Source organism: Streptomyces sp. NPDC055243, from assembly GCF_044544025.1.
Taxonomy (GTDB): Bacteria; Actinomycetota; Actinomycetes; order Streptomycetales; family Streptomycetaceae; genus Streptomyces.
On the sequence record NZ_JBITWR010000003.1, the window covers coordinates 164,270 to 390,244 of the forward strand.

The 225,975-nt window shown below is 71.0% G+C and carries 198 protein-coding genes, 2 pseudogenes and 2 riboswitches (2 of these 202 only partly in view); of the genes and pseudogenes, 101 read left to right on the plus strand and 99 right to left on the minus strand.

All coding sequences use genetic code 11. From position 1 onward, the window contains the following. From ACIGXX_RS10585 to ACIGXX_RS10595, 3 genes are all read right to left on the minus strand, one after another. Positions 1-78, minus strand: the 5' end (the start) of a protein-coding gene (locus ACIGXX_RS10585) for a Cmx/CmrA family chloramphenicol efflux MFS transporter (protein WP_399974609.1). The gene continues 1,170 nt to the left of window position 1, outside the view; 78 of the gene's 1,248 nt are visible here — the first part of the coding sequence; the start codon lies at positions 76-78; its stop codon lies off the left edge, out of view. A gap of 496 nt (positions 79-574) precedes the next feature. Next, complete coding sequence (locus tag ACIGXX_RS10590; protein WP_399974612.1) at positions 575-1,654, minus strand: GNAT family N-acetyltransferase; 1,080 nt, start codon at positions 1,652-1,654, stop codon at positions 575-577. Between the two features lie 20 nt (positions 1,655-1,674). Beyond that, positions 1,675-2,328, minus strand: coding sequence for a hypothetical protein (locus tag ACIGXX_RS10595; RefSeq protein ID WP_383819084.1), 654 nt, complete (start codon positions 2,326-2,328; stop codon positions 1,675-1,677). Between the two features lie 64 nt (positions 2,329-2,392). Between ACIGXX_RS10595 and ACIGXX_RS10600 the strand changes: the two genes are divergently transcribed. Beyond that, a complete protein-coding gene (locus ACIGXX_RS10600) occupies positions 2,393-3,070 on the plus strand; it encodes a maleylpyruvate isomerase family mycothiol-dependent enzyme (RefSeq protein WP_366462498.1) in 678 nt (225 codons plus the stop codon). A 156-nt stretch (positions 3,071-3,226) separates the two neighbouring features. Here ACIGXX_RS10600 and ACIGXX_RS10605 read toward each other — a convergent pair whose 3' ends face one another. Beyond that, a complete protein-coding gene (locus ACIGXX_RS10605; protein ID WP_399974616.1) occupies positions 3,227-4,210 on the minus strand; it encodes a hypothetical protein in 984 nt (327 codons plus the stop codon). Positions 4,211-4,423: 213 nt separating this feature from the next. Between ACIGXX_RS10605 and ACIGXX_RS10610 the strand changes: the two genes are divergently transcribed. Then, the gene (locus ACIGXX_RS10610; RefSeq protein WP_383819090.1) at positions 4,424-6,733 is read left to right on the plus strand and encodes a heavy metal translocating P-type ATPase; all 2,310 of its coding nucleotides are present in this window, start codon (positions 4,424-4,426) and stop codon (positions 6,731-6,733) included. Between the two features lie 208 nt (positions 6,734-6,941). Then, positions 6,942-7,631, plus strand: a complete 690-nt coding sequence (locus tag ACIGXX_RS10615) for a copper homeostasis protein CutC (RefSeq protein ID WP_351168608.1) — start codon at positions 6,942-6,944, stop codon at positions 7,629-7,631. Between the two features lie 3 nt (positions 7,632-7,634). On the opposite strand, the gene ACIGXX_RS10620 is transcribed toward ACIGXX_RS10615, so the two are convergent. Further along, a complete protein-coding gene (locus ACIGXX_RS10620; protein WP_383819094.1) occupies positions 7,635-9,677 on the minus strand; it encodes a HelD family protein in 2,043 nt (680 codons plus the stop codon). A 701-nt stretch (positions 9,678-10,378) separates the two neighbouring features. Here ACIGXX_RS10620 and ACIGXX_RS10625 point away from each other — a divergent pair. Further along, positions 10,379-11,524: pseudogene (locus tag ACIGXX_RS10625) on the plus strand (glycosyltransferase 87 family protein); the annotation flags it as partial. Here the strand turns inward: ACIGXX_RS10625 and ACIGXX_RS10630 are convergent. After that, a complete protein-coding gene (locus ACIGXX_RS10630) occupies positions 11,493-13,136 on the minus strand; it encodes a DNA repair helicase XPB (RefSeq protein WP_351162549.1) in 1,644 nt (547 codons plus the stop codon). The pseudogene ACIGXX_RS10625 and the gene ACIGXX_RS10630 sit on opposite strands and share 32 nt — an antisense overlap. Before the next feature lie 145 nt (positions 13,137-13,281). Then, a complete protein-coding gene (locus tag ACIGXX_RS10635) occupies positions 13,282-15,876 on the minus strand; it encodes a helicase-associated domain-containing protein (RefSeq protein WP_399974622.1) in 2,595 nt (864 codons plus the stop codon). 601 nt (positions 15,877-16,477) lie between these two features. On the opposite strand from ACIGXX_RS10635, the gene ACIGXX_RS10640 reads away from it, so the two are divergent. Next, on the plus strand, positions 16,478-17,488 hold the full coding sequence (locus tag ACIGXX_RS10640) for a hypothetical protein (protein ID WP_361467095.1): 1,011 nt from the start codon (positions 16,478-16,480) through the stop codon (positions 17,486-17,488). Between the two features lie 18 nt (positions 17,489-17,506). On the opposite strand, the gene ACIGXX_RS10645 is transcribed toward ACIGXX_RS10640, so the two are convergent. Genes ACIGXX_RS10645 through ACIGXX_RS10660 form a run of 4 tightly spaced genes read right to left on the minus strand, consistent with a single transcriptional unit; the run spans position 17,507 to position 21,463 of the window. Continuing rightward, a complete protein-coding gene (locus ACIGXX_RS10645) occupies positions 17,507-18,502 on the minus strand; it encodes an ABC transporter substrate-binding protein (RefSeq protein WP_399974625.1) in 996 nt (331 codons plus the stop codon). Then, positions 18,499-19,356, minus strand: coding sequence for an ABC transporter ATP-binding protein (locus ACIGXX_RS10650; RefSeq protein ID WP_351162557.1), 858 nt, complete (start codon positions 19,354-19,356; stop codon positions 18,499-18,501). Before ACIGXX_RS10650 ends, ACIGXX_RS10645 begins: the two co-directional genes overlap by 4 nt. After that, positions 19,353-20,465: a FecCD family ABC transporter permease gene (locus tag ACIGXX_RS10655; protein WP_399974629.1), complete on the minus strand. Its 1,113-nt coding sequence runs from the start codon at positions 20,463-20,465 to the stop codon at positions 19,353-19,355. The genes ACIGXX_RS10650 and ACIGXX_RS10655 overlap by 4 nt, the downstream gene beginning before the upstream one ends. After that, positions 20,465-21,463, minus strand: coding sequence for an iron ABC transporter permease (locus tag ACIGXX_RS10660; protein ID WP_351162561.1), 999 nt, complete (start codon positions 21,461-21,463; stop codon positions 20,465-20,467). The genes ACIGXX_RS10655 and ACIGXX_RS10660 overlap by 1 nt, the downstream gene beginning before the upstream one ends. Before the next feature lie 132 nt (positions 21,464-21,595). On the opposite strand from ACIGXX_RS10660, the gene ACIGXX_RS10665 reads away from it, so the two are divergent. After that, on the plus strand, positions 21,596-22,225 hold the full coding sequence (locus ACIGXX_RS10665) for an HAD hydrolase-like protein (RefSeq protein ID WP_351162563.1): 630 nt from the start codon (positions 21,596-21,598) through the stop codon (positions 22,223-22,225). Between the two features lie 3 nt (positions 22,226-22,228). Here ACIGXX_RS10665 and ACIGXX_RS10670 read toward each other — a convergent pair whose 3' ends face one another. Beyond that, positions 22,229-22,480, minus strand: coding sequence for a hypothetical protein (locus ACIGXX_RS10670; RefSeq protein ID WP_351162565.1), 252 nt, complete (start codon positions 22,478-22,480; stop codon positions 22,229-22,231). A gap of 171 nt (positions 22,481-22,651) precedes the next feature. Between ACIGXX_RS10670 and ACIGXX_RS10675 the strand changes: the two genes are divergently transcribed. Beyond that, entirely contained in the window at positions 22,652-23,035 is a 384-nt protein-coding gene (locus ACIGXX_RS10675; RefSeq protein ID WP_055701393.1) for a cold-shock protein, read from the plus strand. A gap of 13 nt (positions 23,036-23,048) precedes the next feature. On the opposite strand, the gene ACIGXX_RS10680 is transcribed toward ACIGXX_RS10675, so the two are convergent. The 4 genes from ACIGXX_RS10680 to ACIGXX_RS10695 form a co-directional block, all read right to left on the minus strand. Continuing rightward, positions 23,049-23,915, minus strand: coding sequence for a 1,4-dihydroxy-6-naphthoate synthase (locus ACIGXX_RS10680; protein WP_399974634.1), 867 nt, complete (start codon positions 23,913-23,915; stop codon positions 23,049-23,051). Beyond that, the gene (locus ACIGXX_RS10685) at positions 23,908-24,555 is read right to left on the minus strand and encodes a futalosine hydrolase (protein ID WP_399974637.1); all 648 of its coding nucleotides are present in this window, start codon (positions 24,553-24,555) and stop codon (positions 23,908-23,910) included. The genes ACIGXX_RS10680 and ACIGXX_RS10685 overlap by 8 nt, the downstream gene beginning before the upstream one ends. 11 nt (positions 24,556-24,566) lie before the next feature. Then, positions 24,567-25,076, minus strand: a complete 510-nt coding sequence (locus tag ACIGXX_RS10690; RefSeq protein ID WP_361467075.1) for a DUF2771 domain-containing protein — start codon at positions 25,074-25,076, stop codon at positions 24,567-24,569. 99 nt (positions 25,077-25,175) lie between these two features. Beyond that, positions 25,176-26,540, minus strand: a complete 1,365-nt coding sequence (locus ACIGXX_RS10695; RefSeq protein ID WP_399975189.1) for an MFS transporter — start codon at positions 26,538-26,540, stop codon at positions 25,176-25,178. A 396-nt stretch (positions 26,541-26,936) separates the two neighbouring features. Here ACIGXX_RS10695 and ACIGXX_RS10700 point away from each other — a divergent pair, with 396 nt between their 5' ends. The 3 genes from ACIGXX_RS10700 to ACIGXX_RS10710 all read left to right on the plus strand — a co-directional run bounded on the left by ACIGXX_RS10700 (position 26,937) and on the right by ACIGXX_RS10710 (position 32,905). Then, entirely contained in the window at positions 26,937-27,884 is a 948-nt protein-coding gene (locus tag ACIGXX_RS10700) for a DUF3027 domain-containing protein (protein WP_351162574.1), read from the plus strand. 822 nt (positions 27,885-28,706) lie between these two features. After that, a complete protein-coding gene (locus ACIGXX_RS10705) occupies positions 28,707-31,844 on the plus strand; it encodes a sacsin N-terminal ATP-binding-like domain-containing protein (RefSeq protein ID WP_399974642.1) in 3,138 nt (1,045 codons plus the stop codon). A 242-nt stretch (positions 31,845-32,086) separates the two neighbouring features. Then, the gene (locus ACIGXX_RS10710; RefSeq protein ID WP_351162578.1) at positions 32,087-32,905 is read left to right on the plus strand and encodes a calcium-binding protein; all 819 of its coding nucleotides are present in this window, start codon (positions 32,087-32,089) and stop codon (positions 32,903-32,905) included. A gap of 6 nt (positions 32,906-32,911) precedes the next feature. Here ACIGXX_RS10710 and ACIGXX_RS10715 read toward each other — a convergent pair whose 3' ends face one another. Continuing rightward, a complete protein-coding gene (locus tag ACIGXX_RS10715; RefSeq protein WP_399974645.1) occupies positions 32,912-35,314 on the minus strand; it encodes an HAD-IC family P-type ATPase in 2,403 nt (800 codons plus the stop codon). Positions 35,315-35,450: 136 nt separating this feature from the next. After that, positions 35,451-35,720 carry a DUF2530 domain-containing protein gene (locus ACIGXX_RS10720; RefSeq protein WP_351162582.1) on the minus strand — a complete coding sequence of 90 codons (270 nt, stop codon included), beginning with the start codon at positions 35,718-35,720 and terminating at the stop codon, positions 35,451-35,453. Positions 35,721-35,944: 224 nt separating this feature from the next. Between ACIGXX_RS10720 and ACIGXX_RS10725 the strand changes: the two genes are divergently transcribed. After that, complete coding sequence (locus ACIGXX_RS10725; RefSeq protein ID WP_361467067.1) at positions 35,945-37,387, plus strand: NCS2 family permease; 1,443 nt, start codon at positions 35,945-35,947, stop codon at positions 37,385-37,387. A gap of 36 nt (positions 37,388-37,423) precedes the next feature. Here ACIGXX_RS10725 and ACIGXX_RS10730 read toward each other — a convergent pair whose 3' ends face one another. Next, positions 37,424-37,606 (minus strand): ribbon-helix-helix protein, CopG family, encoded by a 183-nt coding sequence (locus tag ACIGXX_RS10730; protein WP_351162586.1) that lies wholly within the window; start codon positions 37,604-37,606, stop codon positions 37,424-37,426. A 143-nt stretch (positions 37,607-37,749) separates the two neighbouring features. Between ACIGXX_RS10730 and ACIGXX_RS10735 the strand changes: the two genes are divergently transcribed. Together ACIGXX_RS10735 and ACIGXX_RS10740 are read left to right on the plus strand one after the other, a co-directional pair. Beyond that, entirely contained in the window at positions 37,750-38,187 is a 438-nt protein-coding gene (locus tag ACIGXX_RS10735) for a MarR family winged helix-turn-helix transcriptional regulator (RefSeq protein WP_249589249.1), read from the plus strand. Positions 38,188-38,255: 68 nt separating this feature from the next. Beyond that, a complete protein-coding gene (locus tag ACIGXX_RS10740) occupies positions 38,256-39,596 on the plus strand; it encodes an MFS transporter (protein WP_351162588.1) in 1,341 nt (446 codons plus the stop codon). A gap of 13 nt (positions 39,597-39,609) precedes the next feature. On the opposite strand, the gene ACIGXX_RS10745 is transcribed toward ACIGXX_RS10740, so the two are convergent. Beyond that, complete coding sequence (locus tag ACIGXX_RS10745; protein WP_351162590.1) at positions 39,610-40,116, minus strand: GNAT family N-acetyltransferase; 507 nt, start codon at positions 40,114-40,116, stop codon at positions 39,610-39,612. Positions 40,117-40,313: 197 nt separating this feature from the next. On the opposite strand from ACIGXX_RS10745, the gene thpR reads away from it, so the two are divergent. Next, a complete protein-coding gene (gene thpR / locus ACIGXX_RS10750; RefSeq protein ID WP_399974651.1) occupies positions 40,314-40,883 on the plus strand; it encodes an RNA 2',3'-cyclic phosphodiesterase in 570 nt (189 codons plus the stop codon). Between the two features lie 148 nt (positions 40,884-41,031). Here thpR and ACIGXX_RS10755 read toward each other — a convergent pair whose 3' ends face one another. Further along, positions 41,032-42,024, minus strand: coding sequence for an aldo/keto reductase (locus tag ACIGXX_RS10755; RefSeq protein ID WP_351162594.1), 993 nt, complete (start codon positions 42,022-42,024; stop codon positions 41,032-41,034). 97 nt (positions 42,025-42,121) lie between these two features. Beyond that, complete coding sequence (locus tag ACIGXX_RS10760) at positions 42,122-42,676, minus strand: MarR family winged helix-turn-helix transcriptional regulator (protein ID WP_399974654.1); 555 nt, start codon at positions 42,674-42,676, stop codon at positions 42,122-42,124. Between the two features lie 15 nt (positions 42,677-42,691). Here ACIGXX_RS10760 and ACIGXX_RS10765 point away from each other — a divergent pair, with 15 nt between their 5' ends. The 3 genes from ACIGXX_RS10765 to ACIGXX_RS10775 all read left to right on the plus strand — a co-directional run bounded on the left by ACIGXX_RS10765 (position 42,692) and on the right by ACIGXX_RS10775 (position 44,416). After that, positions 42,692-43,198, plus strand: a complete 507-nt coding sequence (locus ACIGXX_RS10765) for a carboxymuconolactone decarboxylase family protein (protein ID WP_361467062.1) — start codon at positions 42,692-42,694, stop codon at positions 43,196-43,198. An 86-nt stretch (positions 43,199-43,284) separates the two neighbouring features. Further along, on the plus strand, positions 43,285-43,476 hold the full coding sequence (locus tag ACIGXX_RS10770; protein WP_399974658.1) for a hypothetical protein: 192 nt from the start codon (positions 43,285-43,287) through the stop codon (positions 43,474-43,476). 4 nt (positions 43,477-43,480) lie between these two features. Beyond that, on the plus strand, positions 43,481-44,416 hold the full coding sequence (locus ACIGXX_RS10775; protein ID WP_399974661.1) for a triphosphoribosyl-dephospho-CoA synthase: 936 nt from the start codon (positions 43,481-43,483) through the stop codon (positions 44,414-44,416). Here ACIGXX_RS10775 and ACIGXX_RS10780 read toward each other — a convergent pair. Beyond that, entirely contained in the window at positions 44,400-45,674 is a 1,275-nt protein-coding gene (locus tag ACIGXX_RS10780; RefSeq protein ID WP_366462509.1) for a DUF418 domain-containing protein, read from the minus strand. The genes ACIGXX_RS10775 and ACIGXX_RS10780 overlap by 17 nt on opposite strands. A gap of 146 nt (positions 45,675-45,820) precedes the next feature. Further along, entirely contained in the window at positions 45,821-46,540 is a 720-nt protein-coding gene (locus ACIGXX_RS10785) for an SGNH/GDSL hydrolase family protein (protein WP_399974665.1), read from the minus strand. 96 nt (positions 46,541-46,636) lie between these two features. Here ACIGXX_RS10785 and ACIGXX_RS10790 point away from each other — a divergent pair, with 96 nt between their 5' ends. After that, complete coding sequence (locus ACIGXX_RS10790; protein WP_399974668.1) at positions 46,637-47,644, plus strand: WD40 repeat domain-containing protein; 1,008 nt, start codon at positions 46,637-46,639, stop codon at positions 47,642-47,644. Positions 47,645-47,728: 84 nt separating this feature from the next. Here ACIGXX_RS10790 and ACIGXX_RS10795 read toward each other — a convergent pair whose 3' ends face one another. Further along, complete coding sequence (locus ACIGXX_RS10795; RefSeq protein ID WP_399974671.1) at positions 47,729-47,911, minus strand: hypothetical protein; 183 nt, start codon at positions 47,909-47,911, stop codon at positions 47,729-47,731. A gap of 33 nt (positions 47,912-47,944) precedes the next feature. After that, positions 47,945-48,730 (minus strand): TetR/AcrR family transcriptional regulator, encoded by a 786-nt coding sequence (locus ACIGXX_RS10800; protein WP_366462511.1) that lies wholly within the window; start codon positions 48,728-48,730, stop codon positions 47,945-47,947. A gap of 111 nt (positions 48,731-48,841) precedes the next feature. Here ACIGXX_RS10800 and ACIGXX_RS10805 point away from each other — a divergent pair, with 111 nt between their 5' ends. Both ACIGXX_RS10805 and ACIGXX_RS10810 read left to right on the plus strand, forming a co-directional pair. Further along, a complete protein-coding gene (locus ACIGXX_RS10805) occupies positions 48,842-49,858 on the plus strand; it encodes an ATP-binding cassette domain-containing protein (protein WP_351162612.1) in 1,017 nt (338 codons plus the stop codon). Then, entirely contained in the window at positions 49,855-50,793 is a 939-nt protein-coding gene (locus tag ACIGXX_RS10810) for an ABC transporter permease (RefSeq protein ID WP_399974676.1), read from the plus strand. The genes ACIGXX_RS10805 and ACIGXX_RS10810 overlap by 4 nt, the downstream gene beginning before the upstream one ends. A 146-nt stretch (positions 50,794-50,939) precedes the next feature. Here the strand turns inward: ACIGXX_RS10810 and ACIGXX_RS10815 are convergent, their stop codons facing one another. After that, a complete protein-coding gene (locus ACIGXX_RS10815; protein WP_351159423.1) occupies positions 50,940-52,082 on the minus strand; it encodes a glycosyltransferase family 4 protein in 1,143 nt (380 codons plus the stop codon). A gap of 114 nt (positions 52,083-52,196) precedes the next feature. Between ACIGXX_RS10815 and ACIGXX_RS10820 the strand changes: the two genes are divergently transcribed. After that, on the plus strand, positions 52,197-53,465 hold the full coding sequence (locus ACIGXX_RS10820; RefSeq protein WP_399974680.1) for a glycosyltransferase 87 family protein: 1,269 nt from the start codon (positions 52,197-52,199) through the stop codon (positions 53,463-53,465). Here ACIGXX_RS10820 and ACIGXX_RS10825 read toward each other — a convergent pair. The 5 genes from ACIGXX_RS10825 to ACIGXX_RS10845 form a co-directional block, all read right to left on the minus strand. Next, complete coding sequence (locus ACIGXX_RS10825) at positions 53,422-54,618, minus strand: hypothetical protein (RefSeq protein ID WP_399974683.1); 1,197 nt, start codon at positions 54,616-54,618, stop codon at positions 53,422-53,424. The genes ACIGXX_RS10820 and ACIGXX_RS10825 overlap by 44 nt on opposite strands. A 38-nt stretch (positions 54,619-54,656) precedes the next feature. Further along, complete coding sequence (locus tag ACIGXX_RS10830; RefSeq protein WP_351159431.1) at positions 54,657-55,685, minus strand: NlpC/P60 family protein; 1,029 nt, start codon at positions 55,683-55,685, stop codon at positions 54,657-54,659. A 271-nt stretch (positions 55,686-55,956) separates the two neighbouring features. Further along, the gene (locus ACIGXX_RS10835; RefSeq protein ID WP_351159433.1) at positions 55,957-56,988 is read right to left on the minus strand and encodes an NlpC/P60 family protein; all 1,032 of its coding nucleotides are present in this window, start codon (positions 56,986-56,988) and stop codon (positions 55,957-55,959) included. Between the two features lie 316 nt (positions 56,989-57,304). Next, a complete protein-coding gene (locus ACIGXX_RS10840) occupies positions 57,305-58,654 on the minus strand; it encodes an NYN domain-containing protein (RefSeq protein ID WP_351159435.1) in 1,350 nt (449 codons plus the stop codon). Positions 58,655-58,688: 34 nt separating this feature from the next. Then, positions 58,689-58,928, minus strand: a complete 240-nt coding sequence (locus ACIGXX_RS10845; protein WP_351159438.1) for a hypothetical protein — start codon at positions 58,926-58,928, stop codon at positions 58,689-58,691. Positions 58,929-59,067: 139 nt separating this feature from the next. Between ACIGXX_RS10845 and ACIGXX_RS10850 the strand changes: the two genes are divergently transcribed. From ACIGXX_RS10850 to ACIGXX_RS10880, 7 genes are all read left to right on the plus strand, one after another. After that, entirely contained in the window at positions 59,068-59,799 is a 732-nt protein-coding gene (locus ACIGXX_RS10850; RefSeq protein ID WP_351159441.1) for a rhomboid family intramembrane serine protease, read from the plus strand. Then, on the plus strand, positions 59,796-60,077 hold the full coding sequence (locus ACIGXX_RS10855) for an Lrp/AsnC family transcriptional regulator (RefSeq protein ID WP_249590376.1): 282 nt from the start codon (positions 59,796-59,798) through the stop codon (positions 60,075-60,077). The genes ACIGXX_RS10850 and ACIGXX_RS10855 overlap by 4 nt, the downstream gene beginning before the upstream one ends. 112 nt (positions 60,078-60,189) lie before the next feature. Next, the gene (locus ACIGXX_RS10860; protein WP_351159445.1) at positions 60,190-60,504 is read left to right on the plus strand and encodes a small secreted hydrophilic protein; all 315 of its coding nucleotides are present in this window, start codon (positions 60,190-60,192) and stop codon (positions 60,502-60,504) included. After that, a complete protein-coding gene (locus ACIGXX_RS10865) occupies positions 60,491-61,936 on the plus strand; it encodes an ATP-binding protein (RefSeq protein WP_399974690.1) in 1,446 nt (481 codons plus the stop codon). The genes ACIGXX_RS10860 and ACIGXX_RS10865 overlap by 14 nt, the downstream gene beginning before the upstream one ends. After that, positions 61,933-62,595 (plus strand): response regulator transcription factor, encoded by a 663-nt coding sequence (locus tag ACIGXX_RS10870; protein WP_361470511.1) that lies wholly within the window; start codon positions 61,933-61,935, stop codon positions 62,593-62,595. The genes ACIGXX_RS10865 and ACIGXX_RS10870 overlap by 4 nt, the downstream gene beginning before the upstream one ends. Positions 62,596-62,670: 75 nt before the next feature. Next, entirely contained in the window at positions 62,671-64,083 is a 1,413-nt protein-coding gene (locus ACIGXX_RS10875) for an SLC13 family permease (protein ID WP_399974694.1), read from the plus strand. Positions 64,084-64,106: 23 nt separating this feature from the next. Further along, the gene (locus ACIGXX_RS10880; protein ID WP_361470515.1) at positions 64,107-65,312 is read left to right on the plus strand and encodes a glycerate kinase; all 1,206 of its coding nucleotides are present in this window, start codon (positions 64,107-64,109) and stop codon (positions 65,310-65,312) included. Here ACIGXX_RS10880 and ACIGXX_RS10885 read toward each other — a convergent pair. The 6 genes from ACIGXX_RS10885 to ACIGXX_RS10910 form a co-directional block, all read right to left on the minus strand. Continuing rightward, a complete protein-coding gene (locus ACIGXX_RS10885; RefSeq protein ID WP_351159456.1) occupies positions 65,264-66,637 on the minus strand; it encodes an aminotransferase class V-fold PLP-dependent enzyme in 1,374 nt (457 codons plus the stop codon). The genes ACIGXX_RS10880 and ACIGXX_RS10885 overlap by 49 nt on opposite strands. 165 nt (positions 66,638-66,802) lie before the next feature. Then, positions 66,803-66,919, minus strand: a riboswitch (SAM riboswitch). Between the two features lie 74 nt (positions 66,920-66,993). Further along, positions 66,994-68,058 carry an anthranilate phosphoribosyltransferase gene (trpD, locus tag ACIGXX_RS10890; RefSeq protein ID WP_399974698.1) on the minus strand — a complete coding sequence of 355 codons (1,065 nt, stop codon included), beginning with the start codon at positions 68,056-68,058 and terminating at the stop codon, positions 66,994-66,996. A gap of 137 nt (positions 68,059-68,195) precedes the next feature. Further along, positions 68,196-69,827: a cytochrome bc complex cytochrome b subunit gene (locus ACIGXX_RS10895; RefSeq protein WP_351159460.1), complete on the minus strand. Its 1,632-nt coding sequence runs from the start codon at positions 69,825-69,827 to the stop codon at positions 68,196-68,198. Next, positions 69,824-70,879, minus strand: a complete 1,056-nt coding sequence (locus ACIGXX_RS10900) for a Rieske 2Fe-2S domain-containing protein (protein ID WP_351159462.1) — start codon at positions 70,877-70,879, stop codon at positions 69,824-69,826. The genes ACIGXX_RS10895 and ACIGXX_RS10900 overlap by 4 nt, the downstream gene beginning before the upstream one ends. Next, complete coding sequence (locus ACIGXX_RS10905) at positions 70,876-71,685, minus strand: c-type cytochrome (protein ID WP_351159465.1); 810 nt, start codon at positions 71,683-71,685, stop codon at positions 70,876-70,878. Before ACIGXX_RS10905 ends, ACIGXX_RS10900 begins: the two co-directional genes overlap by 4 nt. Before the next feature lie 83 nt (positions 71,686-71,768). Continuing rightward, entirely contained in the window at positions 71,769-72,389 is a 621-nt protein-coding gene (locus ACIGXX_RS10910; RefSeq protein WP_160504601.1) for a heme-copper oxidase subunit III, read from the minus strand. Positions 72,390-72,568: 179 nt separating this feature from the next. Here ACIGXX_RS10910 and ACIGXX_RS10915 point away from each other — a divergent pair, with 179 nt between their 5' ends. Then, positions 72,569-72,970 carry a hypothetical protein gene (locus tag ACIGXX_RS10915; RefSeq protein ID WP_351159469.1) on the plus strand — a complete coding sequence of 134 codons (402 nt, stop codon included), beginning with the start codon at positions 72,569-72,571 and terminating at the stop codon, positions 72,968-72,970. Between the two features lie 79 nt (positions 72,971-73,049). Here ACIGXX_RS10915 and ACIGXX_RS10920 read toward each other — a convergent pair whose 3' ends face one another. From ACIGXX_RS10920 to coxB, 4 genes are all read right to left on the minus strand, one after another. Further along, entirely contained in the window at positions 73,050-74,297 is a 1,248-nt protein-coding gene (locus ACIGXX_RS10920; RefSeq protein WP_383819408.1) for an Ig-like domain-containing protein, read from the minus strand. 134 nt (positions 74,298-74,431) lie between these two features. Continuing rightward, complete coding sequence (locus tag ACIGXX_RS10925) at positions 74,432-74,830, minus strand: cytochrome c oxidase subunit 4 (RefSeq protein ID WP_351159475.1); 399 nt, start codon at positions 74,828-74,830, stop codon at positions 74,432-74,434. After that, positions 74,827-76,563, minus strand: coding sequence for a cytochrome c oxidase subunit I (gene ctaD, locus ACIGXX_RS10930; protein WP_351159477.1), 1,737 nt, complete (start codon positions 76,561-76,563; stop codon positions 74,827-74,829). The genes ACIGXX_RS10925 and ctaD overlap by 4 nt, the downstream gene beginning before the upstream one ends. Further along, a complete protein-coding gene (gene coxB, locus ACIGXX_RS10935) occupies positions 76,560-77,522 on the minus strand; it encodes a cytochrome c oxidase subunit II (protein ID WP_351159480.1) in 963 nt (320 codons plus the stop codon). Before coxB ends, ctaD begins: the two co-directional genes overlap by 4 nt. Positions 77,523-77,854: 332 nt before the next feature. On the opposite strand from coxB, the gene ACIGXX_RS10940 reads away from it, so the two are divergent. Further along, a complete protein-coding gene (locus ACIGXX_RS10940) occupies positions 77,855-79,234 on the plus strand; it encodes a cysteine desulfurase/sulfurtransferase TusA family protein (RefSeq protein WP_399974707.1) in 1,380 nt (459 codons plus the stop codon). A gap of 22 nt (positions 79,235-79,256) precedes the next feature. Here ACIGXX_RS10940 and ACIGXX_RS10945 read toward each other — a convergent pair whose 3' ends face one another. After that, positions 79,257-80,231 carry a carbohydrate kinase family protein gene (locus tag ACIGXX_RS10945; protein WP_351159487.1) on the minus strand — a complete coding sequence of 325 codons (975 nt, stop codon included), beginning with the start codon at positions 80,229-80,231 and terminating at the stop codon, positions 79,257-79,259. Positions 80,232-80,366: 135 nt separating this feature from the next. Between ACIGXX_RS10945 and ACIGXX_RS10950 the strand changes: the two genes are divergently transcribed. Both ACIGXX_RS10950 and ACIGXX_RS10955 read left to right on the plus strand, forming a co-directional pair. Then, a complete protein-coding gene (locus ACIGXX_RS10950) occupies positions 80,367-80,585 on the plus strand; it encodes a hypothetical protein (RefSeq protein WP_361470524.1) in 219 nt (72 codons plus the stop codon). Between the two features lie 145 nt (positions 80,586-80,730). Continuing rightward, entirely contained in the window at positions 80,731-82,245 is a 1,515-nt protein-coding gene (locus tag ACIGXX_RS10955) for a hypothetical protein (RefSeq protein WP_399974712.1), read from the plus strand. 84 nt (positions 82,246-82,329) lie between these two features. Here ACIGXX_RS10955 and ACIGXX_RS10960 read toward each other — a convergent pair whose 3' ends face one another. After that, positions 82,330-82,686 (minus strand): iron-sulfur cluster assembly accessory protein, encoded by a 357-nt coding sequence (locus ACIGXX_RS10960; RefSeq protein WP_030933606.1) that lies wholly within the window; start codon positions 82,684-82,686, stop codon positions 82,330-82,332. A gap of 254 nt (positions 82,687-82,940) precedes the next feature. On the opposite strand from ACIGXX_RS10960, the gene nadA reads away from it, so the two are divergent. Further along, a complete protein-coding gene (gene nadA, locus ACIGXX_RS10965) occupies positions 82,941-84,146 on the plus strand; it encodes a quinolinate synthase NadA (protein WP_399974715.1) in 1,206 nt (401 codons plus the stop codon). Between the two features lie 140 nt (positions 84,147-84,286). Here the strand turns inward: nadA and ACIGXX_RS10970 are convergent, their stop codons facing one another. The 5 genes from ACIGXX_RS10970 to ACIGXX_RS10990 all read right to left on the minus strand — a co-directional run bounded on the left by ACIGXX_RS10970 (position 84,287) and on the right by ACIGXX_RS10990 (position 90,766). Beyond that, positions 84,287-87,433, minus strand: coding sequence for an efflux RND transporter permease subunit (locus tag ACIGXX_RS10970; protein ID WP_399974719.1), 3,147 nt, complete (start codon positions 87,431-87,433; stop codon positions 84,287-84,289). 151 nt (positions 87,434-87,584) lie between these two features. Next, positions 87,585-88,265 carry a response regulator transcription factor gene (locus ACIGXX_RS10975; protein ID WP_361470530.1) on the minus strand — a complete coding sequence of 227 codons (681 nt, stop codon included), beginning with the start codon at positions 88,263-88,265 and terminating at the stop codon, positions 87,585-87,587. Then, complete coding sequence (locus ACIGXX_RS10980; protein ID WP_351159504.1) at positions 88,262-89,500, minus strand: histidine kinase; 1,239 nt, start codon at positions 89,498-89,500, stop codon at positions 88,262-88,264. Before ACIGXX_RS10980 ends, ACIGXX_RS10975 begins: the two co-directional genes overlap by 4 nt. Before the next feature lie 167 nt (positions 89,501-89,667). Further along, positions 89,668-89,946 carry a hypothetical protein gene (locus tag ACIGXX_RS10985; RefSeq protein WP_351159506.1) on the minus strand — a complete coding sequence of 93 codons (279 nt, stop codon included), beginning with the start codon at positions 89,944-89,946 and terminating at the stop codon, positions 89,668-89,670. Between the two features lie 28 nt (positions 89,947-89,974). Next, positions 89,975-90,766 carry a PspA/IM30 family protein gene (locus ACIGXX_RS10990; protein ID WP_351159509.1) on the minus strand — a complete coding sequence of 264 codons (792 nt, stop codon included), beginning with the start codon at positions 90,764-90,766 and terminating at the stop codon, positions 89,975-89,977. A 267-nt stretch (positions 90,767-91,033) separates the two neighbouring features. On the opposite strand from ACIGXX_RS10990, the gene ACIGXX_RS10995 reads away from it, so the two are divergent. From ACIGXX_RS10995 to ACIGXX_RS11005, 3 genes are all read left to right on the plus strand, one after another. Beyond that, the gene (locus ACIGXX_RS10995) at positions 91,034-91,660 is read left to right on the plus strand and encodes a DUF3043 domain-containing protein (RefSeq protein ID WP_351159511.1); all 627 of its coding nucleotides are present in this window, start codon (positions 91,034-91,036) and stop codon (positions 91,658-91,660) included. A gap of 74 nt (positions 91,661-91,734) precedes the next feature. After that, a complete protein-coding gene (locus tag ACIGXX_RS11000) occupies positions 91,735-92,442 on the plus strand; it encodes a methyltransferase domain-containing protein (protein ID WP_361470533.1) in 708 nt (235 codons plus the stop codon). 151 nt (positions 92,443-92,593) lie between these two features. Beyond that, positions 92,594-93,661, plus strand: a complete 1,068-nt coding sequence (locus ACIGXX_RS11005) for a S1C family serine protease (RefSeq protein ID WP_399974725.1) — start codon at positions 92,594-92,596, stop codon at positions 93,659-93,661. A gap of 65 nt (positions 93,662-93,726) precedes the next feature. Here the strand turns inward: ACIGXX_RS11005 and ACIGXX_RS11010 are convergent, their stop codons facing one another. Next, on the minus strand, positions 93,727-93,948 hold the full coding sequence (locus ACIGXX_RS11010) for a hypothetical protein (protein WP_351159517.1): 222 nt from the start codon (positions 93,946-93,948) through the stop codon (positions 93,727-93,729). Positions 93,949-94,038: 90 nt separating this feature from the next. Between ACIGXX_RS11010 and ACIGXX_RS11015 the strand changes: the two genes are divergently transcribed. After that, on the plus strand, positions 94,039-95,238 hold the full coding sequence (locus tag ACIGXX_RS11015; protein ID WP_383819393.1) for a bifunctional adenosylcobinamide kinase/adenosylcobinamide-phosphate guanylyltransferase: 1,200 nt from the start codon (positions 94,039-94,041) through the stop codon (positions 95,236-95,238). A gap of 32 nt (positions 95,239-95,270) precedes the next feature. Here the strand turns inward: ACIGXX_RS11015 and ACIGXX_RS11020 are convergent, their stop codons facing one another. Continuing rightward, entirely contained in the window at positions 95,271-96,008 is a 738-nt protein-coding gene (locus ACIGXX_RS11020; RefSeq protein WP_351159521.1) for a class I SAM-dependent methyltransferase, read from the minus strand. Between the two features lie 205 nt (positions 96,009-96,213). Between ACIGXX_RS11020 and cobT the strand changes: the two genes are divergently transcribed. The 3 genes from cobT to ACIGXX_RS11035 all read left to right on the plus strand — a co-directional run bounded on the left by cobT (position 96,214) and on the right by ACIGXX_RS11035 (position 99,875). Next, entirely contained in the window at positions 96,214-97,353 is a 1,140-nt protein-coding gene (cobT, locus tag ACIGXX_RS11025) for a nicotinate-nucleotide--dimethylbenzimidazole phosphoribosyltransferase (protein ID WP_399974730.1), read from the plus strand. A 66-nt stretch (positions 97,354-97,419) separates the two neighbouring features. After that, positions 97,420-99,168, plus strand: a complete 1,749-nt coding sequence (locus ACIGXX_RS11030; RefSeq protein WP_399974733.1) for a phosphatidylglycerol lysyltransferase domain-containing protein — start codon at positions 97,420-97,422, stop codon at positions 99,166-99,168. Next, entirely contained in the window at positions 99,165-99,875 is a 711-nt protein-coding gene (locus ACIGXX_RS11035; RefSeq protein WP_366462903.1) for a hypothetical protein, read from the plus strand. Before ACIGXX_RS11030 ends, ACIGXX_RS11035 begins: the two co-directional genes overlap by 4 nt. Here ACIGXX_RS11035 and ACIGXX_RS11040 read toward each other — a convergent pair. Further along, positions 99,818-100,579, minus strand: coding sequence for a hypothetical protein (locus ACIGXX_RS11040; RefSeq protein ID WP_351159530.1), 762 nt, complete (start codon positions 100,577-100,579; stop codon positions 99,818-99,820). The two genes, ACIGXX_RS11035 and ACIGXX_RS11040, sit on opposite strands and share 58 nt — an antisense overlap. A gap of 197 nt (positions 100,580-100,776) precedes the next feature. On the opposite strand from ACIGXX_RS11040, the gene ACIGXX_RS11045 reads away from it, so the two are divergent. From ACIGXX_RS11045 to aceE, 6 genes are all read left to right on the plus strand, one after another. Continuing rightward, positions 100,777-101,559, plus strand: coding sequence for an adenosylcobinamide-GDP ribazoletransferase (locus ACIGXX_RS11045; RefSeq protein WP_399974737.1), 783 nt, complete (start codon positions 100,777-100,779; stop codon positions 101,557-101,559). A 192-nt stretch (positions 101,560-101,751) separates the two neighbouring features. Beyond that, on the plus strand, positions 101,752-103,305 hold the full coding sequence (locus ACIGXX_RS11050; RefSeq protein WP_351159534.1) for a leucyl aminopeptidase: 1,554 nt from the start codon (positions 101,752-101,754) through the stop codon (positions 103,303-103,305). A 301-nt stretch (positions 103,306-103,606) separates the two neighbouring features. Further along, positions 103,607-104,995 (plus strand): dihydrolipoyl dehydrogenase, encoded by a 1,389-nt coding sequence (gene lpdA, locus ACIGXX_RS11055; protein ID WP_351159536.1) that lies wholly within the window; start codon positions 103,607-103,609, stop codon positions 104,993-104,995. A 60-nt stretch (positions 104,996-105,055) separates the two neighbouring features. Continuing rightward, positions 105,056-106,867: a 2-oxoglutarate dehydrogenase, E2 component, dihydrolipoamide succinyltransferase gene (gene sucB, locus ACIGXX_RS11060; protein WP_399974742.1), complete on the plus strand. Its 1,812-nt coding sequence runs from the start codon at positions 105,056-105,058 to the stop codon at positions 106,865-106,867. A 136-nt stretch (positions 106,868-107,003) separates the two neighbouring features. Next, positions 107,004-107,627, plus strand: a complete 624-nt coding sequence (locus ACIGXX_RS11065; RefSeq protein WP_351159541.1) for a GntR family transcriptional regulator — start codon at positions 107,004-107,006, stop codon at positions 107,625-107,627. Between the two features lie 290 nt (positions 107,628-107,917). Continuing rightward, positions 107,918-110,614, plus strand: coding sequence for a pyruvate dehydrogenase (acetyl-transferring), homodimeric type (gene aceE / locus ACIGXX_RS11070; protein WP_361470547.1), 2,697 nt, complete (start codon positions 107,918-107,920; stop codon positions 110,612-110,614). 104 nt (positions 110,615-110,718) lie between these two features. Here aceE and ACIGXX_RS11075 read toward each other — a convergent pair whose 3' ends face one another. Then, a complete protein-coding gene (locus tag ACIGXX_RS11075; protein ID WP_361470549.1) occupies positions 110,719-111,690 on the minus strand; it encodes a WYL domain-containing protein in 972 nt (323 codons plus the stop codon). Between the two features lie 49 nt (positions 111,691-111,739). After that, positions 111,740-112,696: an SDR family oxidoreductase gene (locus ACIGXX_RS11080; RefSeq protein WP_351160637.1), complete on the minus strand. Its 957-nt coding sequence runs from the start codon at positions 112,694-112,696 to the stop codon at positions 111,740-111,742. Positions 112,697-112,901: 205 nt separating this feature from the next. Here ACIGXX_RS11080 and ACIGXX_RS11085 point away from each other — a divergent pair, with 205 nt between their 5' ends. Further along, positions 112,902-113,426 carry a DUF4240 domain-containing protein gene (locus ACIGXX_RS11085; protein ID WP_351160639.1) on the plus strand — a complete coding sequence of 175 codons (525 nt, stop codon included), beginning with the start codon at positions 112,902-112,904 and terminating at the stop codon, positions 113,424-113,426. Positions 113,427-113,510: 84 nt separating this feature from the next. On the opposite strand, the gene ACIGXX_RS11090 is transcribed toward ACIGXX_RS11085, so the two are convergent. Beyond that, on the minus strand, positions 113,511-114,299 hold the full coding sequence (locus tag ACIGXX_RS11090; RefSeq protein ID WP_351159547.1) for a peptidoglycan recognition protein: 789 nt from the start codon (positions 114,297-114,299) through the stop codon (positions 113,511-113,513). A gap of 104 nt (positions 114,300-114,403) precedes the next feature. Beyond that, complete coding sequence (locus ACIGXX_RS11095; RefSeq protein ID WP_383827187.1) at positions 114,404-115,189, minus strand: SDR family NAD(P)-dependent oxidoreductase; 786 nt, start codon at positions 115,187-115,189, stop codon at positions 114,404-114,406. Positions 115,190-115,345: 156 nt separating this feature from the next. Here ACIGXX_RS11095 and ACIGXX_RS11100 point away from each other — a divergent pair, with 156 nt between their 5' ends. Further along, positions 115,346-116,026 carry a TetR family transcriptional regulator gene (locus ACIGXX_RS11100; protein WP_361470554.1) on the plus strand — a complete coding sequence of 227 codons (681 nt, stop codon included), beginning with the start codon at positions 115,346-115,348 and terminating at the stop codon, positions 116,024-116,026. Positions 116,027-116,071: 45 nt separating this feature from the next. Here the strand turns inward: ACIGXX_RS11100 and ACIGXX_RS11105 are convergent, their stop codons facing one another. Together ACIGXX_RS11105 and ACIGXX_RS11110 are read right to left on the minus strand one after the other, a co-directional pair. Beyond that, on the minus strand, positions 116,072-117,253 hold the full coding sequence (locus tag ACIGXX_RS11105; RefSeq protein ID WP_399974749.1) for a PP2C family protein-serine/threonine phosphatase: 1,182 nt from the start codon (positions 117,251-117,253) through the stop codon (positions 116,072-116,074). A gap of 118 nt (positions 117,254-117,371) precedes the next feature. Beyond that, entirely contained in the window at positions 117,372-117,860 is a 489-nt protein-coding gene (locus ACIGXX_RS11110; RefSeq protein ID WP_399974752.1) for a GNAT family N-acetyltransferase, read from the minus strand. A 62-nt stretch (positions 117,861-117,922) separates the two neighbouring features. Between ACIGXX_RS11110 and ACIGXX_RS11115 the strand changes: the two genes are divergently transcribed. From ACIGXX_RS11115 to ACIGXX_RS11125, 3 genes are all read left to right on the plus strand, one after another. Continuing rightward, positions 117,923-118,858 (plus strand): TIGR01777 family oxidoreductase, encoded by a 936-nt coding sequence (locus tag ACIGXX_RS11115; protein WP_399974756.1) that lies wholly within the window; start codon positions 117,923-117,925, stop codon positions 118,856-118,858. 168 nt (positions 118,859-119,026) lie between these two features. After that, a complete protein-coding gene (locus tag ACIGXX_RS11120; RefSeq protein WP_351159560.1) occupies positions 119,027-120,367 on the plus strand; it encodes an NAD(P)/FAD-dependent oxidoreductase in 1,341 nt (446 codons plus the stop codon). Positions 120,368-120,619: 252 nt separating this feature from the next. After that, positions 120,620-122,776, plus strand: a complete 2,157-nt coding sequence (locus ACIGXX_RS11125) for a family 20 glycosylhydrolase (protein ID WP_399974760.1) — start codon at positions 120,620-120,622, stop codon at positions 122,774-122,776. A gap of 90 nt (positions 122,777-122,866) precedes the next feature. Here the strand turns inward: ACIGXX_RS11125 and ACIGXX_RS11130 are convergent, their stop codons facing one another. Then, the gene (locus ACIGXX_RS11130; RefSeq protein ID WP_351159564.1) at positions 122,867-124,309 is read right to left on the minus strand and encodes a regulator; all 1,443 of its coding nucleotides are present in this window, start codon (positions 124,307-124,309) and stop codon (positions 122,867-122,869) included. Between the two features lie 220 nt (positions 124,310-124,529). Between ACIGXX_RS11130 and lipB the strand changes: the two genes are divergently transcribed. The 4 genes from lipB to ACIGXX_RS11150 all read left to right on the plus strand — a co-directional run bounded on the left by lipB (position 124,530) and on the right by ACIGXX_RS11150 (position 127,710). Beyond that, positions 124,530-125,396 (plus strand): lipoyl(octanoyl) transferase LipB, encoded by an 867-nt coding sequence (lipB, locus tag ACIGXX_RS11135; protein WP_351159566.1) that lies wholly within the window; start codon positions 124,530-124,532, stop codon positions 125,394-125,396. A 116-nt stretch (positions 125,397-125,512) separates the two neighbouring features. After that, on the plus strand, positions 125,513-126,478 hold the full coding sequence (locus ACIGXX_RS11140; RefSeq protein ID WP_351159568.1) for a lipoyl synthase: 966 nt from the start codon (positions 125,513-125,515) through the stop codon (positions 126,476-126,478). Between the two features lie 296 nt (positions 126,479-126,774). Continuing rightward, entirely contained in the window at positions 126,775-126,978 is a 204-nt protein-coding gene (locus ACIGXX_RS11145) for a hypothetical protein (RefSeq protein ID WP_160504648.1), read from the plus strand. 30 nt (positions 126,979-127,008) lie between these two features. Further along, positions 127,009-127,710 (plus strand): DUF4191 domain-containing protein, encoded by a 702-nt coding sequence (locus ACIGXX_RS11150; RefSeq protein WP_344518372.1) that lies wholly within the window; start codon positions 127,009-127,011, stop codon positions 127,708-127,710. A gap of 150 nt (positions 127,711-127,860) precedes the next feature. Here ACIGXX_RS11150 and ACIGXX_RS11155 read toward each other — a convergent pair whose 3' ends face one another. Continuing rightward, positions 127,861-128,328 carry an RDD family protein gene (locus ACIGXX_RS11155; RefSeq protein ID WP_351159573.1) on the minus strand — a complete coding sequence of 156 codons (468 nt, stop codon included), beginning with the start codon at positions 128,326-128,328 and terminating at the stop codon, positions 127,861-127,863. A gap of 218 nt (positions 128,329-128,546) precedes the next feature. Between ACIGXX_RS11155 and glnA the strand changes: the two genes are divergently transcribed. Beyond that, entirely contained in the window at positions 128,547-129,956 is a 1,410-nt protein-coding gene (glnA, locus tag ACIGXX_RS11160; protein ID WP_351159575.1) for a type I glutamate--ammonia ligase, read from the plus strand. 162 nt (positions 129,957-130,118) lie between these two features. After that, entirely contained in the window at positions 130,119-130,889 is a 771-nt protein-coding gene (locus tag ACIGXX_RS11165) for an alpha/beta fold hydrolase (RefSeq protein WP_351159578.1), read from the plus strand. Between the two features lie 95 nt (positions 130,890-130,984). Here the strand turns inward: ACIGXX_RS11165 and ACIGXX_RS11170 are convergent, their stop codons facing one another. After that, a complete protein-coding gene (locus tag ACIGXX_RS11170; RefSeq protein WP_351159580.1) occupies positions 130,985-131,596 on the minus strand; it encodes an ABATE domain-containing protein in 612 nt (203 codons plus the stop codon). An 82-nt stretch (positions 131,597-131,678) separates the two neighbouring features. Between ACIGXX_RS11170 and ACIGXX_RS11175 the strand changes: the two genes are divergently transcribed. After that, on the plus strand, positions 131,679-132,461 hold the full coding sequence (locus ACIGXX_RS11175; RefSeq protein ID WP_351159583.1) for an MBL fold metallo-hydrolase: 783 nt from the start codon (positions 131,679-131,681) through the stop codon (positions 132,459-132,461). A 3-nt stretch (positions 132,462-132,464) separates the two neighbouring features. On the opposite strand, the gene ACIGXX_RS11180 is transcribed toward ACIGXX_RS11175, so the two are convergent. The 5 genes from ACIGXX_RS11180 to ACIGXX_RS11200 form a co-directional block, all read right to left on the minus strand. Next, a complete protein-coding gene (locus ACIGXX_RS11180; RefSeq protein ID WP_399975193.1) occupies positions 132,465-133,262 on the minus strand; it encodes an ABC transporter ATP-binding protein in 798 nt (265 codons plus the stop codon). Between the two features lie 68 nt (positions 133,263-133,330). Next, positions 133,331-134,362: an iron chelate uptake ABC transporter family permease subunit gene (locus tag ACIGXX_RS11185; RefSeq protein ID WP_361470572.1), complete on the minus strand. Its 1,032-nt coding sequence runs from the start codon at positions 134,360-134,362 to the stop codon at positions 133,331-133,333. Continuing rightward, positions 134,359-135,375: an ABC transporter substrate-binding protein gene (locus tag ACIGXX_RS11190; RefSeq protein ID WP_383827207.1), complete on the minus strand. Its 1,017-nt coding sequence runs from the start codon at positions 135,373-135,375 to the stop codon at positions 134,359-134,361. The genes ACIGXX_RS11185 and ACIGXX_RS11190 overlap by 4 nt, the downstream gene beginning before the upstream one ends. A gap of 92 nt (positions 135,376-135,467) precedes the next feature. Next, positions 135,468-135,654, minus strand: a riboswitch (cobalamin riboswitch). Positions 135,655-135,661: 7 nt separating this feature from the next. Beyond that, positions 135,662-136,111, minus strand: coding sequence for a VOC family protein (locus ACIGXX_RS11195; protein WP_366462937.1), 450 nt, complete (start codon positions 136,109-136,111; stop codon positions 135,662-135,664). A 5-nt stretch (positions 136,112-136,116) separates the two neighbouring features. Next, positions 136,117-136,980 (minus strand): helix-turn-helix domain-containing protein, encoded by an 864-nt coding sequence (locus ACIGXX_RS11200; protein WP_361470575.1) that lies wholly within the window; start codon positions 136,978-136,980, stop codon positions 136,117-136,119. 195 nt (positions 136,981-137,175) lie between these two features. On the opposite strand from ACIGXX_RS11200, the gene ACIGXX_RS11205 reads away from it, so the two are divergent. After that, on the plus strand, positions 137,176-138,306 hold the full coding sequence (locus ACIGXX_RS11205) for a haloacid dehalogenase-like hydrolase (RefSeq protein WP_383827213.1): 1,131 nt from the start codon (positions 137,176-137,178) through the stop codon (positions 138,304-138,306). On the opposite strand, the gene ACIGXX_RS11210 is transcribed toward ACIGXX_RS11205, so the two are convergent. From ACIGXX_RS11210 to ACIGXX_RS11220, 3 genes are all read right to left on the minus strand, one after another. Beyond that, positions 138,303-139,649, minus strand: coding sequence for a DUF2252 domain-containing protein (locus tag ACIGXX_RS11210; protein WP_399974771.1), 1,347 nt, complete (start codon positions 139,647-139,649; stop codon positions 138,303-138,305). The genes ACIGXX_RS11205 and ACIGXX_RS11210 overlap by 4 nt on opposite strands. 128 nt (positions 139,650-139,777) lie before the next feature. Then, positions 139,778-140,698 carry an alpha/beta fold hydrolase gene (locus ACIGXX_RS11215; protein WP_399974774.1) on the minus strand — a complete coding sequence of 307 codons (921 nt, stop codon included), beginning with the start codon at positions 140,696-140,698 and terminating at the stop codon, positions 139,778-139,780. Positions 140,699-140,769: 71 nt separating this feature from the next. Continuing rightward, entirely contained in the window at positions 140,770-141,075 is a 306-nt protein-coding gene (locus ACIGXX_RS11220) for a hypothetical protein (RefSeq protein ID WP_351159603.1), read from the minus strand. 155 nt (positions 141,076-141,230) lie between these two features. Between ACIGXX_RS11220 and ACIGXX_RS11225 the strand changes: the two genes are divergently transcribed. The 5 genes from ACIGXX_RS11225 to ACIGXX_RS11245 all read left to right on the plus strand — a co-directional run bounded on the left by ACIGXX_RS11225 (position 141,231) and on the right by ACIGXX_RS11245 (position 145,454). Next, on the plus strand, positions 141,231-141,599 hold the full coding sequence (locus tag ACIGXX_RS11225) for an arsenate reductase family protein (RefSeq protein ID WP_361470583.1): 369 nt from the start codon (positions 141,231-141,233) through the stop codon (positions 141,597-141,599). A gap of 151 nt (positions 141,600-141,750) precedes the next feature. Then, entirely contained in the window at positions 141,751-142,221 is a 471-nt protein-coding gene (locus ACIGXX_RS11230) for a hypothetical protein (protein WP_366462941.1), read from the plus strand. Between the two features lie 157 nt (positions 142,222-142,378). After that, complete coding sequence (glnII, locus tag ACIGXX_RS11235) at positions 142,379-143,398, plus strand: glutamine synthetase (RefSeq protein WP_351159612.1); 1,020 nt, start codon at positions 142,379-142,381, stop codon at positions 143,396-143,398. Between the two features lie 376 nt (positions 143,399-143,774). Then, positions 143,775-144,374, plus strand: coding sequence for a winged helix-turn-helix domain-containing protein (locus tag ACIGXX_RS11240; protein WP_351159614.1), 600 nt, complete (start codon positions 143,775-143,777; stop codon positions 144,372-144,374). Positions 144,375-144,458: 84 nt separating this feature from the next. Further along, the gene (locus ACIGXX_RS11245) at positions 144,459-145,454 is read left to right on the plus strand and encodes an NAD-dependent epimerase/dehydratase family protein (protein WP_351159616.1); all 996 of its coding nucleotides are present in this window, start codon (positions 144,459-144,461) and stop codon (positions 145,452-145,454) included. Between the two features lie 103 nt (positions 145,455-145,557). Here ACIGXX_RS11245 and ACIGXX_RS11250 read toward each other — a convergent pair whose 3' ends face one another. After that, complete coding sequence (locus ACIGXX_RS11250; RefSeq protein WP_366462674.1) at positions 145,558-147,780, minus strand: MMPL family transporter; 2,223 nt, start codon at positions 147,778-147,780, stop codon at positions 145,558-145,560. Positions 147,781-148,011: 231 nt separating this feature from the next. Between ACIGXX_RS11250 and ACIGXX_RS11255 the strand changes: the two genes are divergently transcribed. The 3 genes from ACIGXX_RS11255 to ACIGXX_RS11265 all read left to right on the plus strand — a co-directional run bounded on the left by ACIGXX_RS11255 (position 148,012) and on the right by ACIGXX_RS11265 (position 151,520). Further along, entirely contained in the window at positions 148,012-149,283 is a 1,272-nt protein-coding gene (locus tag ACIGXX_RS11255) for a sensor domain-containing protein (protein WP_351159620.1), read from the plus strand. Continuing rightward, the gene (locus ACIGXX_RS11260) at positions 149,268-149,918 is read left to right on the plus strand and encodes a response regulator transcription factor (protein WP_351159622.1); all 651 of its coding nucleotides are present in this window, start codon (positions 149,268-149,270) and stop codon (positions 149,916-149,918) included. The genes ACIGXX_RS11255 and ACIGXX_RS11260 overlap by 16 nt, the downstream gene beginning before the upstream one ends. Positions 149,919-150,005: 87 nt before the next feature. Then, positions 150,006-151,520 (plus strand): DUF1996 domain-containing protein, encoded by a 1,515-nt coding sequence (locus ACIGXX_RS11265; protein ID WP_399974783.1) that lies wholly within the window; start codon positions 150,006-150,008, stop codon positions 151,518-151,520. Between the two features lie 78 nt (positions 151,521-151,598). Here the strand turns inward: ACIGXX_RS11265 and ACIGXX_RS11270 are convergent, their stop codons facing one another. Then, positions 151,599-152,051 carry a hypothetical protein gene (locus tag ACIGXX_RS11270; RefSeq protein ID WP_399975196.1) on the minus strand — a complete coding sequence of 151 codons (453 nt, stop codon included), beginning with the start codon at positions 152,049-152,051 and terminating at the stop codon, positions 151,599-151,601. Positions 152,052-152,204: 153 nt separating this feature from the next. On the opposite strand from ACIGXX_RS11270, the gene ACIGXX_RS11275 reads away from it, so the two are divergent. The 3 genes from ACIGXX_RS11275 to ACIGXX_RS11285 all read left to right on the plus strand — a co-directional run bounded on the left by ACIGXX_RS11275 (position 152,205) and on the right by ACIGXX_RS11285 (position 157,828). After that, positions 152,205-155,324, plus strand: a complete 3,120-nt coding sequence (locus ACIGXX_RS11275; RefSeq protein WP_399974786.1) for an alpha-N-acetylglucosaminidase — start codon at positions 152,205-152,207, stop codon at positions 155,322-155,324. A 68-nt stretch (positions 155,325-155,392) separates the two neighbouring features. Next, a complete protein-coding gene (locus ACIGXX_RS11280) occupies positions 155,393-155,887 on the plus strand; it encodes a tetratricopeptide repeat protein (protein ID WP_399974789.1) in 495 nt (164 codons plus the stop codon). A 21-nt stretch (positions 155,888-155,908) separates the two neighbouring features. After that, entirely contained in the window at positions 155,909-157,828 is a 1,920-nt protein-coding gene (locus tag ACIGXX_RS11285) for a hypothetical protein (protein ID WP_399974792.1), read from the plus strand. Between the two features lie 4 nt (positions 157,829-157,832). On the opposite strand, the gene ACIGXX_RS11290 is transcribed toward ACIGXX_RS11285, so the two are convergent. From ACIGXX_RS11290 to ACIGXX_RS11310, 5 genes are all read right to left on the minus strand, one after another. Beyond that, positions 157,833-158,351: a GNAT family N-acetyltransferase gene (locus ACIGXX_RS11290; protein WP_351159635.1), complete on the minus strand. Its 519-nt coding sequence runs from the start codon at positions 158,349-158,351 to the stop codon at positions 157,833-157,835. Next, positions 158,348-159,052, minus strand: coding sequence for a TetR/AcrR family transcriptional regulator (locus ACIGXX_RS11295; RefSeq protein ID WP_351159637.1), 705 nt, complete (start codon positions 159,050-159,052; stop codon positions 158,348-158,350). The genes ACIGXX_RS11290 and ACIGXX_RS11295 overlap by 4 nt, the downstream gene beginning before the upstream one ends. A gap of 89 nt (positions 159,053-159,141) precedes the next feature. Continuing rightward, the gene (locus tag ACIGXX_RS11300; protein WP_399974796.1) at positions 159,142-160,212 is read right to left on the minus strand and encodes a PDR/VanB family oxidoreductase; all 1,071 of its coding nucleotides are present in this window, start codon (positions 160,210-160,212) and stop codon (positions 159,142-159,144) included. Position 160,213: 1 nt separating this feature from the next. Then, a complete protein-coding gene (locus tag ACIGXX_RS11305) occupies positions 160,214-161,140 on the minus strand; it encodes a metal-dependent hydrolase (protein WP_351159643.1) in 927 nt (308 codons plus the stop codon). Positions 161,141-161,196: 56 nt separating this feature from the next. Further along, on the minus strand, positions 161,197-162,843 hold the full coding sequence (locus ACIGXX_RS11310; protein ID WP_361462876.1) for a fused response regulator/phosphatase: 1,647 nt from the start codon (positions 162,841-162,843) through the stop codon (positions 161,197-161,199). 567 nt (positions 162,844-163,410) lie between these two features. Here ACIGXX_RS11310 and ACIGXX_RS11315 point away from each other — a divergent pair. The 3 genes from ACIGXX_RS11315 (at position 163,411) to ACIGXX_RS11325 (ending at position 167,092) form a co-directional block, all read left to right on the plus strand. Continuing rightward, on the plus strand, positions 163,411-165,060 hold the full coding sequence (locus ACIGXX_RS11315) for a glycoside hydrolase family 13 protein (RefSeq protein WP_351160648.1): 1,650 nt from the start codon (positions 163,411-163,413) through the stop codon (positions 165,058-165,060). A gap of 25 nt (positions 165,061-165,085) precedes the next feature. Beyond that, a complete protein-coding gene (locus tag ACIGXX_RS11320; RefSeq protein WP_351159648.1) occupies positions 165,086-166,120 on the plus strand; it encodes a LacI family DNA-binding transcriptional regulator in 1,035 nt (344 codons plus the stop codon). A 75-nt stretch (positions 166,121-166,195) separates the two neighbouring features. Further along, complete coding sequence (locus ACIGXX_RS11325; RefSeq protein ID WP_351159651.1) at positions 166,196-167,092, plus strand: phosphatase PAP2 family protein; 897 nt, start codon at positions 166,196-166,198, stop codon at positions 167,090-167,092. Between the two features lie 22 nt (positions 167,093-167,114). Here ACIGXX_RS11325 and ACIGXX_RS11330 read toward each other — a convergent pair whose 3' ends face one another. Both ACIGXX_RS11330 and ACIGXX_RS11335 read right to left on the minus strand, forming a co-directional pair. Next, the gene (locus tag ACIGXX_RS11330; RefSeq protein WP_399974801.1) at positions 167,115-168,695 is read right to left on the minus strand and encodes an amidohydrolase; all 1,581 of its coding nucleotides are present in this window, start codon (positions 168,693-168,695) and stop codon (positions 167,115-167,117) included. Between the two features lie 313 nt (positions 168,696-169,008). After that, positions 169,009-170,478: an APC family permease gene (locus tag ACIGXX_RS11335; RefSeq protein ID WP_361462863.1), complete on the minus strand. Its 1,470-nt coding sequence runs from the start codon at positions 170,476-170,478 to the stop codon at positions 169,009-169,011. A 227-nt stretch (positions 170,479-170,705) separates the two neighbouring features. Here ACIGXX_RS11335 and ACIGXX_RS11340 point away from each other — a divergent pair, with 227 nt between their 5' ends. Further along, on the plus strand, positions 170,706-171,308 hold the full coding sequence (locus ACIGXX_RS11340; RefSeq protein WP_351159659.1) for a TetR/AcrR family transcriptional regulator C-terminal domain-containing protein: 603 nt from the start codon (positions 170,706-170,708) through the stop codon (positions 171,306-171,308). Between the two features lie 72 nt (positions 171,309-171,380). On the opposite strand, the gene ACIGXX_RS11345 is transcribed toward ACIGXX_RS11340, so the two are convergent. Then, positions 171,381-174,392, minus strand: a complete 3,012-nt coding sequence (locus tag ACIGXX_RS11345) for a bifunctional [glutamine synthetase] adenylyltransferase/[glutamine synthetase]-adenylyl-L-tyrosine phosphorylase (RefSeq protein WP_366462684.1) — start codon at positions 174,390-174,392, stop codon at positions 171,381-171,383. A 118-nt stretch (positions 174,393-174,510) separates the two neighbouring features. Here ACIGXX_RS11345 and ACIGXX_RS11350 point away from each other — a divergent pair, with 118 nt between their 5' ends. The 3 genes from ACIGXX_RS11350 to ACIGXX_RS11360 are packed head-to-tail and all read left to right on the plus strand — an operon-like array spanning position 174,511 to position 176,002. Further along, a complete protein-coding gene (locus ACIGXX_RS11350; RefSeq protein WP_351159664.1) occupies positions 174,511-175,023 on the plus strand; it encodes a pyridoxamine 5'-phosphate oxidase family protein in 513 nt (170 codons plus the stop codon). A gap of 57 nt (positions 175,024-175,080) precedes the next feature. Then, on the plus strand, positions 175,081-175,512 hold the full coding sequence (locus tag ACIGXX_RS11355) for a VOC family protein (RefSeq protein WP_351159667.1): 432 nt from the start codon (positions 175,081-175,083) through the stop codon (positions 175,510-175,512). A gap of 55 nt (positions 175,513-175,567) precedes the next feature. Then, positions 175,568-176,002: a VOC family protein gene (locus tag ACIGXX_RS11360; RefSeq protein WP_351159670.1), complete on the plus strand. Its 435-nt coding sequence runs from the start codon at positions 175,568-175,570 to the stop codon at positions 176,000-176,002. A gap of 149 nt (positions 176,003-176,151) precedes the next feature. Here ACIGXX_RS11360 and ACIGXX_RS11365 read toward each other — a convergent pair. Next, a pseudogene (locus ACIGXX_RS11365) lies at positions 176,152-176,238 on the minus strand (glutamine synthetase); the annotation flags it as partial. Between the two features lie 285 nt (positions 176,239-176,523). On the opposite strand from ACIGXX_RS11365, the gene ACIGXX_RS11370 reads away from it, so the two are divergent. After that, a complete protein-coding gene (locus tag ACIGXX_RS11370; RefSeq protein ID WP_351159676.1) occupies positions 176,524-177,681 on the plus strand; it encodes a hypothetical protein in 1,158 nt (385 codons plus the stop codon). A gap of 1,118 nt (positions 177,682-178,799) precedes the next feature. Next, positions 178,800-180,140, plus strand: coding sequence for a hypothetical protein (locus ACIGXX_RS11375; RefSeq protein ID WP_351159679.1), 1,341 nt, complete (start codon positions 178,800-178,802; stop codon positions 180,138-180,140). Positions 180,141-180,296: 156 nt separating this feature from the next. Here ACIGXX_RS11375 and ACIGXX_RS11380 read toward each other — a convergent pair whose 3' ends face one another. Both ACIGXX_RS11380 and ACIGXX_RS11385 read right to left on the minus strand, forming a co-directional pair. Next, positions 180,297-181,148 (minus strand): hypothetical protein, encoded by an 852-nt coding sequence (locus ACIGXX_RS11380; RefSeq protein WP_351159682.1) that lies wholly within the window; start codon positions 181,146-181,148, stop codon positions 180,297-180,299. Beyond that, the gene (locus ACIGXX_RS11385) at positions 181,120-181,929 is read right to left on the minus strand and encodes a hypothetical protein (protein WP_351159685.1); all 810 of its coding nucleotides are present in this window, start codon (positions 181,927-181,929) and stop codon (positions 181,120-181,122) included. Before ACIGXX_RS11385 ends, ACIGXX_RS11380 begins: the two co-directional genes overlap by 29 nt. 553 nt (positions 181,930-182,482) lie before the next feature. Between ACIGXX_RS11385 and ACIGXX_RS11390 the strand changes: the two genes are divergently transcribed. Beyond that, positions 182,483-183,109, plus strand: coding sequence for a hypothetical protein (locus ACIGXX_RS11390; protein WP_351159687.1), 627 nt, complete (start codon positions 182,483-182,485; stop codon positions 183,107-183,109). Positions 183,110-183,252: 143 nt separating this feature from the next. Here the strand turns inward: ACIGXX_RS11390 and ACIGXX_RS11395 are convergent, their stop codons facing one another. Then, the gene (locus tag ACIGXX_RS11395) at positions 183,253-184,614 is read right to left on the minus strand and encodes a glutamine synthetase family protein (protein ID WP_160504710.1); all 1,362 of its coding nucleotides are present in this window, start codon (positions 184,612-184,614) and stop codon (positions 183,253-183,255) included. A gap of 298 nt (positions 184,615-184,912) precedes the next feature. Here ACIGXX_RS11395 and ACIGXX_RS11400 point away from each other — a divergent pair, with 298 nt between their 5' ends. Together ACIGXX_RS11400 and ACIGXX_RS11405 are read left to right on the plus strand one after the other, a co-directional pair. After that, positions 184,913-185,578 carry a DUF3105 domain-containing protein gene (locus ACIGXX_RS11400; RefSeq protein ID WP_351159689.1) on the plus strand — a complete coding sequence of 222 codons (666 nt, stop codon included), beginning with the start codon at positions 184,913-184,915 and terminating at the stop codon, positions 185,576-185,578. Continuing rightward, entirely contained in the window at positions 185,575-186,192 is a 618-nt protein-coding gene (locus ACIGXX_RS11405; RefSeq protein WP_399974813.1) for a DUF305 domain-containing protein, read from the plus strand. Before ACIGXX_RS11400 ends, ACIGXX_RS11405 begins: the two co-directional genes overlap by 4 nt. A gap of 136 nt (positions 186,193-186,328) precedes the next feature. On the opposite strand, the gene ACIGXX_RS11410 is transcribed toward ACIGXX_RS11405, so the two are convergent. Next, on the minus strand, positions 186,329-187,300 hold the full coding sequence (locus ACIGXX_RS11410) for a hydroxyacid dehydrogenase (RefSeq protein ID WP_351160651.1): 972 nt from the start codon (positions 187,298-187,300) through the stop codon (positions 186,329-186,331). A gap of 347 nt (positions 187,301-187,647) precedes the next feature. Between ACIGXX_RS11410 and ACIGXX_RS11415 the strand changes: the two genes are divergently transcribed. The 4 genes from ACIGXX_RS11415 (at position 187,648) to ACIGXX_RS11430 (ending at position 192,496) form a co-directional block, all read left to right on the plus strand. Further along, the gene (locus tag ACIGXX_RS11415) at positions 187,648-188,502 is read left to right on the plus strand and encodes an ABC transporter permease subunit (RefSeq protein WP_351159693.1); all 855 of its coding nucleotides are present in this window, start codon (positions 187,648-187,650) and stop codon (positions 188,500-188,502) included. A gap of 92 nt (positions 188,503-188,594) precedes the next feature. Then, on the plus strand, positions 188,595-189,458 hold the full coding sequence (locus tag ACIGXX_RS11420) for a carbohydrate ABC transporter permease (RefSeq protein WP_351160653.1): 864 nt from the start codon (positions 188,595-188,597) through the stop codon (positions 189,456-189,458). A 141-nt stretch (positions 189,459-189,599) separates the two neighbouring features. Then, a complete protein-coding gene (locus ACIGXX_RS11425) occupies positions 189,600-191,237 on the plus strand; it encodes an extracellular solute-binding protein (protein ID WP_351159696.1) in 1,638 nt (545 codons plus the stop codon). Positions 191,238-191,431: 194 nt separating this feature from the next. Then, positions 191,432-192,496 (plus strand): LacI family DNA-binding transcriptional regulator, encoded by a 1,065-nt coding sequence (locus tag ACIGXX_RS11430; protein WP_351159699.1) that lies wholly within the window; start codon positions 191,432-191,434, stop codon positions 192,494-192,496. A gap of 685 nt (positions 192,497-193,181) precedes the next feature. Here the strand turns inward: ACIGXX_RS11430 and ACIGXX_RS11435 are convergent. Continuing rightward, complete coding sequence (locus ACIGXX_RS11435) at positions 193,182-194,000, minus strand: alpha/beta fold hydrolase (RefSeq protein ID WP_399974818.1); 819 nt, start codon at positions 193,998-194,000, stop codon at positions 193,182-193,184. Then, positions 193,997-194,647: a DUF998 domain-containing protein gene (locus ACIGXX_RS11440; protein ID WP_361462964.1), complete on the minus strand. Its 651-nt coding sequence runs from the start codon at positions 194,645-194,647 to the stop codon at positions 193,997-193,999. Before ACIGXX_RS11440 ends, ACIGXX_RS11435 begins: the two co-directional genes overlap by 4 nt. 290 nt (positions 194,648-194,937) lie before the next feature. Between ACIGXX_RS11440 and ACIGXX_RS11445 the strand changes: the two genes are divergently transcribed. From ACIGXX_RS11445 to ACIGXX_RS11455, 3 genes are all read left to right on the plus strand, one after another. Beyond that, complete coding sequence (locus tag ACIGXX_RS11445) at positions 194,938-195,423, plus strand: hypothetical protein (protein WP_399974821.1); 486 nt, start codon at positions 194,938-194,940, stop codon at positions 195,421-195,423. A gap of 175 nt (positions 195,424-195,598) precedes the next feature. After that, positions 195,599-197,242 (plus strand): multicopper oxidase family protein, encoded by a 1,644-nt coding sequence (locus ACIGXX_RS11450; RefSeq protein WP_399974824.1) that lies wholly within the window; start codon positions 195,599-195,601, stop codon positions 197,240-197,242. A gap of 86 nt (positions 197,243-197,328) precedes the next feature. After that, positions 197,329-199,083, plus strand: coding sequence for an NAD+ synthase (locus tag ACIGXX_RS11455; protein WP_399974827.1), 1,755 nt, complete (start codon positions 197,329-197,331; stop codon positions 199,081-199,083). A gap of 58 nt (positions 199,084-199,141) precedes the next feature. Here ACIGXX_RS11455 and ACIGXX_RS11460 read toward each other — a convergent pair whose 3' ends face one another. The 4 genes from ACIGXX_RS11460 to ACIGXX_RS11475 form a co-directional block, all read right to left on the minus strand. Continuing rightward, complete coding sequence (locus tag ACIGXX_RS11460; RefSeq protein ID WP_361462962.1) at positions 199,142-200,371, minus strand: MFS transporter; 1,230 nt, start codon at positions 200,369-200,371, stop codon at positions 199,142-199,144. Between the two features lie 205 nt (positions 200,372-200,576). Beyond that, positions 200,577-201,599, minus strand: coding sequence for an endonuclease/exonuclease/phosphatase family protein (locus tag ACIGXX_RS11465; protein ID WP_399974830.1), 1,023 nt, complete (start codon positions 201,597-201,599; stop codon positions 200,577-200,579). Positions 201,600-201,772: 173 nt separating this feature from the next. Further along, positions 201,773-202,372, minus strand: a complete 600-nt coding sequence (locus ACIGXX_RS11470) for a TetR/AcrR family transcriptional regulator (protein ID WP_351159713.1) — start codon at positions 202,370-202,372, stop codon at positions 201,773-201,775. 83 nt (positions 202,373-202,455) lie between these two features. Then, positions 202,456-204,048 carry an MFS transporter gene (locus tag ACIGXX_RS11475; protein WP_351159716.1) on the minus strand — a complete coding sequence of 531 codons (1,593 nt, stop codon included), beginning with the start codon at positions 204,046-204,048 and terminating at the stop codon, positions 202,456-202,458. 156 nt (positions 204,049-204,204) lie between these two features. On the opposite strand from ACIGXX_RS11475, the gene panB reads away from it, so the two are divergent. The 3 genes from panB (at position 204,205) to ACIGXX_RS11490 (ending at position 207,321) form a co-directional block, all read left to right on the plus strand. Beyond that, the gene (panB, locus tag ACIGXX_RS11480) at positions 204,205-205,095 is read left to right on the plus strand and encodes a 3-methyl-2-oxobutanoate hydroxymethyltransferase (RefSeq protein WP_351159718.1); all 891 of its coding nucleotides are present in this window, start codon (positions 204,205-204,207) and stop codon (positions 205,093-205,095) included. Positions 205,096-205,477: 382 nt separating this feature from the next. Further along, the gene (locus ACIGXX_RS11485; protein ID WP_351159721.1) at positions 205,478-206,497 is read left to right on the plus strand and encodes an ATP-binding cassette domain-containing protein; all 1,020 of its coding nucleotides are present in this window, start codon (positions 205,478-205,480) and stop codon (positions 206,495-206,497) included. Further along, positions 206,494-207,321, plus strand: a complete 828-nt coding sequence (locus ACIGXX_RS11490; RefSeq protein WP_351159724.1) for an ABC transporter permease — start codon at positions 206,494-206,496, stop codon at positions 207,319-207,321. The genes ACIGXX_RS11485 and ACIGXX_RS11490 overlap by 4 nt, the downstream gene beginning before the upstream one ends. Positions 207,322-207,332: 11 nt before the next feature. Here ACIGXX_RS11490 and ACIGXX_RS11495 read toward each other — a convergent pair whose 3' ends face one another. Together ACIGXX_RS11495 and ACIGXX_RS11500 are read right to left on the minus strand one after the other, a co-directional pair. After that, positions 207,333-210,686 (minus strand): BTAD domain-containing putative transcriptional regulator, encoded by a 3,354-nt coding sequence (locus ACIGXX_RS11495; protein WP_351159727.1) that lies wholly within the window; start codon positions 210,684-210,686, stop codon positions 207,333-207,335. A 115-nt stretch (positions 210,687-210,801) separates the two neighbouring features. Beyond that, positions 210,802-210,966: a DUF6578 domain-containing protein gene (locus ACIGXX_RS11500; RefSeq protein ID WP_351159729.1), complete on the minus strand. Its 165-nt coding sequence runs from the start codon at positions 210,964-210,966 to the stop codon at positions 210,802-210,804. A 107-nt stretch (positions 210,967-211,073) separates the two neighbouring features. On the opposite strand from ACIGXX_RS11500, the gene ACIGXX_RS11505 reads away from it, so the two are divergent. After that, entirely contained in the window at positions 211,074-211,877 is an 804-nt protein-coding gene (locus tag ACIGXX_RS11505; RefSeq protein WP_366462694.1) for a site-2 protease family protein, read from the plus strand. On the opposite strand, the gene ACIGXX_RS11510 is transcribed toward ACIGXX_RS11505, so the two are convergent. The 3 genes from ACIGXX_RS11510 to ACIGXX_RS11520 form a co-directional block, all read right to left on the minus strand. Beyond that, positions 211,867-212,058, minus strand: coding sequence for a hypothetical protein (locus tag ACIGXX_RS11510; RefSeq protein WP_351159733.1), 192 nt, complete (start codon positions 212,056-212,058; stop codon positions 211,867-211,869). The genes ACIGXX_RS11505 and ACIGXX_RS11510 overlap by 11 nt on opposite strands. Before the next feature lie 95 nt (positions 212,059-212,153). Continuing rightward, positions 212,154-212,858, minus strand: a complete 705-nt coding sequence (gene npdG, locus ACIGXX_RS11515; RefSeq protein WP_366462695.1) for an NADPH-dependent F420 reductase — start codon at positions 212,856-212,858, stop codon at positions 212,154-212,156. A gap of 48 nt (positions 212,859-212,906) precedes the next feature. Further along, the gene (locus tag ACIGXX_RS11520; RefSeq protein ID WP_351159738.1) at positions 212,907-213,983 is read right to left on the minus strand and encodes a sialidase family protein; all 1,077 of its coding nucleotides are present in this window, start codon (positions 213,981-213,983) and stop codon (positions 212,907-212,909) included. 79 nt (positions 213,984-214,062) lie between these two features. Between ACIGXX_RS11520 and ACIGXX_RS11525 the strand changes: the two genes are divergently transcribed. Beyond that, entirely contained in the window at positions 214,063-214,677 is a 615-nt protein-coding gene (locus ACIGXX_RS11525; protein WP_351159740.1) for a hypothetical protein, read from the plus strand. 102 nt (positions 214,678-214,779) lie between these two features. Then, positions 214,780-216,060, plus strand: coding sequence for an MFS transporter (locus ACIGXX_RS11530; protein ID WP_399974841.1), 1,281 nt, complete (start codon positions 214,780-214,782; stop codon positions 216,058-216,060). Positions 216,061-216,114: 54 nt separating this feature from the next. Here ACIGXX_RS11530 and ACIGXX_RS11535 read toward each other — a convergent pair whose 3' ends face one another. After that, positions 216,115-216,354: a hypothetical protein gene (locus ACIGXX_RS11535; protein WP_351159745.1), complete on the minus strand. Its 240-nt coding sequence runs from the start codon at positions 216,352-216,354 to the stop codon at positions 216,115-216,117. Between the two features lie 58 nt (positions 216,355-216,412). Between ACIGXX_RS11535 and map the strand changes: the two genes are divergently transcribed. Then, positions 216,413-217,270: a type I methionyl aminopeptidase gene (map, locus tag ACIGXX_RS11540; protein WP_351159748.1), complete on the plus strand. Its 858-nt coding sequence runs from the start codon at positions 216,413-216,415 to the stop codon at positions 217,268-217,270. 133 nt (positions 217,271-217,403) lie between these two features. Further along, positions 217,404-218,060 carry a biliverdin-producing heme oxygenase gene (locus tag ACIGXX_RS11545; RefSeq protein ID WP_351159750.1) on the plus strand — a complete coding sequence of 219 codons (657 nt, stop codon included), beginning with the start codon at positions 217,404-217,406 and terminating at the stop codon, positions 218,058-218,060. Between the two features lie 84 nt (positions 218,061-218,144). On the opposite strand, the gene ACIGXX_RS11550 is transcribed toward ACIGXX_RS11545, so the two are convergent. The 3 genes from ACIGXX_RS11550 to ACIGXX_RS11560 all read right to left on the minus strand — a co-directional run bounded on the left by ACIGXX_RS11550 (position 218,145) and on the right by ACIGXX_RS11560 (position 221,968). Beyond that, a complete protein-coding gene (locus ACIGXX_RS11550; protein WP_361462816.1) occupies positions 218,145-218,816 on the minus strand; it encodes a PhzF family phenazine biosynthesis protein in 672 nt (223 codons plus the stop codon). A 25-nt stretch (positions 218,817-218,841) separates the two neighbouring features. Beyond that, complete coding sequence (locus ACIGXX_RS11555) at positions 218,842-220,350, minus strand: HtaA domain-containing protein (RefSeq protein WP_399974847.1); 1,509 nt, start codon at positions 220,348-220,350, stop codon at positions 218,842-218,844. A gap of 118 nt (positions 220,351-220,468) precedes the next feature. After that, on the minus strand, positions 220,469-221,968 hold the full coding sequence (locus ACIGXX_RS11560) for an HtaA domain-containing protein (RefSeq protein ID WP_399974850.1): 1,500 nt from the start codon (positions 221,966-221,968) through the stop codon (positions 220,469-220,471). A gap of 177 nt (positions 221,969-222,145) precedes the next feature. Here ACIGXX_RS11560 and ACIGXX_RS11565 point away from each other — a divergent pair, with 177 nt between their 5' ends. The 4 genes from ACIGXX_RS11565 to efeO all read left to right on the plus strand — a co-directional run. After that, positions 222,146-223,162 carry a hemin ABC transporter substrate-binding protein gene (locus ACIGXX_RS11565; RefSeq protein ID WP_399974853.1) on the plus strand — a complete coding sequence of 339 codons (1,017 nt, stop codon included), beginning with the start codon at positions 222,146-222,148 and terminating at the stop codon, positions 223,160-223,162. Positions 223,163-223,167: 5 nt separating this feature from the next. After that, the gene (locus ACIGXX_RS11570; protein WP_399975202.1) at positions 223,168-224,256 is read left to right on the plus strand and encodes a FecCD family ABC transporter permease; all 1,089 of its coding nucleotides are present in this window, start codon (positions 223,168-223,170) and stop codon (positions 224,254-224,256) included. Further along, a complete protein-coding gene (locus ACIGXX_RS11575) occupies positions 224,256-225,098 on the plus strand; it encodes a heme ABC transporter ATP-binding protein (protein WP_383818921.1) in 843 nt (280 codons plus the stop codon). Before ACIGXX_RS11570 ends, ACIGXX_RS11575 begins: the two co-directional genes overlap by 1 nt. Positions 225,099-225,290: 192 nt before the next feature. Next, positions 225,291-225,975, plus strand: partial view of an iron uptake system protein EfeO gene (gene efeO / locus ACIGXX_RS11580; protein WP_351159765.1) — the 5' portion only. 479 nt of this gene lie beyond the right edge of the window; only the first 685 of its 1,164 coding nucleotides appear in the window; its start codon is at positions 225,291-225,293; its stop codon lies beyond the right edge, outside the window.

Consider the following 225,975-nt stretch of genomic DNA (forward strand, 5'->3'; position numbering starts at 1 on the left):
CAGGAGCCCCGAGAGCATGAACTCACTCGTCCCGAGCGCGAAGACGGCCAGGCCGAGAATGTAGACGGCCACGGGCATACGGGTACGGCTGGCGCCTGGCTCGGCGGGCGTCGGGTCAGGTGTCGGCATAACAGTGAAGAACGCTGGGGGTGGGAGCTGGCATTCCTGCGGCGGGGGGCCGCCTGCGGGGCCGGTCCGGCTGGGGTGCGGTGCCGCGCCGGAGCGCCGGGAGCCATGCTCCGGGCGGACATACCGCCACGTCCCCTCGCGTCGCGCTGCCGCGTGCGGGTCGTGGGGCGGGCTGCGGGTCTGGTCCGCTTGTGGGTGCGGTGCCGCGCCGGTATGTCCGTCCTCGCTATCGTCCGGTGGCCGCGGGGCTACTCCGGCCCCGGAGCGCCGCGAACCGTGCTCCGGGCGGACATACCGGCACGTCCCCTCCCGAGCGCTCCCGACTGCAGGCCATCGCTCGTTGCTGCGGGGTAATCGGGTGGGTGGGTGGGAGAGCTTGTTCGTTCAGGGGTGGATGCGGGGGATCGGGCGGGTGGGTGGGAGGGGGGTGTCAGGTGGCTGAGGTTCAGGCGGAGGCGTGGCGGACGTACGCGTGGAGGTTTTCGCGGTTTGTGGTTCGGGTGTAGCCCGCGCGGGCGACCACCGCCTGGGAGGCGGCGTTCTCCGGTTCGATGACGGCCAGCAGGGTCGAGACCTCGGGGCGGGTCAGCGCCCAGGTGGAGAGGGAGGTGAGCGCCTCCGAGGCGTAGCCTCGGCCCCGCGCCCCCGGCACCAGGTCGTAGCCGACCTCGGCGACCCCCTCCTCGTCCGGCGGCCCGTGGAACCCCATGCCGCCGACAGCGACCTCGTCCTCCGCCCGGACCAGGGCGAACATGCCCCACTCGGGCCGGTGCACCCCGGAAGCGTACGCCTTCGTCACCATCTCCGCGGCCCTGCGCGTCCCCTCGAAGGGCCCGCCCTCGATCCACAGCAGACCCCCCGTGCCGCCCGCGGCGAGATCCGCCGCCGCGGCGGGGGACACCTCCCGCAGAACGAGCCGCCCGGCGGGAATCTCCAGGGCGTTGTGCCAGCGCCAGCGCTCCCGCTTCGGCCGCCCCGGCAGGGACCCGCGGCCCGTGGCCCAGAGCAGCGTCGCCCACTGGTCCGCGGGCGCGTCCGCGGGCGGCACGTGCGGGAAGAGCCAGGCGAGCACCGCCTCGCACAGCGCGGCCGGCGGCTCCGCGTCCACGCCGAGCGCCTGCGCGATGTCGTACGTGTGGAGCAGCACCTCCGCGACGCCCATCGCCGCGAAGCCCACCCTGTCGGCGCTGCCGTGCGGGTAGGGGTGGTAGCCCCGGACCCCTCGCGGCGTGGTCCGCACCACCGCGGCGAGCAGGCCGCCGGTCGACTCGATGACGTGGATCGCGTCCTCGGGGCCCGAGCCCTCGTCGAAGGCGATCTCGAAGGGGACCCACGTGTCGGTCGCCCGGCCCGTCAGCTGACCCGCGTACGCGACAAGATCGCCCGCGATGTGCTCGGCCGTCTTCAGGCAGCTCCAGTCGAGACCGCCCGCCTTGACGCTCCAGTCGCGCCCCACCGCCGGACGCAGCACCTTCGCCGCATGCGCCACGGCCTCCTCGACCTGGTCCCCACCCATGAAAAGCATGCGCCGAGAGTACGGGAGCCTCAGGAGCCGAGCAGCTCCATTTCCGTCGCCAGGTTCGCGCGGGCCGGGCCCTCCCACTCGGCCGCTCCGTGCGGGGTGCGGAACAGCCTTGGCAGGGAGAGGAGTTGGCGCAGGACTTCCGCGCGGCCGGCGCGGAAGTCCTCGTCCGGCACGAAGGCGTACTCCTCGCGGACCGCGGCGGCGTACGCCGCGTACGCGTCCGGGGCGGCGGCCAGGATCGCCAGGTCCGCGTCGCACAGCGTCTCGCCGTTGTGGTCGCCGTCGGCGGGATCGTGGGTGATGGTGAGCCGGACCAGGCGCGCCACCTCGGCGGTCTGCTCGTCGGTCAACCCGGCCTCGGGCAGCGCGCGTTCGGCGAGGCGGGCGCTGCGCTCCTCGTTCTCGGAGCGGTCCGGCGCGTACACCGCGTCGTGGAACCAGGCCGCGAGCCGCACGAGATCGGCGTCGTCCGCGTGCTCCTCCAGTACGTCGACGTGGTCGAGGACCGCCTTCAGGTGGGCGGTGGTGTGGTACCGCCGCTGCGGTTCGGCCCACCGCGCGAGCAGGTTGTCGGCGTACTTGTACGGGTCGTAGATGCACTCGTCCGTGTTCCGCGCCCGGAGCAGCGTCCCGAGCCAGCGCTCGCGCAGCTCGTGGTTCTCGTCGTCGGCCATGGAGGCACCCTAAACTCCGGTCCGTCCGTTGCCATGCGCGGGAGCGACACGGTTGGCTTCGTCCATGACGACCACGACGAGTGCCGACGGAACGTACGACCCCGAGCGCCCCGGCCGCCTCCTGCGGACCGAACGTGATGCGCTGATCCCGCTGTTGAGGGCCGCGCCCGACGACGCGTACGCGGTCCGGACCTGTTGTCCGGGCTGGACCGTGCGCCATGTGCTCGCGCACTGCGGCTCGGCGCTGATGCGCGTGGTCGAGAGCCGCTTCGAGGAGGGCGTGTTCTCGCCGGAGAGCAACGACCGCGACATCGCCGAGCGCGCCGACTGGTCCAACTCCCGCGTGGTGGACGAGCTGGAGCGCGGGATGACGGAGGCGGGCCCGCTCATCGCAAAGTCCAACGGGCTCCTGGACGGGATCGCGCTCGGCGAGTGGGTCCACGCGGGCGATGTCCGCGAGGCGTGGGGGAAGCCGGGCGCGTACGGGGGCGAGGGCCTCCCGGACGCCCTGGTCCTCCTCGCGGCGCGCAGCAAGGCGGCGGGCGCGGTGCCGCTGCACGCGGACCTGGACGACCGGGACGAGCCGCTGCTGCTCGGCGCGGCCGACGGCGCCACCCCGCCGGCCCGCTACATCGGCGACGCCCCGACCTTGATCCGCCTCTACATGGACCGCCCCCTGACAGGCACCCGCTACGAACTGGCAGGAGCAAAGGAAACCGACCTGTCGGGACTCCTCACCTGACCCGGTCGGGCCCCGTCAGGGGCGCGGGGAACGGCGCGCCCAGCCATGACGAACCCGCAGACAAGCACGCCGGTCGGGCCCCGTAAGGGGCGCGGGGAACGGCGCGCCCAGCCACAGCGGACCCGCAGAGACACCGCGAACGGCACCCGGCGGAGCCTAGTGCTGGTGCCCGCCCGGCTCCGGGGCACCCTCATCCTCGCCCCCCTGCTGGGAAGCCCCGGCCCACACCGTGAACTCCGCCGTCCGCACCTTCCCCTCATGCTTGAAGTCGAGGAACAGGCGGTACGCCCCCGCACTCGGCGCCGTCGCCGCGAAGGAGACGCCGGGGCCCGGCTTCGTCCTGCCGTCGCCCGGCGAACCGGTCGGGTGCACGTGGAGGTACGCCAGGTCCCCGGACCGCAGGGCGACCAGGTGGCCGTACGAGCCGAGATAGGGCTGCAGGTCGGTGACCGGCCTGCCGTTCTTCTCCACGTCCAGGGTCACGTCACTGGACTTCCCGGGCTTCAACTCGCCCTTGAGGCTGACCTCGTACCCACCGGCCACGGAAGCCTTCGTGTCGGCCTCGGGCAACTTCCTCGGCTCGTACTTCCCTGCCACCGCGAGGTCCGCCCCCAGCGTCAGGCCCTCCTTCGCGCCCTCGGGCTTGAAGTCGGCGAAGACGCGGTAGCCGCCCGCCTCCGGGAGCTCGACCGGCGTCGACCAGGTGCCGTCCGCCGCGCGGGTCGGGTGCAGGTGGCGGTAGGTCCTCAGGTCCTGTGAGGCGACGATGAGGTGCAGCTCCTTGCCGTGCTCCCTCTCGTACGCCGTGACGTTCTTGCCCTTGCCGCCCTTGCCGCCCTTGGTCTGCTCGACCACCGCGAACCGCAGCTCCTCCCGCTTCTCGGCGTCGATGCGCGAGGTCCGCAGGTCGAGCGTGTAGCCGCGCTCGGAGATCTGAAGGCCGCCGGGGACGGTGTCCGCGTGCCCCGCGCCGGCCCCCGTACCGCCTGGCTCCTCCTTCTCGCCCGTGTGCCCGCCGTGCTCGCTCGCGGGCTTCTTCTGCGCGGTCACGGGGTCGACGCCCTGGCCGACCCCGTACGCGGTGCCGAAGGTCGCGGCGACGGCGGCGGCGAAGGCGGTGATCTTCATTCCGGTGTTCATGACGGCTCCCAAGAGATGAATGAAGCGGGCCGAGTGCGCCTTGCGGGCGGCTCCTCATGCATCCGAAGATACCCCCTAGGGGTATGAAGTCAAGTCCGGACTTCTCTTGCGCTCAATACCCCCCAGGGGTATATATGGATCTAGACAGCGGTACCCGCCCCGGGTACCCCGACCCGAAGCCCGCCCACGACACATCACGAGGAGCCCGCAGACATGTCCACCACACCCGGCAGCACCGAGGTGGCAGAAGTAGAGCTCGCCATCGGTGGCATGACCTGCGCCTCGTGCGCCGCCCGCATCGAGAAGAAGCTCAACCGCATGGACGGCGTCGAGGCCACGGTGAACTACGCCACCGAGAAGGCCAAGGTCAGCTACCGCGGCCAGGACGTCGCCGTCCAGGACCTGATCGCCACCGTCGAGGCCACCGGCTACACCGCGCAGGAGCCCGCCCCGGCCCGCGCGGAGCCGGATGCGGCCGACGACGAGCAGCGGGCCGACGACGAACTGCGGCCCCTGCGCGAGCGGTTGATCACCGCCGTGCTGCTCTCCCTGCCCGTCGTCGCGATGGCGATGATCCCGGCCCTGCAGTTCGAGTACTGGCAGTGGCTGTCCCTGACCCTGGCGGCGCCGGTCGTGACGTACGCGGCCTGGCCCTTCCACAAGGCCGCGTTCACGAACGCGCGGCACGGCGCCGCGACGATGGACACGCTGATCTCGGTCGGCACGTCGGCGGCCTTCGTCTGGTCGCTGTGGGCGCTGTTCTTCGGTACGGCCGGCACGCCCGGCATGACGCACCCCTTCGAGCTGACCATCTCCCGCACGGACGGCGCGGGGAACATCTACCTGGAGGCCGCGGCGGGAGTCACCGCCTTCATCCTGGCCGGCCGCTACTTCGAGGCCCGCTCCAAGCGCAAGGCGGGCGCCGCCCTGAAGGCGCTGCTCCAGCTGGGCGCCAAGGACGTCACGGTCCTGCGGGACGGCGGCCGCGAAGAGACCATCCCCGTAAGCGACTTGAAGACCGGCGACCGATTCCTCGTACGCCCCGGCGAGAAGATCGCCACCGACGGCAGGGTCGTCGAGGGCGCCTCCGCCGTCGACGCCTCCATGCTCACCGGCGAGTCCGTGCCGGTCGAGGTCGCCAAGGGCGACGCGGTCACCGGCGCCACGCTGAACGTCGGCGGACGCCTGGTCGTCGAGGCCACCCGCGTCGGCTCCGACACCCAACTGGCCCGCATGGCCAAGCTCGTCGAGGACGCGCAGAACGGCAAGGCGGCGGCCCAGCGCCTCGCCGACCGGATCTCGGCGGTCTTCGTGCCGGTCGTCATCGCGCTGGCCGTCGCCACCCTCGGCTTCTGGCTCGGCAACGGCTCCGGCCTGACGGCGGCCTTCACCGCCGCGGTCGCCGTACTGATCATCGCCTGCCCCTGCGCCCTGGGGCTCGCGACACCGACCGCCCTCATGGTCGGCACCGGTCGCGGCGCCCAGCTCGGCATCCTGATCAAGGGCCCGGAGGTCCTGGAGTCGACCCGCAAGGTCGACACGATCGTCCTGGACAAGACCGGCACCGTCACCACCGGCAAGATGACCCTGCTCGCCACGCACACGGCGGACGGTGTGAGCGAGGAGGAAGTCCTGCGGCTCGCGGGGGCGTTGGAGCACTCCTCGGAGCACCCCATCGCGCAAGCCGTGGCCACCGGAGCGGCTGAGCGGGTCGGCACGCTCCCCACTCCCGAGGACTTCGCGAACGTGGCGGGCCTGGGCGTCCAGGGCGTCGTCGAGGGCCACGCGGTCCTGGTCGGGCGCGAGGCGCTGCTGAAGATTGGGGTCTCCCCTGGTCGAGCGAAGTCGAGAGCTTGGGGAAGGGCGATCGGGCTCCCCGTGGAGCTGGAGCGGGCGAAGGCCGAGGCCGAGGCCGCCGGTCGTACGGCGATCGCGGTCGCGTGGGACGGCGAGGCGCGCGCGGTCCTCGAGGTGGCCGACGCGGTGAAGGAGACGAGCCCGGAGGCGATCCGCCGCCTGCGCGCCCTCGGCCTCACCCCCATCCTCCTGACCGGCGACAACAAGGCGGTCGCGGCATCGGTGGCCGCCGAGGTGGGCATCGCGCCCGACGACGTGATCGCCGAGGTCATGCCGCAGGACAAGGTGGACGTCGTCAAGCGCCTCCAGGCGGAGGGCCGGAGCGTGGCGATGGTCGGCGACGGCGTGAACGACGCGGCGGCGCTGGCCCAGGCCGACCTGGGTCTCGCGATGGGCACGGGCACGGACGCCGCGATCGAGGCGGGCGACCTCACGCTCGTACGAGGAGACCTGCGGGCGGCGGCGGATGCGATCCGCCTCTCCCGCCGCACGCTCGGCACGATCAAGTCGAACCTGTTCTGGGCCTTCGCCTACAACGTGGGCGCGCTGCCGCTGGCCGCGGCCGGCCTCCTGAACCCGATGATCGCGGGCGCCGCGATGGCGTTCTCCTCGGTCTTCGTGGTCGGCAACAGCCTGCGCCTGCGGGGGTTCAAGCCGCTCAGCTGAACGGCTATGGGCCGCGGGCCCTAACCTTCGGCAAGATCGACGTGTACATGTCTTTACGGTCACCCCGGTGCGGTTGGGTCGCGCCGGGGTGATCTGCGCGTAGGCTGGGTAATTGGACTAGACCTATGTGCGGCGGTTTCAAGGACGCGTTCTCGGACGTGTTCCGCGATGCCCGCCCCCGCGGCCCCGGACCCGAAGGAAGACATCCATGAGCAAGCGTGCAGTCCTGGAGGTGATCGCCCTCGACGCCGAGGACGCCGTCGCCGCCCAGGCCGGAGGCGCGGACCGCCTCGAGCTGGTCACCGACATGGCCGCGGACGGCCTGACCCCGTCCCGCGCGACCTTTGCCGAGATCCGCGCCGCCGTGGACATCTCCCTGCGCGTGATGCTGCGCCTCGCGGACGGCTTCGACGCGGGCGACGTGTCCGCTCTCGTACGCCACGCGCGCGAGCTCAGGAGCGCGGGCGCCGACGAGTTCGTCCTGGGCTTCCTCGACGAGACGGGCGGCCCCGACCTGGCGGCGGTGGAAGCGGTGGTGGACGCGCTCGACGGCTGCCGCTGGACGTTCCACCGGGCCATCGACCGGACCCCCGACCGCGACGCCCTGCGCAAGCAGCTCGCGGACCTGCCCGGCCTCGACACCTACCTCACCGCGGGCGCGGCGACGGGCGTGGACGAGGGCCTGCCCACGCTGCTCGCCGAGGCGGCGCGGTCCGGCGAACAGGGCTACGAGCAGCAGATCCTGGTGGGCGGCGGCCTCCGCCTCGACCACCTCCCGCGGCTCAAGGCCGCGGGGGTCGACGCGTTCCACATCGGCGGGGCGTCGCGCCCCGACGGCTGGGACGCCCCGGTGTCGGCGCAGGCGGTAGCGGCCTGGCGCGCGGCCCTGGACGCGTGAGCCTCAGCCGCCGAGCTGCTCCGGCAGCTCGGCGGCATGCACGACGGTGAGCCCCGAGACGGCGCGGGTCAGGGCGACGTACAGCCGCCGCAGTCCGGTCCGCTCGTCGGGCTCGCCGTCGACGACCGCGGCGGGCTCGTCGAGGACGACGTAGTCGTACTCAAGTCCCTTGGCGAGGGAGGCGGGCACGAGCGTGAGCCGGGTGTCGGGGGTGGTCTCCTCACCGGGCGAGAGGTACGTCATCCCGGCGGCGTCGAGTGCTTCGGCCAGCGCGGGGACGCGGGCGTCGGCGGCGATGAGCCCGATGGACCCTTCCTGCCGCAGCGACTCCACGCAGGCGGCGAGGGAAGCGGCGTCGAGGTCCGCCACGCGCCGCACCACGAGCGAACCGGCCGACTCACGCACGGACTTCACCTCGGCGAGTCCGGGCGCGATGGAGGGAAGCAGCCGGGAGGCGTACGCGATGACCTCCCGAGGCACACGGAACCCCGCGGTGAGCTCCTCCACCACGGCGTCGCCCTTCCCCAGATGCTCCAGGGCCTGCTCCCAGCTCCGGGTGGCCCACGGGGTGGTGCCCTGCGCGAGGTCGCCGAGGACGGTGGCGGACCCGGTGGTGCAGCGGCGCCCGACGGCGCGGTACTGCATGGGGGAGAGGTCCTGCGCCTCATCGAGGACGACATGGCCCAAGGAGTGGGTCCGGGCGACCAGATCACTGGCCTCGTCGACCAGCACGGCATCGGCGGCGGACCACTTGACGGCCTTGAGGCTGCGCGGGGCCTTGGCCCACAGGATGAGCTTCTGCTCGTCGGCGTCGAGGATGCCGTCCGCGTGCCGGGCGAGGAACTCGCCGTCGGAGAGCAGCCGGAGCACGAGCTTGGCGGGATCGACGGGCGGCCACACGGCCTTGACGGCGGCCTTCACGGCAGGGTTGCGGGCGACGGCGTCCTGCACGCGGTCGTCAGGAGCCTCGCCGGCCTGCTCCATCCTGACGAGTACGGCGTGGGCGATGCGCTGAGGCAGGGCGTCGCGGGCGGCGCCGTACCGAATATCGCGGTCGAGCAACTCCCTGACGATCTCCTCAAGTTCATAAGCGGCCACACGCCAACGCCGTGACCCCCGCACCACGACAACGGGCTCCTCGGGCATGCTCACGTGGGACCGCAGGGCTCTCCGCAGTACGTCGGCCATGCGGGCATCGCCTTTGACGACGGCAGCGGCGGCGTCATCGACGCCCCGAACGTCGACGTGGGCGACGAGATCGTCGACGGTGGCCTGCTTGACCTCCAACTCGCCCAGAGCGGGAAGTACTTGCTCGATGTAATGCAGGAAGGACTTGTTGGGCCCGATGACGAGGGTGCCGGTGCGGGCGAGCCGGTCCCGGTGGGCGTAGAGCAGATAGGCGACACGGTGCAGCCCGACGGCGGTCTTCCCGGTCCCCGGCCCGCCCTGCACGCAGACGGACCCCCCGAGCCCACTCCTGACGATCTCGTCCTGCTCGGGCTGGATGGTGGCGACGATGTCGCGCATGGGGCCGACGCGGGGCCGCTCGATCTCCTGCTGGAGCAGCCTGCTGGTCTGCTCCTTCTCGTCGGCGTCGCTGAGGTGCTCGTCCTCGTACGCGGTGAGTTCACCGCCGGTGTAGCCGAACCGCCGCCGCAGGCCGATGTCCATCGGGGCCTTCTTGGAGGCGCGGTAGAAGGGCTGCGAGACGGGGGCGCGCCAGTCGATGACCATCGGGTCGCCGTCGGCGTCGTGGACGTGCCGCCGCCCGATGTAGAACTGCTCCCCCTCGGCGCCTTCCGCCTGATCGGCGCCGGGGGCGTGGAGATAGTCGAGCCGCCCGAAGAAGAGGGGCGTGTGGGAGAGATCGGCGAGGGACTTGATCCGGTCGTCGATCTGGCTCTGCAGGACGGCGGCGTTCACCCAGTTCGCGGTGACGTCGCGGATGTCGAGCGCTTCGGCGTCCTCGCGCATGGCTCGGAGGGCCGAGCGGGATGCGGCGAGGTGGGTGCGTTCGCGGGAGAGGGGGTCGGGGTGGGCCTGCACGGGGTGCCTCCGGCGGGGGGTGCGGGGTGTGTGCCGCCGGTTGCCGACCGGTCGGTGGCGCCGCGTTCCACGCGGGCAGACGGAGCAGTTTAGGCCCCGCTGCATGGCGGGACCACCGATTTCCCCCCGGGGGGGGGCGGGGCGGGGGGTGCCCCGCACCTACCCGGGCCGAACGGACCTCTCCCGCCCACCCGCCCGGAACTCCGCATCCGACCCTGGACGAACGAGCCTTTCCCGCCCACCCGCCCGATTGCCCCGCAGCGGCCAGCGACTACCCGCAGTCGGGAGCGCTCGGGAGGGGACGTGGCGGTATGTCCGCCCGGAGCACGGTTCGCGGCGCTCCGGTGCCGAAGCAACCCCACAGCCACCGGACGATAGCGAGGACGGACATACCGGCGCGGCACCGTACCCACCGACGGAGCGGGACCGCAGTTCGCCCCACGGCCTGCAGGCGGCAGTGCCCGTGGCGCAGTAGCCCTGCGGTCACCGGACGACAGCGAGGGCGGACATACCGGCGCGGCACCGTACCCACCGACGGAGCGGGACCGCAGCTTGCCCCACGACGCGAGGGGACGTGGCAGTAGCCCCACGGCCACCGGGCGACAGCGAGGACGGGCATACCGGTGCGGCGCCGTACCCGCCCGCGGAGCGGTCCCGTGGCGCCACCCCCGGGATCTACTAAGGTCACCGCCGTGAAGGAACTGAGCGTGAGGGCGGCGTCACGTCGCGTCAAGGGGCCCGTGCCGACAGCTGCCGTCTTCCTCGTCGTTTCCCTTCTCGTCCTCGCCACCCTCTGCGTGGCCCAACGCATCCCCATGGCCGACACCCTCGTCTACCGAGCCGAAGGCGCCGCCGTCGCCAGCGGCAGCGATCTCTACGGGTTCACCGTCACGGAGTGGGAGCTCCCGGCCACGTACCCGCCCTTCGCCGCCATCCTCTTCGTACCCACCACCTGGCTCCCCCTCCCCGCCCTCAAGCTCGCCTTCCTCGTGGGGAACATCGCCCTCCTGGCGGTCCTCATCCACCTCTCCTGCCGCCTCGCCGGGCTCCCCACCCGCCTCGCCCCCCTTCTCGCGGGCACCGCCCTCGCCCTCTGGCTGGAGCCCGTCTTCCAGACCGTCCTCTTCGGGCAGATCAACCTCGCCCTCGCCTGTCTGATCCTCTGGGACCTCACCCGGCCCCCCGGCGCCGTCGGCAAGGGCTTCGCGATCGGCGTCGCCGCCGGGATCAAGCTCACCCCGGCGGTCTTCATCGCGTACCTCTTCCTCACGAAGCGTGTACGCGAAGGCCTCACCGCCACCGCCGCCCTCACCGGCACCCTCGCGCTCGGCGCCCTCGCACTCCCCGCCGCCAGCCTCGACTTCTGGACCCACCGGATCTTCGAGACGGGCCGCGTCGGCAAGGCGTGGATCGTCGACAACCAGTCGCTCCAGGGGCTCGTCGCCCGCGCGGCCCACGACCCGCACCCGGGGCTCCTGTGGGCCCTGCCCACCGCCCTCGTCGCCGTCACCGGCCTGTGGCTGGCCCGCAGGGCCGGGACGGAACCCCGCGGCGTCCTCCTGACCGCCGCCACCGCGCTCCTGGTCTCGCCCATCAGCTGGTCCCACCACTGGATCTGGTGCGTACCGCTCCTGACCCTGCTCATGGCAGAGGGCCGCCCCCGCCTGACCGCGGCGGTGGCGGCCCTCTTCACGGCCCGCACCCTGTGGCTGGTCCCGCACCAGGGCGACCTGGACCTACGCCTGCCCCACTGGCAACAGCCACTCGCGTCGCCCTATCCCCTGCTGGCCCTGGCGCTGGCCGTCATGGGAGCGCTCAGTTGTCGGCCAGCAACTCGTCCGCGTCCACGATCCGGTACGCGTACCCCTGCTCCGCGAGGAACCGCTGCCGATGCGCCGCGAAGTCCTGGTCGATGGTGTCCCGGGCCACGACGGAGTAGAAGCGGGCCTCATGCCCGTCCGCCTTCGGACGCAGCACGCGGCCCAGCCGCTGTGCCTCCTCCTGCCGGGAGCCGAACGTCCCCGACACCTGGATCGCGACCGTAGCCTCGGGCAGGTCGATCGAGAAGTTTGCGACCTTCGAGACGACGAGGACCGAGATCTCGCCCTCCCGGAAGGCCCCGAACAGCTTCTCGCGCTGCGCGTTCGTCGTCTCGCCCTTGATGACGGGCGCGTCCAGATGCTCGCCCAGCTCGTCGAGCTGGTCGATGTACTGGCCGATGACGAGGGTCTGCTCGCCCGCGTGCTTCTTCACCAGCGCTTCCGTCACCTTCCGCTTCGTCGCCGTCGTGGCGCAGAAGCGGTACTTCTCCTCGGCCTCGGCCGTCGCGTACGCGAGCCGCTCCGAGTCCGTCAGATTGACCCGCACCTCGACACAGTCGGCGGGCGCGATGTACCCCTGCGCCTCGATCTCCTTCCACGGAGCGTCGAACCGCTTGGGGCCGATGAGGGAGAAGACGTCCGACTCGCGGCCGTCCTCCCGGACCAGCGTGGCCGTCAGGCCGAGGCGCCGCCGGGCCTGGAGGTCGGCGGTGAACTTGAAGACGGGGGCGGGCAGCAGGTGCACCTCGTCGTAGACGATGAGCCCCCAGTCCCGGGAGTCGAACAGCTCCAGGTGCGGGTAGACACCCTTCCGCTTCGTCGTCAGGACCTGGTACGTGGCGATCGTGACGGGCCGGATCTCCTTCCGGGTCCCGCTGTACTCACCGATTTCCTCCTCGGTCAGCGAGGTCCGCTTGATCAGCTCGCTCTTCCACTGCCGCGCGGAGACCGTGTTGGTCACCAGGATCAGCGTCGTCGCCTTGGCCTCGGCCATGGCACCGGCCCCGACCAGCGTCTTTCCCGCACCACAGGGCAGCACGACCACACCGCTGCCGCCGTGCCAGAACCCCTCGACCGCCTGCTTCTGATACGGCCGCAGCGCCCAGCCGTCCTCCGCGAGCTCGATCCGGTGCGCCTCGCCGTCGACGTACCCGGCGAGGTCCTCGGCGGGCCAGCCCAGCTTCAGGAGCGTCTGCTTGATCTGCCCGCGCTCGGACGGGTGGACGACGACGGTGTCCGCGTCCACCCGGTCCCCGACGAGCGGCTGCACCTTCTTGGACCGCAGGATCTCCTCCAGGACCGGCCGGTCGGTGGAGGTCAGGACGAGACCGTGCGTGGGGTGCTTCGACAGCGTGAGCCGTCCGTAGCGCGCCATCGTCTCGGCGATGTCCACGAGCAGCGCGTGCGGCACGGGATAGCGGGAGTACTCCACCAGCGCGTCCACGACCTGCTCCGCGTCGTGTCCCGCCGCACGGGCGTTCCACAGGCCGAGCGGCGTCACGCGGTAGGTGTGGATGTGCTCGGGAGCACGCTCCAGCTCCGCGAAGGGCGCGATGACTCGGCGGCAGGCGTCGGCCTGCTCGTGGTCGACCTCGAGCAGGAGAGTCTTGTCCGACTGGACGATCAGGGGACCATTCACGCGCGCACCCTTTCGGTAAGCCAAACGTCCAGTGTGCCGCATGGCGCGTGAATAAGTTCCGGCCTCAGGCGTCGGCCGAAGCCGCAGGCTGTTCCGGATCTGTTCCGGATGAGCCGCCTGCCGGGACTCGCCGAGCCCCGGTGGCCTAGTCGTCCGCCAGTTCCGCGACGCCCGTGACCCGGTGCAAGGGGTACGTCTTGACCTCGTCCGCCGTGTGGTCGTACGCCGTGACGAAGCCGCCCTCCACGCGGATCGGGGCGATCACGCGCTGGCTCGCCGAGCCCTCCGCGTTGACGTAGCCGATCCAGACCGCCTCGCCCGTCAGGACCGCCGCCTGCATGGTGGCGAGGGTCTCCGCCGCCGTGGTGCGGGGCAGGGAGTCGCCTGCCTCCGGGGTCGCCTTGCGGGGGGCCGTCGAAGCCAGGTCGCCGGCGCGGATGGCGCGTACCGCCGCGCCGATCAGCGTGTTGTCGGCCAGCTGGGGGCCGTCGTGGACCGGCTCGGGCGCGGTGCGGGGCGGTGAACGGTGGGCGTGGGCCCGCGTGATCAGTACGTCGCCCTCGGCGCTCTCCGCGGCGGGTGCGAAGCCCATCCCGCGCAGGCCTTCGAGGAGCGCCCCGGGGTCCGCCTGCGCGGCGAGCACGGTCGGGGCGAGGCGGCGCAGGCGCAGGGTCTGGGAGCGCTTGTCGGCCAGGATCTCGTTCAGGAGGGCCTCGTCGTCGCAGCGGACGTACGCGGACGCGGCGCCGATCCGCAGGTGGCCGTGTTTACGGGCCACGTCGTCGATGAGGTACGCCAGTGGCTGCGGCACCGGCGTACGGGAGTGCGCGGCCAGGAAGGCGTGCAGGTCGGACGCGGCCTTGCCCGCGTCGAGCGCGCGCCGCACGGAGCCGGGCGTGAACCGGTACACCGTCGCCCCGCCCTTCGACTCGACGTCGGCGAGCACGGCGAGCGTCTCGGCCAGCGGCCGCTCCAGCGGGCCGGGGGCCACGGCGGTGAGGTCGGCCTGAAGCAGTACGTGGTCGAGCGGTTCGGGGAGCAGCGGTGCGAGGAGTCTGGCGGCTCTCGCGCCGGATACGGCGAGTTCGGCGCGGGAGGGAGGGGAGGGGGGTACGGGGGGTACGGGGGGTGCGCCTGCGCTGCCTGCGCCGGCTCTCCCCCCCTCGCTCTCGGAGCCGAGCAGGGCGCGGCCGTGCGCGGACAGGGCGCCGCGTCCGGTGACGCCCAGCAACTCGGCCTCGTTCAGGGTCCATTGCGCGATGCGGGCCCGCAGCTCCATGGGCGCGTTGCCGGGGGCGGCGCCTCCGCCGGAGGACACGCCGCCGGCGGAGGCGCCGCCCCCGGCCGAGCCGCGTGGCGGTCGCTCCCAGCGCAGGCGCGCCAGCATCGACTCGGGCGTGGGGCTCGCGCCGTCCGGCAGGGTGGTGAGGAGCGTGAGTACGCGGTGCCGGATCTCGGGCGCCGAGGAGCGGTCCAGGTGCGGGCCGAGCGCCGACAGTGTGCGGTCCTTGCCGTCACGGCCGCCGATCAGGCCCGCCGTGCGGGTCGCCGTCAGCCACGCCGTGGCGAGGACCGACCAGCGCTCGGGGGCGGGCAGTTCCTGCCAGTCGTCGTAGGCGGGCGTCGCCGCGTACCGCTCGTCCGCCTCGCCGTCCGCCGCCACGAGGCCCGCCGCGTAGGCCAGTTCGACCCAGAAGGCCGCGACCGGCTCCGGGACGTCCAGGGCCACCGCGGTCCGCTTCAGGTCGCGCACGCTGAGGCCGCCCGCGCGCAGCACGGTGGGGCCGCCCTCGTCCCAGTCCTTCAGGAGCTCCTCGACCGTGTCGAGCGCCATGTACGCCTGGCTCGCCGCCGCGGCGTCCACAGCCTGTGGACGGTGTTCGCGCAGCGGCTCGACGGCGGGCGGTGCCGGTTCGAGGACGCGGTGGGCGCGGCCTGCGCGCAGGTGCAGGGCTGCTTCGCGGGGGAGTACGACCGTGCCGGGGGACGTGGGGAGCAGGAGCCCCCGGTCGAGGAGCCAGCGCAGGTGGCGGGCCGGGTCGGCGGTCACCTGGCCGTAGGGCGGGCCCCAGACGAGCCGCGAGAGCACTTCGACGGACTCGGCGGGGGCTTCGTCGAGCAGGGCGGACATGCGGGTGCGGTCCGTGAAGAGGTCGGTGAGCGAGCGGACGGCGGAGACGGCGTCGTGGGTGGAGGGGAGGCCCGCCGCCGCCACGATGTCCTGCATACGGTTCGGCGACATGCCCGCGGTGGCTTCGGCGACGGTGGGGCCGAGGCCGGTGGGGGAGGGGTACTGGGGGGCGGGGGCGAGGAGTTCGCGTGCGGTGCGGACGAGGCGGAGGCGGTCGTCGGCGCCCCAGATGAGGGCTTGTTCGCGGAGGGTGGCGAGGGCGTGGCGGAGGGCGGTGTCGACGGTGCCTGGGGCGTTGCCTGTGGCGTCGCCTCCCTCGTCTCCGGCGACGAGGGCGTGCAGTTCCTCGTACGTCGCCGGTTCGGGAGCCACGGCGAGTGCCTCGGCGACCTGCTGGGAGAACCGGTCGAGCCGCTCCAGTGCGCGGACCACGGAGGCGCGGGTGGCGGCGCGGGTGGCGAGCTGGGTGAGGTCGTTCGGGACCGGGGTGAGGAGGTCGGGGCGGGCGTGGAGCAGCGCGCCCAGGGACGCGTCGTCACGGGAGCGGAGTGCCTCGGCGAGGGACCGGGGTGTGTCCGCTGGGCGCTGGGGCTGCTCGTCGGTGCTCATCAGGCTCACGGTAGCGGGTTGGGGTGCGGCACCGTGCGTTCCTGGGGGGTGCGGTCCTGTCCCTCACGTCGGGTCGTGCCGCAAGCTGCGGTCCCGGTCCGGGGGTGGGTGCGGGGCCGTGCCGGTATGTCCGTCCTCGCTATCGTCCGGTGGCCGTGGGGTTGCTGCGGCTCCGGAGCGCCGCGAACCGTGCTCCGGGCGGACATACCGGCACGTCCCCTCCCGAGCGCTCCCGACTGCGGGTGCACGAGGGCTGATCTCCGGTGACTGAGCTGGGCCGCCGCCCACAAGACCCACCCGCACCGATACTCCAGCTGTACGCGTCCCCCTCCCACCCCGGCAGAACATCCCACCCGCCCGAGTCGCCCCCCGCTCACCCCGTCCACCCGGATCGCTCACCACCCCGGCTGCACCTCCCATGCCCACCCCACCCACATCCCTGGCACCGCAGGGCAATCGGGCGGGTGGGTGGGAAAGCTTGTTCGTTGGTTGTGGATGCGGGGGGAAATGAGGGGGCGCCCCCGGCCTTGGGGACGCGGTACCGTCGGCGTATCGGGTATAGGAGGGCGGACGTCAACGGGGCCGCCTCGGAGGGGACTTCGTGGGGATCGAGAGCGATCAGCTCGTCTTCGACTATCTGAGCCGCGTCGGCGACCTGGCCCAGCAGCGTCAGCTGCCGTCAGGCACCCGTATGCGCCTGGTCTCAGAACTGCGGAACCAGATCGACCGCAGCCGGGCGAAGACCACGGCCGACAACCCCGCCTCCATACGACGCATCCTCGATCGCCTCGGCACCCCCGAGGAGCTGGTCGAAGCCGCCGGCTCTGGTGATGCGGCGGGGGCCGACGTATCTCGTCCCGCCGTTCCTGCCCAGCGCGCTTCGGAGCCGAAAGAGCGGGCCAAGCGGCTGCGCCGCGTGGTTCCCCGGCCCCGCCCTGCGGCGGAGGAACCGGAGCCCCAGGAAGACCTGAAGCCCTCCCCGCCGCACCTCGCCGGCACGGACGAGCTCGGTCCCAGCGGCTCCGAGCCCGACTGGTGGCGCGTGGACAGCAGCCCCTTCGGCCTCGCCGACAGTGTTCCCGGCTTCACCGGCGGCGTAGAAATCCCCGAAATCCTCAAGCCCCCGCCGAAGAAGCGCCTCGACGAGGAAGAGGAAGACGAGAGGGAAGAGGATGGAGAGGGCGAGGGAGAAGAAGGCGAAGGAGAGGTCCTCGCGCCCGCTCCCGCCCGGCGTCGCCTCCGCCTCCGCCCCACCGCCGCAGCCGCCGCGCCCCGCTTCACCAACCCCCTCCTCCTGCTCGCCGCAGCCCTCCTCACCGTCGGCGCCATCCTCGGCAACTGGCTTGCCCTGGGCGGTGGCTGGCTTCTCGCCTACGCCTCGCGCAGGCTGAGCCGTGCCGAGGCGAAGTGGGCCGTCATCGGGCTGCCCGGGCTTTCCGTGGCGGCCGGGATCACCTGGCTGTGGGGGCGGAACGAAGGCCGCTGGGGCGATCCCGTCGTCGACGGCCACATGAGCGACGCCATGGCCGAGACCTGGCCCTGGGTGGTGCGCGGCGCGGCCATCGCCTCCGCGCTCTACCTCCTGTGGAGGTCTCAGCGGCGGCAGCCGTGAGCCAGCGGGGAACGGTGGTCAGTTGGTCGTCAGGGAACTCTGCATCTCGTGCAGGATCTTGTTCGCCGCCGTGTAGCCGATGCCCTGGATCCACAGCTCGTCGTCGACCGTGTGGACGTTGCCCTTCTTCACCGCGTCCATGTTCTTCCACAGGCTGCTGCCGACGGTCTGCGTCTGCTTGGACTTCTTCGGATCGCCGTACGTGGAACGGAAGATGACGTCCGCGTCGGCGAGGTCGATCTTCTCGGGCGACACGTCGTACGAGAAGCCGTCCTTGGCCTTGGCCGCGACGGCGGGGCGGCCCAGACCCACGTCCTTGAGGAGCGTGGCGATGTACGTCCGCTCGCCGTAGATGCGGATGTCCGCGCCCTCCACGAAGCGGACGACGTTGACCTCCGTCGCCTTGGCCTTCGCCGGGCCGCCGACGGCTGACGTGACCTGCTCGGCGTGTGCGTCGTAGGCGGAGACGATCTTCTTCGCCTCGGGCTTCTTGCCGAGCGCGTCGGCGTGCACCTGGAAGTTCTCCTTCCAGGGGTATCCGGTGTTCTCCGTCATCACGGTCGGCGCGATCTGCTTGAGCTGCTCGTACTTCGCCGCGTGCCGGATCTTGCTGGTGAGGATGACGTCCGGATCGAGGGCCGCGATGGCCTCCATGTTCGGGTTCAGCATCTCGCCCACGTCCTTGATGCCGCTGACCTTCTCCTTGGGCAGGTAGCTGGGGAAGCCCGACGACGCCTCGACGTGCGTGGAACCGACCGGCTTCACGCCCAGCGTGATCGCGGAGTCCAGCTCGGCCGTGTCGAGGACGACGACCCGCTTGGGCGCGACCGGGACCTTCACGTCCCCCATGGCGGTCTTGACGATGTGCGTCTTCCCGGAGCCGGAGCCGGAACCGGAGTCGTCGGAAGAGTCCGATGAGCCGCACGCGGACAGCGCCAGCGCGCCGCTGAGAGCGAGGGCCCCTGCGGTGAGCGCGCGGCGGCGGTTCGTGGAGGAGCTGGGCTTGGTGGTCATGGCTTCTGGGCCACCTTTCGGTCGGACGTGGCGTGCGGGTGCGGCTCTGCGGCCCATGGGGCACCGGGGACCACCAACGGCGACCCCGTCACCGGGTCCGGTACCACCACACACTCCAGACCGAACACCTCGCGCACGAGATCCTCGGTGACGACATCGGCGGGCGCGCCCTCGGCGACGATCCGGCCCGACTTCATGGCGACGAGGTGGTCGGCGTACCGGGCGGCCTGGTTGAGGTCGTGCAGCACGACCACCACCGTCCGGCCGCGCTCTCCATCGGCCGTCCGCGCGGCCAGCTGCCGCACCAGGTCGAGCACTTCCACCTGGTGCGAGATGTCGAGATACGTCGTCGGCTCGTCCAGGAGCAGGATGTCCGTCTCCTGGGCGATGGCCATCGCGATCCACACCCGCTGGCGCTGACCGCCCGACAGCTCGTCCACGGACCGTTCGGCGAGCGCGGCGACGTCGGTACGTTCCATCGCCTCCGTCACGGCCCGCTCGTCCTCGTCGGACCACTGCTGCCACCAGTGCTGATGCGGCTGGCGCCCGCGCGCGACGAGGTCGGCGACGGTGATGGCCTCGGGTGCGACCGGTGTCTGCGGCAGCAGTCCGATCTGCTGGGCGATCTTCTTGGTGGGCAGCTTGGTGAGCGCCTCGCCGTCCAGCAGGACCGCGCCGCTCCTGGGCTTGAGGAGGCGGCCGAGCGCGCGCAGGGTGGTCGACTTCCCGCAGGCGTTGGGGCCGACGATGACCGTGACCTTGCCGTCGGGGACCGTGAGTTCGAGCTCGTGCACGACCTCGCGGTCCTCGTAGGCGAGGGTCAGCTCGCGGGCGCTGAGGCGGGCGGCGGTCACGAGGTGCCTCCATTGCGGACGGAACGGCTTCGGATGATGAGCCAGATCAGGTACGGGGCTCCGACGGCCGCCGTGAGCACGCCCACCGGCAGCTCGGTGGGCGAGAAGAGCCGCCGGGCCAGCAGGTCGGCGAGGACCATGATCAGCGCGCCGAGCAACGCCGAGCAGAGCAGCGGGATCTGCGCGGTGCGGGTCATCCGGCGGGCGATCTGCGGGGCGAGCAGCGCCACGAAGTCGACGGGCCCCGCGGCGCCGGTCGCCACGGAGGCGAGCACGACGCCGAGCAGCACGAGACCGAGGCGTACGTGTCCCAGGCGTACCCCGAGTGCGGTCGCCGTGTCGTCGTCCATGGTCACCGAGCGCTGGGCGCGGGCGGCCCAGAAGACGAAGGGGAGGAGGGCGAGCAGGGTCCAGGCGAGCGGCGTCGCCTCCGCCCAGCCGCGGCCGTTGAGCGAGCCCGTCATCCAGATCTGCGCCTGCTGGGCGACGAGATAGTCGCCCTTGGTCATGAAGAGCGTGGTGATGGAGCGCAGGGCGATCGCGAAGCCGATGCCGATGAGCACGAAGCGGGTGGCGTGCAGGCCGCCGCGCCAGGCGAAGACGTACACGAGCGCGGCGGCCGCGATGCCGCCGAGCACCGAGAGGTAGGGCAGGACGGTGGCGGAGGTGACCCCGAGGGTCATCGCGCCCACCGTCAGGGCGCTCGCGCCCTGGCTGATGCCGATGATGTCGGGGCTGGCCAGGGGGTTGCGGGCGACGGTCTGGATGAGCCCGCCCGCGACGCCGAAGGCGGCGCCGACGAGGAGGCCTACGGCCAGGCGGGGTTCGCGCAGCGTTCCCACGACCAGTTCGTCGGGGGACGGCTGCCCGAGGACGACCTTCAGGGCTTCGGAGGGCTGGACGAAGGACTCGCCTATGCAGAGGTAGGCGAGGCAGCTCGCCGCGAGGAGCAGGGCGAGGGCGACGGCGGCCACGGCTGCACGCCGGTGGAGCAGGAAGGCTGCCTTCCCGAACCGGACCACGGCGTACCCTGCGGGCCGGATGCGGGGATTCGGGTGGGTGGGCGGGAGAGATCCGCCGCGCAGCGGCGGTTCAGAAGCGACGGACATCAGGCAGCAACCGCCTTCCGGCGCACCAGCGTCACAAGGAACGGCACCCCGATGAGCGCGGTCATCACACCCGCAGGCACCTCGCTCGGAGGAAAGATCACGCGGCCCACCGTGTCGGAGACGAGGAGCATCACCGGCCCCAGGACGGCCGCCATCGGCAGCACCCAGCGATGCCCGCTGCCCACGATCGCGCGGGCGATGTGCGGGACCGCGAGCCCGATGAACGCGATCGGCCCGGCCGCGGCGACGCCCGCGCCGGTGAGCACGGTCGCCCCGAGGCCGCCGACGATCCGCACGGTCGCGACCTTCTGCCCGAGTCCCTTCGCCACGTCCTCGCCGAGCGCGAGCGCGTCGAGGCCGCGGGCCACGGACAGCACGAGAACCAGCCCCACCAGCAGGAACGGCCAGATCTGGCCGACGATCTCCGCGTCGCGCCCGGAGAGCGAGCCCACCTGCCAGAAGCGGAACTCGTCCAGGGCCGATGCCCTGGTGGTGAGGACCGCGGTGGTCAGGGAGACCAGGAGCGCGTTGATCGCGGCGCCGCCGAGCGCGAGCTTCACGGGGGTCGCGCCGCCTCTGCCGCTCGCGGCGATCGCGTACACCGCGACGGACGCGATACCGGCGCCGACGAAGGCGTACCAGACGTAGCCGGTGAGGGTGTGCACGCCGGCGAACGCGATCGCCATGACCACGCCCACCGAGGCGCCCTGGCTGACGCCGAGGATGCCGGGGTCGGCGATGGGGTTGCGGGTGATGCCCTGCAGGACCGTGCCGGCCAGGGCGAGCGCGGCGCCGACCATCAGGCCGATGAGCGTGCGCGGCACCCGCATCTCGCGGACGACCTCGGCTGCGTCGCTGTGCCCGCCGTGCAGCAGGGCGTCGATGACGGCGGACGGCGCGATCGCGCGGGCGCCGACGGAGAGGCTGAGCAGGACCGCGAGCAGCAGGGCCAGGACGGCCGCCGTCATCGCGACAGCGCGTCTGGCTGGCACACGCATCGGCTGAGCTCGTTTCGGGGGGTCGATCGGGAGGGCGGGGGTACTTCGGAAGCGTCTGAAGTAAGGCTCGGCTAAGTCTAAGGGGGTGCTCCGGGCTCCGGACCGGGTCGGCAGTCTCGGCACAATGGCCTCATGACCTCACGCGCTCTGACGGTCGGCTTCGACCTCGACATGACCCTGATCGACTCCCGGCCCGGCATCAAGCAGGCCTTCCTGGCCCTGTCCGCCGAGACCGGGACGCACATAGACGCCGACCTCGCGATCTCCCGCCTCGGCCCGCCCCTCGAGCAGGAGCTGCGCCACTGGTTCCCCGAGGAGCGGATCCAGGAGATGGGTGATCGCTACCGTGAGATCTATCCCACATACGCCATCGCCCCCTCGCTCGCGATGACCGGCGCCCCCGAGGCGGTCGCGGCCGTGCGCTCGCACGGCGGCCGGGCGATCGTGGTGACCGCCAAGCACGAGCCGAACGCGAAGCTCCACCTGGCGCATTTGGGCATCGAGGCGGACGCGGTCATCGGCTGGCTGTGGGCCGAGGCGAAGGCGGAGGCACTGCGCGAGCACGACGCGGCGGTGTACGTCGGTGACCACACCGGTGATGTACGCGGCGCGCGTACGGCGGACGCGCTCTCCGTCGCGGTGGCGACCGGGCCGTGCGACGCAGCGGAACTGCGCGCGGCGGGCGCGGACGTCGTGCTCACCGACCTGACCGAGTTCCCCGCCTGGCTCGACGCGTACGTCGCGGGCGGCGGCCCCGAGTAGCGGCTAGGTGGCCGCCGATCTGGCCTGGCGCCGCTGGACGGCGATACCGCGCAGCACTCCCGCCACGGCGATGAGGAATCCGACGCCCATCAGCATGCACACCGCGTAGGCGATGGAAGGGAAGGGGTCGGTCCCGAGGAACAGTGGGGCCACCGTGACCAGAGTGGCCACGGCTCCGACGAAGAAAACGATTGCTCCGGTCCGGACCAGGCCATCGCCCGGTCCGGCGGAATTCGCTTGGGTTTTGTCACGCACCCGACCAGGGTAGTTCCCAGCGCGAAGGAAGAATCCGGGGACGTCTTGTCACCGGCCCACGGACCAATAGTCTTGGTGCTGGCGGGTCGGGCGACCCGCTGTAGTGCTATCCAGAGCCGTTTTCCGCGGCATAGACGCGTACGACGACAAGTACGAGGACGAGGACTTCAGGTGCCTACCGGCAAGGTCAAGTGGTTCAACAGCGAGAAGGGCTTCGGCTTTCTCTCCCGCGATGACGGCGGCGACGTCTTCGTGCACTCCTCCGTACTGCCCGCAGGTGTCGACACACTCAAGCCCGGCCAGCGCGTCGAATTCGGCGTCGTCGCGGGCCAGCGCGGTGACCAGGCCCTTTCGGTGACGATCCTCGACCCGACGCCGTCGGTGGCGGCCGCCCAGCGCCGCAAGCCCGATGAACTGGCGTCCATCGTCCAGGACTTGACGACGCTCCTGGAGAACATCACGCCGATGCTGGAGAAGGGGCGCTACCCCGACAAGGCGTCGGGCGCGAAGATCGCGGGCCTGCTGCGGGCGGTCGCGGACCAGCTGGACGTGTAGGGCCCAGGGGTCGCTAGCCGAAGGTGAGCGCATCCGGCGCGAGGGGCGGAACGAGCCCCTCCGCCGCCGCTCGCGTGAGCAGCCCGCGGATCGCCGCATAGCCGTTCTCGCCCAGATCGGCCGTGAACTCGTTCACGTACAAGCCAATGTGCTGATCGGCGACGGCCGGATCCATCTCCTGCGCGTGCTCCTGCACGTAGGGCCGCGAGGCCTCGGGGTCGTCCCAGGCCATCCGCACCGAGGTGCGGACGCTGTCCGCGAGCCGCCGCAGGCCGTCCGCACCCAGCGACCGCTTGGCGATGATCGCGCCGAGCGGGATGGGCAGGCCCGTCGTCCGCTCCCAGTGCTCGCCCATGTCGGCGAGGCAGTTGAGCCCGTAGTTCTGATAGGTGAAGCGCGCCTCGTGGATCACGAGCCCCGCGTCGACCTTGCCGTCCCGCACCGCGGGCATGATCTGGTCGAAGGGCAGCACCACGATCTCGCCCACGCCACCGGCCAGGGTGTCCGCGGCCCAGAGCCGGAAGAGGAGATACGCCGTCGACCTCTCGCTCGGCACCGCCACCGTCTTGCCGGTGAGGTCGACCCCCGGCTCCCGGGTCAGGACCAGCGGGCCGCAGCCGCGTCCGAGCGCGCCGCCGCAGGGCAGCAGCGCGTACTCGTCGAGGACGTAGGGCAGCACGGCGTACGACACCTTCAGGACGTCGAACTCGCCGCGCTCGGCCATGCCGTTGGTGATGTCGATGTCCGCGAACGTGACGTCGAGCGCGGGCGCGCCGGGCACCCGGCCATGGGCCCAGGCGTCGAAGACGAACGTGTCGTTCGGGCAGGGGGAGTAAGCGATCTGCAGGGGCTTGGCGTCCTGCGCGGGCGATTCAGTCATGCCGTTTCCAACTCTCCAGTGCGGGCGCGAATTTCCCGAACGCCTCTCCCAGCGCGCCGAGCGCCTCGCCGATCCGCCAGGCTCCGCGGTCCCGCGGCCCGACGGCGTTGGAGACCGCGCGGATCTCCAGGACGGGCAGTGCGAACGCGGCGGCGGCCTCGGCGACGCCGAATCCCTCCATCGCCTCGGCGAGCGCGCGCGGATGGCGGCGCCGCAGCTCGGCGGCGCGCTCGGCGGAGCCGGTCACGGTGGAGACGGTCAGGACGGTGCCGGTGCGGGCGCCACAGGCGGCGGCCCATTCCCGTACGAGGGACAGGGGCGGCCGGTGGGTGACGGCGCCGAACCCGAGCTCGGTGACGGGCAGGAAGCCGTCGGGGGTCTCGGCGCCCAGATCGGCCGCGGTGATCTCGTCGGCGAGGACGAGGGAGCCGATGGGCGCGTCGGGCCGGAAGCCGCCGCCGATCCCGGCGGAGATCACCAGGTCGTACGGGGTGCGTGCGAGGGCGGCCGCCGTGTGCGCCGCGGCGGCCGCGGGCCCGACACCGACGGCTACGGCGTCGGTGTGCGGGGGCAGCCGGTCGGCCACCGCGTCCCGTTCGGCGGGGACGGCGGTGGCCACCAGCACGCGGAGAGGGGACATCGAGCCGCGGGTCAGGCGTCCTTCTTGAGCTTGAACGACCACAGGCCGGTCGCCTTGGCCTCCGAGCCCTTGCCGCCCTCGAGCAGGCTGACGGTGGTGGCGTTCGTGCCGCCGCCGTACTGCTGGTTGAAGAAGACGCTGCCGGGGATGACGACGTACGTCTTCTTGCTGGCCTCGGTGAGCGGCTGACCGTTCATCAGGAGCGTCCAGCCCTTCTCGGCGACCTCGGGGTCGACGCCGAAGCGGACCTTCTCGTCGGGGTCGACCTTGATGGACTTGACGTCCGTCTCCTTGAGGCAGCCCTGGAGCTGGGACTGCTTGAGCTCCTTGCCGTCGTTGTAGCAGGAGGCCTCGGAGTTCACCGAGTCGCTGCCGACCGTGACGGTGGCGAGCGGCGTCGGCTTGTCGCAGGCCGACAGGACGAGGAGTCCGGCGGAGACAGCGCCAAGGGCGGCCACGGAACGGCGACGGCGCGCCGAGCTGCGAACGAGTGCGGCTCCGCCGCGGAGCAGGGAGGTCATGGGCGAAGGCTATCGGGCACCCCGTGCCGTCTCGCCACGTGGGGGTCGCGGCGTGCCGCGGCCATTGTCCGGCGCGCCGTACATGTCGGTTTGTCGGGCTCACGCCACCCGGGGGCGGCGCCTCCCGCCGTGCCGGGCCGCCGAGAGCAGGCCCCGCGCGGTCGAAAGCCAGCCGACGGCGACGATCGCGGCGGCCACCGAGAGCCCCAGTGACCCGTTCAGCGGCAGGGCCATGCCGATTCCGCCGCCCACCACCCACGCCATCTGCAGGATGGTCTCCGAGCGGGCGAAGGCGGAGGTCCGCACCTCCTCGGGGACGTCCCGCTGGATCAGCGCGTCCAGGGAGAGCTTCGACATGGCCTGCGCGAAGCCCGCCACCGCGCCGAGGCAGGCGACGCCCACCGCACCGAAGAACACCGCGGCGGTGATCGCCACGCCCAGGACGACGGCGACGACGGTCACGATGATGACCTCCGGCGCCCGCGATCTCAGACCGGCGCCGACGGCCGTGCCCAGCGCGTTGCCGACCCCGGCCGCGACTCCCACTATCCCCAGGGACACCGCGGCGCTCTGGCCGCCGAGCGGTTCCTCGCGCAGCAGGAAGGCGAGGAAGAAGATGAGGAAACCGGAGAGACAGCGCAGCGCGGCGTTGGCGGTGAGGGCGTGCGTGACGGCGGGCCCGACCGTACGCAGCCCCAGGCGCCGCTTCTTGGACGTGTCCGCCGCGGCTTCGACGCGCGCGTGCAGATGCAGATGCTCCTCGTCGGCCGCGAGCAGCGCCTTGTGCTCGCCCTTGGCCGAGTCCACCTTGGGCGGCAGCGAGAGGGAGAGGAACATCCCGACGATGAAGATCACGAAGGCGCCGTAGAGCGGCCAGCGCGGTCCCAGCGCCTGGAGCCCCGCGCCGACGGGAGCGGCGACACCGGTCGCGAGCAGCCCGCCCAGCGTGACTCTGGAGTTGGCCTTGACCAGGGAGAAGCCCTTGGGCAGCAGCCGGGGCACCACGGCGCTCCGTACGACTCCGTACGCCTTGGACGCGACCAGGACGCCGAGCGCCGCCGGATAGAGCTCCAGGCTCCCCGTGATCACCGCCTCGGACAGCAGCAGGGCGAGCAGGGCGCGCGCCAGCATCGCGGCGGACATCGCGTACCGCCGGCCGTGCGGGAGGCGGTCCAGGAGAGGGCCGATGACGGGGGCGAGCAGTGTGAAGGGCGCCATCGTGATGGCGAGATAGAGGGCGACACGGCCGCGCGCCTCGTCCGTCGGTACGGAGAAGAAGACGGTCGAGGCGAGCGCGATGGTGATCATGACGTCGCCAGCGCCGTTCACGGCGTGCAGTTCGATGAGCTTGCCGAGCCCCGACTCGCCCGCGCCGTGCGCGTGCGTGGCCTTGCGGATGCCGCGGGCCGTGCCGGTGAAGGGCAGGTGCAGGGCGCGACCGACCCAGCGGGCGGCCCGGTTCAGCACCGGACCGCGTCCGCCGACTTTCTGGGACGACGACCTTGCGGCAGCCACCTCGTCATAGTGCCCCCTTATCGGGGGCACTAGTGCGCATCTGCTGCGGGGTAATCGGGTGGGCGGGTGGGAAAACTGCCGTGAAGGGACGGCGGACCCGGGTCTCGACGCAGGGGGCGGGCACGCCGGTGTAGGCCCACGGGCCGGGAGAAGGTAGCGTGCGTAGCGCGCCTGCGGCGGTTGTTCTTGGCCGCGCGCCTCTCGGTCATCCCGCAGAATGGATGACGTAGGTGCGCCCGAGGACGTTCGGGCGCGGACGTCGACGCGGCCCTCCGGTCCGCTCCGTCCGCACTCCCGCGTATGGGTGGCGCACTCGTGAGACGGCGTAATGGAGAAGCGATACCTGTGAGCGCAGCGACAACGCGAAGCCGTACCCCGCGTACCCCGCGTACTCCCGACCGCCTGTGCGTCGAGGCGGTGGGACTGGCCCGGGACGCGGCCGAGGAGGCCGCCGCACCCGGTGTGGTCGGTGAGCACGTCGAGGCCGTGGTCGAGGGCGACCGCGTGGTCACGCACCTGTTCGAGTGCAAGGACTTCGGCTACCGGGGCTGGCGCTGGGCCGTGACGGTGGCGCGCGCATCGCGCGCCAAGGTCGTCACGCTCGACGAGACGGTGCTGCTGCCCGGCCCCGACGCCCTGCTGGCCCCCGAGTGGGTGCCGTGGAGCGAGCGGCTGCGCCCCGGTGACATGGGCCCGGGGGACCTGCTCCCCACGGACGCGGAGGATCTGCGCCTGGAGCCCGGTTACTCGGGCGAGGAGGAGCCGCCGCCGAACTCCGTGTTCTCCGAGGAGATGGCGGAGCTGGTCGAGGCGGAGGACGTGGAAGTGACGGCGGGGTCGCCCGCCGAGCTGCCCGCGGTGCCCGCCGTGCCGGCGCGTGGCTCGATCGCCGCGATCGCCGACGAGCTGGGCATGCGCAGGGCGCGTGTCCTGTCCCGGTACGGCCTGCATGCCGCGGCCGACCGCTGGGAGGAGTCGCACGGCACGAAGACGGCGATGGCGCAGGCGGCGCCCGCGTCCTGCGTCAGCTGTGGCTTCCTCGCCCCGATCGGCGGATCGCTCGGCCAGGCGTTCGGTGTGTGCGCGAACGAGTTCGGTCCGGCGGACGGCCACGTCGTGTCCCTCTCGTACGGCTGTGGGGGCCACTCGGAGGCTGCCGTGATGCCGAAGCCGTCGCGGCCTGCCGCGCCCGTCCTCGACGAGACCCGGGTGGACGTCCTCCCGCTGCGCCCCGCTCCCGACTCGGGGTCGGTGCCGGTGGAGGGGGCGGCGGAGGAACTCGGCCACTCCTGAGCTCCCGCTGGGGGTGGCGGATGGGGGTTGCCCCCAGGCGGGGCGGCCTCTCCCTGCCGGGTGGGCTCTCCTTGCCGGGTGGGATCTCCCTGCCGGGTGGGCTTCCGGCGGCTCCCCGCCTGCGGCCCGGTGTTCCCTTGCCCCGCGCTCCGCGCGGATCTTTCCCGCCCGCCCGCCCGTTTGCCCAGCGGTGTTGTGGGGGGCCTGGGCTCGTCTCTTCGGCCAAGCGCCGCGTGTCGGCTTCCCGCGCTTCGCGCGGATCTTTCCCACCCACCCGCCCGTTTGCCCCGGGGTGTTGTGGGGGCGGGGGCTTGTCGTTTCGGCTGAGCGTCGTGGGTCGGCCTTCCGCGCTTTGCGCGGGTCTCTCCCGCCCGCCCACCCGATTGCCCTGCGGGGTAAACGGGTGGGTGGGGGGACTCCGCGCGGAGCGCGGGTAGGCGAACGCCGGGCCGCAGACGACGTACTTCCGTCCACCACGACGCGCACCGCCCCTACGCGCGCGGCGTGCTGCGGGTAAACGGGCGGGTGGGTGGGAGAGACCCGCGCGGAGCGCGGTCCAGGCGGCCCCCGGCCGGAAGTAGCCGGGCCTGCAGGTGGCACCCGGGCACGGACGGCCCCGGCCGGAAGTAGCCGGGCCCGCAGGTGGCACCCGGGTACGGGCGGCCCGCAGGTGGCCCCAGGCCACGTGCGTCCAGGTGGCCCCCGGCCAGGAGTGGCCGGGGCCGTAGGAGACACCCGGCCACGTGGGGGTGGACCGCTCGTCGGGGGGAGGGCGGGACGCGGTACCGTTCGGCCCGCGAACCAAGCGAGGGAGACGACACCGTGAGCAAGACCGTGCGGCCGGCGGCCGAGGGTACTGACCCGTTCGGCACGGCACGGCTCCGGCGGGGAGTCCTCGACGCCTGGGCGGCGAGCCCGGCCCGGTTCCGGGAGGACGCCAACGCCGAGGAGGACCTCGCCCTCGGCGGCTACCGCGACCGGCTGATCGTCGAGCTCGCCCAGAACGCCGCCGACGCGGCGGCGAGGGCCGGCGCTCCGGGACGGCTCGCCCTCACCCTCCGGGACGGCGTACTCGCCGCCGCCAACAACGGCGCACCCCTCGACGCCACCGGCGTCGAATCCCTCTCCACCCTCCGCGCCTCCGCCAAGCGCGAGGAGCAGACCAACGGCGCCGTCGGCCGGTTCGGCGTCGGCTTCGCCGCCGTGCTCGCCGTCTCGGACGAGCCCGCGCTCGTCGGGCGTACCGGCGGAGTCCGCTGGTCCCTGAGCGAGGCCCGCGAACTCGCCGCCGACACCGCCCGGTTCAGCCCCGGGCTCGGGGACGAAGTCCGCCGCCGCGACGGCCACGTACCCCTCCTGCGGCTGCCCTTCGCCGCCGAAGGGACCGCCCCGCAGGGGTACGACACCGTCGTCATCCTGCCGCTGCGCGACGCCGCCGCCGAGGACCTTGTCGTACGGCTCCTGGACGGGATCGACGACGCTCTTCTTCTTGCCCTTCCGGGGCTTGAGGAAGTTGTCGTCCAGGTCGGGGATTCCCCCGTCCGTACCCTCCGTCGCACCGCCGAGCCCGGCTACGTCGACGTCTCCGACACCCGTGACGGCAACACCCGCTGGCGCACCGTCAGCCACCAGGGCCCCCTGGAGCCCGGCCTCCTCGCCGACCGGCCCGTCGAGGAGCGGCTGAGGCCCCACTGGTCCGTCACCTGGGCCGTACCCACCGACCGCGAAGGCGCCCCGCAAGCCCCCCGCAGCGCCCCCGTCCTGCACGCGCCGACCCCCAGCGACGAGCCGCTCGGCGTGCCCGCCCTGCTGATCGCCTCGTTCCCGCTGGACACCACCCGGCGGCACGCGGCCCCCGGGCCCCTCACCGACTTCCTCGTGCAGCGCGCGGCCGACGCGTACGCCGAACTCCTCGCCGACTGGCGGCCCGTCGGCGAAGGCATCATCGGCCTCGTCCCCGGCCCGCTCGGCAAGAGCGAGCTCGACGGCGCCCTGCGCCAGGCCATCCTCGACCGGCTGCCGCGCACCGCCTTCCTGCCGCCCGCGGTGGAGGCCGTTCCCCAGGACGACCCCGACGTACCCGAGTGGCAGGTTCCCGTCGCGCTGCGGCCCCGTGACGCGGAGGTCGTGGAGGGCGCGGGCGCCGAGACCGTACGCGTGCTCGCCGACGTCCTGCCGAGCCTGCTGCCCGCGGGACTTGAGCGCCGTGCCGAGCTGCGCACCCTCGGTGTCGCCCGCGTACCGCTGACCGAGGCCATCGACCGCCTCACGGGTCTCGAGCGGGAGCCGGACTGGTGGCGGCGGCTGTACGACGCCCTCGCCGGAGTCGATCCCGACCGGCTGACCGGGCTGCCCGTGCCGCTGGCCGACGGACGCACCACCATCGGGCCCCGCCAGGTCCTCCTTCCCGTCATCGGCGACGACAGCGACCCCGCGGCCCTCGTCCGGCTCGGCCTGAAGGTCGCGCACCCCGACGCCGTGCATCCCCTCCTGGAGAAGCTCGGCGCCCTGCCCGCCACGCCCCGCGCCGTCCTGACGACCCCGCAGGTCCGCGCCGCCGTCGCCGCGTCGCTCGACGACGACACGTGGGACGAGGACGCCGTGGACGCCGAGGAGCTCGCGGACATCGTGCTCTCGCTCGTCCGCGACGCGAACCTCTCGCCCGGCGACGAGCCCTGGCTCGGCGCGCTCGCCCTGCCCGACGACGAGGACGGCGAACTCGCTCCCGCCGGTGAACTGGTCTTTCCCGGCAGCCCCTTCGCCCAGATCATGCGCGAGGACGAACTCGCCACCGTGGACGCCGAGCTCGCCGAGCGCTGGGGCGAGCAGCCCCTCGCCGGGTGCGGTGTCCTCGTCAACTTCGCGCTGGTCCGCGCCACGGACGTCGTACTCGACCCCGACGAGATGGAGCCGCGCGAGAGCGACTTCGCCGAGCCCGACGACCCCGGTCTGCTCGACGCGGTCGACGTGTGGTGCGAGGACGTCCTCGACCGGCTGCCCGACACTCCGGTGCCGCCCGTCGCGACCGAGATCATCGCCGTACGGGATCTGGACCTGGTCGACGACGACTGCTGGCCGCAGGCCCTGGCGATGCTCTCGCGCCCGCCGCTGCGGGACGCGCTGACGCAGCCGCTGCGGATTCTGCTCCCGGACGGCACGACGGAGACCGTCCGGTCGTACACCGCGTGGTGGCTGCGCGGGAATCCGGTGCTCGGCGGCCGGCGGCCCGCCGGTCTGCGCGCCTCGGGCGGCGACCCGCTGCTCGAAGGGCTCTACGACGCTGCCGACGCCTCCGGGTTCGACGACGAGCAGGTGCTGCGCGCGCTCGGCGTCCGCACGTCGGTCGCCGCCCTCCTGGAGGAGCCCGGCGGCGCCGCCGAGCTGCTCGACCGGCTCGCGGACCCGGAGAGGACCGTTTCGGCGGCCCAACTGCACGCGCTGTACGGCGCCCTGGCCGATCTGGACCCGGAGCAGGTGACGCTGCCGGACGAGGTGCGGGCCGTCGTGGACGGCGAGGTCGTGGTGGTCGACGTGGCGGACGCGGTCGTCGCCGACGCCCCTGACCTGCTGCCGCTGACCGGGGGCGTGGCGCTGCTGCCCGTGCAGCCGCGCAAGGCGGGCGATCTGGCCGAGCTGTTCCAGGTGCGCAGGCTGAGCGAGACGGCGGCCGTGGAGCCCGCGGGGGAGGGCGAAGAGCATCCGGTGCCGGAGCCGGTCCGTACGCTGCTCGGTCCGGCCACCCCGGAGACGTACGTCGAGCACGAGGAACTGGTCGCCGGGGGAGTGGAGCTGGACTGGCGCCGGACGCCGGACGGCACCATCCACGCCGCCACGCTGGAGGGCGTCGCCGCCGGTCTCGCCTGGGCGGCGGGCCAGTGGCCGCGCCGCTTCGAGGTCGCCGCCCTGCTGGAGGACCCCTCCCGCACCGACGAGCTGGAGCGGGACCGCTGGTTCGACTGAGGGCCGCTCCTGTGACGGGCTTCCGGTGACCGGCTTCCCGTGACCGGCTTCCGGCGCATCCCGCCGGAAGCCCGCGCTCCCTTTAGCGGTCAACTTTCTCGGTCACTAAATCTTCACTTCCCGTACAACCAGTGGCCCATGTCGCGAGTCTGATCTTCCGAGTCAACAGACTCCTAGATCACTGGGCTCCGCGTGACAGCAGCCAGCGCACCGTGGAGCCCCCTTCCCACTTGGGGAAACACATGCGCATTCGTGCCACCGTGGCCGCACTGACCGGCACCCTGGCCCTTTCCGCACTCGTCGTTCCGGCCGCCCAGGCCGCCGACGGCCCGACGTCCGCCCCGCGCCTCGCCGCGCAGGGTGCGAACGTCGGCGACACCAAGATCACGAAGGTCTCCGTCAACGGCGGCAAGAACGTCGTCGTCGGCACCACCAACAAGGTGAAGTTCACCGTCGCCGTCACCGCCACCGACCCCGAGGGCATCGCGGGCGGCAGCGCGTTCCTGTACCACGGCGGCAGCATAGACACGGCCGACGGCGTCCTGACCCCGGACGACTTCGACGGCACGTGCAAGGTCGTCAACGCCACCACGTCGACCTGCTCCGTCACGGTCGTCGCCGACCCGACGATCGACCTCTACAACAACCTGGCCGGCTCGGGCTGGAAGGTCTACGCGGCCGCGGGCGCGAACGACGGCGACTCGGCCGAGGGCGAGACGTACAAGTCCGACGCCAACATCCAGCGCAACGCCCGCCTCACCACCAACGCCTCCCCGGAGCCCATCAAGAAGGGCAAGACCCTCACGGTCACCGGCGCCCTCACCCGCGCCAACTGGGACACCTCGAAGTACGCGGGCTACACCAAGCAGTCCGTGAAGCTCCAGTACAAGAAGAAGGGTGCGACCTCCTACTCCACCCTGAAGACGGTCACGTCCGACACCAAGGGCAACCTGAAGACGACCGTGACGGCCTCCGCGGACGGCTACTACCGTTACGTCTTCGCGGGTACGTCCACGACCCCCGCGGTCACCTCGACCGCCGACTTCGTGGACGTCAACTAGTAGCGACTAGGCCGGAAAGCGGCGGCCGACCCAGCGGAAGATGACCTCGATGATCAGTGAGGCCACCGCCGCGATCGCGACCGCCGCCCACGGCATCGTCGTGCCGACCAGCTTCAGCTGGAAGAAGTCCTGGAGCCACGGCACGGTCAGCACCAGCAGGAAGCCGAGACCCATCGCGCCGATCAGGCCGAGCCGCCACCACGTGTAGGGGCGGGCGATGATCGCGAGGACCCACATGGCGATCAGGAACAGCGCCAGCGTGGCCGCGCTGGTCTCGGCTTCCCGTGCGCCCGCCCCCGCGTAGTGGTGGCGCGCCAGGAGGTACGTACAGAAGGTGGCGACGCCCGCGACGACGCCGCCCGGGATCGCGTACCGCATGACCCTTCGTACGAAGTGGGGCTTGGCCCGCTCCTTGTTGGGCGCGAGGGCGAGGAAGAAGGCCGGGACGCCGATCGTCAGGGTCGAGAGCAGTGTCAGGTGGCGTGGCAGGAACAAGTACTCGACCTGCGAGCAGACCACCAGCAGCGCAATGACGACCGAGTAGACGGTCTTCACCAGGAACAGCGTCGCCACCCGCGTGATGTTGCCGATGACCCGGCGGCCCTCGGCGACCACCGAGGGCAGCGTCGCGAAGCTGTTGTTCAGGAGCACGATCTGGGCCACGGCCCGCGTCGCCTCCGAGCCCGAGCCCATCGAGACGCCGATGTCGGCGTCCTTCAGGGCCAGTACGTCGTTCACGCCGTCGCCCGTCATCGCGACCGTGTGGCCGCGTGACTGGAGGGCGCCCACCATGTCGCGCTTCTGCTGCGGGGTGACCCGGCCGAAGACGGAGTTGGCGTCCAGGGCCTCGGCCATCTCGCCCTGTTCCGGGGGCAGCCTGCGGGCGTCCACGGTGTTCTCCGCGCCCGGAAGACCCAGCTTTCCGGCGACCGCGCTCACCGAGACCGCGTTGTCGCCGGAGATGACCTTGGCGCTGACGTCCTGCTCCTCGAAGTACCGCAGGGTGTCGGCGGCGTCCGGGCGCAGCCGCTGCTCCAGGACGACCAGGGCGGTGGCGCGGGCCCCCGACGCGACGTCCGGGGCGTCCAGTTCACCGGCGGCGCGGGCCAGGAGCAGCACGCGCAGGCCCTGCTGGTTGAGGTCCTCGATCTCGGCCAGGGACGGGTCGCCGTCGGGCAGCAGCACATCGGGGGCGCCCAGCAGCCACGTCGAGTTGTTGCCGTCGCCCTCGCTGAAGGAGGCGCCGCTGTACTTGCGGGCCGAGGAGAAGGGCAGCGACTCCGTGCAGCGCCACTCCTCGCTGTCGGGGTAGGAGTCGATGATCGCCTGGAGCGACGCGTTCGGCCGCGGGTCGGACTCGCCGAGGGCGCCGAGGACCTTGCGTACGTACGTCTTGTCGGAGCCGTTCAGCGGACGCAGCTCGGTGACGTCCATGCCGCCCTCGGTGAGGGTGCCGGTCTTGTCCAGGCAGACCGTGTCGACGCGGGCCAGGCCCTCGATCGCGGGGAGCTCCTGGACGAGGCACTGCTGGCGGCCCAGGCGGATCACGCCGATCGCGAAGGCGACCGAGGTCAGGAGGACGAGACCCTCGGGGATCATCGGGACGATGCCGCCCACGGTGTAGGCGATGGACTCCTTGAAGTTGTCGTCCTTGACGACGAGCTGGCTGATGATGAGGCCGATCGAGGTCGGGACCATCAGCCACGTCACGTACTTGAGGATCGTGGAGATGCCGGTGCGCAGCTCGGAGTGGACGAGCGTGAAGCGGCTCGCCTCCTCGGCGAGCTGCGCCGCGTACGCCTCGCGGCCGACCTTCGTGGCGGTGAACGCGCCGCCGCCCGCAACCACGAAGGAGCCCGACATCATCCTGTCGCCGGGCTTCTTGATGACCGGGTCGGCCTCACCGGTCAGGAGCGACTCGTCGACCTCCAGGCTGTCGGTCTCGACCGCCTCGCCGTCCACGACGATCTTGTCGCCGGGGCCCAGCTCCACCAGGTCGCCGAGGACGATCTCGGAGGTGGAGATCTCGGCCGCGCTGCCGTCGCGCCGCACGGTCGGTTTGGCCTCGCCGATGACCGCGAGTCCGTCCAGCGTCTTCTTGGCGCGCAGCTCCTGGATGATGCCGATGCCCGTGTTGGCGATGATCACGAAGCCGAAGAGGCTGTCCTGGATCGGCGCGACGAAGAGCATGATCACCCAGAGCACGCCGATGATCGCGTTGAACCGCGTGAAGACGTTCGCCCGGACGATCTCGGTGGTCGAGCGCGAACTGCGGATGGGTACGTCGTTGACCTCGCCGCGTGCGACCCGCTCGGCCACCTCGGCGGCGGTCAGACCCGTCGCGCGTCCGGTCGGCGGCGCCACCGGGTGGACCGGGTCGAGCTCGGCGCCCGCGTCGATATGCGTCATGGCATCGACGGTACGGGCGGTGCGGGGCCTTCACCCCTTGAGTGGCCCAAAGATCCGACCACGGTAGGACACGGACACTCCCGTGGTTGTACGGGCGCTACCCCGAGGGAGGGACTACCGCGGGGCGGGCCGGGCCTCACTCGGCGGAGGCGGCCGCCTTGCGCTCCGCTTCCCGCTTGAGCGCGGCGTCGCGGCCCCGCACGTACCAGATGCCGATCAGGCCGAGGCCCGCGCCGGCCAGGCAGGTCCACACCCACCAGGTGGCGTCGCGGTCGTCGAACCAGCCGTAGAACGGCAGCTGCACCAGGAAGAGGACGAACCAGAGGATCGTGCCGCCCGTGATGGTGGCGACGACGGGGCCCTCCAGGGGCTCCGGCGCGTCGTGCTTGGGTGTCCACTTCTCCATGCGCACAGTTTACGAGCAGCCGGGGCGGGGCCCCGCGGGGGTCGCTGGGCCCTGACGCCACAAGGGTCTACGCGCGGAGATAGCGAATTCTCCTTCATGTATTCATACTGAAACCGCTCGTTAATGGCTGGTTGTTTTCGTAAGAACAAACAAATCGATCACTGGCCCACCACTTAACGATCTTCCCCCTTTCTCTGCGTTTCCCTGAGTCCACGAGGTCCCGCATGCCTTCCTCGGCCACAGCCCCGGTCGACGCCAAGCCGCCGACGCCCCCGCAGGGCGGCATCGACGGCTTCTTCAAGATCAGCGAGCGGGGCTCGACCCTCGCTCGTGAGGTCCGCGGCGGCTTCGCCACCTTCTTCGCGATGGCCTACATCATCGTGCTGAACCCGATCATCCTGGGCAGCGCGAAGGACATGTACGGCAACCAGCTCGACAACGGCCAGCTGGTGACCGCGACCGCCCTGGTCGCCGCCTTCACCACGCTGCTCATGGGCGTCATCGGCAACGTCCCGATCGCGCTCGCCGCCGGACTCGGCGTGAACACCGTGGTCGCCCTCCAGCTCGCGCCGCGCATGTCGTGGCCCGACGCGATGGGCATGGTCGTCCTCGCGGGCTTCGTCGTGATGCTGCTCGTGGCCACCGGCCTGCGGGAGCGCGTGATGAACGCCGTGCCGCTCGGCCTGCGCAAGGGCATCGCGATCGGCATCGGCCTCTTCATCATGCTGATCGGCCTCGTGGACGCCGGCTTCGTCTCGCGCATCCCGGACGCCGCGCACACCACGGTCCCGCTCCAGCTGGGCGGCGACGGGCACCTCAACGGCTGGCCGGTCCTCGTCTTCGTGCTCGGCGCGCTGCTCACGCTCTGCCTGCTCGTGCGCAAGGTGCCCGGCGCGATCCTGATCAGCATCGTCGTCATGACGATCGTCGCGATGATCATCAACGCGGTCGCGACCGTGCCGTCCTGGGGTCTGACGACGCCCGAGTGGCCCGGCAACCCCGTCGCGACGCCGGACTTCGGCCTCGTCGGTCAGGTCAGCCTGTTCGGCGGTTTCGACAAGGTCGGCCTGCTCACCGGCATCCTCTTCGTCTTCACCGTGCTGCTGTCCTGCTTCTTCGACGCCATGGGCACGATCATGGGCATCGGCGACGAGGCCAAGCTGACCGACGCGAGCGGCAACATGCCGGGCATGAACAAGGTCCTGTTCGTCGACGGCATCGCGGTCGCGGCGGGCGGCGCCTCGTCCTCGTCGGCCACCACCTGCTTCGTGGAGTCCACGGCGGGCGTCGGCGAAGGCGCGCGTACGGGCTTCGCCAACATCGTCACCGGCGGTCTCTTCGCCGTGGCGCTGTTCCTCACGCCCATCGCGACGATGGTCCCGTCCCAGGCGGCCACGCCCGCGCTGCTCGCGGTGGGCTTCCTGATCCTGTCCGGGTCGATCACCCAGATCGACTGGGCCGACTTCACCATCGCGATCCCGGCGTTCCTGACGATGCTGATGATGCCGTTCACGTACTCGATCACGAACGGCATCGGCATCGGCTTCATCAGCTTCACCGTGCTGCGCCTCGCCTCGGGCCGCGGCCGCGAGGTGCCGGTCGCGATGTACGTCGTGGCGGCCGTCTTCGGCTTCTACTACCTGATGCCGGCGCTGGGCCTGACGTAGGCGGCAGGACTGGTGTCAGTACATGCGGGGCGGCCTTCAGGCCGCCCCGTAGAACTTTTCCGTCTCCTCGACGGCGCTCTGGAAGCGTTCGTCGAAGTCGTTTCTGATGAGCGTCCCGACCACATAGTCCTGGACGCTCATTCCCCTCTTGGCGGCGTGCTGCTTGAGCCGGTCGAGCAGCTCACCGTCTATTCGCAGGCTGAGCACTGTCGATCCCATGCGTGACAGGGTCGCCGCCGTCCCACGCGCCGTGTCTCACTTTCCGAAGCCGCCTCACTCATATGGGTGACGAAAAGGTTCCGTGGCGTGGGAAGAGGGAATCGAGTGGTCTTTAGCTAGAGTAATGAGTTACTCTAACGAACATGCCGGACCTCTCCCATGGTGACGACGCCGCCGCCGTGAACTCCCTGCGCTCCGCCGTGATGCGCCTGTCCCGTCGACTCAAGCACCAGCGGGTCGACGAGTCGCTGAGCCCCACCGAGATGTCGGTGCTCGGCACCCTCGCCCGCTGCGGCCACGCCACCCCCGGTGAGCTGGCCCGCAAGGAACACGTGCAGCCGCCGTCGATGACCCGCATCGTCGCGCTGCTCGAAGCCAAGGGTCTCGTCCGGCTCGAGCCGCATCCCGAGGACCGCCGCCAGAAGGTGGTGACCCAGACGGAGACGGCCGAGGCCATGCTCGAGGAGAGCCGCCGCAAGCGGAACGCCTGGCTGGCCGGTCTGGCCGAGCACCTCGACGAGGACGAGTGGGCGCGGCTGCGCGCCGCCGCTCCCGTCCTGGAGAAGCTCGCGCACCTGTAAGTAGCGCACCCGGCGGGCCACCCGCCGTGTGCCGTACGACCGCACGACGCCAAGGAGGCGAACCGCCTTTGAGTACGGGATCCGGAGCAGACTCCGCCCCCGCACCAACCGCCCTCGACAAAACCCCTGCCGCCAAGTCGTCGATGTTCAGCTCGCTGAAGATCCGCAACTACCGGCTCTTCGCCTCCGGCGCCGTTGTCTCCAACACCGGCACCTGGATGGCGCGCATCACCCAGGACTGGCTGGTCCTGAGCCTCACCGGCTCCTCGGCCGCGGTCGGCATCACCACCGCGATGCAGTTCCTGCCGATGCTCCTGTTCGGCCTGTACGGCGGCGTCATCGCCGACCGCTTCGCCAAGCGCAAGCTGCTCTTCTGCACCCAGGGCGCGATGAGCATCAGCGGCCTGTTCCTCGCCACCCTCACCCTGAGCGGCAACGTCCAGGTCTGGCACGTCTACCTCGCGGCCTTCTTCACCGGCCTCGTCACGGTCGTCGACAACCCGACCCGGCAGTCCTTCGTCTCCGAGATGGTCGGACCCGACCAGGTCCGCAACGCCGTCTCGCTGAACTCGGCGAACTTCCAGTCCGCGCGCCTCATCGGCCCGGCCGTGGCCAGTGGTCTCACCGCGGCCGTCGGCCCCGGCTGGGCGTTCCTCGCCAACGGCCTGTCCTTCCTCGCGCCGCTCACCGGCCTGATGCTGATGCGTACGAGCGAGCTGCACCACACCCCGCGCAAGCCGCGCGGCAAGGGGCAGCTGAAGGAAGGCCTGAACTACGTCTCCAAGCACCCCGAGCTGATCTGGCCGATCGTCCTCGTCGGCTTCATCGGCACCTTCGGGTTCAACTTCCCGATCTGGCTGAGCGCGTTCGCGGATGACATCTTCCACGGCGGCGTGGGGATGTACGGGCTCTTCAACACCCTGATGGCGATCGGCTCCCTGGCGGGCGCGCTGCTCGCGGCCCGGCGCGGCACCTCACGCCTGCGGCTGCTCGCCGGGGCCGCGATCGCCTTCGGCGTGCTGCAGATCGTGGCCGCGTTCGCGCCCGAGCTGTGGATGTTCGTCGCCCTGATCGTCCCGATCGGCATCCTGGGCCTGACGGTGAACGTCACCGCCAACTCCTCGGTCCAGATGGCCACGGACCCCGAGATGCGGGGCCGGGTCATGTCGCTGTTCATGATGGTCTTCACCGGCGGCACGCCGCTGGGCGGCCCGCTCTTCGGCTGGCTCGCCGACGCGTACGGCGTGCGCCTCAGCATGGCCGCGGGTGGCCTCATCTGCGCCGTGGCCGCGGTCGGCGTCGGCCTGATGCTGGCCCGCGCCGCGAATCTGCGGCTGAAGGTGGATCTGCGGCGCGGGCAGCAGCACGTGCAGTTCGTGCCGCGCGAGCAGCTGGCGACGGCGGCGTAGGCCGCTGTCGTGACTAGACGCGCCGGGCCAGGACCTGGCCCGGCCAGGTGCCGTCCTGGGCGAGGAAGGCATCGGTGCGCGTGAAGCCGTTGCGTTCGTAGAACGCGACGAGCTTGCCGTCGTCGCCCGCGTAGCAGTCGACCCGGAGCAGGGAGACTCCCTGTCTCCGGGTTTCTTGCGCCGCGTGCGCGAGGAGGGCGGCGCCCGCGCCCGAGCCGTGCCGGGAGGCCAGCAGGTGGACGTACTGCTCCGGTTCGTCCACCGCAGCGATGTAGTCCCCCGGCCCGTCGGTCAGCGTGACCGTGCCGACCGCCTCCCCGCCGATCTCCGCGATCCAGGCGGAGCCGGTGGTCAGATACTTCTCGACCAGGGCGATGGTCTTCGGATTGGCCGACCAGGGCTTGTCGCCCCACTGCCCGGTGCGGCCCTGCGAGACGAGCCAGGCGACGGCGCCGTCGAAGAGGGCGAGGACGGTGGCGGTGTCGTCGGGGCCTGCGGGGCGGATGGTTATGTGGTCCATGCGATCTTCCTATCCCACTTCCGGTGGCGTGGGCGGGAGTTTCAGCCCGTCCGGCCCTTGAGGACGAACTCGGCGGAGCCGGTGATGACGGCCACCAAGGCCCCCGCGCCAGAGCGGCCCGCGGCGGAGCCGCACATGTATCGGCCGGGAAGGGGCGGGGTTGGGGAAAAGAACCGCCGGAGGCGAGACTCACCCCCATGAGACTCTTCGCGGCCGTGCTGCCGCCCCCCGCGGCGGCGGACGAACTGGCCCACGCGGTGGAGAGGTTGAAGACCCTGCCGGGTGCCGAAGCCCTCCGCTGGACGCTCCGCGAGAGCTGGCACTTCACGCTCGCCTTCATGGCCGAGGTCGAGGACGACACCGTCCCGGAGCTGTCCGAGCGGCTGTCCCGAGCGGCGCACCGCACGGCCCCTTTCCGGCTGGCCCTGCACGGGGGAGGCCACTTCGGCGAGCGCGCGCTCTGGGCCGGCGCCAAGGGGGACCTGGACACCCTGCGCCTCCTCGCCCGGCGGGCGGACGCCGCGGCCCGCAAGTCCGGCATCACCATGGAGGAGCACCGCCACTACCGCCCGCACCTGACGCTGGCCCGCGGCCAGGGGGAGCCGCCCCTGCGGCCGTACGTCGAGGGCCTCGCGGACTTCGGGGGCGGGGAGTGGACCGTGGGCGAGCTGACCCTCGTACGAAGCAATCTGCCCAAGAGCGGCGTAGCGGGGGAGCGGCCCCGCTATGAGGTGGTCGGTCGATGGCCACTGGGCGGAGCCGGTTAACCTCGACTACGTGGACCCGAAAACCAGGAACCGGATCATGGCCGGTGTGCTCGTGCTGATGTTCGTCGTCGTAGCGGTGGCGGCCGCGGTCGGCCAGTGAGACTCGGCAAGGCTCAGTGAGGCGATGACCGCGGCCTGACGGCACCTGCTACCAGGCGAAGGACTCCGGCGAGGGCCCCGGCCCCGGGAAGATCTCGTCCAGGGCGTCGAGCAGCTCGTCCGACAGCTCGAGCTCGACCGCGCGCAGAGCGCTGGTGAGCTGCTCCGCCGTGCGCGGCCCGACGATCGGCCCGGTCACGCCGGGACGGGTGAGCAGCCAGGCGAGCGCCACCTCACCCGGCGCGAGCCCGTGCTTGTCGAGCAGGTCCTCGTACGCCTGGACCTGCGCGCGGACCTCCGGCTTCGCGAGCTCCGACGCGGCCCGCCCGCTGGTGCGCCGCGAGCCCTCGCCCTCCTTCTTGAGCACGCCGCCGAGCAGGCCGCTGTGCAGCGGCGACCACGGGATGACGCCCAGGCCGTAGTCCTGGGCGGCCGGGATCACCTCCATCTCGGCGCTGCGTTCGGCGAGGTTGTAGAGGCACTGCTCGCTGACGAGGCCGTAGCTGCCGCGCCGCGAGGCGATCTCGTTCGCCTGGGCGATCTTGTATCCGGGGAAGTTCGATGAACCCGCGTAGAGGATTTTGCCCTGGGTGATGAGGGTGTCGATGGCCTGCCAGATCTCCTCGAAGGGAGTGCGGCGGTCGATGTGGTGGAACTGGTAGATGTCTATGTAGTCGGTCTGCAGCCGCTTGAGCGAAGCCTCCACGGAGCGGCGGATGTTGACCGCCGAGAGCAGATCGTGGTTGGGCCAGGCCGGCTTCCCGTCGAGGGCCATGTTCCCGTACATCTTGGTGGCGAGCACGACCTTGTCGCGCCGCTCGCCGCCCTGCGTGAACCAGGTGCCGATGATCTCCTCGGTGCGGCCCTTGTTCTCGTCCCACCCGTAGACATTGGCCGTGTCGAAGTAGTTGATGCCCGCGTCGAGCGCGGCGTCCATGATCGTGTGACTGTCCGGCTCGTTGGTCAGCGGCCCGAAGTTCATGGTTCCGAGCGCGAGTCGGCTGACCTTGAGTCCTGTGCGTCCCAGCTGCGTGTACTTCATGGGTACTCAGCCAACGACTTGGAGTGCGCTCTATGCAAGAGGGCGGCGAGGGGAGGGGCGGCGAGGCGGGCGGCAAGGGGGCGGCGAGCGGGCGAGGTCACGGGCCGCCGAGCCAGCCCGCCGCGTCCAGGCGGAACGCGTCCGGCGGCACGACCGAGCGCAGGTCGTCCTCCATCGCGCGCAGCCGCCGCCCTCCCAGCTGCTTCGCCCACTCCGCGTGCAGCTCCTCGAAGATCGCCGCCGAGCGGCGCAGCGCGTCGATGCCGTGCGGGGTGAGGCGGACCAGCTTGCGGCGGGCGTCGGCCGGGTCGTCGGTGCGTTCCGCGTAGCCGAGGGCGATGAGGCGGTCGATCGTCTTGCCCGCGGCCTGCTTGGAGACGCCGAGACGGCGGCCCACGTCGCTGGCGCTCGCGCCCCGCACGCCGATCGCCTGCATCGCGAAGCCGTGGGCCGGGCGCGCGTCGGGGTGGCCCTGGCGGGACAGCTCGGCGTGCAGCCGGTCGATCAGCGTGCGGAAACCGGCGAAGAGGAGCAGCGGCAGCTCGAAGCCGCGCCCGTCGCTCTCCTCCTCCCCGGACGGTTCACTGCGCGCCTGGCCCTTGCGGGTATCGACAACCTGGTTTACCTTCTTATCGTCAACCATGTTGTCCATCGTAGGGGGTACCTCTTGTTCGCCGAGCACACCGTGGAAACCGCACCCGCCGATTCCCGCGCCGCGATGGAGCGCACCGCCGCCGCCTTCGGGAAGACGCCGAGCGCGGTGGCGCGGCTCGCCGAGTCGCCCGAACTGCTCAACGGCTTCCTGGAGTTGAGCGCCTCCTTCGAGCGCACGACGCTGGAGCCCGTGGCCCGTGAAGTCGTCATCATGACCGTGGCCGTACGCAACGACTGCCACATCTGCGTGACCATGCACACCGCCAAGCTGCGGAAACTGGGCGCGGGCACGGAGGTGATCGCCGCGCTGCGCGATGGCCGGGCGCTGGCCGACGAACGCCTGGAGGCGGTACGGCAGTTCACGCTGGAGGTCCTCGCGACCGCCGGTGGCGTCGGGGACGAGGAGCTGAAGCGGTTCCTCGCGGCGGGCCACACCGAGCGCAATGCCCTGGAGGTCGTCATGGGCATCGGTACGTACACGATGTCGACGCTGGCGAACCGGCTGACGCGCGCCACCTGAGGGGCCCCGGGGGGCGGGGCTGACGCACAGGCCGTTCACAGCGAGTCCTGAGGGAACGCACCGGAAGCAGGCCTAGCGTCGGGCCCATGGCAACGGAAAGCGATCTCAACAGGCGCAAGGTCCTGGCGCTCGGCGGCGCCGCCGCCGGGACGGCCGGGCTCGCGCCGGCCGGCTGCGGCAGCTCATCGGGCACGGACTCCGGGTCCGCGGCCGCACCCACCGGGGCTCCGCCCAGTGGCGCTCCCAGCGGCGCTCCGTCGGAGCAGTGGGGGGCGTGAAGTCGTGGGTCTTGTCGGAGCGTACGACGACGAACGGCTGGCGAGTGCGGCCGTCCGGGCGCTCGTCGCCGAAGCCGAGTTGGCGCCGAGGGCCGGAGCGGTCCGGGAGGACGTCACCGCGGTGCGGTGGGCGGCGCGGGCGCTGAAGCCCGGTTTCGCCGCGATGGCGGCCGCCGCCCGCAGGAACGCGGGGCCCACGCGGGCGTTGCGCGAGGAGCTCGGCTTCATCGGCCGCGCGACGGAGCGGTCGATGCTGCGGGCCACGGGAGGGGTGAACACGCACCGGGGCTGCATCTGGTCCATGGGCCTGCTGGTGGCCGCGACGGCACTCAAGGCCGGGGCGTCCCCGCAGCCCGGGTCGCCGCTCCAACACGGTGCGTCCATACACGGTGCGTCCATACACGGTGCACCCATACTCGGTGCATCCATAGGTGAGTTGACGGACACGGCCAAGGCCCTGGCCGCCCTGCGGGACCGCTCGGCGCCGCGCCTTCCCTCGCCGGGTTCGACGGTCTCCGCGCGGTACGGGGCGGCGGGGGCGCGGGGTGAGGCGCGGGCCGGATTCCCGCACGTGCGGCGGGCGTTGGCGGCGCTGCGGGCGGGTACGGGGCGGCCCGATGTCCTGCTCTCCACCATGAGCACGCTTCAGGACACCGGAATCCTGTACGCGGCGGGACCACGCGGCCTCCGGGCGGTCCAGGCAGGCGCCCGCGAGATCCTCGACGCGGGCGGCACCACGACCCCCGAAGGCGCCGCCGCGCTCGTGTCGTTCGACGCCGGGCTGCGCGGCGGGGATCTGCGCCCGCGGGGAAGTGCCGCGCTGCTGGCCTGCGGCATCTTCCTCGACGACGTGGCATCGACGTGGCCCGCCAAGACGCGGCCCACAGAAGCGAGTTCGGGCCGTGGTGACGGTCGCGCCACCCTCACCTCCGGTACATGACCCGGCGCAGCACCACCTCCACCGGCCCCCGCCGCCCGGCCCGCTCCATCGCGTACGCCCCGGCGACCGTCACCAGCCACACCCCCAGCGCGAAGAGCGCCATGGTCGCGCTCGTCAGATGCTCGCCGAGGCCGAGGCCCCAGGCGGCGAGGATCGGGGCGAAGATCAGGGAGTGGGCGAGGTAGCTGGAGAGGGAGCGCTTGCCGACGGCGGAGACGGCGGTCACGGCCGTGGCTCCCCGGCGGCCTGGGCGCCGCGTCCACCAGTGGACGAACAGCGCCACGGCCGCCACGTACCCGAGACCGGCCGCGTTCCCCGTGGCGTCCCGCAGCAGGGTCAGCACCCCGCTCTCGCTCTGCGCGTCGTCCGGGACGGTGATCGCGCCGACGTGGGCCAGCGCGGCGGGCAGCGCGCCCAGCCATCCCACCGCGATGCCGATCACGGCGGTCCACCGCAGCAGGGGCAGGTGGCGCCCCGGCTCTTCCAGCACGCCCTTGCGCGCCGCCCAGAAGCCGAGCAGGAAGACGACGTACGCGCCGCCCACCAGCGACAGCGGGGCCGCCGCGTAGGTGACGAACAGGCCGGTCATGAAGCGGGTCCCCGCCGCCGCCGGCCAGCTCCCCTCGCCCGCGGCGTACGCCTCCGCCCCCGGTGCCGCGCCCACTTCGCCCATCGAGCCCAACTCGCCCGCCAGCGCGGCCGATACGACGGGCTCGGCGGCGAGCAGCACGAACTGGGCGGTGGCGATCCAGATCCACCACTTCAGCGCGCGGTCGCCGCGCCGCAGGAAGAGCCAGCCGAGGACGAGGCTGATGAGTCCGTAGTAGCCGACGATGTCCCCGGCCATCAGGAGGGTGGAGTGCAGCAGCCCGATGACGAGCAGGCAGAGACTGCGCCGGCGCAGCAGCCGCACGGCGTCGCGCTCCGGGGTCCCCGCGGCCGTCTGCCGCAGGAACAGCTGCATCATCCCGTACCCGAAGAGGAACGCGAAGAGCGGGTAGATGCGCAGGTCGAGCGTGGTGATCATGGCGAACTGCACGGCATGGTCGACCCACCCGCCGTCCACGGGCTGCCACCCCGATGCCCCGCGCCGGGCCGCCGTCAGATGGAACGCGGTGTTGGACAGCACGATGAACAACAGCATGAGCCCACGCGCGAGATCGGGCGCGAGGGCCCGCTCGCCGGGGAGCACGCCCGCGCGGCGGGGCGCGGTCTTCGTGGTCCTGGGTATGGCCTCGTCAGTGCTCTCAACCGTCATGCCTGAACGCTAGGAAGCCACCCACGGACGGACATCCGCCATCGGTCTAGCGAGAAGGCGGCATCGGTCTAGCGAGAAGGCGCCTTCGGTCTAGCGAGAAGGGCCGAAGGGATGGGGCCCGGGCCGACCTCAGCCGGTGGCCGACTTCAGCCGGTGGGCGACAGCTCGCCCAGGGGCAGGGGCGCCCTCTCGTACGGCGCCCCCAGGCCCCACGCCTGGTGCATCGCGTCCGCGAACGCCGCCGCCAGCTTGTGCTCGCCGCTCTCGTTCGGGTGCGTCCCGTCGTACGTGTCCAGGTCGATGTCGTACGACGTCGGCGTCGAGGCCAGGATCAGCGGGGACGCGCCCGTGTCCAGGTCCGCCACCGCCTTCGCGAGCAGCGTGTTGAAGCGCGCGACCTCCGCCGCGAACGGGGCGTCGGTCCTGGCCCGGACGTTCGGGATCACGGGGAGCAGGACCAGGCGGATGTGGGGGTTCGCCGAGCGCGCCTCGGCCACGAAGCGGCGCGCGTTCTCCGCGGTCTGTTCCGCGTTCGTGTAGAAGCCCAGGTCGATCAGGCCGAGCGAGATCAGCAGGACGTCGGGGGAGTCCTGCCGCACCGCGTCCGCCATCCGCGGCGCCATGTGCAGCCAGCCCTCGCCCCAGCCCGCGAAGTGGTGGCGCGGGAAGTCCGGGTCGCTGCCGGCGTAGGCGTACGAGACCGGCTCGCCGGAGACCTTGTCGTGCAGCGCCGTGCGCGGGCCGACCACGGCGAAGTCCGTGTCACCGAGCGAGGCCAGCAGGTGCTGCCACATGCGGTAGCGCCAGGTGTGTTCACCCGCGCTGCCGATCGTCATCGAGTCACCGACGAACATGAACCTGAGCATCCGCTCATCATCCCGGATCAAGGACCCGGCCTGCGATGTGAGGCTGAACACCCGCCGGACGTCCGCCCTCCGGCGCCGGGGTGGCAGGCTTGGCCCATGCGTTCACTGCGTTCTTCGATGGGTGCCCTGAGTGTCGTCGGTGCCGGAGCCCTGCTCGTCCTCGCCGGCGCCACCGGCCCCGCCGCCGCCGACGACGGCCACGACGGGTTCACCATCAAGGACCCCCGCATCATCGAGTCCAGCGGCCTCGCCGCGTCCCGCGCCCACCCCGGCGTCTACTGGACGCACAACGACCAGGACAAGAACGGCGCGCTGCTCTACGCCGTGGACGGCAAGACCGGCGAGACCGTCGCCACGATCACCATGACCGGGGTGGGCAAGCCCCGCGACGTCGAGGCCGTCTCGGTCGGCGCCGACGGCAACATCTATGTCGGCGACATCGGCGACAACCTCGGCGGCACCTGGTCCCACGTGTGGATCTACAAGCTGCCCGAGCCGAAGAAGCTGGGCGACCGGACCGTCCGCGCCACCCAGTACACGGTGAAGTACGCGGACGGGGCGCGCGACGCCGAAGCGCTGATGGTGCACCCCAAGACCGGCCGGATCTACATCGCCGACAAGAAGGAGGAGGGCGGCAGCCTCTACGAAGGGCCCGCGCAGATGTCCGCCTCCGGCGTCAACGTCTTCAAGCGGCTCGGCGACACCGACCTCTGGACCACGGACGGCGCCTTCTCGCCCGACGGCAAGCAGCTCGCGCTGCGCGGCTACCTCGGCGGAGTCTCGTACACCTGGAAGGGCGAGGGGAAGAAGCCCGAGCGCCAGGGGCGGCTGAGCGTGCCGCTCCAGCGGCAGGGCGAGTCCGTGACGTACACCCTGGACGGGACGACCCTCATGTACGGCAGCGAGGGCGAGCAGAGCCAGGTCGAACCCGTCGAGGCGGAGGGGGCGGGCGGCGACAACGCGGGGTCCGGCGGCGGGAGTTCCGGCGACGCGGGTGACGGCGGGGGCTCCGGGATCGACGGCGACCTCAAGGTGGGGGCGCTGACCATCGCCGTCGTGCTCGCCGCCTTCTTCGGGCTGAGGCGGCTGTTCCGGCGGAGGTAGCCGGGGACCGGGGGCGCTGGTAGCCGGGGATCGGCAGCGCTGGTAGCCAGGGTCCGGCGGCGCTGGTAGCCGGGTCCGGCGGCGCTACTCGCCCAGGACCGGCACCTCGTAGTGCAGCGTCCTGTCCCGCTTCACCTTGTGCGCGAGGGGGACGAACACCCCGTGCAGGAACGGGTGTTTGCGCCGCATGCGCTTGGGCTTCCAGGCCGAACGGGCGAGCGCGGCGCTCGCCCCGGGTTCCGCGGGGCTCGCAGGAGTCGGCGTCATGCCTCCATCAAGGCACTGACCACCCGGTTTCTGTCATGCCTTCCGTGCGCTGCTTCCCGCCGCCTCGCGCCCGGCCACCAGAACGTCCAGGCCGTCGAGCACGCGCTGCAGTCCGAACTCGAAATGGTCGAACTGCGAGCCGAACGCGTCGGAGGAGAGGCCCGCGAGATGGGGGTAGCGGCCGCTCTTCATGATCCGTTCGAGGGTCGGGGACTGCGCCTCCCAGAACGCCTCGTCCGTCAGGCCGCTCTTCTTCACGGCCTCCATCTCGTGCACCTGGGTGCGGGCGACCCCGGTGACGTACCCCTCGACCATGACGATCACGCCGATCAGCTCGGGGTCGGTCAGGCCCATCGACTTGATGCCGGACAGGGTCCGTTCGAGCCCGCCGACCGAGCCGGGGCCGAGCACCGGGCGGGCCTGGTTGACCTGGAGCAGCCAGGGGTGTTCGCGGTAGAGGACGAGCGTCTCGCGGGCGTACGCCTCGACGGCCTCGCGCCAGGTGCCGGGCGGGGGCTCGGCGTCGCCGGACGGGGTGTACACGCGGTCCAGCATCAGGTCGAGCAGTTCGCCCTTGCCGGGGACGTACCGGTACAGGGACATCGTGCCGGTGCCGAGCTCCGTGGACAGGCGGCGCATCGAGACCGCCGTGAGCCCTTCGGTGTCCGCCAGGCGCACGGCCTCGGTGATGATCCGGTCCAGGGTGAGTCCGGGTTTGGGGCCCCGCGTGGGGCGCTCGCCCTCGCCCCAGAGCAGTTCCAGGCTGCGGGAGATGTCGCTGCCGGTGCGCTGGGTGTCGCCGCCGTTCGTGCTCGTCATGGCGCTCAGCCTAATCGCCGGACCGTTAATTGGGTACACCGTACCCAAGGAACTGAGTACGGTGTACTCTCTATTGGGTACGGCGTACTCAGAGCAAGATCTGGAGGGGCAGTGAGCGAGAACGATTACGCGGTGCGGGCCGATGGGCTCGACAAGCGATACGGGGAGAAGCGGGCCCTGGACGCCTTCGACCTGCACGTCGAGCGCGGCACGGTGCACGGCCTGCTCGGCCCGAACGGCGCGGGCAAGACCACCGCCGTACGCATCCTCTCGACGCTGGTGCGCCTCGACGGCGGCCGGGCCGAGGTCGCGGGCGCCGACGTGGTGCGTCAGCCCCATGTCGTCCGCGGCCGCATCGGCCTCACCGGCCAGTACGCGGCCGTCGACGAGGTCCTCACCGGGCGGCAGAACCTGGAGATGTTCGGCCGCCTCTTCCACCTGGGCGGCAAGCGGGCCGCGCGGCGCGCCCAGGAACTCCTGGAGCAGTTCGACCTGGTGGACGCGGCGGGCAAGGGCGCGGGCCAGTACAGCGGTGGCATGCGGCGCAGGCTCGACCTCGCCGCGTCGATGATCCTCGCGCCCGCCGTCCTCTTCCTGGACGAGCCGACCACCGGGCTCGACCCGCGCGGGCGCCTCGAAGTCTGGGACACCGTACGGAAGCTGGTCGCGGAGGGCACGACCGTCCTGCTCACCACCCAGTATCTGGAGGAGGCCGACAAGCTGGCTTCCCGGATCACCGTCATCGACCAGGGGCGCGCCATCGCCGACGACACCCCCGACGGCCTGAAGAACACGGTGGGCGGCAGCTACCTGGAGGTCGTGGTGCGCGAGGCCGCCGATCTGCCGGCGGCCATGAAGGCCGTCGCCCGGGTCGCGCAGGGCGTGCCCGAGGCCGTCGACCTGGAGCGGCGCGTCCAGGCGGCGGTGACCGACCGCGTGGGCGCGCTGACGGACGTGGCCCGCACCCTTCAGGACCAGGGGGTCGCGGTGGAGGACATCGGACTGCGCAGGCCGAGCCTGGACGACGTGTTCCTGCGGCTCACGGGGCATCGGACGGAGTGCGAGGAGGGCGTCACCGCCCCCGCAGACGTATCCGGGATCGACACCAGGACGGGAGCCGCGGCATGAGCGCCGTACTGAACTCGCAGAACTCGCAGAAGTCGGGGGACTCGCAGAACTCGGGGAACTCGGGGAACTCGGGAATCTCGGGAATCTCGGGGGACTCGGAGAAGCTGTCGGTCGCGTTGACCGCCGACACCTCGCACGGACGCTTCTACTGGGCGCTCGCCGACACCTGGAACGTCACCCGCCGCTACCTCACCCAGTTCCAGCGCCAGCCCGTCAACATCGCCTGGCAGCTGGGCTTCCCGATCATCTCCGTGCTCCTGTACGGCTTCGTCTTCGGCGAGGCGATGAAGGTGCCGGGCGGCGGCGATGACGGCGACTACAAGCAGTTCCTGATGCCCGGCATGTTCGTGATGACCATGGCCTTCGGCTTCATGAACACCGCGATGGCGGTCGTCACGGACTCCACCAAGGGCGTCATCGACCGCTTCCGCTCGATGCCGATGGCGCCTTCGGCGGTGGCTGCCGGGCGCGGCCTGGCCGACCTGATCGTGGCGTGCGCCGAGCTGACGATCCTCGCGCTCACCGCGCTGGCGATCGGCTGGCGCTCCAGCGAGGGCCTTCCGGAGACGCTTGCCGCCTTCGGGCTGCTGCTGTTGCTGCGGTTCAGCCTGATCTGGGTCGGGGTGTTCCTGGGCCTGGTGGTGCCCACTCCCGAGGCGGCGGGCGGCCTCTACGCGGTCGCCTTCCCGCTCACCATGATCTCCAGCGTCTTCGTCGCGCCGTCCCTGATGCCGGACTGGCTCGCACCGATCGCCGCCTGGAACCCGGTGTCCTCCACGGGCACGGCGGCGCGCGAACTGTTCGGCAACCCCGGTGCGGGCGGCGCGAGCTGGGTCGAGCAGAACGCGGTGCTGATGGCGGTGGTGTGGCCCCTGGCGATCTCGCTGCTGTTCCTGCCGCTGGCGGTACGGAAGTTCAAGCAGCTGAGCAGGTGAGGTGCTGAGCTTCGTCTACGCAGTGGGGGGGGGGGGGGGGGGGGGGGGGGGGGCCCCCCCCCCCCCCCCCCCCCCCCGGGGGGGGGGCCGCCCCCCCCCGCGACCAGCCCATGACGGCAGTTCGTCGCGCGGCAGCCCCGTAGGCGCTAAAGCAGCTCCCGCAGGCGCTCAGCCAGCAAATCCCAGCGCCACTTCTCCTCCACCCACTCCCGGCCCCGCTCCCCCATGCGCCGGCGCAACTCCCCGTCACCGAGCAGGGTGACGATCCGATCCGCCGCCGCCTCCGGCGAGCCGCCCCGGACGACCCACCCCGTCTCACCGTCCAGCACCGCGTCCGGCGCCCCGCCGGAGTCACCGGCGACCACGGGGAGCCCCGTCGCCGAAGCCTCCAGGTACACGATCCCGAGGCCCTCGACATCAAGGCCGCCCCGCCGGGTACGGCAAGGCATCGCGAAGACGTCGCCCGCGCCGTAGTGCGCGGGAAGTTCCTCCCAGGGCACCGCCCCGGTGAACCGCACGGAGTCCGAGACGCCCGTCTCGGCGGCCAGCTTCCGCAGCTCCTTCTCGTAGGGGCCGCCCCCGACGATCAGGAGAACCGCTTCGGGCTCCCGCGCCAGAATCCTCGGCATGGCCAGGATCAGCGTGTCCTGCCCCTTGCGCGGCACGAGCCGCGAGACGCACACCACGACCGGGCGGTCCGTCAGGCCGAGACGGGCCCGCACGGCGTCGCCGCCCGAACCGGGGTGGAACGTCTTCTCGTCGACGCCCGGCGGCAGTTGGACCATCCGCCCGGCCGCCGCGGGCGTCACCGCGGCGGCGATGCGCGAGCGCGTGTACTCACCCAGATAGGTGATCGTGTCCGTCGACTCGCCGATCCGGCGCAGCAGTTGGCGTGAGGCGGGCAGCTGCGCCCACCCCGCCTCGTGCCCGTGCGTCGTGGCGACGAGGCGCCGCGCGCCCGCCTTCCGCAGCGCGGGCGCCATGAGCCCCAGCGGCGCCGCGGCCCCGAACCACACCGACTCGCAGTCGTGTTCCCGCAGGAGCGAGACCGCGCGCCGCGTGACGCGCGGGGTCGGGAGCAGCATCGTCGTGGGGTCGCGTACGACCTTGAAGGGCTGCTCGGCGTCGAAGGCGGCCGTCGCGTCGGCGCCCTCGCGCCCCCGCTTCCACGTGGAGGCGTAGACGACGAGCTGTTCGGGGTCCAGGCGCAGCGCCATGTTGTGCAGGAACGCCTGGATGCCACCGGGCCTGGGCGGGAAGTCGTTCGTGACGATCAGGGTCTTGTGCATCGTCGCCGACAGTACCGAAAGCCCGGCAGAGCGTGGAACGGCCTCGCCTCCCGGACGGCCCCGCCTCATGGCCCCTGCACGGCCGCGCCCGGCATCATGGCTCACCGAACCACAATGAAGTATCCGAAAAGGGGCGTGGTGCGCGTGGCGCGGATCCTGACCGTCTGGGTCCTGACCAGGACCGTGCTGCTGCTCTGCGTCCTCAAGGTGCTCACCGCCCCTGGCCCGGACGTGACCAGCGACGTCTCCGTCATCTACCAGGGCTGGTACGAGGTGCTGCGCACCGGCACCTTCCCCCTCGACGACGTCACCTGGCAGTACCCGCCCGCCGCCGCCCTCGCGGTCCTCTCCCCCGCCCTGCTGCCCTTCCTCGGCTACACCACTGCGTTCTTCGTGCTCGCCCTCCTCGCCGACGCGCTCGTCTGCGGACTGCTCCTGTACGCGGGCGGGCGGCCCGGCAAGTCCCCGCGGGGAGCCTGGACGTGGGTCGTGGGCGTGGCGCTGCTCGGGCCCACCGTCTACGCCCGCTACGACGTGATGGTCACGGCCGTCGCGGTCGCCGCGCTGTTCGCCGGGGCGCGGCACCCCCGCCTGATGGGGGCGCTCGCGGGGTTCGGCGCGCTGCTCAAGGTGTGGCCCGCGCTGCTGCTCATCGGCATGCCACGCGCGCGTGCCACCCGCAGTTCGTGGGGCGCGGCGGTCGCCACCGCCCTCGGCCTGACCCTCGCCTTCCTGGTGACGATGCCCGGCGCGCTGGCCTTCCTGACCTTCCAGCGCGACCGCGGCACCGAGGTCGAGTCGCTCGGCGCGCTCGTCTTCCACGTCGCGCGCCACCTCGGCTGGCAGGGCGAGGTGCAGCTCAACTACGGCTCGGTGGAGTTCCTCGGCCCGTACGTCCCGCTGGTCAGCACGGTGGCGCAAGGGCTGTCCGTGGCGGCCTTCTGCTGGCTCCTCGTGTGGCGGCTGCGCGCGCGTGCCTGGTCGGCGAGCACGGTCGCGGACGCGGCCTTCGTGGCCGTGCTGCTGTTCACGGCGACGAGCCGGGTGATCAGCCCGCAGTACCTCCTGTGGCTGGTCGGGGTCGCCGCCGTGTGCATGGCGTTTCGCGCGAGCCGCATGGCGCTGCCCGCGCGCCTGGTGCTCGCGGCCACGTTCGTCACGTTCCTGGAGTTCCCCATCTGGTTCTCGCACGTGGTGGCGAGCGATCCGCTGGGCATCGCCCTGCTCTTCGTACGCAACGGACTGCTCGTCGCGGCGGCGCTGATCGGCTGCCGGAACCTGTGGCGGCAGACGGTGTCCGAACCCCGGGCCCGCGAGCGCGCGTCGGCGTCCGACGAGGTCAGCCGAGCTCCGCGCGCAGATACGTACGCCACCGCGCCGTGAACTCCTCCGGGGTGATGTCCAGGACGTCGCTCAGCGCGTCCTCCACGGCACCGGGCCTCTTCTTGTGCGCGCCGACCGCTTCGTAGAAGCCCGTCAGCTCCGCATCGCCCCACTGCTCCGCGATCATCCGGCAGGCCAGCCACGACCCTTCGTACGCCTGGGCCAGCTTCCCCGCGTCCCCGCTGAAGCCGAAGGCGTCGTCCTCCGGGAGCGCGCCGGGCAGCTGCTCCTGCTGGACGGCGCGGCGCAGTTCGGGGGCGGCCTGGGCGGCGGTGCGGCCCGTGCCGCGGTAGCCCACCCAGTCGGCGAAGCCTTCGGAGAGCCACAAGGGGGTGGCCGGTGAGGTGTGCGCGCGGGTGGCCACGTGGGTCGTCTCGTGGGTGAGGACGACCTGCTTGCCGAAGTCGCCGAGCACGCCGTACGCCTCGGGGTTGAGGATGACCCGGTCGGCGGGCGCCTTCCCGGAGCCGCCCGCCTCCCCCGTCGTCACCGCCGCGATCCCCTGGTACCCGGAAGCGGGCGCACCGAGCAGCCCGGCCATGCCGTCCAGGGACTTGGGCACCAGGACGACGACCCGCTGCGGCCACTTCCCCGGCCAGGCGCCGCTCACCAGGGGCACCGCGCGGTCGGCGAGGTCCGCGTACCCGCGCAGCGTCTCCTCGTCCCGCTCGCCCCGCCCGATGCCCAGCACAAGGCTGTGTGCGCCCCGTACGGACGTGACGGGCCCCTGGTCCCAGAGTTGCTGCGTGGCCTTCTTCGCGGGGCGCTCAGAGGCGACGTACCACCGTCCGTCGCGCTCCCGCAGCGTGAGCGCGCGCGAGGTGGTGAGCGGCTCGCTGTCGTAGCCCTTGATGCGGTACCGCAGGTCCGCGGTGGCCGTGGCCCGCGAGCCGTCGCGCTCGAACGCCGTCAGGCGGTACTGCCAGGAATCGAGCGGTACCTCGCGGAGGTTGTCGTAGACCTCGGCGGCCTCTGCGCCGCGGCCCGTCGCGCGGTAGGCCTTCGCGTCCCGGTCGAGCACCGCGTCCGCGCGCCGGTCGAGCAGCCTGCGCACGTCCCCGGGCGCGGCATCGGGCGCCGAGGGACCGCCGCACCCGACGAGCAGGGCGAGACAGATTCCAAGGACCCACGACCCACGCCCGCGACCAGCCACGTTTCAGATCGTACGGGCAGCGGGCCGCGGGCCGCCGGTCAGATCCGCGTCACCGACGACACCGGCATCATGCCGACCGGGTCGTAGCGCACGGGCGCCCCGGGGTAGGGCGCGTGCACGACCTGGCCGTTGCCCATGTACATCCCGATGTGGCTCGCGTCGTCCCGGTAGGCCACGAGGTCACCGGGCTGCGCCTGGCCCAGCGGCACCTGCTGCCCCGCGTACCGCTGGGCCTGCGAGGTGCGCGGCAGCCCGACGCCCGCCTGCGCGTACGACCACTGCGTGAGGCCCGAACAGTCGAAACCGGAAGGGCCGTTGGCGCCCCACACGTAGGGCTTGCCGACGGCCGAGCGTGCCGCGGCGATGGCGGCGGCGGCCCGCGAGGAGGACGGCGCGGCGCCCCCGAGGTCCGGCATCTCGTCGCGTCCCGAGCGCGATGCCCTGTCGTACGCCTCCCGGTCCTGCGAGGGCAGGGAGTTGAGCAGCTTGCGCGCCTTGGCGAGCTTGTGCTCGACGCTGCGCTTGTGGCGGGCCACGGCGGTGCGGCTCTTCTCCAGCTCGGAGAGCTTGTGCCCGGCCTCGGTGCGCTCCTGGGCGAGGCTGCGCTGGGCCTGCTGAAGATCGGTCAGTTCACCGGCCTGCCGGGCGCTGATGCGGTCGAGCGCCGCCGCCTTGTCGAGATAGCCGTCCGGGTCGGAGGAGAGCACGAGGGCGAGGGAGGGGTCGATGCCGCCCGAGCGGTACTGCGCCCCGGCGAGCGAACCGAGCGCGCCGCGCATGGTGTTGATGCGCTCCTGGCCGCGGGCGACGCTGTCCTTGGCCCGCTCGACCTGCTCGCGCAGTGTGTCCGCGCGCTCGTCGGCCTTGTTGTAGGCCTCGGTGGCCTTCTCCGCCTGCGCGAAGAGGCGGTCCACCTTGGCCTTGGTGGTGGCCGGGGTGTCCTGCGGCGCGGCGCCCGCCGGTGTGGCGGCGAGGGCGGCCGCGGCGGTGGCCGCGGCGGCTGACAGGACGGTGACGCGCGTGCTCCGGTCCAGACCGGACAGCGCGGGACGACGATGGGACCCCACGGGAAGCCGCTCTCCCTCCGCTGACGAACCCCCGGACGTTGGACGAACCGGGGGAAGTCCCCCCGATCCGTCGGGGGAATGCGCGCGACAGTAGCCGTGGGATCACGTCACGGCCAAAGACCTGGCCGTGTACACAACGTGACGCCCCGCCGGAGACGCAGGTCACCGACGGGGCGCGGGGTCAGCTGGAGTTGTCGGAATTCGCCCGTTTGGGCGGTACGCCGGTCGTTTCAGATGCGGACACCCGAGGGTGAACCGCAGCCGATGAACCTCAGATGCGGACGCCGAACTGGAAGGAGCCGATGGTCGACATCGACTCGTAGCGCACCACGGCACCCGGCTTCGGGGCGTGCAGCACCTGGCCGTTGCCGGCGTAGAGCCCGACGTGCGCGAGGCTGTTGAAGAACACCAGGTCGCCGGGCTTCAGCTCGCCGCGGCCGATCTTCGGGCCGTCGTTCTGCTGGGTGTAGGTGGTCCGGGTGATCTGGACACCGGCCTGGTTGTACGCCCACTGCGTGAGGCCGGAGCAGTCGTAGGAGTTGGGGCCGCTGCCGCCGGAGACGTAGGGCTTGCCGATCTGCGTCGCGGCGGCGCTCAGGGCGGCCTGGCCGCGCTGCGATGCCGGGGCCTCCTTGCCGAGGTCCACGCGGTCGCCGGCGTCGCGGCTCGCGCGGGTCTCCTTGGCGGCGAGGTCCGCCTTCTCCTTGGCGGTGAGGGTGTTGAGCAGCTTCTGGGCGGCGCCGAGCTTGCTCTGGACTTCCTTCTTCTTCTTGCCCAGTTCCTTGCGCGTGTCGGCGAGGTCCTTGAGCTTGTCGGACGCCTCCTTGCGCTCCTGCGCGAGGGTCCGCTGCTTCTCCTGGACCTTCTTGAGCGCCTCGACCTGCTGACCGCTCAACTGGTCCATGGTGGACGCCTTGTCGAGGTAGTCGTCCGGGTCGGCCGACAGGAAGAGCTGGACGGAAGGGTCGAGGCCGCCGGAGCGGTACTGCGCGCTGGCCATCGAACCGAGGCCGCCGCGCAGGTCGTTGAGGTCCTCCTGGCCGCGCGCGACCTTGTCCTGAAGCTCGCCGATCTCCTTCTCGAGCTTCTCCTGCTTCTCCTTGGCGCCGTTGTACCGGTCGGTGGCCCGGCCCGCGTCCTCGTAGAGCTTGTCGACCTTGGACTTGACCTCGTCCTTGCTCGGCTTCTCGCTCGGCGTCGCGTTGGCCGCCTGGGAGGTGAGTGCGACGGCAGCGGCGGCGGTCGCGGTGAGCACGGTCACGCGCGCGCGGCTCGGCTGCTTGGGTCGACGGTGGGACGCCACGAAGGCGGCTCCTTCTTCCTCCAGCCGCCTACCGAGACACGGTCGGCGGGTACCACCGCTGCCACCCCGGATGGGTGATCAACCGAGCGGAGGTTCGAGGCGAGACCCTAGTGACCTTCTTGTGATCAGTTCAAATCCTGAAGGACAAAAAGTGGGGTGCGGGGCGCATATTTTACCGACGACACACAGGCGGTGATGATGAACTGACGCTACGTCGCGCAGCCGAGGCCTCAATTCGGGCATAGGGCGCAGGAGTTACTTGCATGCCCTTAGGTGCGTGAAACCGGCGTGCGCCGGAGTGCGGGAACGGCGCGCGTCAGCCGCGCGAGAGCCGCTTCAGGAGGACGACCGAAGCGACAGGGCGCGCCCCCGCCTTCGCGATCCCGTCGGCCACCTCGCGGTCGGTCGACACGACGACCACGGGGCGCCCGGGAGGCTCGGCGCGCACCAGCTGGCGGATCAGTTCGTCCGCCGTGACGCCCGGTTTGGAGAACAGCACCCGCACCCCGCGCGGCGGCGCGAGCAGCACGGGCGCGGCGAGTTCGGCCCCGTCGAAGACACAGGTCATCTCGGCACCGGTCTGCGCGGCGAGCTGCGAGAGCGAGCCGAGCAGCCGCAGCCGCTGCTTCTCCAGGGGCATGGTCGGATAGCCGGTCTTGGTGACGTTGTAGCCGTCCACGACCATGTGCGCCTGCGGCAGCGCGAGCAGCTGGTCGAGGATCGCCGGGTCGTTCTCGGAGAGCGCGCGGGCGGCGATGTCCTTCGGGGTCATGCGCCCCGGCTCGACGGCGTCCACGGTCTCGGCGGGCCGCACGGAGACGGGCGGCAGGGCCAGCTCGCGGCGCAGCCCCTGGGCGGACTCCAGGACCGTGTCGAGCAGCAGCCGCACCCGCATGTCCTCGACGCTGCGGCCCTCGCGCGCGGCCCTGCGGCTGGCCTCCAGGGCCGCCTCGGTCTCGCTGAGCCGCGCCTTGAGCCGCCGTGACTCGCTCTCGGCGGCGGACAGCTGCGCCTGGCCCTCGGCCCGTGCGGCGTCGGACTCGGCGGCGGCCTTGCGCAGGGCCGCCTCGCCGCGCTTGACGTCGCTGAGGGCGCCGCGCAGCTTGCGATGCATCGATTCGGCTTCCTTCTTCGCCGACTCGAGTTCCGTGCGCAGCCGTTCGGTCTCGGCCTTCGTCTGGCCGCGGGCCGCCGAGAGTTCCTCGCGCAGCCGTTCGAGCTCGGCCCGCGTCTCGTCGTCGACGCGCTCGGCGTCCGCCCGCAGGGCCTCCTCGCCCGCGGCGGTCACCAGCTTCACCCAGCCGGTGGGACGCAGCACATAGGCCGCGGCCGCCACATCGAGGGGGTCCGCGGCCGGGGGTGGTGAGCCCGCGTCCAGGGCGCCGGTGAGTTCGGGCTGCGCCTCTCTGAGGCGTTCGCCGATGCGCTGCCTGAAGAGCGGGTCGCCCTCCAGGGCGGTCGCCATCGCGTTGCCCGCGAACTTCGTGCGCCGGGTCGGCGTGAAGCGGGCGTACTGCCGCAGTTGTGCGGGCAGTTCGCTGACCGTGAGCCCGCCGAAGCCGTCCGAGACGATCTGGACGACCCGCCGGCGCACTCCGTCGGGCAGCGGACGGTCGAGCACCTCAGCGGTGCCGTCGTCCGGCTCCCCGCTTGCGCTCTCCACCATCCGTCACCCCACTAGCTGTGCGGGGCCCGCTCCCTCAGGAGCCGGCGCCCGGCCTGTCCACGAGTTCCACCTGGTCCACCGCGTTGCACCAACGGCAGCGCACCGACTCGATGGTCTCACTGACCACCTCGCGTTCCTCGACGTTCGACTCACCGGCCAGGTCGAGGTGCACATATTCGACGACCTTGGACGAGCGGGTCACGTCGAAACGCGTCAGGTTGCCGCACAGCGCGCAGCGCCACCGGGTGGTGTCGGTCGGCAGGGGAACCGTCATCGTGGCTGTTTCGCTTTCCCTCGGAATTCCATGGTGCGTGGTGCCCGTAACCCTAAGGCCTGTAAGGGTCTCCATGCGGCGGCCTCCCACGCGGCGGGGCGCTCTGTACGGTTTGCTGCCCTTACGTCATGCTCTGTTCATGATCAAGACGTGGGGTACGACGGCGAACCGGATGATCAGGGGTCAGTCGGCCCCGGTGACCTACGGCCTGATCGCCGCCTGCTGTCTGGTCTTCGTGATCTCGCCGGTGTCCGGGTTCAACCCCACGTACGGCACGGGCGACGAGCTGCTCGCCGCCCAGCAGGCCTACTTCGAGCGCTGGGGCGTGGTCCCGACGGAGCTGTTCAGCGGGGCGCTGCGGCCCCTGCTCGCCCCGGCCACGGCGCTCTTCGTGCACGGCAGCTGGCTGCACCTCCTGGGCAACATGCTCTTCCTGTACGTCTTCGGGGCGATGGCCGAGGAGCGGATGGGGCACCTCCAGTTCGCGCTCTTCTACCTCGGCTGCGGCTATCTCGCCCTGTTCGCCTACGCGGTCGCGCACGCGGGCTCCGACCAGACCCTGGTGGGCGCGTCGGGGGCGATCTCCGCGGTGCTCGGCGCCTTCCTCCGTCTCTTCCCGAAGGCGCGGGTCACCAGTCTCTTCCCGTTCCTCTTCTTCCTGCCGCTGCGATTCCCGGCGTGGGTGGTGCTGCCGTTCTGGGTGACGCTGCAGTGGCTTGCGGCCTGGCAGGGCGGGCAGGGGCCGGGAGTGGCGTATCTGGCCCACCTGGTGGGCTTCTCCCTGGGCTTTCTGTACGCATGGGGGCGCTACAGGAGGACGGCTAGAGTGAAGAAACCAGCACCGGTTACCGAGGGAGACAGTCAGCCGTGATCACCGCGATCGTGCTCATCAAGACCAGCGTGGACCGGATCCCGGAGATCGCCGAGTCGATCGCCGCACTCGACTGCGTCAGCGAGGTCTTCTCCGTGACCGGCACGTACGACCTGATCGCCATGGTGCGCGTGGGGCGCCACGACGACCTGGCCGACGTCATCCCCGGCAAGATCAGCAAGATCCCGGGCGTGGAGGCGACGGACACGCACGTCGCGTTCCGCACGTACTCGCAGCACGACCTGGAGGCGGCGTTCGCGATCGGCCTCGACTCCTAGGCCCCTGCGCGCGGAGACACGGGGAAACGTGGGAAGCGCAGGGATGCCGGATGAGCGTTTCTTCATCTGCGGCTCATGCTGCTGACGCCCCGCGCCCCGCACGCTCACCGTCATGGTCTTCTCCCACCGCATGGCCGCCCTGGCCGCCGTCGTGGCGATCCCCCTCGGCATCGCCGCGACCAGCTACGCCCTGACCGACGACCCCGAACCCCCCAAGGTGCCGCCCAAGGTGGAGCTGGACAGCGGCTCGCCCTCCGCCAAGCCCTCCTCGCCCCGGCCGACGCCGAGCGACGAGACGGTGTCGCCCCCTCCGGTCAGCGAGAACCCCTCCGGTGATGACAACGACGACGACCGGAACGAAGAGAGCGGCACAGGCGGCGCCGGGGGCGACGACAACGACGACGACGGCCCCGGTGACGACGGCTGAGTCAGCGCGCCGCTGGGTCTCCGCCCGCGTCCGCATCCTGCTCTGGCTGCTCTTCGTGATGGCCGTCGCGCTCACCGCGGTGGTGGCCACCACCCGCTCGGTGCTGCTGCGCGACGTGGACCACCGCATCGACCGGCTCCTGGCGCAGGAGACCGGCGAGTTCACCAACCTCGTACGCGAAGGGGTCGATCCGCGCACGGGCGAGAGGTTCACCGACCCCGACCCGCTGCTCCGCCTTTTCCTGGAGCGGCAGTACGCCGACCCCGACGAGGAACTCCTCGGCCTCGTCGAACGCCCCGGCAGGGCCCCCGCCAAGAAGGAGCAGTCCCGCGAGCAGCGCATCGACCACCCGCTGGCCAAGGACGCCGCCGCGCTGACCGCCGTCTTCGACTCCCCCGACGCCACCGGCACCCTGCACCGCGCCCAGGGCGAGGTCCGCTGGGCGAAGGTGGAGATCGACTCGGGCGCGGGCCGGCCCCCGGCGGCGTTCGTCGTCGCCTTCCACCCGGCGGGCGAACAGGCCAAGGCGGGCGACGTGTTCACGATGCTCGTCGCCATCTCCGGGGTCGCGCTCCTGATGACGACCGGTATCGGCTGGGCGGTCGCGGGCCGCATCCTCAAGCCCGTACGCCTGGTGCGCACGACCGCCGCGCAGCTCACCGAACAGGACCTGACCCAGCGCATCCCCGTGCAGGGAAGGGACGACATCGCGGCGCTCGCCGAGACGTTCAACGGCATGCTCGACCGTCTGGAGCGCGCGTTCGCCGCGCAGCGCGAGTTCGTCGACGACGCCGGGCACGAGCTGCGCACGCCCATCACCATCGTGCGCGGCCATCTGGAGCTGATGGGCGACGACCCGGGCGAACGCGAGGAGACGGTCCGGATCGTGATGGAGGAGCTCGACCGGATGAGCCGCATCGTCGAGGACCTCCTCCTGCTGGCCAAGGCCGAGCGCCCCGACTTCGTCACCCCGGAGCCGGTGCAGCTCGCCGAGCTGACCGCGGACGTCTTCGTCAAGGCGCGGGCGCTGGGCGACCGCGACTGGAAGCTGGCCGAAGTGGCCGACGGCGAGAGCGCCCTCGACCCGCAGCGCATCACCCAGGCGATGGTGCAGCTCGCCCAGAACGCCGTCCAGCACACCGTCCCCGGCCAGCGCATCGGCATCGGCTCGCGCAGTGCGGCGGGGCGGATCGAGTTGTACGTCGCCGACAGCGGGCCCGGCGTCCAGGAGCGGGACGCCGCGGTGATCTTCGAGCGGTTCCGGCGCGGCACCGCACGCCGCGGCGCACGCGCCACGGGCGCCGGACTCGGTCTTGCCATCGTGCGCGCCATCGCCGAAGGGCACGGCGGGCAGGTCGAACTGCGGCCCACGGAAGGCGGCGGCGCCACCTTCGTACTCGTCTTGCGAGAACAGGAACCAGGACTGCCATGAACCGGATTCTCATCGTCGAGGACGAGGAGCGCATCGCCTCCTTCGTCGAGAAGGGCCTGCGCGCCAACGGCTTCACCACCAGCGTCGTCGGCGACGGCGACGCTGCCTACGACTACGCCCTGACCGGCGGCTTCGACCTGGTCGTCCTGGACATCGGCCTACCCGGCAAGGACGGCTTCACGGTCCTGCGGCAGCTGCGCGAGGCCCGCGTGTCCACCCCGGTCATCGTGCTGACCGCACGCGACTCGGTCCGGGACACGGTGGCGGGCCTGGAGGGCGGCGCCGACGACTGGATGACCAAGCCGTTCCGCTTCGAGGAGCTGCTGGCACGGGTGCGCCTGCGGCTGCGTACGGCGGCGGGGGCACCGGAGGTGACGGTCCTTCGCGGCGGAGACCTGACGCTGGACCTGCGCACGCGCAGGGCGCGTTCGGGCGAGCGCACGGTCGATCTGACGGCACGTGAGTTCGTGCTGCTCGAACTCTTCCTGCGCCATCCGGGCCAGGTGCTCTCGCGGGAGCAGATCCTGTCGCACGTGTGGGGCTACGACTTCGACCCCGGGTCCAACATCGTGGACGTGTACGTACGGGCGCTGCGCAAGAAGCTGGGCGCGGAGCGGGTTCAGACGGTGCGCGGGATGGGATACCGGCTGCCCGGGTGACGTCGGGGCCCGCGGGTGAACTTTCCTTCATCCGCGGCTCATTGAGGGCTCACGGCCGGGCCCGAGGCTCAGTGCGTGACCCTGAACCCCCGCCAAGCCATCACCCTGTGCGTCGCGCTGAGCCTGTGCGCGCTGCTCGTGGTGCCCGGCAACTTCCCCGGCCTGAGCGGCGACGCGCGGCTCACCCTGGCGGTGTTCGCCCTGGCGACCTGTGCGTGGATCGGTACGCCGATCGACGACACGTACATCGCGCTCGGCGCCGGGCTCGCGCTCACCGCGACCGGGGTGATCAGCAGCGACACGCTCTTCGGCACCCTCGGTGACGAGACGGTCTGGCTGCTGATCTGCGCCTTCGTGCTCGCTGCGGCAGTGGCCCGCAGCGGTCTCGCGGGCCGGGCCGCCGCCTTCCTCGTCAGCGGGGCGCGCAGCGTGCGGCAGTTGACGCACCTGACGACGGCCGCCCTGATCGTGACGGCCTTCGCGGTGCCCGCCACGTCGGGCCGCGCCGCGCTCGCGCTGCCCGTCTTCCTCGCCCTCGCCAAGGTCCTGGCCGACCGCAGGCGCCTGGTCGTGATGCTCGCGCTGCTGTTCCCCACCGTGATCCTGCTCTCCGCGGTCGCGACCCTGATCGGCGCGGGCGCGCACCTGATCACCGTCTCCGTGCTGTGGGAGGCCACCGGGGAGCGGATCGGCTTCACGCAGTGGATGCTGCTCGGCCTGCCGCTCGCCATCGCCTCGTCCCATCTGGCGGCGGAGGCCGTCCTGTTGACGACGACACGCAAGGCGGACCGCCAGGGCCCCGTCCACATCACCGTCGAGCAGCTCCAGGAGCACAGCGAGCAGCCGGTCACCGGGGCCTGGGAGGCCGGCGAGACCCGCTGCGCCCTCCTGCTCGCCACGGTCGTCGCGCTCTGGTGCAGCGAGCCGCTGCACCAAGTGCCGCCCGCCGTCGTCGCGTTGATCGGCGCGGTCGTCGCCTCGTCCCCCGCCCTGGGCACCGTACGCCTGAAGGACGCGCTCAAGACGGTGCCCTGGGCGCTGCTGCTCTTCATGGCGGCGACCATGGCGATGGGGGTCGCGCTCGCCGAGTCGGGGGCGGCGAAGTGGCTGGTGGGCGGGGTGCCCCTCGATGTGCCGCCCTGGCTCTTCCTGACCGTCGTCGTCGCGGTCAGCACGGCCGCACACCTGATGCTCCAGTCCCGCTCGGCCCGCTCGTCCGTCCTGGTCCCGCTGGTCGTCGCGGCGGCCGTCGGAGCAGGCGTCAACCCGGTCGCGGCCGCCCTCGCCTCGACGGCGGCGGCCGGCTTCTGCCACACCCTGCCCGCGTCCGCGAAGCCCGTCACACTCTTCGCCGACATCCCGGACACCCCCACCTACACCCCGCGCGACCTGCTGCGCCTCTCCGCGGTCCTGGCACCGCTGACCGCCGCGCTCGTCCTGCTCTTCGCCGTCGCGCTCTGGCCGCTGCTCGGCGTACCCGTCCGCTGATCCCCGCCCGCACTGGAGACCCCATGCTGACCCGTTTCGCCATCGCCCCCAGCGGCTTCAAGGAGTCCCTGTCCGCGCAGTCCGCGGCCGAGGCCATCGCCGAAGGAGTACGCCGTGTCGTCCCGCACGCACAGACCGATCTGATCCCCCTGGTGGACGGCGGCGAGGGCACCGCGCGCGCCCTGGCCACCACCGGCGGCGGCCGCCTGGTCGCACTGCCCGCCACCGGCCCCGTCGGCCAGCGCGTCGGCACCCACTTCGCGCTGCTTCCGTCCGGCGTCGCCGTGGTGGAGATGGCCGCGGTCGCCGGGCTCTCGCTGGTCCCGCGCGATCTGCGCGACCCCGGCGCCACGACGACGTACGGCGTGGGCGAGCTGATCCGTGCCGCGCTCGACACGGGCGCCCGCCGCATCCTCGTGGGCTGCGGCGACTCCGGCACGTCGGACGGCGGCGCCGGGGCGCTCCAGGCCCTCGGTGCCCGGCTCCTGGACGCGGATGGCTGGGAACTGCCGCACGGCGGACGGGAGTTGACCCGTCTCAGCCGCATCGACCCCTCGGGCCTCGACCCGCGCCTGAAGGACACCGAGATCCGCGTCGCCTGCAATCCCTTCAACGTCCTGACCGGCGAGCGCGGCGTCGCCCGCGTCTTCGGCCCCCAGAAGGGCGCGACGCCCACCCAGGTCGAACAGCTCGCGGCGGCCCTCGAGCACTGGGCGCACGTCCTGAGGCGCGACCTGCACGTCACGGCGGATCTCTCCCTGGGCCCCGGAACAGGCGCGTCCGGCGGCCTCGGCGCCGGTCTCGCCGCCCTCGGTGCCCAGCTGCTCCCCCGCTTCGACGTGCTGCTCGACCACCTGGACCTGGACGCGCGCCTGGCCCGCGCCGATCTCGTCGTCACCGCCGAGGGCGCCCTCGACCACCAGACGCCGCGCGGCAAGATCCCGGCCGAAGTGGCCAGGCGCGCCAAGCGGTTCGGCCGTCCGGTCCTGGTCCTGGCGGGCACGATCGGCCAGGGCGCGCACCACGTCCGGGCGGTGGGCGTGGACGCCTACAGCGCGATCCTGCCCGCGCCGGTCTCGCTCACCGAGGCGCTCGGGCGTGGCGGTGAGTTCCTCACCGACGCGACCGAGCGGGCCCTGCGGATGATCCAGATCGGCACCCGGCTGCCGGTCTCAAAGGCTCAGGCGGTGGTGGTGTCCGGAACGCAACGCCCGTCCTCCGTGCGGTAGTTCCAGCGCGCGCCGTCCGCCACCAGCTCCTTGACGGCGCGCACGAAGCGCTCCACGTGCTCGTCCGGGGTGCCCGCGCCGAAGCTCACGCGGATCGCGTTCAGCGACTTCTCGCCGGGCGCGGCCTCGGGGGCACCGCACTCGCCCTGGGTCTGCGGGTCGCTGCCGAGCAGGGTGCGCACCAGCGGGTGGGCGCAGAAGAGACCGTCGCGTACGCCGATGCCGTACTCGGCGGAGAGCGCGGCGGCGAAGTGCGAGCTGTTCCAGCCCTCGACGACGAAGGAGATGACGCCGACGCGCGGCGCGTCGTCGCCGAAGAGCGAGAGCACCTTCACGGCGGGTACATCGGCGAGGCCCTCGCGGACCTTGGCGATGAGGTGGCGCTCACGGGCGACGAGCTCGTCGAAGCCCGCCTCGGTCAGCGCCTTGCAGGCGGAGGCGATCGAGTACACGCCGATGACGTTCGGCGAACCGGCCTCGTGCCGCGCCGCGGTGTCGTGCCACTCGACGTCCACGCCGCCGTCCGTACGCCGCGCGACCTTGCGCGACGCGCCGCCGCCCGCGAGGTAGGGCTCGGCGTCCCGCAGCCAGTCGGAGCGGCCCGCGAGGACGCCCGAGCCGAAGGGCGCGTACAGCTTGTGGCCGGAGAAGGCGACCCAGTCGACGTCCAACTCGCTGATGGAGACCGGGTGGTGGGGCGCGAGCTGCGCGGCGTCCAGGACGATGCGGGCGCCGTGCGCGTGGGCGGCGGCGGCGAGTTCCTTGACCGGCCACAGCTCACCGGTGACGTTCGAGGCACCGGTCACGCAGACCAGGGCGGGGCCGTAGGGGTCGCGGTCGGCGAGGGCGCGCTCCAGGGTGGCGACGGCCTGGTCGGCGGTGCGCGGGGCGTTCAGGTACGTCACGCGGGCGTCGCGCCAGGGCAGGAGCGAGGCGTGGTGCTCGGTCTCGAAGACGAAGACCTGGCAGTCGGCGGGCAGCGCGGCGGCGAGCAGGTTGAGCGAGTCGGTGGTCGAACGGGTGAAGACGACCTGGTCGTCCTCGCGGCAGCCGAGGAACTCGGCGACCGTGACGCGGCTGTTCTCGAACAGGTCGGTGGAGAGCTGCGAGAGGTACCCGGCGCCGCGGTGCACGCTGCCGTAGTACGGCGCGTACGCGGCCACGTCGTCCCACACCCGCTGCAGCGCGGGGGCGCTCGCCGCGTAGTCGAGCGCCGCGTAGGTCACCTCGCCGCCGGTCACGAGCGGCACGGTGACGTCACGGCCGAGGACGGGCAGCGGGGCGGCACAGAGGGTCTGGTCGGCGGCAGCGGTGGAGACAGACATGGCGAACTCCCGTGGGAAGGCAGGCGAGTTCACTGCAAGGGCGCTCGTACGGCGCTGCAGTGACGAAGAGAAAAAGGGGGTGCGGAAGAGGGGCCGGGAAGCCCTATCGCATTCGCTTGCTCACGAGACTGCTCCCTTGAGGACCAGGACCCCAGGGTTCGCAGGGGTCCGCGCTTGCCACGGACCTTGCTGTCCACGGCCTGGTCTTCACCCGGGGCACCCCGCCACGGACGGAGGGTTGCCGGACAGCGAGCCGGGGCCTAATCGCTGTCACTCATGACCTGCGCAGCATCTTGCCACACGATCTTCCCGGTGCACACCGCAGTCCGGCATCCGGACTGCGGTGTGCGCCACACTCAGCTGTTGCTGGCCACCACCCAGCGCTCCAGGGCCCGCTTCGCGGACCCGGAGTCGATCGCCTGCGCCGCCTTCTCGATACCGGCGCCGATCTGCTCCACCAGGGTGCCGTCGCCCGGCGAGAGGGCCACCAGGGCCGCCGCCGTGTTGAGCAGCACGGCGTCCCGCACGGGGCCGCCCTCGCGGTCCAGGAGGCGCAGCGCCACCTCGGCGTTGTACGAGGCGTCGGCGCCCCGCAGCGCCTCCACGGGGACGAGGTCGAGGCCGACGTCCCGGGGGTCGAAGGCCTCCTCGCGCACGGCGCCGTCCCGCACGACCCAGACCCGGGAGGTCGAGGTGGTCGTCAGCTCGTCGAGGCCGTCGTCGCCGCGGAAGACGAGGGAGGAGTTCCCGCGCTCGGCGAAGACCCCGGCCACGATCGGCGCCATCCGCGGGTCGGCGACGCCGACCGCCTGGGCCCGCACCTTGGCCGGGTTGGTGAGCGGACCGAGCGCGTTGAAGACGGTCCGGATGCCCAGCTGGCTGCGCGCCGCGCCGGCGTGCCGCAGCGCCGGGTGGAACTTCACCGCGAAGCAGAAGGTGATCCCCGCTTCCTCGGCCACCTCGACGACCCGCTTCAGCGGCAGCTCCAGGTTCACCCCGAGCTTCTCCAGGACGTCGGAGGCGCCCGACGCGCTGGACGCGGCGCGGTTGCCGTGCTTGACGACCTTCGCGCCCGCGCCCGCGGCCACGATCGCGGACATCGTGGAGATGTTGACGGTCTTGGCGCCGTCACCGCCGGTGCCGACGATGTCGACGGTCTGCCCCGGCACCTCGATCACATTGGCGTGCTCGTACATCGTGCGTACGAGGCCGGAGATCTCCTCCACGGTCTCGCCCTTGGACCGCAGCGCGACCATGAAGCCCGCGATCTGCGCGTCGGTGGCCTCGCCCCGCATGATGCGGTCCATGGCCCAGGCCGTGTCCTCGGCGCTCTGGTCGCGCCCCTCCAGCAGCCCGTTCAGTACACCGGGCCAGGAACGGGCCGCCGCGGTGTTGCCTCCTGCGGGGGTCACAGCGCTCATCTGCCGCTCCTGGGTTCGTCTAGGCATGGGACAGGAACACCTTATCCAGCTCGGGGAACGGCAAAGAGCCCCGTCCATGCACTGGATGCATGGACGGGGCTCCCGCCGTGGCGATCTCTGGTCGGAGCGTCAGACGATCAGTGGTGGCCGTGGCCGCTCGTGATCTCCTTGTACTCCTCGGTGGTGGGCTTGGGGATCTGACCGTCTTCCCCGTAGTAGCCCTTCGAGAGCTTGGCCCGGAGCTTCTGCGAACCCGACACCTTGCGCTCGACGCCGTTCTCGTCGACCGAGGGGCCGATCTCGAGCGGCGCGTACTGCTCGTGCGCGGTGAGCGTGTGCAGCTGCTCCTGGTTGAGCGGCTCGTGGACCTCGATGAACTCACCGTGCGGCAGGCGCTTGATGATGCCCGACTCGCGGCCGTGCAGGACCTTGTCCTTGTCGCGCCGCTGCAGACCCAGGCAGATCCGCTTGGTGACGATGAAGGCGAGGACCGGTGCCACGAAGAAGGCGATGCGCACGAACCAGGTGATCGCGTTGATCGACAGGTGGAAGTGCGTGGCCCAGAGGTCGTTTCCACCACCGACGAGCAGCACGAAGTACCAGGTGATCCACGCGACGCCGAAGGCCGTTCGGGTCGGGACGTTGCGCGGGCGGTCCAGGATGTGGTGCTCGCGCTTGTCCCCGGTGACCCAGGACTCGATGAACGGGTAGACCGCGATCGCGACCAGGACCAGCGGGAAGATGATCAGCGGGATGAACACGCCCAGGACGAGCGTGTGACCCCAGGCGTTGATCTCCCAGCCCGGCATGACACGGATCAGACCCTCGGAGAAGCCCATGTACCAGTCGGGCTGGGCTCCGGTGGAGACCTGGTCCGGACGGTAGGGACCGAGCGCCCAGATCGGGTTGATCGTGGCGATCGCCGAGATGGCCGCGATCACACCGAAGACCAGGAAGAAGAAGCCTCCGGCCTTCGCCATGTAGACCGGCAGGAGCGGCATGCCGACGACGTTCTTGTTCGTCTTGCCGGGACCCGCGAACTGCGTGTGCTTGTGGTAGAAGACCAGGATCAGGTGCGCCACCACGAGCCCGAGCATGATGCCCGGCAGCAGCAGGATGTGCACCGAGTAGAACCGGGCCACGAAGTCGCCGCCGGGGAACTCCCCGCCGAACAGGAACATCGACAGGTACGTGCCCACGACCGGCACGGACAGGACGGCGCCCTGCATGAAGCGCACACCGGTTCCGGAGAGCAGGTCGTCGGGGAGCGAGTAACCGGTGAAGCCGGTGAACATGCCCAGGACGAACAGCAGGAAGCCGAAGACCCAGTTGACCTCGCGGGGCTTGCGGAAGGCACCCGTGAAGAAGACGCGCATCATGTGCACGAACATCGCCGCGAGGAAGATCAGCGCCGCCCAGTGGTGGATCTGCCGGATCAGCAGACCACCGCGCACATCGAAGCTGATGTGCATGGTCGAGTTGAACGCCTCGGACATCAGCTGACCCTGCAGCGGGATGTAGCTGCCGTGGTACTCCACCTCGTTCATCGACGGGTGGAAGAACAGCGTCAGGTACACACCCGTGAGGATGATGATGATGAAGCTGTAGAGGCAGATCTCACCGAGCATGAAGGACCAGTGGTCCGGGAAGATCTTGCGCATGTTGGCCTTGGCCAGGGAGTAGATCCCCAGGCGACCGTCGGCCCAGTCGGCGACCCGCTCTCCGGCGGGCGCCTCCTTCTTACGCGTATCAGTCGTCGTAGTGCTCATCCGCGCTCCCAGAAAGCAGGACCGACGGGCTCAGCGAAGTCGCCGAGCGCCTCGAGGTAGCCCTCTTCGTTCACGCGGATCCGCAGCTGCGGCAGCGCGTGACCGGCGGGGCCGAAGATCACTCGGGCACCGTCGGAGAGGTCGAAGGTGGACTGGTGGCACGGGCAGAGGACGTGGTGCGTCTGCTGCTCGTACAGGGAGATCGGGCAGCCGACGTGGGTGCAGATCTTGGAGTACGCGACGACACCGTCGTGCGACCACTCGAGCTCCTGCTTGTCCTTGATGTTGTCCGGCTGGATCCGGACGATCATCAGGGCCGCCTTGGCGATCTCCTTCTGGAAGTCGTGATCGTGCTCCTCCAGGCCCTCGGGCTTGGCGAAGGTCAGCGAGCCGACCTGAACGTCCGACGGGCGCAGCGGCTCGTTCGTGTTCATGTTCACGAGCAGCTTGCCCTTGGACCACAGGGTGTGCCGCAGCTTGTCCTCCGGCAGCGGACCGAGGTCACGCAGCAGGACGACGCCGGAGAGCGGCACCATGGCGAGCGCGCCGAACATCGTGTTGCGGATCAGCTTGCGCCGGCCGAACTGCGACTCCGCGGCACCGGCCTTGAAGTCGGCCATGACCTTGGCCTTGACCTCGGGCTCGGCCTCGATGGGGTGCCGCTCGTCGGCGACCTCCACGTCGGACATCAGGGTGCGGGCCCAGTGGACCGCGCCCGCGCCGATGCAGAACAGGGCCACGCCCAGGGTCATGCCCAGGGAGAAGTTCAGCGCGCTGATGTGGCCGATGGGCCAGATGAAGACGCGCTTGTCGACCGGGAACGCCACGTACGAGGCGATGAAGCCGATCGTGGCCAGCATCGAGAGCGTGAACAGGAAGGCGACCGCACGCTCGGACCGCTTGGCGGCCCGCTCGTCGATGTCCTGGACACGATGCTCATGGGGCGGAAGGCCCGGGTCGGCGAACGGGTTCTCGTCCGCTACCGCCACCGAGCCGTGCTCGGTCTCCTGCACGCTGGGCAGGTTCTCTTCTGGATTCTCTTGGCTACTCATGACTTCTTGGCCTTTGCGGTCCGAGCGGCGACCCACACGGCGACCGCGATCAGCGTGCCGAGACCGAAGATCCAGCCGAACAGGCCTTCACTGACCGGACCCAGGCCACCCAGCTTGAGACCGCCAGGGCTCTCGGTCTGCTCGCCGTTGACCGCGTCGAGGTACGCGATGATGTCCTTTTTGTTCTTCTCCGGCATGATCGTGTCGGGGAAGGACGGCATGTTCTGCGGGCCGGTCTGCATGGCCTCGTAGATGTGCTTCGGGGAGACATCCTCCAACGAAGGGGCGAACTTGCCCTTCGTCAACGCGCCGCCCTCACCGGTGAAGTTGTGGCACTGCGCGCAGTTGGTGCGGAACAGCTCGCCACCCTTGGCGATGTCCGCCCCGTCCGGGCTGTACTGCTTCGCGGTGGGGATGGTCGGGCCCGCGCCCAGCGAGGCGATGTACGCCGCGAGCTGGTCGATCTGGGCCTGGTTGTAGATGGCCTTCTTCTTCGGCGCCTGGGCGCCCGGCTGCTGCAGCGGCATACGGCCGGTGCTGACCTGGAAGTCGACGGCGGCTGCGCCGACGCCCACCAGGCTAGGACCGTCGGAGGACCCCTGACCGCCGGTTCCGTGGCAGCTGGAGCAGCCCACGGAGTACAACTTCTTGCCCTCGTCGATGGCGAGGGACTGGGCGGTGTCGTCGGCCTGCGCCTTGTCCGCGGGTGCGAACGCGGCGTACAGCCCCCCGGTGGCCGCCAGCGCGAGGAGTAGTACGACGACCGCCGCCAGCGGGTGGCGTCGTCGTGCGGAGAGCTTTTTCACGGATTACCCCGGTGTCAGGATCTTCTGCGTCGATGCTTCTGGAATGAGTTCGGAACGTCGGGCCCGGCTGAGCCCGGCCCCGTTTACTTGATCATGTAGATCGTGGCAAAGAGACCGATCCAGACAACATCGACGAAGTGCCAGTAGTAGGACACGACGATGGCTGCGGTCGCCTGCTCATGGGTGAACCTCTTGGCCGCATACGTCCTGCCGAGGACCAACAGGAAGGCGATGAGCCCACCTGTCACATGCATGCCATGGAAGCCGGTGGTCAGGTAGAAGACCGAGCCGTACGGGTCGGACGAGAGCGAGAGGCCCTCGTGCTTGACCAGCTCGGTGTACTCGTACACCTGACCGCCGATAAAGACCGCACCCATGATGAAGGTGACGATGAACCACATCCGGAGCTTCTTCACGTCACCACGCTCGGCGGCGAAGACGCCGAGCTGACAGGTGAGGGAGGAGAGCACCAGGATCGTGGTGTTCGTCGCCGAGAACGGGAAGTTCAGCGCGGACGCCATTTCCTTCCAGTGCTCAGGACCTGTCACCGATCGCAGGGTGAAGTACATCGCGAAGAGGGCCGCGAAGAACATCAGCTCGGAACTCAGCCAAATGATGGTTCCGACGCTGGTGAGGTTCGGCCGATTGACCGGCGGGTGCGCGTGCCCGGTATCTACTGTCGTTGCTGTCGCCACGACCGACATTATGTCGGTCGCTTATCCCGCCCTCACCCCGGGGGGTGCCGTTCGGAGTGTCTGTGGGGTGTGTCCTGCCCGTATGGCCCATCGAAGGGCTGTCCGAACCGCTGTTGACGGGGTGTCCGGAGGAGTAGCATCCGCGCATCGGTCCCCGGCCGAGAGCCCCTCAACGAAGCGGAGGAACAATGCAGCCGACCGCCACGGTGCTGGTCTACAGCGACAACGCGAGCACCCGCGAGCAGGTCCGGTTGGCCACCGGACGCAGGCCGGCGGCGGACGTTCCCGCGGTCGAGTTCATCGAGTGCGCGACGCTGCCCGCCGTGCTCAAGGAACTCGACCGGGGCGGCATCGACGTCTGCGTCCTGGACGGCGAGGCCACCCCCATCGGCGGCATGGGGGTCTGCCGTCAGCTCAAGGACGAGATCTTCCAGTGCCCGCCCGTGCTCCTGCTCATGGGACGCCCGCAGGACGCCTGGCTGGCCACCTGGAGCCGCGCGGAGGCCGCCGTGACCCTTCCGGTCGATCCGGTCGAGTTCGCGGACTCTCTGGCCGCTCTGCTGCGCCACAGGCTGGCCGTCCAGGCCTGACGCGGCACTTGGCGCACGAGAGGGGCCCGCGCGGACGCACGGGCCCCTCTCGTCGCTTCTCGGGGTGTCCTGCGGCCGATCAGACCTGCGGCCGCAGCCGGGCCGCGTCGACGGCCGTGGGGCCGTCCTTGGCGCCGCCCAACAGAGCGCTGCCGTCCCGCCAGTCCTTCCAGTCGACGTTCCAGTCGCCGAAGCCGTTGCCGAACGGATCCATGTCCGCGCCGTAGCTGTTGACGACCTTCACGATGTCGCCCTGCCGGACGGTCTCGTAGAACCAGGCGGCGTTGCCGGTGCTCATGCCCGTGCAGCCGTGGCTGGTGTTCGCGTACCCCTGCGAGCCGACCGACCAGGGCGCGGCGTGCACGTACTCGCCGGAGTCGGTGACCCGCGTCGCGTAGTAGACCATCTTGTCGTAGAAGTCCGATGCGCCGATGCTGGCACTGGTCATACGTACGGAGTACTCCTTGCCGAGCACCACCTTGACGCCGTTGCGCGTGGAGTAGCCGGGCTTGCCCGTGGTCACCGGCATGGAGTTGATCTCCTCGCCGTTGCGGTAGACCGTCATCCAGTGCGAACCGGCGTCCGTCACGGCCTCGATGCGGTCGCCGATGGTCAGCTTCAGCGGCTTGGCCTCGCCGCCCCAGAGCTTGTCGCGGACCTTGATGCCCTCGAGGTTGCTCCGTACGTTGATGGTCGCGCCGGTGGGCCAGTACTCCTTGGCGCGGTAGTGCAGCGTCTTGCTGTCCACCCAGTGCCAGGCGCCCTCCGTGGCGGGCTGCGAGTCGACCTTCAGCGCGCGCTCCACGATGGCCCTGGCCTTCTTGTCCTTCACCTTGGCACTCAGCTTGGCCGTGACGGGCTGGCCGACGCCGTACTTGCCCGAATCGGGACCGAAGGTGACGTCGAGGCGCTTCTTCTTGGCCGCGGCGCTGGTGTCGAAGTTCAACACCTTGCGGCCCGGCGAGCCTTCCTCGTCCTCGGTGCTGACCCGCACCGTGTAGTGCGCACCCGCCGCCAGGGGCGCCGTGCTGTGCCAACGAGCGCCGTCGGCGGCGAGTTCGCCCGCCACGTACCGCCCCTGCGCGTCGGTGGCCGTCACATCGGTGATGCGCCCGTCCTCGCCCTGCGCGGTGACCTCAAGGGGCTTGTCCGGATCCGCCTTCTGGCTGCCCACCGGGCTGTTGAAGGCGATCTGGCCCGCCGCGTCGTACGGCTTAGCCGAGAGCGGGTGGCCGTCGGAGCTGCCGCACGCCGTGGTTCCCACCCCGAGGGCGGCCACCAGCATGGTGCAGCTCAGTACCGTGCGGATTCGCGGTGAGTGGCTCATGAACACACGGTATGAAGGTTCATCCGCTCCGGCGCGCCGAGTGACCCGTACGAGGGTCGGCCGCGACACGCCGAGGGGCCCGGACGCTCCTGACGGAGTGTCCGGGCCCCTCGGTGAGGCGGGAGATCACAGACTCACTGGGTCTGGTTCTCGCCCCGGTAGTACTCGAAGACCCAGCCGAAGAGACCGATCATCAGGATCGGGGCCGAGAAGTACAGCAGCCACCAGCCGAAGACGACGCCCATGAAGGCGAGCGCGCCACCGATGGCCAGCGAGAGCGGCTGCCAGCTGTGCGGGCTGAAGAAGCCCACCTCGCCGGCCTCGTCCGCCACGTCGGCCTCTTTGTTGTCCTGTGCGGACGCGTCGACACGCCGGGCCGTGAAGGCCAGGTAGTAGCCGATCATGATGCACAGGCCGAAGGCCAGGAACAGCGCGGTCGTACCGGCCGGCTCCTTGGACCACCAGCCGTAGACGATCGCCATGGCGAGCACGAAGACGCTCAGCCAGATGAACATCTTGCCTTGGACCTTCACTTGCCGGCCTCCTTGCCGCCCGCGAGCGCCTTGTCACCGTGGCCGCTGTTCTCGAGCTGGTCGAGAGCCGCGATCTCAGGGTGATGCAGGTCGAACGCCGGGGATTCGGAACGGATCCGCGGCAGGGTGAGGAAGTTGTGCCGCGGCGGCGGGCAGGACGTCGCCCACTCGAGCGAGCGGCCGTAGCCCCACGGGTCGTCGACCTCGATCTTCTTGCCGTACTTGGCCGTCTTCCAGATGTTGTAGAAGAACGGCAGGATCGACAGGCCGAGCAGGAACGAGGCGATCGTCGAGATCGTGTTCAGCGCGGTGAACCCGTCGGCCGCGAGGTAGTCCGCGTAACGACGCGGCATGCCCTCGGCGCCCAGCCAGTGCTGCACCAGGAACGTGCCGTGGAAGCCGATGAACAGCGTCCAGAAGGTGATCTTGCCGAGCCGCTCGTCCAGCATCTTGCCGGTGAACTTCGGCCACCAGAAGTGGAAGCCGGAGAACATCGCGAAGACCACGGTGCCGAAGACGACGTAGTGGAAGTGCGCGACCACGAAGTACGAGTCGGAGACGTGGAAGTCCATCGGCGGCGAGGCCAGGATGACGCCGGTCAGACCACCGAAGGTGAAGGTGATCAGGAAGCCGACGGCCCAGAGCATCGGTGTCTCGAAACTCAGTGAGCCCTTCCACATCGTTCCGATCCAGTTGAAGAACTTCACGCCCGTCGGTACGGCGATCAAGAACGTCATGAAGGAGAAGAACGGCAGGAGCACGCCACCGGTGACGTACATGTGGTGCGCCCACACGGTCACGGAGAGACCCGCGATCGCGATCGTCGCGCCGATCAGGCCCATGTAGCCGAACATCGGCTTGCGGGAGAAGACCGGGATGACCTCGGAAATGATTCCGAAGAACGGCAACGCGATGATGTACACCTCTGGATGGCCGAAGAACCAGAAGAGGTGTTGCCACAGCAGTGCGCCGCCGTTGGACGCGTCGAAGATGTGGGCGCCGAATTTACGGTCCGCCTCCAGGGCGAACAGCGCTGCGGCAAGCACCGGGAAGGCCAGCAGGACCAGAACCGCGGTCAGCAGGACGTTCCACACGAAGATCGGCATCCGGAACATCGTCATGCCAGGAGCGCGCATGCAGATGATCGTGGTGATGAAGTTGACCGAACCGAGGATCGTGCCGAAGCCGGAGAAGGCCAGACCCATGATCCACATGTCGGCGCCGATGCCCGGCGAGCGGACGGCGTCCGACAGCGGGGAGTAGGCGAACCAGCCGAAGTCGGCCGCACCCTGCGGGGTGAGGAAGCCGGCCACCGCGATGAGCGAGCCGAAGAGGTACAGCCAGTACGCGAACATGTTCAGCCGCGGGAACGCCACGTCGGGCGCGCCGATCTGCAGCGGCATGATCCAGTTCGCGAATCCGGCGAACAGCGGCGTCGCGAACATCAGCAGCATGATCGTGCCGTGCATCGTGAACGCCTGGTTGAACTGCTCGTTCGACATGATCTGCGAGCCGGGACGAGCGAGTTCGGCGCGCATGAAGAGCGCCATGACGCCGCCGATGCAGAAGAACGCGAACGACGTGACCAGGTAGAGCGTGCCGATCGTCTTGTGGTCGGTGGTGGTCAGCCACTTGATGACCACAGCGCCCGGCTGTGCGCGCCGTACCGGCAGCTCGTTCTCGGACGAGTCTTCTGCTGCCGCGGCACCCTGAGGTTCGTTGAGGATGCTCACAGGTTGTTCGTCTCCCGGTTCTTCTCGTGCTTCGTCTGCTCGATGCCGGCCGGGATGTAACCGGTCTGGTTCTTCTTCGCCAGGTCCTCGAGGTGCTTCTGGTAGCGCTCGGGGGAAACGACCTTGACGTTGAAGAGCATCCGGGAGTGGTCGACACCGCAGAGCTCGGCGCACTTGCCCATGAAGGTGCCCTCCTTGTTCGGAGTCACCTCGAAGGCGTTGGTGTGGCCCGGGATGACGTCCTGCTTCATGAGGAACGGCACCACCCAGAAGGAGTGGATGACGTCACGCGAAGTCAGCACGAAGCGGACCTTCTCGCCCTTGGGGAGCCAGAGGGTCGGGCCCGGGTTGCCGTTCTGCGGGTTCCGTTGGCCGGGCGTACCGACGTCGTAGACGCCGCCGGCGTTGGACGGGAACGCATCGCGGAACTTGTCCGGGATGGCCTCCAGCTCCTTGGCCGTCTTCGCGTCGTCCTTGTTGGAACCCGGCACGTCCTCGATGTAGTTGAAGCCCCAGCTCCACTGGTAGCCGACCACGTTGACCGTGTGGGCGGGCTTTTCGTCGAGGTGGAGGAGCTTCGACTCATCACGTGCCGTGAAGTAGAAGAGCACCGAGACGATGATGAGGGGAACCACCGTGTAGAGCGCCTCGATGGGCATGTTGTAACGCGTCTGCGGAGGTACCTCGATCTTGGTACGGCTGCGCCGGTGGAAGATGACACTCCACAGGATCAGACCCCAGACCAGCACGCCCGTGGCGAGCGCTGCCGCCCACGAGCCCTGCCAGAGGGAGAGGATCCGCGGAGCCTCCTCCGTTACCGGGGTGGGCATACCAAGGCGGGGAAAGTCCTTGTATGTGCAACCTGTCGCGGTTGCCAGGATCAGGCCCGCAGTCAGCACCTGCGGCAGCTTCCGCCGCATCGGGCGCCGCGACGAGCGGTCGGAGCCGTTGGGACTCACGTAGCGCCTTCCCGAGAGTCTCGGCCCGCGCGGTCGGGTGCGGCCTTCTCGGTCGTCGGTCGCCGCCCTGCGGCGGGCAGGGGTTTGGATGTTTATGCGGGCCAAACCTTACTGGACGCTATTTGGGGTCGCGCGGGGAGGGTGCCTAACGCGCCGCGGGTCACTCCGAAGGGTGGGACCCTCCGCCGTCCACCCCTTTCTGACGGGGGGTCGGACGCCCGGCGGCTCGGCGGAAGCCCGTCGTCCGCGACCGCGGGTCCGCCCCGGCCCGTCGCGCCGTTCCCCGCGCCCCTTCGGGGCGCTCCGACCGGGGCACGCTCTAGCGTTGCCGTGTGCCCTACTTCGATGTCGCCTCCTCCGCTCCCCTCCACCCCGTGGCCCGGCAGGCCCTGCAGGCCTCGCTGGACGAGGGGTGGGCCGATCCGGCTCGGCTGTACCGCGAGGGGCGGCGGGCCAGGCTGCTGCTCGACGCGGCGCGCGAGGCCGCCGCCGACGCGGTGGGCTGCCGCCCGGACGAGCTCGTCTTCACGCCCTCCGGCACCCGCGCGGTGCACTCCGGGATCGCCGGGGCGCTGGCGGGGCGTCGGCGTGTCGGGCGGCATCTGGTGGTGTCGGCGGTCGAACACTCTTCGGTGCTCCACGCGGCGGCGGCCCTCGAGGCCGACGGCGGGGCGGTGACGGAGATCCCGGTGGACCGGTCCGGCGCGGTGACCCCGGCCGCGTACGCCGCTGCCCTGCGCCCCGACACGGCCCTCGCCTGCCTCCAGTCGGCCAACCACGAGGTCGGCACCGAGCAGCCGGTGGCCGACGTCGCTTCGGCGTGTCGCGGCGCCGGGGTGCCGCTCCTGGTGGACGCGGCGCAGTCGCTGCCGTGGGGCCGGGTGGCCGGGGAGTGGTCGCTGCTCGCCGCGAGTGCCCACAAGTGGGGCGGGCCCGCGGGCGTGGGGCTGCTGGTGGTGCGCAAGGGGGTGCGGTTCGCCGCGCAAGGCCCCGCCGACGAGCGCGAGTCGGGGCGCGCCCCGGGCTTCGAGAACATCCCGGCGGTGGTCGCCGCCACGGCCTCGCTCCGTGCCGTGCAGGCCGAGGCCGCCGCGGAGAGCGCCCGGCTGCGGGAGCTGACGGAGCGGATCAGGGCCCGGGTGCCGGGGCTCGTGCCGGACGTGGAGGTGGTGGGCGACCCGGTGCGGCGCCTGCCCCACCTGGTGACCTTCTCGTGTCTCTATGTCGACGGGGAGACCGTGCTGCACGAACTGGACCGGGCCGGCTTCTCGGTCTCGTCCGGCTCGTCCTGCACCAGCTCCACGCTGACCCCGAGCCACGTCCTGAAGGCGATGGGCGTCCTGAGCGAGGGCAACGTCCGGGTGTCACTCCCACGGGGGACCCAGGAAGCCGACGTGGAGCGTTTTCTGGAGGTTCTGCCGGGCGTGGTGGCCGGGGTGCGCGAACAACTGGGCGCTCCGGCGGCGCCGACGACGCGTGCGCGGTCCGCCTCCCTCGTCGTGGACGCGCTCGGCAAGCGCTGCCCGCTCCCCGTCATCGAGCTCGCCAAGGTCATCGGGGACGTGCCGGTGGGCGGCACCGTCACGGTCCTCGCCGACGACGAGGCGGCGCGGCTCGACATCCCGGCGTGGTGCGAGATGCGGGGCCAGGAGTACGTGGGCGAGGAGCCGGCGGACCACGGTTCGGCCTATGTGGTCCGCCGGAGCTCCTGACCGGGCCGGGTGGCCCGGGTGACTAGGCCAGGTGGGTCCGGACGTCGGAGGCCGCCTCATGGCCGTACGCCTTGGTGAAGCGGTCCATGAAGTTGCTGCGCTGCAGCTCGTACTCCTGGGTGCCGACGGTCTCGATGACCAGGGTGGCGAGCATGCAGCCGACCTGCGCCGCGCGCTCGTGGGAGACGCCCCAGGCCAGACCCGACAGGAAGCCCGCACGGAAGGCGTCGCCGACGCCGGTCGGCTCGACCTTCGCCTCTTCCTCGGGGACGCCGACCTCGATCGGGTCCTGGCCGCTGGACTCGATGCGCACGCCGCGCGAGCCGAGGGTGGTCACGCGGTGGCCGACCTTGGAGAGGATCTCGGCGTCGCTCCAGCCGGTCTTGGACTCGATGAGCCCCTTCTCGTACTCGTTCGAGAAGAGGTACGTGGCGCCGTCCAGGAGGGTCCGGATCTCCTCGCCCTCCATGCGCGCGATCTGCTGGGAGAAGTCCGCGGCGAAGGGGATCCGACGCGTCCGGCACTCCTCGGTGTGGCGCATCATCGCCTCGGGGTCGTCCGCGCCGATGAGGACCAGGTCGAGGCCGCCCACGCGGTCGGCCACGGTCTTCAGTTCGATGAGGCGGGCCTCGCTCATCGCTCCCGTGTAGAACGAGCCGATCTGGTTGTGGTCGGCGTCCGTGGTGCACACGAAGCGGGCCGTGTGCAGCGTCTCGGAGATGCGGACCGAGGCCGTGTCCACGCCGTGCCGGTCGAGCCAGGCGCGGTACTCGTCGAAGTCCGAGCCCGCCGCACCGACGATGATCGGCGCGGTACCTAGCTGGCCCATGCCGAAGCAGATGTTGGCGGCGACACCTCCCCTGCGTACGTCTAGGGCGTCGACCAGGAATGAGAGGGAAACCGTGTGCAGCTGATCCGCGACCAGTTGGTCGGCGAAGCGGCCGGGGAAGGTCATCAGGTGGTCGGTGGCGATGGAGCCGGTGACTGCGATACGCACGACGGCATGCTCCTGTGGAGGAGAGGCGAGGGGTTGACACTTCACGCTACCGGGTCGGTACACCCCCGCTGAAGAGGCCAAACTACCCGTTAGTAGGTCTTTTTTCGCCGGGTGTGCGATGCGTACGGTGCGGTTATGGCCGTTATCTCGAAGCATGTCGTCACCGCACGTCCCGTCGAGCTGCCTTCCGAGACCTTGGAGACACTGCGCGGCGACTGCGCCCGCATGGCCCCTCACTGGGTGACCCCCGCGTCCGCCGCGACGGTTCCGGTGTCGCCCTCGCTGATCCACGGGGTCAGCGTCCCGCCCGCCTCCGCGCGGCTGATCGACGGCATGTCCGAGTACGGCGACTGAGGCGAGGGGGCGTCGGCGCGCGCCGAGGGAACCGCGCGCTCCCCCGCTGCGTCCCACCGCTGTCCCCCGTAAAGGGGACGCGGAATACGAACGAGGCCCACGCACGGGCCTCCAGGGACAGCAGTGCAGTCGAAGGAGCGATGCGGTGAGCACCGAGCGATCCGACCATGACGCGGCCGAGCAGCACCGGCGGCGTTCCCGCCTTGCCGTCGCGTCGGTGGCGGCCACGGTGCTGCTCGTCGGTGGCGGCGGCGCCTACTTCGCCGCGACCGCGTCCGGCGGCAGCGGCGGCGGCAACGGCAGTTCTCCCGTCGGCGACGGCGGCACGCCTCCCCCGCTCGCCCTCGACGGGCACACGGACGGCGACCGGCAGGAAGGCGGCACCGAGGGCATCGCCCCGGGAGAGCCCGACCCGAACGGCGCCGCCTACCGCGCCGAGGGCAAGCTGCCCGACGGCCCGGGTTCCGCGGCGGTCCACCACGCGCGGGGCACCGTCACGCGGGCCCAGGTCACCGAGCTCGCCAAGGCCCTCGGCGTCACGGGCGAGCCCGTCTCGCGGGACGGCGCCTGGAAGATCGGCCCCACCAAGGACGGTTCCGGGCCCTCGCTCCAGGTGGGCAAGGAGGCGCCGGGCACCTGGACGTTCTCGCGGTACGCCTCCGGGGGCAGCGACAACTGCCAGAAGGGCAAGGCCTGTTCGGACGGTTCGCAGAGCTCGGACACGTCCGTCGCGCCGAACGGCGAGGGTGAGGCGGTCGGCGAGAGCGCGGCGAAGAAGGCGGCTGCGCCCGTCCTGAAGGCCGTGGGCCAGGACGACGCGAAGCTGGACGCGGGCCAACTCATGGGCGGTGTACGGGTGGTGAACGCCGACCCCAAGGTGGGCGATCTCCCGACGTACGGCTGGTCGACCGGTATCCAGGTCGGATCGGACGGCCAAGTGGTCGGCGGCAGCGGCCAGTTGAAGGCACCGGAGAAGGGTGCGACGTACCCGGTGATCAGCGCCGAAAAGACCCTGGACCAGCTCAACAGGACCGGTGACGGCGACGGACGCGTCGGCATCGGCGGCTGCGCCACCGCGGTGCCCGAGGACGCGACGGGCAAGGAGGGCGAGAAGCAGGCACCCTGCGAGGAGCCCTCGTCCGCGCCCCCGAAGCCGCAGCCGGTCGCGGTGGAGGACGCCACGTTCGGGCTCGCGGCGCACTTCGTGGACGGGCGCCAGACGCTCGTGCCCGCCTGGCTGTTCGACGTGCGGCCACAGGGCGCCAAGGACGCGTTCACGGTGACGCATCCGGCGGTCGATCCGAAGTTCCTCACCTCGCCGAGCACGCCGTCGCCCGCCCCGACCCCGACCGAGAAGCCGGGCACGGGCACCGAGCAGCCGGGTACGGGCGCGAAGGACCCGGCCCTGCACGTCGAGTCCTACCGCGCGGACGGCAAGTCCCTGACGCTGCACTTCTGGGGCGGCGTCTGCAGCGACTACTCGGCGTCGGCCGACGAGAGCGGGGGCAGCGTGCGCGTGAAGGTGACGGAGACCCACAAGAAGGGCGAGGTCTGCGTCATGATGGCCAAGGAGTTCACCGAGACCGTGACCCTGGACAAGCCGCTGGGCGACCGCAAGGTCGTGGACGCGGAGGGCGGCGCGACGGTGCCGCGCAAGTAGCACCCCGCGAACGCGCGCAAGTAGCACGCCACAAACGAAGGCGGCCCCCGAAGTTCTTCGGGGGCCGCCTTCGCAGGTACGGGTCTAGCTGAACGAGTCGCCGCAGGCGCAGGAGCCCGTGGCGTTCGGGTTGTCGATCGTGAAGCCCTGCTTCTCGATGGTGTCGACGAAGTCGATGGAGGCGCCGCCCAGGTAAGGAGCGCTCATCCGGTCGGTGACGACCTTCACGCCGTCGAAGTCCTTGACCACGTCGCCGTCGAGCGAGCGCTCGTCGAAGAACAGCTGGTAGCGAAGGCCCGAGCAGCCGCCGGGCTGAACGGCGACGCGCAGCGCGAGATCGTCCCGGCCCTCCTGCTCAAGAAGGCCCTTGACCTTGGCCGCGGCGGCGTCGGACAGGAGGATGCCGTCGCTCACGGTGGTGGTCTCGTCCGATACGGACATCTGCTTCTCTCCCGGGTTGTACGGAGACTGCTTGCCGACGGTTGCAACCGCCGGGGCCGCGGATTCATTCCGGGCCGAGTGCTGTGTCTCTCGGCTGGCTGTCCCTTCATGCTCGCACATGCCGCCGCGCGGGGCATCGGCCCGTCGGAGGCGAACGCGTCACATCGACACTATGGCCATCGTCAAACTGACGTGAAGCGGTTATGATAGATAACGTCAATTAGACGAAAAGGCTCGTCTGCAGAACAGAAAGGGTGCGTGTCGTGACCACCGCCCAGTCCTCCGGGGACCTCGTGGACCTCGATGTTCAGCCCACGCCGCTCGCCCTGCTGCTGCTCGGCCGCGAGGCCGACCCCAGGAGCGAGCGCGGCGTGGAGTGCCCCGGCGATCTGCCGTCGCCCTCCGACCCCGACCTCGTGGAGCGCGCACGCGCGGCCAAGGAGAAGCTCGGCGACAAGGTCTTCGTCCTCGGCCACCACTACCAGCGCGACGAGGTCATCCAGTTCGCGGATGTCACCGGCGACTCCTTCAAGCTGGCCAAGGACGCGGCCGCCAGGCCGGAGGCCGAGTACATCGTCTTCTGCGGCGTGCACTTCATGGCCGAGTCCGCGGACATCCTGACCACCGACGACCAGAAGGTCGTCCTGCCCGACCTTGCCGCCGGCTGCTCTATGGCCGACATGGCCACCGCCGAGCAGGTCGCGGAGTGCTGGGACGTGCTGGCCGAGGCCGGGATAGCCGAGCAGGTCGTGCCCGTCTCGTACATGAACTCGTCGGCCGACATCAAGGCCTTCACCGGCAAGCACGGCGGGACGATCTGCACCTCGTCCAACGCCAAGCGCGCCCTGGAGTGGGCCTATGAGCAGGGAGAGAAGGTCCTTTTCCTTCCCGACCAGCACCTCGGGCGCAATACCGCCGTGCGCGACATGGGCTTCTCGCTCGACGACTGCGTCCTCTACAACCCGCACAAGCCGAACGGCGGCCTGACCGCCGAGCAGCTGCGGAACGCGAAGATGATCCTGTGGCGCGGGCACTGCTCGGTGCACGGGCGCTTCTCGCTGGAGTCCGTGGAGGACGTGCGCGCGCGGATTCCCGGCGTGAACGTCCTGGTGCACCCCGAGTGCAAGCACGAGGTCGTGGCCACCGCGGACTACGTGGGCTCCACGGAGCACATCATCCAGACCCTGGAGGCGGCTCCCGCCGGTTCCAAGTGGGCGATCGGGACCGAGCTGAACCTCGTACGCCGTCTGGCGAACCGTTTCGCCGCCGAGGACAAGGAGATCGTCTTTCTCGACAAGACGGTCTGCTTCTGCTCGACCATGAACCGGATCGACCTGCCCCACCTGGTCTGGGCGCTGGAGTCCCTCGCCGAGGGCAAGCTGGTCAACCAGATCGAGGTCGACCGCGAGACCGAGCAGTTCGCGAAGCTGGCGCTTGAGCGGATGCTGGCGTTGCCGTAGGCGTGCCTTGAGCCGTGCGTAAGGGGCACCCCGCATATGCGGGGTGCCCCTTACTTTTCGCCGCTTCGCGGCGGGTCTCCCGCCCGCCCACCCGATTACCCCGCAAGGTTTCGGGCGGGCGGGAGAGATCGGCGGCGTCGCTACACCTGGGCCGGCTCCTGGTCGGCTGCCTCGGAGCCGGACTGCGGCGGGACACCCGCCTTCTTCGCCCGCTTCGCCTCGCGCTTCGCGCGCCTGCGCTCCTTGCGGAGTTCCACCATCGCGTAGAGCGTCGGGACGAGCAGGAGGGTCAGGAGCGTCGACGTGATCAGGCCGCCGATGACCACCACCGCGAGCGGCTGGGCGATGAAGCCGCCCTCGCCCGTGATGCCCAGGGCCATCGGGAGCAGGGCGAAGATCGTCGCCAGGGCCGTCATGAGGATCGGGCGCAGGCGGTGCCGACCGCCCTCGACGACCGCATCGACGACGCCGTGGCCCTGCCCGCGGTACTGGTTGATCAGGTCGATCAGGACGATCGCGTTCGTCACCACGATGCCGATGAGCATCAGCATGCCGATCATCGCCGGGACGCCCATCGGGGTGTCGGTGGCGATCAGGAGGCCGATCGCGCCCGTGGCCGCGAACGGGATCGACACCAGCAGGATCAGCGGCTGGACCAGCGAGCGGAACGTCGCCACGAGCAGCATGAAGACGATCGCGATCGCCGCGAGCATCGCGAGGCCGAGCGAGGCGAACGCCTCGTCCTGGTCCTCGGAGACCCCGCCGATGGACGCCGTGGCGCCGTCCGGCAGGTTCAGCGCGTCGAGCTTCTTGGTGAGGTCGGCGCTGACCGCGCCGGTGTTCTCGCCGGTCGGCTTCGCGGTGATCGTCGCGGCGCGCGCGCCGTCGATGCGGGTCATCGAGACCGGTCCGTCGACCAGCTTCACCTCGGCGATGTCGCCGAGCTGCACGGAGCCGAGCTTCAGCTCGCGCAGCTGGGCGAGCGTCTTGGCCGGCTGCGCCGACTTCACCACGACGTCGCGCTCGGTGTCGTCCAGGATCGCCTTGCCGCTCTCGGTGCCGCGGACCGCCTGCGCGACGGCCTGACCGAGGGTGGTGTCGTTGAATCCGGCCGCCGCGGCCTTGGAGTTGGCCTTGACCGAGATCCTCGGGATGCTCTGCGAGAGGTCGCTCTGGACGTCCGTGACGTCGTCGATCTTCGCGACCTCGTCGCGCACCTCGTCGGACGCCTTGCGCAGCACGTCGCCGTCGGCGGCCTTGACGACCACGCTCAGGTCCTGGCTGCCGAAGCCGTCACCGGCCGCGATGGACGTCTGTCCGATGCCCGAGAGCTTGCCGAGCTCCTCCTCGACCTTGTCCTGCGTCGTGTCGTACGAGGACTTGTCCTTGAGCGTCAGGGTGTACGAGGCCTGGTTGGTGTCCGTGGAGCCGCCGAAGGCCGCCATGAAACCGGACGAGCCGACCGTGACCTGGTAGTCCTTGATCTCGTCGAGGCCGTCCAGCATCTTCTCGACCTTCTTGGCCGAGGCGTCGGACGCCGCCAGGCTGGTGCCCGGCTTCAACTCCTGCTTAATGGTCAGGACTTCCTGCTCGCCCTGGTCGAAGAAGTTGGTCTTCAGGAGCGGTGCCATGCCGAACGTACCCACGAGGATCACGACCGCGATGGCGAGGCTGGTGAAGCGGCGCCGCGTCGCGAAGCGCAGGACGGGGACGTAGAAGCGCTGGAGCCTGCTCTTCGCCTCCTTCTCCTCGGCCTTGCGGCGGGCCTCCTCGGGGTCGGCGTCGCGCACGTCCTTGGGGGGACGCAGGAACCAGTACGAGAGGACCGGCACGACCGTCAGCGAGACGAGCAGGGAGGCGAGGAGCGCCGCCGTGACGGTCAGCGAGAAGGAGCCGAAGAGCTCGCCCACCATGCCGCCGACCAGACCGATGGGCAGGAAGACCGCGACGGTCGTCAGGGTCGAGGACGTCACGGCGCCCGCGACCTCCTTGACCGCCGTGATGATCGCCGCCTCGCGCTCCTCGCCGTAGCCGAGGTGGCGCTTGATGTTCTCCAGGACCACGATCGAGTCGTCGACGACACGGCCGATGGCGATGGTCAGGGCGCCGAGCGTGAGCATGTTGAGGGACAGGTCCCTCGTCCACAGCACGATCAGGGCGAGCACGACCGAGAGCGGGATGGAGACCGCGGTGACCAGCGTCGAGCGGATCGACGCCAGGAAGACCAGGATGACCAGGACCGCGAAGACCAGGCCGAGCGCGCCCTCGGTGGTCAGGCCGTCGATGGACTTGGAGACCGCGGGACCCTGGTCGCTTGCGACCGTCAGGTCCGCACCCGCGCCCAGGTCCTTGCGCAGGTCGGGCAGCTTGTCCTTGACCGCGTCGGAGATGGCGACGGCGCTGCCGTCCTGGTCCATCGTGATGGCGACGGCGAGGCTGGGACTGCCGTTCGTCCGCGTGATGGACGTGGCCTCCGAGGGCTGCTGCTTCACCGTGGCGAGGTCGCCGAGGCGCACCGGCTTGCCCGGCCGCTCCCCCGGCTTGGCCTCGGGGGCGACCATCAGGTCCTGGATCTGCTTCAGGGATGTGTAGCCGCCGCCGACCTGGACGGTGCGGTTCTTGCCGTCCTCGTCGAAGGAGCCCGCGGGGAGCGTGGCGCCGCCGGCCTGGAGCGCCTGGCCGAGCGCGGCCGGGGTCAGGCCCGCCTTCGCCAGCTTCTTGTCGTCCGGGGTGACGTCGACCTGGAGGTCGCGCACGCCGTCGACGGTGACCTGGCCGACGCCGTCGATGTCCTCCAGGGCGGGGACGACCGTGCGGTCGAGCTGGTCGGAGAGCGCCTGCTGGTCCTTGTCGGAGGTGACGGAGAGGACCACGGTGGGGATGTCGTCCGTGGAGCCCGCGATGACCTGCGGGTCGACGTCGTCGGGGAGCTGGGCCCCGGCGCGGTTCACGGCCTGCTGGACATCGGCGACGAGCTGCTTGGAGCCGCTGCCGTAGTCGAACTGGGCCATGATCACGGCGTTGCCCTCGCTCGCCGTGGAGGTGATGCCGGTGATGCCGTCGACCGCCTCGATCGAGGACTCGAGGGGTTCGACGACCTGCTTTTCGACCACATCGGGGGACGCGCCCTGGTACGGGGCGAGGACGGACACCATCGGCAGTTCGATGGAGGGCAACAGCTGCTGCTTGAGCTGAGGGATCGCGATCGCGCCGAAGACGAGGGCGATGATCGATATCAGCCCGACAAGGGCCCGTTGGGCGAGGCTGAACCGGGACAGCCAGGACATGGTGGTCTCTCTCTGTGGCGTACTGCGCAGGAACGGGCACCGGCAGGCCGGTGCCCCCTACACGATCTGCCATGTCCAGAGCAGGAATCGTCACTCCGAGGACCCGTTCTTATGTGGCGCATACTGCGGGCGCAGTACATCGCGTCCGCGCTCACTCCACCCTTGGACGTACCAGGCCCGATTCGTAGGCGATGACGACGAGTTGTGCCCGGTCGCGGGCGCCCAGCTTCGCCATCGCACGGTTCACGTGGGTCTTCACGGTGAGCGGGCTGACCTCGAGCCGCTCGGCGATCTCGTCGTTCGAGTGCCCGCCGGCGACCTGGACCAGGACCTCGCGCTCGCGTCCGGTGAGCGCGTCGAGCCGCTCGGCGCGCACCCCGCCCTCCTCGTCCGAACCGTCGCCCTGCGCGAGGAACTTGGCGATCAGGCCTTTCGTCGCCGCCGGGGAGAGCAGGGCGTCGCCCGCGGCCGCGATCCGGATCGCGCCGAGCAGCTCGTCCGGCTCCGCGCCCTTGCCCAGGAAGCCGGAGGCACCGGCGCGCAGCGACTGCACCACGTACTCGTCGACCTCGAAGGTCGTCAGCATGACCACGCGTACGTGCGCAAGGGCGGGGTCGGCGCTGATCAGGCGGGTGGCGGCGAGGCCGTCCATGCCCGGCATCCGGATGTCCATCAGGACCACGTCCGCGGCCTCGGACCTGGCGAGCTCGACGGCCTCCGCGCCGTCCGACGCCTCGGCGACGACCTCCATGTCGGGCTCGGAGTTGACGAGCACCTTGAACGCGCTGCGCAGCAGTGCCTGATCGTCGGCGAGCAGCACCCGGATCGTCACGCGCTGGTCCCTCCCTCTGCCGGGCTGACCGGCGTTGCCGTGACCGGCAGGATCGCATGGACGCGGAAGCCTCCGCCGTAGCGGGGTCCGGCGGCGCAGCGGCCGCCCAGGGCGCTGACGCGCTCGCGCATGCCGAGGAGGCCGTGCCCGCCGCCGTCGTGCTCGCCGCTCTTCTTCTTCTCGCCGCCGCCGTCGTCCAGGATCGTGACCTCGACGTTCGGCCCTACGCGGATGACGCTGACCTCGGCCTTGGCGCCGGTCCCCGCGTGCTTCTGCACGTTCGTGAGGGCCTCCTGGATGATGCGGTAGGCGGCCAGGTCGACCCCGGCGGGCAGCTCCGCCACCGTGTCGCCGCAGGTCACCTCGACGGGGAGGCCCGCGTGCCGGAAGGTCTCGACGAGGTCGTCGAGGCGGGCCAGGCCCGGCGCGGGTTCGGTGGGCGCCTCGGGGTCGCCGGTCTGCCGCAACAGGCCGACGGTGGCGCGCAGTTCGTTCAGCGCGGAGCGGCTGGCGTCACGTACGTGGGAGAGGGCTTCCTTGGCCTGGTCGGGCCGCTTGTCCATGACGTGGGCGGCGACGCCCGCCTGGACGTTGACGAGGGCGATGTGGTGGGCGACCACGTCGTGCAGGTCGCGGGCGATGCGCAGCCGCTCCTCGGCGACGCGGCGCCGGGCCTCCTCCTCGCGGGTGCGTTCCGCGCGTTCGGCACGTTCGCGTATGGCGTCCACGAAGGCGCGGCGGCTGCGGACGGCGTCACCGGCGGCCGCGGCCATGCCGGTCCAGGCGAAGATGCCGAGGTTCTCCTGGGCGTACCAGGGCAGAGGGCCCGCCAGCATCGCGACTCCGGTGAGCCCGGTGATGGTGACCACGCCGACGCGCCAGGTGGTGGGGCGGTCGGTGGTGGCGGCGACGGTGTAGAGGGCGACGACCGCGCTCATCACGACGGCGCCCCGGAACTCGCCGGTGATCAGGTCGACGACGGAGAGGGCGCAGGTCGCGGCGAGCACGATCCAGGGGGCGCGGCGGCGGAAGATCAGCGCGGTGGCGCCGAGCAGCATCAGGACGAGGCTGAGCACGCCCGGGGTGCGCGTGCCCCAGCTGGGGCCTGCGCCATGGCCGTACGGCTCGATGAAGGAACCGATGACCATGCACACGAGGACGGCTGCCGCGAGGGCGGCGTCCACAGCCAGGGGATGCGCCTTGGCCCAACAGCGGCCTCGCACGAGAGTGGTCACGCCTTAAACGTTACGGGGCCCTGCGGGCGGCTGGGACCGGTCCGACCGCTTGGCCTGCGGCCGACGACGCCCCGGGGTCGGTCCTGGCCGAGCTCCGTCTGCCCGGCAGGCCCGTTCCGCCGCTTCGCGCCGGATCTTTCCCGCCCACCCACCCGATCGCCCCGCGGCTAGCCCGGGATCAGGCCGTCGTCGCTCAGCATCTGCCGGACCTCGTCCAGCGTCGCGTCCGGGCCCGGGAGGATCAGCTCGGAGGGTTCCAGGGCGTCGTCCGGGAGGGGTGTGCCCAGCTCCCGGACCTTGTCGAGCAGCGCGCCCAGCGTCCTGCGAAAGCCGGACTCGTCGCCGCTCTGCATCTCTTCGAGCAACTCGTCGTCCAGCTTGTTCAGTTCGGTGAAGTGGCTGTCGGCCAGCTTCACCTGCCCCTCCCCCATGATCCGTACGATCATGTCGCCCTCCTCGGACGTGAGCGGTGACCTACTGCTTGTCGAAGCGCGGGGTGTCCTGCGGCTGCTGGGCCTGGGGCTGTCCCTGACCCGGCTCGATGGCCTGCTTCGACGTCGAGCCTCCGGCCAGCTCGGCCTTCATCCGCTGCAGTTCCAGCTCTACATCAGTACCACCGGAGAGGCGATCCAGCTCGGACTGGATGTCGTCCTTGGCGAGCCCGGAGGAGTCGTCCAGGGCCCCGGAGGCCAGGAGCTCGTCGATCGCACCCGCCCGCGCCTGGAGCTGCGCGGTCTTGTCCTCGGCGCGCTGGATCGCCATGCCGACGTCGCCCATCTCCTCGGAGATGCCGGAGAAGGCCTCGCCGATCCGGGTCTGCGCCTGGGCGGCGGTGTACGTGGCCTTGATCGTCTCCTTCTTCGTACGGAAGGCGTCGACCTTGGCCTGCAGGCGCTGCGCCGCGAGGGTGAGCTTCTCCTCCTCGCCCTGGAGCGTCTGATGCTGCGTCTCCAGGTCGGTCACCTGCTGCTGCAGGGCCGCACGGCGCGAGAGCGCCTCACGGGCCAGGTCCTCGCGGCCGAGGGCGAGGGCCTTGCGGCCCTGGTCCTCGAGCGTGGAGGACTGCTTCTGGAGCTGGCTCAGCTGCAACTCCAGGCGCTTGCGCGAGGTCGCCACGTCGGCGACACCGCGGCGCACCTTCTGGAGCAGCTCGAGCTGCTTCTGGTACGAGTAATCGAGGGTTTCGCGCGGGTCCTCGGCCCGGTCAAGGGCCTTGTTCGCCTTCGCGCGGAAGATCATCCCCATACGCTTCATGACACCGCTCATGGGCTTCGCGCGCCCCCTTCTGACGGACTTCCAGCTCCAGGTACTGCTCAGAACCCACAGTACGGGCCCTGCATCCATTACCGCACTGTTCGCGTGCCGATGCGCTCATCCCCAAGGACGACTGTGTCCGGCCGGGCTCAGGCGTAGGGAGTAGGTGCACCCCCGGGAACCGCCCGAAAACCGCTTGTAAACCACACGGAACATCCCCTTAGGCACACAATCAAGACGCCCGGTGTTGCCGGATCGTTCCCCATCGGGCGGAGGTCCATGCGTCAGCACCCCGTACCCTTGGGTTTTGTGTTCCGTAGCCGATCCAAGGACGAGAAGGCCCCGGCGAGCAAGGCCCCGGTGACCGACTCCCAGCAGCCCCGTGACCCGCAGGCCCCCAAGGGCCGCCCCACGCCCAAGCGCAGTGAGGCCCAGACCCAGCGACGCAGCGTGGCCAACACGCCTGTGACGCGCAAGGAGGCGGCGAAGCGGCAGCGCAATGAACGCCGCGTCCAGATGGACAAGCAGCGTCAGGCGCTCGCCAGCGGTGACGAGCGCTATCTGCCCGCCCGCGACAAGGGCCCCGTGCGCAAGTTCGCGCGCGACTTCGTCGACTCGCGGTTCTGCATCGCCGAGTTCTTCCTGCCGCTGGCCGTGATCATCCTCGTACTGAGCATGGTCCGGATCCCGCAGCTCCAGAACATCGCGCTGCTGCTCTGGCTCTTCGTGATCGTCCTGATCATCGTGGACTCGGTGACGACGGCGGTCCGCCTGAAGAAGCGCCTGAACGAGCGCTTCCCGAGCGAGAGCAAGAAGGGCGCCGTCGCGTACGCCCTGATGCGTACGCTCCAGATGCGCCGTCTGAGGCTGCCGAAGCCGCAGGTCAAGCGCGGAGAGCGGCCCTGAGCGGTTTCGCCGGCGGGGCAGCCGCGTGGCTCGAGAAGCTGGGCGGTCTGCGCAATGCCGTACGCCAGGAGCTGGTGACCCGGCAGCTCGACGAGCAGATAGCCGGGCGCTTCCCCGTGGGGCAGCGGCTGCGCGTGCTCGACGTGGGCATGGGGCAGGGCACGCAGGCACTGCGTCTCGCCCGGGCCGGGCACAAGGTGACGGGCGTCGAGCAGGACTCGGCGATGGTGGCCGCGGCGCGCGCCGCGCTCTCCGCGGAGCCCGAGGGCATCCAGGGGCGGGTGCGCATCGTCGAGGGCGACGGGCGCGAGACCGGGGTGCACTTCCTGCCGGGAAGCTTCGACGTCGTGCTGTGCCACGGCGTCCTGATGTACGTCGACGAGCCGGACGCGCTGCTCGCGGGCCTGGCCCGGATGCTGGCCCACGGAGGGCTGCTCTCCCTCCTCGTGCGCAACGCGGACGCGCTGGCCATGCGGCCGGGGCTCGCCGGGGACTGGGCGGGGGCGACGGCCGCCTTCGACTCCACCGTGTACCGCAATCGGCTCGGCATCGAGGCGCGGGCGGACCGGCTCGACGCCGTGTCCTCGTCGCTCGCGGGGATCGCCGCGCCGCTGCACGCCTGGTACGGCGTGCGGGTATTCACCGACGGCGCGTCGGACGACGCGGTTCCCCCTGAGGACGCGGAGTTGGCGGCGTTGCTCGCCGCCGAGGAGCGGGCCGGGCGGACCGATCCCTATCGGCGGGTGGCCGCCCTGCTGCACGTCTGCGGCGTGCGGGACTGACTGGACCGCCGCCTGAACCGCCGCCTGGCGGCGGACGTTTCCCGCCCACCCACCCGATTGCCTCGCGGCACAGTCGGTGAGGGTGGGCCGAACGCCCTGATCGGCCCTCTAATTCAGGGCGCCACACGGGGACGAACAGGACACTCGGGACATGACTGTCTCGCGTACCCGTACCCGTCACGTCACCGCCGCCGTCACCGCCGCCGTCATCGCCACAGGCCTCCTCATCGGCGGCTGTTCCGGATCCGGTTCCGGGGACTCCGGTGAATCCACCACTCAGGCCGCGCCTCTGGCGGAGAGCGATCTGCAGGACGACTACCAGCAGGTCATCAAGGACGTCCTGCCGTCGGTCGTCCAGATCGACGCCTCCGAGAGCCTCGGCTCCGGAGTGGTCTACGACGACAAGGGCCATGTCGTCACCAACGCCCATGTCGTGGGCAAGGAAGAGACCTTCAAGGTCACGACGGCCACCGGCGAGCAGGCCCTCACCGCCAAGCTCGTGGCCACCTACCCCGAGCAGGACCTCGCCGTCATCAAGCTCGACGACCCGCCCAGCGGGCTCAAGGCCGCGAAGTTCGCCGACTCCACCAAGGCCGAGGTCGGGCAGATCGTGCTCGCCATGGGTTCGCCGCTCGGCCTGTCGTCCAGCGTCACGCAGGGCATCATCTCCGCCACCGGCAGGACCGTCAGCGAGCCCCGTACGGAGGGTGCGGCCGGGGCCACCATCGCGAACATGGTGCAGACGTCCGCCGCGATCAACCCGGGCAACAGCGGCGGCGCCCTGGTCACCCTCGACAGCGAGGTCATCGGCATCCCGACGCTCGCCGCGACCGACCCGGGCATGGGCGACAGCGCCGCGCCCGGCATCGGGTTCGCGATCCCGTCCTCGATGGTGAAGACCGTCGCCGACCAGATCATCAAGGACGGCAAGGTCACCGACTCGGGCCGGGCCGCCCTCGGTATCACGGGCCGCACGGTCCTCGGCGACGACTACAAGCCCGCGGGTGTCGCCGTCGTCGAGGCACAGAAGGACGGCGCCGCGGCCAAGGCGGGCCTCAAGGCCGGCGACATCATCACCGAGCTGGGCGATGCCGAGATCACCACGATCACCTCGCTCTCCGAGGCGCTCGCCGGGGAGAAGCCGGGCGAGAAGGCGCAGGTGACGTACGTGAGGGACGGCGCCGACAAGACCGCCGACGTCACGCTGGGCGAGATGTAGGAACGGCCCCGCGTGCGAGGGGGGTGGCCGCTGATGCGGCCACCCCCCTCGCGTTCAGGCGTCACTCATCCCTGCGCCGCGTCCTCCGCGTGCAGGCTCATCGGCCCATAGATCTTGTTCGCGTCCTCGAAGAGCGACACCTGGTCGGCGCCGCCCTCGGCGAGCTCCTTCCAGAACTCGCCGACCCAGGACTCCGCGTCCCCCTGAGTCGTGAACTCTTCGGGCGTGAGAGCGGGCTGGACCTCTGTCCCGTCCGCCTTCTCGAACCGCCACGTCCATGCCGCCATGCGAGCCTCCCGATGGTCCGACAGCCGTTTGAAGCCGCTTGAAGCCTAGCCGGGCGAGCGGCGCTCGCGTCGACGCGGGAGGATCTTCCTGTGGAACTGACTCTGCTCGGCACCGGCGACCCCGAAGGCCTGCCCCGCCCCGGCTGCCCCTGCGCGGCCTGCGCGACCGCGCTCGGCGGCGCCGCACGTGCCGCGACCGCACTGCTCGTGGACGGCGTCCTGCTGCTCGACCTCACCCCTGGCGCCGCCTTCGCGGCCGCCCGCTCCGGGCACTCGCTCGGCGGCGTGCGCCAGGTCCTGCTCTCCCATCCGCACGACGGCCCCTCGGTGGAGGTGCCGGCCGGCCTGCCGCAGCCGGGCCGGGTGCCCGACGGGCGTGAGCTCGCGCTGCTCACCGGGCACCGGGTGCGCGCGGTGGCGATGGACCATCCGGGCACGGGGTACGAGGTGGTGGGCCCCGACGGGGAGCGGCTGCTGTATCTGCCGCCGGACGGCGCCCCCGCCGGGGTGCCGGACGGGCAACCCGCGTACGAGATGGTCCTCGCCGATGTCGTCGGGCGCCCCGACGGGCTCGCGCGGCTGCGGGCGGCCGGGGCCATCGGGCCGACCACGGACGTCATCGCCGTCCATCTGGGCCATGAGGTGCCGCCGGGCGCGGAGCTGACCCGCAGGCTGGCCGCGGCGGGCGCGCGGGCCGTGCCGGACGGGACGACGCTGGTGGTCGGCGCCTACGAGGACGTACCGGACGTGCCGCGCCGCACCCTCGTCCTGGGCGGCGCCAGGTCGGGGAAGTCGGTGGAGGCCGAGCGGCGCCTGGAGGCCTTCCCCGATGTGCTGTATGTGGCCACCGGCGGGACCAGGAACGGCGACTCCGAGTGGGCGGACCGGGTGAGCGCCCACCGGGAGCGGCGGCCCGGGTCGTGGAGCACCGCCGAGACCTGCGACCTCGTGCCGCTGCTCGCCGAGAGCGGCCCTCCCCTGCTCATCGACTGCCTCTCGCTGTGGCTGACGTACGCCATGGACGAGGTGAACGCGTGGGACGACGACGAATGGGCGGGCGGCGGCGAGCGGGCGCTGCGCAAGCGGGTCGCCGAGCTGACGGACGCGGTGCGCGCGAGTCGGCGCACGGTCGTCGCCGTCTCGAACGAGGTCGGCTCGGGCATCGTCCCGGCGACCGCTTCGGGCCGCCGCTACCGCGATGAACTGGGCCGTCTGAACGCGGCGTTCGCATCGGAGTGCGAGCACGTGCTGCTTGTCGTGGCGGGCCAGGCGCTCACCCTGCGGGGCTGACCCGGCCGGTCACGCGTCCGGTCACGTGTCCTTCACGCGTCCGGGTTACGGCGTGCGACGACCCGGTAGGCGTTGGAGAACCGGGTGCGGCTGACCACGGGGGCGATGAGCCGGTCGGCCAGGGCCGCGGCGGCGAGGAGCGGGACCGCGAGGCGGGCCGCGGCGCGGATGCGGCCGAGGGCGAGGGCGAGACCCGCGGTCAGGTCGAAGGGGACGTGCGCCGCGCGCAGGTCGGTGGCCACGACGCTGTAGCCGAGGCTCTCCAGCTCGCGTCGCAGAGCGGTGAGCGGGATGCGGTGGTGGGGCTCGGGCCTGATCCAGCCCCTGCCCAGGAGCCTGGCGTACCGGCTCTCCGGGACCGGGACCTCGATCATCAGATGGCCGCCGGGCCGCAACACCGTGCGGGCGGCGATGAGTTCGATGCGCGGGTCGGCGCTGCGCTCCAGGTAGTGGAACATGCTCAGCGCGTCGTAGCGCCCCGCGAGCTTGGGCGCCAGGTCGGCGAGGAGCCCGCGGTGGGCCTCCTCGACGCGGCCCGCCCTGCGGCCCTCCTCCACGCGCTCGGTGGGGTCGAGGCCGTCGAAGGCGGTGTACGGGTGCACCTGCTGGGCCACGGCGGGGAAGTGCCCGTGCCCTGTGTCGATGTCCAGCCAGCTCTCGGGCTCGATGAACCGGCCCATGGCGCGGGCCCGCGCCTGGTGGCGGCGGGTGGCGTGCGGGACGGCGAAGATCTTCTCGGCCTGGGCGGCGGCGGCCTGGGCGGCGTCCATGGGCGTGGCAGGCTCCTCTGTCGGGCGGTGCGAGCGGTACGCAGGCGAGTAACACGACAAGCCACTCCAAACGGTACGTAAGGGATGATCGACACCGGCGCAGCGACACCGTGGACGTGCCGCGCCCCGTGGTCCCGCTCGCGCGGGGACGCCTGCCGCCGGGCCGTCCGAACCCGGGTCCGGCCCTGCCGGTACTGTTCGGCGAATGAGCTCGCTGAATCTCGACGACTTCACCGACCTGATCGAGCGGCCCGACGGCGGGGTGCGCCGCGACGCCGAGGAGCGCAGGGAGCGGCAGAGCGTGCCGCCCGGGGCGCTCGGCCGCCTGGACGAACTGGGCGAGTGGCTCTCCGCGGCGCAGTCGTCGGTGCCGGTCAAGCCGATCGAGCGACCGCGCGTGATCCTCTTCGCGGGTGACCACGGGGTCGCGGGACTCGACGTGTCCGCGCGGCCCGCGGGCAGCGCGGCCGAGCTCGTCCGTGCCGTACTCTCCGGCGCGAGCCCCGTCTCCGTCCTCGCGCGCCGCCTCGACGTCTCCGTCCGGGTCGTCGACATGGCCCTGGACTGCGACCCCGCCGAGCTGCCCGCCGAGGTGGCGGGGCACCGGGTGCGGCGCGGCTCGGGGCGCGTCGACATCGAGGACGCGCTGTCGGCCGCCGAGGCCGAGGCGGCGGTGCGGGCCGGGATGGCCGTCGCCGACGAGGAGGCGGACTCCGGGACCGACCTGGTCGTGCTCGGCGATGTGAGCGTGGGCGGCACGACGCCCGCGGCGACGCTGGTCGCCGCGCTGTGCGGGACCGACGCGTCCGTGGTGACCGGTCGCGGCGGCTCACCGATCGACGACCTGGCGTGGATGCGCAAGTGCGCGGCGGTCCGGGACTCGCTGCGGCGGGCGCGGCCCGTACTCGGGGATCAGCTGGAGCTGCTCGCGACGGTGGGCGGCGCGGACATCGCCGCCATGACCGGGTTCCTGCTCCAGTGCGCGGTGCGGCGTACGCCGGTCATCCTGGACGGCGTCGTGGCGTCGGCGGCGGCGCTGGTCGCCCAGCGGGTCGCCTTCCGGGCGCCGGACTGGTGGCTCGCGGGGCACAACAGCGGGGAGCCCGCGCAGGCGAAGGCCCTGGACCGGATGGCGCTCGACCCCGTCCTGGAGCAGGGCGTGCAGGTGGGCGAGGGCCTGGGCGCGCTGCTCGCGCTGCCTCTGGTGCGGGCCGCGGCGGCGCTCTCCGCCGAACTGCCCGAGCGGAAGCCGGAGCCGGAATCGGAGCCGGAGGCCGAGCCCGAGACGGCTCCGGAGACCGAGCCGGAGCCCAAGGCCCACACCCCGGAGCCCGAAGGAGCCTGAAGCGGGCAGGCGGCGCGGCTGGTCACAGCCGAGGGCGGCCCGGCATGCCCCATATGATCCCTTTTCATGGGAGATGAGCAATCTGCTGCCGGGCGCCGTCAGCGTCTCGCCGCGGCCTTCAGTGTCTGGTACCTCCGCGCCGTCACCTTCATCAACTTTCTGAGCGCGGTCTGGGTCTCCCTCGGGCAGGATCTGCGGCGGCACAACACCGAGAACTACTTCACGCCGTACCTGCTCACCGCGGGCTTCGCCTCCGGTGCGTTCACGATGTTCCTGGCCATTACGATGCGCCGCCGCAAACGCGCCGCCTGGATTCTCAACGTCGTACTCAGCGGGCTCTTCCTGCTTCTCTTCGCGTTCGCGATGGTCTTCCCGGAGATCCGCCGACACGCGCAGAACTGGATCTCCCTCGCCTTGACCGCCGCTTTCGTCGCCGCGCTTGTCGTCGGGCGGCGGGAGTTCTACGCCAAGGGCGACCGCTCCAATCCGAAGCTCGCCGCGGCCGTCGCCGTCGGCGGCCTGCTCGTGACCTCGCTGATCGCCGCGTTCCTGGTCACCGTCACCAACCGCGCCCACGACGACTACCGTTCGACCTTCCTCGACCGCTGGCGCTACGGCACGATGCGCCTGGTCTCGCTGGCCGCCGACGACAGGCGGTTCGAGGGCATCACCACGCCCGGCTGGGTCAACGTCACCATCAACGTGCTCAGCACGCTCCTCCTCCTGGCCGTCCTGTACGCCGCGTTCCGCTCACGCAGGGCGGTCGACCCGCTCACCGAGGACGACGAGCGGAGGCTGCACGAACTGCTCGACAAGTACGGCGAGCGCGACTCGCTCGGCTACTTCGCGCTGCGCCGCGAGAAGAGCGTCGTGTGGTCGCCGAGCGGCAAGGCCGCGGTCGCCTACCGGGTGATCGGGGGCGTCTCGCTGGCCTCCGGTGATCCGATCGGGGACCCGGAGGCCTGGCCCGGCGCCATCGAGCCCTGGCTCGCCGACGCCCGCGAGCACGGCTGGCTGCCCGCCGTGATGGGCGCGAGCGAGGAGGCGGGCACGATCTACGCCCGGCACGGCCTCGACGCCCTGGAACTCGGCGACGAAGCCATCGTCGAGACCGCCGAGTTCACTCTCGAAGGGCGGGCCATGCGGACCGTCCGCCAGGCCTACAACCGGGTCAAGCGGGCCGGTTACGAGGTGCGGATCCGCCGCCACGAGGGCATCCCGGCCGACGAGATGGCCTACCTCCTCAAGCGGGCCGACGACTGGCGCGACGGGGCCACCGAGCGCGGCTTCTCCATGGCGCTCGGACGGCTCGGCGACCCCGAGGACGGGCGGTGCGTGATGCTCGAATGCACCGATGGCGACGGCGAGTTGAGGGCTGTGCTCTCCTTCGTGCCGTGGGGGCCGCGCGGGCTCTCGCTCGACCTGATGCGGCGCGACCGCGACGCCGAGAACGGCCTGATGGAGTTCATGGTCATCGAGCTGCTCCAGCGCGCCGCCGAGATCAAGATCACTCAGGTCTCGCTGAACTTCGCGATGTTCAGGTCGGTCTTCGAACGTGGCTCGCGGCTCGGCGCGGGCCCGGTCCTGCGGCTGTGGCGCTCCCTGCTCACCTTCTTCTCGCGGTGGTGGCAGATCGAGTCGCTGTACCGCGCCAACGCGAAGTACCGCCCGATCTGGGAGCCGCGCTTCCTTCTCTTCGAGAAGAGCGGCGACCTGCCGCGCATCGGCATCGCGTCGGCCCGCGCGGAGGGCTTCCTGGAAGCGCCGGGCCTGCCGAAGTGGCTGCACCGCAAGCATCTGGAGTCCCGACGATGAGTTCCCTGGCCGCGGGCCGGCTGACCCGTCTGGCGCGTACCGAGTGGGGGCCGCTGTACGCCGTCGTGCGCGACGGCGTCGCCGAGCGGCGGTGGCGGGCGGCGCCCATGACGCTGGCCGCCGTCTGCCTGACGGCCCTCTTCCAGTTCGTGCAGAACCAGTCCTGGGGCTATCAGTTCGTGCAGAACATCGGCTCCGTACGGGCCGAGGACCCGCTCTGGCTCGCGCTGCTGCGCACCCCGCTCTCGCTCTTCGTGCCCGCGCTCGACCTGCCCGTGTGGGGCGCGCTCGTACAGATCCTGCTGGTGTTCGGCATCGCGGAGATCTGCGTCGGCTGGTGGCGCACGCTCCTCGTCGGCTACGCGGCCACCCTCGCCGGGACGCTCTACGCGCGCGTGGGCATCGAGTGGGGCCCCGGCAACCCGCTGGGGCTGCCCGCGTCCGACGCGCGGGTCGTCGACACCGGCCCTTCCGCCGCGGTGGTGGGGCTCGCGGTGTACGTGTGCTGGCGCTACCGGGCCTGGTTCACGGCGGGGCTGGTGATCGCCGTGATGGTCGCCGAGGTCTTCGTCAAGAACAACCTCGCGGGCAAGGAGCATCTCGCCGCGATCGCCGCGGTGCTGGTGCTGTGCGGCTGCTCGGAGGTGCTTCAGCGGCGGCGCGGGCGGGCCAGTTCCGGGTCGGGTTTGCCGCCGATCCAGTCCTGAACCCTGCGGCGCGGGCCCGCCCAGCGGCGGTCGTGGTGGTAGGCCCGCAGGCCCGCTCGGGCGCGGGTGCGGTGCCGGTTGCGGTAGAAGCGCCTGGCCCACGCCGATCCCGGGCGGGCCAGGCGGATCGCGCCCACCATCGCCACCAGCGGGACCACCATGCCGATCAGGGCGGTCCGCAGCTTGCCCTTGGCCAACGCCACCAGGGCGAAGCAGCAGTTGACGGCGACGTTCAGGGCCAGGCCCGCGCGGTTGCCGCGCTCCTCGGGCGTCAGATCGTTCACGCCGAACGGGGTGAAGCCGGTGAGCACGAGCACCACCAGGGCCGCGGTCAGCATCACGACCTCGACGCTCTTGCGGCCCTGCTCGCTCCAGTAGACGTCGTCGAGGTAGAGGATCAGCGCGAACTCGTCGAGTACGAGACCCGCGCCGACCCCGAAGATGACGGCCGCGAACATCGAGGCGAGGCTGTGCCGACCGGCCGCGACCGCCCAGAACCCTCCCACGAGCATGAGGAAGATGCCGGGCACCACGTGGTGGATGTGGACGTCGCCCGAGCTGATGTTCCGGAAGGGGCCCTTGCCCGCGCGGATCAGGCGGGTGATGGTGCGGGTGACGAGGAACGAGCCCACGAAGGAGAGCAGGGCCAGCAGGAGCGGGAGCTTTCCCGGCTCCACGATGTTCCTCGCCCACCAGTCGGCCATGGGGCCATCCTGGGCCGGGGGTCCGCTCGCCGCATTTCGCTGCGGGCGCGTGGGGGTCTGCCTGTGCCGCCGCTGCGCGGCGGATCTTTCCCGACCACCCACCCGATCCCCCCTCACCGGCCATCGTTGTGCCCCCTGCCGGGTGCCGGGTGCCCGGTGCCGATGGATCAGGCGTACCGCCCAGGTAATCTTCCGCGGTGCCCCGAACCTCCCCCGCCGACAGCCTCCGCTTCGCCTTCGGCACGCTCACCGCGCTCCCGGTCAGAGTCACCCGCTGGGACCGCGACGCCGCCCGCGGCGGCATGCTCTGCGCCCCCCTGGCGGGGCTGGTCGTCGGGCTCTGCGCCGCCGCGCTCGGCGCCGCGCTCATGGCCCTCGGCGCAGGCCCCCTCCTCGCCGCCACCGCGACCGCCGCAACCCCCGCCGCACTCACCCGCGGCCTCCACCTCGACGGCCTCGCCGACACCGCCGACGGACTCGGCAGCGCCAAACCCGCCGACCAGGCGCTCCGGATCATGAAGCAGTCCGACGTCGGCCCCTTCGGCGTCATCACGCTGCTCTTCACCCTGCTCGCCCAAGTGGCCGTCCTCTTCCAGCTGTACGAGGACTCCTGGACCCGGGGCGCGCTCGCAGCGGTCGTCTCGGCGGCCGCCGCCCGCCTCGCCCTCACCCTGGCCGCCCGCACGGGCATCCCCCCGGCCCGCCCGGAGGGGCTCGGGGCCGCGGTGGCCGGGACGGTCCCCCGGGGCGCCGCCCTGCTCACGGCGGCGTTCGTCGCCGCGATGGCCGCGATCGCCGCCGCGCCCTTCGGGACGTACGAGACCGTCCAGTACGCGGCCGGCGTCGTCCTCGCGGTCTGCGCCGCCGAGCTCCTCCTGCGGCACTGCGTCCGCCGCTTCGGAGGCATCACCGGCGACGTCTTCGGCGCGCTCGCCGAGACCGCCGCCACGATGTGCCTGGTCGTCCTGGCACTTGGCTGAAGCGTGGCGCCGCCCGCCGCTTTGAAACATAAATGCGGCGCCACGAACGGATGAATCTCTACCGACACGATCGAATGGGCACGACGCGCGTAGGCTCATGTTCGGCGCTTTCCGGCCCGTTCTAGGCTGGCGCCGGGCGGGTCGACCCACCCCATCGGCCAAAGAACTCTACGGAAGCGAGAATTCACCACCGTGACTGCTCTGACTCTCAGCACCGCCGCCGCGTCCGGCCTCCGTGCCGACGCGATCGTCGTCGGCGTCGCCAAGGGCACTGCCTCAGCCAAGGGGACTCTGGTTGTCGCGCCCGGCGCCGAGACCGTGGACAAGGCGTACGACGGCAAGCTCGCGTCCGTTCTGGAGACCCTCGGCGCCACCGGCGGCGAGGGCGAGGTGACCAAGCTGCCCGCGCCCTCCGGCTTCAAGGCGCCGGTCGTCCTCGCGGTCGGCCTCGGCACGGTGCCGGAGAAGGACGAGACGTACGGCACGGATGCCCTGCGCCGCGCCGCCGGTACCGCCGCGCGCGCCCTGTCCGGCTCGAAGAAGGCCGCGTTCGCGCTGCCCGCCGAGGACGCCGATGACGCCGGCGCGATCGCCGAGGGCGCGCTGCTCGGCGCGTACTCCTTCGACGCGTACAAGGACAACGGCACCGCGAAGGGCAAGAACGCCAAGGACGGCAAGGACGCCAAGGGTCCGCTCGCCGAGATCGTCCTGCTCGGCGGCAAGCCCCGCGACAAGGCGTACAAGGCCGCGGTCGAGCGCGCCATCGCCGTGTCCGAGGAGCTCAACCGCGCCCGCGACCTCATCAACACGCCGCCGAACGACCTGAACCCCGAGGCCTTCGCCGCGGTCGCCTCCGCGGCCGCCAAGGAGCACGGGATCAAGGTCCAGGTCCTGGACGAGAAGGCGCTCGCCAAGGGCGGCTACGGCGGCATCCTCGGCGTCGGCATCGGCTCGGACGCCCCGCCGCGCCTGGTCAAGCTCTCGTACACGTCGTCCAAGGCGAAGAAGCACCTCGCCTTCGTCGGCAAGGGCATCACGTACGACTCGGGCGGCATCTCGCTGAAGCCCGCCGGTCACAACGAGACCATGAAGTGCGACATGGCCGGCGCGGCCGCCGTCTTCGCCGCCGTCGTCTCCGCGGCCCGCCTGGGCCTCGAGGTGAACGTCACCGGCTGGCTGGCACTGGCCGAGAACATGCCGTCCGGCTCCGCGACCCGCCCCGGCGATGTCCTGCGGATGTACAGCGGCAAGTCCGTCGAGGTGCTCAACACCGACGCCGAGGGCCGTCTGGTCCTGGCCGACGCGATCGCCAAGGCCTCCGAGGACAAGCCCGACGCGATCGTCGACGTGGCGACGCTGACCGGCGCCATGATGATGGCGCTCGGCAACCGCACCTTCGGGATCATGGCCAACGACGACGCGTTCCGCGCCGCGATCCACGACGCGTCCGAGGACGCGGGCGAGCCGTCCTGGCCGATGCCGCTGCCCGAGCACCTGAAGAAGGGCATGGACTCCCCCACCGCCGACATCGCCAACATGGGCGAGCGCATGGGCGGCGGTCTGGTGGCCGGTCTCTTCCTCCAGGAGTTCGTCGGCGAGGGCATCACCTGGGCGCACCTGGACATCGCGGGCCCGGCCTTCAACGAGGGCGGCCCGTTCGGCTACACGCCCAAGGGCGGCACCGGCACCGCGGTGCGCACCCTGGTCCGCCTCGCCGAGCGCACGGCCGCGGGCGACCTCGGCTGACCTGCCGGTCCGTCGTACGCGGGCAGGGGCCCGGACATCCAGGTGTCCGGGCCCCTGCCGATTTCGCCCTCGACGAAATCCGTACGTTCATACGCCTGAGCAACGCCCGACGTGGCGAATCAGACGTCTCACAGCCCGGCCCGCCGTCCCACCTCTCGCCGACAAGTGCGAAGATGGGTTCTCGGCAGGACAGGGCCCCCACCACAGGGCCGAAACAAGAGCGGCCGATACCAGCCGACCGACCGGTCGTCCCCCGAGAAAAGGGGTCCGGCGTACGGCGCACATGCATGGAGGACGTGACGTGGCGAACGACGCCAGCACCGTTTTCGACCTAGTGATCCTCGGCGGCGGTAGCGGCGGTTACGCCGCGGCACTGCGCGCGTCGCAGCTGGGCCTGGACGTCGCCCTGATCGAGAAGGGCAAGGTCGGCGGCACCTGCCTGCACAACGGCTGCATCCCGACGAAGGCGCTGCTGCACGCCGGCGAGATCGCCGACCAGGCACGCGAGGCCGACCAGTTCGGCGTGAAGGCCACCTTCGAGGGCATCGACATGGCGGCCGTCCACAAGTACAAGGACGACGTGATCTCGGGCCTCTACAAGGGCCTCCAGGGACTCATCGCCTCGCGCAAGGTGACGTACATCGAGGGCGAGGGCAAGCTCTCGTCGCCGACCTCCGTGGACGTGAACGGCCAGCGTGTCCAGGGCCGCCACGTGCTCCTCGCGACCGGCTCCGTGCCGAAGTCGCTGCCGGGCCTGGAGATCGACGGCAACCGCATCATCTCCTCGGACCACGCGCTGACCCTGGACCGCGTGCCGAAGTCCGCGATCATCCTGGGCGGCGGCGTCATCGGCGTCGAGTTCGCCTCGGCGTGGAAGTCCTTCGGCTCCGAGGTCACCGTCGTCGAGGGCCTCAAGCACCTCGTGCCGGTGGAGGACGAGAACTCCTCGAAGCTTCTTGAGCGCGCGTTCCGCAAGCGCGGCATCAAGTTCAACCTCGGCACCTTCTTCGAGAAGGCCGAGTACACGCAGGACGGCGTCCGCGTGACCCTCGCCGACGGCAAGACCTTCGAGGCCGAGGTGCTTCTGGTCGCCATCGGCCGCGGCCCGGTCTCCGCCGGTCTCGGCTACGAGGAGCAGGGCGTCGCGATGGACCGCGGCTACGTCCTCGCCGACGAGTACATGCAGACCAACGTCCCGACCATCTCGGCCGTGGGCGACCTGGTGCCGACCCTCCAGCTCGCGCACGTCGGCTTCGCCGAGGGCATCCTGGTGGCGGAGCGCCTGGCCGGTCTCAAGACCGTCCCGATCGACTACGACGGCGTGCCGAAGGTGACGTACTGCCACCCCGAGGTCGCCTCCGTGGGCATCACCGAGGCCAAGGCCAAGGAGATCTACGGCGCGGACAAGGTCGTCGCCCTCAAGTACAGCCTGGCGGGCAACGGCAAGAGCAAGATCCTCAAGACCGCGGGCGAGATCAAGCTCGTCCAGGTCAAGGACGGTGCCGTGGTCGGCGTCCACATGGTCGGCGACCGCATGGGCGAGCAGGTCGGCGAAGCCCAGCTGATCTACAACTGGGAAGCGCTGCCGGCCGAGGTCGCCCAGCTCATCCACGCCCACCCGACGCAGAACGAGGCGATGGGCGAGGCCCACCTGGCCCTCGCGGGCAAGCCGCTGCACTCCCACGACTGACCCTCAGTTTCGGGCGCGACGACCACAGACTTCCGCAATTCGTAAGGAGCAACTGAAACCATGGCGGTTTCCGTATCCCTTCCGGCGCTCGGCGAGAGCGTCACCGAGGGCACTGTCACCCGTTGGCTGAAGGCCGAGGGCGAGCGCGTCGAGGCCGACGAGCCGCTGCTCGAGGTCTCGACCGACAAGGTCGACACCGAGATCCCCTCCCCTGCCGCCGGCATCCTGGCGTCCATCAAGGTCGCCGAGGACGAGACCGTCGAGGTCGGCGCCGAGCTGGCCGTCATCGACGACGGCAGCGGCGCCCCCGCCGCCGAGTCCGCCCCGGCCGCCGAGCCGGCGCAGGCCGAGGCTCCGGCCCCGGCCGCCGAGGCCCCCGCGGCTCCGGCTCCCGCCGCCGAGGCGCCCGCCGCCGAGGCCCCTGCCGCACCGGCCGGTGGCGCCTCCGGTACCGACGTCACGCTGCCCGCACTGGGCGAGTCGGTCACCGAGGGCACCGTCACCCGTTGGCTGAAGGAGGTCGGCGAGGAGGTCGCGGAGGACGAGCCCCTGCTCGAGGTCTCCACGGACAAGGTCGACACCGAGATCCCCTCCCCGACCGCGGGCGTGCTGCTCGAGATCGTCGTGGGCGAGGACGAGACCGCCGAGGTCGGTGCCAAGCTCGCCGTCATCGGCGCTCCCGGTGCCGCGCCGGCTCCCGCCAAGGAGGAGGCCCCGGCCGCCCCCGCGCAGCAGGAGGCGCCCAAGCAGGAGGCGCCCAAGCAGGAGGCCGCCCCGGCTCCCGCGCAGCCCGCCGCTCCGGCACAGCCCGCCGCCCCCGCGCAGCCCGCCGCCCCGGCGCAGCCCGCGGCTCCGGCCGCTCCGGCCACGCCCGCCCAGGCCAAGCCCGCCGCTCAGGCACCGGCCGCGCCTGCCGCCCCGGCGTCCCCGGCCTCCCCGGCCGACGACGGCGCGTACGTCACGCCGCTGGTGCGCAAGCTGGCCAACGAGCACGGCGTGAGCCTCTCGGACGTCAAGGGCACCGGCGTCGGTGGCCGCATCCGCAAGCAGGACGTCATCGCGGCCGCCGAGGCCAAGAAGACCGCTCCGGCTCCGGCCGCCGCCGCTGCCCCGGCCGCCGCGAAGGCCCCGGCCATCGAGGCGTCCCCGCTGCGCGGCCAGACGGTCAAGATGACCCGCATGCGCAAGGTCATCGGCGACAACATGATGAAGGCGCTGCACTCGCAGGCCCAGCTGACCTCGGTCGTCGAGGTCGACATCACGAAGCTGATGAAGCTGCGCGCCAAGGCGAAGGACTCGTTCGCGGCTCGCGAGGGCGTCAAGCTCTCCCCGATGCCGTTCTTCGTCAAGGCCGCCGCCCAGGCGCTGAAGGCCCACCCGGTCGTCAACGCCCGGATCAACGACGACGAAGGCACCATCACGTACTTCGACTCGGAGAACATCGGCATCGCCGTTGACGCCGAGAAGGGTCTGATGACGCCGGTCATCAAGGGTGCGGGCGACCTGAACATCGCCGGTATCTCCAAGAAGACCGCCGAGCTGGCCGGCAAGGCCCGTGGCGGTGGCCTCACCCCGGACGACATGTCCGGCGCCACCTTCACGGTCTCCAACACCGGTTCGCGCGGTGCCCTGTTCGACACGGTCATCGTGCCGCCGAACCAGGCCGCGATCCTGGGCATCGGTGCCACGGTCAAGCGTCCGGTCGTCATCAACCACCCGGACCTCGGCGAGACCATCGCCATCCGTGACATGACGTACCTCTCGCTCTCCTACGACCACCGTCTGGTGGACGGCGCGGACGCCGCCCGCTACCTGACCACGGTCAAGGCGATCCTGGAGGCCGGCGAGTTCGAGGTCGAGCTCGGCCTGTAGTCGTGCGGCCCGCAGGGCTGTAAGACTCGTCTCATCAGGGCGTACGCCCCCGTTCGGAGGTTTCCGGGCGGGGGCGTCGCCGTATTGTCTAGGGGTCACCACGCCCTGGGGCGCTGCCCCCGCCGGAGGAGCCCACATGACCGCGCCCGTCGTTCACTCGCTGCGCGAACAGATCCGCGAGCACATCGTGGAGGGGATCGTCAGCGGGCGCTGGCAGCCGGGCGAGCGGATCGTGGAGCGGCGGATCGCCGTGGAGCTGGAGGTCTCGCAGACTCCCGTGCGCGAGGCCCTGCGCGAGCTGGAGACGCTGCGGCTCATCGAGTCCGCGCCCAACAAGGGCGTCCGCGTAAGGAACTTGACCGCGGCGGACCTGGAGGAGAGCTACCCCGTCCGTGCGGGTCTGGAGGCCATCGCCGCGGAGCTGGCGGCCGAGAGCCTGGCCGAGGACTGCTCGGCCCTGGAGCCCCATGTCGCCGCCCTGTACGAGGCGGACCGGGCCGCCGACGGCACCTCTCAGGTGCGGCACACGGTCGGTTTCCACCGGGAGTTGGTGCGGGCCGCCAACAACTCCGTTCTGCTGCACACCTGGGAGGGCCTGGGCATCGAGGTCTTCACCGCCCTGTCGATCCGCTGGCTCGGCACGGTGCAGCAGTCGTACGCGGAGGAGCACGAGGCCCTGGTCTCGGCCTTCCAGCGGCGGGATCCCGCGATCGCGGAGCTGGTGAAGTCCCACGTGCTGGGCTGCGCGCCCCGCCCCTGACGGTCCCCGCGGCACCGCTCACCGTAGGAGCACGAGGGCGCTCATACGTGCTCTCACCTGCGACGTTCCTTCAAATCGAAGGCACCGCGTGCCCGGTTTGTTGGCACCGGATGCCTACTTTCTCAATATGAAGGAGTTTTCGCCTTCAACCCTTTGATCGATCATCGATCACGGAGTTAGAGTCTCCGACGGGCTCACACCAGAGCCTCACGCCCTGTCCTGCCAAAGACTTCGGGCAACCCCACCCCTTACCGAACAGGGGACCCCCTCCGACTCAGGAAGGCGGCGACATGACCGACCCCTCCGCAATCCAGCCGAGCGAGCTCGACCAGCTCCCGGACCGCGACCCCGAGGAGACCGCCGAATGGCAGGCCTCCCTGGACGCCGTTACCCAGGCGGCCGGGCCGCACCGTGCCGCGTACTTGATGCGACGCACGCTGGAGCGCGCCGAGGGCGCGGGCCTGGCGCTGCCCAAGCTCCTTGAGACCGACTACGTCAACACCATCCCCACCTCCGCCGAGCCGGCCGTCGAGGGCGACGAGGCGATGGAGCAGCGGATCGCCGCGTGGAACCGCTGGAACGCGGCCGCGATGGTGACCCGGGGCAGCAAACACGGCGTCGGTGGCCACATCGCCACCTTCGCCTCCGCCGCCTGGCTGTACGAGACCGGCTTCAACCACTTCTTCAAGGGCAAGGAGGGTGACGGGTCCGGCGACCAGCTCTACATCCAGGGCCACGCCTCCCCCGGCATCTACGCCCGCGCCTTCCTTGACGGCCGTCTGAACGAGACGCAGCTCGACAACTTCCGCCAGGAGGCGGGCGGCAACGGCCTGCCGTCCTACCCGCACCCGCGCCGTCTGCCCTGGCTGTGGGAGTTCCCGACCGTCTCCATGGGCCTCGGCCCGCTGTCGGCGATCTACCAGGCGCGCTTCAACCGCTACCTCACCAACCGCAACATCAAGGACGTCTCCGCCTCGCACGTGTGGGCGTTCCTCGGTGACGGCGAGATGGACGAGCCCGAGTCGACGGCAGCCCTCGCGCTCGCCGCGCGTGAGGGTCTCGACAACCTCACGTACGTCATCAACTGCAACCTCCAGCGCCTCGACGGCCCCGTCCGCGCCAACTTCCGCGTGGTGCAGGAGCTGGAGGCCCAGTTCCGCGGCGCCGGCTGGAACGTCGTCAAGGTCCTGTGGGGCAACGCCTGGGACGAGCTCTTCCAGCTCGACACCACGGGCGCGCTGGTCCGCCGCCTGCGCGAGGTGCCGGACGCGCAGTTCCAGACGTACGCCACGCGCGACGCCGCCTACATCCGCGAGCACTTCTTCGGCTCCGAGCCCGCGCTCGTCGAGCTGGGCAAGCTGCTCACGGACGACAAGATCAGCGAGTGTTTCCACCTCTCGCGCGGCGGCCACGAGGCCCGCAAGGTCTACGCGGCCTACCGTGCGGCGCTCACCCACAAGGGCGCGCCGACCGTGATCCTCGCGCAGACGGTCAAGGGCTTCACGCTCGGCAAGGGCTTCGAGTCCAAGAACGCCAACCACCAGATGAAGAAGCTCACGGTGGACGAGTTCAAGGACATGCGCGACCTCCTCGAGCTGCCGATCCCGGACAGCGCGTTCGTCGACGGCCAGGTGCCCTACGGCCACCCGGGCGCCGACGCCCCCGAGGTCCGCTACCTCCAGGAGCGCCGTGCCGCGCTCGGCGGTCCTGCCCCGGCCCGCCGCACGCAGCCGATCGCGCCGCTGCCCGCACCGGCCGACAAGTCGTTCGCCTCGTTCGACAAGGGCTCCGGCAGCCAGTCGATGGCCACCACCATGGCCTTCGTACGCCTGGTCAAGGACCTGATCCGCGACAAGGAGACCGGCAAGCGCTGGGTGCCGATCGTCCCCGACGAGGCGCGCACCTTCGGCATGGAGTCGCTCTTCCCGTCGCTCGGCATCTACTCGCCCAAGGGCCAGACGTACGAGCCGGTCGACCGCGACCAGCTGATGTACTACCGCGAGGCGAAGGACGGCCAGATCCTCAACGAGGGGATCACCGAGGCCGGCTCGATGGCGGACTTCATCGCCGCGTCGTCGTCGTACGCGACGCACGGCGAAGCCATGATCCCGTTCTACATCTTCTACTCGATGTTCGGCTGGCAGCGCACGGCCGACCAGATGTGGCAGCTCGGCGACCAGCTCGGCCGCGGCTTCCTCGTCGGCGCCACCGCCGGTCGTACGACGCTGACGGGTGAGGGTCTGCAGCACGCGGACGGTCACTCGCCGGTGATCGCCGCGACGAACCCCGCCGCCATGTCGTACGACCCGGCCTTCGCCTACGAGGTCGCGGCGATCGTCAAGGACGGTCTGCGCCGGATGTACGGCGACGCCGCCCCCGGTGAGGACCAGAACGTCTTCTACTACCTCACCGTCTACAACGAGCCGATGCCGCAGCCCGCGAAGCCCGCGGGTGTCGACGAGGGCATCATCAAGGGCCTCTACCGCTTCAACACGGCCGAGACCGCGGGGCACTCCCCCGCCGCCAACGCCTCGCGCATCCAGCTGATCGGTTCGGGCACGGCCATCCACTGGACCCTCTCCGCGCAGAAGATGCTCGCCGAGGAGTGGGGCGTGGCCGCCGACGTGTGGTCCGCGACCTCCTGGACCGAGCTGCGCCGCGACGCCCTGGAGGCGGACGAGGCGATCCTGCGGGGCGAGGAGCGCACTCCGTACGTGCGTACGGCACTTGAGGGTGCGCAGGGTCCCGTGCTGGCGGTCTCCGACTACATGCGCCAGGTGCCGGACCAGATCGCGCAGTGGGTCGAGCAGGACTACTCGTCGCTGGGCGCGGACGGCTTCGGCCTCTCCGACACGCGTGACGCCGCGCGTCGCCACTTCGGCATCGACGCGGAGTCGATCGTCGTGGCCGCGCTCGCGCAGCTGGCGCGGCGGGGCGAGGTTCCCGCTTCCGCGGTGAAGGAAGCTCGGGCGAAGTACGGTCTGTAGCCTTCGGCCTGATGCGGGTCCCTGCCGGGTGGCGGGGGCCCGCTTTCGGCTGCGGGTGCGTCTTCGGTTTCTTTCACGCCCACCCACCCGATGCCCGGTGGCGACTACCGGTAGCGGCCGGCCATGTGGTGGGCCGCTGCCGCGAATCGCTCCCTCAGGGTCGTCGGCTCCAGGATCTCCGCCTCCGGGCCCAGGGACATGAGCTGGGTGTAGGCGACCGTCTCGTTCTCCACGGCGAGGGTCAGCGTCACCCAGCCCTCGCCGTCCGGGGCGCTCGCGGTCGTCAGCGCTTCTTGCGTGGACGCCGAGTCCGTGGCGTACGGCAGCTGTCGTACGCCCTGCTCGGAGAGCCGCAGCACGACCTCGGAGCGCAGGATCGCGCGCGCGAACTGCGCGGCCCGCTCCTCCCAGAAGCCCGGCAGGTCGAACTCCTCGTCGCGTACGAAGCGCTCCTCGCCCGCGGCGAGCGCGGTGAACCGGTCGATGCGGTACACCCGGAACGAGCCCGTGTCGGGCACCCGCGCGCACAGGTACCAGACACCGGCCTTGAGCACGAGGCCGTAGGGCTCCAACTCCCTTTCCACCTCGGCGTCCTGGCGCCGGTAGCGGGCGGTTACGCACCGGTCGTCCCACACCGCGTCCGCCAGCGCGGGCAGCAGCTCGGGCGCCGGCGTCTCCTTGAACCAGCCCGGCGCGTCCAGGTGGAACCGCTGCGAGGCGTTCTGCGAGGCGTCCCGCAGTGAGGGCATCAGCGCCGCCGACACCTTCAGGCGGGCCGCCGACGCCGCGTCCTCCAGGCCCATCTCCCGCAGCGCGCCCGGCACTCCGGACAGGAACAGGGCCTCCGCCTCGCTGCGGCCGAGGCCGGTGAGCCGGGTGCGGTAGCCGCCGATGAGGCGGTAGCCGCCGGTCCTGCCGCGGTCCGCGTAGACCGGGACGCCGGCCTCCGAAAGCGCCTGGGCGTCCCGGGTGATGGTCCGCTCGGAGACTTCGAGCTCGCCCGCGAGCTCGGCGGCGGTCATGGAGGGGCGGGCCTGGAGCAGAAGCACCATCTTGATGAGGCGGGCAGCGCGCATGCCCCCATGATGCCGCTAGCGGTAGAGCGCGCATGCCCCCACGATGCCGCTAGCGGTAGTCGGTGACGTCCGCGGTCTTGCTCTCCTGGTCGACCTCCGTCAGGTACCGCCAGGCGTCGGGCGCCGAACCGTCGACGTCCGTGAAGCCGTACTCCTTGGCGAGGCCGCCGCTGGAGAGCGAGGTGCCGTTCCAGCGGGCCACTTCGGGGTCGGAGGCCAGCGCGACCAGGGCCCTGCCGATGAACGTCGGGGTCTCGGAGATCGCGAAGTGCGGGTTCTGCGCGCAGCCCTCCTGCCAGTTCTCCTCCGTCACCTTGAAGGCCGTGTCGAGCATGAACTCGGAGCGCAGCCAGCCGGGGGTCAGGCAGAGGGCCGTGCAGCCGTACTCCTTGAGCTCCTCGGCGAGGCCGCGCGCCATCCGCAGCGGGGTCGCCTTGGCCAGGTCGTAGTAGAAGGGCTTGCGGTAGTTGGGGCCGTTGTACTCCTCGGTGCCGTCGGTGACCTCGACGACCAGGCCGCCGGGGTTCTTGACGAGCAGCGGCAGCGCGTACCGGCTGGTGACGATGTGGGTCTCGATGCCCAGGCGCATCAGGCGCAGCCCCTTGCCGAGGTCGTGCTCCCACATCTTCTTGTCCCACTCGACGTGGACGTCACCGCCCCAGATGTCGTTGACCAGGATGTCCAGGCGGCCCTGTTCGCGGTCGATGCGCTCGACGAGCGCCTCGACCTGCTCCGGCTCCAGATGATCGGTGGGTACGGCGATTCCGGTGCCTGTCCCGCCCGCCTCCCTGCCCGCGGCGGTGATCAGCTCCGCGGTCTCCTCGATGGTCTCCGTGGTGCGGCCGACCTCGCTGGTGTGCGCGCGGGTCGTGCGTCCCGTCGCGTACACCGTGGCTCCGGCCCGGCCGAGCTCCACGGCCATGGCGCGGCCGGCGCCGCGGGTGGCCCCGGCGACGAGGGCGATCTTCCCGGTCAGTGGCTGCGGAACTGCGTGGGTGCGGTCCATCTCGCCGTCCATGTCCCCGTCCGTGTCCCTGTCCATGTCCCTGTCCATGTCCCTGTACGTGTCGCTGTCCATGCTTGTGAGGCTGCCACCCAATGCCGACATCTGCTGTCGGGTTTTCCATGGGCATGTGCACGCATAACGAGACAGCCGCATCCGCCGCACTCCGCGTGCGTACCCACCCCCCAGGACCGATGCTTGTCCCGTGATGGACGAGACGGAGTTCTGGGAGATCGTGGACCGCACCCGCGTGGCCGCCGAGGGCGACCCCGAGGACCACGCGGACCTGCTCACCGAGAGGCTGCTGGAGCTCGAGCCGGACATGGTGCTCGACTTCGCCCGTCACTTCGAGGCGCGCTACAACCGCGCGTACCGCTGGGACCTCTGGGGAGCCTCCTGGATCATCCTCGGCGGCGCGAGCGACGACGCCTTCGACTACTTCCGCTGCTGGCTGATCGGCCAGGGGCGTGAGGTCTTCGAGGGAGCCCTGCACGACCCCGACTCGCTGGCGGATCTCCTCGACGACTTCGACGAGGAGATCGACGGCGACGGCGAGGAGCTCGGCTTCGCGGCGGACGAGGCCTACGAACAGCTCACCGGCGTCGTCACCCCCGACCTCGGCATCGCTCCCGCCCCTCAGGAGCCGGCGGGGACACCGCTCGACTTCGAGAACGAGGCGACGATGGCCCAGCGCTACCCCAAGCTGTGGGAACGATTCGGCGAGATCGACTGAGGCCCGCACATCCCGGCGGCTTCCACCGGGTCCCCGGCTTTACGGGCTCTACGGGCTCTACGGGCTCTACGGGCTCTATCGGCTCTACCGGCTCTGCAACCGCGCGGCCCTCTCCCTGATCGCGGGGAGCGCGGCCGTCAGGGCCGCGCCCGGGCAGTGCGTGTAGTAGCCGTCGTTGTGCCCCGAGACCGCGCTGAACTTCCCGCTCGTCCCCGCCGCGTACTTGCTGAGGCTGTGCGAGGAGACCAGCCGCACCGTGGAGCGCGGGTCCACGTCCGAGAGCCCGAGCTTCCACGCGGCCAGCGCCGCCACCGCATCGGTCATCACCTTGGGGACGGGGACCCCCGCCGTGAACGTCCCGATCGCCGCTATCCCCACCGACCCCTGGTTGAAGCCCTGCGTGTGCGCGCCGACCACGGCCCTCTCGATGCCTCCCGCACGCCCTTCGTAGACGGTCCCGCACCGGTCGACGAGGAAGTTGTAGCCGATGTCGTCCCACTTCCTTCCCTCGACCTGGCCCGCGTACAGATAGCGGATGATGCGCGGGGCATCGGCGCAGTCGTAGCCGTTCGGCGAGTCCGTGTGGTGCACGAACACCGCCCGGACCCGGTCGGCGTACCGGACGGGCGGCGCCGGCACCGCACCGGCCAGCCACTTGGCCCGCGGCACCACGTGAGGCCGGGCCGCCGGATGCCCCGCTGCCCGCCGCGCCGCGCCCTCGTCCTCCCGCCCCGGCTCCCCCGAGGCTCCGGGCCCCGCGAACAGCGCGCACATCAGCAGAAGCCCCGCGACCACGGCGGCGGGCACGCAGCACAGCGCCACACGCACCGCCAACGGCAGGCGCGCCGCGGACACCCCACGGAAGACACGCATGGTCCGACTCTCCGGCCCACCCGCACCGCCCGCGATCCGCGGTCCGCCACTCGGCTGAACCGGAGGCCGAGGCGGCCGGCCCTGAGGCCGGAGCGCCCGGTCCGTCAGAAGTGGGTGCCGCCGTCGACCCGGACCTCGGTGCCGGTGATGAACTTGCCGTCCTCCGAGCCGAGCAGGGCGACCACCGAGGCCACGGACTCCGGTCCCGCGAAGCCCTGCCCGATGGCCGGGGCCAGCTTCACGAACAGGCTCATGTCGGCGTCCTGGGGCAGGCCGGGGCCCACGCTCTGCCTGCTGGCGCCGCTGCCGTCGGTCATGCCGCTGGATATGGAGCCGGGCTGGACGGCGTTGAACCGGATGCCCTGCTTGCCGTACTCGGCGGCCAGCGCGTGCGTCATGGACTGGATGCCGCCCTTGCTCGCCGCGTACGCCGCCATGTACGGGTGGGCGAACATCGCCGAGGTGGAGCTGAAGTTGACCACGGCGGCGTCATCGCCTTCGAGCAGCGCCGGGATGGCCTCGCGGATCACCAGGAACGTGCCGACCAGGTTGACCTGGATGACGCGGTTGAAGGAATCCAGGCTGGTCTCGTGCGTGTGCGAGGAGCGGAGCACGCCCGCCGCGTTCACCAGGACGTCCAGGCCGCCGAGCGCGGTGACGGCGGCGGCGACGCCCTCGCGCACCGAGGTCTCGTCCGCGATGTCGACCACGAGGGTGGTGAGGCGGTCGGCCGCCGCGCCCGCCTTCTCGGAGGTGTCCTTCAGGCCCGCCTCGCTGACGTCGGCGGCCACGACCTCGCCGCCCTCTTCGAGAAGCCGCAGGACGGTGGCCTGTCCGATGCCCGAGCCACCGCCGGTGACGAGTGCGCGACGGCCTGCGTAGCGGTTCATGAAATGCCTCCGATCAACTCCGGGCTCCCGGATCCGTCCATGGATGCGCCCATGGACCCGGCCTTCCCGATCTGATTTCAATGTACGCCTCTCTGGCACGTTTTGCCATGGCGACAATTCATGTATCAGGGTGAGGGCCGCGCGTAGGCTGCGACGGTGAGCACCCATCCGTCGCAGCCATCGCCGCCGCCGTCACAGCCCTCACCGCCGTCACTGACCGAGCGCCGCAAAGCGGCCACGCAGCTCGACATCGCCCGCGCCGCCGCCGAGCTCTTCGCCGAGCGCGGCCCGGACGGCACCACCGCCGAGGAGATCGCGGGCCGGGCCGGAGTGGCGCTGCGCACCTTCTACCGGTACTTCCGCAACAAGCAGGACGCGGTCGCGCCGCTCCTCGCCGGGGGCGCCGCCGAGTGGCGGGCCCATCTGGCGGGCCTCGACCCGGCCACCGGCGTGCCGACGGCCCTGGAGCAGTCCATCGCGGACGCGCTGACCGCCGCGGACGACCGCGCGGCCGACTCCCTGGAGTGGACCCGCGGCCTGCTGCGCGCCGCGCAGGACGATCCGGCGCTGCGCGCCGTCTGGTACCGCGTGAACCAGGAGTCCGAGGAACAGCTCGTGCCCGTGCTCGCCCGCCTGGCCGGGGACGGCGCGGACGAGCTGGACGTGCGCCTGGCCGCCGCGGCCGCCACCGACGCCATCCGCCTGGCCCTGGAGACCTGGGCCGCCACGGACGCACCCACCGAGGGGCCCGGCTCCCCCGCCGTCCTTGCGGTGCGCTGTCTGCGCGAGCTGACGGGCGGGCTGCGGCTTCTCGACCCCCGCCGCGACGGCCACTGAGGCGCGGCGCCCCCACCGCGGCACCGGATCAAGCCCTGTCCTTGGCTACAGCTCCGAGCCCGGCCCCGGCCCCGGCCCCGGCCCCGGCCCCGGCCCCGGCCCACGGTCAAGCCGTAGGTCGAGCCCCACGTCCAGCGAGAACGCCAGCAGCGCCACGTCGTCCCCGACCCCGCCGGAGAACCGCACCAGGTCCCTCCAGACCACGGACGTCAGCGCCGCCGGATCGTCCAGCACGTCGGCGGAGAGCACCGAGAGACGCTCGGCCAGCGGGTAGAAGGCGCCGGAAGCGTCCCGCGCCTCGGTCACCCCGTCGGTCACCACGAGCAGCCGGTCGCCGGGCTTCAGGCCCACGGTCACCCCTTCGGGCGGGGCGACACCGGCGATCCCCAGGCCCAGCGGAGCGCCCGGCGCCACGGCGAGCTCCTGGACGGCGCCACCGCGCAGCAGCAGCGGGGGCGGGTGTCCGCAGGAAACGATCCGCAGCTCGGGGGCGTCGTCCCGGAACTCCAGGAGGACGGCGGTGGCGAAGAGCTCGGCGTGCTCGGCCTCCTCGGAGTCGACCACCAGACGCCGGTCGAGACGGGCGGCCACCCCCTCCAGGTCGGGCTGGTCGAGGACCGCCTCCCGGAAGGCACCGAGCAGCGCGGCGACCGTGCCGACGGCGGCGAGGCCGTGCCCCTGCACGTCGCCGACCAGCGCCCGTACGCCGCCGGGCGCCTTGCGCACGTCGAAGAGATCGCCGCCGACCAGCGTCCCGCCCTGCGCGGCGCGGTAGAGGCCCGCGCAGCGCACCGGGCCCACGCGCTCCGGCAGCGGCGGCAGGACGGCGAACTGGGCGGCCTCCGCGACGGTGCGGACGGTGACGAGCTGGGTGTCGCGCCGACTGCGTACCCAGGCGAACACGATGCTCAGGAGCGCCACGAAGGCGACCGTCAGGACATCGCTGTCACCGGGGCGGCCCAGTCCGAAGCCCGGCACGTAGAGCAGCAGCACCACGGTGCCACCGAGGAGGGCCGTGGCCGACGCGCCGTACGACAGCGCGGCCAGCGGCGGCACGGCGGCGAGCAGGAAGCTGAGGTCGACCGTCTTCGGGGTGGACAGCTGGATCACGCAGATCACGGCGAGGAGCACGGGCGGCGGCCAGCGCACCCAGGGGGGCGGCGGCGCGCCGCGCAGCCACCCCGGCTCCTCCCGGTCCCGCCGACTGGCAGCAGCGACCCTGAACATCGGTTCGCTCCTTCCGGTCGACCTCCCCACGCTCCTACGCGCGCGTGCCCGCCGCACGCCGGGCCGGTCCGTCGGGTGCCGAATCCCCGCCCGGGGGCCATGGCGGCCCCCGGGCGGGTCAGAGCACGAGCCCCATCAGCACGTCGTCCACGTACGCGCCGTCGAGGAAGAACTCGCCCGGCAGCACCCCCTCGACGACGAAGCCCTCGGAGGCGTAGAGCGTCCGGGCCGGAGTGTTGTGCCCGAGCACCCGCAGCGTGACGCGCCGCGCGCCCTGGCGGCGGGCCAGCTCCACCGCGGCCCTGACCAGCCCGCGTCCCACTCCCCTGCCGCGTGCCTCGTCCGCGACGGCGAAGCCCAGGATCTGGCGCACGTGGGCGTTGGCGAGGAGGGAGGTGGGAAAACCGATCCGTATGTAGCCGACCACTTCGCCGTGCAGCTCGGCCACCAAGTGGTCGCGCGGGCCGAAGCGTTCGCTGAAGAACGGCGGGTACGGGAGCTGCGGGGCAGGCTGTACCGCGTGCAGGGTCGACCAGGTGACGCGGTCGAGGCGGCCGAGGGCTTCTTCGTCGTCCGGCAGAGCGGTACGTATGTGCGTGTCCGGCATGGGCGTCACTGTACGACGGACACCGGGCGCCTCTCGGCGGGTTTCCGGGGCAGGATGGCGTCATGGAGCCCACCGAGTCCGAGCAGCCAGCCCCTTCAGCGCGGCGGTCCCGTATCGCCGTGGCCGGTGCGTCCGGCCTCATCGGAACGGCGCTGACCCGCGCCCTCACCGACGACGGTCACGAGGTGGTGCGACTGGTGCGCCGGGCACCTCGTACGAAGTACGAGGTGCGATGGGACCCCAAGGAGGGGTACGTCGACACGGCGGGGCTCGCGGGCTGCGACGCGCTGGTCAACCTGGCGGGAGCCGGGGTCGGCGACCACCGCTGGACGGCCGCCTACAAGCAGGAGATCCGCGACAGCAGGGTGCTCGGCACCTCGGCGCTCGCCGAGGCGGCGGCCTCGCTGGACGTGCCGCCCCGCGTGTTCCTGTGCGCGAGCGCGATCGGCTACTACGGAGACACCGGTCAACGCGCGGTGGACGAGAGCGCGCCCGCCGGGGAGGGCTTCCTGCCCTCCCTGTGCGTGGAGTGGGAGGGCGCGGCGGCAGCGGCGCACGAAGCGGGCATCCGCACGGTGTTCGCGCGCAACGGCCTGGTGGTGGCGCGCGAGGGCGGGGCCTGGGGGCGGATGTTCCCGCTCTTCAAGGCGGGGCTCGGCGGACGCCTCGGCGACGGCCGGCAGTACTGGAGCTACATCTCGCTGCACGACGCGGTGGCCGCGCTGCGGCACCTGCTCGACACCGAGACGCTGACGGGGCCGGTGAACCTGACGGCGCCCGATCCGCTCACCAACCGTGAGGTGACGGCCGCGATGGGCCGGGTCCTGCACCGGCCCACGCTCTTCACGGCACCGCGGCCGGCGCTGCGCGTGGTGCTCGGCGAGATGGCCGGCGACGTGCTCGGCAGCCAGCGGGTCCTGCCGACGCGGCTCCTGGAGTCGGGGTTCTCGTTCGCGTTCCCGGGCATCGAGGAGTCGATCCGCGCGGCGCTGCGGTGACCGGCTTCGCGTCCGCGATCGCCGTGCGACCGGCGTGCGACCGTGCTCGGTCGATGCGCGACTGCCGCTGAACGCCCCGGCTCCTACCCTCGTGCGGAACTCGGTGATTCCAGAGCCCTGTTGAGGGCATGACGTCCCCAGCAGCCGCGCAACCTCGGGGAGGGGCACGTGCTAGAGCCTTCGCACCATGCGGATGTCGTCATCGTGGGGGCGGGGGTCGCGGGACTGTCGGCCGCCCACCAGCTGACCAGTGCCGGTGTAACGGCCGTCGTCCTGGAGGCCGCCCCTTACGTCGGCGGGCGCATGTCGACGGAGAAGGTCGACGGGTTCCGGCTCGACAGGATCGGGCAGCTGCTCACCACGTCGTATCCCGAGTTGCGCCTCGCACCGGGCCTCGACGCACTCGTACTGCGGCCCTTCGTGCCCGGCGTCCTGGTACACAGCGACGGCCGGCACCACCGCGCCGTCGAGCCCACGGGCCCCCGGCGCGCAAGGGGCGCACTCACCGCCGCACGCGCCCTTGCAAGCGCCCCCAGGGCTTCGCGAACGGCACGGACCGCGCCCCGCACCGCCCCCCTCGGCGGCGCGCTCGACCAGGCCCGCCTCGGCGCGGCACTCGCCAGGATCGCGGCGACGCCCCCGAAACGCCTGCTCGCCCGCCCCGAACTCCCGGCGGCACAGGCCCTCTTCGCCCGCGGTCTGCCCGCGCGCACCGTCAACGGCTTTCTGCGCCCGCTGCTCTCGGCGCTCCTGTGCGACCCGGACCTGACGACGTCGAGCCGGTGCGCGGACCTCGCCCTGCACTCCTTCGCGAGCGGCCGCCTGTGTCTGCCGGAGGGCGGCGCCGAGGTGCTGCCCGAGCTCCTCGCGGCCGCTCTGCCACCGGGCACGGTACGCACCGGCGTACGCGTCACGGCGGTCTCCACGACCTCGGTCACGACCGCGGACCACGGCGAAGTGCGCTGCCGCGCCGTCCTGCTGGCCACCGACGCCCGGGCCGCCGCCGAACTCCTTCCCGGCCTGCGCGTGCCGCCCTTCCACCAGGTGACGGTGGTGCACCACGCGGCTCCCGAGCCGCCGCTCGCCGAGCCCGCCCTGCTGCTCGACGCCGACCGTTCGGGGCCGGTCGCGCACACGGCCGTGGTCAGCCACGTCGACCCGTCGCGCGCCCCCGCGGGCCGGGCGCTCATCTCGTCGACCGTCCTGGGCCCGCCGCCGGACGAGCGTGCCGTCCTCGCCCACCTGGCCGAGTTGTACGGCACGTCGACCGCCCGCTGGGAGACACTCGCCGTCCACCACACCCGCGAGGCGGTGCCCGCGATGCCGCCCCCGCACGATCTGCGCCGCCCGGTGCGGCTGCTCGCGGGGCTCTACGTGTGCGGGGACCACCGGGACACCAGCACGGTGCAGGGAGCGCTGCACTCGGGCCGCCGCGCGGCGCGGGCGGCGCTCGCGGACTTCGGGGTGGATCCGGCGTACGGGACGGGGCAACTGCCGATGGCGGCCTGAGCCCGTCGCCTGAGCCTGTCGCCTGGAGTCCGCCGCCTGAGCCCTGTCGCCTCATCCATCCGACCTATGCGCCGCCCACAACACCCCCTCCCTGCGCATCACCGAACTGCGCACACCCCTGCAACCCCCCTTGCCACACAGGTACTCCACGGCTACGGTCCCACCGGATCGACAAGCCGCGGGAGGCATCACGTGCGTCGCACCATGCCGGTGATATCGCTCATCCTGGGCCTAGTCATAGGAGGTCTGTCTTTGCCGACAGCCACAGCCAAAGCCACAGCCACCCCGGATGCCGCGGCCGCGACGGACACCCAAACCCCCTCCGTCGTCCCCCGCCCCACCGACTGGACCGCGCTCGACGGCCGCACGAAACTCACCGAGCGCACCCGCATCCTGATCGACCCGCGCGCCGGATCCACCACCGCGCTCCCCTCGGGCCGCGGCGAATTCCCGGGCCCCGCCCACCAGTCCGTACGCAAGCTCGCCACCCAGCTCCGTACGGAGATCAAGCAGATCACCGGCATCACCCCCCGGATCGCGCCCAGCCAGGGCCGCCCCGCCGACGGTGACATCACGCTCGGCCTCACCGCCAAGGGCAATCTCGGCGCCGAGGGCTACCGCTTCGACAGCGCGGGCCCGATCCGTGTCGAAGCCGCCTCCACCCACGGCCTCTACTACGGCACCCGCACCCTCCTCCAGCTCCTGCGCTCCACGGCCGACGACCACCGCGCCGTCCCCCGCGCCCGCTCGACCGACCGACCGGCGCAGGCGATCCGCATGGTCCACCTGGACGCGGGCCGCAAGTACTGGAAGATCCCCTACCTGGAGAACCTGATCCGCAGGATGGGCGACCAGAAGCTCAACACCCTCTTCCTGCACCTCTCCGAGTCCGAGGGCTTCCGCCTCCACAGCCCGAAGTTCCCGGGCCTGGCCGACCCCGACCACAGCTACGGCCGCGCCGACATCGAGCACCTGAAGGCCTTCGCGGCCCGCCATCACGTCCAGCTGATGCCCGGCCTCGAACTCCCCGGCCACGCCACGGTGATCAGCGAGGCCTTCGGCATCGGCTTCGGGTCCGGCGCCGGCGCGTGCACGGGCGAGCACACGCACTCGCACCTCACGCCCGACTGGATCATCGACATGACCAGCGACAGGGCGATCGCGAAGTCGAAGGAGATCGTCGACGAGTTCGCGGGCTGGTTCGACGCGCCGCTGTTCTCGATCGGCGCGGAGGAGGTCCCCGGCCAGCTGGCCGAATGCCCGCGCGTGAAGAACCACCTCGCGAGCGCGCCCGACGTGTCCACGCTCGGCGACCTGCTCAACCGCTACATCAACACCCTTGACGACGTGGTCACTTCGCACGGCAAGCGCACGGCCGTCTACAACGGCTCCGAGCACCTCGACGCGCCCCAGCAGAAGGTCCACTCCCCGGTCGTCTTCCTCACCTGGGAGGGCACGGGCGCCGAGCCGGAGATCCCGGGGCACGACGAGATCGCCATCGGCCCGTTCTACGACACCCCGAACAACTACCACCACCTGTATCCGGACGAGCCCTGGATGTACGACGGCTGGGCCCCGAACACCGACCGGGACATGCTCGGCTCCGGCGTCACCAACTGGGCCGACTACAACTTCTGGGCCGACGACGGCTACTTCGAACAGCACATGGCGGGCCCCCGCGCGATCCTCGCCGACCGCGCCTGGAACAAGTCCGCGACGCCGGACACGCTCGCCGACTTCAGGGCCCGCGCCGCCCGCATCGGCGACCCGCCGGGCACCACGCCCGCGCCGGTGCCGCCGCGAGTCGAGGGCCGGCCGAGCCACCACTGGACGTTCGACGACGCCGCGTACCCCAGCGGCTGGACGTACGCGGGCAGCCCCGGCAACACCATCCTCGCCGAGGACGTGGCGGGCGGCCTGCCCGGCACCTCGTACATCATCAACAACCCCACCCCCGTGGACGGTGTGCGCGGCCAGGCCTGGCGCTTCGACTCCGACCGGGACGGCGTGGGCTTCGGCGGCCTCGACGTCGCCGAGCCGTGGACCGTGTCGGTGCGGGTCCGTCCGACGGCCAGGACCGCGGACCAGGTCCTACTCAGCTCCAAGGCGGGCGCGCTGAAGCTGATGCAGCACGGCACCGGAAGGGTCGGCTTCACGCGGTACGGCGCGGCCGACTTCAGCTTCGACCACACGCTGCCGCTGGACCGCTGGACGCGGCTGACGTGGGTGACGGCTCCGGGGCACACCACCTTGTACGCCGACGGGAAGCGGGTCGGGTCCGTCGCGGCGTCGATCCCCCTGCCGCTGCGGTCCATCGGGACGGAGAAGGTGAGCCTGCGGGGCGACCTCGACGAACTGACCACGTGGGACGAGGCGTTGTCCCCCGAGGAGGTCGCACGCCTGGACTGATCCCGGCCTGAGCCCGGACTGGACCAGGTAAGGGGCGGGGCTGCGCAGCCCCCCCCTTACATAACCGCCCCTTACCTGCCGGTTCCGGCGTCACCCCAGAGCGGCCACCCGGTCGCGATACCCCCGCACCGCCGCCGCGTCGCGGTACGGCTCAAGACGCCGCTCGAAATCGCGTACGTACTCGACCGCACGCACCGAGCGCATCTCCCCCGCCGCCTGCGCCGCCTCGGCGCCCAGCTGGCAGGCCTGCTCCAGCTCGCCGAGGCCCAGGCGCGACGAGGCGAGCACCACGCGGCAGAACAGGCGGCTGCGGGCGTACCCGGGGGCGCGCAGTTGGAGCGAGCGCTCCGCGTGCTGGGCGGCCACGCGGTACTGCTGGAGATCGCGGTGGCAGTGCCCGAACTCGTCGGCCAGCTGCGCCTCGTCGAAGAACCGCGCCCAGTACGGGACTTCGTCGCCGGGCCGCGATGTCTCCAGGGCCCGCTCGGCCCGCACCATCGAGGCCGTGCACGCCCGCACCTCGCCGAGCACGCCGTGCCCGCGCGCCTCGACGGAATGCAGCAGGGCCTGTACCACGGGCGGCGCGGAGGAGCCGACGCCCTGCTGGGCCACCCGCGCCAGCTGCACCGCCTCTCTGCCGTGCCCCAGGTAGACGGCCTGGCGGCTCATCGTGACCAGGACGTACGAGCCGTAGGCGCGGTCGCCCGCCGCCTGCGAGAGCCGCAGCGCCTGGACGTAGTAGCGCTGGGCGAGCCCGTGCGCCGCGATGTCGTACGAGGTCCAGCCCGCGAGCCGGGTGAGGTCGGCGGCGGCCGCGAAGAGCCGCCGCCCGGCCTGCTCGCCGTACGAACCGCGCAGCATCGGCTCGGCCTCGTGCTCCAGATAGCGCACGAGGGCCTGCCGGGCGTGCCCGCCGCCGTACGCGTGGTCGAGCGCCCGGAAGAGCTCGCCCACGGAGCGCAGGGCCGAGATGTCGCCGCTGGTCACCCGCGCCCCGACGGCCCGCTCGGGCTCCTTGCGCTGGCGCGGTATGGCGGGGCGGCCCTGGGTGGGCACGCGGCCGCCCGGTACGTGGTCGCCGCGCCCCACGCGGTCGTCCGCGCGGCCGATCAGCCAGTCCCTGCTGGGGACGACGAGCCCTGCCGGGGTGAACGCGATCTTCCGCAGTTCGGCATGGCTCCCTGAGTCCTTGCGCCAGAGCCCGCCGACGATGTCGATCGCCTCTTCGGGGCTCGCCGCGAACTCGAGCCCGGCGTACACCGGCGCGCACGCGTCGAGCCCCAGGTCCTGTGCGGAGAGGCGGCGCCCTAACCGCCGGGTGAAGACCTCGGCGATCAGGGCGGGGGTGGTGCCCCGAGGCTGCTGCCCGCGCAGCCATCTGGTCACCGATGTCTTGTCGTACCGCAGGTCGAGACCGTGCTCGAGGCCCAGCTGATCGACGCGGCGCGCGAGCCCCGCATTGGAGAACCCGGCTTCTGAGATGAGCGCGGCTAGCTGGCGGTTGGGGGTGCGCTGCGGAGGTCGTTCCGTCATCAGCTGTGCGGTCTCCTGCCTTTCGGGCGTTGCCTTGAGCAGCCCTTATGGCTCTGTGAACGGCGTGAATGTAGCGGCCCCCACCGCCCTCATCACGGCCTTCGACCCGCGTTCATCCGATCGTGTGAGGATTGACCGGAGGACTGACGAGAATCCGCGGCCCGTACAGTGGCTGGGGGCGCGATATGTGCACGGTGCAGGTTCTAGGGAGGCACTTGCCGTGAGTGAGTTTCAGTTCGTCCGACTTGGCTTCGGCCCGGATTCGGTCGAGTACCAGGAGGCCTGGGACGAGCAGCGCCGCGTGCACGCCGCCCGCTTCGCCGACGAACTCCCGGACACGTGTCTGCTGCTCGAGCATCCGCCGGTCTACACCGCGGGCCGCCGCACCGCCGAGAACGAGCGCCCGCTGGACGGCACCCCCGTCGTCGACGTGGACCGCGGCGGCAAGATCACCTGGCACGGCCCCGGGCAGCTCGTGGGCTACCCGATCCAGAAGCTGCCGCGCCCGGTGGACGTCGTAGCACATGTGCGCCGCCTGGAAGAGGCACTTATCCGTACGTGTGCGGAATTCGGCCTGGAGACGTCCCGCGTCGAGGGCCGCAGCGGCGTGTGGGTGCTCGGTGACCCACGTCCAGCAACAGACGAGCGCCCGGCGCTCGGCGGGCTGACCCTGGACCTCGACCCCCGGACGCAGGACGACGAGTTCGACGCCCGGTTCAACGGCCCGGAGTACGCCCCGTCCAACGCGGGCCAGCGCCGGGAGGACCGCAAGATCGCGGCCATCGGCATCCGCGTCGCCAAGGGCGTGACGATGCACGGCTTCGCGCTGAACGTGAACCCGGACAACACCTGGTTCGACAAGATCATCCCGTGCGGCATCCGGGACGCGGGCGTGACGTCGCTCTCGTACGAACTGGGCCGCGAGGTCACGATCGCCGACGTCCTGCCCGTCGCCGAGAAGCACCTGCGGGACATCCTGGAGAACGCGGAGCTCAAGCCGCGCACCGTCGAGAAGGCGGCGGAGGCATCTGCCGCGAGCGCCGAAAACACGGTTGAAAATCCGGAAGCCGAGAAGGCGACCGCCTAGACAGCTGGGGCTCGGGGAATGCACCCCGCCGGCCAGAGGTTGGCCGGACGTAAGCCCAACGACATCACGGGCGTACCCTGGTGTGCGCCGAAGAATCGAAGCTACAGGGAGCCGATGTGTCCGCAGTCGCACCCGACGGACGCAAGATGCTGCGCCTGGAGGTCCGGAACGCCCAGACCCCCATCGAGCGCAAGCCCGAGTGGATCAAGACCCGGGCGAAAATGGGCCCCGAGTACACCAAGATGCAGAACCTCGTGAAGAGCGAGGGCCTGCACACGGTCTGCCAGGAGGCGGGCTGTCCCAACATCTACGAGTGCTGGGAAGACCGCGAGGCCACCTTCCTCATCGGCGGTGACCAGTGCACCCGGCGCTGCGACTTCTGCCAGATCGACACGGGCAAGCCGCAGGCACTCGACCGCGACGAGCCCCGCCGCGTGGGTGAGTCCGTCGTCACGATGGACCTGAACTACGCCACGATCACCGGCGTCGCCCGCGACGACCTGGACGACGGCGGCGCCTGGCTGTACGCGGAGACCGTGCGCCAGATCCACGCGATGACGGCGGACCGCGCCGAGGGCAAGACCAAGGTCGAGCTCCTCATCCCCGACTTCAACGCGGACCCCGACCAGCTGGCCGAGGTCTTCTCCTCCCGCCCCGAGGTCCTGGGGCACAACGTGGAGACCGTGCCGCGCATCTTCAAGCGGATCCGTCCGGGCTTCCGCTTCGAGCGCTCGCTCGAGGTCATCACGCGCGCCCGCGAGGCCGGTCTGGTCACCAAGTCGAACCTCATCCTGGGCATGGGCGAGGAGCGCGAGGAGATCAGCGAGGCGCTGCACGCGCTGCACGAAGCGGGCTGCGAGCTCATCACGATCACGCAGTACCTGCGCCCGACGCCGCGCCACCACCCCGTGGAGCGCTGGGCCAAGCCGCAGGAGTTCGTGGAGCTGAAGGAGGAGGCCGAGGAGATCGGCTTCTCCGGCGTCATGTCGGGACCGCTGGTCCGCTCCTCCTACCGCGCCGGCCGCCTTTACCAGATGGCGATCGAGAAGCGCGGGGCGTACGTCGCCTCGCAGGCGGTGTGATTCCGGTTCCCGCGGTGTGATTCCGGATGCCGGGCGCGAGCCCGCCGGCGCTTGCGGCGAGAGCCAGCTGTGTGAATCGGCGCACAAGTGACTACTGGTGAGTAGTGGCCGAGATGGCGCGGCCCGTACGGTCCCCGCAGGTGAGGGGACCGTACGGGCCGCGTCAGTGTTTTGCGGCCGAGCGTCAAGGCTTCATCCGTGTTTGACCGGTCAGTCACGCCCTGGTAACACCAATCAGTGACCCTGGAATTACCCCACGTACAGCCCTACCCATAGCCGCTCAGGAGGGCCCCACCATGCAGGCCGCGCCCGTACGCGCCACCGCCATCCCGTCCGTCACCGACGCACTGCGCGCCGTCGAGTCGCTGCTCATGAGCAGCGGCCAGCGCACCGCTCGCCGCAACGCCTGGACGTCCGTGCTCGACGACCGGCGTCGCGCCAAGGACCGGGCCGAGGCGCTGCGCGTGCTCGAAGAGGCGATGACAACCCGCACGTCGTAGTCACTTCCAGGGACACGTAGACTTCACGACATGGCGAGGAAGGAAACCGCGGCGGACGCCGCGAACCCCGGGCGACTCAAGCAGATTGCCCTGACCTACAAGATGACCCGCAAGGCCGATCCGCTGATCGGTCTTGTCATCGCGGCTGTGGGGATCGTCACCTTCGGTGTCTTCCTCGCGATCGGCTTCTTGATCGGTCACCCGATCTATCTCGGCATTCTCGGCTTTGTGCTCGCCTTCCTCGCGATGGCGATCGTCTTCGGGCGCAGGGCTGAGCGTGCGGCCTTCGGGCAGATGGAGGGCCAGCCCGGTGCGGCGGCCGCGGTGCTCGACAAGATCGGCCGCGGCTGGACGACGACTCCGGCGGTGGCGATGAACCGCAGCCAGGACGTCGTGCACCGCACGGTCGGCAAGGCGGGCATCGTGCTCGTCGCCGAGGGCAACCCGAACCGGGTGAAGAGCCTGCTGGCCGCCGAGAAGAAGCGGATGGCGCGCGTGGTCTCGGACGTCCCGGTGCACGACGTCATCGTCGGCACCGGCGAGAACGAGGTGCCGCTGAAGAAGCTGCGTACGACGCTTCTGAAGCTGCCCCGCGTCCTCCAGGGCCCGCAGGTCACGGCGACGAACGACCGGCTGCGCGCCATGGGGGACCTCATGAGCAACATGCCGTTGCCGAAGGGGCCCATGCCGAAGGGCATGCGGATGCCTCGCGGTGGCCCGAAGATGCGGTAACTCGCCGCCTCTGCCTGCCGCTCCCCTCCACCTGTCTCTACGTCCTGTCTCTACGTCGACGAAGGCCCCGGAACCGATGATCGGTTCCGGGGCCTTCGTCGTCGTACGGAGCTTCGGCGGTGGCCGTCGAGTCGGCGGGGGCCGTCGAGGTCAGATCCGCACCTGGATGGCGCGCGCGAGGCGGTCGTGCAGGCCGCGGCCGTCGCGGTCCCAGATCAGGGCCGGGATGGCGACGCAGAGCAGGAGGCTGCGGACGAGGACCCGGACGATGCCGAGCCGGCCGCCGCCCTCGGCGATGACACGCAGCCGGAAGAGGGCCTTGCCGGGGGTGCAGCCGACCGTGCCGACCGTCAGGACGGTCATGACGAAGAAGATTCCCAGCGCCCAGTTGCCCATCGCCTGCTGGTCACCGCGAGCGAACAGGCCGTATGCGATGAGCATGCACAGGGCCCAGTCCACGATGACGGCACCCATGCGCCGCCCGGGCCGCGCGATCGAGCCCGGCCCCTCCTCCGGCAGGCCGAGCTGCTCGCCGCGGTACCCGAAGTCGACGCCCGCGTCCTCCGCGGCCGCACGAGGGCCCGAGAGCCACGATCCGATTACTTGCCTGTTGTCCACCCGTCCACGGTACTGCGCCCGTTTTCGTACGAGGACGGGCGGGGTAGGGCGAATGACACCTGACCCGAACCCGCCTCGGTTAACTTCGGCGAAACAAATGGGTCATGCTTGAGAAATCCCCCGTCCCTATGGTCGGGTCCCAGCGTGTGCCACCGCACTGGCCGCACAACGAGCTGCAACCCCGTCCCCGCCTGGGGGCCGGGAGTAGGAGGAGTTGGATGTTCCAGAACGCCGACGACGCAAAGAAGTTCATCGCGGACGAGGACGTGAAGTTCGTAGATGTCCGGTTCTGCGACCTGCCCGGAGTGATGCAGCACTTCACGATCCCGGCAGCGGCGTTCGACCCGAACGAGGAGCTCGCCTTCGACGGTTCGTCGATCCGCGGCTTCCAGGCCATCCACGAGTCCGACATGGCGCTGCGCGCGGACCTGTCGACCGCCCGGGTCGACCCCTTCCGCCGCGACAAGACCGTCAACATCAACTTCTTCATCCACGACCCGATCACGGGCGAGCAGTACAGCCGTGACCCGCGCAACATCGCCAAGAAGGCCGAGGCCTACCTCGCGTCCACCGGCATCGCGGACACCGCGTACTTCGGTCCCGAGGCCGAGTTCTACGTCTTCGACAACGTCCGCTTCCAGACGTCGGCGAACGAGAGCTTCTACCACATCGACTCCGAGGCAGGCGCCTGGAACACCGGTGCGGTCGAGAACAACCGTGGCTACAAGGTCCGCTACAAGGGCGGTTACTTCCCGGCCCCGCCGGTCGACCACTTCGCCGACCTCCGCGCCGAGATCTCCCTCGAACTCGACAAGAACGGCCTCCAGGTCGAGCGCCAGCACCACGAGGTCGGCACGGCCGGCCAGGCGGAGATCAACTACAAGTTCAACACGCTGCTGGCCGCGGCCGACGACCTGATGCTCTTCAAGTACATCGTGAAGAACGTCGCCTGGCGCAACCAGAAGACCGCGACCTTCATGCCGAAGCCGATCTTCGGCGACAACGGCTCGGGCATGCACGTCCACCAGTCGCTGTGGGCCAACGGCGACCCGCTGTTCTACGACGAGCAGGGCTACGCGGGCCTCTCGGACACCGCCCGCTACTACATCGGCGGCATCCTCAAGCACGCGCCCTCGCTGCTCGCCTTCACGAACCCGACGGTGAACTCGTACCACCGCCTGGTTCCGGGCTTCGAGGCCCCGGTCAACATGGTCTACTCGCAGCGCAACCGCTCGGCGGCCATGCGTATCCCGATCACGGGCTCGAACCCGAAGGCCAAGCGCGTCGAGTTCCGCGCGCCGGACCCGTCCTCGAACCCGTACCTGGCGTTCTCGGCGCTCCTGATGGCCGGCCTGGACGGCGTGAAGAACAAGATCGAGCCGCCGGAGCCGATCGACAAGGACCTCTACGAGCTGGCCCCCGAGGAGCACGCGGGCGTCGCCCAGGTCCCGACCTCCCTCCCGGCCGTCCTCGACGCCCTCGAGGCGGACCACGAGTACCTTCTGGCCGGCGGTGTCTTCACCCCCGACCTGATCGAGACGTGGATCGACTACAAGCGGACGAACGAGATCGCCCCGATCCAGCTGCGCCCGCACCCGCACGAGTTCGAGCTCTACTTCGACATCTAAACCGCGAGGTCGGGTGAGCCCGACGCCGCGTCAGCATGGGCAGTGGGCCGTCTCCCGGAGCGAGGAGGCGGCCCACTGTGCTGTCGGGCTCGCGCTGACACCGGCTAGTGTCGCTCTCGTCTCCCGCCCCACGACCAGTCCCTGCCAAGGTGAGCACCACACATGATCGAAGAAGTGCGATTCCCGAGCGTCGTCGGCCCCGACCTGGCCGGGGTGATCGACCTGCCGGAGGGCGAGATCCGGGGTTGGGGGCTCTTCGCGCATGGGTTCACCCTGGGCAAGGGATCGCCGGCCGCCTCGCGCGTCAGCAAGCAGCTGGCGCGCGAGGGGATCGGCATGCTGCGCTTCGACAATCTCGGGATCGGAGACTCGGAGGGTGACTGGGGGGACGGTTCCTTCACCGTCAAGGTGCAGGACACCGTCCGTGCCGCGGCCTTCATGGCGGAGCGCGGGACTCCGGTGGATTTGCTGGTGGGGCACTCGTGGGGAGGCGCCGCCGCGATCGCCGCCGCGCACGAGATCGTCGGCCTCCGCGCGCTGGCCACCATTGCGGCGCCCGTCGATCCCAGTCACGTCGAGCGGCAGTACGACTCGGTCCTGGACCGCGTCCTCAGCGACGGGGCGCACGAGTGGTTCGTCGGCGGGAGGACCCTGGTTCTCAAGCGTGCCTTCGTCGAGGACGTGCGCCGGGCTCACCTGCGCGACCGGATCGGCGAGGTGGACCTTCCGCTCCTCGTGGCACATTCGCCCACGGACTCCACCGTCGACATCTCCAATGCCGCGGAGATCTTCCAGGAGGCACGGCACCCGCGCAGCTTCATCTCGCTCGAAGGCGCGGACCATCTGCTGACCGCGCGAGGGCAGGCGCAGCGGGCCGCTCACATCATCAGCGCCTGGGCCGACCAGTACCTCGACGAGCCACGGGCCCACTAAGCGGCATCTCGGTCGATGCAACAGCAGCGAGGGCCGCTGTCTCCTATCGGATATCGGAGGCGGCGGTCCTCGCTGCTTTGCTGTGTGGGCCGCGGTCAGTCCTGCTGGGGACGGGTGCGGCGGGCGTAGGCGCGGGCCGCTCGGGCTCGGTCGCCGCAGCGCGTCGAGCACCAGTGGCGGCGGCCGTGGCGGAGCAGGTAGCGGTTGCAGGGCGGGGAGCCGCAGGCCGTGAGGCGGTCGGCGTCCGGGCCCGTGAGCAGGTCGGCCGCGTCGGCGGCGAGGGTGGCCAGGGCGTGCTCGACGATCTGGGTGGTGGGGTGGGAGGCCGCGCGGTAGAGGGCGCCTCGGGCTCGGTCCCAGTGCAGCAGGGACGCCGCGGGGGCTCTCGTCAGGGCCTCGTTGACCGCTGTGAGCGCGCTTGCCGGGGGTGCGCATCCCTCGACGCGGGCGGCGAGCAGGGAGCGGATCTGTTCCCGCAGGGCTCGCAGCTGGGCCGTGCACATCTCCTGAAGGCCCGCGTCCGCCGGGGCCAGGCCGCGTTCGGTGAGCCACCGGTTCGCGGCCGCCGGGGTGCCGAGGAGGTCGGTGATCTGGCCGCCGGGCAGGGTCAGGGCGCTGTTGGCGAAATCGAGTGCGGGGTACTGCTCAGCGCCCGGCGCGGGCGGTGGTGCGGGCTCGGCCGTCACGGTCTCCTTCACGTATCTCATGGTACGCCTTGCCTTCATCCGTGAGAGACGGATACGGTTCTCACGGATGAATGCTTCCCTATCCGTGAGGTGTGTTTCTTTCATGGCTGCTTCCGGCACGACCCACGACGAGATCTCCGTACGCGTCTTCGGCGGCCCGACCGCCCTCTTCGAGTACGGCGGCCTGAAGTTCCTCACCGACCCCACCTTCGACGCGCCCGGCGACTATCCGGCCCCCGGCGGCGGGCTGACCAAGACCGCCGCCGCTTCGGGCTCCCCCGCCGATCTCGGCCCCGTCGACGTGGTCCTGCTCTCGCACGACGAGCATCCCGACAACCTCGACACCTCGGGCCGCGCCCTGCTCGCCGACGTACCGCTCACCCTCACCACCCCCAGTGGCGGGCAGCGCCTGGGCGGGAGTGCCAAGGGCCTCGCCGACTGGGAGTCCGTCGAGCTCGACCGGCCCGGCGGCGACGGGCGGGTCACCGTGACGGGCGTGCCCGCCGTCCACGGTCCCGGAAAGCGCGAGGACGTCGAACCGGTCACCGGCGAGGTCGTCGGCTTCGTCCTGACCGGCGACGGTCTCCCCACGGTCTACGTCAGCGGCGACAACGCCTCGCTCGCCGCGGTCCGGGAGACGGCCGCGCGGTTCGGGCCCGTGGACACCGCCGTCCTCTTCGCCGGCGCGCCCCGCTTCCCCTACCTCTTCGACGGCGAGCCGCTCGTCCTGGACAGCGCGCAGGCCGCCGAGGCCACGAAGATCCTGGGGGCGCGCCGGGTCGTCCCCGTCCACTTCAACAGCTGGGCCCACTTCACCGAGGGGCGGGACGAACTGGTCTCCGCCTTCGCCGCCGCCGGGATCGCCGACCGGCTGCACCTGGCCTGATACTCAGCCCGCCCGCAGGAAGCGGATCGACGGGCGCGGCTTCCCGTCGCCCTCGTCCGCGAGCGTCGTCACCACCGCCCGCACCCCGTACACCTTCGCTATCAGCTCCTCCGTGATCACCTCGGCCGGTGTGCCCGCCGCGTAGGCCACTCCTTCGCGCAGGACCAGGACCTGGTCGCAGAACATGGCGGCCAGGTTCAGGTCGTGCAGGGCGATCACGCTGGTCAGGGGGAGGTCCGCCACCAGGGCGAGGAGGTCGAGCTGGTGCTGGATGTCCAGGTGGTTGGTCGGTTCGTCCAGGAGGAGTTCCCGGGGGGTCTGGGCCAACGCCCTTGCTATCTGGACCCGTTGGCGCTCGCCGCCGGAGAGCGTGTGCCAGGACTGGGTGGCGCGGTCGGCGAGGCCCGTGCGGGTCAGGGCCTCGCGGACCGCCTCCTCGTCCTGGGGCGTCGCCCCCGACCACGGCCTGCGGTGCGGGATGCGGCCCAGCCGTACGACCTCCCGCACCGACAGCTCGACCTGCGTCGTGGCGTCCTGGTCCACCACCGCCACCCGGCGGGCCACCGTGCGGCGGCCCACGTCCCGCAGCGGCCGGCCGTCCAGGGTGACCACTCCCGACGCCGGGGCCAGGACCCCCGCCAGGATGCGCAGGAGGGTGGACTTGCCCGAGCCGTTCGGGCCGAGGAGGCCGACCGTGGCTCCGGGCGGCGGGGCCAGGGTCACCCCGTCGATGATGAGGTGGCCCGCGGCGGTCCTGCTCACCCGGTCGGCACGCAGGCCCGGTTCCGCGTTCGAAGCCATGCTGTCCTTCATCCCGTACGTCACGTCGTCCGTCACGCCGTCCTTCATCCCGTACGTCACGCCGTCCCTCATGTCGTCTTCCGCGTCCGGTAGAGGACCAGGACGAACGCCGGTACGCCGATCAGGGACGTCACCACCCCCACCGGCACCTCCTGCGGGTCCAGGACCGTGCGGGCCAGCGTGTCCACCCACACCAGGAACACCGCGCCCGCGAGCGCCGTGACCGGGAGCAGCCGCGCGTGCCCGGAGCCGACCAGGGCGCGGGCCGCGTGCGGCAGGACCAGGCCCACGAAGCCGATGGCGCCCGCGCTGCTGACCAGGGCCGCCGTCAGCAGGGCCGTGATGGAGAGCAGGATCAGCCGGGTACGGGCCACATGGACCCCCAGCGTCGCCGCCGCGTCCTGGCCGAACACGAATGCGTCCAGGGTGCGGGCGTGCGCCAGGCAGACGGTGAGCGCGAGGACGAGGACCGCCCCGCACATCCAGACGTCCGTCCAGCCCACCCCGCTCAACGAGCCGAGCAGCCAGAACAGGACGCTCCGCGTCGTCTCCGCGTCGCCCGACGTCAGGATCACGAACGAGGTGAGCGCGGAGAAGAGCTGCATCGCCGCCACCCCGGACAGCACCACTCGGTCGGTGCTTCCGCCCAGGGTGTGGCTGAGCAGCAGGACGAGGGCGAACGAGACCACGGCGCCCACGAAGGCGCCCGCCGAGATCGACACCACTCCCCCGCCGACCCCCAGGACGACGATCGCGACCGCGCCCGTGGAGGCCCCCGAGGAGACGCCGAGCACGAAGGGGTCGGCGAGCGGGTTGCGCAGGAGGGACTGGAGGACCGTCCCGCAGACCGCGAGGCCCGCGCCGCAGACCGCCGCGAGCAGCGTGCGCGGCATGCGCAGGTTCCAGACGATGCCGTCCCGGATGGGCGTCAGCGTCGCCTCGCCCCAGCCGAGGTGGGCGGCCACCGCCGACCACACGTCCGGTACGGAGATGTCGGCGGGGCCGATGGTGACGGCCACCGCCACGGAGAGGGCCAGGGCGGCGAGTCCCGCCGTCCAGAGCAGGGTCTGCCGTATGCCGCCCGGGAGGGCTCGCGTCACTTGGCGAGCCCGAACTCGCGCAAGGCGTCGGCTACTTGCTCCACGCCGTCCACCGTGCGGATCGTCGGGTTCATGGCCTGGCCGCTCAGCAGCACGTACCGCTTCTTCTTCACGGCGGTCAGGTTCTTGGTGACCGGGTTGGACTCCAGGAACGCGATCTTCTTCTTCGCGCTCTCCGCGGTCTGCGACCTGCGGGTGAGGTCGCCGATGACCAGGACGTCCGGGTCGCGGTCGGCCACCGTCTCCCAGTTGATCTGGGGCCACTCGTCGCGGGTGTCGTCGAAGACGTTCTTCGCGCCGAGCTCGCGGGTGATGATGCCCGGCGCTCCGCAGCAGCCCGCGATGTAGGGAGCGTCGGAGTTGGCGAACCAGTAGAGGAGCGAGGCATCGGAGGCGTCCATCGCCTTGGTCGCCTTCGCCACCCGGTCCTTGAGCCGCGCGATCAGGCGTTCGCCGCGCTTCTCGACGCCGAACGCCTTGGACAGGTCGCGCACCTCGCCGTAGACCGTGTCCATGGTCAGCGTCTTGTCGCGGCGGCCGTCGCCGTCGCCGCTGTTGTCCTTGCCCGCGCAGTCGGAGGGCGAGACATAGGCGGGTACGCCGAGCTCGGCGAACTTGGCGCGGTCGGCGACGCCGCCCTTGCTGACCGTCGCCTCGAAGGACGCGGTGACGAAGTCCGGTTCCTGGGCGAGGACCTTCTCGAAGGAGGGGTAGCTGTCGGCGAGCCGCTCGACCTTGGCGTTGTCCTTCTCCAGGCCCTCCAGGACCGGGTCCGTCCAGGTCCCGGTGCCGGCCATGCGGTCCGCGAGGCCGAGGGAGAGCAGGATCTCGGTGGAGCCCTGGTCGAGGGAGACCGCCCGCTGCGGCGGCGCCTTGATCTCCGCCTTCTTTCCGCAGGAGGTCAGGGTCAGTGGGTAGCCGGCGGCCTTCTCGTCCGAGGTGGAGGCCGACGAGCCGGAGCCGCCGCAGGAGGTCAGCGTGGCCGAAAGGGCGACGCCGAGGAGAAGGGGCATACGTACACGACGGGCTGTGGAGGACACACGATCCCTTGAGTCTCACGGCTCATACGCGGAGCCTGGCCTGCTTCGTCACCTCCGCCGCCCGGTGCGCGGGCGAAGGTGCCAGCAGGTCTTCGGACTCGGGGATCGGCCGTGCGGGGCGCCTTCCCAGGCGTCCGTGGACGCCCAGTGGCCGTGGCCCCGCCCGTTCCCCCTCACCGCTGCGCGTCAGTTCCGGATTCGCACCGGATTCCCTGGCCCTGGTGTGGGTTGACTGGCGCTCGCAAGCTATCACGCAGGGTCAGGACGGCTGACCGGGCCTCGGCGCGCCGCGGTAGGTGCCGAAGGACCATTTGTTGCCCTCGGGGTCGGCGATCGCGAACTCCCTGCTGCCGTACGGCTGGTCCTCGATCTCGCGGACGATCTCGACCCCGGCGGTGCTGAGCCGCTGGTAGAGGTCGTCCACGTGGTCGGTGACGACATACGCGCCGAAGGTGCCCGGTTCCAGGCACCAGCCCTGGGACTTCTCGTCGTACGAGCCGAGCATGATCGCGCCGCCCTCGGGCCAGTCGAGCTCGGCGTGGGCCACGCGGTCGCCGTCCTCGTAGACGGCGGTGCGCAGGAAGCCGACGGTGCCGACCAGGAAGTCGATCAGGGCGGGGGCGTCGTGGGCCTGGAGCGTCGGCCAGACGTCGGGCGCGCGCCCGGCGGAGGTGGACTGGGGCTGCTGTTGCTTCTCGGTGGTGTTCATGGCTCCTACTCTTCGCCTCCGCCATGGCTCCCGGCTTGGATATTCCGGCACTCTTCGGCCAGCCAGCCGCTGGGGCTGACGCCGGTGTACTGCCGGAAGTCCCGCACCAGGTGGGAGTGGTCGTAGTAGCCGCAGTCGGCGGCGACACGGGCCAGGTCGGGGGCGGCGCCCGCGGCGACGAGGCGTACGACGGCGTCGCGTGCGCGCTGGAAGCGCATCAGGCGGCCCGCCTGCTTGGGGCTCAGGCCCGTCTCGGCGCGGAAGAGCGTGGTCAGGCGGCGTTCGCTGAGCGCGACGTGCCGGGAGAGGCCGTGCAGGGTGCCGACGCCCCGGTGCCGGGCCAGCCAGGCCCAGGCCTCGGCGACCTCGGGGCGTACGGTTCCGCCGGATTCCTCGGCCGCGCGCTGCCTCAAGTAGGCGGACAGGAAGGCGAATCGCTCCTCCCAGCCGCCCTGCTCGCACAGCATCTCCCGTACGTCGGCGGCGCTGCGGCCCATCACCTCAGCGCCGGGCGTCACCAGCTCGTCCGCGAGCTCCGACGCCGGTACGCCGAACAGGGCGCGGGCGGCGAGCGGGTGCACGGCGAGCTGGATGCCCGCCTCGTGCTCGGGCCGCACGACGTAGGCCGGGGACTGGTGCAGGCCGCCCAGGACGATGTCCGTGCGGTCGGCGTCGGGGCCGCCCGCCTGCTCGGGGCTCGCGCCGCTGACGACGGGGCCGTCCAGCGAGAAGATCAGCGTCAGGTACGGGGACGGCAGGCCGCGGTGCAGGCCCGGCCGCTCCCCCTCGGTGCGGTAGCCGACGGCGGACACCACCATGCCGTCGAGCCGCGGAGCGGCCCGCACGAACTCCGGGGAGACGGTCTCCATGCCTTCCAGTATGCGATGGGCGGGCCCGAGAGGCAGGCCCCGAGGCCCGGCGAACGTCCGATGCGGCTACCCGCGCAGATCCGTCCCATGCCCCCTGCGTCCGGTGATGTCGATCATGGGAATCCGCGGTCCGACCTCATACGATGACCCGCCGCTCCGGACGGGGCGCAGACCGCTCTCAGGGGGCACAGAAACATGGCAGTAAAGGCAAAGAGCAAGCTGGCCGTACTCGGCACGGCGGGCGCGCTCACCGCGGCCGTCCTGGCGGGGACGGCGCTCTGGCCCAGCACGGACGCGACGGCCGCGGACGCCTCCGCGCGGAGCACGAGGACCGCGGCCGAGCTGAAGCACTGGCCCGAGCCGGTCGCGAAGAAGCTGGGCAAGGTCATCGCGGAGAACGGCCACAAGGGCGCGTACGCCGTCTTCGACGCGGACAACACGACGTACCGCAACGACCTGGAGGAGTCCCTCCTGCCCTTCCTGGAGATGAAGGGGGTGCTGACCCGCAAGTCGATGGACCCGTCGCTGAAGATCATCCCCTTCAAGGACACGGCGAAGCACAAGGAGAGCCTCTACAGCTACTACAACCGGCTGTGCGAGGTCGACGACCAGGTCTGCTACCCGTGGGCCGCGCAGATCTTCTCCGGCTTCACACTCAAGCAGCTCAAGGGGTACGTCGACGAGCTCCTCGCCCACGACAAGCCGATCCCCGCCGAGTACTACGAGGACGGGAAGCTGACCAGGACCGAGGTCGAGGCGCCGGAGTTCTTCACCGGCATGCAGGAGCTCTACAAGTCTCTGCGCAAGCACGGCATCGAGGTCTACGTGGTGAGCGCGGCCAGCGAGGACCTGGTGCGCATGGTCCTTGCCGACCCCAAGTACGGCTACGCCGTGAAGCCCGAGAACGTCATCGGCGTCGGGCTGCAGCTCAAGGACCGCAAGACGGGCGAGGTCACCAGCTCCCGCAAGGAGATCGCGGAGGGCCGCTTCGACGAGAAGAAGCTGGCGGGGCGTGAGCTGACGCCGAACCTGTGGGCGCCGCTGACCTGGTTCCAGGGCAAGCCCGCGGCCATCAACACGTACATCGACGAGTGGAAGAAGCCCGTCCTGGTGGCCGGCGACACCCCGGCGAGCGACGGCCCGATGCTGTTCCACTCGGCGGACGTGGAGCACGGCGGGGCGCGGGTCTGGGTCAACCGCAAGGACTCGTACATGAAGCAGCTGGACGGCATGAAGCGGAAGAACGCCGACCGGCAGCGGGAGCTGGGCCAGAAGGTGACCGCGGACAAGCGGTGGCTGACGGTGGTCCCGGACGAGATCCGCTAGTCGCCGTCCCGGCCTCCGGCGTCCACGACGCCGGAGGCGATCGCCTCGGTCAGTGCCGCGTGGTCCTGGGCGTTCTGCGCGGCGTAGCGCAGCGCGAAGTCCGCTATCGCACGGTCGAACGTGTCGGAGCCGCCCAGGTAGGCGGCGATGGCTATGCGGTCGCCGGAGCGTGCGTGGGCGCGGGCCAGGGCGGTGCCGCAGAGCCGGGCGTAGGAGCGCAGCTCCGCGGCGGACATGGCCTCGACGTCCGCCGAGCCCTTCATGTCGCGCAACTGGCGCCAGTAGAAGGCGCGGCCCTGGGGGCCCGTCATCCAGCCGAGGAAGATGTCGCTCGCCGCCTGGAGGAGGCGCTGGCCCGCGACGACGCGGTGGCCGGGGTGGACGTACGGTCCCGGCGGCAGGTGCTCCTCAAGGACCGAGCGGACCGCCTCCTTGATCTGGAGGAAGAGCGGGTCGTCGGCGTCGCGTCCGGCGAGGAGCACGATGAAGCAGCGGGTGCCGACGCTGCCCACGCCCACCACTTTCCGCGCCGCGTCCACGAAGTGGTAGCGGTCCAGGAGGAGTCGGCGCTCCTCGGAGAGCGTGGAGCGGTAGTCGCCGAAGATCTTGCGTACGGCCGCGAGGTCCGGGGCGCCCGCCGGTTCCAGGAGCGGCGGGTCGTGGATGATGCGGCGCACCCCGTCCACCTCTTCCGTCAGCTTGCCCAGCGCGTGCAGGCTCGTGCGGCGGCGGGCCCGGTCCAGGGTGTCCGCCGCGCGCTTGCGGTGGCGGGTGGAGCGGACGAGGGACAACAGGTCGTGCGCGTCGATGCGTTCGTACCAGACCTCCAGTTCGCCGAGGCCCGCGAGACGGCGCATCGACGTGCGGTACGCGGCCACCGCGGCGAGGCACGCGTCGCGTCCCCCGTTCTCCGGGTGGCCGTTGTCGCGGGAGGCGACGGCGATGCTCGCTGCCAGGCGTTTGACGTCCCACTCGAAGGGCCCCGGGCAGGTCTCGTCGAAGTCGTTGAGGTCGAAGAGCAGGGTGCGTTCCGGCGAGGCGAACAGGCCGAAGTTCAACAGGTGGGCGTCGCCGCAGAGTTGGACCGTGAGCCCGGTGTTCCACTGGACGGCGAGGTCCCCCGCCATGACGGCGGCGGCCCCCCGCAGGAAGGCGAAGGGCGAGGCCGCCATACGGGCGTACCGGATGGGCAGCAACTCCTGGACGCGGTCCGCGCCCTGCTGTTCGAGGACGGCCACCGGGTCGGCGCGGTCGGCGGAGGGTATCCAGGCCCCGTGCGAGGAGCGGGAGGCACGCTTGCGGGCGGCCTTGCCCTGCTGGGCACGATCGTCCGGAGTGGTCATCGCCCCTCTCCCCTCTCCGTCGGCGGCTCCCGGCAACAGCCTCCCCTCAGGAGCAGCCAATGCCGCCACCGGCGCGTACGCATGCCGGGTACGCCGAACGGGTGAACGGGCCCCGGCGCTTGTGGACCTCAGCTTCCGCCCGCGACCGCCCATGCCGCCACCTTCTTGGCCAGCGCACCGCCCGCCCGGGTCCACGCGAAGTGGTCCAGAGGGCCGCCCGCCTCCTGGGTGGAGTACCGCAGGCGTGTGACGCGGGCAGCGGGCGCCTTGCCGACGAGGTGGTCGAGGGCGGGTGCGGGGGCCCAGGTGTCGCCCTCCACAAAGACCGCGAGGACGGGCAGGCCGAGGGTGCGCAGGGCCGCCTCGTAGTCGTGCGGGGAGCCGGGGGACGAGTAGCGGCCCGTACGTCCCTGGCGTGCCCAGTCGCGCATGACGCCCTTGGGCTGGTTGCCGCCGAAGCCGAGCTTGGTGCCGGGCCACCGGCCGAGCATCGTGGACGTCGCCGCGGCGAGCAGCTGGCCGATGAGCAGCGCGGGTCCGCGCAGGGGGCCGTACGCGCGGAACCAGACGGAGCCGGACGCGACGAGGGCGACTCCGTCGACTCCGGGGCCGATTCCCAACGAGGCGTGTACGAGGGCCAGTTGGCCGCCCATGCTGTGGCCGAGGAGGTACAGCGCGGGCTCCGGGCCCAGTTCGGCGCGTATCGCGTCGACGATCGCGACGAGGTCCTGCTCGACGATCGTGCGGTAGCCGTGGTCGGCGGCGTCCGCGTCCGTGACGCGCGGGGTGCTCTCGCCCTGCCCGCGCATGTCCACGGTCAGGGCGGTGAGCCCCTGCGCGTGCAACTGCCGTGCGAACGCGCGGTAGTAGCGGGCCGGGGTGCCCATGGCGGGCAGGATCAGGACGGCCGGCGCGGGGCCGGGCGAGGTCTCGCCCGCCCGCAGGCCGCGGACGGGAAACCGTGCCCCGTCCGGGAGTTGGGCGGTGACGAGCAGCGGCAGCCCGGCTGCCGGCTCCTGCTGGGCGGGGGCGGTTTCCGGCTGGGTCATGCGGACAGCATGAAGCACGCGTACGGGCGGCGACCCCTCGGGCCCCCACCCGTACGCGTCCGTGCGACGGTTCAGCGGCTGTACCGCATCAGGGCGCGCACCATGTGGCAGGTGATGTCCGACGGCGGGTGGATTCCCACGTCCTCCGCCATGCTCCGGATCCTGGTGTTGCTGGCTTGGTTCGGCAGGTAGACGCCCGAGTCCAGCAGGGCTATCGCCAGGCGCATGGCCTTCAGGCGCCGGTTGTGCGTGATGTACCACTCGCGCGGCCGTCCGGCCGGGAGAGGTCGCTTCTCCAGTGGTGCGTACGTCGGGTCGATGAACACGGGCCGGGAAGCGTTGCGCTTCGACTTCGATGTGAGTGCGGCAGCGGGCACAGGCATCCTCCTGTCGCGGTCAGGAACCCCCGTCGGGAACCCTCGAACACTGCTTCAATTCTACTGCCGGGCACTGACAATCGCCGCTGGCCAGAAGGGCTTTGAGGGGGTGTGACGGGTGGGTCGCGAGGGGGGTCGCGGGTAGCGTGTGCGGCATGGAGATCTGGATCAATCCCGCCTGTTCGAAGTGCCGCGGCGCGCTCACGCTGCTCGACGCGGAGGGCGCCGACTACACCGTCCGCCGCTATCTCGACGACGTGCCGTCCGAGGACGAGATCCGCGCCGTCCTGGAGCGGCTCGGCCTGGAGCCGTGGGACATCACGCGCACCCAGGAGGACGCCGCCAAGGAGCTGAACCTGAAGGACCGCGAGGCCTGGCCGCGCGACGCGTCGGGCCGCGACCGCTGGATCACGGCGCTCGCCGAGCACCCCAAGCTCATCCAGCGGCCCATCATCACCGCCGACGACGGCACGGCGGTGGTGGGACGCACGGAGGAGGCCGTACGGGACGCGCTGTCCCGGTAGCCGCCGAAGGAGAAGCCGGCGACCGCGCGCCGCAGATGGCTGCCGACCGATGAGCCATCTCCGGCAAACCGTTACATATACCTCCATAGCGTTGGGCACTCCACACCCCCGCCGACCGGACGACGGTTCCGGGCAACGGAAAGGAGCGCCCGTGCGGAGCCTGATGTTCAAAGGCGTATACGGCACCATCCTCGCGAGCGCGCTGATCGCGGCGCTGCACTCGGAGCAGCAGACCTACACGCCCTACTACGACGCGGCCTGGATCATGGTCACCGCGGGCACCGCCGCCCTGGCGCACGGATACGCGCACCACATGTCCACGCACCGGCCCGGCTCGGGCCTGCACCGGTGGCGGCAGCTCGCCCGGGAGCTGATGGACGAGTGGCCGGTGGTCGTGGCCTGCTGGCCCACCGTGGGGCTGCTCGTGCTGGCCGGGACCTTCGGCTGGCCCGAGGCGCCCGTCACCTACTCCGCACTGCTCCTGAACGCGGCCCTGCTCCTGGCCTGGGGCACCTTCGCCGCGCTGCGGACGGGCTACCGGCGGCGTTCGGCCGTCCTGCTCGGCATGGCCGACGCGACGATCGGGCTGCTCATAGCGGCGGCCAACGCCGTCATCAAATGACGCGGGACGTGAAGTGGGCCACATCCACCGCAGGTAACACGGGGTTCACATTCGAGCAATGGCCGGGAAATCGCCCGTTGGCAAGCTGCGCGGCATCACCACGGCACCGCAGCACCCGCACGTTCTGCGCCGTACCGAGCATTTAAAGGATGGCCCCGTGACCTTCAAGGCTGAGTACATCTGGATCGACGGCACCGAGCCGACCGCCAAGCTCCGTTCGAAGACGAAGATCATGGCGGACGGCGCGGAGCTCCCCAACTGGGGCTTCGACGGATCCAGCACCAACCAGGCCAAGGGTCACGCATCCGACCGCGTGCTCAAGCCGGTCTTCACCTGCCCCGACCCGATCCGCGGCGGCGACGACGTCCTCGTCATGTGCGAGGTCCTCAACACGGACATGACGCCGCACGAGACCAACACCCGTGCCGCGCTCGCCGAGCTCGAGGAGCGGTTCGCCTCGCAGGAGCCGATCTTCGGCATCGAGCAGGAGTACACCTTCTTCGAGGGCGACCGCCCGCTCGGCTTCCCCGTCGGCGGCTTCCCGGCCGCGCAGGGCGGCTACTACTGCGGCGTCGGCGCGGACGAGATCTTCGGCCGTGACGTCGTCGAGGCGCACCTGGAGAACTGCCTCAAGGCGGGCCTGGGGATCTCCGGCATCAACGCCGAGGTCATGCCAGGACAGTGGGAGTTCCAGGTCGGCCCGCTCGCGCCGCTCGAGGTCTCCGACCAGCTGTGGATCGCCCGTTGGCTGCTCTACCGCACCGCCGAGGACTTCAAGGTGTCGGCCACGCTCGACCCGAAGCCGGTGAAGGGCGACTGGAACGGCGCGGGCGCGCACACGAACTTCTCCACGAAGGCGATGCGCGAGGGCTACGCCCCGATCATCACCGCCTGCGAGTCCCTCGGCGAGGGCTCGAAGCCGCTCGACCACGTCAAGAACTACGGCGCAGGCATCGACGACCGCCTGACCGGCCTGCACGAGACCGCCCCGTGGGACGAGTACAAGTACGGCGTCTCCGACCGCGGCGCGTCCGTCCGCATCCCGTGGCAGGTCGAGGTGGAGCAGAAGGGCTACATCGAGGACCGCCGCCCGAACGCGAACGTCGACCCGTACGTCGTGACGCGGCTGCTCGTCGACACCTGCTGCACCGCCCTGGAGAAGGCCGGCCAGGTCTGACCCGCCCCTGTGTACGTTCCTGAAGGGGGCGCCCGCCGATTCGGTGGGCGCCCCCTTCGGCATGGCGGTCCTCAGGGGCCAATTCACGCCAAGGGTTCACCAAGGAGCCGTATCAGCGTGCGAGAGGGAACGACCGCCGCCCCTCCCATCTGCTTCAATGGGGTCATGGGCAGCTACGGGAACATCGCGACGGGTCGTGACCACGACCTCGAGCCGTTCTGGCCTTCCCGTCAGCACCACGACTTCGACCGGGTGTGTTGCCGCGCGAGTAACGCGCAGGCCCGCTAAAGCCGTTCACCCGGCCTTCGCCTGACGCGCACGACGTACGTACGTCCTCGACGACTGACGACTCCCTCGCGCGAAAGAGCTGACCTCCATGGCGAACTCCCGTTCCTTCTCGGCGTCCACCGCTTCCACCGCCACCGCCACGCCCCTGACCAGCCCCGCCCGGGGACGGCTGCGGGCCGTCGCCCCGGACGAGGTGGTGCAGATCACCGACTTCCTGCCGCCGGGCGCGACCTGGCTGCCCGCGCCCCAGCACACGCTGCCCACGCTGCCGGGCCAGCCGCCGATGATCGGCTACCTGGTCCTCGTACCGGCCGGGCAGGACCCTGTGGCCGCAACCGCCGAGCCCGAACCGCTGAAGCCGGCCGGGCAGGCGCGCGGCCAGGAGCAGACGTCCGCGGGGCCCGTGCGGATCGACACCGTGCAGCGCGCGGCGCAGGTCGACGGCCGCGGGCTCGACCTCACCTACCTGGAGTTCGAGCTGCTCGCGCATCTCGTCGCCCATCCCCACCGGGTGCACACGCGCGACCAGTTGGTGACCACGGTGTGGGGGTACGGACACGTGGGCGACGGGCGCACCGTCGACGTCCACATCGCGCGGCTGCGGCGCAAGCTGGGCGCCGAGCACCGCCAGACGATCCAGACGGTGCGGCGCGTCGGCTACAAGTACGCGCCGCCGACCAGCCGCTGACCTCCTGGTTCCCGGGTGGGGCCGGAGTCTGCCGGTAGCAGAAACCGGTTCCCCCCGCGGGGCGCGGCGTGCAGAGTCTCCGGCATGAGACTTCTGATGCTGGGTGGTACGGAATTCGTGGGGCGGGCCGTCGTCGATGCCGCGCTGGCGCGTGGCTGGGAAGTGACGGTCTTCCATCGCGGGCGCCACGAGGCACCCGCAGGTGTTGCGTCGCTGCTCGGTGACCGTACGGCGGAGGGCGGCCTGGACGCGCTCGCCGCCTCCGACGCCGAGTGGGACGTGGTGGTCGACACGTGGTCGGGGGCGCCGCGCGTCGTGCGGGAGGCGGCGCGGCTGCTCGCGGGGCGTGCGGGGCGGTACGTGTATGTGTCGAGCGGCTCGGTGTACCGGTATCCGGTGGCGGCGGGGTCGGTCGAGAGCTTCCCCCTCGTCGAGGGCGATGCCGACGCGGATTCGGTGGCGTACGCCGAGGACAAGCGGGGCGGGGAGCTCGCGGCGGTCGCGGAGTTCGGCGCCGAGCGCACGGTGCTCGCCCGCGCGGGGCTGATCCTCGGTCCGTACGAGAACATCGGGCGGCTGCCGTGGTGGCTGAACCGGGTCGCGCGGGGCGGTCCCGTACTGGCCCCGGGGCCACGGGAGTTGGGCCTTCAGTACATCGACGCGCGGGACCTCGCCGAGTGGGTGCTCGACGCGGCCTTCGCGGGTCTGCACGGCCCGTACAACATCATCTCCCCCATCGCGCACACCACGATGGAGGAGTTCTTGGAGGCGTGCGTGGCCGTGGCGGGCGCGGCCGACGTGGAGCTGCGCTGGACCGACCCCTCGGTGGTCGCCGAGCACGCCATCGAGCCGTGGATGGAGCTTCCCGTGTGGCTTCCGCCGGGCGAGATGCACGACTCCATGCACCGCACCTCGACGGAGAAGGCGGTGGCCGCGGGGCTCCGGGCGCGCCCGGTGGCGGACACGGTCGCGGACACGTGGGCCTGGCTCCAGTCGATCGGCGGGGTGGCCCCGCAGCGCCCCGACCGCCCGGTGGTGGGCCTGGCTCCCGAGAAGGAAGCGAAGGCGCTGGGCCTGTAACGGGGGAACGGGGCCGTGGCCCGGCTGGGGTTGCCAGCCGGGCCACGGCCCCGCAAGGGGCGCGGGAAACTGCGCGGCCGGCCCCCACCGGCCCGCGGCTACATCACCGCACGTCCCAACCGGGCTGCGACACCGCGGCCGCCGGAACCGGCCGGGGGTCGGACAGCTCAGCTGCCACAGGCTCCCCGTGCGAGACCCGCGGCAGCCACGAAAGCCCGCGCGGCGTACGCCAGTTCCGCTCGCCCAGGAGCGTCATCAGGGACGGCAGCAGCACCATCCGTACGACCGTGGCGTCCAGCAGGACCGCCACGCCCAGGCCCACGCCCATCTGCTGCATGTCCTGCATGGACAGCGTGCCGAAGACCGCGAAGACCGCCACCATGATCACGGCCGCGCCCGTCACCGCGCCCGCGGTCCGCGTGATGCCCTCGCGGATCGCCGCACGGTTGTCCAGGCCCCGGTCGCGCGCCTCGCTGATCCGCGAGACCACGAACACGTGGTAGTCCATCGACAGGCCGAAGAGGACCACGAGGACGAACAGCGGCATCCAGTTCTCGATCGCCCCCACCTGCTCCGAGCCGATCAGCTCCGCGCCCCAGCCGTGCTGGAAGACCGCGGTCATCACGCCGTAGGCCGCGCCCACCGACAGGAGGTTGAGGCCGATGGACGTCACCGCGATCACCACCGAGCGGAAGCTGAAGAGCATCAGCAGGAACGTCACCGCCGCGATGAAGGCGAACACCGGCACGATGCCCTTGCTCAGCTGGGCGCTGAAGTCCTCGGACTCGGCGAGGTCTCCGCCGACGTACGCAGCGGCGTCCAGCCCCTCGAAGGCCGCGGGGACCACGTCGTCCCGGAGCTCGCCGAGCGCCTTCTTCGACTTCGCGTCACTGCCGTCGCCGGGCAGCGGTACGTCGATCTCGGCCACGCCCGCGTCCTTGTGGACGGTGAGTTCGGCGCCCTTGCCCGCGTCCCGCACCACCGCGGCCAGCGCGTCCCGCATCTCCTTCGAGCCGATGTCACCCGCGTCGTCCGCCTCGACGACCACCCGGGCCGGCGCGGGGCCGCCCGGAAACTCCTGGGTGATCTCGCGGAAGGAGACCGACAGCGGCGCGTCCGAGCCGAACTGCTTCTCCAGGCCCAGCTGTTCGGTCTTCATGCCGAGCGCGGGCGCGGCGAGCGCCAGGAGCAGGACCGCGGCGCCCACGGCGAAGAACTTCGGCTTGGCCAGAACGGGGCCGAGCAGCTTGTCCGCGATGCCGCCACTGGCGTGCGCGCCCTTGTTGTTCTTGTTGTTCTTGCGGTTCAGGAACGGGATGCGCCCCGCGTTGATCCGGTCGCCCAGGGCGGAGAGCAGCGCGGGAAGCACCGTCACCGAGCCCAGCATCGCCACGCAGACCACCAGGATCGTGGCGACCGCGAAGCCCTTGAAGAGCAGCAGCCCGGACAGGAACATGCCCGCCATCGCGACCATCACCGTCAGGCCGGAGACCAGCACGGCCCGCCCGCTGGTGGCCGCCGCGATCCGCAGCGCGGTCTCCGCGTCGCGTCCCGCGGCCCGCTCGTCGCGCTCGCGCCGCAGGTAGAACAGGCAGTAGTCGACGCCGACCGCGAGCCCCATCAGGAACATCACCGAGTAGGTCGTCTCGAAGAGGTGCAGCTGGTGACTGGCGAGCGAGAGCAGGCCGAAGGCCGCCACGCACGCGGTCAGCGCGAGCCCGACCGGGAGCAGCGCCGCGACCACGGCCCCGAAGGCGACCAGGAGAATGCCGAGGGCCAGCGGCACCGCGGTGAACTCGGCCCTGGTGAGGTCGTCGGCGAGCAGGTCGCCGAGGTGCTTCTCGGAGCTCGCGTCGCCGAACTGGTAGACGGAGATGCCCTTCTCGGCGCCCGCGTCCTTCGCCTTCTGCACCGCGTCGAGCACCGGCTGGACCCGGTCGGGCGCGTCGTCGGACGAGCCCTTCATCTCGAAGCGGAGCAGCGCGTCCCTGCCGTCCTCGGAGGGCAGCGGCGCCTGCATCGCGCGGGTCTCGCCGGTCGCCGTCAGCGCCTTGGAGAGGTCGCTCGCCGCGCCCCGCCAGCCGCTCGGCGACTCGGAGCTGACCATGACGAGCTCGCCCGCGGGCTCTTCGACGCCCGCGTCCTTCAGGATCGCCGCGGCCCGGCCCGAGTCGCCGACCCCCATCTCGTCGTCGGACGCGGTGACCATGCCCGAGGCCCCGCCGATGGTCGTGGCGAGCACGACGAAGAGCAGCCAGCCGAGGATGGCCGTCTTGCGGTGGTGTGCGCTCCACACCCCGAGTCGTGCCGCGAGGTTTGGCCTCATGGCGTTTTCGCCCCCATAAGTAAGCAACGGATAAGCCGGTTGATGACGGGGACAACGCTAGAAATCCCGGGCCCTGCCACCCAGCCGCCGAAGCCCCCACTGTCTGAAGCACAGGGCCAGGCAGGGGGGTGTCGTCAGGTACACCCCCGCTCGGGTGCCGGGCCCAATGACCGGCGCCCGCACCAGCGGCGAGAATGTGTTCATGCCGCTGGAAGAGATGGGGATCAGAAAATGACGAGGGTCCGAGAATCCGTGGTCGCGGGAGCCCGGGGGCTCTTCCTGTCGGTCATCATGCTCGCCGGTTCGATCACCCTCTTCGTGCTGTCGGTCCTGTCCATCGCCTTCATCACGCTGGGGATCGGCGTCTTCACGACTCCGCTGGTGCTGACCGGCGTACGCAAGTGGGCGGACCTGCGCCGCGCCCAGGCCGGCGCGTGGTCGGACGTACACATCCCGCGTCCCTACCGCCCCTTCCCCGCGGACCTGCGCAGTGGCGTCACCGGGCAGGTGGAGCGCACCTCGCTGATGCTGAAGGACCCGGCGACCTGGCGGGATCTGCAATGGCTCCTCGTCGACATGACCGCCGGCTACGTGACGGTGATCTTCGCGCCGGCGCTGCTGCTCTACCCGCTGTACGGCTACGTCCTCGCCCTCGGCGTCTGGAAGCCGATCTACGAGGCGGGCGGCGGCGAATGGTACGGCTTCATCCACGTCACCTCGCAGAGCGACGCCAACATGGCCGCCCTGCTCGGCACCGCGCTCGGCGTCATCGGCGTCTTCGCCAGCCCCGCCATCCTCCGCGCCCACTTCCTCCTGACCCGGTCGCTGCTCGCGCCCACCGTCTCCATGCGGGAGCGCGAACTGGCCCGGCGCGTCGACCGGTTGACCGAGACCCGGCACGACGCCGTGGACTCCTCCGCCGCCGAACTGCGCCGCATCGAGCGGGACCTGCACGACGGCGCGCAGGCCCGCCTGGTCGCGATGGGCATGGACCTCGGCACCATCGAGGCGATGATCGAGAAGAACCCGGCCAAGGCCAAGGAAATGATCGCCAAGGCCCGGCAGAACTCCGGCGAGGCGCTGACCGAGCTGCGCGACCTGGTGCGCGGCATCCACCCGCCGGTGCTCGCCGAGCGCGGCCTGGGCGACGCGGTCAAGGCCCTCGCGCTGCGGCTTCCGGTGCGGACGGACGTGGACGTGGAGCTGTTCGGGCGGGCCGACGAGCCCGTGGAGGCGGCCGCGTACTTCGCGGTCAGCGAGGCCCTGACGAACACCATCAAGCACGCGGGCGCGGACCACGTCTGGGTGGACATCCACCACGCGCAGGGCATGCTGCGCATCGCGGTCACCGACAACGGCAAGGGCGGCGCGTCGATCGGGGCGGGGTCCGGGCTGAGCGGGATCGAACGCCGACTCGGTACATTCGACGGCGTACTGGCCGTCAGCAGTCCCGCGGGCGGCCCGACCATGGTGACCATGGAGATCCCTTGCGAGTTGTCCTAGCCGAAGATCTCTTCCTGCTGCGTGACGGTCTGGTCCGGATGCTGGAGGCATTCGACTTCGAGATCGCCGCCGCTGTCGAGACCGGGCCCGAGCTCACCAAGGCCCTGGCCGAGTTGGAGCCGGACGTCGCGGTCGTCGACGTCCGGCTTCCGCCGTCCCACACGGACGAGGGACTGCAGTGCGCGCTCGCCGCGCGGCGGGCGCGGCCGGGTCTTCCCGTACTCGTGCTCTCCCAGCACGTGGAGCAGCTGTACGCGCGCGAGCTGCTCGCCGACGGGAACGGCGGGGTCGGCTATCTCCTCAAGGACCGGGTCTTCGACGCCGAACAGTTCATCGACGCCGTACGCCGGGTCGCGGCGGGCGGCACCGCGATGGACCCGCAGGTGATCCAGCAGCTCCTGTCGCGGCGCTCGGCGGACCAGCCCCTTGGCAAGCTCACGCCGCGCGAGCGCGAGGTGCTCGAACTCATGGCGCAGGGACGGTCGAACGCGGCGATCGCGGCGGAGCTCGTGGTGACGGAGCGGGCGATCGCCAAGCACACGTCCAACATCTTCGGGAAACTGGACCTTTCGGTCTCGGACGACGACAACCGGCGGGTTCTCGCCGTGCTCGCCTATCTGGATCAAGGACGTTGAGAAGATCGCGCGGAGTTCACCGCGGGGATTGTCGAGGAATTCCGCGCGTGATTGAACAGGGCTGACCCCTGTTGCGTACGTAGTCCCATGGGACGCACACCACGACGCACATCACGAAAACGATCAAAACTCGCCGGGCGCGCGATCGCCGCCTCGGCGGCGCTAATCCTGGGCGGCGGCGGAATGGTCGCGGTGAATGTCTACGCGAACGCCGGGGAAAGCTCCGGTTCGCCGTCCGCCAGGACCCAGGCCGGCCGGCCGGGCGACGATCTGGGCCTCGCGACCATCAGCTGCCCGGACGTCGGCACCCAGCTGTCGGACGTGCCGGACGGCGCCCGCGAGGACGTCGACCGACAGCTCGCGGAGCTGGACACCCAGATCACCGCCGCGTACGAGAAGTTCGCCCGGGCACAGGACACCGAGCAGGCCAAGGCCGTGCTCGAACCGCTGGAGGAGCAGCGGCGGCCGACCATCGAGGGCATCGGCTCCTCGATCGACCGGGCGGGCGGCCAGCCGCCCCAGGGGATCGACGGCATGGCGCCGTGCACCATGCGCGCCGACGACTCGGCCGGTCAGCAGCAGCCCCCGCAGAACGGCGACGGTGACGGCGGCCAGCAGCCTCCGCAGGACGGTGAGCAGCCGCCCGGTGACGGGGACGGTGGCGAGCAGCCGCCCGGCGACGGTGACGAGCAGCCGCCGGACCAGCAGAACGGCAACGGCCCCGAGGCCGCCGACTTCGTCGACATCAACTCCGTCCAGCCCAACGTCAACCGCCCCGGCAAACAGCGCGGTGCGTCACGCGGCACCTTCACCACGAAATGCGGGACGAACGAGAACGGCAAGTTCAACCCGGACAATGTCATCGCCGCGCCCGGTGTGAGCAATGGCGCTCACCATATGCACGATTACATCGGGAACCAGGCCACGGACGCCTTCTCCAGCGACGACGATCTCGCGAACGGCGACACGACGTGCCGGAACCAGGGTGACAAGTCGACCTATTACTGGCCGGTCCTGAGGCTGCAGAACGGACAGGACGAGGCCGACGCGGACGCGGACGGCGGCGGCAAGGACCAGAATGTCGGCGAGATCCAGACCCCGTCGTCGGTGACGCTGAAATTCGCCGGCAATCCGACGAGCAAGGTCGTCGCGATGCCGCGTTTCCTGCGCATCATCACCGGTGACGCCAAGGCACTCACCAATGGTGACGCGAACGCCAACGCGTCCTGGAGCTGCACCGGCTTCGAGGACCGGCAGCTGAAGGACAAGTACCCGATCTGCCCCGAGGGCAGCCAGGTCGTACGGACCTTCAACTTCCAGAGCTGCTGGGACGGCCAGAACACCGACAGCGCCAATCACCGTACGCACGTGGCCTTCGCCGACGCGCGGAGCGGCGCCTGCCCGCAGGGGTTCAAGGCCATTCCGCAGCTGGTGCAGCGCATCGTGTACGACGTGCCGCCCGGCCCCGGATTCGCCGTCGACTCGTTCCCCGAGCAGCTGCACAAACCGATCACCGACCACGGTGACTTCATCAACGTCTTCGACGAGAGGCTGATGAACCGCATGGCCAAGTGCATCAACAGCGGTCAGCGCTGCAACTGAGCCGAGCCGATCGGCCTCCGAACTGATCGGCCCAGTACGCAACCCGAACGCAGGCTGACCCCCCGTACCGCTGCGCGGTCAGCTCGTGTGGTGACCGGAGTGGCCCGAGTGCCCCGGGCTCTTGTCCTCGTGATCCCCACCACCGCTACTCCCCGAGTGGTGCGAGGACTTCTCCACCGTCCCACCGAGCAGGCCGCGCAGCCGCATGACCACTTTCTCCTCGCCGACCGCGATCCACTTCTTGCCGATGAGGTACGTGCCGCCGTAATCGGTGGCCTCGTCGAACCATTCGGCCTGGCCACGGGCATTTGTAAAGGTTACTAGGACGTAGCGGCGGGCACCTTTGTCACAGGTGGCCTGCCGCAATTCGGCCGCATCCGTCTGGATGTCCGGCTTGCATCGCGCCTTGGCCGCCAGCTGCTCCAGGCTGCCGCTCGCCGTGTCCGGCACCGCGTCGTCGCCGTCCGAGCCGCACGCCACCACCATCAGCAGCAGTCCCACACCCATGCCCGTACGCATGCGCCTGCGCATGCCCCTGCTCGCGCCCGCAAGCGTCCTTCGCGCTGCCTTCATCGTCCCACCAGTCCCTTCAGGCGAGGTGAACTCGCCATCTCCGCATGCACCGTTGAGCGCGGGCTTCCGCACGGATACCGTGCGCCGCACCATTCGACCCAGGGGGTACACATGACCGATCCGTCCCGACGTTCCGTGCTCGGCACAGCCGGGGCCATCGGCCTCGGTGCCGCCGTCGGCGGGGTGGCGGTTCCGTCCCACGCCGCCGAGGGGCCCGTCCGGGGCCCCGCCCTCGATACGGATTCCGCGCGCTCAGCACTCAACAGACTCCTGCCGCATCACGCGGAACAGTTCCGTCTCAGACTCGTCCCCGCCAACGGCGGCGTGGACCGCTTCCGGGTTTCGGGCACGACGGGGCGCATCGACGTGTCGGGGACGACGCCGGCCGTGCTGCTCACCGGGGTCCACTGGTATCTGAAGTACGTCTGCGGGGCCCATGTCGCCTGGAACGGCGACCAGCTGGACCTGCCGCGCAGGCTTCCCGCACCCTCGCGTCCGCTGGAGCGGTCCACCTCGCTCCCGCACCGGTTCGCCCTGAACGACACGAACGACGGGTACACCGCGCCGCACGCCGACTGGGCGTACTGGGAGCGCATGATCGACGTACTCGCGCTGCACGGCTGCAACGAGGTCCTGGTGATCGCGGGGGCAGAGGCTGTCTACCACCGTGTTCTCCAGGACTTCGGCTACAGCGACGCTCAGGCGCGTGCGTGGCTGCCTGCGCCTTCGCACCAGGCGTGGTGGCTGCTGCAGAACCTGTCGGGGTACGGCGGGCCGCTCTCCACGGAACTCATCGCCGACCGGGCCGAGTTGGGCCGCAAGATCGTGGACCGGCTGCGTTCGCTGGGCATGGCGCCGGTGCTGCCCGGCTACTACGGGCACGTCCCGGACGGGTTCGTGGCGCGCAACGGCGGGGACGCGCGGGTGGTGCCGCAGGGGACGTGGCACGGGTTCAAGCGGCCCGACTGGCTCGACCCCCGGACCGCTTCCTTCGGGAAGGTCGCCGCTTCGTTCTACCGTCACCAGGAGCAGCTCTTCGGGGCCGCGGACAACTTCAAGATGGACCTGCTGCACGAGGGCGGCACCCCGGGGGACGTCCCGGTGCCGGACGCGGCGCGCGGTGTGGAGGCGGCCCTGCGCACGGCGCGCCCCGGCGCGACCTGGGTGATCCTCGGCTGGGAGGCCAATCCGCTGCCCGAGCTGCTCGACGCGATCGACCGGCGGCGGATGCTGATCGTGGACGGGGTCTCCGACCGGTTCACGAGCGTCACCGACCGCGAGAAGGACTGGGGCGGCACGCCGTACGCGTTCGGCACCATCCCCAACTTCGGCGGGCGCACGACGATCGGCGCGCGGGCCCACATCTGGAACGAGAAGTTCTTCGCCTGGCGGGACAAGAGCGCAAGCGCGCTCGTGGGGACGGCGTTCATGCCGGAGGCGACGGACCGGGACCCGGCCGCCTTCGAGCTCTTCTCCGAACTGGCCTGGTCGGAGGGGAAGTTGGACCTGCGTTCCTGGTTCGACGGCTACGCGGGCTTCCGCTACGGCGGGCGCGACGCCGACGCCCGGCGGGCGTGGCGGGCGCTGCACGACACCGCCTACCGGCACACCGCCGTGGAGCGGAGCGACCCGCACGACTCGCTGTTCGCGGCGCGCCCCGACCTGGCGGCGAACCGCGCCGCCGAGTACGCGCCGCGCGCGCTGACGTACGACCCCGGCCGCTTCGACGCGGCGTTCGCCGGGCTGCTCGGGGTGCGCGGGGCGCTGCGGGGCAGTGCCGCCTACCGGTACGACGTGGTGGACGTGGCCCGGCAGGCGCTGGCGCACCGGAGCCGGCAGCTGCTGCCGCAGCTTCGGACCGCCTACCGGCGGAAGGACGCGGACACCTTCCGGGCGCTTTCGACGCTGTGGCTGCGGCTGATGCGGCTGTCGGACGAGCTGGTGGGGACGAACGCGGCTTTCCTGCTGGGCCCCTGGGTGGAGTCGGCGCGCCGGATGGGCACGAACGACGCCGAGCGGGCGGAGTTCGAGCGGACCGCGAAGGTGCTGATCACGGTCTGGGGCGACCGGCCGACGTCCGAGGGCGGAAAGCTGCACGAGTACGGGAACCGCGAATGGGCGGGCCTGATGGCCGACTTCTACGTCCCGCGCTGGCAGAAGTGGCTCGACGAGCTGGCCGACGCGCTGGCCGCGGGGCGTGAGCCGCGCGCGGTGGACTGGTTCGCGGTGGAGGAGCCGTGGACCCGGGAGCGCAAGGACTATCCCCTGCGGGGAATCGGCGACCCGTACCGGACCGCCGCCCGGGTGGGGGACGTGCTGGCCCGCGCGCCCTACCAGGGGTCGCTGGAGGTCGTCGCGGACCCGCCGTCGCTGCCGCCCGGCGGGGAGACGAGGCTTGAGGCCGTCTTCCGCAACGTCAACGGGCTGCGGGCCACGGGCCGCGTCGACTTCGAGCTGACCGGGCTCGACGCGGAGCCCTCCGGTCCGGTGTCCCTGCCGCGGGTCGCTCCGGCGGGCACGGGCAGGGTGGCGTGGCGCGCGAGCGCACCGGACACACCGCTGGACCGGCCGTTGCGGCCGCTTCCGTACGAGATCGCGGTGCGGTACGGCCCCGCGGGCGAGCGGCGGGTCCGGGCCGTGCACGAGGGAGTGCTGTTCGAGGCGGGCCCGGTGAGCGCGGGCTGGCGGAAGTACACGAACAACGGAGCGGTGTTCGGCGAGCTGGAGGGCCGCTACGCGATCAACGGAGCGGGCACGGACCTGTGGAAGGGCACGACGGAGTTCGGAACGCTGTACCGGGAGGGCGCGCTGCGGGACGGGGTCACGGTGACGGTCCGGGTCGATTCCCAGGCGGTGACGGGCCCGTGGGCGCGAGCGGGGATCATCGCGCGCAACGCGATGGGCGTGCCGGGCTCACCGGGCTTCGTCAACCTGGCGGTGACTCCGGCGAACGGAGTGGTCCTGTCGTACGACACGAACGGCGACGGAACCCTGGACACGTACAAGCGCATCACGGGAATCAAGGCACCGGTGCTGCTGCGGCTCGCGCGGGCGGGCGACGTGCTGACGGGGTCGTGCTCGGTGGACGGCGGGGCGAATTGGCGGGTGGTGGCGAGTGTGGCCGTGCCCGGGGCCGCGGGGGCGCAGGACGTGGGTCTGTTCATGAGCGCGACCAACGGGGGCGACGGGGCGCGGGGAACGGTGGAGTTCAGCGAGTGGGGGGTTGGCTGACGGGGTCGGGGCGTACGGGAGGGCTGGTTCAGGCCCCGGGGCCGGTCACGCCGTGCAAGGGTGTGGCCATGGACACTGCATGGGAGAAGCGGCTCGACCAGGCCTGGGGGTCCTTCGAGGAGTACGGGGAGGACCGTGCCTCGGAGTTTCGGGGGCTCATCGACGCCTTGGTCGACGAGTTGCCCGAGGGGAGCCCCGTCGCCCCCTTCGAGCGGGCCTGCGCCTTCGACTCCACGGGGCACTCGGACCGTGCCGTGCCCCTCTACCGCGAGGCCCTGGAGCGGGGGCTCGACGGATACCGGCGGCGGCGCACCCTGATCCAGCTCTCCAGCTCCCTGCGGAACATCGGGCGGCCGGAGGAAGGGGTCGCCCTGCTCACTCCCGAACTCGACGCGCCGAGCGACGAGTTGGATGACGCCGTACGGGCTACCCTCGCCCTCTGCCTGGCCGGCCTCGGCCGCGAGCGCGAAGGGCTCGCCCTCGTGCTCGGCGCCCTCGCGCCCCATCTCCCGCGGTACCAGCGGTCGATGGGCAACTATGCGCGAGCGCTCACAGACGGGTGACCATCCGACGATTCGCTCGTTTTGCTGAACGTGTCGTCGAATGTGAAGTCCCCCGCGCCGTCCCAGGATCTCTCCGGCGTCGTCGACGTCGAGCAGGCCGAGGCCGCCCTTGTCGAGCACTACCCACGCCTGGTGCGGCTCGCCTATCTGATCCTGCCGCCCAGCCTCGGTCGCAACCGGCGGGTCCTGACCGCCCACGCGCTGACCCAGCGTGCGCTGCCCCGCAGCCGCAGGCCGGGTGACGCGGAGGGCATTCCGGTGCAGCGCTCGGGGGACGGGCGCAACGGCGACCCCGGGTACGCCTACGTACGGCAGCGCGTCGTGGGGACGGCCCTGGACGCGGGGCTTCCGCTCAAGCGCAGGGCCTGGCCCAAGCGCTCGCAGTTGCCGCCGCTGCTCCCCCAGGTGTGGGGGCTCCGCCTCTTCCCGCAGTCCGGGGGCGCCGATGAACTCGCCCTCGATCAGCGGCTCTCGGTGCTCTCCGGTCCCGCCCGAGCCGCGTACGTGCTGCGCGGTCTCGAGCGGCTGCCCGACAGCGACGTACGCAAGGTGCTGGCCGCGGCCGGAGTCGACGAGCCGGGCGATGCGCTGGCCGAGGCCGAGGATGTGGACGCGTCGGCGTACGACCTGCTCAGGTCCCCCGAGTTCGACCCCTGCTCCTTGCAGGCGCGGCCCACCGATCTGATGCGCCGCAGGCAGCACATGAAGGCCGCGGGCGTCGCGCTGGCCGCCGCCCTGGTCTGCGGAGCGCTGCTCGGGCTGCCGGGCGACGGCTGGGGGCCCGATGGGGCCGCCGCGCCCGCGTACGCGCAGAATCCCGCCGGACAGGCCGCGCTCGACCCGGGGCAGCTGACGAAGGTCGCGGCCGGCGCGTGGAAGCGCTCGGCCCGCGCCGACTTCTCCGCGTGGCCCGCGAGGGGCGCGCTCACCGACGACGACGCACTGCTGCGGCGGGCCCTGGCCGTCTGGGCGAGGCCCGGCGAGTCGGTGCAGGTCTCCGCCACGACCGGCACGGCGGCGGGCGCGCCTCCCGGCCCCGCCCAGCTGCTCTTCGCCGGGGAGGTCGACGCGGCCCGGGTCGTGCTCCTGTACGACGGCCTGCGCATCGTGCGGTACGCCGAGCCCAAGGAAGGCACCGGCGGTGCCGCGCTGGACTTCGCGCGCGTGGACGGCGCGACCAGCACCGAGGCGGGAGCCGTGGTGGTGAACCGCGTCGACGGCAACGTGCGGTACCTGACCGCGCCCTGGGTCGGCGGTGTCGGCGTACGGGACCTGCTGAAGCCGGACAACGGCCCCGATGCCCTGAAGCGGGACGGCGACGGGGTGACCGAGCCGTTCGCCAGTCCGGCGCAGGCCCAGACGTGCACGTCCTGGAACGCGCTCCAGCTGCGGGACGACACGGGGGTGAACCGTCTCTCCACCGACCTCGGCGAACTCGTCCCGGCCCACCTCACCGCGGGCCGCCCGCAGGCCCCGCGCGAGGCATCGGCCGCGGACTGGTCCTCGACCGCCTGCTCGCTCACCGCCGCGCGCTCGAACGGCGTGCGGTCGGTGAACTCCTGGCAGTACGCGCGTCAGGCGCTGCCCGAGGCGAACGGCTCGGCGGCCTGGCTCTGCACCCGCGCCGACACGTGGCGCGGCGACGGAGGCCGGGCGCTCGCGCAGTTCCAGACGGCGGGCGCGGCGGCCGTCGCGGCGAAGGCGGAGGACTCCGCGGCGTGCGGGGCTCGGAAGCCCTCGGTGCTCGCGGGCGTGCGGTGGAAGTCCCGGGGCGGCAACTGGTACCTGCTGGGAGGCGGCAGCAGGGACATCGTTTCTGTCAGGGCCGCCGGAGGGTCGCCGACGCCCGGCAACACCCTGGCCGCGCCCCTGGAGCGGGGCGCTCGCGCCGGGCTCACCGGGCGGCTCGCGGACGGCTCGAAGGTGTCGACGCTGCGGTGAGGCGTCAGGTGTCGGACGGGGCCGGGGCGCGCAGCACCTTCTCCAGGAGCGTGACGCCGTACGTGCTCCCGTCCGCCGCCACCTTCCCCGGCAGCTCCCCCACCACCGTGTATCCCGCCGCCTCGTAGTACTCCCGCAGGCGCGGGTTGCTCGACACGCAGTCCAGGCGGCAGCGTTGCCTGCCCGCCTCCGCGATGCGCCGTTCCGCGCGCGCCAGCATCGCCCGGCCGGTGCCCGCCGGGGCGCCGCGTCGCGTCATCAGGCGGTGCACGTAGCCCGCGACGGGCGGCTGTTCGCCCCAGGCGGGCTCGTCCGCCCACCACACCTCGTACGCACCGGCGACCGTCTCGCCGTCGTACGCGAGCCAGACCTCGTCCGACGCGATGCGCCCGCGGAAGTGCGCCGCGCCCTTCTCGCCCGGCTTCCACTGGTCGATCCCCCGGTCCCGCATCCAGCGCGCGGCACCGTCGTAGAGGGCGACGAGGGTGGGGATGTCCTCTTCGCCGGCGAGGCGGTGGGTCAACTGCTCCGCTCCTGCGGGACGAGGCCGATCAGGCGGGTGATCAGCTCGGCGAACGGTCCCTCCGGCGGCTCCTCGGCGAGGATGCGGCGCAGGATCGCCGCCATCTCCTCGTCGTAGGCGGCGCTCACCGCGGCGAGCGCCGCGAAGTCGTGCACCAGCTGGAGCTCCAGTTCGGCGCGTGGAATGCGGCGTCCGTCGAGCCAGATGAGCGCGGTGGATTCGGCGAGCGAGATCCAGGAGCGGACGACCAGTTCGAGCCTGGCGGGCGGGTCGGTGATGCCCAGGTGCGCGAGGATCTGGATGTACGCCGCCTGCCGCACCGAGTCGATCAGTGCGTTGGTCGTCGAGGAGCCGACGGCCGGGCCGCCGCGCATCAGGGCGGAGAAGCCGGGGCCGTGGCCGTCCACGAAGTCCAGGAAGCGGCCCATCACGCGCAGCAGGCGGGCGCCCAGCGGGCCCTCGCGCGGTTCCACGAAGCGGTCGGCCAGATCGTCGGCGGCCCGCTGCAACGCCGCTTCGTACAGGCTGAGTTTGCCCGGGAAGTAGTGGTAGACCAGCGGTCGCGAGATGCCCGCGGCCGCCGCTATCTCGTCGATGGACACGTCGTCGGGCGAGCGGTGGCTGAACAGGTCGAGCGCGACCCCGATCAATTGCTGCCGCCGCTCCTCGACACCCATCCTGCGGCGCACCCCGGTAGTCATGCGAACACCTTACCGAGCAGATCCAGCCGTTAAAGGGGCTGGTCCGCCCCAACCGTTCACATCTCTCGTCCTGTGTCCCCCCATGTGTCTCACATGTCCAGGACGATTCGGTCCCCGCTCGCCCTCGACACACAGATCAGCATCGAGTCGGCGCGCTCGGCGTCCGTGAGCAGTTCGTCGCGGTGGTCGATCTCCCCTTCCAGGACCCGCTGTTGGCAGGTTCCACAGAAACCCTGTTCGCAGGAGTACGCGGTGTTGGGCAGCTCCGCGCGCACCGCGGACAGGACCGTGGTGCCGGCGGCCACGGAGACGGTCCGTCCGCTGCGGCGCAGTTCCACCTCGAACGTGCCGTTGCCCTCCGCGGAGGTGTGCGGCGTGAAGCGCTCCAGGTGCAGGGCGGCGCCTGCGGGCAGTGTCGCCGCCACGGCCTCCATCAGCCCCTCGGGGCCGCAGACGTGGACCGCGGTGGAGGGCGTCAGGTCCGCGAGGAAGGCGGCGAGGTCGGGGCGGCCGCCCTCGTCCTCCGCGACGACCGTGAGCCGCCCGGCGCGGGTGCCCGCCAGCTTCTCCACGTCCTCCAGGAACGGCATCGAGGCCCGGGAGCGCCCCCCGTACAGCAGCCGCCACTCGCGGCCCGCGGCCTCGACCGCCCGCAGCATGGGCAGGATCGGCGTGATGCCGATGCCGCCCGCCACGAAGACGTACGCGTCGGCGTCGGCCAGCGGGAAGCGGTTGCGCGGGCCGCGCACCTCGACCTCCGTCCCCTCCTGAAGCTGCTCGTGCACCTCGCGCGAACCGCCACGGCCGCCCTGCTCCGTGCCGATCAGGCGGGTGGCGACGGTGTACGAGGAGGTGTCCTCCGGGTCTCCGCACAGCGAGTACTGGCGGACCAGGCCCGACGGCAGGACCAGGTCCAGGTGGGCGCCCGGCTCCCAGGCGGGCAAGTTGTCGCCCTCCAGGCGCAGTTGTACGACGCCGTCGGCGACGCTCTCGTGCCGGGTGACGAGCAGGCGAAGGGCGCGCGAGCGCGGGCGGCCCGAGACCGGTTCCTCCAGGGCGGGCAGCGGCCACAGCGGGGAGGCGTCGATGCGGCGCCGCATGGCCCGCCTGGCGAGCAGGGCCGCGCCCGTGACGAGCAGGACGGTGCGCATGCGGGGCATGTCAGCGCGCTCCCTTCGGCAGCGATTCCGTCGCGGCCTCGGCGGCGGTGGCCGCCGGGGACGAGGCGAGGTAGGCGGCGGCCTGGGCGGTGCTGCCCTCGTGGGAGGGGTGGTAGGCGCGGCTCAGGTAGCGGGGGATGGAGCGGATCATGTCCGGGGTGGTGGGCAGCGTGCCCTTCTTCCCGCCCTGGTAGAAGTCCTTGAACGAGGCCTTGCCGCCGATGAGCGTGGGGTCGTTCTCCATGAAGAAGCGCGCGCCGCGCTGCCAGAGGAAGACCAGCGCGGTGAAGGCCGTGGCCCAGGTGCGGGCGCGGCGGCGGTAGCTGCCGTCGACGTGCATGAAGAGCTCGAAGGCGACGGAGCGGTGCTCGACCTCTTCCGCGCCGTGCCAGCGCAGCAGGTCCAGCATCGTCGGGTCGGCGCCCCTGCGGTCCAGCTCATCGGCGTTCAGGACCCAGTTGCCGAGGAAGGCGGTGTAGTGCTCGATGGCCGCGATGATCGCGACGCGCTCCATCAGCCACCACTTGCGGGCCTTGCCGGGCGGCAGTGTCCGGTCGCCGAGCATCTTCTCGAAGAGCCAGTCGACCTGGGCGGTGTACGGCGTGGGGTCCAGGCCCTGTTCCTTGAGGTGCGGCAGGACCTCGTCGTGGGCCTGCGCGTGCATGGCCTCCTGGCCGATGAAGCCGATCACGTCCGCGCGGAGCCGGTCGTCACGGATGTACGGCAGGACCTGCTTGTACACGTGGACGAACCAGCGTTCGCCCGCGGGCAGAAGCAGATGCAGCACGTTGATCGTGTGCGTGGCGAAGGGGTCGCCCGGCACCCAGTGCAGCGGGGTGTCCTCCCAGGAGAAGGAGACTTTGCGTGCCTTGAGCGGTATGTGCTCGGACGCGACGGGCTTCGGCTCCCGGCTCTGCGTATTAGACATGGCGTCAATGTACTGACGGGTAGGGCCATGGGTACAGGTCCGTGCGACGGTTTCTTTCAGTCCGTCCTGCGCAGCGCGAGCAGCGCGATGTCGTCCTCCCGTCCGCGCCCGAAGCAGGCGAGGAGCGTGTCGCACAGGTCGGCGACACCCCGCGGCGCGCCCGCCGCCGCGAGGCGCAGCTGCTCCATCGACACCGCCAGATCCGTGCCCCGCGTCTCGATGAGCCCGTCCGTGACCATCAGCAGGCGCTCGCTGCGCGCGAGGACCACCTCGCTCGGCTCGGGCCGGTCGAGGCCGAGCCCCAGGAGCGGCCCCTTCACGTCGAGGTACGCGGCCGTGCCCTCGTCCCGCACCACGAGCGGCGGGATGTGGCCCGCGTTGGCGATCCGCATCCGCCCGGTGGCCGGATCGACCAGGCTCAGGCACATCGTGGCCGTCACGCCCGGGTGGTAGTGCTGCAGCATCCGGTCCAGGCGCCCGGCGAGCGCGCGCGGGTCGGGGTCCTCGACGCAGTACGCGCGCAGCGCGTGCCGGATCTCGACCATCACGGTGGCCGCGTCGAGCGAGTGCCCGACGACGTCGCCGATGCCGGTCAGGACACCGAGGGGGGTGGGCAGCGCCGCGTAGAAGTCCCCGCCGATCTCCGCCTGGCGCGACGCCGGTTCGTAGCGGACGACGACGTCCGTGCCGGGCAGCTCCGGCAACTGCGCGGGCAGGAAGCTGCGTTGCAGGGTCAGCGCGACATGGCGCTCCTCCTCGTACATCAGCAGGGGTTCCGCTGCCAGCGCGGTGGCGTGGGCGAGCCGCTCGACGAGATGTCCCGTCTCGCCGGAGGGCCCTTCCTGGTACGCGGGCGTCGCGAGGCACACCAGCGTGCGCCCTTCGCGCAGCCGGGACAGGACGAGGCCCGCGTCCTCCGGCTTCCCGTCGCGCCCCAGCCCCGCCGCCCCGGCCGGGCGGAAGAACCCCGGCGGCCACAGCGGGGCCGGCACGACCGTGTGCCGCACGCCCGTGCGCCCCGACATGACGCGCCGCATCAGCCGGGCCACCGCCTCGTGCGCCTCGCCGTCCGGCAGCGAGGCGGCGGCTCTGCGCCGGGAGAGCCCCAGCTGGATCTCGCCGTCCTCGCCAAGGACGAACACCGTCGCGGGGCCGTCGGTCAGCCGCGCCGTGCCCACGGCCGCCGCGTCGGCCAGCTCGCCCAGGCAGCGCGCCGACTGCACCTCCAGGATCGTCCCGGCGAGCAGTGCGAGCCGCCCCACCCGGAGTTGGGCGTCACTGCGGCAGCGGGCGCCGCGCGCGGCGGCCCGTACGACCGCCTGGATCTCCTCGGGTTCGGCGGGCACCGTCAGATAGGACTCACCGCCCGCGTCGAGCCCCCGGCAGCGGTCGGCGGGCGGCCGTGCCGCCGCCGAGAAGTGGACGACGGGCAGGGCGGCGATGGGCGGCAACTGCTTCATGCGGCGGCAGAGTTCGTAGCCGCTCATGTCGGGCAGGCCCACGTCGACGAGCGCCACGTCCGGCAGGTCCCCCGCCCGCATCCGCACGTCGAGTTCGATCAGGGCCTCGCTCGCGCTCGCGGCGAGCAGGACGCGGTGGCCGTCCCTGCGCAGCACCGCGCTCAGCGCGTACCTGCTGGCGGGCACGTCGTCGACCACCAGAACCGTGCTGACCCTATTCACTGCCTTGCCCTTGACGCTCACGCGGGACAGCCCCTCAGGCGGCGGGACGGAGCAGGCCGACTCGTGCCTGCCCCCTTAAGCTAGCGCTCCGCCGCGTCCCTCGGGGGAAGACGGCCCCGGTGCGACCCGGATCGGTGGTGGTCACCGAACTGGACGCGTGCGCGGACTGTTTGACAGTAGAATCTCCGGCTTCGGCCTGTACGCGGTGCGAACCGCACGCGACGCCCCGCGCCTGCGTGACCTGCTGCTTCCGGACCCCCAGGAGTGGCGTTGAGGACGTTGAGGACGACGACGACGAGATCGCCGGGACGCACGGCGAGACGTCCGCACGCCCCCTCGGCGTCTCCGCGCGCCCCGGCGGCGGGCGGAACCGCGTCCGCCACCCCTCGCCCGCCCTGCGGAGGCCGGGGGCGGGCCGGGTCGCACGAATCCTCAGCAGATCGGTGTACCCGGCAGAGCCCCCTCTACGGGGCGGGCCGTCAGCCGCTCGGGCACAACACCACAGGTGAGGAGCACATCCTCGTGACCTTCGGCTTCCGTGGAACGTTCACCGGAGTGCCGCACACCCCCGTACTCCTGAAGGACTTCATGACCCAGCACGTCACCGCCGCCCTGACCGCCGACGACTCGTCCGACGATTCCGCGCGCCGCGAGTGGTGGCGCGACGCGGTCATCTACCAGGTCTATCCGCGCAGCTTCGCCGACGGCAACGGCGACGGCATGGGCGACCTGCCGGGCGCCACCGCCCGCCTCCCGCACCTCAAGCAGCTCGGCGTGGACGCCGTCTGGCTCTCCCCCTTCTACGCCTCCCCGCAGGCCGACGCCGGGTACGACGTGGCCGACTACCGCGCGGTGGACCCCATGTTCGGCACGCTGCCGGACGCCGACGACCTCGTACGCGAAGCGCACGCGCTCGGGCTGCGCGTGATCGTCGACGTGGTGCCCAACCACTGCTCGGACCAGCACAAGTGGTTCAAGCGGGCGCTGCGCGAGGGCCCGGGGTCGCCGCTGCGCGGACGCTTCCACTTCCGGCCCGGGAAGGGCGAGGACGGCCGGCAGCCGCCCAACGACTGGGAGTCCGTCTTCGGCGGCCCGGCCTGGACGCGGGTCGAGGACGGCGAGTGGTACCTCCACCTCTTCGCGCCCGAGCAGCCCGACTTCAACTGGGACCACCCGGCGGTGCACGACGAGTTCCGCTCCATCCTGCGCTTCTGGCTCGACCTCGGCGTCGACGGCTTCCGCATCGACGTGGCCCACGGCCTGGTCAAGGCCGAGGGACTGCCCGACATCGGCCACGAGGAACAGGTGAAGCTGCTCGGCAAGCAGGCCGTCCCCTACTTCGACCAGGACGGCGTGCACGAGATCTACCGCAGCTGGCGGCGGATTCTCGACGAGTACGCGGGCGAGCGGATCGCGGTGGCCGAGGCGTGGACGCCGACGGTGGAGCGCAGCGCGCGGTACCTGCGCCGGGACGAGCTGCACCAGGCCTTCAACTTCGAGTATCTGACGACCGGTTGGGACGCGGACGAGCTGCGTGCCGTCATCGACCGCTCCCTCGCCGCGATGAACGCCGTGGAGGCGCCCGCCACCTGGGTGCTCTCCAACCACGACGTCGTACGCCACTCCACCCGCTTCGCCGAGGGCGACGCGGCGCGCGGCCTGCGCCGGGCGAAGGCGGCCACGCTCCTGATGCTGGCGCTGCCCGGCTCGGCGTACATCTACCAGGGCGAGGAGCTGGGCCTGCCCGAGGTGACCGAGCTGCCGGACGAGGTGCGCCAGGACCCGGCGTTCTTCCGCAGCACGGGGCAGGACGGGACGCGGGACGGATGCCGGGTGCCGATGCCGTGGTCCGGGGAGCACCCGCCGTTCGGCTTCGGCCCGGTCGAGGGCGGCCCGAGCTGGCTGCCGCAGCCCGCCGGCTGGAAGGACCTCACGGTCGAGGCGCAGGAGGGCGACCCCACCTCCACCCTGGAGTTCTACCGCGGCGCGCTCGCCGTGCGCCGCGAGCACCCGGCCCTCGGCGCGGGCCGCGACGTGGAGTGGCTCGACGCTCCGGAGGGCGTGCTGTCCTTCCGCCGCACGGCGCCCGGGGGTTCGGTGATCTGCACGGTGAACGTCACCGCCGATCCGGTCACGATCCCCACCTGCGGCACCGTGCTCCTGTCGAGCGCCGGAATGACGCCCGGCGCCGAGGAGACGATCCTGCCGTCGGATTCAACGGTCTGGTGGGCAGCCTGAGATGCGACCGGTACAGTCCAATCCTGTGACCGCGCGACTGGCCGACATCGCAGCGCAGGCGGGGGTCAGCGAGGCGACGGTCAGCCGGGTGCTCAACGGCAAGCCCGGCGTCGCCGGTGCCACCCGCCAGTCCGTGCTTGCCGCACTCGACGTGCTCGGGTACGAGCGCCCGGTGCGGCTGCGCCGGCGCAGCGCGGGCCTCATCGGGCTGATCACGCCGGAGCTGGAGAACCCGATATTCCCCGCGCTCGCCCAGGTCATCGGGCAGGCCCTGACCCGGCAGGGGTACACGCCGGTCCTCGCGACGCAGACGCCGGGCGGTTCCACGGAGGACGAGCTGACGGAGATGCTCGTGGACCGCGGCGTCTGCGGCATCATCTTCGTCTCGGGCCTGCACGCGGACACCTCCGCCGACATGCAGCGCTACGACCAGCTGCGCGCGCAGGGCGTGCCGTTCGTCCTGGTCGACGGCTTCTCCCCCAAGGTGCAGGCGCCCTTCATCTCGCCGGACGACCGGGCGGCGATGCGCCTGGCGGTCACCCACCTCGTCTCCCTGGGGCATACACGGATCGGACTCGCCCTGGGCCCCAAGCGGTTCGTGCCCGTCCAGCGGAAGATCGAGGGGTTCGTACGCACGGTGCAGGACCAGCTGGACCTGAGTCCGCAGGAGATCGAGTCGGATCTGGTCCAGCATTCGCTGTACACGCTGGAGGGCGGGCAGGCCGCGGCGTCCGCCCTGCTCGACCGCGGCTGCACGGCCGTGGTGTGCGCGAGCGACATGATGGCCCTGGGGGCGATACGGACGGCGCGGGAGCGCGGCTTCGAGGTCCCGGACGACATCTCGGTGGTCGGATTCGACGACTCCCCGCTGATCGCGTTCACCGATCCGCCCCTGACCACGGTGCGCAAGCCCGTTCCTGCGATGGGGCAGGCGGCGGTGCGTACACTCCTCGAGGAGATCGGCGGCACGCCCGCCCCGCACAGCGAATTCGTCTTCATGCCGGAGCTGGTCGTTCGGGGTTCAACCGCTTCCGCCCCTGGGGGACGCGGTCGTCCGTAGGGCGTAGAGAATGCGGCCCGAACCAGACCTTGGGATGATCGGGCAGAGGGTCGGTATCTGGCAGACTCTGTGCCTATGGGTGAGATGACTGTGACGACACTGGAAGGCCAGCAGCGGCCCACCACATCACCCATCGCGGGCGAGCAAGAAGACCGCAATGGGCGGACATTCCTGCGTCGTCTTCGCGCGCCACGACGGCCCCGGCTCTGGTTCGAGATCCTGCTGATCGCGGTGAGTTACTGGACGTACTCCCTGGTCCGCAACGCCGTGCCGGAACAGAAGTCGCAGGCCCTGAGCAACGCCGACTGGATCTGGCGGGTGGAGCAGCACCTCGGGATCGCCGTTGAGCAGAGCGTCAACCACGCGGTGGACTCGGTGACATGGCTCATCGTCGGCATGAACTACTACTACGCGACGCTGCACTTCGTGGTGACGCTCGGTGTCCTGGTCTGGCTGTTCCGCAGCCATCCGGGACGTTATGCGGCGACCCGCATGGTTCTCTTCGCGACCACAGCCGTCGCCCTGCTCGGCTACTACCTGTATCCGCTGGCTCCCCCGCGCCTGATGAACGGCCACGACTTCATCGACACGGTGCTCGTCCACCAGACCTGGGGCTCCATGGCCTCCGGCGACCTCAAGCACATGTCGAACCAGTACGCGGCGATGCCGTCGATGCACATCGGCTGGTCCCTGTGGTGCGGCCTGACGATCTTCGCCCTGGCGTCGGCGCCGTGGGCGAAGATCCTCGGCCTGCTCTACCCGACGGCGACCCTGATCGTGATCGTGGCGACCGCCAACCACTTCTGGCTGGACGCGGTGGGCGGCATGATCTGCCTGGCGTTCGGCTTCGCGGTGGCGTGGGCCTGGTACGGGGTGATGCCGCACCGACTGCCGCGCGAGGTGGCGTTGCGTGACGGGCGGGAGCGGGCGTCGCTGCTGCCGGCCAAGGTCAGGGCCAGGTTCAGGGCCTGAGCCGAGCCCTGCCCCGCCCCTGTCACTGATGACGGTGGGTGATGTGCCCCCCGGACACGGTCAGCCGGATCGGTGCCTGCGCGACCTCGTCGGCGGGCGCCTCCACGGGGTCGATCCCGAAGGCCGTGAGGTCCGCGCGGAAACCGGGGGCGATCCGCCCCGCCACCGCCCCCTCCCCGGCCGCGGTAGCGGCGTGCGAGGTGCACCCCTCCAGAGCCATCAGCCCCGTGAGACCGGCCCCCGCCGATGCCGCTCCACGGGGCGCCCGCGCGGTGGCGAGGACCTGCCGCGCGTCATAGTGCGCGATGGGCCAGTCCGAGCCCAGCGCCACGACCGCTCCGGCGTCCCGCAGGTCCCGGGTACGCCAGGCCCTCGCGGCCCGCTCGTCTCCCAGCCGCTTGGACCACTCGTCGGTGTGGTCGGCGCGCGTGTACGCGGTGTGCGGGGGCTGCATGGAGGCGATGACGCCGAGCTCCGCGAAGCGCGGGACGGTGTCGTCCGGGACGGTCTCGATGTGCTCGATCCGGTGCGCGAGGCGCCCGCCGGGGCCCAGCGACGCGACGGTGTCGAGCACGTGCCGCACCGCGGCGTCCCCGATGGCGTGGGTCGCCGTCCGCACTCCGGCCGCGTGCAGGTGCCGTACGGCGTCCGCGTACGCCTCCGGGTCCGGCCAGAAGGCGTCGGTCCCCTGCCCGTGGCAGTCCGCGTGCTCCAGCCAGGCGGTGCCGCCCTCGACGGTGCCGTCCATGAAGAACTTGGCCCCGCCGATCCGCCAGTGCCGCCCGCGCTCGCCCTGCAGGGCGACGATCTCGTCCAGGCCGTCCTTGTCGACGCCCGGCATGCACCAGGGGGCGAGCAGCAGCCGCAGGGGGAGCTCCGTCCGCGCCTCGGCCGAGGCGAGCAGTCCGGGTACGTCGTCGCCGCCGAGGTCCATGACATGGGCGCCGGTCAGTCCGGTGGCCGCCATCGCGGAGAGCAGTTCGACCAGGCGGGTGCGGCGCTCGGCGTGGGAGGGGCGGGGCAGTACGTCGTTCAGGAGGTCCATCGCGGCGTGCTCGACGAGGTGGCCCGTGGGGCGCCCCGCGTCGTCGCAGACGACGGTGGCGCGCTGGGTGAAGGTGCGCGGGCCGGTGATGCCGGCGGCGCTCAGGGCGGCGCCGCTGGCCAGGGCGGAGTGGCCGTCGTAGAGGCGGATGAAGGCGGGTGCGCCGTCCAGGGCGTCCTCGACGAGGTCGCGGTGGACCGGCCGCCCGCCGAAGGCGTTGTGGTCCAGCCCCCAGGCGACGACCCATCCGTCGACACGGGCTGCCGTACGCAGGGCCCCGCGGAGCCCGTCCAGGTCGGCCACGGCCGAGAGATCGAGCCCCGTGGCCATCTCCAGCCCCCAGACGGGGTGACTGTGGGAGTCGACGAGACCGGGCGTGAGAGTGGCCCCGCCGAGGTGCACGGTCTCGGTCCGGGGGCCGCGCAAGGCGCGTACGTCTGCTTCGTCTCCGACCGCTGCGATGTGTCCGTCGCGGACGGCGAGGGCGATGGCCTGGGGGTTGGTGGGGTCGAGGGTGCGGATGTTGGCGCCGGTGAGGATGAGGTCGGCGGGGGGCAAGGGGGACTCCGTTCAGGGGTGGGTCGTTGGTTGGTTGCGGTCAATGCGGCCCGGCGGGGCTCTCCCCAATCCCGCCCCTTCCCGAAACGGGGGGGCTCCGCCCCCAGACCCCGCTCCTCAAACGCCGGAGGGGCTGAAAGACATGTCCGGACCGGCGGGAAATCTCAGCCCGTCGTGGGGGTCCCCCCTGCTCTTCAAGAGCTTGGGGGAGTTTGAGGACGAACTCGGCGGAGCCGGTGATGACGGCACGCAAGGCCCCCGCGCCAGAGCGGGTTTTCGGGGAGGGGTGGGGTTGGGGACAAATCAGTTCGGCTCAGTTCGGCTCGCTGGCGAAGCCCTCGTACACCTCCGGACGGCGGCGGCGCAGCCGCATCGCCAGGGCCAGGCCCAGGACGAAGACGGCCGGAGCGACACCCACCAGGATGGTGTTCACGAACGGACTCGCCCCGGTGAAGACGTCGATGTGCGTGGCGACCAGGACCAGCGCCACGCTCAGCAGCACCGTAGCCACCACCGGCGCGACCACCGTCCGCAGCGCACCCTCCGCATGGGATATGCGCCGGAAGTAGAAAGGCACCGCGATCGCCGCGATCAGCTGGAGCGCCAACAGACCGATCATCCCGGGGGTGTTGACCCACAGCAGCAGTTGAGCGTAAGGATCAGCGCCCGCCGCGGCGAAGGCGACGACGACCACCGCCCCGAGCACCGTCTGCGCCGCCCCCGCCAGATACGGCGACCGATGCCGCCCGTGCACCCGCCCGAGCGCCTTGGGCAGCACACCCTCCTCCGCGAGCCCGAGCGTGTACCGGTTGATCGCGTTGTGGAAGGCGAGCAGCGACGCCAGCACGCTCGTGACGATCAGCACGTGCATCAGGTCCGCGGCCCAGCCGCCCACATAGGTGGTGATGGCCGAGAAGAAGAGGCCCGCCGGGTCCGATCCCGCCGCCTTGACCACGGCCTCGTCGCCGAAGGCCTGGATCACCGTCCAGACGACGAAGGCGTAGAAGAGCCCGAGGAACGCCACCGCGATGTACGTCGCGCGCGGCACCGTACGGTCCGGATCGCGCGCCTCGCGGCGGTAGATGACGGTCGACTCGAATCCGGTGAACGCCGCGAAGGCGAAGGCGAGTACGGCGGCCGTGCCGGGGACGAAGACGTTGTCCGGGGAGAAGCCGTCCAGGCTCAGGCCCTCCGCGCCGCCTCCCTCGACGAGGACGCCGCCCGCGAGCAGCACCAGGATGCCGGTCTCGGCGACGAGCAGTACGCCGAGCAGCTTCGCGCCGAAGTCGATCGAGCGGTACCCGGCGTACCAGACCAGGAGCAGCCCGGCGAGGGACACCGGGAGCCAGGGAACGTCCGCGCCGAACAGGGCGTGGGCGGTGTCCTGCGTGGCGGTGCCCAGGAGTCCGTAGACGCCGATCTCCATGCCGTTGTAGCCGAGCATGGCGAGCAGGGCGGCGGCGATGCCCGCGGGGCGGCCGAGGCCGCGCGTGATGTACGCGTAGAAGGCGCCGCCGCTGCGGACGTGGCGGCTCATCGCGGTGAATCCGACGGCGAAGACGGCGAGCGTGATCCCGGCGAGCAGATAGCCCACGGGTGCGCCGATGCCGCCCAGGGAGATGGCGATGGGGGCGACGCCCGCCATGACGGTGAGCGGGGCGGCGGCCGAGACGACGAAGAAGGCGATGTCGGCGGTGCCGAGCGAGCCGCTGCGGAGCGTGGGCTCGGCGGTGTCGCGGGTGTCGCGCACGGATGGCGGCGGCTCTGGGGAGGTGACGGACATGCGCAGGGAAGCCCTTCTGCGGCGGGCGGGGGCAGGGAGCCCCGGGGTCGAGGCGGCGGGGATGGGGCCACCCGACCCCGAAACCTAAAGGCTTTCGGTTTCGGCAATGTAGCCTCTCGTCAGACTTTCGGGAAGGCCTCGCCGCGGAGTCCGCCTTGGACCTCGCCGCGGACTCCGCCACGGAGGGCAGCAGGCGGGCAGCCGAAGAGAATCGGGGATCAGGAACCATGGGACGGCCGCGCACCCCCCTGCTCGACAGGGACCGCATCACGACGACCGCGCTCGCCCTCGTCGACGAGAAGGGCGACTTCAGCGTCCCGCAGATCGCCAAGCGCCTCGGCGCGCAGACCGGCTCCGTCTACCACCACGTGGACGGCCGCGACGGCATCGTCGAGCTGCTGCGGGAGCGGGTGAGCGACGCGATCGACACCGCCACCCTGGACCCGCGCCTCCCCTGGGACGACGCCCTGTCCGCCTGGGCCCGCTCCTACCGCGCCGCCTTCGCGGCCCACCCCAAGGTCATCCCGCTCCTGATGACCTCACCGGTGCGCGCACCACGCGTACTGGAGCAGTACGAACGCGCGGTGACGCTGCTGATCGATGCCGGGTTCGCCCTCGCGGACGTCATGCCGGTGATCATCGCCCTGGAGAACCTGGTGCTCGGCTCGGCGCTCGACCTGGCGGCGCCGGAGGCCATGTGGGAGCTGCCGGACGAGACGGCGACGCCCGCGCTCGCACGGGCCCTGGACGCGGTGCCGCGGGGCCGCGCCGACCGCGCCTTCGAGCTGGCGCTCACGGGGTTCCTGGCGCACGCGCGGACCTTGCTGTAGCAGGACCGTGCTGGAGAAGCCCCTGGAGAGACGGGCCCCACGCTTCGTGGAAGCCCCTGGCCTACGCGGCACCTACGCCCCGTAGAACCTCTCCTCCATCACGGCCCGCGCCCTGCGCGTGATCCGCCGGTAGTCGTCCAGCATGTCCCCCACGTGCCCGGGGTCGTACCCCAAGTACCGCCCGACCGCCGCGAGTTCGCGTCCGTCCGAGGGGAACGTGTCCCCGGCCCGGCCGCGCACCAGCATCACCGCGTTGCGCACCCGCGTGGCGAGGACCCATGCCTCGTCCAGGATCGCCGCGTCCTCGGTCGGGATCAGTTCGGCCGCGCAGGCCGCCGCGAGGGCCACCCGGGTGCGGGTGGTGCGCAGGCCCGGTTCGACCCAGCCGTGGGTCAACTGCATGAGCTGGACGGTCCATTCGACGTCCGAGAGGCCGCCGCGACCCAGCTTCGTGTGGAGGGTGGGGTCCGATCCGCGCGGCATGCGCTCGGCCTCCATGCGGGCCTTCAGGCGGCGGATCTCGCGGACCGCGTCCTCGCCCAGGCCCTCCGCCGGATAGCGCAGCGGGTCCACGAGGTCGATGAAGGCGCGGCCCAACTCCGCGTCACCGGCGACCGGTTCGGCCCGGATCAGGGCCTGGGACTCCCAGACCAGGGACCAGCGGCGGTAGTAGGCCTCGTACGAGGCGAGGGTGCGCACCAGCGGTCCGCTCCTGCCCTCCGGGCGCAGATCCGCGTCGATCAGCAACGGCGGGTCAGCGCTGGGGAGTTGCAGAAGTCTGCGCATCTCGGAGACCACCTGGGAGGCCGCCTTCGCCGCCTCCTGGTCGCTCACGCCCTCGCGCGGCTCGTGGACGAAGAGGACGTCCGCGTCCGAGCCGTAGGCCAGTTCGTGGCCGCCGAAGCGGCCCATGCCGATCACCGTGAACCGCACCGGCAGCGTGTCGCCCCAGCCTTCGCGGACCACCGCGCGCAGCGTCCCGGCGATCGTTGCCGCCGTGAGGTCGGAGACCGCGTCGCCCACCCGGTCCACCAGCTCGCCGGGGTCCGCCGCGGCGGGGCTCTCCTCCGTGCCGTACGAGCCGATGATGTCGGCCGCCGTCGTGCGGAACAGCTCGCGACGGCGGACGCCGCGCGCCGCCGTCACCGCCTGTTCGGCGCCGTCCGCGCGGCCCACCGCGGCCAGGACCTCCTGCTCCAGGTGGGCGTGGTCGCGCGGTTCGAGGCCGCGCTGGTCGCCGAGCAGGGCCACCGCTTCGGGGGCGCGCAGGAGGAGGTCGGGGGCGAGGCGTCCGGCGGACAGGACGCGGGCCAGGTTCTCGGCTGCCGCGCCTTCGTCGCGCAGGAGCCGCAGATACCAGGGGGTCTTGCCGAGCGCGTCGGACACCTTGCGGAAGTTCAGGAGACCCGCGTCGGGGTCCGCCGAGTCCGCGAACCAGCCGAGCAGCACGGGCAGCAGGGTGCGCTGGATCGCCGCCTTGCGGGTGACGCCCGAGGCGAGGGCCTCCAGGTGGCGCAGGGCGGCCGCGGGGTCGTGGTAGCCGAGGGCGACCAGGCGGGCGCGGGCCGCCTCCGTGCTCAACCGGGTCTCGACGGGGGCGAGTTGGGCCACGGCGTCCAGGAGCGGGCGGTAGAAGAGCTTCTCGTGCAGACGGCGCACGACCGAGGTGTGCCGCTTCCACGCGCGGTTCAGCTCGGTGATCGGCTCCGTGCGCATGCCCAGGGAGCGGCCGATGCGCCGCAGGTCGGCGTCGTCCTCGGGGATCAGGTGGGTGCGCCGCATCTTGAACAGCTGGATGCGGTGCTCCAGGGAGCGCAGGAAGCGGTAGGCGTCGTCGAGCTGGACCGCGTCCACGCGCCCCACGTAGCCGCCGGCCGCGAGTGCCTCCAGGGCCACCAGGGTCGAGCCGCTGCGGATCGAGGTGTCGCCGCGGCCGTGCACCAACTGCAGGAGCTGTACGGCGAATTCGACGTCCCGCAGGCCTCCGGGGCCCAGCTTCACCTCGCGGTCGACCTCGCCCGCCGGGATGTTCGCCACGACCCGGCGGCGCATCTTCTGCACGTCGGGCACGAAGTTGTCGCGCTCGGCCGCGTGCCAGACGAGGGGTGCGAGGGTGCTGACGTACTCCTCGCCGAGCGCCAGGTCACCGGCCACCGGGCGGGCCTTGAGCAGCGCCTGGAACTCCCAGGTCTTGGCCCAGCGCTGGTAGTAGGCGAGGTGGCTGCTGAGGGTGCGCACCAGGGGCCCGTTGCGGCCCTCCGGGCGGAGGTTGGCGTCGACCGGCCAGATGGTGCCCTCGACCGTGGTCTCCGAGCAGATCCGCATCATGTGCGAGGCGAGCCGGGTGGCGGCCTGGATGGCCTTGCCCTCGTCGGCCGCGTCCGTGCCGCCTGTGCCTTCTGCGGGTTCGCCGACGAAGATGACGTCGACGTCCGACACGTAATTCAGCTCGTGGCCACCGCACTTGCCCATCGCGATGACCGCGAGCCTGCACCGCGCGGCGTCCGCGGGCGCCGCCGCCTGGGCCATGGCGAGCGCGGCGCGCAGGGTCGCCGTCGCCAGGTCGGCGAGCTCGGCGGCGGCCTCGGCGACGTCCGTCGTGCCGCAGACGTCACGGGCCGCTATGGCCAGCAGGCAGCGGCGGTAGGAGACGCGCAGCGAGACCGGGTCGGTGGCGTCGGAGAGCCCGTGCTCGAACTCCTCGACGCCGGGGTGCAGGTCGGCGAGCTCGTACGTGACCAGGGCACGCCAGTCGCGGGGGTGCCTGGCCAGGTGGTCGGCCAGGGCCTCGGAGGCGCCGAGCACGCCGAGCAGCCGGTCGCGCAGCGGCTTGGCGCTGACCAGGGTGTCGAGCAGCTCCCGGCAGCTGGTCTCGTCGGGCTGCCCCTCGACCAGGCGTACGAGGCCGAGGAGCGCCAGGTCCGGGTCGGCGACGGCGCCCAGGGCGTCGAGCAGCACCGGATCGCTGCGCACCGCGGACAGCTCGGGCGCGTCGAGGAGCCGTTCGGCGGTGGACGGATCGGTGAAGCCATGCCGCAGCAGTCGCGTGAACGTGCTGCTTCTGCGCCCTTGCGGCACCGTCATCCCCGCGCCTCCGTTCGATCATTCCTGGCCCGAGCCTACGGCCTGACCGATGAGTTCTGCCCGCGTGCGCGGTCCATCCTTGGACGGGAACATTGGTGTCGGCGTCAGGAGGCGGACCATGCCGAGCAGGGAACCGCGTACGGAACTGGATGCCCGGTACAGCAGTACGGGAGCGACGGCGACCCCGTGGGCGGACGCCGTGCGGCAGCTGAAGTCGGCCGAGCTCTTCTGGATCTCGTCCGTGCGTCCCGACGGGCGCCCGCACGTCACGCCGCTGCCCGCGGTCTGGCTGGACGGCGCGCTGCACTTCTGCACGGGCCCCCAGGAGCGCAAGGCACGGAACGTGGCGGCGAACCCCGAGGTCGTGCTGACCACGGGCGTCAACCACTGGGACAAGGGCCACGACCTGGTCGTCGAGGGCGCCGCGGTCCGGATCACCGACGAGGCCAGGCTGCGGCGCCTGGCGGCGGCGTGGGAGGAGAAGTACGGCAGCTTCTGGCACTACGAGGTGCGGGACGGCTGCTTCCACCACGGGGCGGGCCACGCGTACGTTTTCGAGGTGGCCCCTCGCACCGCCTTCGGCTTCGGCAAGGGCGAGCCGTTCAGCCAGACGCGCTGGCGCTTCGCGTGACGCGCCCTCGCTCGACGGAACTCGGCGTACAACTCGACGGGCAAGGAGACACACCTGATGGACTGGACTCTTGAAGTGGTGACGGTCCCTGTCGCCGACATGGACCGCGCGAAGGACTTCTACGAGAACCGGCTCGGCTTCAAGGCGGACCTGGACACCCCGATCGCGCCGGGCGTGCGCGTCATGCAGTTCACCCCGCCCGGCTCGCGCTGTTCGTTCGCCATGATGTCCGGGATGCCGCCCGCTCCCGGCACCTCGGAGATGGCGCCGGGTTCGCTGCACGGGCTACAGCTGTGCGTGACCGACATCGTGGCCGCGCGGGCCGAACTCGCGGAGCGCGGCGTGGACGTCTCGCCCGTGCTGCACCTGGGTCCCGACGGCTGGGCCGAGGGGACGGGCGGCACCTGGAACGGCTTCTGTTTCTTCACCGACCCGGACGGCAACGGCTGGACGGTGCAGGAGGCTCCGAGTCCGCTTTCGGAGCGCTGAGACGGGGTGTGGCGGAGCGCTGACAGGGGCCCCTCGCCCTGGTGTACTTCGGCCCATGGACTACACACTCGAGGTGATCCCGCTCCCCGTCAGTGACGTCGACCGGGCCAAGGAGTTCTACCGCGACAAGCTCGGCTTCCACGTCGACATCGACCAGGAGGTCATGCCGGGCATGCGCATCGTCCAGCTGACCCCGCCGGGTTCCGGCTGTTCCATCGCCCTCGCCGACACCCTCTGGGACACGATGGACGGCCCGACCCCGGCCCCCGGCTCCTACCAGGGCCTCCAGCTGTGCGTGGCCGACGCGAAGGCGGCGCACGCGGAGCTGACCGCGCGCGGCCTGGAGATCTCGGAGCCGGTGGCGCACGCGCCGCAGGACGGCGGCACGTTCATGTACTTCAAGGACCCGGACGGCAACGGCTGGGCGATCCAGGAGTACCGGGTCCGGGCTTCGAAGCCTCTGCGCGAGGCAATCGCGGGCGCCCCGTAGGGGGCGCGGGGCCGTATCGATGTGCGGCTCCGCCGCGGGGCGCGCTCGGCGCACGAAAAGCCGCAGACGCGTCTGCCGTGATCTCGGCAGATGCGACTGCGGCTCCTTTGTGGTTGCTCGCGCAGTTCCCCGCGCCCCTGGCGGGAGCTTTACAGCACCGGCAGGTTCTTCCTCAGCTCGAAGGCCGTGACCTCGCTGCGGTACTCCTCCCACTCCTGCTTCTTGTTGCGCAGGAACTGGCGTGCCCTCACCACGACTTCGGGTGATGCAAGTGGGCGCCCCGCCGACCAGGGATTTAAGAGTCGTCGTTGGTCGTTGTCGGCCACTGTGGGCCCCCTCCGACGGCCCACAGACGGCCCGGCGGTTACCTCTCTGCCCCGTGGGCCTCCTAGAGGCGGGCAGGGACCACCAGTGAGTCTCCGGGCCACCGGTACGTGATGTATGCCGTGGTTGGCGCGCCCTGGTCACAGAGTGGGCAAACGTGTCGCTCAGCCCCAGTTGCGCGCGCCACCATCAGTTCTGTGTCCTTCTACAAGCGCCGTCCAAGACAGCTGGGCAGTCACACCCCGAATCTGTGGCCGGTGTGGCTCGTCGCCCCACTCGCCCTAGTGCTCGTCGCAACGTTCGCTTACGGCCTCTATCAGGGCGCCGACGCACTCCTCACCAGTGCGAATACTGGTAAGAGGCCGGTCAGCGTTCAGGATGTCATCAAGACGACCGTCACGGTCCTCACCTTGACTGGGGCCGTCCTGGCCGGCCTGTACGCCTACCGCAAGCAGCTCCTCGACGAAGGAGCCTCCCATCGCGCGGACGCGACCCAGCTCGCAGAGCGGTACACCGCAGCGGCCGAACAACTGGGCCACGACCAGCCCGCAGTACGCCTCGCCGGGGTCTACGCCATGGCGCGCTTAGCCGATGACTGGCCCGAACAGCGCCAGGTATGCATTGACGTGCTGTGCGCCTACCTACGGATGCCCTACGCGCCCGACCACGCCGAAGAGGGCTTCAGAAAAGGCGAACGGGAAGTCCGCCTTACAATTATTCGAATTATTAGTGCTCACCTTCAGGATCCCACCAAAGCCGCCACCTGGTGCGGATACGATTTAAACTTCACCGGAGCCGTCTTCGACGGTGGCGACTTCACCGGCTCCTTTTTCTCCGGCGGCACAGTCTCCTTCGCCCAAGCGACGTTCTCCGGCGGGACGGTCTTCTTCACCGGGTCGAAGTTCGTGGGCGGCACCACCTCCTTCACCGACTCGAATTTCGCTGGCGGCACCCTCGCCTTCCTCAACTCAACATTTTCCGGCGGCTCGGTCTACTTCACCAGGTCAACACTCTCCGACGGCACGATATCCTTTGCGAACGCGAGGTTCTCCGGCGCCAAGGTAGTATTGTCCTACACAAGATTTACTGGTGGCTCGGTATTTTTCGTTGAGTCGAAGTTTTCCGGCGGCAAGGTATTCTTCACCGGCTCGCCATTCTCCGGCAGCAGAGTCTCCTTCGCCAATGCGACGTTCTCCGGCGGGACGGTCTTCTTCACCGACTCAACGTTCTCCCGCGGCGCCATCGCCTTCACCAACGCCACGCTGTCCGGGGGCGATGTTCAGTTCCCAAATGTGCGTGTGCATGCCGCGGCTGTAACCGACTGGGGCCCCTTTCCGGCAATACCTGTAAGCTAGCCCTAACCTGCGACGCAATGGTGGCCATCTTTCCCTAATCGCACGCGATGCCACCAGTCAAGAAGACGTTGTTCTCCTGCCTGGCGGTCCACGTTGCCAACTCGGTGCTTACGTTCCACACCTCATGTATTCCTAGAGAGATGTCCGTGTAGCAGGTCTTACCGCCCACCATCTTGCGCGGTTCACCGGTAGTGGGTGAGGTAATCGTGATAGTCCACACAGGAGCAGAAGGTATCCTCGTGTCTACGTAGACACTCGGCCGCCGGCCAGACAAGTAGACGGCGAGCACAATGGCCTCTGCGATGGGTCCAACCTTTTGTGACAGTTGGGTAATGGGTTTGCGACCCCCACTCTTTGGGGCTACGTGGCCTTCTGCTTTAATCATCGCCGCCAGCCATGCATCACGCTGCTCCGTCGACATCGCGAGCACTTGCTCTACACAGAATTCCTTGGGATTTCCAGCTCGCTCCGTCAAATCACGCGAACATGCGGCAGTCAAGCGCCATTCACGATCACGACGGAGTTCGGCTGCAACCCGCCGCTCCCGCGTCCGGGCAATCCGGCTGTTGTCACCAATGGCCCGTACTATGTCAGGCCAGTTGACTTCCTTGGTTTGACGGCGAGAGCATCAAGGCCCTGAGCACGTACCTGGGGACACGGACCCAGGCTTCACACTCCGGGTCTACACGCACCTGATGCCGAGCAGCGAGAGCCGCACCCGAAACGCTGTCGACAGCACGTACGAGACTGCGGGCACACATTCGGGTCACCGCCTATCCCTCTAGCATTTTCCACACCTCATCAAGGCGGCTCGCTCCACTCCCCCGCGCGCGGCCCGACTCCCCGGGCCGCCTCCCATGTCCCTGCCCCGCTCCGGCCAGGTCCACCAGGCCGCGCGGCAAGAGCCGGCGGCCAACAGCCCTCAGAGAAGGGGCACCTCGTGGCTGGGGCGGTCGGCTTCACGGCTCTAGGCAGCCACTTGGGGCGAGCCTCGAAGATCATTGCCCAAAGCCGCTCCAGCCCAAAGCCAATCCACTGACCTCGTGGGGTGTTCGTGCATCGAGGGCGATTCAGGGAATCTACTCGTCGAGGAACGTGCGCTATGCCACTCTGGCTCAATGACCTCGAATGAAGCACCGATCGCTACCCCAGCCGATCCTCCACTAGGCGCAGCCAATGAGGCCCTCCTTCTACATTCGGGTGAACTCGTAGTAATTCAGGGCAGCCAGCGAATCCTTGTCGAGGGGGTAATTAGGTGGGAATGGCTACCAACGCCACAGATCACCTACGAGTTCTCAACCGACAGCCCGGAAATTAACGCGTGGGACATCACTGAAGAATTCACCGTTGACATTCCTGGCGAGGTCACGTCCAGCCTTGAAAGTCCGACCGGGAGTGAAATTTCGAACCCTCTCTTTCGTGCCAGTGGACGAATGGAGAACAGCACCTACGGCACCGGTGAAGATGTTCGTAGAGTAACTTTCCATGTGCCGAACATGCCCGAAGTAAACGGTCACTGGCTGAGTGCTCCAGGAGGTGGGAGCTGGAACGGTCGGCTCGCATTTCGCGCCGGGGATTGGGTGATCACCTTGGATTCTCGTCCTGATCGGCGCGCAATCCGTGACCAACTTCGCAATCGCGGGGGGTACGCCACAACCCACACTGGCGAGCTAACGCGTCATGACAATTCCGCTATGTCGCAGGAAGAGATTTCTAGCGCGTTTCACCTGTTGCGGTGCGTATTGAGTCTCTCCTTCGGTCGCCAAATTGCTCCTTGCTTGGGGCTGGGCTTCAACTTTGACGGCGAAGTAGCTTGGCGAGATTGGAGGGTGTTCAGCATCAAGCCCTGGACTGGCTCGCACCAGCTGATCGACGAGACTCGCTACTCGGATCTCGCTGACATCTTCTCACTCGTGGGCGACCTTTGGAGTGACGATTTCAGCCGTGAGCTGCTGTCCAACGCAGTCAATTACTACCTGGAAGCTAACGACCCAATGCCGGTCAACATCGCAGTATCAGCTGGCCAAGCTGCACTAGAGCTTCTGGCATACGAGAAGCTGGTCGAGGAGAGCGGGTCCCTCACCTCTAAGCAGTACAAGACTGCGCCCGCACACGAGAACATCTCGGCATTTCTGAGCACTTTCAGCATCAATGACAAAATCCCTGCGAAACTTTCTATGCTAAAATCGGCCGCATTGGGCGCCAACCCCCAATGCCTCACAGGGCCGGAAATTCTGACCCGAATGCGCAATGGCGTAATTCACCCATCCCGACATAAGCAAAAGTTTAGCACCAGTGCATGGATTGAGGCATGGGAATTGACTTGCCGATATGTCTGCCTGGCCATTCTTGGCAGAATCGGATTCAATGGCTCATATAGGGATCCGGTGGAGCCGAACAAGTACGCTGGTGTTGTGTCCACTGTCCCATGGGCCAAGGACAAGTCTGGCAGCAATTGAGATTCCGGTGTCACATCTATGGCTGGATTAAGCGGCTGTGGGAAACGAGCTCACCAGCGGTTCTGCCCAATTGCACCTGAGCCGACAAACCAGATCGTACTTCTAGAGCGGCGCTCACGTATAGGCACGCAACTCGACTCGGCTTTGACCGACCTTCTAGCTTGTTCCCCTTCTCACCCAGAGCGAATTGACACGATCCCTCTGTCGCGTGTAGATCCAGGTGGGCACGGGTGGCGCTCCTGAGGTGGCAATACAATAGTCACCGTAAGCAGACAAAACGGTGCCGATGCGAGATGAGGAAAGTTCTTCGTCGGTGAAAGCTGCGAGCGAATCAAGGCGCCGGTCAAGAACCTCACTCTTTGATTCGGCTGATCGCCAAGCCATGACTTCAGTGAGCTGCGTGAAAGCCGCTCCAGATGCCAGAGCAACTACGATGAGGCGCGCCAGAATAATATTGTTCTCGTCAGAGGTTATTGGAATAGCGATAAGAATCACCACGCCAGTAGCTATCGAAAATACCCAAAGGGTGCGTCCATAGTACTCGGCAGTCGATTTATACAGCTGCTTGCCCCAGAATGCGTTCTCTTGGAGATGATCACAGAGCCGCTTCATGCCAAGAGAGGCACCACTAGCGAAGTAATCAGATGGGACAGGGGCGGGGATTGATTCTCCGGAAGATGGAGTTACGCGACCAAACCAATTACTAAGGTCGACCCTCTCTTCCACCGTGCCAAGAGCATCAAGCAGGAGTCCGCGAATCCTGCCCTCCTCTCCGGCGGAGTGGCATTTCGCCGCCCTATTTCGAGTGATCCAAGATGAAACCTGAACACCCAATGCAATGAGGGCTGGGATATAGGTTAGTGGACTCGTAATAAAGACCGAAGTAACACTAAGGATAAAGGTTGCCACTTGCAGCCACCTACTCGCCCTGTAGCCTCTAGCCGCCTTCTCAAGCTGCGCATTGGCCAGTGCGATGATTTCATGTGATGACACTTGAGAACTGGTCACCTAGCAACCTCCCCCAGTGAACGAGAGCCCCCCGCGTGTCCCCTTGCTGTTCACACTTCAGGGCCTTATTGGCGGTGTCTCGTGCTTCTGAAATTGAATTAGAGTGACCTTCTTGACGCCCCTCGGGCGAGTGCTCGGCAATTTCCAAGAACTCTACGATCGCGCGTGTGATCGGTGGCATTCGGTAAGCGAAAGTAGCGCTCGCGATGTTTTCGATCTCGTAAGATGCGAGGGGTTGGCCATGCTGTTTGCTCCACCATTTAATTATTTTGATCATGTGAATGAAGTTACTTCCAAGTAGTGCACTTCTCTGGTTGATTTGAACATTCTGCTGCTCGGGCGCGTACGTGTCCCACCGCAATCGGTCGGCGGACGGAATCCTGTAGATTGTTTGGCCCTTGATGGTGACCGTATCGAGAAGCGCTGGGATTACGTCAACGTCAGGGCCTTGGGTGAATCTGATGCGAACCGTGTTCTCGGAAATTCGCGCTTCCCGATACCTAGGCCTTAGGGTGTTTAGCAGTCGTACGGCGATTGAACAAGGAGTGGCTGGAATAGACGAGGATGAGGCTAGCGTGGCTACGATGTCTACGTCGGAGAATCCTTGGATCGCTGTCAATCGAGCTATAGATCCAGTAATTCTAAATTCTTCAATTGCAGCATTCTGCGACAGGAACTGGCAGATTTCCTTGGCGCGCCCCAGCGCATTGTCAAGCTCATGTTGGCTCAAGCTAATGCGACGAGCGAAGAGTTCGAAACTGCTCTCCAGTGTGGCGTTCATATATTCGATGCGCTCGGATCCTCAAGTGGAGGGGGACGTCAGGCAAACCCACTTCATCCTGCCCTAGCAGGCCTTCGCACGGTGGTTGGTCGGAGGAACTCTTCACTCCGGGCTCCTGGCTCCTGGGCCGTGCGAGGCTGACCAAAGCTGGCAGACGACGCCTGAAAGTGCCTGCTCCCACCCACTCTGGGCTGGGCTGGTGCAGTTGATCAGTGACTCGTGAAGCGTTACGGCCGCCCCCTGAGAGCTGAGTTGGCGGACGTCGATCCCGCACACCGGAAGCCGTACCCGGTGAGTGTCAAACTGCGTGAAAACGGCGACGGACAGTCGCGACCAATCGTGGACGTCAGCGGACCTTCAGCGCAGGCAACAGGCGCCCCAGACCAAGGACAACCGGCACACCAAGTTGCTTCGGGACGATGAAGTCCTTGCTCCGACGAGCCCCACCAGACGGAGGACATCGGCCGCCATGACCAGATTGCCCCCTTGCGGCGACTTGGTGCGCCTGCCACACAGTTGATAGGTGAACCTGACAGGGGGGGGAGCACGTCGTATGACTGTGTCAGGTAGGGACTGGACCGAGCCGTCAACTTGGGCCGTTCAGAGGTTCGGACAACGGGCTGGCGCTCTCGCTGCCTCCGTTCCGCTGCAACTGGCCAAAGCGCACGCGAAGGCACACGCGACGCACCTCACAGCCGGGCTGAAGAAGCGAAGCCCCTACGGGGTCACTCTCGCCCAGGCAGTCCGCGAGAACCTCGCGGACATAGCTCGGGAGATGGGCGAGGCCGTGCGCGACGTACGGGGATACGAGTACGCGGTGGTCAACGAGTGCGCCCTCTTCCCCTATCGGTACGCAGACCGGCCGAAGCCGCTTGAGCGTGCTCGGTTGCCCGCCAATGTCTCCCCCACACGCCGGCGTCTGTTCTGGGCCCACGGACCAGAATCGCCGGAGGGGTTATTCGAGCTCGATGACGACCTGACGACCGAGGAATACGTCGGGCTTCGCGAAGCGTTCGAGGAGCTCGGAGCTGCGACAAAGCTCGTCTGCGTGTTCTTCACGGCTGACGTGGAGAGCGGGATCCACGTCATCCACTGGGGAGAAGCCCACCTCGAACCCGACCGCTCTTTCACATGGCCGCACAGCGAACAGCTCCCGGTTGCGCCCGTGCCGCTTGAGTGACCGTCGGGGGGCGGCCCCGAGGGCTGGGTCCAGCGTCAGACGGCCCACAGACGGCCCAGCCGCCAGCAGACAGCCGAGGGGGCCCACAGCCGACGGCTGTGGGCCCCCTCGGGGAAGTGAACGAAAAGCTCTCTGACCTGTGCCTACAGCACCGGCAGGTTCTTCCGCAGCTCGAAGGCCGTGACCTCGCTGCGGTACTCCTCCCACTCCTGCTTCTTGTTCCGGAGGAAGAAGTCGTAGACATGCTCGCCGAGCGTCTCGGCGACCAGTTCGCTGCGTTCCATCAGCGCGATCGCCTCGCCCAGGTTCTGCGGCAGCGGCTCGATCCCCATCGCGCGGCGCTCGGCGTCGCTCAGGGCCCATACGTCGTCGTCGGCGCCCGGCGGCAGCTCGTAGCCCTCCTCGATGCCCTTGAGGCCCGCGGCAAGGAGCACCGCGTACGTCAGGTAGGGGTTCGCGCCCGAGTCGATCGAGCGGACCTCGACCCGCGCCGAGCCCGTCTTGCCGGGCTTGTACATCGGGACGCGGATCAGCGCGGAGCGGTTGTTGTGGCCCCAGCAGATGTACGAGGGTGCCTCGCCCCCCGCGCCCGCCGTGCGCTCCGAGCCGCCCCAGATGCGCTTGTAGGAGTTCACCCACTGGTTGGTGACCGCGGAGATCTCGGCGGCGTGCTTCAGGAGGCCGGCGATGAAGGAGCGGCCCACCTTGGAGAGCTGGTACTCGGAGCCGGACTCGTAGAAGGCGTTGCGGTCGCCCTCGAAGAGGGAGAGGTGCGTGTGCATGCCCGAGCCGGGGTGCTCGGAGAACGGCTTCGGCATGAAGGTCGCGTTCACGCCCTGCTCCAGCGCCACCTGCTTCATCACCAGACGGAACGTCATGATGTTGTCCGCCGTGGAGAGCGCGTCCGCGTAACGGAGGTCGATCTCCTGCTGGCCCGGCGCACCCTCGTGGTGGCTGAACTCGACCGAGATGCCCATGGATTCGAGCATCGTGATCGCCTGGCGGCGGAAGTCCATCCCGACGTTCTGCGGGGTGTGGTCGAAGTAGCCGGAGTTGTCGGCGGGGGTGGGCCGCGAGCCGTCCAGCGGCTTGTCCTTCAGGAGGAAGAACTCGATCTCGGGGTGGGTGTAGAAGGTGAACCCGAGGTCGGAGGTCTTCGCCAGGGCCCGCTTCAGCACGTAGCGCGGGTCCGCGAAGGACGGGGAGCCGTCCGGCATGAGGATGTCGCAGAACATGCGGGCGGTGCCGGGGGCCTCCGCGCGCCAGGGCAGGACCTGGAAGGTCGAGGGGTCCGGCTTGGCGATCATGTCCGACTCGTACACCCGGGCGAATCCCTCGATCGCCGAGCCGTCGAAGCCGATGCCTTCGTCGAAGGCCTGCTCCAGCTCGGCGGGGGCCACCGCGACCGATTTCAGGAAGCCGAGGACGTCCGTGAACCACAGGCGTACGAACCGGATGTCGCGCTCCTCCAGTGTCCGGAGCACGAATTCCTGCTGCTTGTCCATCTTCCGCTTCCACCCATCCTTGCTGGTCAGGCCACCTGCGTCCGCGCCGCGTCCGTACTGTGTCCACGTCTGGGGACACATCGGGGCACATGAGCATCCCACCACACGGTTTCGAGCACGTTGCGGGCCATGTGCCGCCCTGTGCCCATAGTGCCTGCTGATCGGCGCGGCCGTAACAGCGGGCGGCTCAGACTGCCCCTACAGACCGCCGGGCTCGCCCATTACGATCAGCGAACCGCTCCACCTGTTCCGTCACGTGCGTCCCGCCCTTTCCGTCGTTTCCGCCGAAGGACACATCATGGGTTCCGCCAAGAACACGAGCAACGCATCCCGCAAGGCCCGGATAGAGGAGATGCGCAGGGCCGAGCGCGCACGCGACCGCCGTGGCCGCGTCATCACGATCACCCTGAGCGCGGTGGTGGTCGCCGCGCTGGCCGTGGGCGGTGTCGTCCTCTTCCAGAAGGCCGACGACTCCGACAAGGTCGCCGCCGACGGGAAGTCCGCGCCGAAGTTCAAGGTGACCGCGGACGGCGAGAAGGTCTGGGACGCGAAGAAGCTGGGCCGCACGCACGTCACCAAGGACGTCAGCTACTCGATGACCCCGCCGGTGGGCGGTGATCACGACCAGGTGTGGATGAACTGCAACGGCGACGTCTACAAGGACGAGCTCCCGGAGCGCAACGCCGTGCACTCGCTGGAGCACGGCGCCGTCTGGGTGACGTACAACGACAAGGCGAAGGCCGCGGACCTGAAGAAGCTCGAGACGAAGGTCAAGCAGACGCCGTACTCCCTGATGAGCCCGGTCAAGGACCAGAAGGACCCGATCATGCTGTCGGCCTGGGGCCACCAGCGCACGGTGACCGGCGCGGACGACCCGAAGGTCGGCTCCTTCTTCTCGACGTACGTACAGGGCAAGCAGACCCCTGAGCCGGGCGCCGCCTGCACGGGGGGCAAGGGCCAGTGAGGCGGCGTACGTGCTGGGCGGTCGGGGCCGTCGCGGCGGTGGCCGCGGGCGGGATCACGGCCGCGGTCGCCTCGTCGGACGGCTCGTCCGGCACGTCCGCCCCCGCCACGGAGTCGGCCGACGCGGGCTTCGCCCGGGACATGGCGACGCACCACCAGCAGGCCGTGGAGATGTCGTACATCGTGCGCGACCGCACGAAGGACGAGGAGATCAGGCGCCTCGCGTACGACATCGCCCAGACACAGGCGAACCAGCGGGGCATGCTGCTCGGCTGGCTGGACCTGTGGGAGCTGCCGAAGGTGCCTCAGGGCGCTCCGATGGAGTGGATGGGGATGGGCGACGTGCCGCCGGGCAAGGACGGCGCCCTGATGCCGGGGATGGCGACGAACACCGAGCTCACGAAGCTCGGGAAGCTGGACGGGCGGGCCGCCGAGGTGCGCTATCTCCAGCTGATGATCAAGCACCACAAGGGCGGGATCCACATGGCCGACGGGTGTGTGGACCGGTGCGAGGTGAACGTGGAACGCCGCCTCGCGCAGGGCATGGTGGACTCTCAGGAGTCGGAGATCGAGCTGATGACCGACCTGTTGAAGGCGCGGGGCGCGAAGCCGTGATCTGGCCCGATCGCCGGACGGGCCGGATGTCCGGCCCGTCCGGCGCCTGAGGACGAACGCGGCGACGCCGGGAGGACGGCGGCCAAGGCTCCCGCCCGGCCACCCGGCCACCCGGCCGCCCGCTCACGCCATCCGCTCAGGCCATCCGCGGCAACTCCTCCCGCCGGAGCCGCCCCCGCAGCGGCGCCCCCGCCAGGAACCGCTCCACCTCCCCCACCGCGTACTCCCCGAGCCTGCGCACCTCGCTGCCCTGCGCCCCCGCGACATGCGGGGTGACCAGTACGTTCGGCAGCTCCAGGAGGGGGTGGCCCGCCGGCAGCGGCTCGGGGTCCGTCACGTCCAGGAAGGCGTCCAGGCGGCCCGCCCCGCACTCCCGGGCCAACGCGTCCGTGTCGATCAGTGAGCCGCGTGCCGTGTTGATGACGGTGCCCCCGTCCGGGATCAGCTTCAGCATCTGCTCGCTCACCAGGCCCAGCGTCTCGGGGAGTTGGGGCGCGTGGATGCTGACGATCGAGCTGCGCCCGCACAGCTCCGAGAGGTCGACCAGCTCCACGCCGAGCCCGGCCGCCTCCTCCCTCGTGACGTACGGATCGGTGAGCAGCACCCGCCAGCCCACGTCGGAGGCGCGCAGCGCCGCGATCACCCCCCGCCCGATGCGGGACGCCCCGATGACGCCGATGGTGCGGGCGTCCGCGCCCGTCCGTTCGGTGAAGGGCGGCCATCCCGCGGTGTAGCCCGCCGCGGCCGACAGGGCGCCCTTCGCCGCGAAGGTGATCGCGGCGAGCGTGTAGGCCACGACGGGTCCCGCGTTCGCGTCGGCCGCCGACGAGACCACCACGCCCCGGTCCCACAGCGCGTCCGTCACCACGGGTTTCACCGATCCGGCGGCATGCACCAGGGCCCGCAGCCGAGGGGCGCAGGCGAGGACCTCCGCCGTGACCGGTGGGCAGTTCCAGCCGGTGACCAGGATCTCCGTGTCGGCGAGCACCGCCCGCGCCTCGTCCCCGGTGAGGGGACCGGCGAGCAGGGCGGGTGCCAACTCCACGCTGCGGGCGAGCCGTTCGCGGATGTCGGGGGCGAACACCCGGTCCGCCACGTCCGCGCTCATGGCGAGCGCGGTGATCGGTGGACCCTTCAACTCTGCCTGGTCTGCCACGCGTGACCATCCCTCGTAGTAACCGGTTACCCAACAGCGCCTGGAGGCTAGGCCGAAGTCGGGACAGCGGTCAAGAGATCGCGGGGTCAAGGGGGTTGACCGGGGTTAGTAACCGCTTTAGATTCCGGTCACCTTGTTCCGACAACGGAGGGGCTGCCGTGTCAGCGGTGACGAAGGAACGGACGGAAACCGAGGCGGTGAAGCCGCCCGGCAAGCGCAGTAACAGGCCAAATGGCAACAAACTAAAGCGTGATGAGCGATGGAAACGGTTTCGCTCCTCGCGAGTCCTGCTGCTGCTCATGGTGCCGGGGGTCGCGTACTTCCTGGTGTTCCACTACGGCGCGTTCATCGGGAACGCCGTCGCCTTCAAGGAGTACGTCCCCTTCGACGGCCTCTGGGCGAGCCCCTGGGTCGGCTTCGAGAACTTCGACCGGATGTTCGGCGACCCGGACTTCTGGCACGCGACCTGGAACACGCTCTTCCTCGCGGTGCTCCAGCTGGTCTTCTTCTTCCCGGTCCCGCTCGGTCTCGCCCTGCTCCTGCACAGCCTGACCTCGGACCTGACCCGGCGTTTCGTGCAGTCGGTGGTCTACCTGCCGCACTTCCTGTCGTGGGTCATCGTCGTCGCCCTGTTCCAGCAGGTGCTCGCCGACACCGGGCTTCTCAACTCCGTGCTCGGCCAGGCGGGTCTGCACTCCGTCGACATCATCGGCAACCCGGACGCCTACCCGGCGCTCGTCGTCGCGCAGGTCGTCTGGAAGGACGCGGGCTGGGGCACGATCATCTTCCTCGCCGCGCTGATGCAGGTGGACGAGCAGCAGTACGAGGCCGCCGCCATCGACGGGGCGGGCCCCTTCCGCCGCTTCTGGCACGTGACGCTGCCGTCCATCCGGCCGGTCGTCATCCTGCTGCTGATCATGCGGCTCGGCGACATCCTCTCCGTCGGTTTCGAACAGATGCTGCTGCAGCGGCAGTCGGTCGGCCCCGAGGCCGGTGAGGTGCTCGACACCTTCGTCTTCTGGCAGGGCATCGTCGGCGGCGACACCGGATACGCCGCGGCGGCGGGCCTGTTCAAGGGCGTGGTCGGCGCGATTCTCGTCTTCGCGGCCAACAAGGTCGCCCATCGCCTCGGCGAGCAGGGGGTCTACAAGTGAGCACGAGCACGAAAACCGCCGCGATACGCGCCGGGCGTCCGGCGCGACCACAGCGCCCCGTGCGCCCCGTCCGCCCCGTCCGCCCCTCCTGGATGGAAAAGCCGAAGCCGGTCACCCAGGTGGCCAAGGCCCTGGCGATCGTCACCATCCTGGTCATGGTCTTCGTGCCGTTCCTGGTCATCGTCTCGACGTCGTTCGCCTCCAACCGCGAGGTCATCGCCAACGGCGGCTGGGTCCTGTGGCCGACGCACCCGACCCTGCGCGCCTACGAGCAGGTCTTCGAGGGCGGCATCGTCACCAAGGCGCTCGGGGTCAGCGCCGGCATCACGATCATCGGCACCCTCGCCTCGCTCGCGTGCACCACGTTCCTGGCGTACGCGCTGAGCCGCCCCAAGGTGTACGGCGGGAAGCCGATCCTCCTGATCGTCCTGTTCACGTTCCTCTTCCCGCCCGGCATGATTCCCGCGTTCCTGCTGGTCAAGGGGATGGGCATGCTGGAGAGCTACAGCGCCCTGATCGTCCCCGTCCTCATCAACGTCTTCAACCTGGTCGTCCTGCGCGGCTTCTTCCAGGGCGTTCCCGAGGAGCTGTACGAGGCGGCGCGGCTCGACGGCGCGAACGACTGGCAGATCCTGTGGCGGGTCGTGCTCCCGCTCTCCAAGGCGGCCCTCGCGGTCGTCGGCCTCTTCTACGCGGTGAGCTACTGGAACGCCTGGTTCCATGCCTCGATCTATCTGGAGTCCGACCACTGGCCGCTCCAGCAGGTGCTGCGCACGTACGTCATGGGCGGCTCGCAGATCGCGGACACCGGCCTGAGCGACGCGTCGAACGTCTCGGCCCCGCAGACGATGCAGATGGCCGTCCTGGTGATCGCCACCGTGCCGATCCTGATCGTCTACCCCTTCCTCCAGAAGTACTTCACCAAGGGCGTGCTCACGGGCGCCATCAAGAGCTGAGCCCCCGCTCAAGCGCCGAGCCACCACTCATGAGCCGAGCCACCACTCATGAGCTGAGCCACCCCCTCATGAGCTGAACCACCACTTCCCAGCACGACTACTCGGTACGTCCGAAAGGTTGACACTGTGTCCGGTTCCTCGATGTCGCGCCGTACGCTGCTGCGCTCCATAGCCGTCGGCGGGGCCGCGGTCGCGGCCCCCTCCCTGCTCACCGCCTGCTCCACCGGCTCGGGCGGCGGCGGTTCGGTCAGCAACGCCAACAAGAAGGCGGCGCCCTGGCCGACGTACACGCCCGCCAAGGGCCCGAAGCCCGACCTCGCGCCCACCGCCGAGGGCGTCCAGCCCGGGTTCACCAAGTACCCGCAGCGGCTGGTCGCCGCGACGGCCGAGAAGCCGGGCACCGGCAAGCAGAAGATCAAGGTCATGACCATCACCTACGGCACCCCGCCGAAGCCGGTCGGATCGAACAAGTACTGGCAGGCGATGAACGAGGCCCTCGGTGTCGAGGTCGAGTTCTCCGTGGTCCCGGACGCGGACTTCCGCTCCAAGATGTCCACCCTGATGTCCGGCGACGACCTGCCCGACATGATCAACTTCGGTGGCGGGTACGTGCTTCCGCGCGAGTCGCAGTTCGTGAAGTCGCGCTGCGCGGACCTCTCGGAGCACCTCTCCGGCGACGCGGTGAACGACTACCCGAACCTCGCCAACATCCCTACGTACGCGTGGGAGGGCATGGGCCGCGTCTCCGGACGCATCTACGGGCTGCCGATCGAGCGCGCCAAGGTGCAGGGCGCGATGTTCATCAACCGCGAGGCCTTCGACAAGGCGGGCTACAAGCCGGGCATGGCGGCGGCCGACTTCCAGACGATGGCCAGGGAGGCCTCGCGGAACAAGAAGTACGCGCTCGGCGCCTCGTCGGTCGGCTTCTTCGGCTACCTCTACCACGCGATGTGGCACGGCGCGCCGAACCAGTGGCAGATCAAGAACGGCAAGGTCACCGACATGTACGGGACCGACGAGTTCAAGGCCGCCCTCGAGTACATGTCCAAGATGCGCAAGGCGGGCTCGTACAACTCCGATGCCACCTCGATCTCCCAGGTCGACCTCAAGACCCAGTTCTACAACGGCACGGTCCGCTCGATGACGGACGGCTGGGGCGCGGCGATCTCCAACGCGCAGGGCATCAAGGACGAGTTCACGCTGGACGCCGCCGTGCCGTACGTGGTGGACGGCGTGACGCCCGTCTACCAGCAGAACCGCGGCTGTTTCGGCTACACCGTCATCAAGAAGGCCTCCAAGGACCGCGTCAAGCTGATGCTGCGGGTCCTGGACTGGCTGGCGTCCCCGTTCGGCTCCAAGGAGTACGAGCTGATGCACTCGGGCGTCGAGGGCACACACTTCGAGTACGACAAGAACGGCGACCCGATCCCCACCTCGCTCGGCCTGGTGGAGAACAGGACGAACCTCCCCTTCGCCTACCTCATGGACGCGCCGCAGCCGCTCTACTTCCCCGGCTTCGCCGATCTCACCAAGCGGCTGCACACCTGGGAGAAGGCGGTGGTGCCGCAGCTGGTCCGCGACGACCACTGGGGTCTGATGTCGGACACGTACAACCGGCAGGGCGCTTCCATGCAGCAGGTCATCGAGGACGGTGTCACGGCGATCGTCTCGGGCCGCAAGAAGCTGTCCGACTGGGACGCGGTCCACAAGAAGTGGCAGGCGCAGGGCGGCGCCAAGGCGCAGGCGGAGTTCGCAAAGGAGTACGAGGCCGCGCACTGATCCGGGGCGGGCGCGGGATGATGGTCCGGGGCGGCTGCCGTGGGGGCAACGCCGCCCCGGACTCGGTCACTTGACCCGGCTACTGCAACTGGCACGTGACCCGGATACTGCTACTGGGCTTGACCCGGACACTGCTTTTGGGCTTGACCCGGATACTGCTCCTGGGCCCGGATACTGCTACATGAGGAGACACAGTGGGTGAGCGGGTCACCATCCGCGATGTGGCGGCGCGGGCCGGCGTCTCGGTCGCGACCGTCTCGCGGGTCCTCGCGGGCAACTACCCGACGTCGACGGCGTCGCGCGCGAAGGTGCTGCGGGCCGTCAAGGACCTCGACTACGTCGCCAACGCGCACGCGCGCGCGTTGGCGGGCGCGGGCCGCAAGACGATCGCGGTGCTCATGTTCGAGCTGGTGAGCTCCTTCTACGCGCATGTCGCGCAGGGCGTGGAGATGGAGGCAGCCCAACGGGGCAGGCTCACGTTGGTCGCTTCGACGAACAGCGATCCGGCCCGCGAGCTGGCCCTGGTGCAGATGATGCGCGAGCAGGCCGCCGAGGCGGTGATCCTGGTGGGCGGCGTCATCGAGGACGACGAGTACCGCGAGCGGATGGCGCGGTACGCGGAGGCGCTCGCGGCGGCGGGCTCCCGGCTGATCCTGTGCGGGCGTCCGGCGCCGGCGCCGGACGTTCCCGCGCTGGTCGTCGAGTACGACAACGAGGCGGGCGCGTACGCGATCACGAGCCACCTGCTCGGCGCGGGCCACCGCAAGATAGCCCTGATCGGCTACCAGCCCGGCCACACCACCGGCGAGGACCGTGTCGCCGGATACCTGCGTGCGCTGGCCGACCACGGGGTGCCGCGCGAGGAGGCGATCCTGCACGGCATCGGGTTCGGACAGAACCACGGGTACGAGGCGATCATGGACCTCCTCAAGAAGGCGGACGGACGGCCGGACTTCACGGCGGTGTTCGCGGGCGACGACAGGGTGGCGGCGGCCACGATGATCGCCCTGCGGGAGTACGGGCTGCGGGTCCCGGAGGACATCTCCGTGGTCGGCTACAACGACGACCCCGTGGCGGCGGACATCACCCCCGGCCTGACGACGGTACACATCCCCGCGGAGGAAATGGGCCGCACGGCGGTCCGCCTCGCTCTGGCGGGGGCGCCTCGGGCGGGCCAGGAGAGGCATCTGCTGGGGACGCACATCGTGATCCGGGAGAGTGTGCGGGGGCTTCGCGGCAGCGGGGGCGCCACTTCATAGTGGCCCTGCGGTATCCCTCCCGGCCCGCGAGGCCGGGGGCGCCGCTGCCGGGTGACCCGGCGGTATCCCCTGCTCCCCTGCTCCTGCCGCTGCTGGGTGAGGTGACCCGGCGGTATCCCCTGAACCGCCGCTCCGCGGCGGGTGTCCCCCACCCACCCACCCACCCACCCACCCACCCGATCACCCTGCGGCGGGTTCCGGGGGAGCAGATGTTGCCGCTTGGCCGTCCGATTGCGCGTGGCGGGGCCCGGGACTGGTTCTGCCGTCTGCCCACACACCGCCGGGCAATCGGGTGGGTGGGCGGGAAGAATCCGCCGCGCAGCGGCAGCCCAGACAGGAGCCGCACGAACAGCACACGCAGCAGCGGCAGAGGGTGCCCGCCCGCCGCCGGGCAATCGGGTGGGTGGGTGGGGAAGATCCGCCGCGCAGCGGCGGGCCAGGCGGGAGCCGCACGAACAGCGCACGCGGCAGCGGCGGAGGGTGGTGCCCGCACACCGCCGGGTGATCGGGTGGGTGGGTGGGGAAGATCCGCCGCGCAGCGGCAGCCCAGACAGGAGCCGCACGAACAGCGCACGCGGCAGCGGCGGAGGGTGGTGCCCGCACGCCGCCGGGTGATCGGGTGGGTGGGTGGGGAAGATCCGCCGCGCAGCGGCGGGCCAGGTGGGAGCCGCACGAACAGCCCGGGTCAGGGGATACCGCCGGAGGCCAGTACCGCCTCCGCCACGGCCCCCGGGGCGTCCCGCATCAGCAGATGCCCCGCAGGTTCCGCGACGCGGAAGGTCGCGTCCAGGGAGGCGGCGAGAGCTCGCTGCCGGGTGAGCCATCTCCTCGCGCCCCCCTCGTACGCGGCGAGCACCGTCACCGGCAGCCGCTCCCGAAGGGGGAAATCCCGCCGGAGAGCGGCGAGTTCCAGCGCGGCGTCGCCGTACGTCGCGTACTCCAGCAGCGAACCCCGCAGCACCCTGCTCGCCCCGTAGACCCGCCGCACCGCCTCCGCCGACGCCACGTCACCCCGCACCGCCACCCTCCGCACCGCCGGCCCCAGCGCCCACGGAACCCCCGCCCCGCTCAGCACCGCCCCCACCACCTGCGCCGCCCCCACCCGCGCCCCGCGCGGCACCCGCGCCCTCGGCCGTTCCTCGACGCTGGAGTCGAGCAGGACCAGGCCCGACGTGCGCGCCGGGAAGAGGCGGGCGAACGCCTCGCAGTGGAAGCCCGCGAGCGAGTGCCCGACCACGGTCGCCGGTCCGGGAAGGGCCAGCGCGTCCAGGATTCGTACGATCCGCTCGGCCTCGCCCACCAACGTGGGCGGCACGCGCGCGTGCCCGCTCAGTCCCGACCCCGGCCGGTCGAAGCGGACGACCGTCCGCCACGGGGCGAGGCGCTCCACCACCGCGTCCCAGTCGAACCACGCGAGCCCGAGCCCCGCGCTCAGCACGCACACCGGTCCGCTTCCGGCCACCTCCACGTGGTGCGGCACTCCCTCGATCCGTACGAAACTCATCCGCGCCGCACCACCGCACGCGCCAGCAGCCCCAGCCAGACCGCGATCAGCAGCACCTGGAGCCGCTGTCCCACCCCGAGACCCCACGTACCGTGCCCCGCGTCGAAGGCGGCGACGGCCGCCAGGGTCCAGGTGGTGGCGGCCAGTTCGAGGAGGACGAGGAGGAGACCGAAGGGGCCCGCGAGGGAGGGCAGGACCCCGTACCTGCGCGCCGCGAGCGTCAGCGCCACCATCCCCACCAGCGCCCCCGTCACCGCGACACCGCTGCTCACCACGTGCGCCGCGTGCGTGGCGGGCAAGAGCCCCGCCCGCTCCCCGGCCACGCACACCGCGTCGGCGGTCGGCGCGCAGCTCAGCGGCAGCCGGGAGTCGACCGCGGTGGCCGCCCCGAACAGCGCGAGCCCCGCCCACCCGACGACCGTGTCCCACCGACGCGGCAGCAGCCGGCGCGGCAGCCACCGGAGCGCGGCCGCCGCGCCCGCGAGGACCAGCAGCCCGGCGGTCAGGTCGGCCGTGCGGAACAGCGTGCCGAACGGCTGGTCCCGGGCGGCGAGTTCACTGACGTACGAGCTCACCGGCGAGAGCCCCGTCCCGAGGAAGGCTTCGACGATCCACGTGCTGTAGGCGACCGCGCCGAGCGCCAGCAGGAGCGATACGACGCCTGCCGCGCGAGCGGGGCCAGGGCGACGGCGGGGCCCCTCGGGCGTGGTCGGCACGGCGGGGCGGACGGCGCTAGTGATGGCCACCGCCCCCGACTCCGCCCCCGCCTTCGCCTCCGACTCCAGCCCCGTGGCGAGTCCGCGGTCCTCGCCGCCTGCCGTCGCTCCCAGCGGGGCCGTTTCGCACCCTATTGCCCACATTCATCATGGGCTCATAATCAGTCGGGTACCGGGGGCCCGCATGTCGTCGAATACCCGCCGGGGGTAAGGTGCCGACCATGGCGACCACGAGGAGATCGGCGAACGGCAGGCAGCTCCTGCTGCTCGCGGCGCTGCTCTTCGGCATCGTGACGATGCATACGCTCGGTCACCCGACGGGCCACGCGTCGCCGAGTCACTCGACGGATCATTCGACGAGCCAGTCCACGAGCCAGTCGACGCGTCACGCAAGCGGGTCCGAACAAGCCGCCGGTCAGCACGAGATGAGCGACGGCGGCCACGCCGACGCCCCCGCGCGGCCACCCCTCGTGGCCACGTCCGCGTCCGCGTCCACGCCCGCCGGCATGGACGGCACGGACCCGCTGTCCGTGTGCCTGGCCGTCCTCGCCTCGCTCACCCTCGTACTGCTGCTCAAGGCAGGAATGCTGCGGCCCGGCGGCTTCGCCGTCCCCGCGCGTCCGCTCGCCCGGCTGCTCGACGGGCTGCGGCCCAATCCGCCGCCGCCCCGCATACTCCTCTCCCGCCTCTCGGTGCTGCGCATTTAGGCCGACGCACCGGCTGCTTCGCGCTGCCCGCGCCCGGGCGGAACCCCGGCCATCCCCAGCGATCTCCGGTGGGGATCTCCGGCGACCCCAGGTGGGAACCTCCGGGCCTCGAGCGGTGTATCAGAAGCAGCAGATGCGCCCATCTGCACGCACCACTACGACGAGGTGTACAGCCATGCGCACTCAACCCCTGCGCACCCCTTCGCGCCGCGCCCTGCTCGGCGCCGCGACCGCCGTCGCCGGTTCGGGAATCCTGGCGGCCTGCTCCGGTTCAGGTTCGGACTCCGGTCACGGCGGACACGGCGGCGGCTCCGGACCCAAGGGCTCTCCCGACGCTCCCAAGGGCTCTCCCGGCGCTCCCGAGGGCTATGTCGACCCCGCCGGCAAGGAAGTCGCCGCCGCGGAGAAGAAGCGAGCCGGCGACGGCACGGTCCGCGAGGTGAAGCTCACGGCCGCGGCCGCCAAGCTCGACCTCGGCGGCCGCACGGTCAGGACCTGGGCGTACGGCGACCAGCTGCCCGGCAAGGAAGTCCGCGTCACCGCGGGCGACACCCTCGCCCTCACGCTCGCCAACCACCTCCCCCAGGCCACGTCCCTGCACTGGCACGGCCTGGCCCTGCGCAACGACATGGACGGCGTCCCCGGTCTCACCCAGCAGGACATCAAGCCCGGCGCCGACTTCACCTACCGCTTCGCGGTGCCGCACCCGGGGACGTACTGGTTCCATCCCCACTCGGGCACGCAGCAGGACCGCGGTCTGTACGCACCACTGATCGTCGAGGACCCCAAGGAGCCCTTGCAGTACGACAAGGAGTGGGTCGTCGTCCTGGACGACTGGGTCGACGGGGTGGACGGCTCGACACCGGACGCCGTGCTCGCGCAGCTCCGCAGGGGCATGAGCGGCCACGACATGGGCGGCGGCGAGGGCGGCCACGACATGTCGAACATGTCGTCGGCCAGGGAAGCGTCACCCAAGCCCACCGGCCCCTCCCGCCTGATGACGGGCGCCAGGAGCGACCTGCTGGGCGGCGACGCGGGCGACGTGGCGTACCCCCACTATTTGATCAACGGCCGCACACCGAAGGACCCTTCCTCCTTCAAGGCCCGCCCCGGCGACCGCATCCGCCTGCGCATCATCAACGCGGGCGGCGACACGGCCTTCCGGGTGGCGCTCGGAGGCCACGAGATGACGGTGACGCACACGGACGGCTTCCCGGTGGAGCACGCGAAGACGGACGCGCTGCTGCTCGGCATGGGCGAGCGCTACGACGTCCTGGTCACCGCCGAGGACGGCGCGTTCCCGCTGACCGCGGCGGCCGAGGGCAAGAAGGCGACGGCCCTCGCGATCCTGCGCACGGGCGGCGGCGCGGCGCCCGCCCCCGCGACCCGCCCCAAGGAGCTGAAGGGCCGCCTCCTGACGGCGGACAAGCTGCGGGCGGCGGAGTCGGCCGCCCTGCCGGCCCGCAAACCGGACCGCACGATCAGGCTGCGCCTGACCGGCGGGATGGCGAAGTACGACTGGGCCTTCGACAAGAAGCCCTACTCCCCCGGTCAGCGCCACCCGGTCCGCGCGGGCGAACGCGTCCGGCTGGTCTTCGCCAACTCGACGACGATGTGGCACCCGGTCCACCTGCACGGCCACACGTTCGCCCTGGCGGACGCGGTGGGCGGCCCCCGCAAGGACACCGCGGTCATCCTGCCGAGCGGCTCCCTGACGGTGGACTTCGACGCCGACAACCCGGGCCTGTGGATGCTCCACTGCCACAACGTGTACCACTCGGAGGCAGGCATGATGACGGTCCTCGGCTACCGCCGCTGACCGGCGACCCGTGGGGCGCCCCCAGTGGGGCGCCCCACACCCGCCCTGAAGGGCATCGCGTCGCTTTGACGATTACACTGGGCCCCGTGCCTCAACTACGCCTCGCCCTGAATCAGATCGACTCGACGGTCGGCGATCTCGCCGGGAACGTCGAGGCGATCGTCCATTGGACCCGGCACTCCGCCGAGCAGGGAGCGCACCTCGTGGCGTTCCCCGAGATGGCGCTGACCGGCTATCCCGTCGAGGACCTCGCCCTGCGGTCGTCCTTCGTCGATGCCTCGCGGGAGGCGCTGCGCGCGCTCGCCGCGCGGCTGAACGACGAGGGGTACGGGGAGCTGCCGGTCGTCGTCGGCTATCTCGACCGCACCGAGGAGGCCAAGCCGAAGTACGGCCAGCCCGCGGGCGCCCCGCGGGACGCCGCCGCCGTGCTGCACCGCGGCGAGGCCGTCCTGACGTACTCCAAGCACCACCTGCCGAACTACGGCGTCTTCGACGAGTTCCGCTACTTCGTGCCGGGCGAGACCCTGCCGATCGTGCGCGTGCACGGCGTCGACGTCGCGCTCGCCATCTGCGAGGACCTCTGGCAGGACGGCGGCCGCGTGCCCGCGACGCGCACGGCGGGGGCGGGTCTCCTGCTCTCCATCAACGCCTCGCCGTACGAGCAGAACAAGGACGACGTACGCCTGGAGCTGGTGCGCAAGCGTGCGCAGGAGGCGGGCTGCACCACCGCCTACCTCGCCATGATCGGCGGCCAGGACGAGATCGTCTTCGACGGCGACTCGGTGGTCGTGGACCGGAACGGCGAAGTCATCGCGCGGGCGCCGCAGTTCGCGGAGGGCTGCGTGGTCCTCGATCTGGAGCTGCCCGCCGCCGCGCCCGAGCCGCCGTCGGGCATCGTGGACGACGGGCTGCGGATCGAGCACGTCACGCTCTCGGAGGCTCCCCTCGCCGCGTACGAGCCGGAGCTCACCGGTGGGTACGCCGAGCGGCTCGACGACGACGAAGAGGTGTACTCGGCGCTGGTCGTCGGGCTGCGTGCGTACGCCGCGAAGAACGGATTCAGCAGCGTCCTGATCGGCCTCTCCGGAGGCATCGACTCCGCGATCACCGCCGCGCTGGCCTGCGACGCGCTCGGCGCGCAGAACGTGTACGGCGTCGCCATGCCGTCGCGCTACTCCTCGGACCACTCCATCAGTGACGCGGAGGACCTGGCGCGGCGTACGGGGCTGAACTTCCGTACGGTGCCGATCGCCCCGATGTTCGACGCGTACATGGGGTCGCTCGGCCTGACCGGCCTCGCCGAGGAGAACCTCCAGTCGCGCCTGCGCGGCACGATGCTGATGGCCATCTCCAACCAGGAGGGCCACATCGTCCTGGCCCCGGGCAACAAGTCCGAGCTGGCGGTGGGCTATTCGACGCTCTACGGCGACTCGGTCGGGGCGTACGGGCCGATCAAGGACGTCTACAAGTCCCTGATCTTCCGGCTCGCCGAGTGGCGCAACCGCGCGGCCGTCGAACGCGGCCAGACGCCGCCGATCCCGGAGAACTCGATCACCAAGCCGCCGAGCGCGGAGCTGCGGCCCGACCAGGTGGACACGGACTCGCTGCCGGACTATCCCGTCCTCGACGCGATCCTGGAGATGTACGTCGACCGCGACCAGGGCGCGGACGCGATCGTCGCCGCCGGGTACGACCGGGAGCTCGTGATCAAGACGCTGCGGATGGTGGACACCGCCGAGTACAAGCGGCGCCAGTACCCGCCGGGCACGAAGATCTCCGCGAAGGGCTTCGGCAAGGACCGCCGGCTGCCGATCACCAATCGCTGGCGCGAGTCGGTCTGACGGTCACGGGTGGGTGGGCGGTCCAGCCGCCCACCCCCGTGTCACCCGGGGAAGAGCGCTACCGCCGGGACGTCTCCCGCAGCGGCTTCCCCGAAGCCACCAGCCGCTCACCGCCGACGGCGGCAGCGGGCGCACCCGCGGGCGACCGCAGGTCCACCAGGTACGCCACCCCGGCCACCCCGAGGCCGAGCACCGCGAGGGCCGCGCCCGTGACCGCCGGGGACGTGACCCCGAAGCCCGCGGCCAGCGCGAGGCCGCCGACCCACGCGCCGCCCGCGTTGGCGAGGTTGAACGCCGCCTGGTTGGCGGAGGAGGCCAGGGACGGGGCCGCGGACGCCTTCTCCATGACCATCAGCTGCAGGGGCGACCCGGTCGTGAACGCCGCCATGCCGAGCAGCGTCACCGCGAGCGCCGCGCTCCACGCCGTACCCATCAGGACCGGGAACAGGGCGAGGACCACGACGAGCGCCGTGAGCCCGCCGAAGAGCGTGCCCCGCAGGGAGTGGTCGGCGAGCCGGCCGCCGAGCAGGTTGCCCGCCGTGGCGCCGACACCGAACAGCGCGAGCAGCAACGTGACGCTGGATTCGGCGTAGCCCGCGGCATCGGTCAGCATCGGGGTCACGTAGCTGTACGCCGAGAAGAGCGCTCCGAAGCCCGCGACGGTCGTACCGAGCGCGAGCCAGACCGGCACGCTGCCGAGCGCCCTGATCTCCCCGCGCAGGCCGCCGCTCTCGCCGTGGCCGTGGTCGGCGGGGACGAGGAGGGCGAGCGCGGCGATCGCCACCAGGCCGATCGCGCTGACCGCGAGGAACGTCGCGCGCCAGCCGAGCTGCTGGCCCATGGCGGTGGCGACCGGGACGCCGACGATGTTGGCGACGGTCAGGCCGAGGAACATGAGCGAGACGGAGCGCGCCTTGCGCTCGGGGGCGACGAGCCCTGTGGCGACCACCGCGCCGACGCCGAAGAACGCGCCGTGCGGGAGGCCGCTGAGGAAGCGGGCGGCCATCAGCCAGTGGTAGTCGGGTGCCGCGGCCGACAGCGCGTTGCCCGCGACGAAGAGCACCATGAGGCCGATGAGGACCCGGCGGCGCGGCATGCGCGCGGTGACCGCGGCGAGCAGCGGGGCGCCGATGACGACGCCCAGGGCGTAGGCGGAGACGAGGTGTCCGGCGCTGGGGATGGATATGCCGAGGTCGTCGGCGACGTTGGGCAGCAGGCCCATCATCACGAACTCGGTCGTACCGATGCCGAAGGCGCCCACGGCTAGGGCGAGCAGGGCCAGGGGCATGAAGAACCTTCCGGGGGAGCGCATGAGGGATGGATGTTCCGTAAGTTTAAGTACGGAACAAAGTGTCTCAGGCTCAGTATTCCGCGAGGTCCAGAGCAGATGTGCCGCGCACCGAGAACAGCGGCCCCACAGACTAGCGCGCGCTAGCCGACGGGCGCGCGGCACAGCCCGCGCACCGGCGCGGGCAGTGCCCTACAGCCGTGCTCTACAGCTCGACGCGCGCCGCGATCGGCAGGTGGTCGCTGCCCGTCTCCGGCAGCGACCACGACGACAGCGGCTCGACGCCCTTCACCATGATCTGGTCGATCCGCGCCATCGGGAACGACGCGGGCCAGCTGAAGCCGAAGCCGTTGCCCGCCGCGCCCTGCGTGGAGCGCATCTGGGAGGTGACCGCGTTCAGGGCGCGGTCGTTCATCGTGCCGTTCAGGTCGCCGAGCAGCACGACCTTGGAGATCGGCTCGTCGGCGATGGCCTCGCCCAGCGCGTCCGCGCTCGCGTCACGCTGGTTGGCGGTGAAGCCCGCGTCCAGCTTGACCCGCACCGACGGCAGGTGCGCGACGTACACGGCGACCTCGCCCTTGGGGCTGTCGACCGTCGTCCGCATCGCGCGCGTCCAGCCCAGCTTGATGTCGACGGGCCGCGTGCCGGTCAGGGGGTACTTGCTCCACAGGCCGACCGTGCCCTGCACCGAGTGGTACTTGTACGTGCCGGCCAGCGCCTTCTCGTACGTCGGGACGGCGTCCGCCGTGAGCTCCTCCAGCGCCACGACGTCGGCGCCGGACGCGGCGACGTCACGGGCGGTGCCCGAGGGGTCGGCGTTCTCCGCGTTCACGTTGTGGGTGGCGACCGTCAGGTCGCCGCCGGCACCGGACTTGTCGGAGATCAGGCCGCCGAAGGAGCTGACCCAGATGACCGCGGGCAGCAGCACGGCGATCAGCGCGGTGGCGGACTTGCGCACGAACCCGATGACCAGCAGCACCGGGACGAGGAGGCCGAGCCAGGGCAGGAACGTCTCGATGAGGCTGCCGAGGTTGCCGACGCCGTTCGGGATCTGCGCGTGGAAGAGCATCACCAGGGCGAGCAGCACCGCGATCCCGGCCGTGACGAGGCCGCGCCTCCAGATGCCCCGGTCGCCGCGCCATCCGTCGACCAGGCGCCGGAGCCGGGACCCCTGGCGGTCAGGCCCCGAGCCGCCGTTGCCCGTTTCCGTCACATACGCCTGCGCCATACGCTCGTCGCCTCACTGGTGCCGTGCAACCGTCCTCGCCCCTGAAACCCTAGGCGATGATCGGGTGTCCTCCCCGCCGTCCGTGACGGCCGTACGGGACGAGGACGAGCGGGGCGGCGCGGCGGGTTCCGCATCTGTGCGCACAACGGGCCGCTGTGACGAAACGCGCACATTCACCCCGTGGGCCGCAGCCCCGCGAGCACGGCGTCCACGATCCGCTCCGCGAGGTCCTCGTCGAGCGGCGCGTCGGAGCGCAGGACGGTGCGCAGCAGCATGGGTCCGGCGATGAGGTCGTTGGCCAGCGCGACATCGACGTCCGGGCGCAGTTCGCCGTTCTCGATGCCGCGGCGCAGCACGCCGAGCATGACGCGGCGCTGCGGTTCGACGACCGTCGCCTGGTACGCCTCCCAGAGCTTCGGCAGGCTCTTCATCTGCGCGAAGACGTTGTGCAGGAGCGCGGAGGACCTCAGGGTCACGCCGCGTCTGCGCAAGTGGTCGAGGAGGGTGACGAGGTCGGCGCGCATGGATTCCCCGGACAGCTCGGGAGAGGGGTCCTCCATGAGGCGCAGGATGTCGACGAAGAGTTCTTCCTTGCCGCTCCAGCGGCGGTAGATGGTGGCCTTACCCACACCCGCCGTGCGCGCGATCCGCTCGATGGAGAGGTCGGCCAGGGGGACGCCGTCCTCGATCATCTTCAGGACGCCCTCGATGATCGACCGCTCCACGGCCTCGCTGCGGGGGCGCCCCCGGACGCCTTTGGCGATGTGGCCCACGTCAACTCCGTCTCTTGTCGTCCGCGCTCTGCCAGGCCGATTGTCCCTGCCCGGCCCGGCAGCCCCGTCGTGGCCCGCTCGAGTCAGCGTCCGGCGCCGACCGGATCCGCCTCCTTCGGTTCGGCCTCCGGCTCCTGGGGCGGGCGGCCCGGCAGGAACAGGGCGACGACCACGACGCCGATCAGGGCGACGCCCGCGCCGCAGAGGGCCGTGACGTGCATGGCGTGCAGGAAGGAGTCGTGGGCCGCGGTCACCAGGGGTTCGCCGCGCGGGCCGAGCTTCGCGGCGACGCCGAGGGTGGCCTCGATGGACTCCCCCGCGGTGTGCCGCACGTCGGCGGGGAGCAGGGTCAGCTTGTCCTCGACGCCGTTGCGGTAGGCCGCGGAGAGCACGGAGCCGAGCACCGCGATGCCCAGGGCGCCGCCGACCTGCCGGAAGGTGTTGCTCAGCGCGGAGGCGGAGCCCGCCTTCTCGCGGGGCAGCGCCTGCATGATGACGACGCTCGCGGGCGTCATGATGTGCGCCATGCCGGTGCCCATCAGGAAGAAGATGACCTCCAGGATCCAGATCGGCGTGTCGGCTTCGAGCGTGGTGAAGGCGGCGAGCATCGCGGCGAGCAGCAGCAGCCCGCCCGTGCACACGGCGCGCACCCCGAAGCGGTCGACGACGAGCCGGGCGCGCGGCGCGAAGATGAGCTGCGCGGCGGCGAGCGGCAGCATCAGCAGGCCGGTCTGCAGCGGCGAGTAGCCGCGCACGCTCTGCGTGTAGAAGACCGCGAAGAAGGTCACGCCCATCAGCGCGAAGAAGACGAGCGCGAGGGAGCTGATCGCCGCCGAGAAGACGCGGTTCCTGAAGTACGAGATGTCGATGGACGGGTGGTCGCTGCGCTTCTCGTACAGCACGAATCCGACGAGTACGGCGATGCCCGCGACGATCGTCGCCAGGGCCGCGGGGTCGGTGAAGTCGGCGAGCTGGCCGCCCTTGATGATGCCGTAGACGAGCAGGACCAGGCCGACGATGGACAGGGCCACGCCCGCCAGGTCGATGCGGCCGGGCTTGGGGTCGCGCGACTCGGGGACGAGCCAGATCATCAGGCCGATGGCGACGATCACGATCGGCACGTTCACCAGGAAGACCGAGCCCCACCAGAAGTGGTCCAGGAGTATGCCGCCGGTGATGGGCCCGATCGCGATGGCGAGGCCGACGCCGCCCGCCCAGATGCCGATGGCCTTGGGCTGCTCCTCGCGCTCGAAGACGTTCATCAGGACGGCGAGGGTGGCGGGCATCACGAAGGCGGCGCCGAGGCCCATCACCGCGCGGAACAGGATGAGTTGGACGGGCGATCCGGACTCGGCGGCGAGTGCGGAGCCGATGCCGAAGACGGCGAGGCCCAGGATCAGCATCTTCTTGCGGCCGAGCCGGTCGCCGAGCAGGCCTGCCGTGAAGAGGAGTCCGGCGAAGACCAGGGTGTAGGAGTTGATGGCCCATTCCAGGTCGCCCTGGGTGGCGCCCAGGCCGGTGGGCTCGGGGGTCGAGATCGTCTTGATGGCGACGTTCAGGATCGAGTTGTCGAGCACCACGATCAGCAGGCTCAGCATCAGGACGCCGAGGATCGCCCAACGGCGCCGGTGGACGGCTTCCGGTATGCGTGGGGTGGTGACGGCGGGAGTAGTCATGGCTTCCACCCTAGAGCCATTTCGATACGAGACCGTCTCGTATTGTAAAGACTTTACCGAAGGGTCCACTAGCCGCCGGGCGGCACGCGATGCCACCATGGAGGTGATCCGGGGACGCCGTCAGGGCGCCTCGAGATAAGAGAAGGAGCCGTTGCGATGACGCAACTTTCGGCTGCCCAGAACCAGCCTGCGGGGTCCGCCGCGAGCCAGTCCACCGACAGCAGCAAGGCGCTGTACGGAGGCAAGAGCACCCGGCGCATCACCGTGCGGGACATCGCCGCCGCCAAGGAGCGGGGCGAGAAGTGGCCCATGCTCACCGCGTACGACGCGATGACCGCGTCCGTCTTCGACGAGTCCGGCATCCCCGTGATGCTGGTCGGCGACTCGGCGGGCAACTGCCACCTCGGGTACGAGACGACCGTGCCCGTCACCCTCGACGAGATGACCATGCTGTCCGCGGCCGTCGTACGGGGCACGTCGCGCGCCCTGATCGTCGGCGATCTGCCCTTCGGGTCGTACCAGGAAGGCCCCGTCCAGGCCCTTCGCTCGGCGACGCGTCTGGTCAAGGAGGCCGGGGTCGGCGCGGTGAAGCTGGAGGGCGGCGAACGCTCGCTCCCCCAGACCGAGCTGATCGTCTCCTCCGGCATCCCCGTCATGTCCCACCTCGGCCTCACGCCGCAGTCCGTGAACACGATGGGCTACCGCGTGCAGGGCCGCGGCGACGAGGCGGCGCACCGTCTCCTGAGCGATGCGAAGGCCGCGCAGGACGCGGGAGCGTTCGCGGTGGTCCTGGAGCTGGTCCCCGCGGAGCTGGCGGCCGAGGTCACCCGCTCCCTGCACATCCCGACGGTCGGGATCGGCGCGGGCGCGGGCTGCGACGCGCAGGTCCTGGTCTGGACGGACATGCTGGGCCTGACCGGCGGCAAGATGCCGCGCTTCGTGAAGCAGTACGCGGATCTGCGGGGCGTGATGAGCGGCGCGGCCAAGGCGTTCGCGGAAGACGTGGTGGGCGGCACGTTCCCCGCCGCGGAGCACTCGGTCCACTAGAGCCACAGCGGCACCACCGGCAGCCCGTCGATTTCCCCCGTCGACGGGCTGTCCGCTTTTTCCTCGCCGGGGGGGGCGTGGGGGGCGAGGTCCTGCTCCTGTCGTCGGCTCTGGCTCCGGCCGGCTGCGGGTCTTCCTGTCCGCCGCTTCGCGGCGATGTCTCCCACCCACCCACCCGTTACCCCGGGGTAACGGGTGGGTGGGAGAGATCCGCCGCGGAGCGGGCGGGAGGGGGAGCGGGTCCGCCGCGACGGGAAGCGAGCGGTCGAAGCCGCCCCGCAGGGGGCCGCCCCCGGGGGCGGGAAGGCACCGCATCCGGCCCACCGCCCAGGTGTAGGCGCTCTGTCGGTGGTTTGTCGGTGGCGGCTGACAGTCTTGCGGCATGAAGCGAATCGACAACACCCCCGGCGGCGCCGGAAGCGCCGTCACCGTGAGGGGACTGGTCAAGCACTACGGCGAGACCAAAGCACTGGACGGCGTTGACCTCGACGTACGCGAGGGCACCGTCCTCGGCGTGCTCGGCCCGAACGGCGCCGGCAAGACCACCCTCGTACGCTGCCTCTCCACCCTCGTCGTCCCGGACTCCGGCTCCGCCTTCGTGGCCGGTTACGACGTCGTCAGGCAGCCCCGCCAGCTCCGCCGGGTCATAGGCCTGACCGGGCAGTACGCATCCGTGGACGAGAAGCTCTCCGGGCGCGAGAACCTCTACATGATCGGACGGCTCCTGGACCTCTCCCGCAAGGAGGCCAGGTCGAGGGCCGACGCCCTGCTGGAGCGGTTCTCCCTCACCGAGGCGGCCAACCGCCCCGCCAAGACGTACTCCGGCGGCATGCGCCGCCGCCTCGACCTCGCGGCGTCGATGATCGGCAGCCCCTCCGTCCTCTACCTGGACGAGCCCACCACCGGCCTCGACCCCCGCACCCGCAACGAGGTGTGGGCCGAGGTCAAGCGCATGGTCGGCGACGGCGTCACCGTGCTGCTCACCACCCAGTACATGGAGGAGGCCGAGCAGCTCGCCTCCGAGCTGACGGTCATCGACCGCGGCAAGGTCATCGCCAACGGCGGCATCGACGAGCTGAAGGCGAAGGTCGGCGGCCGCACCCTGCGCATCCGCCCGGCCGACCCGCTGGAGCTGCGCCCGCTGGCCGGCGCGCTCGACGGCATGGGCCTGACCGGCCTCGCCAGCTCGACCGTGGACGCCGAGTCCGGCACGGTCCTGGTGCCGATCCTCAGCGACGAGCAGCTCACCGCCGTGGTCGGCGCGGTCACCGCGCGCGGCATCACGATCGGCTCGATCGCCACCGAACTGCCCAGCCTGGACGAGGTGTTCCTCTCCATCACCGGCCAGAAGGCCAGCGCCCCGCAGGACGTCCGCCCCGAACTCGAGGAGGTTGCCGTATGAGCAGCACCACTCTCACGCCGCCCCTCCACCAGGGAGAGGCCGACGCCCGCATCGGGCTCCGCGACCACGTGCGCCACACCAGCGCCCTGGTCCGCCGCAATCTGCTCTGGATCCGCCAGGACCCGGAGTCGATGCTCGACGCGATCCTGATGCCGATCATCTTCACGCTCCTGTTCGTGTACGTCTTCGGCGGCTCCATCGGCCAGGCGCTCGGCGGCGGTCAGGACCAGTACGTGCAGTACGTGGTGCCGGGCATGATGGCGATGATGAGCATGAACATCGCCATGGCCGTCGGCACCGGCTTCAACCAGGACTTCCAGAACGGCATCATGGACCGCTTCCGCACCCTGCCGATCGGCCAGGGTTCGGTGCTCTTCGCCAAGATCGTGGTGGAGCTGATGCGGATGCTCGTCGCGACGGCGGTCATGATGGTCGTCGGTGTCCTGGTGGGCTTCGACATCACCAACTGGGGCGGCCTGTTCGCCGCCGTGGGCCTGTCCGCCCTCTTCGGCTCGGCCATCATGTGGATCTTCCTGGTCCTCGGCGTCTCGCTGAAGAGCGCCCAGTCCGTGCAGGCGATGGGCTTCCTGGTCCTGATGCCGCTGCAGTTCGGCTCGTCGATCTTCGCGCCGACACAGTCGATGCCCGGCTGGCTCCAGGCGTTCACCGACTACAACCCGCTGTCCTCGCTCGCGGACTCCGCGCGCGGCCTGATGGTGGGCGGCCCGGTCGCGCACGACATCTGGGTGACGGTCGGCTGGTCGGTGGTGCTCACGGTGGTGATGGCACCGGTCGCGATCCACAAGTTCCGCACGAAGAGCTGACCGCGGACCCGCTAGACGTCGTTGATGTGCCTGTCGCAGAGGGCGGCGGCCTCCTCCACGGAGAGGCTGCCGCCTTCCGCGTACGCGGCTTCGTACGCGGCGTCACCCAGGGCCCCGCGCGCCGACTCCACGGCGGCGGTGTGGATCTCGCGCTCCGCGGCGGGGGCGATGTGACCGGGCGGCAGCTCACGGCGGGCGACGGCGATCAGCCGCGCGGCGTCGTGGGCGTGCCGGCCGCCGTCGAGCGCGGCCAGGGCTCGGGCGGCGACGGTGAGGTGCACGGAGGTCATCTGCGGCGCCATCATCTTGGTCAGCGGGTCGAGGGACGTGTCGAGCGCGGCGCGCGCCGTGACCAGGCCCTCGGCGTGACGGCCGTCCACGGTGTCGAGCCAGGCCTCGGCGCCCAGCATGAAACCCTCGAAGATGACGAACTCGACGGCCTTGAACTCCTCCCGCAGGAGCTGGAGTTGCTCGCGCGCCTCGGCGGTGCGGCCCGTGCGGCCGAGCAGGTCGACGAGGAAGAAGCGGGCGGCGGGCATGGACTCGCTCGAACCCTTGCCGTCGTGCTCCATGACCGACCAGAGCAGTTCCTCGCCCCGGGCCACTTCGCCCGCCTCGGCCAGGACCGCCCCGAGCCGGGCGGTGAGCACGTTCACCTGCGCGGGGGCGCCGAGCCGCTCCGCGTGCTCGATGGCGGCGCCGAAGTCCTCGGCGGCGAGGGTGTACCTGCCGCGCCGCTCATGGGCCTCGCCGCGCGAGGAGAGCGCCTCGGCCATGCCCCACACGTCGCCGAGCCGGGTGAAGATCTCCAGGGACTCGTCGGCGTCACGGCGGGCGTCACCGGCCCAGTCGGCCCGGTTGGCGCGGATGTTGGCGCGCTGCTGCAAGGACGCGGCGAGCTCCCAGTCGTAGCCCCGCTCGCGGCAGGTGGCGATGGTCGCGTCGATGATGGCGTACAGCTGGTCGATGTTCCCGTCGAGCAGCACCGCGAAGAACCACAGGCTCCCCGGCGACCAGCAGGTCTGCGGAAGGCCCGGCCGGTACGCCTCCCGGATGCCCGCCAGTTTCTCCAGGGCCTCGGGGGTCTGCCACGCCTCCAGGTTCATGTCCATGCAGGAGAGCTGGATGAGGTGGACGCCGCGCCGCGCCTCTTCGAGCACCTCGGGGCGCATCGGCGGCGGGCTGTCCGTGCAGCGTTCGTAGAGCGGTTCCACCGGGGTGACGGGGCGCTCGAAGGGATCGGGTCCCAGGGCGACGACGTCACGGGACCAGTTGCGGATCTCGATGCGCAGGTCGCGGATCGTCCAGAACCAGGAGAGCGAGAGGACCAGGCAGAGCGCCTCCTGCTCGTCCCGGGCGGCGACCGCGTGCCGCAGCGCGGTGCGCAGGTTCTCGTACTCGACCTCGAGGCCTTCGACGGCTTCCCGCTGGCCGCCGCCGCGCAGCCGCGGTTCGGTGAGCCGGGCGAACTCCCGGAAGTACACCAGGTGGGCCCGTTCGGCGACGCTCCGGTCACCTGCCTCGTCGAGCCGTTCCCCCGCGTACTCGCCCACGGTCTCCAGGAGGCGGTAGCGCATGCCGCCCTGCGGCGAAGGGGCGGCGACGACAAGGGACTTGTCGACGAGGGAGCCGAGCACGTCGGCGACGTCGAGCGGCCGCGGCCCCGCGCCGTCACCGGCCGTGGCACTCGCGGCGGGCGCCCCGCACACCGCTTCGGCGGCGGCCAGGTCGCAGCCGCCCGCGAAGACGGAGAGGCGGCGCAGGACGGTGCGCTCGGCGGTGTCCAGGAGGTCCCAGGACCAGTCGACCACCGCGCGCAGGGTCTGCTGGCGCGGCAGGACCGTGCGGGCGCCGCTCGTCAGGAGCCGGAAGCGGTCGTCGAGGCGGTCGGCGATCTGCCGGGTGGTGAGCATGCGCAGGCGGGCCGCGGCCAGCTCGATGGCCAGCGGCAGGCCGTCCAGGCGGCGGCAGATCTCGGCCGCCGCCGACCGGTCGTCCTCGATGCGGAAGCCCGGCCGCGCCGCCGCGCCCCGGTCCGCGAGCAGACGCAGCGCGATCGGCTCGGGCAGCGGCTCCACGGGGTGCAGCAACTCCCCCGGAACGCCCAGGGGTTCGCGGCTCGTGGCCAGGACCGTGAGGCCGGGGCAGTGCGCGAGCAGGCGGTCGGCGAGGCGGGCCGCGGCGTCGACGACGTGCTCGCAGTTGTCGAGGATCAGGAGCATGCGGCGCTGCGCGCAGTGCTCGGTGAGGCGTACGACGGGGTCGTCGCCGTGCCACTCCGACGCCGCGCGCAGCTCTTCGGCGCCCGCGCCGCGCAGCACCGTCTCGCGGGCGCCGAGCGCGGTGAGGACCGCCTCCGGCACCGCGTCCGGGTCCTCGACCGGCGCGAGTTCGGCCAGCCACACGCCGTCGGGCACGCCGCCGGCGTAGGCCTCCGCGGCCTCCTGGGAGAGCCGCGTCTTGCCGGCGCCGCCGGGCCCGAGCAGCGTGACGAGGCGGGCCCGCGCCAGGTCCCCCCGGATCGCCTCGATGTCGCTCTCGCGGCCGACGAAGGAGGTGAGCCTGGCCCGCAGGTTGCCCTGCGGTCTCTCCGGCGGGCGGACCGGCGTGGCGGGCGGGCGCGGGGAGTGCGGGGTCTGTCCGTGCAGCAACTCCTCGTGGAGGGTGCGGAGTTCGGGTCCCGGGTCGGCGCCGATGCGGTCCGCGATGAGGCGGCGTACTCCGTCGTAGGCGGCGAGCGCCTGCGCGGGGCGGCCCGCGTCGCGCAGCGCCCGCAGCCGCAGGGCCTGCAGCGGCTCGTCGAGGGGGTGGCCGTCGCACAGGGCGGCGAGCTCGGGCAGCACCTGCTCGGCCCTGCCGAGGGCGAGCGCGGCGGCCAGAGCGGCCCGGCGGGCCTCCAGGCGGCGGGCCTCCCAGCGGGCCGCCTCCGCGGTGCGGTCCGGGAGGTCGGCGAGCGGAGGTCCCTGCCAGAGGGCCAGCGCGTCGTCGAGGATCGCCGCGGCCTTGGCCGCGTCGCCGTCGGCCAGGGCGTTCGTGCCTTCGCCCGCGAGGCGGTCGAAGCGGTACAGGTCGATGTCGTCCGGTGCGGCGCGCAGCCGGTAGCCGCCGTCGGCCGAGGCGATCGCCTCGGCGCCGATGGCCCGGCGCAGGCGGCCCACCAGGGCCTGCAGCGCGCCGGACGTGTCCGCGGGCGGGTCGCCGCCCCACACCTCGTCGACGAGTGCGGCGGCCGGGACGGGCCGGGGCACGCGCAGGGCGAGGACCGTCAGGAGTGCGCGCAGCCTTGAGCCGCCGACGGCGATGGCCGTGCCGTCGGCGTGGAATGCCTGGGTGGTGCCGAGAATGCGATAGCGCACGGGGTCCATTGTCTCCGGTGGGGGTGAGGGGCGGTGCAGGCCGCTGCGCGGGGCTCCGGCGCACGGCCGGTCACCGGCTTCGCCGAGTCGTCCTCGGACGCCGGACGGCCTGCACGTCAGTCTGTCAGCGGCGCGGGAGCCCCCTGTTCATCCGCCTTCCGCCGGCACCTCGGGGCACTCCTCCACCGGGCGCAGCCACTGGCTGCCACGCCACCTCGTCCCCCACGGCGAACGGCCTCCCGCGGCATTCCATCCGCCGGTCGTCGTACATCACGTTCCACAGCGCCATGCCCCCACCCTCCCTGGAACTCCCCACCGAGTGCGAGACGTTTTCGCCGTACGCCGGGGTACGGTCCCGTACGACAACCGGCCCGCCAGATCCAGGAGCCCCGCCCCATGACCACCGCTCCCACCCGACGCAGCGACCGGCGGATCAGCCCCGTCTTCCTGGGGATCGCCGCCGTCACCGCGGTTTCCGGCTGGGCCACCTGGACGGGATTCGCGGACAATCCCGGCCTCGCCGTCTTCCTCTTCGTGACGGCTGCCTGGATCGTCTCGCTCTGTCTGCACGAGTACGCCCACGCGCGCACCGCCCTGCACAGCGGCGACATCTCCATCGGCGCGAAGGGCTATCTGACCCTCAACCCGCTCAAGTACACGCACGCGCTGCTCAGCATCGTGCTCCCGGTGCTCTTCGTGATCATGGGTGGCATCGGCCTGCCCGGCGGCGCCGTCTTCATCGAGCGGGGCCGCATCCGGGGCAAGTGGAAGCACAGCCTGATCTCGGCCGCGGGGCCGCTCACGAACGTGCTCTTCGCGATCGTGTGCACCGCGCCCTTCTGGCTCGACGCGCTCTCCGGCGTCCCGGACACCTTCCGGTTCGCGCTCGCCTTCCTGGCCATGCTCCAGGTGACGGCCGCGATCCTGAACTCGCTGCCCATCCCGGGGCTGGACGGCTACGGCGTGATCGAGCCCTGGCTCTCGCACAAGATCCGCCGCCAGGTGGAGCCGTTCGCGCCGTTCGGCCTGCTCGCCGTCTTCGGCATCCTGTGGATCCCGGAGGTCAACGGCGCCTTCTTCGACGCGATCGACGCGATCCTGCGCGGTCTTGGCGTGTACGACCTGGAGACGTACTGCGGCCGGGACTTCTACCGCTTCTGGGACGGCGACCCGAGCCAGTACTGCACGCTCAGCCCGTAGCGGCGCGCGACGCGTCCCGCTCGGCCTTCGCGCGGCGCAGGTAGTACCACGCCATGTTCGACGAGAGCCCGGCGAGCAGCACCCAGACGACGCCGATCCAGTAGCCCTGGACGAAGGAGACCACGGCCGCGACGACGGCGAGGGCGCAGACCGTGAGGGCGTAGAGAGCGAGGCGGGGCATGGGGGTCGGCTCCTGTCGGGGGTAGGTCCGGGTGCTGAGCGGCCGGTCGCGGGAAGCGGCGTCCGCCCACCAGTGTCCCCCATGCCCGCTACGCCCTAGACGTCGGTCACGCGCAGCCCCGCGTGCGCCTTGTACCGCCGGTTCACGGAGATCAGGTTGGCCACGAGGGACTCCACCTGGTGCGCGTTGCGCAGGCGCCCCGCGAAGACGCCCCGCATGCCGGGGATCCGCGCGGCGAGCGCCTGGACGATGTCCGTGTCGGCGCGGGCCTCGCCCAGGACCATCACGTCGGTGTCGATCTCCTCGACGGCCGGGTCCTGGAGCAGGACGGCCGACAGGTGGTGGAAGGCGGCCGTGACGCGGGAGTCCGGCAGCAGGGCGGCGGCCTGCTCGGCGGCGCTGCCCTCCTCGGGCTTCAGGGCGTAGGCGCCCTTCTTGTCGAAGCCGAGCGGGTTCACGCAGTCGACGACGAGCTTGCCGCTCAGCTCCTCGCGCAGCGCCTGAAGGGTCTTGCCGTGCCCGTCCCACGGCACGGCGACGATCACGATGTCGCTGCGCCGCGCGCACTCCGCGTTCTCGGCGCCCTCGACGCCGAGGCCGAGCTCGTCGGCGGCGGTCTGCGCCCGCTCGGCCGCGCGGGAGCCGATGATCACCTTCTGGCCCGCGCGGGCCAGCCGGTAGGCGAGGCCGCGGCCCTGGTCCCCGGTGCCGCCGAGTACGCCGACGACGAGCCCGGAGACGTCGGGCAGCTCCCAGGGATCCTTGGCCGGAGGCTTCTGCACACTGTCGTTAGAGGTCATGCAGCCGACCTTACTCACCGCACGGACGGCGCCCCACCGGCGCCCGATTCAGGCCAGCGCGGCCACCGGTATCCGCCGGAACGTGATGGTCTCGTACGCGCTGAAGTCACCCGTCTCGTAGAGGAGTCCGACGGTCGCGTCGTCGACGCGTACGAGATCGGAGTACGCGGCGGGCAGCCCGTCCACGGTGTACGCGTCCTGCCACGTGGTGCCGCCGTCGCGGCTGCGGCGCACCGTCATCAGGGCGCGGAAGCCGGGGTCGGCGGGCCCGGAGAACAGCAGCACGTCCGGCGTACGCAGCTGCAGAACGCTGCATTCGACGACGGGACCGACGAGCCCGGCCTGCGGCCGGAAGGGCTTGACGAGGCGCCGGCCGCCGTCGACGGAGTGGGCGTCGGCGCGGGTGCCGGGGGCCGGGGAGTCGTTGCGGGTGTTGAAGTAGAGCCGCCCGTCGGGGAGTTCGGCCGCGGTGGTCTCGTTCACGTTCACATAGCCGTTGGTGTTGTCGTCGATGTAGCCGATGCGCCAGGTCTGGCCGAGGTCGTCGCTGAGCAGGCAGTGCCCGCCGTTGTACTTGCCCTCGGTGCCGTTGTCCGTGCCGGTCGGCGGCAGGGAGTGGTTGGCGGGCACGACGACCCGGCCCGTGCTCATCTGCAGCGCGTGGCCGGGAGTGGTCGCGTACCACCGCCAGTTCGCCTTCTTGACCTGGCCGGTGATCTCCCGGGGAGCCGACCAGGTCAGCCCGTCGTCGTCGCTGTGCTGCACCCAGATCCGCCGTCCGTTCGCCGCGGAGACCGTGCCGCGGCGGATGGCGTCCTCGGTCGCCAAGGCGGCGTTGCGGACGTGGACGAGGAGGATGCGGCCGGTGTCGAGGACGACGGGGGCGGGGTTGCCCGCGAGGTGGACGCCGTTCTGGGCGACGACCTGGAGCGGCCCCCAGGTCCGGCCGCCGTCACCGGACCGCTTCAGCACCACGTCGATGTTGCCGAAGTCCTCCTGCGAGCCGACCCTCCCCTCGCAGAAGGCGAGCAGGGAACCGGAGCCGGTGACCACGACGGCCGGGATGCGGAAGCTCGCGTAGCCCTCGCGTCCGGCGCGGAAGGGAACAGTTGTCTCATCAGCCATCCCCGGTCCGTCCCCACCCCGGGCGAATTCCCGGTGAACTCCGCTTGACGACTCGCTCGTTGAGGCAGGATGCGACCCCATGGACGCCGTACGGGTCGCGCTCCTTCGCGAAGTGCTCGCCGGAACCGAGTGGGTGGGCGCGACGCGCCGCTTCGCCGGGACGCTGCGGTCCTCCGTGGTGCCGCACGGCGGCGGACTCCTCCTGGTGGGCACGGAGGAGTACGAGCCGTGGCACCTGGCCGCGCACCTCGTGGACGAGGCCGCCTGGTCCGGCACCCCGGAACTGACGCCGACACTCGTACGCCACCGGGTGCGCGAGGGAGACCCCGCGCACCTGTCGACGGGCCTCGGCCGCATCGAGGCGGCGCGACGCGGCGAGACGCTGCTCGTGGTGGCTCCGGACACGCCCGCGGCGGCGCCGGGCGCCGCGTTCCTGGAGCGGGTGCACGATGCCCGCGCGGCGGGGGCGACGGTGCTGGCCCTGGGTTCGGGGCACGGCGATCTGCGGGCCATGGCGCACGAGGCCCTGCCCGTGCCGGAGTCGCCCGACCTCGACCTGGACATGGTCCAGCACCTGGTGAGCGCGGCGGCGGGCGAGAACTCGCTCCCCGCGGCGCGGGGCCGCAAGCGGCTGCGTGACCGGCTGTCCCGCCTGGCCGACCAGCTGACGGCTCCGCCGCCGGCGCGGTGGTAGCACCTGCCCAGAGCCGCCGCTGCGCGGCGGATCTTTCCCGCCCACCCACCCGATTGCCCCGGAGAAATCAGTTGCCCCCACCTCTCTCCGCGCTGAGCATGGATGCTCGTGTCCATCTCATCCGTACTGCCCGATCTCTCCCCCTGGCGCTCCACGCGTGACTTCCGGCTGCTCTGGGTCCAGGGGCTCGTCACCACCTTCGGCAGCTTCATGGCCCTGGTCGCGCTGCCGTTGCAGATCAAGGACCTCACCGACTCGCCGCTCGCCGTCGGGGCGATGGGTGCCGTCGAGCTGGTGCCGCTGATCGTTTTCGGGCTGTACGGAGGCGCGCTGGCCGATGCGGTCGACCGCCGCAAGGTGATCCTCCTGACCGAGGCGGGCCTCGGCCTGCTTGCGGCGGTGCTCCTGGTGAACGCGCTGCTCCCGGAGCCGCTGCTGTGGCCGCTGTACGTGGTGGCCGCGGGCGTCTCCGCGCTCGCCGGGCTCCAGCGCCCCGCGCTGGACTCCCTGATGGCGCGCATCGTGCCGCACGACCAGCTCACGGCCGCCGCCGCGCTCAACTCGCTGCGCTGGAACGTCGGCGCGATCGCGGCCCCCTCGCTTGCGGGCCTGGTCGTCGCCTACGCCGGGCACGCACCCGCGTACGCGATCACGGTGGTCTCCTTCGCCCTCTCCGTGGCCCTGTGCGCCCGCATCCAGCCGGCTCCTCCCGCGCACGACGCGGAGAAGCCGTCCCTGCGGGGCCTCGCGGAAGGCGCGCGGTACGCGTGGTCGCGGCCGGTGCTGCTCGGCACGTACGCGATCGACATGGTGGCGATGTTCTTCGCCTTCCCGAACACGATCTTCCCGTTCCTCGCCGAGGATCTCGCCGCGGAGTGGTCGCTCGGCCTGATGTACGCGGCGGGGGCGGTCGGTTCGCTGCTGCTCAGCCTGACCAGCGGATGGACGTCACGGGTGCGGCGGCACGGGCTGCTCGTCGTGTTCGGTGCGGCGGGATGGGGGCTCGCGATCACGGCGGCCGGGTGGTTCGCCGACGTCTGGCTGGTCCTGGTCTGCCTGGCGCTCGCGGGCGCGGGCGACATGCTCAGCGGGCTCGGCCGCTCCACGATCTGGAACCAGACGATCCCGGACGAGCTGCGGGGCAGGCTCGCCGGCATCGAGGTGCTCTCCTACAGCGTCGGCCCGCAGCTGGGCCAGGTCCGCGCGGGGGCGGCCGCCGGCTGGACCGGCACCCGCACCGCCGTCTGGTCGGGCGGCCTCGCCTGCGTGGCCTCGGTCGCCGCGCTGACGGCGGTGCTGCCGAAGCTCCTGTCGTACGACGCGAGCACGGACGAGGACGCGGTCCGGCGCCGGGAGGTGTCCGAGGTGTCCGCCGCCGGGTGACGGGCCGCGCCCCGGTGGCGGGACCGGACGGCCGACGCCCCCCCCGGCGGCGGGTCAGGCGGCGCCGCCCCCGCTCCCGCCCCGGGGGTCCTTGTCGTGCCACTTCGGGTCGGTCTCCCACTCCAGGTTCCGCTCGGCTGCGGTCTCCATGGCCCGCTGGGCCTCCTCGCGGGAGGCGTAGGGCCCGAAGCGGTCCTTGCCGGGACAGTCGGGGCCTTCCTCGACCTTCTTGTGCTCCAGGCAGTAGTACCACTCGCCTGGCTTACCGACGGTCCGCTTCTTGAACAGTGGCATGGTCTGCTCCTCTCTCTCCCGCCATGCTGCCCCACCACCGCTGGTTAGACTCGCTGGCATGTCTGGCCAGTCACTGCTCGTCCCAGGGGAGCTCTCCCCCATCCGTCCCGTTCCGGGAAACATCAGGCGCCCGGAGTACGTGGGGAAACCCGCGCCCACCCCGTACACGGGGCCAGAGGTGCAGACCCCCGAGACCATCGAGCTGATGCGCACCGCGGGCCGTATCGCCGCGCGCGCGATGGCCGAGGCCGCCAAGCACATCGCTCCCGGGGTGACCACCGATGAGCTGGACCGCGTCGCCCACGAGTACATGTGCGACCACGGCGCCTACCCGTCCACGCTCGGCTACCGCGGCTTCAAGAAGTCGCTGTGCACCTCCGTCAACGAGGTCATCTGCCACGGCATCCCGGACTCCACCGTCCTGAACGACGGCGACATCATCAACCTCGACGTGACCGCGTACATCGGCGGTGTGCACGGCGACAACAACGCCACGTACCTGGTCGGGGACGTCGACGAGGAGTCCACGCTCCTCGTGGAGCGGACCCGCGAGTCCCTCGACCGCGCCATCAAGGCGGTCAAGCCCGGCCGCCAGATCAACATCATCGGCCGTGTCATCGAGTCGTACGCCAAGCGCTTCGGCTACGGCGTCGTGCGCGACTTCACCGGCCACGGCATCAACACGTCCTTCCACTCCGGCCTGATCGTCCCGCACTACGACAGCCCGCACGCGACGACGACGATCAAGACCGGCATGACGTTCACCATCGAGCCGATGCTGACGCTCGGCACGTACGAGTACGACATGTGGGAGGACGGTTGGACGGTCGTCACGAAGGACCGCAAGCGGACCGCGCAGTTCGAGCACACCCTCGTGGTGACGGACAGCGGGGCGGAGATCCTTACGCTTCCCTGAGCTCCGAGCGGGTAGCTCTTTACCGACAGGACGTCGGGAACCAGTTGACTTAGGTAAGCCTAACTTGGATGATCGGTAGCGGTCGTACTGGTTCCCGCCTTTCTTCGGCTTTCTTCGGCTTCGGAGGTCCCTCATGGATCCGTTCTCCACGGTGATCCGCACCGCTTCGCACGAGCAGCACACGGAGGCGGAGACCTCGACGTTCATGGGCGACCTGCTCGGCGGCAGGCTCGGCGTCGACGCGTACGCGCGCTACACGGAACAGCTGTGGTTCGTGTACCGCGCCCTCGAGGAGGGCGCCGAGGCACTGAAGCACGATCCGGTGGCCGGGCCCTTCATCCAGCCGGAGCTGCTGCGCGTCGCGGAACTGGAGCGGGACCTCACGCATCTGCGGGGCGCGGGCTGGAAGTCGGCCGCCACTCCCCTGCCCGCCACGGCGGCGTACGCGGCGCGGGTCGCGGAGTGCGCGCAGGAGTGGCCGGGAGGGTATGTGGCCCACCACTACACGCGCTATCTGGGCGACCTCTCCGGCGGCCAGATCATCCGTGGCAAGGCGGAGCAGACGTGGGGGTTCGCCCGGAAGGGCGACGGGGTCCGCTTCTACGTCTTCGAGGGAATCTCCAACCCGGCCGCGTTCAAGCGGGGTTACCGGGAGTTGCTCGACGGGCTGGGAGAGGTGGTTCCCGATGAGCTGGAGCGGCAGCGGATCGTGGACGAGTGCAAGCGCGCCTTCGCTTTGAACACGGGGGTGTTCCGCGAGCTGGGGGACGAGTTCCCGCTGTCGGCGTAGGCGGCCCCTGCGGGGCTTTCCCCAACCCCGCCCCTTCCCACAGACCCCTCCTCACACGCCGGACGGGCTGAAAGGGGCGGGGCCTCAGGTCCCGCCCAGCCGCACCCGTCCCCCCACCTCGATCAACCCACCCGGCGCGGGCGCCGTGAGGATCTGTGAGCCTTGGCCCTGGGTGATGTTGAGTGCTCGGCCAAGCTGTTCCGTCAGGAGCAGTGCCGCCGCCCCTGTGGCCTCGTCCTCCCGGATGCCGTCGTCGCGTCCCGGAAAGGCCCGCGCCCGCACCCGGCCCGCCGCCTCGTCCTCCCACGCCCACGCGTAGATCCACTCCCCCGGCGGGGGCACCGTGAGGGCGTCCACCTCGGCCGGGGTGCCGTACGCGCGCAGGACGCGGGCCGGCGCCCACTGCGGCCGCGCGGCGATCCAGTTGAACTCCCCGTCCTGGCGGGCCTCCACCACCCCCGCGGGCGTGACCAGTTCGGGCACGTCCAGCAGCCAGGACGTCCCCACGCAGGGGTGCCCGGCGAAGGGCAGCCGCAGCGTAGGGGTGTAGATGTCGATGACCCCGCGCTCGGGGTCATCGACGAACACCGTCTCGCTGAAGCCGAGCTTCGCGGCGATCTCCTGCCGCTCGCCCCGACCCGGAACGCGGGCCCCGTCCCGCACGACACCCAGCTCGTTGCCGTGCCGGCCGTCGGGCCCGCAGAACACCCGGAGTACGTCGAGGCCGTCAGGAAGGTCCGAAGGCAGTTGCGTCATCCGGGCATTCAAACATCCCGAGGGGTCAGGAAGCCCTGCGGCGAGCCACGAAGACCGCACCGGCGCCCGCGGCGGCGATCGCCCCCGCGGTCCCGAGCAGCGCCCCCGTCGGCACCGACGAACCGGTGGACGCCAGCGAGCCCCCCGTACCGCCGCCGACCGAGCCGCCACCGCCGAGGTCGGACGAACCCCCGCCGGTGGTACCGGAGTCAGTGGCTCCACCCGTGCCGCCGCTGCCGCCGCTGCCGCCCGGAAGCTCGGCGCCCTCGGCGACCGAGAGCGCCACCGTCACGGGGTCGATCGCGTCGCCCGCCTTGTAGCCGGACGGCGCGTCCTCGCTCTCGAACTGCTTCGCGCCCGCCGCGGTGAACGCCGCCGGGACCTTGTCGAGCACGACGACGTCGTCCTTCGCCGCGTACGACGCCTTGGAGAGGTCAAGCGTCGCGAACTTCACGTCGTTGTTGGTGCCCTTGGGCGTGGTGACGTCCACGGTCAGCGTGCCCTTGGCGCCGCTCGCGGCCACCTTGATGTCGCTGAACTTCATGTCGATGCCGTGCGCCTTGTACTGGAAGCGGACGGCGCCGCCGAAGGACGCGTTCAGCTTCTTCGCGTCGCTGTCCACGTCGCCCTTGGCGTACGGGAAGTCGTAGCCGTTGTCGTTCTTCTCCGCGCCGCCGGAGAGCGTGGCGCCGCCGCCGGACTCGATGTAACGGCGGAAGCTCTCCTTCACGCCCCAGGCGAGCGAACCGTCGTGGACCTCGCCCGCGGGCCGCTCGGTGCCGGACGTCGGCTTCGGCGTCGCGGTGGGCTTGCCCGTCGGCTTCGGGGTCTCGGTGGGCTTCGCGGTCGGCTTGGGCGTCTGGGTGGGCTTGTCCGTCGGCTTGGGCGTCTCGGTCGGCTTCTGGGTCGGGGCGCCGCCCGCCTTCACCGAGAGGGTGGCCGGGTCGAGCTTGTCGCCCTCCTTGTACATGCCGTTGAAGGCCTTGGCGCCGTCCGCCGTCAGGGTCGCCGGGATGTCCTTGAAGGTCATCGCGCCGCCCTCGCCCTGGCCTGGCCTGATGCCGGTCAGGTCGAGCTTGGCGAGGTCGATGTCGTTCTGGGCGGTGCCGTTGAGGCTGATGTCGGCCTGGATGGCGCCGCCCGTGCCCTCGGTGCGGACCTTGACGTCGGAGACCTTGATGTCGAAGCGGTGGGCCGTGGAGGAGAAGCGGACGCTGCCCTTGAAGGCGGTGTCGGTGGCGTGCGTCCCGGTGTCGTAGGTGCCCTTGCCGTCGGTGAAGGTGAACACGCCGTTGTCGGCGGCCTGCTTGGCGCCGTCCGTGGCCTCGATCTTGCCCGCGGCCATGCCCGTGACGTACTTGCGGAAGGTCTCCTTGAAACCCCAGTCCAGCGTGCCGTCCTTCAGCTCCATCTTCGGCGCGGCGGCGGCTTCGCCGTCGGCGGCGAGCGCCGGAAGGGTCAGGGCGGTCGCGCCGAGCGTGACAGCGGTCGCGACGGCTGCCGCGAGGGTTATGGGACGACGGGTGGCGGCCATGATCAGGCTTCTCCTTGACGAGAGAGGTGACAGCGAAGAACGGGAGGTTGGAGAGGAGAGAAGAAAGACGAGGGAAGAGACGGGGGAAGAGACGGGGGAAGAGACGGGGGAAGGAAGGTCAGGAATCCGAGCCGGGAGCACCGGGACCACCGGGAGCACCGGAGGTGTCCGCCGCCGCTCGCTTCTTGCGTACGACCCCGAACGCGACCGCCGCGGCGAGCAGCACCGCCACGCCCGCGCCGATGCCGATCGGCACGGCGGGCGACGAGGATTCGGCCGATTCGGCGGCGTTCTGGGTCTTCGGCTCGGCCTTCTTCGCCTGCGGTGTCGGGCTCGCGGACGAGCCGAGGTCGGGCAGCACGGGCAGCTTCGCGTCGGCGTCGAGGCCGACGGCGAGCGAGAGCGGGTCCATGGCGGAGCCCGCCTTGTACATGCCGCCGAACGCCTTGGCGCCGTCGGCGGTGAGCTTCGACGGCACTTCGGTGAGGGAGACCAGCCCGTCCTTCGGCTTCAACTCCTCGGCCGCGAAGGTGATCAGCGGGGCCTTCCTCAGCGTGACGCCCTTGTCGCCCTTGCTGCCGTTGCCGCCCTTGCTGCCCTTGCTGTCGACGTCGGCGAAGAGCGTGCCCTTGCCGTCCTTCACCTCGACGGCGACCTTGCTCAGGGCGAGATCGAGGCCGTGCTCGCCGGTGAAGCGCACCGCGCCCGCGAAGTCCGCGTCGAGGCTCTGCTCCTTCTTGTCGTACGTCCCCTCGCCCTGGGGGAAGCGGAAGAGCGCGCCCCCGTCCTGGGCGCCGGCCGACAGCTTCCATTCGCCCTTGGCGATGGAGCCGGTGACGTACTCCCGGAAGGTGCGGCGCACGCCCCAGTCGACGGCGGCGTCCTCGATCCGGCCTGCCTTCGCCTTGTCCTGCTCGGACTTCGAGGGCTTCGAGGGCTTCGGCGACGGCTTCTTCGACGGCTTGTCGGAGCCGGGGCCCGCCTTCCCCGCGAGGTCCGCCGACAGGCTCACCCGGTCCAGTTCGGTGCCCGCCGTGTAGTACCCGGCGAAGGCCTTCGCCCCCTGGGAAGTGAGCGTGGCGGGGAGGTTGTTGAGGGCGATCGGTCCCGCGCCGCCCTTCATGCCGATGCCCGACATGCCGAGGGTCGCGAGCGGCACCTGGGCGCTGGACGTGACCTTGCCCGTGCCCTTCTCCTTGCTGACCATGTCGGCGTAGAGCGTGCCGGAGCCGCCGGAGATCTTGACGGTGGGGCGGCTGATGGTGAGGTCCAGCTCGTACGAGCCGCCCTTCTTGTGCCCGAGGAAGTGCACCCCGCCGGAGAAGGCGGCGCTGAAGGCGCCGCTGTCCGGGTCGTACGACCCCTTCGCCGAGTGGAAGCGGAACTGGCTGCCGCCGACCGTGGCGGCGCCGCCCCGCAAGGTCGAACTCCCCTGCGCGATCGGCCCGGTGACGTAGCTCTGGAAGGAGGATTTGATGCCCCAGTCGAGCCGTCCGCCCTGGACCGTGCGGTCCTGCGCGTGCGCGGTGGCCGCCGGAAGCAGTGCTCCGACGAGTGCGGTGAGCACGGCCACGGCTCCGGCGCGGGCGATGGCTCGCGCCTGTCTTGACGGCGACATGGGACCCCTCCAGGTGTGGCTAATGAGGTAAGGCTAACCTAAACTACGATCACTCCGGCCGGAACCCCCATCCCGGCCACCCGGGCCCCAAGCGCCCCAGAGCAGACCCAGAGCAGACCCGCAGCAGACCCGCAGCAGACCCTCAACAGCACGACAGGACGGTGGACTTCGGTGCGTATGCCGCGCTCACTCCGTATCGCCGGCGCGTGGACCGCCGTTCTCGCCCTGGCCCTCACGGGCTGTGGATCATCGTCGGACGGCGGTGGCGGTACGTCCCCGAAGGCGAAGGCGGCGGCCTCGGCGCCCGACCGGGTCGAGCCGCTGAAGACCCGCCCCGACCCCGTGCTCCCCGCCACCGTCACCTCCGCCGACGGCAAGAAGGTCACCGTCGACGACACCAGCCGGATCGTCCCGCTCACCGGCAGCCTGAGCGAGATCGTCTTCACGCTCGGGCTCGGCAAGGACGTCGTGGCCCGCGACATCACCGCGACCTTCGAGCAGGCGAAGAAGCTGCCGGTGGTGACACGTGCGCACGACGTCTCGGCGGAGAGCGTCCTGTCCCTGAAGCCGACGGTCGTGCTCGCGGACACCTCGACGGGGCCGGCGGAGGCCATCGACCAGATACGTGACGCGGGCATCCCGCTGGTCGTGTTCGACCCGGCGAAGGGCCTCGACGACGTGGGCCCCCGGATCGACGCGGTGGCCAGGACGCTGGGGGTCGAGAAGGCGGGCGCCGAGCTCAAGTCCCGTACGCAGGAACGCATCGCGAAGGTGCGGAAGTCCATCCCGGCCTCCGCCCGCACCGAGAAGCCCCGCGTCGCCTTCCTCTACCTGCGCGGCTCCGCGTCCGTCTATCTGCTCGGCGGCCGGGAGTCCGGCGCGGCCTCGCTCCTGGAGGCGGCGGGCGCGGTCGACGCGGGCAAGGCGTCGGGCCTGAGGAAGGACTTCACGGCGATCACCAGCGAGGCACTCGCCAAGGCGGCGCCGGACGCGATCCTGGTCATGTCCAAGGGGCTGGAATCCGTGGACGGCGTGGACGGGCTGCTCAAGGTCCCGGGGGTCGCCGAGACCCCCGCCGGGCTCGACCGCCGCATCGTCTCGATCGACGACGGGGTGCTCCTGAACTACGGGCCGCGCACGGACCAGGTCCTGAAGTCGCTGGTGGAGCAGTTGTACGGGGGCGCTCAGAAGTGACCGTCCTGACCAAGTCCGCGAACGCCGGGCCCGCCGACGCGGAGCCGACGGCTCCGCGGACCCGCCGCAGGGGCGCGGCCGTGCCCCTGACCATCGGGCTCACCGCCGTCCTCGTCCTCCTCTGTCTCCTCTCCGCCGGGATCGGCGCGTACGACATCCCCCTCGGGGACGTCCTCAGCTCCGTCCAGCACCGGATCGGTCTCGGCGGGAGCGCCCTGGACCGGGTCGGCGAGAGCGTCCTGTGGAACGTGCGGCTGCCGCGCGTGACGCTCGCGCTGCTCGTCGGCGGTTCGCTGGGGTGCGCGGGGGCGCTCATGCAGGGCGTGTTCGGCAATCCGCTCGCCGAGCCCGGTGTCATCGGGATCTCGGCGGGCGCGGCCGTCGGCGCGGTGGCCTCGATCGCGCTCGGCCTCAGCTTCTTCGGGAACTGGACCGTGACGGTCTGCGCGTTCGTCGCCGGGCTCGCGACGGTCCTGCTCGTGTACGTCCTCTCGCGCAACGGCGGCCGCACGGAGGTCGTCACGCTGATCCTCACCGGCATCGCCGTGAACGCGTTCGCGGGGGCGCTGATCGGGCTCTGCATCTTCTTCGCGGACAACGCACAGATCACCCAGATCACCTTCTGGCAGCTCGGCTCGCTCGCGGGCGCCACGTGGCCCAAGGTGCTCGCCGTGCTGCCGTGCGCGGTGGCCGGTCTCGCCGTGGCGCCGCTGTACGCGCGGAAGCTGGACCTGCTCGCGCTCGGCGAGCGGCCCGCACGGCATCTGGGGGTGGACGTCGAGCGGCTGCGGCTCGTGCTGGTCCTGGTGGTGGCGCTGCTGACGGCCGCCGCCGTGGCCGTCGCCGGGATCATCACGTTCGTCGGGCTTCTGGTCCCGCATCTGCTGCGGATGGCGGCGGGCCCCGGGCACCGCTTCCTCGTGCCGGGCAGTGCGCTGGGCGGGGCGGTCGTCCTGGTCGGCGCGGATCTCGCGGCGCGGACGGTGGCGGCGCCCGCGGAGCTGCCGCTCGGGGTGCTCACCGCGCTCTTCGGGAGCCCGTTCTTCTTCTGGCTGTTGCGCAGGACCCGTCGTAGGCAAGGGGGTTGGGCATGATGACGCGGATCGCCGAGCGGCTGTTCCCGTCCGGGCGCGGGCTCGCGCTGCCGGGGACCTTCACCCCCGGCGACGCGCTCGCCGAGGCGTCGGAGCTCGTGGTGCGGCTCGGCGGGCGCGAGGTGCTCGCCGGGGTGTCCCTCAGCGCCCGCGCGGGCGAGGTGCTGGCCCTGGTCGGGCCCAACGGAGCGGGGAAGTCGACCCTGCTGGCCGCGCTGGCCGCGGACATCCCGGCGGACGAGGGGGTCGTACGCGTCTGCGGGCGCCCCGCCGAGGAGTGGCCCGCCCGTGAACTCGCCCTGCGGCGTTCGGTGCTGCCGCAGGCCGCCGCCCTGTCCTTCCCGTTCACGGTCGAGGACGTCGTGCGGATGGGGCGCGCGCCCTGGGCGGGCACGGCCCTGGAGGACGACGACGAGCAGGTCGTACGTGAGGCGATGGCCTCGACGGAGGTGGGCGAGTTCGCGGCCCGCCCCTTCTCCGCGCTGAGCGGCGGCGAACGGGCGCGGGTCGCGCTGGCCCGCGTCCTGGCCCAGCGGGCGCCGCTCCTCCTGCTCGACGAGCCGACCGCGGCGCTCGATCTGCGCCACCAGGAGCTGGTTCTGCGGATCTGCCGGGAGCGGGCCGGCGCCGGTGACGCGGTGGTGGTGGTCCTGCACGACCTGGGGCTGGCCGCGGCGTACGCGGACCGCGCCGCGGTGCTGCACGGCGGCGCCCTCGCCGTGGAGGGCCCGCCGGCCGACGTGTTCACCGGCGAGCTCCTGAGCGAGGTCTACCGGCAGCCGGTCGAGGTGTTCCCGCACCCGCGGACCGGCGCCCCGCTGATCACTCCGGTCCGGACCTGAAACGGCACCTTTTGACCTGCGCTTTACCACCCCATGAGGTGCCCATCACCCTGCCGTGACGCCCCTGTGAGCAGCCCCGAACGGTGAGAGGTGAATCACTGGACGGCTGGGTATCGACCAGGTAAGGCTCAGTTAAGTTAGGTCCGCCTCACCGGCATGCCGGAACCGTCCGTGAACCGCCTTGGAGCCCCTATGCGCCCTGTCCGCCTCTCTGCAGTCACCGCCATCGCCGCGGCGGCGACGCTCACCGCCGTCACGGGCTGCACCGAGAAGAGCGACGCCAAGGGCGGCGGCAACACCGTCGAGGTGACCGCCACCGACGACAAGTGCGACGTCTCCAAGACCAAGCTCAGCGCCGGGCACGTCGAGCTCGCCATCGAGAACAAGGGCTCCAAGGTCACCGAGGTCTACCTCCTCTTCCCCGACGACCGCATCGTCAGCGAGCGCGAGAACATCGGCCCCGGCACGAAGCAGAAGCTCACCGCCGAGGTGAAGTCCGGCTCGTACCAGATCGCCTGCAAGCCCGGCATGAAGGGCGACGGCATCCGCCAGAAGGTCACCGTCAGCGGCGGCAAGGCCGTCAAGCGCGACCCGCGCCTGGACAAGGCCGTCGCCGACTACCGCGCCTACGCGCAGGAGCAGGCCGACGCGACGCTGCCCAAGGTGAAGCTCTTCACCGACGCCGTCCGCGAGGGCGACGTCGACGCCGCGAAGAAGGCGTACGCCAACTCGCGCATCGGCTGGGAGCGCACCGAGCCGGTCGCCGAGTCCTTCGGTGACATCGACCCGAAGGTGGACCTCCGCGAGGACGGCCTGGAGGACGGCCAGGACCTGGAGAAGGACTGGACGGGCTGGCACCGCCTGGAGCGGTCCCTGT

What these genes read in the sequence shown, in the direction of transcription:
- ACIGXX_RS11420 (WP_351160653.1), top strand. Translation starts at nt 188,595, where the DNA reads ATGGAAAAGCCGAAGCCGGTCACCCAGGTGGCCAAGGCCCTGGCGATC.
- ACIGXX_RS11510 (WP_351159733.1), bottom strand. Translation starts at nt 212,058, where the DNA reads ATGCCCCGCCTCGCTCTCTACGCCCTCACGGTCTGCGCCCTCGCCGTC.
- ACIGXX_RS11460 (WP_361462962.1), bottom strand. Translation starts at nt 200,371, where the DNA reads ATGCCCCTGGCCCTGCTCGCCCTAGCCGTGGGCGCCTTCGGCATCGGT.
- ACIGXX_RS11315 (WP_351160648.1), top strand. Translation starts at nt 163,411, where the DNA reads ATGACCCAGCACGTCACCGCCGCCCTGACCGCCGACGACTCGTCCGAC.
- ACIGXX_RS11520 (WP_351159738.1), bottom strand. Translation starts at nt 213,983, where the DNA reads ATGGCTGATGAGACAACTGTTCCCTTCCGCGCCGGACGCGAGGGCTAC.
- ACIGXX_RS11435 (WP_399974818.1), bottom strand. Translation starts at nt 194,000, where the DNA reads ATGAGTTTCGTACGGATCGAGGGAGTGCCGCACCACGTGGAGGTGGCC.
- ACIGXX_RS11165 (WP_351159578.1), top strand. Translation starts at nt 130,119, where the DNA reads ATGATCGAAGAAGTGCGATTCCCGAGCGTCGTCGGCCCCGACCTGGCC.
- ACIGXX_RS11035 (WP_366462903.1), top strand. Translation starts at nt 99,165, where the DNA reads ATGAGTTCCCTGGCCGCGGGCCGGCTGACCCGTCTGGCGCGTACCGAG.
- ACIGXX_RS11280 (WP_399974789.1), top strand. Translation starts at nt 155,393, where the DNA reads ATGGACACTGCATGGGAGAAGCGGCTCGACCAGGCCTGGGGGTCCTTC.
- ACIGXX_RS10730 (WP_351162586.1), bottom strand. Translation starts at nt 37,606, where the DNA reads ATGGGATCGACAGTGCTCAGCCTGCGAATAGACGGTGAGCTGCTCGAC.
- ACIGXX_RS10600 (WP_366462498.1), top strand. Translation starts at nt 2,393, where the DNA reads ATGACGACCACGACGAGTGCCGACGGAACGTACGACCCCGAGCGCCCC.
- panB (WP_351159718.1), top strand. Translation starts at nt 204,205, where the DNA reads ATGACGCAACTTTCGGCTGCCCAGAACCAGCCTGCGGGGTCCGCCGCG.
- ACIGXX_RS10920 (WP_383819408.1), bottom strand. Translation starts at nt 74,297, where the DNA reads ATGAGCCACTCACCGCGAATCCGCACGGTACTGAGCTGCACCATGCTG.
- ACIGXX_RS10590 (WP_399974612.1), bottom strand. Translation starts at nt 1,654, where the DNA reads ATGCTTTTCATGGGTGGGGACCAGGTCGAGGAGGCCGTGGCGCATGCG.
- ACIGXX_RS11300 (WP_399974796.1), bottom strand. Translation starts at nt 160,212, where the DNA reads ATGCCCCGCATGCGCACCGTCCTGCTCGTCACGGGCGCGGCCCTGCTC.
- map (WP_351159748.1), top strand. Translation starts at nt 216,413, where the DNA reads ATGTCTGGCCAGTCACTGCTCGTCCCAGGGGAGCTCTCCCCCATCCGT.
- ACIGXX_RS11255 (WP_351159620.1), top strand. Translation starts at nt 148,012, where the DNA reads ATGACGAGGGTCCGAGAATCCGTGGTCGCGGGAGCCCGGGGGCTCTTC.
- ACIGXX_RS11030 (WP_399974733.1), top strand. Translation starts at nt 97,420, where the DNA reads ATGGGAGATGAGCAATCTGCTGCCGGGCGCCGTCAGCGTCTCGCCGCG.
- ACIGXX_RS10745 (WP_351162590.1), bottom strand. Translation starts at nt 40,116, where the DNA reads ATGGACCACATAACCATCCGCCCCGCAGGCCCCGACGACACCGCCACC.
- ACIGXX_RS11345 (WP_366462684.1), bottom strand. Translation starts at nt 174,392, where the DNA reads ATGACGGTGCCGCAAGGGCGCAGAAGCAGCACGTTCACGCGACTGCTG.
- ACIGXX_RS11010 (WP_351159517.1), bottom strand. Translation starts at nt 93,948, where the DNA reads ATGGCGGCATGGACGTGGCGGTTCGAGAAGGCGGACGGGACAGAGGTC.
- ACIGXX_RS11565 (WP_399974853.1), top strand. Translation starts at nt 222,146, where the DNA reads ATGCCGCGCTCACTCCGTATCGCCGGCGCGTGGACCGCCGTTCTCGCC.
- ACIGXX_RS11575 (WP_383818921.1), top strand. Translation starts at nt 224,256, where the DNA reads ATGACGCGGATCGCCGAGCGGCTGTTCCCGTCCGGGCGCGGGCTCGCG.
- ACIGXX_RS11530 (WP_399974841.1), top strand. Translation starts at nt 214,780, where the DNA reads ATGCTCGTGTCCATCTCATCCGTACTGCCCGATCTCTCCCCCTGGCGC.
- ACIGXX_RS10950 (WP_361470524.1), top strand. Translation starts at nt 80,367, where the DNA reads ATGGCCGTTATCTCGAAGCATGTCGTCACCGCACGTCCCGTCGAGCTG.
- ACIGXX_RS11325 (WP_351159651.1), top strand. Translation starts at nt 166,196, where the DNA reads ATGGGTGAGATGACTGTGACGACACTGGAAGGCCAGCAGCGGCCCACC.
- ACIGXX_RS11130 (WP_351159564.1), bottom strand. Translation starts at nt 124,309, where the DNA reads ATGACGGAACGACCTCCGCAGCGCACCCCCAACCGCCAGCTAGCCGCG.
- ACIGXX_RS11020 (WP_351159521.1), bottom strand. Translation starts at nt 96,008, where the DNA reads ATGGACGCCGCCCAGGCCGCCGCCGCCCAGGCCGAGAAGATCTTCGCC.
- ACIGXX_RS11395 (WP_160504710.1), bottom strand. Translation starts at nt 184,614, where the DNA reads ATGGACAAGCAGCAGGAATTCGTGCTCCGGACACTGGAGGAGCGCGAC.
- ACIGXX_RS11210 (WP_399974771.1), bottom strand. Translation starts at nt 139,649, where the DNA reads ATGACCACTCCGGACGATCGTGCCCAGCAGGGCAAGGCCGCCCGCAAG.
- ACIGXX_RS10690 (WP_361467075.1), bottom strand. Translation starts at nt 25,076, where the DNA reads ATGACCTCCCTGCTCCGCGGCGGAGCCGCACTCGTTCGCAGCTCGGCG.
- ACIGXX_RS10725 (WP_361467067.1), top strand. Translation starts at nt 35,945, where the DNA reads ATGCCTTCCTCGGCCACAGCCCCGGTCGACGCCAAGCCGCCGACGCCC.
- ACIGXX_RS11275 (WP_399974786.1), top strand. Translation starts at nt 152,205, where the DNA reads ATGACCGATCCGTCCCGACGTTCCGTGCTCGGCACAGCCGGGGCCATC.
- ACIGXX_RS11240 (WP_351159614.1), top strand. Translation starts at nt 143,775, where the DNA reads ATGGCGAACTCCCGTTCCTTCTCGGCGTCCACCGCTTCCACCGCCACC.
- ACIGXX_RS10985 (WP_351159506.1), bottom strand. Translation starts at nt 89,946, where the DNA reads ATGATCGTACGGATCATGGGGGAGGGGCAGGTGAAGCTGGCCGACAGC.
- ACIGXX_RS11490 (WP_351159724.1), top strand. Translation starts at nt 206,494, where the DNA reads ATGAGCAGCACCACTCTCACGCCGCCCCTCCACCAGGGAGAGGCCGAC.
- ACIGXX_RS11040 (WP_351159530.1), bottom strand. Translation starts at nt 100,579, where the DNA reads ATGGCCGACTGGTGGGCGAGGAACATCGTGGAGCCGGGAAAGCTCCCG.
- ACIGXX_RS11415 (WP_351159693.1), top strand. Translation starts at nt 187,648, where the DNA reads ATGGTGCCGGGGGTCGCGTACTTCCTGGTGTTCCACTACGGCGCGTTC.
- ACIGXX_RS10990 (WP_351159509.1), bottom strand. Translation starts at nt 90,766, where the DNA reads ATGAGCGGTGTCATGAAGCGTATGGGGATGATCTTCCGCGCGAAGGCG.
- ACIGXX_RS11475 (WP_351159716.1), bottom strand. Translation starts at nt 204,048, where the DNA reads ATGACTACTCCCGCCGTCACCACCCCACGCATACCGGAAGCCGTCCAC.
- ACIGXX_RS11250 (WP_366462674.1), bottom strand. Translation starts at nt 147,780, where the DNA reads ATGAGGCCAAACCTCGCGGCACGACTCGGGGTGTGGAGCGCACACCAC.
- ACIGXX_RS11355 (WP_351159667.1), top strand. Translation starts at nt 175,081, where the DNA reads ATGGACTGGACTCTTGAAGTGGTGACGGTCCCTGTCGCCGACATGGAC.
- ACIGXX_RS11150 (WP_344518372.1), top strand. Translation starts at nt 127,009, where the DNA reads ATGGCGAGGAAGGAAACCGCGGCGGACGCCGCGAACCCCGGGCGACTC.
- ACIGXX_RS11200 (WP_361470575.1), bottom strand. Translation starts at nt 136,980, where the DNA reads ATGGAGACCGTCTCCCCGGAGTTCGTGCGGGCCGCTCCGCGGCTCGAC.
- thpR (WP_399974651.1), top strand. Translation starts at nt 40,314, where the DNA reads ATGAGACTCTTCGCGGCCGTGCTGCCGCCCCCCGCGGCGGCGGACGAA.
- sucB (WP_399974742.1), top strand. Translation starts at nt 105,056, where the DNA reads ATGGCGGTTTCCGTATCCCTTCCGGCGCTCGGCGAGAGCGTCACCGAG.
- ACIGXX_RS10655 (WP_399974629.1), bottom strand. Translation starts at nt 20,465, where the DNA reads ATGTCCGTCGCTTCTGAACCGCCGCTGCGCGGCGGATCTCTCCCGCCC.
- aceE (WP_361470547.1), top strand. Translation starts at nt 107,918, where the DNA reads ATGACCGACCCCTCCGCAATCCAGCCGAGCGAGCTCGACCAGCTCCCG.
- ACIGXX_RS10880 (WP_361470515.1), top strand. Translation starts at nt 64,107, where the DNA reads ATGCTGACCCGTTTCGCCATCGCCCCCAGCGGCTTCAAGGAGTCCCTG.
- ACIGXX_RS10800 (WP_366462511.1), bottom strand. Translation starts at nt 48,730, where the DNA reads ATGACGAGCACGAACGGCGGCGACACCCAGCGCACCGGCAGCGACATC.
- ACIGXX_RS10715 (WP_399974645.1), bottom strand. Translation starts at nt 35,314, where the DNA reads ATGACGCATATCGACGCGGGCGCCGAGCTCGACCCGGTCCACCCGGTG.
- ACIGXX_RS11535 (WP_351159745.1), bottom strand. Translation starts at nt 216,354, where the DNA reads ATGCCACTGTTCAAGAAGCGGACCGTCGGTAAGCCAGGCGAGTGGTAC.
- ACIGXX_RS10790 (WP_399974668.1), top strand. Translation starts at nt 46,637, where the DNA reads ATGCGTTCACTGCGTTCTTCGATGGGTGCCCTGAGTGTCGTCGGTGCC.
- ACIGXX_RS10595 (WP_383819084.1), bottom strand. Translation starts at nt 2,328, where the DNA reads ATGGCCGACGACGAGAACCACGAGCTGCGCGAGCGCTGGCTCGGGACG.
- ACIGXX_RS10660 (WP_351162561.1), bottom strand. Translation starts at nt 21,463, where the DNA reads ATGCGTGTGCCAGCCAGACGCGCTGTCGCGATGACGGCGGCCGTCCTG.
- ACIGXX_RS11505 (WP_366462694.1), top strand. Translation starts at nt 211,074, where the DNA reads ATGACCACCGCTCCCACCCGACGCAGCGACCGGCGGATCAGCCCCGTC.
- ACIGXX_RS10610 (WP_383819090.1), top strand. Translation starts at nt 4,424, where the DNA reads ATGTCCACCACACCCGGCAGCACCGAGGTGGCAGAAGTAGAGCTCGCC.
- ACIGXX_RS10755 (WP_351162594.1), bottom strand. Translation starts at nt 42,024, where the DNA reads ATGAAGTACACGCAGCTGGGACGCACAGGACTCAAGGTCAGCCGACTC.
- ACIGXX_RS11270 (WP_399975196.1), bottom strand. Translation starts at nt 152,051, where the DNA reads ATGCGCAGGCGCATGCGTACGGGCATGGGTGTGGGACTGCTGCTGATG.
- ACIGXX_RS10760 (WP_399974654.1), bottom strand. Translation starts at nt 42,676, where the DNA reads ATGGACAACATGGTTGACGATAAGAAGGTAAACCAGGTTGTCGATACC.
- ACIGXX_RS11335 (WP_361462863.1), bottom strand. Translation starts at nt 170,478, where the DNA reads ATGTCCGTCACCTCCCCAGAGCCGCCGCCATCCGTGCGCGACACCCGC.
- ACIGXX_RS10615 (WP_351168608.1), top strand. Translation starts at nt 6,942, where the DNA reads ATGAGCAAGCGTGCAGTCCTGGAGGTGATCGCCCTCGACGCCGAGGAC.
- ACIGXX_RS11245 (WP_351159616.1), top strand. Translation starts at nt 144,459, where the DNA reads ATGAGACTTCTGATGCTGGGTGGTACGGAATTCGTGGGGCGGGCCGTC.
- ACIGXX_RS11080 (WP_351160637.1), bottom strand. Translation starts at nt 112,696, where the DNA reads ATGGACCGCACCCACGCAGTTCCGCAGCCACTGACCGGGAAGATCGCC.
- ACIGXX_RS11170 (WP_351159580.1), bottom strand. Translation starts at nt 131,596, where the DNA reads ATGAGATACGTGAAGGAGACCGTGACGGCCGAGCCCGCACCACCGCCC.
- ACIGXX_RS10900 (WP_351159462.1), bottom strand. Translation starts at nt 70,879, where the DNA reads ATGAGTAGCCAAGAGAATCCAGAAGAGAACCTGCCCAGCGTGCAGGAG.
- cobT (WP_399974730.1), top strand. Translation starts at nt 96,214, where the DNA reads ATGAGCTCGCTGAATCTCGACGACTTCACCGACCTGATCGAGCGGCCC.
- ACIGXX_RS10810 (WP_399974676.1), top strand. Translation starts at nt 49,855, where the DNA reads ATGAGCGCCGTACTGAACTCGCAGAACTCGCAGAAGTCGGGGGACTCG.
- ACIGXX_RS11205 (WP_383827213.1), top strand. Translation starts at nt 137,176, where the DNA reads ATGGCAGTAAAGGCAAAGAGCAAGCTGGCCGTACTCGGCACGGCGGGC.
- ACIGXX_RS11065 (WP_351159541.1), top strand. Translation starts at nt 107,004, where the DNA reads ATGACCGCGCCCGTCGTTCACTCGCTGCGCGAACAGATCCGCGAGCAC.
- ACIGXX_RS10795 (WP_399974671.1), bottom strand. Translation starts at nt 47,911, where the DNA reads ATGACGCCGACTCCTGCGAGCCCCGCGGAACCCGGGGCGAGCGCCGCG.
- trpD (WP_399974698.1), bottom strand. Translation starts at nt 68,058, where the DNA reads ATGAGCGCTGTGACCCCCGCAGGAGGCAACACCGCGGCGGCCCGTTCC.
- ACIGXX_RS11500 (WP_351159729.1), bottom strand. Translation starts at nt 210,966, where the DNA reads ATGGCGCTGTGGAACGTGATGTACGACGACCGGCGGATGGAATGCCGC.
- ACIGXX_RS10685 (WP_399974637.1), bottom strand. Translation starts at nt 24,555, where the DNA reads ATGTCCCCTCTCCGCGTGCTGGTGGCCACCGCCGTCCCCGCCGAACGG.
- ACIGXX_RS11085 (WP_351160639.1), top strand. Translation starts at nt 112,902, where the DNA reads ATGGACGAGACGGAGTTCTGGGAGATCGTGGACCGCACCCGCGTGGCC.
- ACIGXX_RS11075 (WP_361470549.1), bottom strand. Translation starts at nt 111,690, where the DNA reads ATGCGCGCTGCCCGCCTCATCAAGATGGTGCTTCTGCTCCAGGCCCGC.
- ACIGXX_RS11485 (WP_351159721.1), top strand. Translation starts at nt 205,478, where the DNA reads ATGAAGCGAATCGACAACACCCCCGGCGGCGCCGGAAGCGCCGTCACC.
- ACIGXX_RS10780 (WP_366462509.1), bottom strand. Translation starts at nt 45,674, where the DNA reads ATGACGGTTGAGAGCACTGACGAGGCCATACCCAGGACCACGAAGACC.
- ACIGXX_RS11425 (WP_351159696.1), top strand. Translation starts at nt 189,600, where the DNA reads ATGTCGCGCCGTACGCTGCTGCGCTCCATAGCCGTCGGCGGGGCCGCG.
- ACIGXX_RS11265 (WP_399974783.1), top strand. Translation starts at nt 150,006, where the DNA reads ATGGGACGCACACCACGACGCACATCACGAAAACGATCAAAACTCGCC.
- ACIGXX_RS10895 (WP_351159460.1), bottom strand. Translation starts at nt 69,827, where the DNA reads ATGAGCACTACGACGACTGATACGCGTAAGAAGGAGGCGCCCGCCGGA.
- ACIGXX_RS11190 (WP_383827207.1), bottom strand. Translation starts at nt 135,375, where the DNA reads ATGCCCCTTCTCCTCGGCGTCGCCCTTTCGGCCACGCTGACCTCCTGC.
- ACIGXX_RS11305 (WP_351159643.1), bottom strand. Translation starts at nt 161,140, where the DNA reads ATGTCTAATACGCAGAGCCGGGAGCCGAAGCCCGTCGCGTCCGAGCAC.
- npdG (WP_366462695.1), bottom strand. Translation starts at nt 212,858, where the DNA reads ATGACCTCTAACGACAGTGTGCAGAAGCCTCCGGCCAAGGATCCCTGG.
- ACIGXX_RS10870 (WP_361470511.1), top strand. Translation starts at nt 61,933, where the DNA reads ATGAACCGGATTCTCATCGTCGAGGACGAGGAGCGCATCGCCTCCTTC.
- ACIGXX_RS10735 (WP_249589249.1), top strand. Translation starts at nt 37,750, where the DNA reads ATGCCGGACCTCTCCCATGGTGACGACGCCGCCGCCGTGAACTCCCTG.
- ACIGXX_RS11295 (WP_351159637.1), bottom strand. Translation starts at nt 159,052, where the DNA reads ATGACTACCGGGGTGCGCCGCAGGATGGGTGTCGAGGAGCGGCGGCAG.
- ACIGXX_RS11400 (WP_351159689.1), top strand. Translation starts at nt 184,913, where the DNA reads ATGGGTTCCGCCAAGAACACGAGCAACGCATCCCGCAAGGCCCGGATA.
- ACIGXX_RS11410 (WP_351160651.1), bottom strand. Translation starts at nt 187,300, where the DNA reads ATGAGCGCGGACGTGGCGGACCGGGTGTTCGCCCCCGACATCCGCGAA.
- ACIGXX_RS10680 (WP_399974634.1), bottom strand. Translation starts at nt 23,915, where the DNA reads ATGACTGAATCGCCCGCGCAGGACGCCAAGCCCCTGCAGATCGCTTAC.
- ACIGXX_RS10885 (WP_351159456.1), bottom strand. Translation starts at nt 66,637, where the DNA reads ATGTCTGTCTCCACCGCTGCCGCCGACCAGACCCTCTGTGCCGCCCCG.
- ACIGXX_RS10860 (WP_351159445.1), top strand. Translation starts at nt 60,190, where the DNA reads ATGGTCTTCTCCCACCGCATGGCCGCCCTGGCCGCCGTCGTGGCGATC.
- ACIGXX_RS11445 (WP_399974821.1), top strand. Translation starts at nt 194,938, where the DNA reads ATGGCGACCACGAGGAGATCGGCGAACGGCAGGCAGCTCCTGCTGCTC.
- ACIGXX_RS11385 (WP_351159685.1), bottom strand. Translation starts at nt 181,929, where the DNA reads ATGAACGCCACACTGGAGAGCAGTTTCGAACTCTTCGCTCGTCGCATT.
- ACIGXX_RS10915 (WP_351159469.1), top strand. Translation starts at nt 72,569, where the DNA reads ATGCAGCCGACCGCCACGGTGCTGGTCTACAGCGACAACGCGAGCACC.
- ACIGXX_RS11110 (WP_399974752.1), bottom strand. Translation starts at nt 117,860, where the DNA reads ATGCCGGACACGCACATACGTACCGCTCTGCCGGACGACGAAGAAGCC.
- ACIGXX_RS10710 (WP_351162578.1), top strand. Translation starts at nt 32,087, where the DNA reads ATGCGCATTCGTGCCACCGTGGCCGCACTGACCGGCACCCTGGCCCTT.
- ACIGXX_RS11555 (WP_399974847.1), bottom strand. Translation starts at nt 220,350, where the DNA reads ATGGCCGCCACCCGTCGTCCCATAACCCTCGCGGCAGCCGTCGCGACC.
- glnA (WP_351159575.1), top strand. Translation starts at nt 128,547, where the DNA reads ATGTTCCAGAACGCCGACGACGCAAAGAAGTTCATCGCGGACGAGGAC.
- ACIGXX_RS10995 (WP_351159511.1), top strand. Translation starts at nt 91,034, where the DNA reads ATGCGTCAGCACCCCGTACCCTTGGGTTTTGTGTTCCGTAGCCGATCC.
- ACIGXX_RS11340 (WP_351159659.1), top strand. Translation starts at nt 170,706, where the DNA reads ATGGGACGGCCGCGCACCCCCCTGCTCGACAGGGACCGCATCACGACG.
- ACIGXX_RS11450 (WP_399974824.1), top strand. Translation starts at nt 195,599, where the DNA reads ATGCGCACTCAACCCCTGCGCACCCCTTCGCGCCGCGCCCTGCTCGGC.
- ACIGXX_RS10720 (WP_351162582.1), bottom strand. Translation starts at nt 35,720, where the DNA reads ATGGAGAAGTGGACACCCAAGCACGACGCGCCGGAGCCCCTGGAGGGC.
- ACIGXX_RS11550 (WP_361462816.1), bottom strand. Translation starts at nt 218,816, where the DNA reads ATGACGCAACTGCCTTCGGACCTTCCTGACGGCCTCGACGTACTCCGG.
- ACIGXX_RS11215 (WP_399974774.1), bottom strand. Translation starts at nt 140,698, where the DNA reads ATGACCCAGCCGGAAACCGCCCCCGCCCAGCAGGAGCCGGCAGCCGGG.
- ACIGXX_RS11145 (WP_160504648.1), top strand. Translation starts at nt 126,775, where the DNA reads ATGCAGGCCGCGCCCGTACGCGCCACCGCCATCCCGTCCGTCACCGAC.
- ACIGXX_RS10910 (WP_160504601.1), bottom strand. Translation starts at nt 72,389, where the DNA reads ATGTCGGTCGTGGCGACAGCAACGACAGTAGATACCGGGCACGCGCAC.
- ACIGXX_RS10605 (WP_399974616.1), bottom strand. Translation starts at nt 4,210, where the DNA reads ATGAACACCGGAATGAAGATCACCGCCTTCGCCGCCGCCGTCGCCGCG.
- ACIGXX_RS11005 (WP_399974725.1), top strand. Translation starts at nt 92,594, where the DNA reads ATGACTGTCTCGCGTACCCGTACCCGTCACGTCACCGCCGCCGTCACC.
- ACIGXX_RS10820 (WP_399974680.1), top strand. Translation starts at nt 52,197, where the DNA reads ATGAAGTATCCGAAAAGGGGCGTGGTGCGCGTGGCGCGGATCCTGACC.
- ACIGXX_RS11465 (WP_399974830.1), bottom strand. Translation starts at nt 201,599, where the DNA reads ATGGCGCAGGCGTATGTGACGGAAACGGGCAACGGCGGCTCGGGGCCT.
- ACIGXX_RS11115 (WP_399974756.1), top strand. Translation starts at nt 117,923, where the DNA reads ATGGAGCCCACCGAGTCCGAGCAGCCAGCCCCTTCAGCGCGGCGGTCC.
- ACIGXX_RS11350 (WP_351159664.1), top strand. Translation starts at nt 174,511, where the DNA reads ATGCCGAGCAGGGAACCGCGTACGGAACTGGATGCCCGGTACAGCAGT.
- ACIGXX_RS10770 (WP_399974658.1), top strand. Translation starts at nt 43,285, where the DNA reads ATGGCAACGGAAAGCGATCTCAACAGGCGCAAGGTCCTGGCGCTCGGC.
- ACIGXX_RS10645 (WP_399974625.1), bottom strand. Translation starts at nt 18,502, where the DNA reads ATGACCACCAAGCCCAGCTCCTCCACGAACCGCCGCCGCGCGCTCACC.
- ACIGXX_RS11225 (WP_361470583.1), top strand. Translation starts at nt 141,231, where the DNA reads ATGGAGATCTGGATCAATCCCGCCTGTTCGAAGTGCCGCGGCGCGCTC.
- ACIGXX_RS10635 (WP_399974622.1), bottom strand. Translation starts at nt 15,876, where the DNA reads ATGAGCACCGACGAGCAGCCCCAGCGCCCAGCGGACACACCCCGGTCC.
- ACIGXX_RS11375 (WP_351159679.1), top strand. Translation starts at nt 178,800, where the DNA reads ATGACCTCGAATGAAGCACCGATCGCTACCCCAGCCGATCCTCCACTA.
- ACIGXX_RS10970 (WP_399974719.1), bottom strand. Translation starts at nt 87,433, where the DNA reads ATGTCCTGGCTGTCCCGGTTCAGCCTCGCCCAACGGGCCCTTGTCGGG.
- ACIGXX_RS11560 (WP_399974850.1), bottom strand. Translation starts at nt 221,968, where the DNA reads ATGTCGCCGTCAAGACAGGCGCGAGCCATCGCCCGCGCCGGAGCCGTG.
- ACIGXX_RS11090 (WP_351159547.1), bottom strand. Translation starts at nt 114,299, where the DNA reads ATGCGTGTCTTCCGTGGGGTGTCCGCGGCGCGCCTGCCGTTGGCGGTG.
- ACIGXX_RS10840 (WP_351159435.1), bottom strand. Translation starts at nt 58,654, where the DNA reads ATGGTGGAGAGCGCAAGCGGGGAGCCGGACGACGGCACCGCTGAGGTG.
- ACIGXX_RS11195 (WP_366462937.1), bottom strand. Translation starts at nt 136,111, where the DNA reads ATGAACACCACCGAGAAGCAACAGCAGCCCCAGTCCACCTCCGCCGGG.
- ACIGXX_RS11175 (WP_351159583.1), top strand. Translation starts at nt 131,679, where the DNA reads ATGGCTGCTTCCGGCACGACCCACGACGAGATCTCCGTACGCGTCTTC.
- ACIGXX_RS10815 (WP_351159423.1), bottom strand. Translation starts at nt 52,082, where the DNA reads ATGCACAAGACCCTGATCGTCACGAACGACTTCCCGCCCAGGCCCGGT.
- ACIGXX_RS11105 (WP_399974749.1), bottom strand. Translation starts at nt 117,253, where the DNA reads ATGTTCAGGGTCGCTGCTGCCAGTCGGCGGGACCGGGAGGAGCCGGGG.
- ACIGXX_RS10960 (WP_030933606.1), bottom strand. Translation starts at nt 82,686, where the DNA reads ATGTCCGTATCGGACGAGACCACCACCGTGAGCGACGGCATCCTCCTG.
- ACIGXX_RS10665 (WP_351162563.1), top strand. Translation starts at nt 21,596, where the DNA reads ATGACCTCACGCGCTCTGACGGTCGGCTTCGACCTCGACATGACCCTG.
- ACIGXX_RS10785 (WP_399974665.1), bottom strand. Translation starts at nt 46,540, where the DNA reads ATGCTCAGGTTCATGTTCGTCGGTGACTCGATGACGATCGGCAGCGCG.
- ACIGXX_RS10850 (WP_351159441.1), top strand. Translation starts at nt 59,068, where the DNA reads ATGATCAAGACGTGGGGTACGACGGCGAACCGGATGATCAGGGGTCAG.
- ACIGXX_RS11495 (WP_351159727.1), bottom strand. Translation starts at nt 210,686, where the DNA reads ATGGACCCCGTGCGCTATCGCATTCTCGGCACCACCCAGGCATTCCAC.
- ACIGXX_RS11095 (WP_383827187.1), bottom strand. Translation starts at nt 115,189, where the DNA reads ATGAACCGCTACGCAGGCCGTCGCGCACTCGTCACCGGCGGTGGCTCG.
- ACIGXX_RS11525 (WP_351159740.1), top strand. Translation starts at nt 214,063, where the DNA reads ATGGACGCCGTACGGGTCGCGCTCCTTCGCGAAGTGCTCGCCGGAACC.
- ACIGXX_RS11180 (WP_399975193.1), bottom strand. Translation starts at nt 133,262, where the DNA reads ATGGCTTCGAACGCGGAACCGGGCCTGCGTGCCGACCGGGTGAGCAGG.
- ACIGXX_RS11360 (WP_351159670.1), top strand. Translation starts at nt 175,568, where the DNA reads ATGGACTACACACTCGAGGTGATCCCGCTCCCCGTCAGTGACGTCGAC.
- ACIGXX_RS10845 (WP_351159438.1), bottom strand. Translation starts at nt 58,928, where the DNA reads ATGACGGTTCCCCTGCCGACCGACACCACCCGGTGGCGCTGCGCGCTG.
- ACIGXX_RS11390 (WP_351159687.1), top strand. Translation starts at nt 182,483, where the DNA reads ATGACTGTGTCAGGTAGGGACTGGACCGAGCCGTCAACTTGGGCCGTT.
- ACIGXX_RS11545 (WP_351159750.1), top strand. Translation starts at nt 217,404, where the DNA reads ATGGATCCGTTCTCCACGGTGATCCGCACCGCTTCGCACGAGCAGCAC.